187 protein-coding genes are annotated in these 230686 nt (G+C 33.8%); 69 read left to right on the top strand and 118 right to left on the bottom strand.

Annotated elements, in window-relative coordinates:
- Positions 1 to 754: 754 nt before the first annotated feature.
- Entirely contained in the window at positions 755 to 2026 is a 1272-nt protein-coding gene (locus tag ACWGOQ_RS10735; RefSeq protein ID WP_452058203.1) for a hypothetical protein, read from the bottom strand.
- Positions 2027 to 2445: 419 nt separating this feature from the next.
- On the bottom strand, positions 2446 to 2940 hold the full coding sequence (locus ACWGOQ_RS10730; protein WP_452058204.1) for a VapA/VapB family virulence-associated protein: 495 nt from the start codon (positions 2938 to 2940) through the stop codon (positions 2446 to 2448).
- 673 nt (positions 2941 to 3613) lie between these two features.
- On the opposite strand from ACWGOQ_RS10730, the gene ACWGOQ_RS10725 reads away from it, so the two are divergent.
- Both ACWGOQ_RS10725 and ACWGOQ_RS10720 read left to right on the top strand, forming a co-directional pair.
- The gene (locus tag ACWGOQ_RS10725; protein ID WP_452058205.1) at positions 3614 to 3883 is read left to right on the top strand and encodes a hypothetical protein; all 270 of its coding nucleotides are present in this window, start codon (positions 3614 to 3616) and stop codon (positions 3881 to 3883) included.
- Between the two features lie 539 nt (positions 3884 to 4422).
- Positions 4423 to 4797 carry a hypothetical protein gene (locus ACWGOQ_RS10720; protein ID WP_452058206.1) on the top strand — a complete coding sequence of 125 codons (375 nt, stop codon included), beginning with the start codon at positions 4423 to 4425 and terminating at the stop codon, positions 4795 to 4797.
- Positions 4798 to 4996: 199 nt separating this feature from the next.
- Here the strand turns inward: ACWGOQ_RS10720 and ACWGOQ_RS10715 are convergent, their stop codons facing one another.
- The 7 genes from ACWGOQ_RS10715 to ACWGOQ_RS10685 form a co-directional block, all read right to left on the bottom strand.
- Positions 4997 to 5248 (bottom strand): hypothetical protein, encoded by a 252-nt coding sequence (locus ACWGOQ_RS10715; protein WP_452058207.1) that lies wholly within the window; start codon positions 5246 to 5248, stop codon positions 4997 to 4999.
- 245 nt (positions 5249 to 5493) lie between these two features.
- Positions 5494 to 6069: a cysteine hydrolase family protein gene (locus ACWGOQ_RS10710; RefSeq protein WP_452058208.1), complete on the bottom strand. Its 576-nt coding sequence runs from the start codon at positions 6067 to 6069 to the stop codon at positions 5494 to 5496.
- 24 nt (positions 6070 to 6093) lie between these two features.
- Positions 6094 to 7818, bottom strand: a complete 1725-nt coding sequence (locus tag ACWGOQ_RS10705; protein WP_452058209.1) for an FAD/NAD(P)-binding protein — start codon at positions 7816 to 7818, stop codon at positions 6094 to 6096.
- A 127-nt stretch (positions 7819 to 7945) separates the two neighbouring features.
- Positions 7946 to 8623, bottom strand: coding sequence for a DUF2490 domain-containing protein (locus ACWGOQ_RS10700; protein ID WP_452058210.1), 678 nt, complete (start codon positions 8621 to 8623; stop codon positions 7946 to 7948).
- A 19-nt stretch (positions 8624 to 8642) separates the two neighbouring features.
- The gene (locus ACWGOQ_RS10695) at positions 8643 to 10592 is read right to left on the bottom strand and encodes a S9 family peptidase (protein ID WP_452058211.1); all 1950 of its coding nucleotides are present in this window, start codon (positions 10590 to 10592) and stop codon (positions 8643 to 8645) included.
- An 11-nt stretch (positions 10593 to 10603) separates the two neighbouring features.
- Positions 10604 to 13867: a VPS10 domain-containing protein gene (locus ACWGOQ_RS10690; protein ID WP_452058212.1), complete on the bottom strand. Its 3264-nt coding sequence runs from the start codon at positions 13865 to 13867 to the stop codon at positions 10604 to 10606.
- Between the two features lie 17 nt (positions 13868 to 13884).
- Complete coding sequence (locus ACWGOQ_RS10685; protein WP_452058213.1) at positions 13885 to 14658, bottom strand: MBL fold metallo-hydrolase; 774 nt, start codon at positions 14656 to 14658, stop codon at positions 13885 to 13887.
- A 112-nt stretch (positions 14659 to 14770) separates the two neighbouring features.
- Between ACWGOQ_RS10685 and ACWGOQ_RS10680 the strand changes: the two genes are divergently transcribed.
- Complete coding sequence (locus tag ACWGOQ_RS10680; RefSeq protein WP_452058214.1) at positions 14771 to 15004, top strand: hypothetical protein; 234 nt, start codon at positions 14771 to 14773, stop codon at positions 15002 to 15004.
- Positions 15005 to 15015: 11 nt separating this feature from the next.
- Here ACWGOQ_RS10680 and ACWGOQ_RS10675 read toward each other — a convergent pair whose 3' ends face one another.
- Both ACWGOQ_RS10675 and ACWGOQ_RS10670 read right to left on the bottom strand, forming a co-directional pair.
- Positions 15016 to 15366 (bottom strand): hypothetical protein, encoded by a 351-nt coding sequence (locus ACWGOQ_RS10675; RefSeq protein ID WP_452058215.1) that lies wholly within the window; start codon positions 15364 to 15366, stop codon positions 15016 to 15018.
- A 269-nt stretch (positions 15367 to 15635) separates the two neighbouring features.
- Positions 15636 to 16850, bottom strand: a complete 1215-nt coding sequence (locus ACWGOQ_RS10670) for a serine hydrolase (protein ID WP_452058216.1) — start codon at positions 16848 to 16850, stop codon at positions 15636 to 15638.
- A 215-nt stretch (positions 16851 to 17065) separates the two neighbouring features.
- Between ACWGOQ_RS10670 and ACWGOQ_RS10665 the strand changes: the two genes are divergently transcribed.
- Positions 17066 to 18196: a vWA domain-containing protein gene (locus tag ACWGOQ_RS10665; protein ID WP_452058217.1), complete on the top strand. Its 1131-nt coding sequence runs from the start codon at positions 17066 to 17068 to the stop codon at positions 18194 to 18196.
- A 39-nt stretch (positions 18197 to 18235) separates the two neighbouring features.
- Entirely contained in the window at positions 18236 to 19699 is a 1464-nt protein-coding gene (locus ACWGOQ_RS10660; protein ID WP_452058218.1) for a MoxR family ATPase, read from the top strand.
- A 106-nt stretch (positions 19700 to 19805) separates the two neighbouring features.
- Here ACWGOQ_RS10660 and ACWGOQ_RS10655 read toward each other — a convergent pair whose 3' ends face one another.
- From ACWGOQ_RS10655 to ACWGOQ_RS10600, 12 genes are all read right to left on the bottom strand, one after another.
- Positions 19806 to 20627, bottom strand: coding sequence for a DUF1853 family protein (locus ACWGOQ_RS10655; protein ID WP_452058219.1), 822 nt, complete (start codon positions 20625 to 20627; stop codon positions 19806 to 19808).
- Between the two features lie 13 nt (positions 20628 to 20640).
- Positions 20641 to 22698, bottom strand: coding sequence for a response regulator (locus ACWGOQ_RS10650; protein ID WP_452058220.1), 2058 nt, complete (start codon positions 22696 to 22698; stop codon positions 20641 to 20643).
- Between the two features lie 3 nt (positions 22699 to 22701).
- Complete coding sequence (locus ACWGOQ_RS10645) at positions 22702 to 24789, bottom strand: response regulator (protein WP_452058221.1); 2088 nt, start codon at positions 24787 to 24789, stop codon at positions 22702 to 22704.
- Positions 24790 to 24919: 130 nt separating this feature from the next.
- Complete coding sequence (locus ACWGOQ_RS10640) at positions 24920 to 25936, bottom strand: pirin family protein (RefSeq protein ID WP_452058222.1); 1017 nt, start codon at positions 25934 to 25936, stop codon at positions 24920 to 24922.
- A gap of 36 nt (positions 25937 to 25972) precedes the next feature.
- On the bottom strand, positions 25973 to 27415 hold the full coding sequence (locus tag ACWGOQ_RS10635) for an amidohydrolase family protein (RefSeq protein WP_452058223.1): 1443 nt from the start codon (positions 27413 to 27415) through the stop codon (positions 25973 to 25975).
- On the bottom strand, positions 27393 to 27851 hold the full coding sequence (locus ACWGOQ_RS10630) for a DUF3291 domain-containing protein (protein WP_452058224.1): 459 nt from the start codon (positions 27849 to 27851) through the stop codon (positions 27393 to 27395). Before ACWGOQ_RS10630 ends, ACWGOQ_RS10635 begins: the two co-directional genes overlap by 23 nt.
- 14 nt (positions 27852 to 27865) lie before the next feature.
- Positions 27866 to 31174, bottom strand: a complete 3309-nt coding sequence (locus ACWGOQ_RS10625; protein WP_452058225.1) for an amidohydrolase family protein — start codon at positions 31172 to 31174, stop codon at positions 27866 to 27868.
- A 117-nt stretch (positions 31175 to 31291) separates the two neighbouring features.
- Positions 31292 to 31489: a YdeI/OmpD-associated family protein gene (locus ACWGOQ_RS10620; protein WP_458202816.1), complete on the bottom strand. Its 198-nt coding sequence runs from the start codon at positions 31487 to 31489 to the stop codon at positions 31292 to 31294.
- 60 nt (positions 31490 to 31549) lie between these two features.
- On the bottom strand, positions 31550 to 31870 hold the full coding sequence (locus ACWGOQ_RS10615) for a YdeI/OmpD-associated family protein (protein ID WP_452058226.1): 321 nt from the start codon (positions 31868 to 31870) through the stop codon (positions 31550 to 31552).
- Positions 31860 to 32573 (bottom strand): DUF2490 domain-containing protein, encoded by a 714-nt coding sequence (locus ACWGOQ_RS10610; RefSeq protein ID WP_452058227.1) that lies wholly within the window; start codon positions 32571 to 32573, stop codon positions 31860 to 31862. Before ACWGOQ_RS10610 ends, ACWGOQ_RS10615 begins: the two co-directional genes overlap by 11 nt.
- A gap of 5 nt (positions 32574 to 32578) precedes the next feature.
- Positions 32579 to 33163 (bottom strand): hypothetical protein, encoded by a 585-nt coding sequence (locus tag ACWGOQ_RS10605; protein WP_452058228.1) that lies wholly within the window; start codon positions 33161 to 33163, stop codon positions 32579 to 32581.
- A 598-nt stretch (positions 33164 to 33761) separates the two neighbouring features.
- Positions 33762 to 33953, bottom strand: a complete 192-nt coding sequence (locus ACWGOQ_RS10600) for a hypothetical protein (protein WP_452058229.1) — start codon at positions 33951 to 33953, stop codon at positions 33762 to 33764.
- 143 nt (positions 33954 to 34096) lie between these two features.
- Between ACWGOQ_RS10600 and ACWGOQ_RS10595 the strand changes: the two genes are divergently transcribed.
- From ACWGOQ_RS10595 to ACWGOQ_RS10585, 3 genes are read left to right on the top strand one after another with little or no spacing between them, the layout of a single operon-like run.
- On the top strand, positions 34097 to 34426 hold the full coding sequence (locus ACWGOQ_RS10595; RefSeq protein ID WP_452058230.1) for an ArsR/SmtB family transcription factor: 330 nt from the start codon (positions 34097 to 34099) through the stop codon (positions 34424 to 34426).
- The gene (locus ACWGOQ_RS10590) at positions 34419 to 34877 is read left to right on the top strand and encodes an SRPBCC family protein (protein WP_452058231.1); all 459 of its coding nucleotides are present in this window, start codon (positions 34419 to 34421) and stop codon (positions 34875 to 34877) included. Before ACWGOQ_RS10595 ends, ACWGOQ_RS10590 begins: the two co-directional genes overlap by 8 nt.
- A gap of 19 nt (positions 34878 to 34896) precedes the next feature.
- Positions 34897 to 35133: a DUF1059 domain-containing protein gene (locus tag ACWGOQ_RS10585; RefSeq protein ID WP_452058232.1), complete on the top strand. Its 237-nt coding sequence runs from the start codon at positions 34897 to 34899 to the stop codon at positions 35131 to 35133.
- Positions 35134 to 35507: 374 nt separating this feature from the next.
- On the opposite strand, the gene ACWGOQ_RS10580 is transcribed toward ACWGOQ_RS10585, so the two are convergent.
- The 4 genes from ACWGOQ_RS10580 to ACWGOQ_RS10565 all read right to left on the bottom strand — a co-directional run bounded on the left by ACWGOQ_RS10580 (position 35508) and on the right by ACWGOQ_RS10565 (position 41131).
- The gene (locus tag ACWGOQ_RS10580; protein WP_452058233.1) at positions 35508 to 36146 is read right to left on the bottom strand and encodes a class I SAM-dependent methyltransferase; all 639 of its coding nucleotides are present in this window, start codon (positions 36144 to 36146) and stop codon (positions 35508 to 35510) included.
- Between the two features lie 15 nt (positions 36147 to 36161).
- A complete protein-coding gene (locus ACWGOQ_RS10575; RefSeq protein ID WP_452058234.1) occupies positions 36162 to 37328 on the bottom strand; it encodes a hypothetical protein in 1167 nt (388 codons plus the stop codon).
- A 248-nt stretch (positions 37329 to 37576) separates the two neighbouring features.
- On the bottom strand, positions 37577 to 38689 hold the full coding sequence (locus tag ACWGOQ_RS10570) for a GAF domain-containing protein (RefSeq protein ID WP_452058235.1): 1113 nt from the start codon (positions 38687 to 38689) through the stop codon (positions 37577 to 37579).
- A gap of 345 nt (positions 38690 to 39034) precedes the next feature.
- Positions 39035 to 41131, bottom strand: a complete 2097-nt coding sequence (locus tag ACWGOQ_RS10565) for a serine hydrolase (protein ID WP_452058236.1) — start codon at positions 41129 to 41131, stop codon at positions 39035 to 39037.
- A 137-nt stretch (positions 41132 to 41268) separates the two neighbouring features.
- On the opposite strand from ACWGOQ_RS10565, the gene ACWGOQ_RS10560 reads away from it, so the two are divergent.
- Positions 41269 to 42906, top strand: a complete 1638-nt coding sequence (locus tag ACWGOQ_RS10560) for an ABC-F family ATP-binding cassette domain-containing protein (RefSeq protein ID WP_452058237.1) — start codon at positions 41269 to 41271, stop codon at positions 42904 to 42906.
- Between the two features lie 86 nt (positions 42907 to 42992).
- Here ACWGOQ_RS10560 and ACWGOQ_RS10555 read toward each other — a convergent pair whose 3' ends face one another.
- The 9 genes from ACWGOQ_RS10555 to ACWGOQ_RS10515 all read right to left on the bottom strand — a co-directional run bounded on the left by ACWGOQ_RS10555 (position 42993) and on the right by ACWGOQ_RS10515 (position 51555).
- Positions 42993 to 44060 (bottom strand): DJ-1/PfpI family protein, encoded by a 1068-nt coding sequence (locus ACWGOQ_RS10555; protein WP_452058238.1) that lies wholly within the window; start codon positions 44058 to 44060, stop codon positions 42993 to 42995.
- Between the two features lie 88 nt (positions 44061 to 44148).
- The gene (locus ACWGOQ_RS10550; protein ID WP_458202814.1) at positions 44149 to 45099 is read right to left on the bottom strand and encodes a GlxA family transcriptional regulator; all 951 of its coding nucleotides are present in this window, start codon (positions 45097 to 45099) and stop codon (positions 44149 to 44151) included.
- 25 nt (positions 45100 to 45124) lie between these two features.
- A complete protein-coding gene (locus tag ACWGOQ_RS10545; protein WP_452058239.1) occupies positions 45125 to 45655 on the bottom strand; it encodes a CIA30 family protein in 531 nt (176 codons plus the stop codon).
- A 24-nt stretch (positions 45656 to 45679) separates the two neighbouring features.
- Positions 45680 to 45847 carry a Lacal_2735 family protein gene (locus ACWGOQ_RS10540; protein ID WP_452058240.1) on the bottom strand — a complete coding sequence of 56 codons (168 nt, stop codon included), beginning with the start codon at positions 45845 to 45847 and terminating at the stop codon, positions 45680 to 45682.
- 142 nt (positions 45848 to 45989) lie between these two features.
- Positions 45990 to 46715, bottom strand: coding sequence for a sulfite exporter TauE/SafE family protein (locus tag ACWGOQ_RS10535; protein WP_452058241.1), 726 nt, complete (start codon positions 46713 to 46715; stop codon positions 45990 to 45992).
- A gap of 46 nt (positions 46716 to 46761) precedes the next feature.
- Complete coding sequence (locus tag ACWGOQ_RS10530; protein ID WP_452058242.1) at positions 46762 to 47571, bottom strand: arginase family protein; 810 nt, start codon at positions 47569 to 47571, stop codon at positions 46762 to 46764.
- A complete protein-coding gene (locus ACWGOQ_RS10525; protein WP_452058243.1) occupies positions 47571 to 49211 on the bottom strand; it encodes a M1 family metallopeptidase in 1641 nt (546 codons plus the stop codon). Before ACWGOQ_RS10525 ends, ACWGOQ_RS10530 begins: the two co-directional genes overlap by 1 nt.
- Positions 49212 to 49225: 14 nt before the next feature.
- A complete protein-coding gene (locus ACWGOQ_RS10520; protein WP_452058244.1) occupies positions 49226 to 50164 on the bottom strand; it encodes an alpha/beta hydrolase in 939 nt (312 codons plus the stop codon).
- 50 nt (positions 50165 to 50214) lie between these two features.
- Positions 50215 to 51555 (bottom strand): M28 family peptidase, encoded by a 1341-nt coding sequence (locus ACWGOQ_RS10515; protein WP_452058245.1) that lies wholly within the window; start codon positions 51553 to 51555, stop codon positions 50215 to 50217.
- 142 nt (positions 51556 to 51697) lie between these two features.
- Between ACWGOQ_RS10515 and ACWGOQ_RS10510 the strand changes: the two genes are divergently transcribed.
- The 3 genes from ACWGOQ_RS10510 to ACWGOQ_RS10500 all read left to right on the top strand — a co-directional run bounded on the left by ACWGOQ_RS10510 (position 51698) and on the right by ACWGOQ_RS10500 (position 56888).
- A complete protein-coding gene (locus ACWGOQ_RS10510) occupies positions 51698 to 54487 on the top strand; it encodes a response regulator (protein ID WP_452058246.1) in 2790 nt (929 codons plus the stop codon).
- 343 nt (positions 54488 to 54830) lie between these two features.
- A complete protein-coding gene (locus ACWGOQ_RS10505) occupies positions 54831 to 55544 on the top strand; it encodes a hypothetical protein (RefSeq protein ID WP_452058247.1) in 714 nt (237 codons plus the stop codon).
- Between the two features lie 60 nt (positions 55545 to 55604).
- Positions 55605 to 56888, top strand: a complete 1284-nt coding sequence (locus ACWGOQ_RS10500) for a hypothetical protein (protein WP_452058248.1) — start codon at positions 55605 to 55607, stop codon at positions 56886 to 56888.
- Positions 56889 to 57296: 408 nt separating this feature from the next.
- Here ACWGOQ_RS10500 and ACWGOQ_RS10495 read toward each other — a convergent pair whose 3' ends face one another.
- From ACWGOQ_RS10495 to ACWGOQ_RS10485, 3 genes are all read right to left on the bottom strand, one after another.
- Entirely contained in the window at positions 57297 to 58166 is an 870-nt protein-coding gene (locus tag ACWGOQ_RS10495; RefSeq protein WP_452058249.1) for a TolB family protein, read from the bottom strand.
- Between the two features lie 317 nt (positions 58167 to 58483).
- Entirely contained in the window at positions 58484 to 59605 is a 1122-nt protein-coding gene (locus ACWGOQ_RS10490; protein WP_458202812.1) for an MFS transporter, read from the bottom strand.
- A 55-nt stretch (positions 59606 to 59660) separates the two neighbouring features.
- Positions 59661 to 61865, bottom strand: a complete 2205-nt coding sequence (locus tag ACWGOQ_RS10485) for a bifunctional alpha,alpha-trehalose-phosphate synthase (UDP-forming)/trehalose-phosphatase (RefSeq protein WP_452058250.1) — start codon at positions 61863 to 61865, stop codon at positions 59661 to 59663.
- Positions 61866 to 61957: 92 nt separating this feature from the next.
- On the opposite strand from ACWGOQ_RS10485, the gene ACWGOQ_RS10480 reads away from it, so the two are divergent.
- Positions 61958 to 63760 carry a glycoside hydrolase family 15 protein gene (locus ACWGOQ_RS10480; RefSeq protein ID WP_452058251.1) on the top strand — a complete coding sequence of 601 codons (1803 nt, stop codon included), beginning with the start codon at positions 61958 to 61960 and terminating at the stop codon, positions 63758 to 63760.
- A gap of 138 nt (positions 63761 to 63898) precedes the next feature.
- Here ACWGOQ_RS10480 and ACWGOQ_RS10475 read toward each other — a convergent pair whose 3' ends face one another.
- From ACWGOQ_RS10475 to ACWGOQ_RS10415, 13 genes are all read right to left on the bottom strand, one after another.
- Positions 63899 to 65218, bottom strand: a complete 1320-nt coding sequence (locus ACWGOQ_RS10475) for a DUF4302 domain-containing protein (protein ID WP_452058252.1) — start codon at positions 65216 to 65218, stop codon at positions 63899 to 63901.
- A 19-nt stretch (positions 65219 to 65237) separates the two neighbouring features.
- Positions 65238 to 66164 (bottom strand): substrate import-associated zinc metallohydrolase lipoprotein, encoded by a 927-nt coding sequence (locus ACWGOQ_RS10470; RefSeq protein ID WP_378289024.1) that lies wholly within the window; start codon positions 66162 to 66164, stop codon positions 65238 to 65240.
- A gap of 8 nt (positions 66165 to 66172) precedes the next feature.
- The gene (locus ACWGOQ_RS10465) at positions 66173 to 67651 is read right to left on the bottom strand and encodes a RagB/SusD family nutrient uptake outer membrane protein (protein WP_452058253.1); all 1479 of its coding nucleotides are present in this window, start codon (positions 67649 to 67651) and stop codon (positions 66173 to 66175) included.
- 11 nt (positions 67652 to 67662) lie between these two features.
- Positions 67663 to 71112, bottom strand: coding sequence for a SusC/RagA family TonB-linked outer membrane protein (locus tag ACWGOQ_RS10460; protein ID WP_452058254.1), 3450 nt, complete (start codon positions 71110 to 71112; stop codon positions 67663 to 67665).
- Positions 71113 to 71656: 544 nt separating this feature from the next.
- Positions 71657 to 72451, bottom strand: coding sequence for a sugar-binding protein (locus ACWGOQ_RS10455; protein ID WP_452058255.1), 795 nt, complete (start codon positions 72449 to 72451; stop codon positions 71657 to 71659).
- 217 nt (positions 72452 to 72668) lie between these two features.
- Positions 72669 to 74951, bottom strand: a complete 2283-nt coding sequence (locus ACWGOQ_RS10450; RefSeq protein ID WP_452058256.1) for a starch-binding protein — start codon at positions 74949 to 74951, stop codon at positions 72669 to 72671.
- A 1091-nt stretch (positions 74952 to 76042) separates the two neighbouring features.
- Positions 76043 to 78238, bottom strand: a complete 2196-nt coding sequence (locus tag ACWGOQ_RS10445) for a tetratricopeptide repeat-containing sensor histidine kinase (protein WP_458202728.1) — start codon at positions 78236 to 78238, stop codon at positions 76043 to 76045.
- 142 nt (positions 78239 to 78380) lie between these two features.
- Positions 78381 to 80198, bottom strand: a complete 1818-nt coding sequence (locus ACWGOQ_RS10440; RefSeq protein ID WP_452058258.1) for an acyl-CoA dehydrogenase FadE — start codon at positions 80196 to 80198, stop codon at positions 78381 to 78383.
- Between the two features lie 29 nt (positions 80199 to 80227).
- Complete coding sequence (locus ACWGOQ_RS10435; RefSeq protein WP_452058259.1) at positions 80228 to 81418, bottom strand: acetyl-CoA C-acyltransferase; 1191 nt, start codon at positions 81416 to 81418, stop codon at positions 80228 to 80230.
- Positions 81419 to 81513: 95 nt separating this feature from the next.
- Complete coding sequence (locus ACWGOQ_RS10430; RefSeq protein WP_452058260.1) at positions 81514 to 83919, bottom strand: 3-hydroxyacyl-CoA dehydrogenase/enoyl-CoA hydratase family protein; 2406 nt, start codon at positions 83917 to 83919, stop codon at positions 81514 to 81516.
- 17 nt (positions 83920 to 83936) lie between these two features.
- The gene (locus ACWGOQ_RS10425) at positions 83937 to 84392 is read right to left on the bottom strand and encodes a MarR family winged helix-turn-helix transcriptional regulator (RefSeq protein WP_091408787.1); all 456 of its coding nucleotides are present in this window, start codon (positions 84390 to 84392) and stop codon (positions 83937 to 83939) included.
- 193 nt (positions 84393 to 84585) lie between these two features.
- On the bottom strand, positions 84586 to 86358 hold the full coding sequence (locus tag ACWGOQ_RS10420; RefSeq protein ID WP_452058261.1) for an AMP-dependent synthetase/ligase: 1773 nt from the start codon (positions 86356 to 86358) through the stop codon (positions 84586 to 84588).
- A gap of 271 nt (positions 86359 to 86629) precedes the next feature.
- A complete protein-coding gene (locus ACWGOQ_RS10415) occupies positions 86630 to 89029 on the bottom strand; it encodes a M14 family metallopeptidase (RefSeq protein ID WP_452058262.1) in 2400 nt (799 codons plus the stop codon).
- A 619-nt stretch (positions 89030 to 89648) separates the two neighbouring features.
- On the opposite strand from ACWGOQ_RS10415, the gene ACWGOQ_RS10410 reads away from it, so the two are divergent.
- From ACWGOQ_RS10410 to eutB, 3 genes are all read left to right on the top strand, one after another.
- Positions 89649 to 90239 carry a DUF4136 domain-containing protein gene (locus tag ACWGOQ_RS10410; protein WP_452058263.1) on the top strand — a complete coding sequence of 197 codons (591 nt, stop codon included), beginning with the start codon at positions 89649 to 89651 and terminating at the stop codon, positions 90237 to 90239.
- A gap of 53 nt (positions 90240 to 90292) precedes the next feature.
- Positions 90293 to 90895 (top strand): DUF4136 domain-containing protein, encoded by a 603-nt coding sequence (locus ACWGOQ_RS10405; RefSeq protein WP_452058264.1) that lies wholly within the window; start codon positions 90293 to 90295, stop codon positions 90893 to 90895.
- 342 nt (positions 90896 to 91237) lie between these two features.
- Complete coding sequence (gene eutB, locus ACWGOQ_RS10400; RefSeq protein ID WP_452058265.1) at positions 91238 to 93568, top strand: ethanolamine ammonia-lyase subunit EutB; 2331 nt, start codon at positions 91238 to 91240, stop codon at positions 93566 to 93568.
- A gap of 76 nt (positions 93569 to 93644) precedes the next feature.
- Here the strand turns inward: eutB and purL are convergent, their stop codons facing one another.
- From purL to ACWGOQ_RS10385, 3 genes are all read right to left on the bottom strand, one after another.
- Complete coding sequence (gene purL, locus ACWGOQ_RS10395) at positions 93645 to 97313, bottom strand: phosphoribosylformylglycinamidine synthase (protein ID WP_452058266.1); 3669 nt, start codon at positions 97311 to 97313, stop codon at positions 93645 to 93647.
- A gap of 152 nt (positions 97314 to 97465) precedes the next feature.
- Positions 97466 to 99277 (bottom strand): endonuclease, encoded by a 1812-nt coding sequence (locus ACWGOQ_RS10390; RefSeq protein WP_452058267.1) that lies wholly within the window; start codon positions 99275 to 99277, stop codon positions 97466 to 97468.
- A 20-nt stretch (positions 99278 to 99297) separates the two neighbouring features.
- A complete protein-coding gene (locus tag ACWGOQ_RS10385) occupies positions 99298 to 100506 on the bottom strand; it encodes an RsmB/NOP family class I SAM-dependent RNA methyltransferase (RefSeq protein WP_452058268.1) in 1209 nt (402 codons plus the stop codon).
- Positions 100507 to 100582: 76 nt separating this feature from the next.
- On the opposite strand from ACWGOQ_RS10385, the gene ACWGOQ_RS10380 reads away from it, so the two are divergent.
- The gene (locus tag ACWGOQ_RS10380) at positions 100583 to 101641 is read left to right on the top strand and encodes a WD40/YVTN/BNR-like repeat-containing protein (RefSeq protein WP_452058269.1); all 1059 of its coding nucleotides are present in this window, start codon (positions 100583 to 100585) and stop codon (positions 101639 to 101641) included.
- A gap of 67 nt (positions 101642 to 101708) precedes the next feature.
- Here ACWGOQ_RS10380 and ACWGOQ_RS10375 read toward each other — a convergent pair whose 3' ends face one another.
- From ACWGOQ_RS10375 to ACWGOQ_RS10335, 9 genes are all read right to left on the bottom strand, one after another.
- The gene (locus tag ACWGOQ_RS10375) at positions 101709 to 102149 is read right to left on the bottom strand and encodes a sensor of ECF-type sigma factor (RefSeq protein WP_452058270.1); all 441 of its coding nucleotides are present in this window, start codon (positions 102147 to 102149) and stop codon (positions 101709 to 101711) included.
- A gap of 10 nt (positions 102150 to 102159) precedes the next feature.
- Entirely contained in the window at positions 102160 to 102804 is a 645-nt protein-coding gene (locus ACWGOQ_RS10370; RefSeq protein ID WP_452058271.1) for a hypothetical protein, read from the bottom strand.
- Between the two features lie 31 nt (positions 102805 to 102835).
- On the bottom strand, positions 102836 to 103378 hold the full coding sequence (locus tag ACWGOQ_RS10365) for an RNA polymerase sigma factor (RefSeq protein ID WP_452058388.1): 543 nt from the start codon (positions 103376 to 103378) through the stop codon (positions 102836 to 102838).
- 679 nt (positions 103379 to 104057) lie between these two features.
- Complete coding sequence (locus tag ACWGOQ_RS10360; protein WP_452058272.1) at positions 104058 to 105884, bottom strand: ABC transporter ATP-binding protein; 1827 nt, start codon at positions 105882 to 105884, stop codon at positions 104058 to 104060.
- 30 nt (positions 105885 to 105914) lie between these two features.
- A complete protein-coding gene (locus ACWGOQ_RS10355) occupies positions 105915 to 107642 on the bottom strand; it encodes a phospho-sugar mutase (RefSeq protein WP_452058273.1) in 1728 nt (575 codons plus the stop codon).
- A 127-nt stretch (positions 107643 to 107769) separates the two neighbouring features.
- Entirely contained in the window at positions 107770 to 108717 is a 948-nt protein-coding gene (locus tag ACWGOQ_RS10350) for a glycosyltransferase family 2 protein (protein ID WP_452058274.1), read from the bottom strand.
- Between the two features lies 1 nt (position 108718).
- Complete coding sequence (locus ACWGOQ_RS10345) at positions 108719 to 109228, bottom strand: DUF4199 domain-containing protein (protein ID WP_452058275.1); 510 nt, start codon at positions 109226 to 109228, stop codon at positions 108719 to 108721.
- Positions 109229 to 109350: 122 nt separating this feature from the next.
- Positions 109351 to 109878 (bottom strand): DUF4199 domain-containing protein, encoded by a 528-nt coding sequence (locus ACWGOQ_RS10340; RefSeq protein WP_452058276.1) that lies wholly within the window; start codon positions 109876 to 109878, stop codon positions 109351 to 109353.
- Positions 109879 to 109988: 110 nt separating this feature from the next.
- A complete protein-coding gene (locus ACWGOQ_RS10335) occupies positions 109989 to 110546 on the bottom strand; it encodes a DUF4199 domain-containing protein (protein ID WP_452058277.1) in 558 nt (185 codons plus the stop codon).
- A gap of 197 nt (positions 110547 to 110743) precedes the next feature.
- On the opposite strand from ACWGOQ_RS10335, the gene ACWGOQ_RS10330 reads away from it, so the two are divergent.
- The 3 genes from ACWGOQ_RS10330 to ACWGOQ_RS10320 all read left to right on the top strand — a co-directional run bounded on the left by ACWGOQ_RS10330 (position 110744) and on the right by ACWGOQ_RS10320 (position 113072).
- A complete protein-coding gene (locus ACWGOQ_RS10330) occupies positions 110744 to 111226 on the top strand; it encodes a hypothetical protein (RefSeq protein ID WP_452058278.1) in 483 nt (160 codons plus the stop codon).
- A 122-nt stretch (positions 111227 to 111348) separates the two neighbouring features.
- Positions 111349 to 111600 (top strand): type B 50S ribosomal protein L31, encoded by a 252-nt coding sequence (locus ACWGOQ_RS10325; protein WP_452058279.1) that lies wholly within the window; start codon positions 111349 to 111351, stop codon positions 111598 to 111600.
- A 290-nt stretch (positions 111601 to 111890) separates the two neighbouring features.
- Positions 111891 to 113072: a GlmU family protein gene (locus tag ACWGOQ_RS10320; protein ID WP_452058280.1), complete on the top strand. Its 1182-nt coding sequence runs from the start codon at positions 111891 to 111893 to the stop codon at positions 113070 to 113072.
- A gap of 176 nt (positions 113073 to 113248) precedes the next feature.
- Here ACWGOQ_RS10320 and ACWGOQ_RS10315 read toward each other — a convergent pair whose 3' ends face one another.
- Positions 113249 to 114868, bottom strand: coding sequence for an ABC transporter substrate-binding protein (locus ACWGOQ_RS10315; RefSeq protein WP_452058389.1), 1620 nt, complete (start codon positions 114866 to 114868; stop codon positions 113249 to 113251).
- A 170-nt stretch (positions 114869 to 115038) separates the two neighbouring features.
- Between ACWGOQ_RS10315 and mtaB the strand changes: the two genes are divergently transcribed.
- Positions 115039 to 116358: a tRNA (N(6)-L-threonylcarbamoyladenosine(37)-C(2))-methylthiotransferase MtaB gene (gene mtaB, locus ACWGOQ_RS10310; protein WP_452058281.1), complete on the top strand. Its 1320-nt coding sequence runs from the start codon at positions 115039 to 115041 to the stop codon at positions 116356 to 116358.
- Between the two features lie 78 nt (positions 116359 to 116436).
- On the opposite strand, the gene ACWGOQ_RS10305 is transcribed toward mtaB, so the two are convergent.
- Positions 116437 to 116739 (bottom strand): GNAT family N-acetyltransferase, encoded by a 303-nt coding sequence (locus ACWGOQ_RS10305; protein WP_452058390.1) that lies wholly within the window; start codon positions 116737 to 116739, stop codon positions 116437 to 116439.
- 292 nt (positions 116740 to 117031) lie between these two features.
- Here ACWGOQ_RS10305 and ACWGOQ_RS10300 point away from each other — a divergent pair, with 292 nt between their 5' ends.
- Complete coding sequence (locus ACWGOQ_RS10300; protein WP_452058282.1) at positions 117032 to 117691, top strand: alpha/beta hydrolase; 660 nt, start codon at positions 117032 to 117034, stop codon at positions 117689 to 117691.
- Between the two features lie 71 nt (positions 117692 to 117762).
- Positions 117763 to 118710: a lytic transglycosylase domain-containing protein gene (locus ACWGOQ_RS10295; protein ID WP_452058283.1), complete on the top strand. Its 948-nt coding sequence runs from the start codon at positions 117763 to 117765 to the stop codon at positions 118708 to 118710.
- Between the two features lie 307 nt (positions 118711 to 119017).
- On the opposite strand, the gene ACWGOQ_RS10290 is transcribed toward ACWGOQ_RS10295, so the two are convergent.
- Positions 119018 to 119482, bottom strand: a complete 465-nt coding sequence (locus ACWGOQ_RS10290) for a hypothetical protein (RefSeq protein WP_452058284.1) — start codon at positions 119480 to 119482, stop codon at positions 119018 to 119020.
- A gap of 210 nt (positions 119483 to 119692) precedes the next feature.
- Between ACWGOQ_RS10290 and ACWGOQ_RS10285 the strand changes: the two genes are divergently transcribed.
- A complete protein-coding gene (locus ACWGOQ_RS10285; protein WP_452058285.1) occupies positions 119693 to 120061 on the top strand; it encodes a sulfite exporter TauE/SafE family protein in 369 nt (122 codons plus the stop codon).
- A gap of 14 nt (positions 120062 to 120075) precedes the next feature.
- Here ACWGOQ_RS10285 and ACWGOQ_RS10280 read toward each other — a convergent pair whose 3' ends face one another.
- Both ACWGOQ_RS10280 and ACWGOQ_RS10275 read right to left on the bottom strand, forming a co-directional pair.
- On the bottom strand, positions 120076 to 120906 hold the full coding sequence (locus ACWGOQ_RS10280) for a TlpA family protein disulfide reductase (RefSeq protein WP_452058286.1): 831 nt from the start codon (positions 120904 to 120906) through the stop codon (positions 120076 to 120078).
- Between the two features lie 148 nt (positions 120907 to 121054).
- Positions 121055 to 121570 (bottom strand): DUF2892 domain-containing protein, encoded by a 516-nt coding sequence (locus ACWGOQ_RS10275; RefSeq protein WP_452058287.1) that lies wholly within the window; start codon positions 121568 to 121570, stop codon positions 121055 to 121057.
- Positions 121571 to 121743: 173 nt separating this feature from the next.
- Between ACWGOQ_RS10275 and rpmH the strand changes: the two genes are divergently transcribed.
- The 7 genes from rpmH (at position 121744) to ACWGOQ_RS10240 (ending at position 129226) form a co-directional block, all read left to right on the top strand.
- The gene (gene rpmH, locus ACWGOQ_RS10270) at positions 121744 to 121902 is read left to right on the top strand and encodes a 50S ribosomal protein L34 (protein ID WP_081414554.1); all 159 of its coding nucleotides are present in this window, start codon (positions 121744 to 121746) and stop codon (positions 121900 to 121902) included.
- 109 nt (positions 121903 to 122011) lie between these two features.
- Entirely contained in the window at positions 122012 to 124864 is a 2853-nt protein-coding gene (gene carB, locus ACWGOQ_RS10265) for a carbamoyl-phosphate synthase large subunit (RefSeq protein ID WP_452058288.1), read from the top strand.
- A gap of 124 nt (positions 124865 to 124988) precedes the next feature.
- On the top strand, positions 124989 to 125927 hold the full coding sequence (locus ACWGOQ_RS10260) for a class I SAM-dependent methyltransferase (RefSeq protein WP_452058289.1): 939 nt from the start codon (positions 124989 to 124991) through the stop codon (positions 125925 to 125927).
- An 18-nt stretch (positions 125928 to 125945) separates the two neighbouring features.
- On the top strand, positions 125946 to 126923 hold the full coding sequence (locus ACWGOQ_RS10255; protein ID WP_452058290.1) for a hypothetical protein: 978 nt from the start codon (positions 125946 to 125948) through the stop codon (positions 126921 to 126923).
- Positions 126923 to 128671 carry a carbamoyltransferase family protein gene (locus ACWGOQ_RS10250; RefSeq protein ID WP_452058291.1) on the top strand — a complete coding sequence of 583 codons (1749 nt, stop codon included), beginning with the start codon at positions 126923 to 126925 and terminating at the stop codon, positions 128669 to 128671. The genes ACWGOQ_RS10255 and ACWGOQ_RS10250 overlap by 1 nt, the downstream gene beginning before the upstream one ends.
- Positions 128658 to 129065: an SxtJ family membrane protein gene (locus tag ACWGOQ_RS10245; protein WP_452058292.1), complete on the top strand. Its 408-nt coding sequence runs from the start codon at positions 128658 to 128660 to the stop codon at positions 129063 to 129065. Before ACWGOQ_RS10250 ends, ACWGOQ_RS10245 begins: the two co-directional genes overlap by 14 nt.
- A gap of 2 nt (positions 129066 to 129067) precedes the next feature.
- The gene (locus ACWGOQ_RS10240) at positions 129068 to 129226 is read left to right on the top strand and encodes a DUF5989 family protein (protein ID WP_452058293.1); all 159 of its coding nucleotides are present in this window, start codon (positions 129068 to 129070) and stop codon (positions 129224 to 129226) included.
- Here the strand turns inward: ACWGOQ_RS10240 and ACWGOQ_RS10235 are convergent.
- The 5 genes from ACWGOQ_RS10235 to ACWGOQ_RS10215 are packed head-to-tail and all read right to left on the bottom strand — an operon-like array spanning position 129218 to position 134565.
- Positions 129218 to 130372 carry an SGNH/GDSL hydrolase family protein gene (locus tag ACWGOQ_RS10235; RefSeq protein WP_452058294.1) on the bottom strand — a complete coding sequence of 385 codons (1155 nt, stop codon included), beginning with the start codon at positions 130370 to 130372 and terminating at the stop codon, positions 129218 to 129220. The genes ACWGOQ_RS10240 and ACWGOQ_RS10235 overlap by 9 nt on opposite strands.
- Positions 130373 to 130430: 58 nt before the next feature.
- The gene (locus tag ACWGOQ_RS10230) at positions 130431 to 131399 is read right to left on the bottom strand and encodes an acyltransferase family protein (RefSeq protein ID WP_452058295.1); all 969 of its coding nucleotides are present in this window, start codon (positions 131397 to 131399) and stop codon (positions 130431 to 130433) included.
- Between the two features lie 5 nt (positions 131400 to 131404).
- Positions 131405 to 132061 (bottom strand): methyltransferase, encoded by a 657-nt coding sequence (locus tag ACWGOQ_RS10225; RefSeq protein ID WP_452058296.1) that lies wholly within the window; start codon positions 132059 to 132061, stop codon positions 131405 to 131407.
- Between the two features lie 9 nt (positions 132062 to 132070).
- On the bottom strand, positions 132071 to 133591 hold the full coding sequence (locus ACWGOQ_RS10220; protein ID WP_452058297.1) for a B12-binding domain-containing radical SAM protein: 1521 nt from the start codon (positions 133589 to 133591) through the stop codon (positions 132071 to 132073).
- The gene (locus ACWGOQ_RS10215; protein ID WP_452058298.1) at positions 133591 to 134565 is read right to left on the bottom strand and encodes an SGNH/GDSL hydrolase family protein; all 975 of its coding nucleotides are present in this window, start codon (positions 134563 to 134565) and stop codon (positions 133591 to 133593) included. Before ACWGOQ_RS10215 ends, ACWGOQ_RS10220 begins: the two co-directional genes overlap by 1 nt.
- 298 nt (positions 134566 to 134863) lie before the next feature.
- Between ACWGOQ_RS10215 and ACWGOQ_RS10210 the strand changes: the two genes are divergently transcribed.
- Together ACWGOQ_RS10210 and ACWGOQ_RS10205 are read left to right on the top strand one after the other, a co-directional pair.
- Positions 134864 to 135982: an SGNH/GDSL hydrolase family protein gene (locus ACWGOQ_RS10210; RefSeq protein WP_452058299.1), complete on the top strand. Its 1119-nt coding sequence runs from the start codon at positions 134864 to 134866 to the stop codon at positions 135980 to 135982.
- Between the two features lie 3 nt (positions 135983 to 135985).
- A complete protein-coding gene (locus tag ACWGOQ_RS10205) occupies positions 135986 to 137602 on the top strand; it encodes a glycosyltransferase family 39 protein (protein WP_452058300.1) in 1617 nt (538 codons plus the stop codon).
- Positions 137603 to 137616: 14 nt separating this feature from the next.
- Here the strand turns inward: ACWGOQ_RS10205 and ACWGOQ_RS10200 are convergent, their stop codons facing one another.
- Positions 137617 to 138678, bottom strand: coding sequence for an SGNH/GDSL hydrolase family protein (locus ACWGOQ_RS10200; RefSeq protein WP_452058301.1), 1062 nt, complete (start codon positions 138676 to 138678; stop codon positions 137617 to 137619).
- Between the two features lie 81 nt (positions 138679 to 138759).
- Here ACWGOQ_RS10200 and ACWGOQ_RS10195 point away from each other — a divergent pair, with 81 nt between their 5' ends.
- Complete coding sequence (locus tag ACWGOQ_RS10195; RefSeq protein ID WP_452058302.1) at positions 138760 to 139626, top strand: 2OG-Fe(II) oxygenase; 867 nt, start codon at positions 138760 to 138762, stop codon at positions 139624 to 139626.
- A 67-nt stretch (positions 139627 to 139693) separates the two neighbouring features.
- Here ACWGOQ_RS10195 and ACWGOQ_RS10190 read toward each other — a convergent pair whose 3' ends face one another.
- From ACWGOQ_RS10190 to ACWGOQ_RS10165, 6 genes are all read right to left on the bottom strand, one after another.
- Positions 139694 to 140833, bottom strand: a complete 1140-nt coding sequence (locus ACWGOQ_RS10190; protein ID WP_452058303.1) for a lipopolysaccharide biosynthesis protein — start codon at positions 140831 to 140833, stop codon at positions 139694 to 139696.
- Positions 140826 to 141875 (bottom strand): glycosyltransferase family 4 protein, encoded by a 1050-nt coding sequence (locus tag ACWGOQ_RS10185; protein ID WP_452058304.1) that lies wholly within the window; start codon positions 141873 to 141875, stop codon positions 140826 to 140828. Before ACWGOQ_RS10185 ends, ACWGOQ_RS10190 begins: the two co-directional genes overlap by 8 nt.
- Positions 141876 to 141964: 89 nt before the next feature.
- Positions 141965 to 142810 (bottom strand): FkbM family methyltransferase, encoded by an 846-nt coding sequence (locus ACWGOQ_RS10180; RefSeq protein WP_452058305.1) that lies wholly within the window; start codon positions 142808 to 142810, stop codon positions 141965 to 141967.
- 2 nt (positions 142811 to 142812) lie between these two features.
- Positions 142813 to 143739 carry a GNAT family N-acetyltransferase gene (locus tag ACWGOQ_RS10175; RefSeq protein WP_452058306.1) on the bottom strand — a complete coding sequence of 309 codons (927 nt, stop codon included), beginning with the start codon at positions 143737 to 143739 and terminating at the stop codon, positions 142813 to 142815.
- Positions 143740 to 143743: 4 nt separating this feature from the next.
- Positions 143744 to 144730: a polysaccharide deacetylase family protein gene (locus ACWGOQ_RS10170; RefSeq protein WP_452058307.1), complete on the bottom strand. Its 987-nt coding sequence runs from the start codon at positions 144728 to 144730 to the stop codon at positions 143744 to 143746.
- A 1-nt stretch (position 144731) separates the two neighbouring features.
- Complete coding sequence (locus ACWGOQ_RS10165; protein ID WP_452058308.1) at positions 144732 to 146159, bottom strand: ArnT family glycosyltransferase; 1428 nt, start codon at positions 146157 to 146159, stop codon at positions 144732 to 144734.
- A gap of 96 nt (positions 146160 to 146255) precedes the next feature.
- On the opposite strand from ACWGOQ_RS10165, the gene ACWGOQ_RS10160 reads away from it, so the two are divergent.
- Together ACWGOQ_RS10160 and ACWGOQ_RS10155 are read left to right on the top strand one after the other, a co-directional pair.
- A complete protein-coding gene (locus ACWGOQ_RS10160) occupies positions 146256 to 146996 on the top strand; it encodes a glycosyltransferase family 2 protein (RefSeq protein WP_452058309.1) in 741 nt (246 codons plus the stop codon).
- A 28-nt stretch (positions 146997 to 147024) separates the two neighbouring features.
- Positions 147025 to 148443, top strand: coding sequence for a B12-binding domain-containing radical SAM protein (locus ACWGOQ_RS10155; RefSeq protein WP_452058310.1), 1419 nt, complete (start codon positions 147025 to 147027; stop codon positions 148441 to 148443).
- 33 nt (positions 148444 to 148476) lie between these two features.
- Here ACWGOQ_RS10155 and ACWGOQ_RS10150 read toward each other — a convergent pair whose 3' ends face one another.
- The 9 genes from ACWGOQ_RS10150 to ACWGOQ_RS10110 all read right to left on the bottom strand — a co-directional run bounded on the left by ACWGOQ_RS10150 (position 148477) and on the right by ACWGOQ_RS10110 (position 157057).
- Positions 148477 to 149586: an SGNH/GDSL hydrolase family protein gene (locus ACWGOQ_RS10150; RefSeq protein WP_452058311.1), complete on the bottom strand. Its 1110-nt coding sequence runs from the start codon at positions 149584 to 149586 to the stop codon at positions 148477 to 148479.
- A gap of 73 nt (positions 149587 to 149659) precedes the next feature.
- The gene (locus tag ACWGOQ_RS10145; RefSeq protein WP_452058312.1) at positions 149660 to 150760 is read right to left on the bottom strand and encodes an SGNH/GDSL hydrolase family protein; all 1101 of its coding nucleotides are present in this window, start codon (positions 150758 to 150760) and stop codon (positions 149660 to 149662) included.
- Between the two features lie 8 nt (positions 150761 to 150768).
- Entirely contained in the window at positions 150769 to 151518 is a 750-nt protein-coding gene (locus ACWGOQ_RS10140; RefSeq protein ID WP_452058313.1) for a class I SAM-dependent methyltransferase, read from the bottom strand.
- Entirely contained in the window at positions 151515 to 152903 is a 1389-nt protein-coding gene (locus tag ACWGOQ_RS10135) for a B12-binding domain-containing radical SAM protein (RefSeq protein ID WP_452058314.1), read from the bottom strand. Before ACWGOQ_RS10135 ends, ACWGOQ_RS10140 begins: the two co-directional genes overlap by 4 nt.
- On the bottom strand, positions 152900 to 153691 hold the full coding sequence (locus tag ACWGOQ_RS10130) for a class I SAM-dependent methyltransferase (protein ID WP_452058315.1): 792 nt from the start codon (positions 153689 to 153691) through the stop codon (positions 152900 to 152902). The genes ACWGOQ_RS10135 and ACWGOQ_RS10130 overlap by 4 nt, the downstream gene beginning before the upstream one ends.
- Entirely contained in the window at positions 153684 to 155147 is a 1464-nt protein-coding gene (locus ACWGOQ_RS10125) for a radical SAM protein (RefSeq protein WP_452058316.1), read from the bottom strand. The genes ACWGOQ_RS10130 and ACWGOQ_RS10125 overlap by 8 nt, the downstream gene beginning before the upstream one ends.
- On the bottom strand, positions 155140 to 156039 hold the full coding sequence (locus ACWGOQ_RS10120; RefSeq protein ID WP_452058317.1) for a nucleotidyltransferase domain-containing protein: 900 nt from the start codon (positions 156037 to 156039) through the stop codon (positions 155140 to 155142). Before ACWGOQ_RS10120 ends, ACWGOQ_RS10125 begins: the two co-directional genes overlap by 8 nt.
- A 104-nt stretch (positions 156040 to 156143) precedes the next feature.
- Positions 156144 to 156680 carry a YceI family protein gene (locus ACWGOQ_RS10115; RefSeq protein ID WP_452058318.1) on the bottom strand — a complete coding sequence of 179 codons (537 nt, stop codon included), beginning with the start codon at positions 156678 to 156680 and terminating at the stop codon, positions 156144 to 156146.
- An 11-nt stretch (positions 156681 to 156691) separates the two neighbouring features.
- A complete protein-coding gene (locus tag ACWGOQ_RS10110; protein WP_452058319.1) occupies positions 156692 to 157057 on the bottom strand; it encodes a hypothetical protein in 366 nt (121 codons plus the stop codon).
- Positions 157058 to 157183: 126 nt separating this feature from the next.
- Here ACWGOQ_RS10110 and ACWGOQ_RS10105 point away from each other — a divergent pair, with 126 nt between their 5' ends.
- The gene (locus tag ACWGOQ_RS10105; protein ID WP_452058320.1) at positions 157184 to 157567 is read left to right on the top strand and encodes an OB-fold protein; all 384 of its coding nucleotides are present in this window, start codon (positions 157184 to 157186) and stop codon (positions 157565 to 157567) included.
- A gap of 32 nt (positions 157568 to 157599) precedes the next feature.
- Complete coding sequence (locus ACWGOQ_RS10100) at positions 157600 to 158454, top strand: DUF5777 family beta-barrel protein (protein WP_452058321.1); 855 nt, start codon at positions 157600 to 157602, stop codon at positions 158452 to 158454.
- On the opposite strand, the gene ACWGOQ_RS10095 is transcribed toward ACWGOQ_RS10100, so the two are convergent.
- From ACWGOQ_RS10095 to ACWGOQ_RS10035, 13 genes are all read right to left on the bottom strand, one after another.
- Positions 158451 to 159548 (bottom strand): T9SS type A sorting domain-containing protein, encoded by a 1098-nt coding sequence (locus ACWGOQ_RS10095; RefSeq protein ID WP_452058322.1) that lies wholly within the window; start codon positions 159546 to 159548, stop codon positions 158451 to 158453. The genes ACWGOQ_RS10100 and ACWGOQ_RS10095 overlap by 4 nt on opposite strands.
- Positions 159549 to 159647: 99 nt before the next feature.
- Positions 159648 to 160844 (bottom strand): T9SS type A sorting domain-containing protein, encoded by a 1197-nt coding sequence (locus tag ACWGOQ_RS10090; RefSeq protein WP_452058323.1) that lies wholly within the window; start codon positions 160842 to 160844, stop codon positions 159648 to 159650.
- Between the two features lie 175 nt (positions 160845 to 161019).
- The gene (locus ACWGOQ_RS10085; RefSeq protein ID WP_452058324.1) at positions 161020 to 161700 is read right to left on the bottom strand and encodes a bifunctional 4-hydroxy-2-oxoglutarate aldolase/2-dehydro-3-deoxy-phosphogluconate aldolase; all 681 of its coding nucleotides are present in this window, start codon (positions 161698 to 161700) and stop codon (positions 161020 to 161022) included.
- Between the two features lies 1 nt (position 161701).
- Complete coding sequence (locus tag ACWGOQ_RS10080; RefSeq protein ID WP_452058325.1) at positions 161702 to 162706, bottom strand: sugar kinase; 1005 nt, start codon at positions 162704 to 162706, stop codon at positions 161702 to 161704.
- 18 nt (positions 162707 to 162724) lie between these two features.
- A complete protein-coding gene (locus tag ACWGOQ_RS10075) occupies positions 162725 to 163486 on the bottom strand; it encodes an SDR family NAD(P)-dependent oxidoreductase (RefSeq protein ID WP_452058326.1) in 762 nt (253 codons plus the stop codon).
- Positions 163487 to 163522: 36 nt separating this feature from the next.
- Positions 163523 to 164782, bottom strand: a complete 1260-nt coding sequence (locus ACWGOQ_RS10070) for an MFS transporter (protein ID WP_452058327.1) — start codon at positions 164780 to 164782, stop codon at positions 163523 to 163525.
- 5 nt (positions 164783 to 164787) lie between these two features.
- Complete coding sequence (locus tag ACWGOQ_RS10065) at positions 164788 to 165156, bottom strand: cupin domain-containing protein (RefSeq protein ID WP_452058328.1); 369 nt, start codon at positions 165154 to 165156, stop codon at positions 164788 to 164790.
- A gap of 3 nt (positions 165157 to 165159) precedes the next feature.
- Positions 165160 to 167421 (bottom strand): alginate lyase family protein, encoded by a 2262-nt coding sequence (locus tag ACWGOQ_RS10060; RefSeq protein ID WP_452058329.1) that lies wholly within the window; start codon positions 167419 to 167421, stop codon positions 165160 to 165162.
- A gap of 34 nt (positions 167422 to 167455) precedes the next feature.
- Positions 167456 to 169003 carry an IPT/TIG domain-containing protein gene (locus tag ACWGOQ_RS10055; RefSeq protein ID WP_452058330.1) on the bottom strand — a complete coding sequence of 516 codons (1548 nt, stop codon included), beginning with the start codon at positions 169001 to 169003 and terminating at the stop codon, positions 167456 to 167458.
- Positions 169004 to 169021: 18 nt separating this feature from the next.
- Positions 169022 to 171382 (bottom strand): chondroitinase-B domain-containing protein, encoded by a 2361-nt coding sequence (locus tag ACWGOQ_RS10050; RefSeq protein WP_452058331.1) that lies wholly within the window; start codon positions 171380 to 171382, stop codon positions 169022 to 169024.
- Positions 171383 to 171438: 56 nt separating this feature from the next.
- The gene (locus ACWGOQ_RS10045) at positions 171439 to 172932 is read right to left on the bottom strand and encodes a RagB/SusD family nutrient uptake outer membrane protein (RefSeq protein ID WP_452058332.1); all 1494 of its coding nucleotides are present in this window, start codon (positions 172930 to 172932) and stop codon (positions 171439 to 171441) included.
- Between the two features lie 74 nt (positions 172933 to 173006).
- Positions 173007 to 176153, bottom strand: a complete 3147-nt coding sequence (locus ACWGOQ_RS10040) for a SusC/RagA family TonB-linked outer membrane protein (RefSeq protein ID WP_452058333.1) — start codon at positions 176151 to 176153, stop codon at positions 173007 to 173009.
- A gap of 320 nt (positions 176154 to 176473) precedes the next feature.
- Positions 176474 to 177181, bottom strand: a complete 708-nt coding sequence (locus ACWGOQ_RS10035) for a FadR/GntR family transcriptional regulator (protein WP_452058334.1) — start codon at positions 177179 to 177181, stop codon at positions 176474 to 176476.
- A gap of 792 nt (positions 177182 to 177973) precedes the next feature.
- Between ACWGOQ_RS10035 and ACWGOQ_RS10030 the strand changes: the two genes are divergently transcribed.
- The 15 genes from ACWGOQ_RS10030 to ACWGOQ_RS09960 all read left to right on the top strand — a co-directional run bounded on the left by ACWGOQ_RS10030 (position 177974) and on the right by ACWGOQ_RS09960 (position 193976).
- Complete coding sequence (locus ACWGOQ_RS10030; protein WP_452058335.1) at positions 177974 to 178615, top strand: GNAT family N-acetyltransferase; 642 nt, start codon at positions 177974 to 177976, stop codon at positions 178613 to 178615.
- Entirely contained in the window at positions 178603 to 179793 is a 1191-nt protein-coding gene (locus ACWGOQ_RS10025; RefSeq protein WP_452058336.1) for an argininosuccinate synthase, read from the top strand. The genes ACWGOQ_RS10030 and ACWGOQ_RS10025 overlap by 13 nt, the downstream gene beginning before the upstream one ends.
- Positions 179790 to 180767, top strand: coding sequence for an N-acetyl-gamma-glutamyl-phosphate reductase (gene argC, locus ACWGOQ_RS10020; RefSeq protein WP_452058337.1), 978 nt, complete (start codon positions 179790 to 179792; stop codon positions 180765 to 180767). The genes ACWGOQ_RS10025 and argC overlap by 4 nt, the downstream gene beginning before the upstream one ends.
- A gap of 86 nt (positions 180768 to 180853) precedes the next feature.
- On the top strand, positions 180854 to 181648 hold the full coding sequence (gene proC / locus ACWGOQ_RS10015) for a pyrroline-5-carboxylate reductase (RefSeq protein WP_452058338.1): 795 nt from the start codon (positions 180854 to 180856) through the stop codon (positions 181646 to 181648).
- 79 nt (positions 181649 to 181727) lie between these two features.
- Positions 181728 to 182867, top strand: a complete 1140-nt coding sequence (locus tag ACWGOQ_RS10010) for an aspartate aminotransferase family protein (protein WP_452058339.1) — start codon at positions 181728 to 181730, stop codon at positions 182865 to 182867.
- Between the two features lie 2 nt (positions 182868 to 182869).
- Complete coding sequence (locus ACWGOQ_RS10005; RefSeq protein WP_452058340.1) at positions 182870 to 184066, top strand: glutamate-5-semialdehyde dehydrogenase; 1197 nt, start codon at positions 182870 to 182872, stop codon at positions 184064 to 184066.
- A complete protein-coding gene (gene proB, locus ACWGOQ_RS10000; protein ID WP_452058341.1) occupies positions 184050 to 184862 on the top strand; it encodes a glutamate 5-kinase in 813 nt (270 codons plus the stop codon). Before ACWGOQ_RS10005 ends, proB begins: the two co-directional genes overlap by 17 nt.
- A 231-nt stretch (positions 184863 to 185093) precedes the next feature.
- Positions 185094 to 186038, top strand: a complete 945-nt coding sequence (locus ACWGOQ_RS09995; protein ID WP_452058342.1) for an N-acetylornithine carbamoyltransferase — start codon at positions 185094 to 185096, stop codon at positions 186036 to 186038.
- A gap of 3 nt (positions 186039 to 186041) precedes the next feature.
- On the top strand, positions 186042 to 186827 hold the full coding sequence (gene argB, locus ACWGOQ_RS09990) for an acetylglutamate kinase (protein WP_452058343.1): 786 nt from the start codon (positions 186042 to 186044) through the stop codon (positions 186825 to 186827).
- Positions 186828 to 186980: 153 nt separating this feature from the next.
- Positions 186981 to 188018 (top strand): M20 family metallo-hydrolase, encoded by a 1038-nt coding sequence (locus ACWGOQ_RS09985; protein ID WP_452058391.1) that lies wholly within the window; start codon positions 186981 to 186983, stop codon positions 188016 to 188018.
- 56 nt (positions 188019 to 188074) lie between these two features.
- Entirely contained in the window at positions 188075 to 189352 is a 1278-nt protein-coding gene (gene argH, locus ACWGOQ_RS09980) for an argininosuccinate lyase (protein ID WP_452058344.1), read from the top strand.
- A gap of 185 nt (positions 189353 to 189537) precedes the next feature.
- Complete coding sequence (locus tag ACWGOQ_RS09975; RefSeq protein WP_452058345.1) at positions 189538 to 190851, top strand: sugar porter family MFS transporter; 1314 nt, start codon at positions 189538 to 189540, stop codon at positions 190849 to 190851.
- A 56-nt stretch (positions 190852 to 190907) separates the two neighbouring features.
- Positions 190908 to 192458 carry a glycoside hydrolase family 32 protein gene (locus ACWGOQ_RS09970; protein ID WP_452058346.1) on the top strand — a complete coding sequence of 517 codons (1551 nt, stop codon included), beginning with the start codon at positions 190908 to 190910 and terminating at the stop codon, positions 192456 to 192458.
- Positions 192459 to 192460: 2 nt separating this feature from the next.
- On the top strand, positions 192461 to 193354 hold the full coding sequence (locus ACWGOQ_RS09965; protein ID WP_452058347.1) for a carbohydrate kinase family protein: 894 nt from the start codon (positions 192461 to 192463) through the stop codon (positions 193352 to 193354).
- Positions 193355 to 193466: 112 nt separating this feature from the next.
- Positions 193467 to 193976: a hypothetical protein gene (locus ACWGOQ_RS09960; protein ID WP_452058348.1), complete on the top strand. Its 510-nt coding sequence runs from the start codon at positions 193467 to 193469 to the stop codon at positions 193974 to 193976.
- Between the two features lie 57 nt (positions 193977 to 194033).
- Here ACWGOQ_RS09960 and ACWGOQ_RS09955 read toward each other — a convergent pair whose 3' ends face one another.
- The 7 genes from ACWGOQ_RS09955 to ACWGOQ_RS09925 all read right to left on the bottom strand — a co-directional run bounded on the left by ACWGOQ_RS09955 (position 194034) and on the right by ACWGOQ_RS09925 (position 201907).
- Positions 194034 to 194834, bottom strand: a complete 801-nt coding sequence (locus tag ACWGOQ_RS09955; protein WP_452058349.1) for a 3-keto-disaccharide hydrolase — start codon at positions 194832 to 194834, stop codon at positions 194034 to 194036.
- An 11-nt stretch (positions 194835 to 194845) separates the two neighbouring features.
- On the bottom strand, positions 194846 to 195898 hold the full coding sequence (locus tag ACWGOQ_RS09950; protein ID WP_452058350.1) for a sugar phosphate isomerase/epimerase family protein: 1053 nt from the start codon (positions 195896 to 195898) through the stop codon (positions 194846 to 194848).
- Positions 195899 to 195999: 101 nt separating this feature from the next.
- Positions 196000 to 197148: a Gfo/Idh/MocA family protein gene (locus ACWGOQ_RS09945; RefSeq protein WP_452058351.1), complete on the bottom strand. Its 1149-nt coding sequence runs from the start codon at positions 197146 to 197148 to the stop codon at positions 196000 to 196002.
- A 143-nt stretch (positions 197149 to 197291) separates the two neighbouring features.
- Positions 197292 to 198524 (bottom strand): MFS transporter, encoded by a 1233-nt coding sequence (locus ACWGOQ_RS09940; RefSeq protein WP_452058352.1) that lies wholly within the window; start codon positions 198522 to 198524, stop codon positions 197292 to 197294.
- A gap of 13 nt (positions 198525 to 198537) precedes the next feature.
- Entirely contained in the window at positions 198538 to 199533 is a 996-nt protein-coding gene (locus tag ACWGOQ_RS09935) for a sugar phosphate isomerase/epimerase family protein (RefSeq protein WP_452058353.1), read from the bottom strand.
- A gap of 33 nt (positions 199534 to 199566) precedes the next feature.
- Positions 199567 to 200205, bottom strand: a complete 639-nt coding sequence (locus ACWGOQ_RS09930; protein WP_452058354.1) for a gluconate 2-dehydrogenase subunit 3 family protein — start codon at positions 200203 to 200205, stop codon at positions 199567 to 199569.
- Between the two features lie 10 nt (positions 200206 to 200215).
- Positions 200216 to 201907 carry a GMC oxidoreductase gene (locus tag ACWGOQ_RS09925; protein WP_452058355.1) on the bottom strand — a complete coding sequence of 564 codons (1692 nt, stop codon included), beginning with the start codon at positions 201905 to 201907 and terminating at the stop codon, positions 200216 to 200218.
- A 331-nt stretch (positions 201908 to 202238) separates the two neighbouring features.
- Between ACWGOQ_RS09925 and ACWGOQ_RS09920 the strand changes: the two genes are divergently transcribed.
- Positions 202239 to 203129, top strand: a complete 891-nt coding sequence (locus tag ACWGOQ_RS09920; protein WP_452058356.1) for a hydroxypyruvate isomerase family protein — start codon at positions 202239 to 202241, stop codon at positions 203127 to 203129.
- 4 nt (positions 203130 to 203133) lie between these two features.
- Here the strand turns inward: ACWGOQ_RS09920 and ACWGOQ_RS09915 are convergent, their stop codons facing one another.
- From ACWGOQ_RS09915 to ACWGOQ_RS09900, 4 genes are all read right to left on the bottom strand, one after another.
- Entirely contained in the window at positions 203134 to 203490 is a 357-nt protein-coding gene (locus ACWGOQ_RS09915; RefSeq protein ID WP_452058357.1) for a hypothetical protein, read from the bottom strand.
- Between the two features lie 67 nt (positions 203491 to 203557).
- Positions 203558 to 205099 (bottom strand): acyl-CoA carboxylase subunit beta, encoded by a 1542-nt coding sequence (locus tag ACWGOQ_RS09910; protein WP_452058358.1) that lies wholly within the window; start codon positions 205097 to 205099, stop codon positions 203558 to 203560.
- A gap of 3 nt (positions 205100 to 205102) precedes the next feature.
- Entirely contained in the window at positions 205103 to 206545 is a 1443-nt protein-coding gene (accC, locus tag ACWGOQ_RS09905; RefSeq protein WP_452058359.1) for an acetyl-CoA carboxylase biotin carboxylase subunit, read from the bottom strand.
- A gap of 55 nt (positions 206546 to 206600) precedes the next feature.
- Positions 206601 to 207086, bottom strand: coding sequence for an acyl-CoA carboxylase biotin carboxyl carrier protein subunit (locus ACWGOQ_RS09900; RefSeq protein ID WP_452058360.1), 486 nt, complete (start codon positions 207084 to 207086; stop codon positions 206601 to 206603).
- 165 nt (positions 207087 to 207251) lie between these two features.
- On the opposite strand from ACWGOQ_RS09900, the gene ACWGOQ_RS09895 reads away from it, so the two are divergent.
- Positions 207252 to 207851 (top strand): LysE family translocator, encoded by a 600-nt coding sequence (locus ACWGOQ_RS09895; protein ID WP_452058361.1) that lies wholly within the window; start codon positions 207252 to 207254, stop codon positions 207849 to 207851.
- Between the two features lie 57 nt (positions 207852 to 207908).
- Entirely contained in the window at positions 207909 to 208409 is a 501-nt protein-coding gene (locus ACWGOQ_RS09890) for a DUF1761 domain-containing protein (protein WP_452058362.1), read from the top strand.
- A gap of 48 nt (positions 208410 to 208457) precedes the next feature.
- Here ACWGOQ_RS09890 and ACWGOQ_RS09885 read toward each other — a convergent pair whose 3' ends face one another.
- Together ACWGOQ_RS09885 and ACWGOQ_RS09880 are read right to left on the bottom strand one after the other, a co-directional pair.
- Positions 208458 to 209471, bottom strand: coding sequence for a metal-dependent hydrolase (locus ACWGOQ_RS09885; RefSeq protein ID WP_452058363.1), 1014 nt, complete (start codon positions 209469 to 209471; stop codon positions 208458 to 208460).
- A 2-nt stretch (positions 209472 to 209473) separates the two neighbouring features.
- A complete protein-coding gene (locus ACWGOQ_RS09880; RefSeq protein ID WP_452058364.1) occupies positions 209474 to 210712 on the bottom strand; it encodes a hypothetical protein in 1239 nt (412 codons plus the stop codon).
- A 218-nt stretch (positions 210713 to 210930) separates the two neighbouring features.
- Here ACWGOQ_RS09880 and ACWGOQ_RS09875 point away from each other — a divergent pair, with 218 nt between their 5' ends.
- From ACWGOQ_RS09875 to ACWGOQ_RS09860, 4 genes are all read left to right on the top strand, one after another.
- Positions 210931 to 211356, top strand: coding sequence for a response regulator (locus ACWGOQ_RS09875; protein WP_452058365.1), 426 nt, complete (start codon positions 210931 to 210933; stop codon positions 211354 to 211356).
- Positions 211357 to 211677: 321 nt separating this feature from the next.
- Positions 211678 to 212094 (top strand): response regulator, encoded by a 417-nt coding sequence (locus tag ACWGOQ_RS09870; RefSeq protein ID WP_452058366.1) that lies wholly within the window; start codon positions 211678 to 211680, stop codon positions 212092 to 212094.
- A 117-nt stretch (positions 212095 to 212211) separates the two neighbouring features.
- Entirely contained in the window at positions 212212 to 214911 is a 2700-nt protein-coding gene (locus ACWGOQ_RS09865; protein WP_452058367.1) for a TonB-dependent receptor, read from the top strand.
- Entirely contained in the window at positions 214908 to 216743 is a 1836-nt protein-coding gene (locus ACWGOQ_RS09860; protein WP_452058368.1) for a YfiR/HmsC family protein, read from the top strand. Before ACWGOQ_RS09865 ends, ACWGOQ_RS09860 begins: the two co-directional genes overlap by 4 nt.
- Positions 216744 to 216807: 64 nt before the next feature.
- On the opposite strand, the gene ACWGOQ_RS09855 is transcribed toward ACWGOQ_RS09860, so the two are convergent.
- Positions 216808 to 217029, bottom strand: a complete 222-nt coding sequence (locus ACWGOQ_RS09855; RefSeq protein WP_452058369.1) for a hypothetical protein — start codon at positions 217027 to 217029, stop codon at positions 216808 to 216810.
- 871 nt (positions 217030 to 217900) lie between these two features.
- Here ACWGOQ_RS09855 and ACWGOQ_RS09850 point away from each other — a divergent pair.
- The 9 genes from ACWGOQ_RS09850 (at position 217901) to ACWGOQ_RS09810 (ending at position 230381) form a co-directional block, all read left to right on the top strand.
- Positions 217901 to 219541, top strand: a complete 1641-nt coding sequence (locus ACWGOQ_RS09850) for a TldD/PmbA family protein (protein ID WP_452058370.1) — start codon at positions 217901 to 217903, stop codon at positions 219539 to 219541.
- Positions 219542 to 219570: 29 nt separating this feature from the next.
- The gene (locus tag ACWGOQ_RS09845; protein ID WP_452058371.1) at positions 219571 to 220887 is read left to right on the top strand and encodes a TldD/PmbA family protein; all 1317 of its coding nucleotides are present in this window, start codon (positions 219571 to 219573) and stop codon (positions 220885 to 220887) included.
- A gap of 211 nt (positions 220888 to 221098) precedes the next feature.
- Positions 221099 to 221719 carry a DUF4159 domain-containing protein gene (locus ACWGOQ_RS09840; RefSeq protein WP_452058372.1) on the top strand — a complete coding sequence of 207 codons (621 nt, stop codon included), beginning with the start codon at positions 221099 to 221101 and terminating at the stop codon, positions 221717 to 221719.
- 14 nt (positions 221720 to 221733) lie between these two features.
- The gene (locus ACWGOQ_RS09835; protein WP_452058373.1) at positions 221734 to 222735 is read left to right on the top strand and encodes an AAA family ATPase; all 1002 of its coding nucleotides are present in this window, start codon (positions 221734 to 221736) and stop codon (positions 222733 to 222735) included.
- A 34-nt stretch (positions 222736 to 222769) separates the two neighbouring features.
- A complete protein-coding gene (locus ACWGOQ_RS09830) occupies positions 222770 to 223666 on the top strand; it encodes a DUF58 domain-containing protein (RefSeq protein WP_452058374.1) in 897 nt (298 codons plus the stop codon).
- Between the two features lies 1 nt (position 223667).
- The gene (locus ACWGOQ_RS09825) at positions 223668 to 224966 is read left to right on the top strand and encodes a BatA domain-containing protein (RefSeq protein ID WP_452058375.1); all 1299 of its coding nucleotides are present in this window, start codon (positions 223668 to 223670) and stop codon (positions 224964 to 224966) included.
- On the top strand, positions 224966 to 227188 hold the full coding sequence (locus ACWGOQ_RS09820) for a tryptophan-rich sensory protein (RefSeq protein ID WP_452058376.1): 2223 nt from the start codon (positions 224966 to 224968) through the stop codon (positions 227186 to 227188). The genes ACWGOQ_RS09825 and ACWGOQ_RS09820 overlap by 1 nt, the downstream gene beginning before the upstream one ends.
- Positions 227181 to 228941 (top strand): hypothetical protein, encoded by a 1761-nt coding sequence (locus ACWGOQ_RS09815; protein WP_452058377.1) that lies wholly within the window; start codon positions 227181 to 227183, stop codon positions 228939 to 228941. Before ACWGOQ_RS09820 ends, ACWGOQ_RS09815 begins: the two co-directional genes overlap by 8 nt.
- Positions 228942 to 229181: 240 nt before the next feature.
- Positions 229182 to 230381 carry a serine hydrolase domain-containing protein gene (locus ACWGOQ_RS09810; RefSeq protein ID WP_452058378.1) on the top strand — a complete coding sequence of 400 codons (1200 nt, stop codon included), beginning with the start codon at positions 229182 to 229184 and terminating at the stop codon, positions 230379 to 230381.
- A 98-nt stretch (positions 230382 to 230479) separates the two neighbouring features.
- Here the strand turns inward: ACWGOQ_RS09810 and ACWGOQ_RS09805 are convergent.
- Positions 230480 to 230686, bottom strand: a 207-nt coding sequence (locus ACWGOQ_RS09805; protein WP_458202690.1) for a hypothetical protein, incomplete at its 5' end; no start/stop codon positions are given.

Below are 230686 nucleotides of genomic sequence, written 5' to 3'. Positions count from 1 at the left end.
TTTGAAAAAAAATTGTGAGATTGAGTGGTTTTTTAGGAGTGAAACTAAGAAAAATTAGCTTGCCCGCCGCCTTTGGATACGATAGAAATCAGGTGATTATTATGGTGCTATTGTCAGGAGTATTTTGTATGATGGAGAAGTACTTGTTCAGGGTTTGAGGTTGAGGTTAATTTTATAAAATATAAGACTCTTTTACCTGTTTACTCTCGTTTGCTTTTATGAATTCTTTTTTTTTCTGGAATGCCGTATACAAGTAGATAATCTTTGTGAATTTCTGCAACAGGAACAATCTATCTTTTTTTATTTTAGATGTTTTTTTATTTCTATTTCAAATTCTGGCTTGCTTGGTCTTACATCCGAATTACTTACTATTCCATCTTTGCTTTCTGCCATCCATTTATTAGTTCCGAAAATATAGTCAAATGCAGCATCAGTATCCTGTTCGTATTTTTAAAAAATTCTGCTGTCAGGCCATCCGTTGTGTTTTGAGCGTAAGTGGCTAATGTATATAGTGTTATGCTAAGTGTTAAGATAGTTTTATCATTTTTTTCGTTTTCTGCTTTTAAGTAGCATAAAGATATAATTACTAAAATACTTATATTTTTAATACATAGGTGTAAGATATTTTATGATTTTAGGAGTTTTTCGTTCCTCGTGTTTATAATTATATATCGCTTGCTTTTTTATAGTACGTAGGCTTATTACAAATCTGTGCGGGCTAAGCCTATATTTTCACATTCTTAACAGAGATTATTTATTGATTAATTCGGATATAATAATAAACAGCAATGTTCTTTGGGGTTGTTTCCTTATCGCCTCCTTTTGTTATTGAAAATGAATGACTATGATTTCCGTCAATATTAGTGTTTTTAGTTTTTTGGTCTCCGTGCCTAGTACCTTTGCGACCATCACCTTCTCTTGAATTGTATCTAGTAGCTTGGTCTACAAATGAATGCTTATGTTTGCCATCCGCATTAGTTATGCCATTAAATGGTTGATTAGGAAGTTTAGTTGCATCTTTCTGATAACTATATTTGTTTTCATCAAAGCGTATTCCATTATCTTTTTCATTATCAAAGTCTTGAGGTTCACCCGAATTAAAGAATTGATTTTTACCTCTAATAAACTGTCCTCTCATATCTGGAACAAATTGATTGTATTTTATTCCGTAATCTGAATTTTTTACATCGCGCCCATCAGCAGGAGACCATTTGCTTGTTCTATCCAAGTATGGTAAAGTATTCTTGGTTTCCGTACTAAAGGCATTAAAATCTAAAGTAGAAATTATGATACTACCTACTGGAAAATTTGCATATGGATATGCCGGAAATTCTATAACCATTGGGTCAAAACCTTCAATATTTAATGTCAAAGTTGCTTTTAAGTTGGGATCCATCAATTTCATGTTTTGTGAAATACCTGTAAAGCTTCTTATTATAGCATCTGGTTTTAGATTATAGCTATCATAAAAATCTAAATTATTGGTAACAACTGAAATTATTTTTGCTTCTTCTATTTGTCCGCTTTGTGGCTGTTTATTTACTACCAATGTAAACCCAGCAACTAAGTCACCAACTACTTCATAATAAAACCCACCTTTAAGTTTTGTTCCTTCATTTGGAAGAGTTTTTATACACGCTACATACGCATTTAATGCAGAAGAACTAACAGTTTCTTGATAATACTCGGTATAAAAACTATTATCAATAGTAAAACCTGCTTCGTGTCTTACTTTAAGTTCTCTGAATTTTTTTCGGAATTGAGATTTACTTTTATTTTTAGACCAAAACGCCGTAATGGCTTCATATTTAGCATCAATAGATTCTCCTGACTCAGATTTTTTGCTTAATTCATCTAGTTGTTTCTCGTCAAGAGAGAAAAAAGTATTAAAATGATTGAAAACATCAGATTGATTACTGAAGCTATATTTTTCTCGGAAAGCTTCTTTTAAGTCAATTCCGCATTTAGTTTGTGAATAGGAACAAGTAATACTAAATAATGCAATTACGAATAATGTTTTTTTCATTGGATTTGTTTTTACAATTGAATGGCTAAATTGTTTCTTTTATGGGTAGTCTACAATACCTAGTAACGGGTATATTTTGTTTGCTAAGGATTAGTATATAAAAAGTAGCAGATTACTACTTGAGCACATAATGTTCTTTTGACTTTGTACGCTGTTTTTATAGTGTATAGCAATGGTATCACTGCCGCTATAATCACTGGTCAAAAGAAAGGATCTATTACTGGTGTAGTGAGTGTTTTGTGTAGATGTATTACAAAACTGTGCTATAGGGATAGTATGTTGTACAGAAGCAGCTTATGTTTGTTTTTTGAAAGTGGACAATCAAAAATAATTGAACATTTCTTTTTTTGTTATAGAGATTACAAGTTACTTAACAAAAACAAACCGGAGGGATTATTTCCTCCAGTTTGTTTATGATTTTACGCTTTTTTCCATTTTCCGGAAGAGCCTCCTTCAACTGCTCCAGCTCCAGCCAATGCTCCATTAAACTGGCCAACTGGTGTACCATTACTAATAAAAAAGTTTACTTGTAAAATACCGCCACCAGAAGCAACACTTTGCACATGAAATGAGGTTACATTTTTAAAGAAAGCATCCCAGCTACTATATGCTGTATACATAAAACCGATAGAACTTCCTCCTACGGCTCCGGCTCCCCAAAATGATTCATCAAACTTCCAGTTCTCATAACCTCCTGATGTGGGTTGAACGGTTATGTTACCGTAAATACCAGCAAAAATTAATGATGCCTTTGCTCCAAGTGGCGTTGGCACCGACCCTTCTAATTTAGTCAAAAAGTTTTCTGCCTCACCTTTATCGACAAATTCAATTTTTTTGAAAGCATCTTGAGTTGCTTTTTTAATATCCGGATTAGAAGGGTGAAATAGGTCTTGTTGTTTTGTTAAAGTGCTCATTTTTATCGTATTTAATTATTCCTACTCTTATGGCTTTTCGGTATCGCCTCGTTTTTTTTGTGGTTCTGATCTCCACTACATTTGTGTAATATTACAGCTCAAAATTAGCACTTGACTTCCCTTAATTCATATGTAAAAACGCCCTATTTATAAGTGTTTTCCCTCGTTTTGGTGTGTTGTTGTAAAAAATAGCTGTAAACTAAAAGTCTTTTACTGTTTCTTACATCTAATTCTTACTAATATCGCTTATTCGTGCACTGCACAGATGGAAAACCTGCACGATAAGATCTTAGAGATCTGGAGGGGATGACACTGCTACGAAGTTGTACCTGTTGTCTCTGTAAGAAACTTTATAGAGCTGAAGCCGAAATGTAGATACAGCCTAAGAAGATGAAAAATAAGTTATTACAGTGTACCCTTTGTGACTATAATGACACTTTTCATCGCGGGAAAATATCCTACATCGAAATCATAGCATTTTGAACGTTTGTGAACGGTATTTTTGATATTTTAATCACTCCAATACCAAATTACTTAGTCTATGGACTTTCAGGCAAAACCCTTTATTAACGACCAGAAACGTACTGTGCTAGATAATACATTTTTATACCAGCAACTCGTAGATGAGAATGGTCGCCCTAAAACCACAATATAGGACGGTGGAATCAGTTTATTGATTGCGTCCACCAAGAACGATGAGTTGTTTTATGACTCGATGTTTTCTACCCATACGATGTACAATGGATATGTTCATTTTTATACTCGTATGGTTATCAACAGAGAGAACAAGAGTTTTATGACAGAACAAATGACGGGCAAACTATTCAATGATAAACCACCAGTATTTTTTGGATTGTTATATCATTCGTTTGGTTGTAGTAAAATATACTTTCTTGATAAAGAAAGAGGTTTTATACGTTTGCGTTATGATAATAGACATTAATTAAAATAACTACTTGTTAAACATTCAAAAATTGAAATAAAATCCGATAACGAGGAAATGTTTTCGGTGCTAAAATAGAAGCTCATAAGGTGGTGACCACTTATTATACACTTGTCTTGCTCTGGAAAAACTATCGTAGAGCGATTTACTGCTTCTATTGGTATTGTGTCAAAAGTAGCCTGGGTATACCTGTAGGTAGGGTGTTTTTTCAGAATTTTCTTTAAAAATAGATTAGTGTGAATGTGTTTCTTGTGGTTTCATCTATATTGTTTTCCGATCTTTGAGATCACCAGTCACAGACTAGCGGGAGGTATGATTCTTGGAACAATTATTATTACTATTTTTCTTTTAAAATACTTAGATAAAGGAGGTATTTATTCTTTATTTATATAACCAATAAGAATAGCTATACCGAGTTTGATTTATTTTGTTTGGTTAATCGAAGAAAAGAAAAAAATTAGATCTTTTAATAAGTTTAGAAAATAACTTTCTATGAAAAGAATACTTTTAATTATAGTTTGTGCTTTATACCATATAGCGTGTACATCTCAGATAAACCAAGAACAGGAGTTTTTTTTAATAAATCTAAAAATGAAGTAAAGACGTACAACAAGGAAGCCGTTGATAAAAAAGCAACATTTAAAGGTGGAGAATCCGAATTATTCAAATTCTACAAAAACAATTCTAAATTTGAAGTAAAGGATTTCGAAGTTCCTAGTAAGTCTGTGTATTTCAATTTATATATAAATGAAGAAGGTGAAGTTTATGACTATAAAAGAATTAAATCTATTGGTGCTAATTATGATGATGAAGTAGCTAGGCTAATAAATCTAATGCCTAAATGGAAACCAGCCTTGAATAAAAAAAAGCGGGTTAAAGTTGTCATACTTGATTATATAAATTTTGAAAAATAACTTTTAAAGGTTAGAAAATATATGTCAATAAAAGTGTCCTACACCTCCTGAATTGATTCCTTAAGTCCATATCATAAGGAATCACATGATAACGTATCAAACTCAAGATGAAGTTCGGTGGTGCCGTTATGATCTACCGTAATCCATTTGAAACCAATAAGCACATAGGCGTTTCCTCCATCTAATTCTACCCACTCATCTATACCTCTACCTCCGTTTTTAAATCACCTTTTATAGTATATCCAATAGGAACGACATACTTCCTTCCTTTTGTTAGATATTTACATTGACTGGTTTCGATGAACTCCTCTGCTTCGGATTGAGACATGAATTTTGATTTAGTCAACGATGGTAAGGTGTTATTTACTTCAATTGGAGACATTGAGGTTGCGCAAGAAGTAAGAAAAAGAATCACTACGGTAATCAGGTTGAGTTGAATTAGTTTTGTCATACGATCAGATTTAATAATAACTAATTTAAGATAATACTCTACAATTTACTTACAGTAAGATGGAAATTGCATAGCGTAGAAGTAAGTGAATTTTTTTATTTCGCTTAGACTTTGGCTCCGCTCAGTGTGACAACTCAGTGCGCTCAAATAAACTGCTAAACACATACATTTAGCAGAGCCGAGGTGTACATAAACAGACAAGCAAATTTTAAACACACCGACCCAAAAAAGAAATTTTTTAATTGTTATGACAGTGCATCCAGTAGTTGTTTTGTGGTTACAATCGTAGCAAACTCATCTTTTAGGTTGGCGATTTCGATATCGTGAACCATTTGTGCGCTAAACTTTTGTCCATTGGATCCTATCTTATCAAAAGCGGCAACACTGTCTTCTACCAAAAACACCTGAAATCCATAATTGGAAGCCATACGGGTACTGGTTGATATGCAATGCTCTGTAGTAAGCCCTACAATCACTACGTTTTTGATCCCTGTGCGCTCTAATTGCATTTGTAAATCGGTCCCAATAAATGCGCTATTGACGTCTTTTTCGATAACCGGTTCGGTTTCTTTTGGGACAATAAAATCCTGAAAATTATTACCGAGCTTCCCTTTAGCTAAAGGAGAATCTGGATTCGTAGAACAATGTTTTACGTGATAAATGGGCAACGCTGCTGCTCTCCATTTTTTTAATAAGGTTTCGATGTTTTTTTCTGCATCCGGGTTGTTACGTTCCGTGCCGTAATATCCAGGAGTGTTGATCCCTTGTTGCACATCGATAAGCAGTAGTGCGGGATTGTCTTTTTTAGTCAGTGATGTCATGTGAGTTATTATATTGATGTTATTTTATATTCTTTGTACTGCTGCAGTTGCCCAATCCTCAATTCTTGACCCAAAACATTCTAAAATGGCATCCACGCCAATCACACTTCCTTTGGCAAGACGTCCTAATACCGAGAGTGGGATACTTGCTGTATCATCTGGTAATACTGCATAACCATTGGTACGCGTATGTATCCCTAACTTAGAGTGTACGGGGGCTATGATATCGTTCGCCAATAAGTTTTTAATCACGGGCGATGTCACCTCCAATAATTGGGCAGGATCTAAAACGCTATTGATCAAGATGTGTACCACGTGTTCTTTTGCTCCGGACCGCAGTTTCCAACCTTCTGCGACCAATTCAATATCTGGATCGTTTACAACATTCAGGTTGATCACATTGGCATTGACCAAAGCCAGTATTTGCTGCATGCTTTCTACCGGAGGACCATACGAGTAGCGTTTGCTTCGCTCGTCTAATGAAATAACATCTTCTACGATTTGATCAGGTAGATCAGGATGCGAGAATTCTGTATATAATGTGGGTTGACAATGACGCCACACCTGACCGATACAATAGTCCAACGAAATTGGTGTTTTGCCAAGCGCCATACCAATAAACGCTTGGATAGTTTCATGCGCTGGGTTATTAACGGGTTGAACTAATGGATCTTGATGCGTTTCGTCTGTAAGCCAATCGATAACAATCTTACGGATTTCCGAAACTTGTTTGTCATGCGGTAAACTTTTTTTACCCAGATCTTTGTATATACGCGCTGCAATCACTGCTATTGCATCTTTTAAAAAATGAATATCTGTTACTTTCTCAGTTCCTTGTGCAACTACTCGTATGGTATTACCAAACGTTTTAATTTCTGCATCTGTGGGTGTAAACCATGCATCTGTTGCTTTATTGATCGGTTTAGGAACCATTGGATTGCCATCCAACGAAAAAGGAAGGATGCACTGTGTTGTATTTCTGCCGGGATGATAGGTACATTCGAATGTCTCTGGATCGGTTATGGTAAAAGCACCACCACTGCCGATGGTTAACGCTCTCATCACATCGATCATCGCCAGACCAAACCCTCTGATTCCTATACACGTATCAACATCGATAGGCGTATTGAGGATGTTTTTTACAGGATATGGATCCGTAAAAATGTAGAGGTTGTTACGGGTTGCATGCTTTTTCCATTCTTGCAATTGATCTGATAAGGTAGTAGGCTGATGCCCGATCGTCAACACAATTTCGTCAAATTGATAAAGGGCATCTGATATATCCTTGATATAGAACATCTTGTCCTTATATTCAATGTCTTTTATTGCTTTATTTTTTAACGTGGCAAGTTGCTGTTTTTCGAGTACGGTAACAATAGACTCGAATCGCTGGTTTAGATAAATTCCTAATTTTCTTCTTGGCGGAAATTGATCAGGCGCATCTTCTGGAGGATGCTGTTCTTCTATCGGAAGCCAATCTGTATAGGAGGGAAAAGCGGGTACACTGAAATTAGTAAGATGTATAGCTGGTCTTCCGGCTAGATTGTGTAGCGCTCTTTCGGTAATATTGAACCAATTGGTCTCCGCTTGCTTTGTATTCCAGGCAGTTCCGGTGCCGGCTTCATCTGAAGGCTCAAAAAGCGTAAACTTTATTTTTTTTTGCGGGTGATCTTCGGAAAGTACCACAAAGAAACTTTCTAAAGCAGCGAGCCCACGTGGTCCGGTGCCAATAATAGCAATTTCTCTCATTTATTTTCTTTCTAAAACTTCTTCTTTTTTCAAAAGAAGAAGTACCGGTATTTAACTGCTAGCAATCATAAATAATTCGAAAATCCCGTACATCGAGCGAAGCCTAAATGTACAGGATACATCTACATTATCCTTTCTTTCTAAAATCGGTGTTAAAGAACACACCTAACTGCAATCGGTCAAAGTTGATACCGCTAAAGTGGTTTTTTAAATATCCTAACTGAAGACTCAAGTTTGATTTTACGTTATATCCTATCGCTCCATACAAACGATTCTGCCCAAAAATAGGCTCTTGAAGATTGATAAATACTTCGTCATAAAAATTAAGGAACCATTGGTCATTAAAAGGATAGGTGAGTTGTAGTCGGTATCGTGCCCGATGTTCTGTAACATCATCTGACTGCGTGCTGATAAAACGTTGTTCTAATCGATAGCGATGCTCGAATTTTATTTTTCCCACCTCATTTTTTAGAATAAACTGCTGAAATATCCGGTGTTCTTCGCTGTTTTCTTCATTCGGAATATCTTCAAAAGTTCCATCGGTATTGATATATGCGTATCCTGCAGTAACAATTGCTTTTTCGTTTAAATGATAGTTAAGACCAGTTCGTAATAATAGCTGATTAAAGGTGCCGGCTACTTCATAGAACCGAATCTGTGCCTCCGAATGAATACTGAGTTTATCCGTGATTTGATTGGTGCCAAAATACATATACCAAGCTCCCCATTCATCTTCTCCTGTTTCCTGGGCGTGGCTATATAAAGCACTGATGCATAGTGCTAGTACTAAAACGGTTTTTTTCATGGGTATGTTGTATGCGTTTTTAAGATTCGGATGCTACGGTTTTATCTTCTGATTTATCATCATTGATCGTTTCAGATCCAGATCCTTTTAGGTATTTGTCTAAAAACTTCAGAATGCGTCCGTAGGCTTCCATCTGGTTTTCCTTCTTTACAAATCCGTGACCCTCATCTTCAAATAACACATACTCTACGGGCACCCCGTTTTTCTTCACACCTGCTACAATTTCATCAGATTCTACTTTTAATACTCTTGGGTCTTTCGCTCCTTGAAGTACGATCAATGGTTTGGTTACTTTTTCGGTATGGAATAATGGTGAAATCTTACGTAATCGTATCGAGTCTGCAGTATTAGGATCCCCCATTTCGGTATATAAAGCTTCTTTAAAAGATTCCCACCAAGGCGGAATACTTTTTAACGTACGTAACCAGTTGGTTACTCCAAAAATATTGACACCTACTTTAAATTCTTCCGGAGCATAAGTAAGTGCAGCCATCGTCATATATCCTCCATAAGAACCTCCAAGAATTCCAATTTTATCCGGGTTGATCTCATCTTGTTGAGCTAACCAATCTTTTCCGGCGATACAGTCTTTTAAATCTTTATCACCGTGGTTTTGATCATCCATTTTATAGAAGGATTTTCCGTAGCCACTACTTCCTCTGTTATTAACGGCTAAAATGGCATATCCGTGATTTACATAATACTGAATTTGTGAACTAAATCCTTGTGTGGATTGTCCGCCCGGACCTCCATGAACCCAAACCAATGCCGGCACTTTATGATCTGGTGTTGCTTGTTTTGGTTTATAATAGATAGCAGGGATTTCTAATCCATCAAAAGACTTAAAACGAACCACTTCTGATGCGACCAGATGTTCTGGGTCTATATCCTTATTTAATACATCTGTTAGTTGATGATATTCTTTAGAATCTACGTCATACGAATACACATTTCTGGGAGTGCTTGACCCCGATACATTTAAGAAAGCCATGGATTCATCTCTGGAAAAACTAGCACTCGAAATTTCTTTATTTTCGAAAGAAGGAAATGCTACTGCATTACCAGTTGCCACTTCTCTTACATCCATCACTGTTTTAGCATCTTCATTGGTAAACATCACCTGGTAGGTTCCATTTCTGGTAAAATAAAACGAACTGATGTCCCATTTCTTTTCTGCTATCTTTTCTTTGGTACCATCAGCAAGGTTGTATTTCATTAAATAGCTAAACTCCGCACCGTCATCAGTGGTGTAATAGAACGCCATGTTATCAGGAGAAAAATCTTGCGGCACATTACCACTTCTATTTTCGTTGATTTTAGTTTTTTCTTTGGTTTCTGTATTCATGATATATAAATCCACATCACTGGTCGTGACTGCTTTGGTAAGTGCGATGTATTTTCTGTCTTCAGACATACCGCCAAAATCCATTCCGTCATTATTCTGATAGATCGTGGTAGAAGTAAAATCGGCAATGTTCATTTCATAATGATCCATATATTTTGGATTCCGTTCATTACTTCCGTAAAAAAAACTCTTTCCATCTTTAGACCATCCTCTAAATAAAGCCCGTACATTTTTCTCTGGAGTGAGTCGAGTGATACCAGCACTGTCTTTTAGAAAGATTTTATAAATCTCATCACCATTGCCATCCATTCTAAATAAGATTCTGTCATCATCAGGGAAATAGGAGATCCCAAAAACAGAAGAACTATCCGATTGTGTTACTGGAATAAATTCTCCACCGGTTACCGATGTTGTGTACATATTGTAAATTCCAGAACGATTGCTGGTCATCAATACGTGGGATTTGTCTGCAGAGAATCCATTGGCAAATGCATTTTCGTTATCCATAAATTGTGCTATGGAATATTCTTCAATGGCAACAGGTTTAGTAACCTCTTCTTTTTTTTCTTTTTTACAGGAGTAGAGGAGGAGTACTCCAAGCCCTAAAATAATTAGATTTTTCATGATTGAAAGTTTTATTTGATTGTGAACATTTTTACTTCTTTAAACGGAGACGTTTCCAGTTTCTCTATAGTTTCCTGATACGGTTTCCACTCTGTTGTAAAGAATGTATTGGTTTTTTCTAATGCATCTGCCAACGCATCTTCGGCATGTTGAATGAGTGTGTTTTCGGTTGCGGTCAATCCATTTTGCCTGCTACCGGTATACCATCCTGCTGTTCCCAGACGTTGCATTACTGTTATTTCCGGATTACGAGTAATACCTTGTCTTTTGTCTTCTTTGCCCAAATACAATGCCATTGTGGTATCTATCTTTTTGATGATATTTTTAGAGGCTTTTATTTGATCTTTATATTTCTTTTTATCCAGTTTGTTCAAGTCTTTCTGATATTTTGAAGCTATTTCTTTACTTTCTGCCAATTGTTTTACGGCATCTGCTGCGATTTGCCTCATAGCTTCCAGTTTTTTTGAAGCGGCGTAGACTTCATTGATATTTTGCTGAGAAACCTGCAGTCTGGGATCCGATTGAACCTGAATACTAGTTTCTGATTTCTGGTCACCATATTCCATAACGAGCTTATAGGTTCCTGGTTTCACGCTCACACCACCGGGTTCTCTTTTTGATTTTTTACGAATCGTTCTGGATGGGCGATCAACACCTTTTTCATCCATAAACCAACGCATCTTATAAATTCCGGTAGAATCCGGAGTTTTTTGTTTTAGCGTTCTGATCAAACGATCGCCATCATAAATTTTTAAGTGAATAGAATCCCATTTCACTTTGTTTTCTTCTTTTTCATCGTCTTCTACGGTGTCATCTTCTTTCTCTTCTTTGATGACTGTTTCTTTTTCATCACCTTCTTCTTTTGCTTCATCAGCGTCTTTCTCTTTTTTAGACGCTTCTTTTTGTGATACGGTTACAAAATAAGAAATACGCGCACCAGCATCTCTGTTTTCACCGTTAAACAACGCATCTCCGCCAAAACGACTTCCGGTAGGTTGCTGATAGGCTGCCTGATAGGCAATAGGTGGTTCGAATACTTGTAATTTTTGACTAAGAATATTGTTGTTTTTGGCTAAAGCCCGCAATGGTCTGATATCGTCAAGCACCCACGCAGCTCTACCAAAAGTACCGATAATTAGATCTTGCTCTCTGGGGTGAATCACTAAATCTTTTACAGAAACCGTAGGGAAACCTGCTGTCCATTTGGTCCATTTCTTTCCAGCATCCAGTGAAATATATAATCCGTCATCAGTTCCTAAGAACAGTAAATTTCTTTCGATAGGGTCTTCTATAATGCTCAGTGCATAACTTTTTACATTGCCTCCGTCCACAATGCGCTCCCAGGTTTTACCATAATCAACTGTTCGGTAAGCATACGGAGTGTAGTTAAACCTTCGATAATCGTTGGCAACTAAAAGCGCTTCTCCTTTTTTCTTATTAGAAGCTTTGACCTGTACGATCCAACTTCCTGCTGGTAATCCTTTGATGTTTTTGGTTACTTCGGTCCAGTTTGTTCCTCCGTTTTGAGTTATGTGTACGCGACCGTCATCTGTCGCTGCCCATAACATATTCTGCTCTAAAGGAGAAGGTTCGATGACCAATACAGTACAATGGTTTTCTGCTCCGGTAGCATCCATAGTTAAGCCACCACTTTCTGCCTGTTTTAGTTTTTCAGGATCATTGGTAGACAGGTCGGGAGAGATAACTTTCCAGGTTAATCCCTTGTCTGTACTTTTATGGACAAACTGACTTCCAAAATACAGGGTACTATTGTCAAAAGGATCAATATTAATTGCGGCATTCCAATTAAAACGTAATTCTATTGTTGGATCCGGATGTGTAGGTCGAACGGTATAGTTATTACCAGTCATCCAATCATATCGGCTTACAAATCCCTGCTGACTCATAGACCATCCGTATCTGGAATCGTCTTTATCTGGCACCACATCAAATCCATCTCCAAAAGAAATTTCCTGCCAGTATGAATTTCTTATTCCCTGTGCTTTCCAAACATAGGCTGGTCCGCGCCAACTACCATTGTCCTGCATACCTCCATATACATTATAAGGGTATTCATTATCTACGTTGATATGATAAAACTGTGCGACGGGTAGGTTCCCTATAAACCTCCAGGATTTTCCACCATCACGGGTGATATTTAATCCTCCATCATTACCATCGATCATAAAATTACCGTCTTCTGGGTGAATCCACCATGCGTGATGATCGGGATGCACTCCGTTATCAACTCCATATGCAGGCATTAATTGTGTAAAGTTTTTACCACCATCTTCTGATACATTTACATAAGTAAATACCGAATACACCCTATTTTCGTTCTGTGGGTCTACATAAATCTCAGAATAGTAAAAGGGACGGTTACCTATATCATTTTTGTCGTTTATTTTTTTCCAGTTGAATCCACCATCTTCTGATTTATATAAAGCATTTTTTTTGGCTTCGACCAAAGCATAGATTGTATTTGGTTTGTTTCTGGAAATGGCGATTCCGATACGCCCCAGATCTCCTCTGGGTAAACCGTCTTTATCGGTTCGTTTCTGCCAGGTTTTTCCACCGTCATGGGTTATATAAAGTCCAGAGCCTTCTCCTCCCGATTTAAAAAACCACGGGTCTCGTTTATGTTCCCATAAAGCGGCAATCAATTTATTGGGATTGGTAGGATCCATTACTAGGTCTGCAGCACCGGTTTTATTGTTAGCAAACAGTATTTTGTTCCAGGTTTCTCCACCATTAGTAGTTTTAAAAATTCCTCTTTCCGGATGTTCTCCCCAAGGCGAACCGATCGCCGCTACATAAACGGTGTTGGGGTTTGAAGGGTCTATAACTACTCTGTGAATGTGTCTGGTTTTCTCTAAGCCCATCAGCATCCAGTTCTTGCCGCCATCCAAAGATTTATAGATTCCAAATCCACCATTGAGACTGTTTCTGGGATTTCCTTCACCAGTTCCTACCCAAATTACCGAAGGATTGGATTGTTGTATCGCGACAGCACCAATAGAGGCGGTACCTTCTTTATCAAATACCGACGCCCATTTAATTCCACCAGAAGTGGATTTCCACAATCCTCCAGAAGCTGTACCCGCGTACATAATATCTGGATCTGATGTAACGACATCGATAGACGTTACACGACCGCTCATTCCGCCAGGTCCGATATTACGTGGATTCATTTTTTTTACATAATCCATCGAAAATTCTTGCGCAGAAATTGATGAAATCAGGGTTAAGGAAATTAGAAATAATAATCTTTTCATTTTAGTGAGTGCATTAATTATAGTTGAATTTGTTCTTCTAATGTTGCTAGGAAATGTACAGTAGGGTAGGTGTTCTTTAAATATTGCAATTCTTGTATTTGTATTCTTGGTGAAATATGTGTAGCAATAACCTGCTTTGGGCTGATATACTTTTTGAATAATTGAGGTGTGTTTTTATCCAACAGCATCCAATAAGGCAACATAGCAATGTCTTTTTGTTGTTGTATCAGTGCTAATTGATGAAATAAATTTATTTCTTCCATCCAGTTAGTATCGCCAATGCGTAGGATTTTGTGTGTGTCCAGATCCACGATATAACCAACGTTTTCTACAGCTGTATATTTTTCACCTGCATGATTTATTTTTACTGAATTTATTTTAAAATCTTTTACTTTAATCTGTTGTTTGTGATAATTCTTTGTGGTTATTGTAAACAATCGATCATCGAAGTCTTTCATAACTTCAGTTATTTGTCCAGATTCAAATAAAACTGCTTTTTTATGTGGTGTTAAATGCATACTGGTCAGAGATGAACTAAAGTGATCTTTGTGGTTGTGCATAAAAAGAATTGCAACTGGTTGTAACTGCTTGTCTATTTTTTGTATAAGTGTCGTCGTAGGAAAAAAATAATCATCTCCATATTGGGCATGCATCCTGTCAATTAATACTGAAGATTGTTCATTCGATATGTAGGCGTCCATATTTCCTGTACATAGTAGCGATAGTTTCTTTTGGGAAAAGCCAGTGATACTAAGGCATAGTAATGTTACAATGAAAAATCTTTTTAACATTTTTGATTGATTACCAAATTGTGAGCTTAAAGTTAAGAAAATGGAAATGCGAAACTCTTAAAGGGGTGTTAAGGTGAAAAGAGGTACATTTGTAACAGCAAAGATTTATGTTATGAAATTTATTGAACTTACCTTAGGGAATCATACCATTGTACACGGTTTTGATGCAAGAAATCATGAAATAAAAGAAGAAGTTACCATAGCAACTGGCACAAAAAAACTGGTGGCAGTAGAGCGGATACTTTCTGTTAGTGAAAAATACATTTTAATCCAATACGCCTATAACAGAATAATTTACTGGGAATATCTGGAGGCATATGAAACGGTAAAAGCCTTGTTGTCCTAAACTTTGTTAATTTATGGCATCATTGCTTTCGTTTTTTTGCTATTTCTGGCAGAGATTAATTTGAAGTCTTTATCCACCTTGATGATGATAATGTTTCCAGTATGGAGATTAATCATTTTCCATCTAAATCCATAAGTAGTTTCGAAGATGGCTGACCTGGCCATTTTTCTTATGTCAATTTCATCGATACGTTCGATAACTTCTGTGGCCAGTATATCAAGTCCCCGTCGCTGAACTTCTTCATCAGAAAGTTTACGGTCTGTTTGATTTTGAAAAGAGTTTTCGAAATGCTGTTCAGCAGTATTGTTAGGATATATTATACTGATAAAAAGTACTGTAAAGAATAGTAAATATTGTTTCATGTCTGTTATTTTTTTGAAACTATATACTATGTCTTTTACATACTATATAGTTACTAGATTATTACTGGTGTCACCATATTGTTGTTATTGTTAGTGCTAAAATTTGACTATCTCAAATAAGGGGGTATTCAAAATTAAAGGATTAAATATGCTTTTATAATATAGTTGTGTTAAAAAAAAACGAATAAATCTTAAAATATGAATTTTATCGTCATATCTATTGGTTTTATTGAAGAATTGTCAAAGAAATATACGGTTTTAAAGTAAATCTATTGATTTCGAAGTTTTTCTATGTCATAGATTTTTCTTCCTAATGCAGCGAGAAAAGGAATTCCGATTTCTTCATATTGATACGTATCGTCATTAAAAATTCCATTTTCATTTACAAGAATAGTAGCAGAGAGTATAAACTCTATATTGTTTTTTGTGTCTTTAATGTATGCACAATCCGTTAGGTATCCATACGCGTATCCTACTTTGTTATAAATCTTTATGTATTCAGGAATATCTTCTTTGGTATCTCCAAACATAAAAAATTTCACATATCCATCATAGTATTCTTTTTTATCATAACCTGCTTTACTAGGCAAAGTTTGCATAGCGTTCAATAAGAACTCACGATCTTTTTCTGCCATATCAAAACGTTCCTCTTTTGTATGTACTTCAGGAAAATGTATACGCTTCATCATATGGTGTAAGGATCTTAATGGCAGGAAGTTTTTCTCTGAAAAATCCATTGGGTGATTGATTAGTATATCATTCTTTATAAACCCATTTCCTTTAGTAATTTTATCAAGAATTAATGTTGGTGTTACCCTGTTTCTAATTACAGATTGTAAATGGTTTGCTGTACTATCTGAGTCATTAATAAAGGTAATTGGTTTTGTTTTTAGCATATGGGCATTATCTGTTGAAAGCCGATGTGATATCCTGCCTTTCAGATTTTTAGAAGAAAGACTGTTGTTAATATAATCTTGCCCAAGAAATTCAAATAATCGGTTGTAAGCCTGATTGTCGCTTACAGCAAAAATTTTAGTAATTTCTTTCTCGATATTCGTGTAGAGGCTATCTTCTTGTAAAATGAAAGAAGTATGCCTGTCAATAGAAATTCCTTCTTTTTGTAATTCTTTTAGTTTTTCCAGAGCGATCATAGCGATAGGAAATTTCACAGTACTTGCAGGATAAAAATAGGTGCTGTCTGAGACATTGAATTGATAATCCGTAAAAACCACTGTGTCTTGCTCATTTTTATCAATCTGGCTGTATAAAATCTGTACCTCGTATTTTTCTGGATTTTGCATAACATTTTTTATTTTCTCGGTATCGGCATGCAAAACGTTTTGGAGTGGCTCTTTTTTAGCGCAAGAAGTGCTTAGCATAGCTATTATAATTAGTGCTAAAACAGTTTTCAGCCCTTGTATAGCGTGCTCTACAAAAGCTGTAGAGAGAAGATGTATTGGTGTACTATAGGTCTTGTTTTTCATAAGCTGATAAAGGAATATGATATTGGATGGGTATTATTTTATGGTTTTCGTAAAATAGATGCCTTACCTCTCAAAGATAAGAATTGTAAAGTGTTTAGAGTGATATGATAAAATGAGGTGTAGTCTAAGATCAATTCTCCAAAACATTTGTTAATTCTATCTCAATACTAGACGGTTCAGTCGGTATCTTTTATAAAATGTGGTAAATTTATATAATGAAAGAGAGAAAAGGAATTTTTAAAAAGGGATTTGCTTTTAAGCATTATGAGGCCCCAGAACAATCTCCATTTGATAAACTTTTTGATATTTTTCAGGAGATCATTACTCATACTTCGGGAGACTTGGATGAAGCTTTAGACTGGATGAGGGAGCTTGATAAAGAATATCAGCTGACCAGTGAAGACTACACACTTGATGATTTTATAGAAGATCTTAAAAAGAAAGGATATATCCGTGAAGAAATCAAACCGGATGGAAAAGGCGGTATGTCTATTACCGGTAAAACCGAACGAGCTATTAGAAAACGTGCACTTGATCAAATTTTCGGAAATTTAAAACGCAGTGGATCCGGAAATCACAGAACCAAGTATACAGGCAGAGGCGATGAACACGCAGGAGAATACAGAAATTATCAATACGGAGATGCATTAGAAAGAATATCTATTACTGAAAGCTTAAAAAATGCTCAGATCAATCATGGAATTGGAGAACTGAATTTAACCGAAGACGATTTGGTTGTTGAAGAGACGCAATACAAAGCCCAGATGAGTACTGTATTAATGATCGACATCAGCCACAGTATGATTTTATATGGAGAAGATCGTATTACACCCGCTAAAAAAGTTGCTATGGCACTGGCTGAGCTTATTACCACCAGATATCCCAAAGATACTTTGGATATTTTGGTATTTGGTAACGATGCCTGGCCGATAGCTATTAAAGATTTGCCATACCTTCAAGTAGGACCTTATCACACCAATACAGTTGCAGGGTTACAGTTGGCTATGGATATGCTAAGAAGAAAACGTAATACTAACAAACAGATTTTTATGATTACCGACGGAAAACCTAGTTGCCTCAGGATGCCCGACGGACACTATTATAAGAATAGTAATGGGTTAGATCATCGCATCGTTAACAAATGCTACATGATGGCACAACAGGCCAGAAAATTACATATTCCTATCACAACTTTTATGATTGCTCAAGATCCTTATTTAATGCAATTTGTAAGAGAGTTTACGTATGCTAATCAGGGAAAAGCTTTTTACACAGGTTTAAAAGGTTTAGGAGAGATGATTTTTGAAGATTACGAAACCAATAGAAAAAAAAGAATCAAAGGATAAAAAATAGTCTAAATTTAGAATACTACGGAAAAGAAAAATATGGATACGAAAAACATTACGACATTCGGACAATTAAAAAAATCAGGATATAAAAGTAAAAGTATAAAAGACGAACTCAGAGATAATTTAAGAACCAAAATCAGTAAAAATGAGCATACGTTTACTGGGATTCATGGATATGAAAATACGGTTATCCCTGAGTTGGAACGAGCCATTTTATCCAGACATAATATCAACCTTTTAGGATTGAGAGGTCAGGCAAAAACACGTTTAGCCAGGCAGATGATCAACGTATTAGACGAGTGGATTCCTATTGTAGCAGGATCAGAGATCAATGACAATCCATTTCATCCAATATCAAGATATGCTACGAGTTTGATTGAAGAAAAAGGAGATGAAACTCCGATTTCTTGGGTCCATAGAAATGATCGTTTTGCTGAGAAATTGGCAACGCCAGATGTTACCGTAGCAGATATTATCGGTGATGTAGACCCGATCAAAGCGGCTAATTTAAAACTGAGTTATGCTGACGACAGAGTAATTCATTTTGGGATGATACCCAGAGCAAATCGTTGTATTTTTGTGATTAATGAATTACCGGATTTACAAGCGCGTATTCAGGTAGCATTGTTTAATATTTTACAGGAAGGGGATATTCAGATAAGAGGATTTAAACTTCGATTACCATTAGATATGCAGTTCGTATTTACTGCTAATCCAGAGGATTATACGAATCGTGGAAGTATTGTTACTCCGCTTAAAGATAGAATAGGCTCACAGATTCTCACGCATTATCCCGAAACTATTGAAATTGCTAAAACAATCACGCAGCAAGAAGCACAATTAGATCCCAGACAAAGTAATCTGGTTCACGTACCGGATTTGGCTAAAGATGTACTGGAGCAGATCAGTTTTCAGGCCAGAGAAAGTGAATTTGTTGACGCTAAAAGTGGAGTAAGTGCCCGAATGAGTATAACTGCTTACGAAAACTTATTAAGTACTGCTGAGTATAGAGCACTCAAATCCGGAGATGAACATACCCTATTAAGATTAAGTGATTTTATGGGGGTAATTCCTGCTATTACAGGTAAGGTGGAGCTAGTTTATGAAGGAGAACAGGAAGGGGCAGCATTCGTGGCAGAAACCTTGATTTCGGATGCTATAAAAACGTTATTTACTGAATATTTTCCTAAAATTGAAAAATTAGAAAAAGAAAGTGAGAGGAGCCCATATCAGGAGCTAATTGATTGGTTTTTTGAGCAGAGCGGTTTTGAACTTTTAGACGAGATCCAAGAATCTGAGTATAAAAAGAAGTTGGACGCTATTGAACCACTACAAGACCTCATTATGAAATATCAAGGAGATGTTGATAAAAATGATAGTTACTTTATGAAAGAGTTTCTGTTATGGGGATTGGTAGAACATAAAAAATTAAGCAAATATCGACTGTCTGAAGGATTTAGATTTAAAGATTTATACGGTAGCTATATTAGCGATTTATAGTATATACTTGTTCTTTGATGGTTTCTTGGTGGTTGAAGGTGTTGGGTTCGATTGTTAAATCGGGTTTGTGCATTACAAAAAATTGCTATGAAACACCAACTACATCTTACCACCAAACAATAAAACATTTTGAAAAAAGACCTCCACTACTTTTTATCCAAAGCAGTGGAGATTTTTTATTAGAAAGCTGTGCGCTTATTTGCTTGGATATTGATGAAAATGAATGCCAGGTTTTGTTATGTTTTGGATGCACAATCCAATCTTTTTTTTTGGGAATATAGTATGCATTTTGACTGTTTTTTTCTAGATTAAATTCTTCTTCCCGTAACCAAAACCCAACAATACAATCATTATTAAGAAACTCGAATTGCTTGTTTTGGTGTGATAATGGGATGAATAAATTTCCAAAAAAACATACTTTCTGTAAAATATCTTTAGGATTTATGTTTACTTCTTGTAAACGGGCAATAGTTTCGGGTCGATGGAGTAATGGTAGTTGCTTTTCTTTGAGCTTCGTTACTTTTTCTAATAGACTATCTTTTCGATTCGGACCAATCCACCGTTCTAGTAAAATGTTACTTGTTTTTGGATCATAGAGATAAAATTTATAAATCAATTCTATATGTATTACCCTATTTTGAATTTTATCATGTATTAAAAAATCTAATTCCCCAATCGTAGTTTTATCTCTAAATATCTGAACGTTTTTTAGAAGTACCTGATGATTTTTAGAAGTGGTTAGGAAGTAATCAAAAAAATGTTCAATTCTTTTCCCCAATACTTCATTCTCAGAAATGTTTACAGATATTTTATTGACGCTACTGTCACTAAGGTTCTGAAAGTTATATTGGGATAGTTTAAAAAGAGAAGTTTCGTTCCAGAGTAATTTACTGTCCAAAAAACCGGCATACTCGTGCTCAACAGACATGGTATTGCTTTTATTAATTCCTGAAAATAGAAAAATATTTATCCAAGATAGGTCTAAGTATATTACGATCCACTGGTTTAGACAAAAAGTCATCACAGCCAGCTGCCAAAGCTTTTTCAATATCTTCTTCTGTAGAATAAGCTGTTTGGGCTACTACAGGGAGATAAGGTCTTAATTTTTTGATACGTTTTGTTGCATCATATCCATCCATGACGGGCATTTTAATATCCATTAGTACTAGATCTATTTCTTCGTTGTCCTGACAAATCTCTACAGCTTCTTTACCATTTTTAGCACGATATATAACAAACTCGAAGTCACTCATTTTAGTTAAGACAGTTTTCAGAAAAAGAAAATTTACTTCACCATCTTCTGCAATAAGCACTATATGTTTCTCCGATTTTGTGGTTTCTTCGTTGCTGGTATATAGTTCTGCTTTTTTTTGCATTTCAGTATATGGAATTTTTAATAAAAAGGCACTACCTTCATTTTCTTTACTTACAAAGGATATTTTTCCTCCAATTAAATCTATATATTTTTTGGCAATCGCCAAGCCTAAACCAAGACCTCCGAAATTTTTAGAAATCTCTTTTTCTGATTGAGAGAAGCTCTTAAAAATAATATCCTGATCTTTTTGTTTAATTCCGATCCCTGTATCTTTAATTGATAGATGTACGAAATCTTCTACAAGATAAGAAAAGATTGTTATCGAACCGGTATTGGTAAACTTTATACTGTTATCGATCAGGTTACTTAGAATTTTATACAGTTTGATTTTATCTGTAATGATAGTGCTTTTTTCTTCTGGAATTTTATTTTCTAAATGTATTGTTAGGTTTTTTTCTTTTGCTTTATTGTTGAACTCTGACGTCAATTTTAAGAAGAGTTCGTTTATGTTAGTCTCTGTAAATCGTACTTTACTTTGGTTGGTTTCTAACACAGAAATTTCTAAAATATCATTTACTGATGCGATTAAATCTTTCCCGCTATCAACAATAATCTCAGTGTACTCTTTTCTTTCTTCGAAGGTTAAGGAATCAGATTTGAGTAATTCTGAAAACCCCATAATCCCATTCATCGGAGTTCTTATTTCATGGGATATATTCTGAATAAAATTAGTTTTAATTCTATTACTTTCTTCTGCATTATCTTTTGCAATACAAAGTTCTTTTGTTTTTTGCCTTATTTTAAACTTTAGATAAAAATGGATAAATATGATACCAGCCAATGCAGAGAAAAAGAGTATGGAGGATATAATCCAGAATTTGGTTTTTTTGTAAAAGGGCTTAACTGTTTTGAAAAGCCAATTACTCAATATCTCCTGTTTTTCTTTGTCAGAAATAGTACGAGTCGCTTTGGATATAATGGAATTTAATATTTTCTTTTCTTTAAGAACGGCGATACTTGGCACATAGTTATGGTCAATTTCTGTGAGAACTTTTAAGTTGGTAAACCCTTCTGATTTTATTAAATAATTTACAAGTGCTTTACCACCTATATAACCATCGGATGCTCCTGATTGTAAACTGCGTAAACAGCTAACGTCATCAGGATAGTTTTTTAAATTCAAGTTGGGGTAGGTTTCTTTTAGGTAATCATCTATAGAATACCCTTGTGGAGAAGCAATTACCTTATTTTTGAAATCCGCGAGATTTTTCGGACCATCAAACTCTTTTCTGGTAACTAAAACAAATGGTGTTTCAAAAAACTCCGTATAAAAATTCAGATATTTTTTCCTTCCCGTAGTCTCCTGCATTTCTAAGATTATATCTACTTTTTGATTTTTGATATCCTTTAATAGTTGTGTCCATTCTGTATACTGTTTTTTTTGAAAAGTATAGTTGATTTTATCTTCTATTAATCTAAAATGATCTACCATAATTCCGTCGATACTATCATTTTTATTTCTGAACTGATATGGTGGATAATACGGATATAAGGCTACAACTATCTTATCTTGCTCCCGAAGCCATTTTTTTTCAGTATCATCAAGAATATTGTCATGATTACAAGAGGGTATCCCGATGACAAGGCATATGAAAAGAACAGTATATGTGATTTGGTTCTGCATATATTATGTTGGATTAGTTGGCTTATTTCTGCTTTTAAAAATGGGGAAATATTTATGCAACATGGGAGTAAGAACTTTTCGGTCTACCGGTTTGGATACAAAATCATCACAACCTGCATCAAGTGCTTTCTGCACGTCTTCTTCAATAGAATATGCTGTTTGGGCGATCACTGGTAAGTCGGGTCTCATTTTTTTTATGTAAGAGGTGGCGTCATAACCATTCATTATAGGCATTTTAATATCCATCAAAACCAAATCGATGTTTTCGTTTTCCTGGCAAATTGTTACTGCTTCCTGACCATTTTTTGCGCGATAGATAGTAAAATCATAATCGTTCATTTTGGTAAGAATTGTCTTTAGAAACAAGAAGTTGGTTTCTCCATCCTCGGCGATTAATATAATATGCTTCTCTTTTTTTAAACCGTTATTATCACGCTTTTCTCTATTACTTTTATTGCTTTGCGAAACTGGGTTATATGGAAGTCGTAATGTAAAAGTAGTGCCTTTGTTTTCTTGACTGTTTAGTCTTATTTGCCCACCGATAAATTCTGCGTTTTTTTTTGCGATAGTTAATCCAAGTCCAATTCCATCATATCCTCCTATCGTATTTTCAACGTTGGACGCCAGGTTATTTTTTATTTTTGTTTGTTTTTTTTTGCTGATACCAATACCGGTATCTTTTACTGAAATAAATAAAAAATCTTCTTTTATTTCATATGAAATAGTGATCGCGCCATCATTGGTGAATTTTACAGCATTTTCTACAAAGACATTTAATATTTTGTTCAGCTTTGGACGATCCATCAGTACTATGTTTTGAGAATTAGTCAGGTTGCTTTCAATATAAAAGTTGATGTTTTTTTCTCCTGCCTTTACTTCATAATAGTTTACCAATGATTGGAATATATCTCGAAGGTTAATCTCTACCAACCGAAGCGTGAATCTTTTTGTTTGTAATTGAGATATTTCCAGAATGTTGTCAATAATGGATAGTAGTTCTTTACTATTCCCAATAATCATTTGTGTGTATTTTCGTCTTTCTTCAGGAGTTATATCCTCATTGTTTAGGTACTCTGAAAGTCCAATAATTCCGTTCATTGGAGTTCGGATCTCCTGTGGAATATTGTTTATGAAATTTGTTTTTAGGCGATTACTTTCTTCTGCGATATCCCTAGCGATGATGAGTTCCTCTCTTTTCTGTTGTATCTTATATTTTAAATAATAATTGAAAAACACACCTAATATAAATGCTACTAAAGAAATTAGAGACACCATTATCCAGAATCTGGAAGTTTGATAAAAAGGAATTATATTTTGATATAGCCAATTGTCTGAGATGGATTCCTTTTCATTTTTTGTGATACTTGCAAGAGCTTTGGTAATAATACCATCGAGCACAGTATTTTTTTTATTGATAGCGATACCTGGTGTATACTTAAAATTTATATCTGAATTTATTTTCAGATTGTCCAGTTTTTTTAACCTTATATAGTAATTTGCTACTGCTCTTGGACCCACATAAGCATCATAAGTACCCATATTTAATTTTACTAAACAGTCTAATTCATCTCTAAGAGTTACTATATCAAAAGCAGGATATCTCTTTCTCAAATTTTCTGTGATCACATAATTTTCAGGTAACACAATGGTTTTGTCGTGTAGGCTTTTTAGACTATTCCCAAATATTGCATTTTTACGTGTTACGATGACTTGTTGAGATTCAAAAAGGGGAGCATAAAATTTCAAATAAGATTTTCTACTTTCTGTTTCCTGAATTTCAAGGATCAAATCGATTTTATTCTCTTTTACATCCTCAATTAGTTTGGGCCAATCTGTATATTGTTTCCTTTTGAATTTATAATTTATTTTTTGCTCCACAATTTCAAGGTATTCAATAAAAACACCATCGGCATTACCTTGTTCATTTATGAATTGATAAGGTGGATAATATGGATAGATGGCTACCGTTATACTATCGTTTTTTTGAAGCCGTTCTTTTTCTAAGTCGCTTAATTCCAGTGTTTTTGAACAGGAGCATGCTATTATGAGCAGAAGGAAGAAAGGGAGTAAAAGTAGTAGTTTTTTTGCCATATAAGTATATCATTTAAAAACGTAACTTTTTTAGACCCATAAATAAAGATAGTGTTTTAATAGTAGTTTTGAAAGGAGAATGCTTTAAAACTTCCTAGTAAAACAAGGTAAATAGCTGCTTGTTAAATATTTAAATATCTTTAGAAATTTCTGTTCCATCGGGATACAGTGCAAAGCGTCCTTTGGATTTATCGTGTGTATGATCATAACTTGGCCAGTTCCATCCGCCAAATTGGGTTTGTTGATATTGCATAATAGCCTCTTTTATTTCTTGCTGATGGTTCATTACAAATGGTCCTTGTTTTGCCACAGGCTCATTTATTGGTCTTCCTTGAAGAAGTAAAAAATGAGACTCTGTATCCCCATTCTTAATGGTTAGCTCTTGATCACTTTGGGTTATCAGTTCGTGATTTACCGGGATTGAATATCCTTCACTTTCGATTTCATTTCCTTTAAAAAAATAAATAGAGCGATGAATTCCCTGAGAGGCTTTTTGAAAAGTATATAGTGCATTAGGAGCCATTTTTATAGTCGAGATAATAATTTCATTTTTGGGATTTGCTGCCCAAGAGTCCGGAGCTGGATCGACTGCCGTTTTTCCTTCCAGTTTTCCGGCAATTAATGTGATTTCTGTAATTTTCCCGGTAGTATCTGTTTTGGTTATTATTGGAATTTCTTCTTTCCAGAGCATTTGAAAATGTGGTTCAACCATTTTCTTGCTTTTAGGAAGATTGAGCCAGATCTGAAATAATAGAAACGGGTTTTCTTCTTCTGAGTTTAAAAGCGGAAACATTTCGGAATGTTGTACTCCTTTTCCGGCGGTCATCCACTGCACATCCCCATTGCCAAAACGTCCTGCTGCTCCCAGCGAATCAGAATGATCCACCAAACCTTTTTGAACAATAGTAATGGTTTCAAAACCCCGATGCGGATGTGCGGGAAAACCAGGCACCGTAGTACCATGATACATTCTCCAACCATCTTTTGGAGTAAAATCCTGACCGATATTTCTTCCTGTTAAAGAAGCATCAGGGCCTAACTGATCATTTCCTTTGGGATACTGATCCTCGTGATATGCACAAAACAAAAATGGATCTCTTGTCTCCCACATAAAACCTAGCGGTTTAATTTTAATAATGGCATTCATAGTTTGGAGTTTAGTTCTTAATGAATCCGGAAAACTTTACTTCTTAAAAGTAAAGCATTCTTGACAGTTATATTGTTTTGTAATCTCTTTTGGATCATAAACTTGTCCATCTTTAAGTACCTTATAAATATCTCTCGTATTTTTGATATCCTCCAAAGGATTACTATTAAGAATTACAAGATCCGAGAGCTTTCCGACTTCAATGGTACCAACGCTTATTTCTTTTTTTAAAAATCTTGATCCGTGATAAGCAGAGGTTTGTAGTGCTTCTAACGGTGATAGGCCAACAGAAACTAAGGCTTCTAGTTCTTTGTGTAATGAAATGCCAGGATATACATATGAATTATAAGCTCCACTATCAGATCCTGCCAGAAGTTGTACATCTGCGTCTTGTAACGATTTTGTTAAGGTTTTGAAAAAAGCATTTAATTCTTTTCGTGATTTTTTTGCCTTTTCAGAAGCATTCAATGCTCGTTTTATACGACCCTGATATGTTTTAACAATTCCTTCTCCCATAATTTTTAGATGGGGATCCTTGATGTGGTCAACTTCGTCTAGATGACTTAGAACGTTGCCAATGTGTACTGTAGGAACTACGTAAGTATTTTTGTTTTTTAGATTTTCAAATGTTTTTTGTGCAATAGTGTTGTCATAACTCGACATTAGGTCATCCATTGCATTCCAGAAACTAAGCTTTTTGTTTGCAATCGCTCGTGTAATTTCAGATTCTTTTGTTGAGCATCCTTTTAAAACATAATATAAATGTTCAATACTACCAATTCCAGCGTGTATTGTTTCATCTAATTCAACTGTAAAAGGCATATGACCAGAAGAGATCATTCCTCTTTTTTTTGATTGTTTTAGAATTTCCAGATAATTTTCTCGTGTAATCCGGCTATCATATATTTTTACAAAATCGGAAGGTATTTTTTCTAGAGAATCTAATGCTTTTTTCACATCTTCTGGGGATTCTATAGTTAAGGAGCCTGCCCAGGTTGCATTTGCACCATCAAGTTTAGGTCCTGAAGTATAAATAGTTGGTCCAATTACTATTTTATCCAGTATTTCTTGTTTCCATTCTAAAATCTCAGGAGTAAGATCTCCTCCAGCATCTCTAACTGTTGTAATTCCGTGGGCTATAAAAAGCGGAAGCAATTTTTTGTTTTCTTCTACTAAAGAGTCTCCACCCCTAAGATGGATGTGGTTATCCCAAAATCCTGGAAGAAGAAATTTACCAGCCCCATCAATTCTATTTTCAGTGAGGTACTTGTGTGTACTATCAACTGTTGCCAGTTTTAGAATTTTACCTTGGTTACTATACACGGTCTTTTTGGAAATATTACCATTTTCTACTTGAATTACATTAATATTAGAGATCACCGTATCGTAGTGTACCTTTTCCTCGTTAGAGCAACTAAACATACCAAAGCATAAAAAAGCGAATAGTACTACGTTATTATTTTTTATAATTGATAGCATCGTCAATAGTAAATTTACTTTTAAAAGAAAAGGCATATGGGGTTTCTCCATGTTCTTGCAAATAATATAAACGCTCTTTGGCTTCTTCGGGAGTGGGTTCGTGACCATCTGCAATATACCAAAATGCCATATGCATTCTGGGCATTTTGTGAAACCATTCTTTTTTTCGTTTTAGAATTGCTACATGATCTGTTTTATACGTAAAATTGAAGAGTGCATCCATATTTTCCCAAACAGACATATTGATTATTAAAAAGAGATTATCAAAGACCGTCAAGGCCGTGGCGTTTCCCTCATCACCTTTGAGTCGCCAAGCAAAACCTTCGCTTTGTTCTGCTAGTTCATTAATACGTTCCAAATTGTTTACAAAATCAGCCATAATTGGATCATTAATCGGGGCTAACATTTCGGCAATATTTACTTGGGCTAATTGCATAGTTTTATATTTTTCTAATTATGTCCAAAGTGGCATCCACATCCAGGCTTCATAAAACTCTGGGATGCCTCGTGCCAAGGAAAAGTTTTGTTAGATTTTGTGTTTTCCCACCAGAATTTGGTTCTTTTTTTAGAAGTGTTGCCAATTTCATTCATGGTATCGGTATCGTATAATCTACCATTAACCATGGTATATTTTACCGTTTCTGTATTTTTAATATTGTCTAATGGATTTTTGTTAAGCACAATGAGGTCAGCCAACTTACCTTCTTTAAGCGATCCAATGTCGTTTCCAGCTCCGATATAATTAGCTCCGTTGATTGTTGCCGCTTGTAAGGCTTGCATATTGGTCATGCCGCCTTGTTGTAACATCCATAGCTCCCAGTGCGCTCCCAAACCTTGTAATTGTCCGTGTGCTCCGAGATTTACTTTAACTCCTTCGTTGGTTAGTTTTGTAGCCGTTTTAGAAACTAAAATATGTCCGTTTTCATATTCTTCTTCCGGAATCATGGTTCTATGACGTGATCTGGCATCAATGATTGAACGTGGTGTGTACTTAAGTAATTTTTCATTTTCCCAGACATTATCTTTTTGATAAAAGAAATATTCACCATTTATACCTCCATAGTTTACGATCAGGGTAGGTGTATACCCCGTTTTACTAGTTTTCCATAATTCGTATACATCTCTATAGACTGGAGCGACAGGAATATTATGTTCCACACCGGTATGGCCGTCCATTATCATACTCATATTATGATAAAAAGTAGAACCGCCTTCTGGCACCACGTTAATTTCTAACTCACGAGCGGCTTGCATTACTTGTTGTCTTTGATCCCTGCGCGGTTGATTGTAGCTTTTTACAGATTTAGCCCCAAAAGCCTTTGTTCGTCTTATGGAAGATCTGGCATCTTCGAGGTTATTGACTACTGCTTTAAAATCTCCATCCGCACCATATAATATAAAACCGGTAGAGTAGAGACGTGGCCCAACCATTTTGCCACTTTTTATAAGTTCAGAAATGCTAAAAACAGTTTCCGTATTAGCTGAAGGATCGTGAGCAGTTGTGACTCCAAATGCAAGATTTGCATATAGCTGCCAATGTTTTTGGGTAGTTAATCCATATCTAAATGCACCTACATGGGCGTGAGCGTCCACAATACCTGGCATAATTGTTTTACCTTTTACGTCAAATACTTTAGCATCTTCGGGAATTTCAATATCACCTGTTTTGCCGATTTTCTCTATAAGATTTCTATGAATCACAATGGTTCCTTGTTCGATAACCTGATCATCTTCCATAGTAATAATTCGTGCATTGGTAAAAGCAATTCTACCAGATGGGACATCTGTTTTTGAAATCAAATCAACAGTAAGACCTGTTGATGTGACTTCTCCAACTTTTTCAGGAGAACTAGGTAGAAAAGTAAATCGCTGATTAATATCATTAGAAAAATATTCTTCGCCCAAAGTCCAGAACACTTTTTTACTGTTTTCAGACCAATGTAGATTAATTCCTGCGTCTTTTGATATTTGTGACACTGGAACTGATTTGGATTTATTATCAAGATCGATTGTCTTACCATTAAGAACAAATGGCGCAATGTACGCTTTATGTAGATGAGTAAAGGCAATCCATTTATTATCAGGACTGGGCACTAATCTATTGGCATATTTTGATTTTATGTGTGTCTTTTCGTCTTTTCCATTGAGGTCAACTGATTTTAGTTGTTTCGTGAGGTTGCCAAAATAAGTACCTCCGGTTTGATAAAAAATACGTTTTCCATCTTTTGTAAATGTTGGATATTCACCTTCTTTTGAAATTAATTTCACATCACCTCCAAAACTCGACATGCTATAAATTCCTGTTTTTTTATCAAAACTTCTTCCTTGATCATTATTTCCTCCTTCTTTTCGGAAGGTTATTAAATTACCTGTAGTATTGTAATCAGGTGTTCTATAAATTCCTTTTTCAGACGTAAGTTTGATTGATGTTCCTCCTGTAGCGGGTATTTTACAAACAGCCCCTAGTGTTTCATCATTCCAGGTTACATATACTATATGATTTCCATCGGGAGAAAAATTTGGTTCAAATTCAAAATCTGATTGCTGTGCGGTTAGACGTTGTGGTTTTCCATTAGGCAGTTTTTTACTCCATAGGTTTCCTAAAGCACTAAAGACCAATGTTTTTTCATCCGGAGACGTGACTGCATGACGAATCACTTTTGCAGAAAACTCTTTTGGAGCGACTGGCGAGTCAAAATGTACCGTTTCTGCTATTTTTATGGAGGCATTAACAGTAAACGGAATAGTAGTTACTCGTGAATTTTCAATATTAATTTTATGAATTTTTCCTGCAGACCAAAATATAATATTTGTATTATCAGGCATCCAGCTAAAATTAGGATACACACCAAAAATGGCCCAAGCTTCTTGTTGATCTTTATTGAGTTGATCATAGATAGGCCATTCTTGCCCTGTTTCGAGATCATGAATGTATAAAACTGTTTTTGTACGCACTCGTTTTATAAAAGCAAGTTTTTTTCCATCCCTAGAAACCTGCGGTCTTGCCGCTCCACCAGGTCCTCCTGTTATTATTGTGGTCTCTCCAGTATCAAAGTCATACCTTTTAATAACATAGATTTGTTTGTTTGGATCCTTATTGTACTGAAAAAAACCGCCAGAATACATATCTTCACTATAGTACATGTATTTACCATCTGGCGAAATGTTAGGCTCATTAATATCTTGTTGATCATTTTTTCTTTTGGTTAGCTGAATTCCTGAACCTCCGGTAATATGATATTGCCACATTTCTCCTGCTCCCAATGATCGTTGAGAAGTAAAATGTTTTCTAGCTACTAAAAAGTTTCCATCTGGCATCCAGGCAGCGTTATTTAATAATCTAAAACTTTCTTTGGTAATTTGTTTGGCATTGCTACCATCTTTATTCATTACCCAAATATTATCTCCACCACCAGCATCACTGGTAAATGAGATTTTTGTTCCATCTGGACTGAAACGAGGTTGTATTTCAAACGGAATTCCTTGGCGCAAAACTGTTGCTTGTCCACCAGTAACAGGAATACTGTAAATATCACCCATAAGATCAAAAACGATCGTTTTTCCATCAGGACTAATATCCAAGTTCATCCAAGTGCCTTCGTTTGTAGTGAATGTATGATCTTTATAATTAAACGCTCCTGTAGGATTAGAAACATCCCAAGTATCCTCTTTTTTTTTGTCTTTTTTGCTTTTTTGTCCTTGGGAATTACATATTAAGAATACTCCAAGAAATAGCGTAATGATGATATGTTTGTGCATATTATTCGATTTATCCAAACCGAAAATAATGAATTCGAGCGCAAAATGTCTTAAAGTGTTGTTAACGGAAATGGTTATGTGATCATGGTTTAAAACAAGGAATCCTGTTTATTTATTTTATCTGGTTCCGTCCCTTGTTTTGATATTAGCTTCACAGTGTTTTATAATTTCCAGAATTCTTTTATCTCTTGTTTCCTGTCTTTTTGCCTGATTAAGCCAGTATAAATAACTTTTTCTGTATCCTCTAGCAAAATTCAAATAATTATCATAAGCTAATTGATTGTTGTTAAAAGCTTTTTGTAAATCATCGGGAATGATACCATTTTCTACGTCGTCCAGAGTGGTCCATGACCCATTTTCTTTTGCAATAGCTATTTATTTTAAACCACTGTCGTGCATTAAATCGTTTTTGATGAGGTTGGTGATATAGGTTTTGTTTACTTTACTCCACACACTTTTAGGCTTACGTGGGCAGAAATATTGTTTTCTTCGTTCTTCGTCTAATTTTTTTACAGTAGAATCAATCCACCCATAGCAAAGAGCTACCTTTACAGCTTCTTCCCAACGCATACTGGGTTGTGTACTTTCCACTTTATAAAAAATCAGATAAACACCATCACTAGTGTTATGATGATCTCGGAGCCAGTTTCTCCATTCTATATCGTTTTTGAAATATAATTCTGGTTTAATTTTCATTCTTTATAGGTTGTAACCAATCAATGGCATGATAATTATTAATACTCAGCCATAATCTGTTTTTGGTTTCGGGTCCGAATAATTGGCTGATGCGGTAATCTGGTCCGATTTCAATCTTATTTTTTTTGGTAAATTCATATCCTATAAAAGGAATGATCCGTATTTCTAAATTGGTATTAGTACTTTGGTAAGACCCTACATATTCATTATTAAATTTTAGATAGAACTCTCCCGGATCAACTCGATAGCCATTAAACGGTAGTTCTATAGTAAAACGGTATCTAAGCCTGAATTCTGTGGATTCTACTGTGCTAAAGGTTTGGTCGGTTACAAATCGATGCGCCGCTCTTACCGCTTCTAATTGACGTGCGATAGAATATTGAAATATAGAACGATGAATGAGTTCATCTTTTTTAACTCTTAACAAGTATCCTACATTAAAAACTTTATCAGAAGATAGTTTGTATGAAAGTATGGTGGTAAGGTCTGTTAACAGGTACTCATAGGAAAAATCATAACCTGGTTCAACATTCCATAATTGCTGGCGGGATTCAATACTATTAATCAGTTTGATATTATTTGATAGTTTGTTGGAGAGGACAATTTTTGGCAATAAACCAGATGTAAATGATGTTTGTGCAGCTAGTGTATGACAAAGAAAACCATAAAAACAAATTGATATAATATCTTTTACCTGAATCATTTTTTTTAATAAATAAGATTATCAGTATTACTACTTACAATTTTCAATATGCGTAATAAAACCCCGGTATCGTTATATAGCAGTTCATAGTATCTATATTGTTTCTCTTTTTTTCCTCGTATCACTAATTCATAGTTAAGTTTGTAATTTTCAGTAGTAGTTTTTTTGTTTATTAAAGAAATAAGCGTAGATCGTGTTCCTACCCATTGTTTTTGTGTTTTTTTAACTTTAGATTTTATAAAAATACTATCCAGTGAACTTTTAATTTGTTTTCTAACGTTTTCAGGAACAGATAAGAACGAAACTTTCTGTTCGATGTCTTGTGGATTTCCATCAGTATCAAATTCGATACTGTATTTTCTTTTTTTATAGCAGGTTTTTGCTTCAATGCTATTACCGTCCTGACTCTCTTCGGCATACCATTTAATTTTTTTATCAAAAGGTCCCTGCTTCATGAAATCTAAAGCTAGTGTTGGTACATTTGAACTTTTTATTCGATACTCTTTTTCGTGTTTGTTCTGAGAATATCCTGTTGAACAGAAGGATATCGAAAGATAAATTATCCAAACAATTAAATAACGGTTGGTCATATTCTTGAAACTTTTATTGGCACTATACTAAAATAATAAGAATCTATTATTCGGAAGAATCAACAATCATAAATGTTTTACAACACGCATATTTCATGAAAACAAATCCATAACATTACGTATAATATAATAGGTTATGTTCTTTGTGTACTCTGGTTTCTAGAAGAATCTAATATAGGCTCTAAAAGAATCACTATTTGTTGGTCTTGTTCTTACCTCTCCTTCTGTGTAATCAGAAGTGTAGCACTTTGTATACTACATACCGTTGGTGAAATCTACCTGGTATAGTAATTGCCAAGCATAACTATTAAATCCCCATACACCGCTACTTTTGCATGCATAAAACTAAACTCTTGTTGATCCACATACTACATTTATCTAGGTATAGACATCATCACATTCGCTCCACAAACCCCATTATATGAATTATGGATATTAGAATACCATAATCTATTATCATAGAATCTAATATCTGTTGAAGTTGATGTTACCGTGGTTCCTCCACAACATGAATTTCTAAACCCTGTAGAACCTATATCTTAACAAGCTTTTTGGATTGTTGTATTTGTATAATTAGGGTCTAAAACCTCTAAAGGTGTCAAATATTCATGATGTATCTCCCAGAATTATTTAATGCTGATTCTTTTGCTGTTTTTGCAATACGTTCAGGTACTGGAAGCTCAGTTTCGGTATGAGAAATAAAGATATCAAAAGGTGTTAATTCTTGACTTAGACTACTATCTTCATTATTTCTTTCTGCGTTTCCATATAGTTTGTCAATGACAACCATATCATCATTTTCTCCAACGGGAATTGCTTTAAAAAGAGCTTTTTACTGTCTAAAATAATCAATTTAAAAAAACAATTTTCATAAAATATTTGCGTAACCGAATGATTACATTTATATTTGTAACCGATTAGTTACTAATATTAATGAGAAGAGATGTTTTTCAAGCAATTGCCGACCCCATCAGACGGGACATTATGGAACTATTGGCGAAGGAAATGCTAACTGTAAACTCAATAGCGGAAAATTTTGAAATTAGCCGACCTGCGATTTCCAAACACTTAAAAATTTTACAAGAGTGCGAAATAGTTGATTTCAAGAAAGAAGGCAGAGAACGATTTTACTTTATCAAACCAAAAAACCTAATTCCAGCTTTTATGTGGATTGAACAATACCGGGAACTTTGGGAAAGCAAACTGGACTCTTTTGACAGGTATTTAATCAAACTACAATCCAAAAATGACCAAAATGAATAAATTTAACGAAAAGAAAAATCGGACAATAACCATTAATAGAACCTTCAATGCACCAATACGCTTGGTTTGGGAGGCTTGGACACAATCAGAACACATTGCAGAATGGTGGAGTCCAAAGGGGGGTAAAACAACAATTGTTGAGCACAACTTTAAAGTTGGTGGGAAATGGAAATATATCATGCCAATGCCTACGGGAAAAGAATTTATTGCTGAAGGCGAATATACAGAAATAGTGGAATTTGAAAAGATAGTTTCACTTGCCAATTTCAAACCAATGACTGAAGGAGTTGAAATAGAATCATTATTTAAAGCCAAAGAAAACAAAACCGATTTCACTTTTAACGTAATTCATCCAACCGAAGAATATAAAATCCAACAAGAAAAAATGGGAATTATGAATGGTTGGGGTTCTGTATTCGATAGACTTGATAATCTTTTAAAAACAATGTAACCAATACAATAAAAATGATATGAAAACAATGACATGTAAACAATTAGGAGGAGCCTGTGATAAAAAATTTCACGCAAACACATTTGAGGAAATTGCTGAAATGAGTAAAAATCATGGAATGGAAATGTTCCAAATAAAAGATCCAGCGCATCAAAAAGCTATGGCAGAAATGAAGAAATTGATGCAATCACCGAATGCAATGCAAGAATGGTTTGAGAACAAAAGAAAAGAATTTAACGCATTACCTGCAAATTAATTAGAACAAAGAACAGTTGCCGAAAACGCATCAATAACGGCGAAATTATAGACTTCTGAGATATTTGTTTGAGAAGTCCACTAAATTTTTAAATTACGCTTTTTATAAGTTGAAATAAATAAACATTCAGCTTGGCGTTAACCCAAAAAGTTCATGTCTATTAGAACGCTACGAATTATATACTAGATCATTGTACTTCTTTAGAAAATCTGATTATGATTTCGCCTGCTTTATTACATAATGAAAACATATATCCGTTGGCAGAAGTATAGGGTCTTGTCTTTTTGTTCAAACTTAGGATATTTATCGATCAATTAATCATAGATTTTTAATTTTTCTTTCTACATCATAGGCTGATAATTGGTGTTGTTTTATTATCTGTTAATTTGTTTGGCTATTATGATGGTGTGGTTTTCAGAAGTTCCATCTTTTTTAAGATATGGTTTATGAATCGTGTTGGTAACTATAAAATCATGTTCGATCAATTCTTTTTGTAAGTCTTCTATGTTATGATAGTAGAAATATACCTGATCACCCGTACTACCTGTCTGATAACCAGAATCCTTATAGTCACCTGCTACAAAACTTATGTATAACATACCATTATTTTTTAACAAACCAGCACAATCTTTAATAAAGCCAGAAAGATCTGATGTTGACAAGTAGGGGATATAAAATCCAGCAATAATACCATCGAATAGAGAGGGCAAGGTATTGATTTTTCTTCCATCCATTATTTTGAAACTGACAGTGGGGTTATTCTTTTGTGCCAATGCGATCATATTAGGTGCAATATCAATTCCCAGTATAGTGCAGTCAGGTCTTTTGGATGTAATATGTTTTGTAATATTACCAGGACCACAGCCAATTTCCAAAATTGAAGGGTTTTGTAGTGTTAGTGCTTTGCAAAAAGTAGCGTATGTGTCATCATACAGATCTAAATCCATAAACACTTCTTCATATACAAAGGCAATTTTATTCCAAGTCTTAAATGTAGTTTGATAGCGATTCACAAATTATTGCGTACGTTATTTATTAGTTACTTTATTTGTCTTTAGATGTTCTAAGTATCTATCTTTAAGCGTTTCATATGCTTTTTTAAAGTCGGATCTAAATAATTCATTATACTTTCCAAATATAGTCGTATCATTTTTAAGCATATAAGCGTAGGCTTCATATGCTGTTATAGTATCCAAATTTAGGATATTTTTTATGATGTGTTGAATTTCCTTTTTAGTCTGTTCGGTCTTTTCAATATTATTTTCATTTTTCGCTTTTTTATATATTACTAAACTTAGATATATCCTAATCATTTGTGGGGTTCCATAATTATGTAATAATTCAATAGAGCGATTACAGGCCAGATTTACACTGTCTGCATATATTTTATTATGAGAAGTGTTGTATAAATTAAGATTAGCCAATGCAATATCAGACCAGGTGTTTGCAGAAATCTGAAGTTTGTTATCATATTCATTGGCTAATATATTTACTGTGGAATAATCCAGCTTATCATATGCAACCCCAATAATCTTACCAAAAATATTAGTCTGTTTTTTAGAGTCCTTTGTTTGTTCAAGACTTTTGTCAATAATTGATTTTAAGTTTTCTTTGGAGTAATTGGATTGCAGTTCATTAATCTCATCCTGAATATCTTTTGTCTCTTCGAGCGCGGCTATTCTACGTTCAGTATCCATGTTTTCCATGAATATACGTTCTAATAAAATTCTGCTCCACAAATAGCTAATAAAAAACCCCCCAAAAAAATAAAAAATCAAGGTAGAAGCAATGATGGTGTATCCCAAAGGTGCGTTGGCAAACCCAGAAGATAGTTTATCGGCTAATCCTCCTATTAATTCAAAAACTTCTTTAGATTCTACTAATCCGACACCAACAATTATTTTTGTTAACCAGTCTGATAGCTGCTCCAGATTACTATTGGATTTTACACCTTCTGTGATATTTTCTTGTAATGTTCGGGGAATTCCGAAAATAAATCCAATAAGCGCTCCAACAGAAAAACTAGCAAGCATGATCATGGATAAAGTAGAGAGTACCGTAGTCCAATACGGTTCTGAAGTTATAGAATAGAGTATTAAAAGAACAAAACCAAAAATAAGCAAGGTGCCAGGAATAATAAAACTCCATTTGGCCTCTAGTTTTTTTTGCCCGGTCAGTTTAGGTGGCGCTATCATAGATCAGTATTTGATAAGTAATTATACGGTGCCGAATGTTTCTTATAGTTTTAAAAACTATAGATACGATTGTTGTCATTATCAAGGTTGAAAAAAAAGGGGGATTAATCTATGGGTAGTTAAATATAAGAATTTTTTTTGAAAGATATTTATTTAAGCGTTTGTTTATGTGATAGTTATAGTGATCGATGATCGAATTAGGATGTCGTGTTTTAGGTTGTTTTTAATTAGCAATACTTCTTGATCGCTCAATTGTGCCTTGGATTATCTGGAATTAGTTTTCTTTTGTTTGCATATGTAGTATTTAGTTTTCGCGTAAATTCATCTAACTCATCAGATACAATTTTGATATAAATCGCATATTTTTTTAGTAAAGATTCTGTCATATTTTCTATATGTATGGAATCGGTCAATCCCTGCAGTGTTGTTACGGGTTTCCGTAAGACGTGAGAAATATCGAACAATATTTGTTCCAGAGTGATTTCATATTCTTTTTGATACGTAATATCCTGTAGGAGACCGTACCATATGATACTTCCATCTTTCTTTTTTTCGGGTTTTGAGGAACAACGATACCATTTAATATACTGTTGGGTAGGTATCCTGCATTCTACATTCCAATCGCTACAATTCTTAAATGATTGTTTAATACTTTTTTTTACAGCCCCTATATCTTCTGGGTGTACTGCATTATACAATAGTTCAGGGTTTTTCTTTATGAAATCTACGGTAAAGTTGGTATTAATTTTAGAAACTCCATTACTTATAAAAGGGACTGATATTTTTTTGTCTTTAGAGACTTCAATCTGAAAAATCGTACAGGGAATTTGATCTGTCAATTTTTTAAGTCTTTCTGAGTTAAACTCAATTTTTTCCGCTTGTGAAATTAATAACTTTCTTGCATTGAGAAAATCCATCACTCTATCCGCTAATAGTTGTAAAGCTCTCTTTTGATTGTCTGAGATATGTCTTGGGATTGTATCAATAATACAAAGGGTTCCTAAGACATTGCCTCGAGGTGTTTTTAAGGGCGCACCAGCATAAAATCTAATATTAGGATGACCTGTTACCAATGGGTTTTTTTGAAACCGATTATCTTCTAAAGAATCGTTTACTACCAATATTTCTTCAGGGTTTTTGAGCGCATGAAAACAAAAAGCATCTTCCTTTTTGGTTTCTTTCGTGTCGAGCCCTTTTACAGATTTGAACCATTGCCGATCTTTATTTAATATGGTTATAAGAGAAATTGGGGTATCACATATGGTCGAAGCAATTTCACATAGCTCATCCAATTCTTTTTCAGGAGGTGTATCCATAATATGATACTTTTTTAAATCCTGTAATCTACTTTGTTCATCCATCTTTTTATTTTTGTAGTTGTAATTAATACTCAAAACAGGTATGAATCGCAGTTACCCGACTTTTTTATAATGATCATTAAATAGTTGAGTTGTAATTAAGGGGTGTAAACAAAAAGTTATTTTAAGATAATGATAAGTTTAATAAATACATAATTTTAATAGAGAAAATTCCCCAATTTTATTTAGAGGATTGTCCTTATCTCTTGACAATCTATGAAGGAATACGGTAATGATTCTTATACAATAAAGAGCATTTGTTTTTTAAAGTACCTAAAAACTCCTCTTAATGAGGGATACTTATTTGTATGAACTTAAGAATGAAGTTCCATAAAATTTAAATAAAGCTTAATTTTCGGTTATTTTACCAGCAATTAGGAATTCTATAAGCGCATTATGCAGCTGATCACCTTTGTTGCTATTAGTAAATACAACAAAACCCATATTAAGATCTTGATACATTCTGGCCAAACATTTAAAATCTCCATTATTACCTCCGTGACCAAAGGTATTTCCAAAAGGTGTTTTTTCCAAGTGTATACTCAGTCCAAAATATGCTTCCCAGCCTGGTCTGTTTTGACCTTTATCTTTAGGTATTTCTGTTTCTATACTAAACATCTTTTTGTATGTTTCAGGCTTTAAGCCTTTTTTTGTTGATAAAGCAAGTAAGAAATCTGTAAATGTTTTAGCCTCTGTATGCATACTCCACGCCATTCCAGCTTTATCTGGTAATTCCATTCTGGTAGGCTGATTATCAAAATGACCATTCGCTACTGTTGCTTTTAAATAATCATTTTTTTTGAAATAGGTATGTACTAACCCTAATGGTAATAATACTTCTTCTTTTAGTAATACATTGATATCTTTCTTTGTGATATGAGCTACCACACGTTTTAGGTATTCAAAACCTTCTCCCGAATAATTATAATCGGTGCCAGGAGTGAATTTAATATCGATTATACCATCTTCATTCATCCAAGCCCAGTTTGGAAAACCGGTTTTGTGTGTTAGTACGTGTCTTGCAGTAATTAGTTGATAACGTTCATCGTGTGCAATAGCTTCAAACGGTAAATATTCATATAATGGTTTGTCCAGATCCATCTCGCCTCTTTCTACCAATCGCATGACTGCGAACCCAAATACAGGTTTCGTAATTGATGCCGCTTCGAATAATGTGGTTTCATCCACCCTTTCTAGGGTATATGCGTTTTTTAACCCATAGATTTGGTGATATGCAAGTTTTCCATCCTTGATGAGTGCTAGTGAAACACCCGGAATTTCATAATATTCTTGATATGCTTTGACAAACTGATCTACTAATGCGACCTTTTCAAGATCAAAATCATGAAGTATTCCTTTTTCGGGTATCAGATCCAATTCTGGAGCAATTGATACGATTACAGTAGGGGCAGTGGTATTTTTACCAGCAGTTATGGTAACTTTTTGATGAAATTTTTTAGAGTGTATTCTAAATGCAATACCATCTTGCGTATGGAAGTTTTGGGCAGCTGAAATAGTATAATCTCCAGAAGGAAGATCAATTTTGTATTGACCTGTTCTATCGACAGCAACTTGTGTCCAAAGATTGGGATCAGTGGTAGCGGTCAACCGAATATTGTTTGGAAACCCTTTTATGGTTTTATTTTCCCACACTAACTGACCAGAAAGACTCCCGGTAATTTCTTTTTCTTTCATCAAAATTACGTCCCCTAATCTAGAAGATGATTGACTTTTACCTCCTCCTTTTCCCCAGGAAATAAATGTATTGGTAGCCGGGTCGCCTTCATCCTTATCGATAAGTACGTGATCAATTCCGATAGTTCTCCCGGCTGTCACTTTCCCTAATAATTTTATTCTGTACTCATAAAAAGTGGTAGTTCCTTTTCTATTGAATTTTATTTCAAGCAGATTCCAGGTATGATTTTTTATTTCAGGATCCCAGCTAGTGGATGGATCCATCATTTTTTTATATTTTTCTCCAAATTGATACAAATCTAAACCAGATCCTTTTGGTGAGTGTTGCCCATCTATGTAAAGATTATAAGTGTCCTGCGTATTCCAATCTGCTTTTTCTGTCATATCTATTACATGAGAGTCATCAACCACAGTTACCAGGACGTATAATGATTGTTCAGACACATTATACCCTACTTGAAAATGAGCAGAAAAATCACCTTTATTTTTTGGTTGATTGCCAAATGGAGTTTCAGCTATTGGAAACTTAGTAAGATTTCTGGGCCAATCAGAGATATCCCCATCAATTTTTATATTATCAATAGGACGAGCATAAGCAATAGCACCGTTAGAATCGAAATTGGGTATATCTATGTGGTGAAATACCCCACTGGTGCTATATCCGAGGTTGCTTATCATCAGAACAAGCACAAAACATGAATTTTTATAGAAGTTTATACGATCAGGAACGAAGTTGCTTAGTAGTCTCATAATGATAGTTGTTTACATACTAATGATATTTATTTAAATAGATTGTTACAGTTTTAAAGTTTTAAAATCTAAGTAGGTTACAATTCGTTTATTATAAGCTCCTTTTTCATAGTTTTGCATTTTTAAAATAAAAGGATATGATTTCTGTAGATGGAATTGCGGTAGAGTTTAGTGGGGAAACCCTATTTAGTAATGTTTCTTTTGTGATTAATGAAAATGACAAAATAGCCTTAATGGGTAAGAATGGAGCGGGCAAATCTACAATGATGAAGATCATCGCAGGCGCGCAAAAAGCAACCAGAGGAAATGTTAGATGCCCTAAAGAGGCAGTAATTGCCTACTTGCCACAGCATTTATTGACCGATGATGATTGTACAGTATTCGAAGAAGCATCCAAAGCATTTGGTGAGGTTCATGAGATGCAACACGAAATCAACCGTTTAAATAAAGAGCTAGAAACTCGTACCGATTATGATACTGAGGAGTATATGAATATCATTCAGAAAGTTACTGATCTTGGGGAAAAGTTTTATGCCATTGAAGAAGTAAATTATGATGCTGAAGTAGAAAAAGCATTACAAGGACTCGGTTTTAAAAGGAAAGATTTTACACGACCAACTAGTGAGTTTAGCGGTGGATGGAGAATGCGTATCGAACTGGCTAAAATACTCCTGCAAAAACCAGATTTAATATTGTTAGATGAGCCCACAAATCACGTGGATATCGAATCAGTGATTTGGTTAGAAGATTTCTTGCTCCATAAAGCAAAGGCTGTTATCGTAATTTCTCACGATAAAGCATTTATAGATAATATCACCAATAGGACTATAGAGGTTACTATGGGAAGGATCTACGATTATAAAGCCAATTATTCACACTACCTACAATTAAGAGAAGAGAGGCGGGCACATCAAATAAAAGCCTATCAGGAACAACAAAAATTCATTGCTGATACTAAGACTTTTATAGAAAGATTTAAAGGGACTTATTCTAAAACAAATCAGGTGAACTCGCGAGAACGTATGCTGGAGAAATTGGATATTATAGAAATTGATGAAGTAGATTCATCTTCTTTAAAGCTTCGATTTCCACCATCAGCGCGTTCTGGTGATTATCCGGTAATTGCCAAAGATCTGTCCAAAAAATATGATGATCATGTGGTTTTTAAAGAGGCTAGTATGTCTATAGCCAGAGGGGAAAAAGTCTCGTTTGTAGGTAGAAATGGAGAAGGAAAATCTACGATGATTAAAGCAATTATGGGAGAAATTAATTTTGAAGGTGAATGTGAATTAGGCCACAATGCGAGAGTAGGTTATTTTGCCCAAAATCAAGCAGCTTTATTGGATCCAAATCTTACCGTTTTTCAAACAGTTGATGAGGTAGCCAAAGGTGATGTGCGAACACAGATCAAAAACATACTGGGGCAGTTTATGTTTAGTGGAGATACTATTGATAAAAAAGTAGGAGTGCTTTCTGGAGGTGAAAAAACGCGACTTGCCATGGTCAAGTTGCTTCTGGAGCCTGTAAACGTTTTAATTTTGGATGAGCCAACGAATCACCTGGATATAAGATCCAAAGATGTTCTAAAAGAAGCGCTACTTTCATTTGACGGTACGTTGATTTTGGTATCTCACGATCGTGATTTTTTAAGAGGGTTGTCAAATAAAGTTTTTGAGTTTAAGAATAAAAGAGTGATTGAACATTTTGAAACTATCGATGCTTTTCTGGAAAGAAATAGAATGGAGAGCTTGCAGGAAATTGATTTGAAACCGTGATTGCCGGGTATACCGTTTATCATTTGAATTTACTGAAATAACGAATCTTACTTTTCTTTTCCAGCAAACTCAAACAATACAAGGTATTACTTTAGCTTCTGGAACAATTTAGTATGATTATTTGAAGATCTAAAACCGATAACACGGTCGTTTTTATCTTTCTCAAAGGTTATTTTGTCATTACTTAGATTAGTAAAAACATCTTTTTTTAAGTAAAACAAAGGATAGTTTCTTTTATTTACAATAGCGTACAGTGAATTTTCCCTAGCGTTTATTTTTACCATTACCTCTGTGTTGTCCATATATTCATAAGATCCTGTATAATCGTCGAGATTAGGAATGTTTATGAATCCATCATAAGGATTATGTATAGATAGATTTAATCCTTCTCCCGGAACCCATTTATCATATTCCATATGATAAGCAATTTTTCTAGCCTCATTAAATCCTTGTAGTTTTGCAACCAGATGCAATGCTCCATCGATACCAGCAGAAATACCTGCAGTAGTTATAACTTTGCCATTATCAATAAAACGGGCATCTTTTACAACAGTAATATGCGGGTAATCATTTTCCAACTTGTCCAATGCATTATGAAAAGTAGTAGCAGTCATACCTTCTAAGGTTCCAGCATTTGCTAATGCAAATACACCTGTACAAACGGAGAAGTGATATTCAATGCTTTTTTGTGATTTAATCCAATTTATAACATCTTGGTCTTTAAAAGATTGAGCAGCATTTCCTCCAAAAAAAGCTAAAATATCAGCTTTAGGTGCATTTTCTATACTATAATCTGGTAGTACCTTGAGAATTCCTTGAGAAATAATTGGTTCTTTGGTTTTTGATACTGTAAAAATTTCAAAATCTGCATATGCAAATACTTCCATCGGCCCAGCAAAATCTAATATTTCAATACCTGGTTGTAGGTAGAAGGCAATTTTTTTCTTTTTTGTTACTTTATATTTTTCGTTTAGTTCTTTTTGGGTCATTAGTTTCATTTCGCAATGGTTACATACTCCAGGTTTATTAAATGTTAACGTATCACAAGAACTATTACACGGTGGACAAACATATATGCTGTCAGTTTCAATAGATGACTGCGGATATGAAATTATATAAGTTAAAAATGGAATAAGTACTAATAACCTTTTCATTACTTTTTTGTTTAGAGATTTATGTTTGGTAAAATTAGTAACTATTTAGCCTGGCCAAAAGGACAACTATACGAAGTATCGGGACAATTTATAACAAGGATTCTACATCCGTTGGTAATATTTCTTTGTGTTTTTTAAGAAGAGTTCTTAATTGATTTGTGCTATTTAGACCACATTGATCGGATACATAGTCTACCTTATTACCTTCTGCTAATAATTGTATAGCTCTATCAACTCGAAGCTTTTCCAAATAATTTCCGATAGTTATTCCTGTAGTTTTTTTAAACAAGCGAGTAAGGTTTCTGGAGCTCATATAGACGTTCTCTGCGATATCTTGTAATACAAAAGATGAATCAATATGCTTCATCATATAATCCTGAGCATCATGAATTCTAGTGTCTAGATGATTTCTATATTGAAGAAAAAGACTAAGTTGCGGATCGGATTCACTTCTTCTAAAGTAAATAACAACTTCTTTTGCTACTTGCGAAGCTAACCTTGACGAAAATTGTACTTCTAGAATGTACAACGCTAAATCGATACCAGATGTAACACCAGCGCTAGAGTACAATCGATGTTCTACCACGAATAGTCTATTCTTTATCAGTTCAATCTCTGGATATTTTTGACTAAATTCTGAAAAATACTTCCAATGAGTAGTACAACTTTTACCGTGTAAAATTCCAGAAGCTGCCACTAAAAATGTTCCTGTACATACGGAGCATATTTGAGCGCTATGATCATATTGATTTTTGATCCATTTAAAAAATGATTTATTTCTTATATAGAAATTAGTATCTGAAATTAATGAAAACTCAATACCGGGAATAAATATAAAATCTTCTGGCGTTAGTTGAAACCTATCAAATGGAACTAATTTGGTAAAATGTAACCCAGCACTGCTACTTATTTGACTATGATCATTAATGGTTACAAAATGCAACTCGATATCGGCTCCATATTCTTTTGCTTCATAAAAAATATGTGCTGGACCAATGATATCTAACAAATGTACTTTTGGCGATATTATGAAAAGAATTCTTTTAATAACTATCGGTATTATTTTACTTCAGTGTTATAGCATCAATTTCTAATCTAAAGTTTTCTGCTTTTTTATTACCGATCAAAAACGCAATTTCTTGCATTTGTTCTGATGGGTAGTTTGGGATGTCTAATTCTCTTCCTCTAAAAGCCGGATACATCTCTGATAATATAATTTCAATAGTTTGCCAATCTCCGGTAGTTTTAAAAGGAGCAATATACGAATGGCGATCGTTAATGCTGTTTTTTATTCTAAACTGATATCTCTTTTGGTCCCCTTTTAATCTGATAAATGCTCTAGTGTACCTCTTTACTTTCTTAGTATCAAATCGATATCTGATGGATGAAAAACCTCCATTATTCTCTAGAGAAACGGTACCAGAAAACACAGCATTTCCGGTAGGATTTATTTCTAGATTTCCATTGGATAGCCCACCCATAACTCCGTCATCAACTACATTCCAATTGGATAAATTGCTGTTCTTTTCAAAGTCATAAATCACTAAAGAAGATGTCATAAGTATACTAAATATATAGGATGCAAGAATATTCATAATGGTAGCGACAAATTATAAAAATTATTCCTGAAGTTGTTCTATCTTTCTTAAGACTTCCTCGGCTTCTGCTTGTTTGTTATCGCTAGCTTTTCGATTGGTATGGGATAATTTGTAAGATTCTTCCATCAATCTTTTGTACTTTTTTTGAAGTTGTTCTTTTTCTGATTTTTTCTTAAATAATGTAAACATAGGGCTGCTTTTTATTTAAAGATAGCGCAAACTGCCTTAAACATATGAGAAAGTTATCCTAAATAACATTTTTATAAGACTCTTATATCCGTACATAATTAATTCTAAAACAAGGCAGTACCATAGATATAGTACCAACTAGCTATCGCAGTAGAATAACGATGCCACCAATTGCAGTCATAATCAAAATAAATTTTCTATACTGATGGTCTTTAAATTGCTTTACTACTTTTAAACCAATTATAAATCCTACTAATACTCCTGGAATTAAATACAAATCTGTAAGTATTGATTGTTGTGTTACGGTTTTCCAACTAAAAATATGAAAAGGTAATTTCACCAAATTAATAATGAAGAACAACCATGCGGCAGTACCAATAAATTCATTTTTCGGAATACGGGTAGCCAGAAAAAAAATGTTAGAAAAAGCACCTGCTAAGTTACCGATCATGGTAGTGAATCCAGCCAATAATCCTGTTGATCCAGCAAACCAAATAGTATTTGGTATATTTTTCTGTTCATAACGCTCCCAGAGAAACATAATGATCACACTAATAATTATGATGATCGCCATTCCTTTTTTAAAAATTTCTTCGCTCAAATCTTTTCCGACGAATACTGCCACCAAAACTCCTGCAATCATCCAGGGAAGAAATCTAATAAGATATTTCCATTGTGCATGTCTGTTGTAATATATGACAGCAAGTATATCAGCAAAGATTAAGAGAGGTAAAACTATGCCTGTAGAAGCTTTAGCTCCATGCACTAACGCCATCATTGTAACAATGAGGACCCCCATTCCTTTTAGACCAGATTTGGACATTCCCAGAATAATCGCTGCTATAAAAGAGGTTATATATATAGTCATTTAAGGAGTAGTTAACGTTTACAATTTATTAGTGAAAAGTATTGTACTATGTTTTTATTAGTAAATTAATAATTTTTTTTATAGGTGGTAATTCTGAAATATTAGTTGCGATTGATTCCAGAACACTGCTTCCGACAATGGAGAAATTTTCTTTTAATGTATTTATGCAAACCTCTGCCTCAGAAATTGTTACTCCTTGAGGGACCTGATAATATGTTTTATCATAATCTTTTGGTTCCAGGCAATCAAAATCAAAATGTAAGTAGAGATGCGTAATATTTTTTGATCGCAAGGTGTTTACTAGGTCTGAAATGGCTGTCTTTTTTGGAGCATAAATTCCACCTTTACCAATTCTAACTTGTTCTTTTTCATCTATATTCCGAAGACCAATATAATGAATTTGTGAGGCCTCAATTGTTGAAAACAATAGTGGGTTCATATGCTCAACACCTTCACCTAATAGGGTTCTTAATGGCATCCCATGGAAATTGCAGCTAGGTGAGTCATAGGGTGTATTGATGTCTGCATGTGCATCAAACCAGATGACACCAAGATTGGGATATTTTTGATTAAGATATGAAACAGGAACAATTTCTAATCCACAATCGCCACCTACAATTTTTATTGTTTTCGGTTGTGATTGATGAATACTTTTTTTAAGACGGTCTAACTGTTCTGTGATAGCGTCATAATTATGGATATCGTATTTTTTTTCTCCGTTTTTTCCGGCTGTTATTTTGGATAAAGGGATATGCACAAATTCTGGATCATTCAGATACTCTAAAATAGTTTTTGCTCCGTGTTCTATGGTTTTACCGGTTCCGGATCCTTGCCATTGTGGAAAATAAATTTTCATCAGATCGATTTAGTTTTCACATAAAAATTAGGATCAATATTGATTGTATTTGCTTTTATTTTTAGTGTTTGCCATTCAGTATTTGGTTGTATCCATTTGTCTTTTTTATCAATTTTTAAGCGTACTGGCATATCAAAACCTTCTACAACATTTATATATCGATATTTTAATCCGTTATTATCGAAACCATATTCTAACGTAGGTATTCTAGTATCCCTTAGATATTGATTAAAAAAAGCAGTTAGATCAATATTAGTTTTTTCACTGAGAAAGTCTTCGATTTGCTTAGTTGTAACTGTTTGATGATAAAACTCTTTGTTTAATCCTCTTAGGATAGCTCTCCAGGTTGAATCGTCTTCTATAAGTTGACGTAATGTATGAAGCATATTAGCGCCTTTGTAATACATGTCGCTGGATCCTTCATTATTAACATCATATTGTCCGATAATTGGTTTATCATTACTAATTCCCTGCCGTGTTCCGATCACATAATCCGAAGAAGCGTCTTGTCCGTAGTAATAGTCCAGAAACAAGCTTTCAGAATATGCTGTAAAACTTTCATGAATCCACATATCAGCGATATCCTTATAGGTTATATTGTTAGCAAACCATTCGTGACCTGACTCGTGGATAATGATAAAGTCAAATTTTAATCCCCAACCGGTACCAGATAAATCGTTACCCAGATATCCGTTTACATATTTATTTCCGTAGGTAACTGAACTCTGATGTTCCATTCCTAAATAGGGTACTTCTACCAACTTAAAACTGTCTTCATAAAAAGGGTATGGTCCAAACCAGTGTTCAAAGGCTTTCATCATTTTTGGAGCGTCTTTAAACTGTTTTTTAGCGGCTTTTAGGTTATCCCTTAACACGTAATAATCCATATCAAGTTTGCCTTTTTCTCCTTCATATTGCTCTCCAAAATAAACATAGTCACCTATATTAATATTCACTCCATAGTTATTGATCGGATTACTAACAAACCAATGATAAGTTTTTGTATTTGGTTTTTTCTCCTCTATTTTACGAAGTCTTCCATTAGAGACATTCATCAGATCCTTAGGAACGGTGACACTTACTAGCATACTATCTACTTCATCATACATATGATCCTTATTTGGCCACCACACACTGGCGCCTAATCCTTGACAAGAAGAGGCTATGAAGTGTTTCCCGTTACTATCTTTTTTCCAAGAAATTCCTCCATCCCAAGGTGCGCGTACTGCTTCTCTGGGTGTTCCACCATAGAAAACCTCTAAGGAATTGATACTTCCTTTCTTTTGTTCTTTATCAAGCGTAACAAAATGCGCATTCTCTTCAGAAGTTACTTTTAACTCTTTTCCGTCTTGTACTACTTTTTCTATCTTCAAGGGAGGTTGAAGATCTATTTGTAGTACATTATGATCTTTTAAGACTTTATAATAAATACTATTTTTTCCTTGAATGGTTTTGTTGTCTGGATCAACTGAGATATCCAGATGATAATAGGTAAGGTCCCACCAAGCTCGTTCCGGAGTAATAGAACCTCTTAGCGTATCTTGTCTGGTAAATTGCTGTTGTTGATCAAAAAGTGATGATTGCGAAAAAACTATTGATAAAGAGCAAATAAAACATATTGTTAAGAAAAACCTATTCATTTTTTGAATTTAATTTATTGTAATAAAAATTGAAGCGGAATATGAACACGCTCATTCCAGCTCTTTTCATTATGTGCTGCACCTTCAAACTTTTTAGTGATCCAGTTTTTGCCTTCTGTATACCCTTTGTCGATCATCATCTGATCCACCTTTTTTTGATAAGGTTCATACTGTGCATCTAATGTTTCTGTTCCAAAGTCGAAATAAATTGTATGCGTTTCCGGATCCGGAAGGGTAGTAGGCAATGTTTTCATATAGGCTTCTCCCAATACAGGAACCGGCCAGTGCGTAGAGACACATCCAGCAGCTCCAAATACTTCTGGATATTTACAGATAGCGTAAAGTGATATCAATCCTCCCATAGAAGATCCCATAATAGCAGTGTTTTCAGCTTTTGTATATACATTGTATGTGTTATCGATAAATGGCTTTAATTCTTCAACTAAGAACATTAAATATTCATCAGAGTACAAATCATCAAAACCGGTATTTTGTTTTAAAGCAGCTTTAATTGCTGCGCTGCTGGTTACTTCTGCGGGAGCTTCTGGCATATATTCGGAAAAACGTTTTTTTACGGTATTCCAGGGAGCCACAACAATGGTGTTTTTAATCATACCGATTTTTATCAAACTATCTACTACTTCATCTACACCCCAATCAATTCCTGTATAAGAAGTTTTTGAGTTAAAAACATTTTGTCCATCGTGCATATACAACACGTTGTATTTATCTTTTGAATTGGCATCATAACCATCCGGAAGAAATACTTCTACATTTCTAGGAATTACGTATTCTGATTTAAAATCTTTATGAATCACAACTTCACCTTTTGTTTTAGTAGGTAGTGTTTGTGCTATTTCAATTAGAGGAGGTAATTTTCTTTGTATTCCCTCTTGCTTACAAGAAATAGTACAAATAAGTACTAAGATGGATATGATTTTTAATGTTTTCATCGGTTGTGTGGTTCGGTCAAATTAAATATGATAATATACTAATAAACAATTTATTTTCTAAATACACCTGATGGGAATACGACTGGACTTTCATACCCGTTTTTTCCTATACTTGCTACACCAAAAAAATAATTATCAATAACGATACCATTTAGTGTAAAGTTATCTACATCACCAACAAATCGGCTGTAATCCCAGGTTGGAGATGTGGTGTCCCTCCAATAGATTTTATACCCTTGTATATTTGTGTCATTTACCTTTTGCCATTTTAATTTAGCAGAAGGTTCTACAATCCCTCCAATTTTGACGTTGGTAGGAGCGGGAGGAGCCCAGGCAATACTTGCCAGATTAATGGCATTAACCGCTGTAAGTTTTGCAGCATACTCAAAATTCACATGTTTCACTACATCGCCATATTTAATTCCGTTTTCTTCTCTAATGTCTTGATGTTGTTGCGTATAGTTTTCATGTGCTTCCATAATTCGTATACCAGCAAAACCTGCATCATTAAAAGGACGATGATGACCACCACGACCAAAACGATCCAGGCGGTAAATCATCATAGGATGCATTTCTGGCATATATTTTTTAGTAGTTTTATGGATATATCGAGCTAATTGACGTGAAATTCCATCAACCTCACCTCCATAAAAACGTCTTCGCTCTACCGTTTTTTGATCATCTGTAAGATTGGTAGGTTCTGAGAAAATTCTAAATGTTCTATTATCAATTACACCATCTACACCTTTAATATTTCCAATCATATCATTATTCAGAACACCAATGATTTCCCAATTCTTTCCTTTAGCATAGGCAGCCAAACCCTTTCCTCCAAAAAGCCCTTGTTCCTCTCCGGATAATCCCACATATATGATACTACTTTCAAATTTATATTTGGATAATACTCTTGCAGCTTCAATGGTACCAGCCATTCCACTGGCATTGTCATTGGCTCCTGGCGCATCATCTGTGAAATTGGTGGGGTCTGAAATACGGGAATCAATATCACCACTCATGATAATAAAACGATTGGGGTATTTAGTACCTCGTTGTATAGCAACTACGTTGACCACCATCACATCTTTAACAATACGTTGATTGCTTCCCTTTGGTATTAGATCTTTTTGATAGAATACGTTCAAACAATTAGTACAGTCTTTAGAAATGTTATCAAACTCTGATTTAATCCACCTTCTTGCAGCACCAATTCCTCGGGTATCAGAAACGGTATCACTAAGTGTGTGACGTGTTCCAAATCCAGCTAGTTTTTTTATATCAGCTTCCATTCTTTCTGAAGATACTGCATCAATGATATCATATATTGTTTGATCGTTTTGTGCTGTTACAATAATGGAAAATAAAAGGAATATTGAGGTAAGAAGTAGTTTCATCTGTATGATTTTGATCGCCTAATTTAAGTAAAACCGATCATTGGCTACTCCTCCTTAACAAATTTATAAGACCAAGCACCTTTACTGTCGGTTTTAATGAATTACTAAAAATTGTATACATTTAGATACCAAATTTCAATTTATGAGAATTTCGATTGTAGGATTATTTCTTCTCAGTACAGTTTCTTTTTATGGTCAGAACTCATCTAAAATAGATTCCTTAATCAAATTGGCAAAATATGACGATGCGTTTCAACTTGCATCGGAAGACCTAATTACTGCAAAAAAATCATCTTCTCCATTATTACTGGGAAAAGCACAAGGTAAAATTGCAGATCTTTTTTTTAAGAAAGGTCAATACGATTCAACACGATACTATGCAAAAAAAGCACTGGCCTTAGGAATAAATCACGAATTACCCGAAGTAATTACTAATGCGTATCTTTCTATTGGTAACATTCACTATTCTAAATTTGAAGATTTAGATGCTATTACTACCTTTCAGAAAATAGATTCTATTTCTAGGCATACTGATTATAAGAATCAATATGTGGTCAGAGCTCTTTTTAATCTTGGTAAAGTACTACTCAGAACCTACAGTGTACAAGACACTTCCTATATAGGCAAAGCAGAAGGGTACTTTAAAAGAGCTATAAAAATGGCTTCTGAGATTGATAATGCATATTATCAGCATTGTGGATATGTGATGAGAGGCAATATATATGCTCAGCGAAAAGAGTACGAAAAAGCAATGCCCTTTTACCGAAAAAGTATGACTTATTTTATAGGGACAGGATCAACAAAAGATTTATCAGAAATTTATTGGTCATTGGGTATCATCTACACGGATCTTAACAGGTATGATAAGGCTGATAGCTATTATCAGTTAAGACTTCAGCTGCTTACCGAAACTGGAGACAAGTATCATATAGCAAATGCTCATAGAACGTATGCAGGATTTCTATATAGAATTTCACAACATAAAAAAGCCATACCATATTTCTTAGAGGCGTATCACTATTTTGAAAATTTTGACGCGGGAAAGAGTGGTGTGTTATTAGGGATCACTAGAAATCTGGCTATATCCTACCAAGAGGTAGAGGATTTTGAGAATGCTACCAAATTCTTTAGTCTTTCAGGAATTTATCGAGATTCATTGGAGGTTAGAAAACAAAAAAGCTTAGCATTAGATTTGGAAGCTAAATACCAGAACAAGCAAAAAGAACAAGAAATAAAATTACTTTCGGCACAAAAAAAAGCTATTGAAATACAAAAAAATAACCAGCGTACTATATTCTTGATGGGTCTTGCAGTGTTTTTGATTGCAGCTATGTTTTTATATGTTGCATTACGCAATCGTCAGAAATTGAATAAAAAACTGAAAGAACTGGATCGTGCTAAATCTAGGTTTTTTGAAAATATTTCTCACGAATTCAGAACACCTTTATCATTAATCTTTGGACCTATTGAGGAGCAATTAAAAAAAGAGACCCTTACTCCTCAAGAAAAACGTGCACTTACTATAGCAAAAAAAAATTCAGAAAGGTTACTGTTATTAGTGGATCAATTATTAGACCTGTCTAAATTAGAATCAGATCATTATAATTTGAATGTTCAGGAATCAGACCTTTCCCAGTTTTTAAAAGGAATTATCTCATCTTATAAGTATCAATCAGAAATCAATAACCAAGAATTTGTTGCTACCACAAACTTACATTATGAGGAGTCCTGGTTCGATCGTGATGTGCTGGAAAAAATTATCACTAATCTGCTGGGGAATGCGCTTAAATATACTCCGGAAGGAAATAAAATTTTAATATCATCTCAGAAGAACAACTCACAACTTTATCTGGAAATTAAAAATACGGGCACGACTTTGACCGACGAAGAGTTATCTAATATTTTCAGTAGATTTCATCGTGCGCACGAGAATACAACGGGTACAGGAATTGGCTTGGCATTGACCAAAGAGCTTGTGGAATTACATAAAGGTACGATAACAGCATTGAGCGATGAGATTTCTGTACGGTTTGTCGTGACTATTCCAGTAAATAAGAAAGTTTATAGAGAAGAGGAAGTGAGGTATCAAAAACAAACGCATATACCGAGATCTGAAAAACCATTACCTGAACGTATACAAAACGAAAAAATTGAAATTGAGCATCCAAGCAACAGTACTGATGATCCAATGTTATTGATCGTGGATGATAATGCAGAACTAAGAGAATATCTTTCATCATTGTTTTCTGATCGTTTCAATATCAAAACGGCAAAAGATGGTAAAGAGGGTTTTAAAAAAGCATTAAAATATGTTCCGGATGTGATCATTACTGATTTAATGATGCCCAATGAAAATGGGCTGCAACTAACAAAAAACAGTAAAACGAATCCTGCAACTTCTCATATCCCTATTGTAATGCTCACCGCAAAGGCAGATGACAAAGATAAACTAACAGGTATTGAAATCGGGGCTGATATCTACGTAACTAAACCTTTTCATACAGAAATTCTTACCGCTACGATTAACAATCTTTTAGAGTCTCGTAATAGATTACAGGAACGGTTTAGTCAAGAAGTTGTATTGACTCCAAAAGATGTTTCTGTAAACTCTTATGATCAACAATTCCTAAATGATCTTCAAGATGTCATGAATACAAATCTCATAGAAAGCGATTTTAATGCAGAAAATTTTGCTACTGTGCTACATATGAGTAGAATGCAACTGCACCGTAAGTTAAAGGCATTGACAGGTTTATCCACTACTGAATTTATACGGAATCAACGGCTTAAATTAGCATCCCAATTACTTAAAAAGTCAGAAACTAATATATCGCAGGTTGGATATGCTGTAGGCTTCAACAATCATTCTTATTTTACCAAATGTTTCAGAGAACAGTTTGGCATGTCACCATCTGATTATGCCAAATCCTAGAATATAAGGACTGTTTGTATATGAGATCTATACTGCGTATCCTATTGAATAACTTTTTGTTATTAGTTTATCGCTGCCTGTTACATATGTTACAGATTTTGTTACATTTCTATTAATCCTTTCTCATCATTCCAGATAGTTTTGTTGCTAGTTATCAAAGGATAGTCCTCCATTATTTAGATTTAATGAAGAAAAAACAAGTTATTTTAAAAGGAGTTATACCTAAAATGCCTGATAACCAGATTTACTTAAATGTAAATGCACTGGAAAAAGGTACTTATGAGCTTAAAATCATACATAAGAATAAACTCCTTCAAAAAACCACATTTAAAAAGAAATAATTATGAAACACCTCAAAAGCTTAGCAAAAACTTATTTTTTAATTTTAGGAATCACCTTGGTTGGTTGCAGTGGAGATGATGATGTAGCGACTACAAGAATAGGTTTTTTTCCTAATGAAATAACCCAAACTATTAGTACATCTGCAACTTCAGTAACAACGACCTTTACTTATAATGACAACAATCAAATAATCAGATTCGAAAGTAATGAATCTGGTGTATCTTTAGAATATAACGATAATGGTCTAATTAGTCAAATAACTGAAATTGATGATTCTGGTAGCTATTCGGTAGTTTATAACGGAGATATTGTAGATCAATTAGTTGAAAATACAACCAATGATATTATTGAAGTAGACTATGTCGACGGAACTTATAGTTTTGACGGAGGAAGCAGGACCTTTGACGCTGATAATAGGCTCATTGATACTGGTGGTACTACGTCTATCACCTATAATACCAGTTCGGGTCCATTTGAAGAAGTTGATTTTCAACCGGTTCTGTTTTTTCTGGGAGGTAGTTCGGTAACAACCGCTTCTTATTTCTTTTCAAAAAATGAAGTCACTTCTTTTTCTGTGCCTTTGGGAGGAGTACTGCAATGTACTACTCATAGAGACACTGATGGAAATATTGATTTGGTAATTGTTAGAAGGGAAGATGGAGAAGAAGTTTACCGTTATGTAATAGCTTATGAAGAAAGGGTAATAACGAATTAACTTTACATGAATTCATAGGTAACCCTGTGAAGAAAAGTAGTAACCTTAAACTAATTTTACATGAAACTTAAATTTCTATTTGTTGTAATCTTTAATCTCTTTTTGATTTTTTCTTGCAGTAAGGATGATGACGGAGGGACCAGTACTCCAACACTGAATGCTATAAATTTAACTTTTCCGGATTCGGGAGATGAGCTTGTACAAACCACACCCGAACTTACCTGGGATGCATATGATAGCGATCAACCAGTTAGCTATTCTATATATTTAGGTCCGAATCAGGATAACATATCGTTGGTGGTCTCAGGAATAGAAAGCGATACTCCGAGTTATACGCTAGATATTGCTAACTCATTAGAAACGGGAACTATGTATTATTGGCAAGTACAGGCAACTATAGATGGAGAAATTGTTGCAGAGAGTACGGTACAATCTTTTACAACGGAATTAATAAGTGCATTGATGCTCACAGATAATGCAAGTTATCCAAAAAGAATCAATGCTTCTGTAGCCTCTTTTAATAATAAACTTTGGATTATCGGTGGTGAAGATGCTACAGATACTCCACTTAATGATATTTGGTCAAGTAGCGATGGCATCAATTGGGTTAATGAAGGCACTTTTTCCTTTGGTACTATCAGGGGGCATAAATTGATGACATTTAATAACAAGCTTTGGTTGTATGGTGGTGTATTGGATGGATTTATATCATCTAAAATTTTCAGTTCAGAAGATGGGAGTACTTGGGTAGAAGAAAGTGAAACAATGCCTTTTATGCAGTATAACAATGTGAGTATGATTGTTTTTGAAGATAAATTATATAGAATCGCAGGGTACAACGCGGATGTAGATCCATCATCAGAAGAGCGTGCTACCTACAGCAGTGTTGATGGTATAAACTGGGTACTGGAAACCAATAATCATGGATTTATATCTAAGTATAGTTTTCGTGTTGCAGCTATCAATAATACCATGGTAGCAATAGAACCTTCTTCAAATATTGATGATACTTCTATTACTTTTTATAGTAGTTCAGATGGAATTATCTGGAATAACCAAACGACCTGGACGACTGCAGAGAGAGGGTATACTTCTGTTAAACCAGTTAAACTTGATGATACATTAATTCTCGTAACACCACCTCCAACAAATATTTCTAGTTTTTGTATTTTCTATGAGTCTGATAACGGAATTGATTGGAATCAAGCAACCTTACAAACAACACCTATATCCGCTAGGGACTATGATTTTGTTGAACTAAACGGAACATTGTATGCCGTGGGCGGAACTACAATTACTTCGCAAACCACGTCTGCAGACAATCAGGTTTGGATCCTTAATTAAATTTTTATGTCCGCATTTTTATAAGAGAGGTTCTGATCAATCCGTTTCAGAGCCTTTCTTTTATAGGGTTTGGATAGGTCATCAATACAGGTTTTTCTTAGCCCCTGTTAGTCCCTAAAGTATTACTGAGTTAGGGTGACCCAAGATCAATTGTATTGACAAAACTATTATTCCTAGTGGTTGGTTATTTTTCTTAACTCCTGAATTCCCTCTGTACCTTTATCCTTTCTAAAATACTCAAAAATTTAGTATGGGAGAGAAATCATCACTACATAATATATTTGCCTGTTCCTCCAATATTATACGATTTTCGATAAAACTGATTGTGAAAATACCGGAATCCAACTAAACATTAAAAAACTGAATTACATTGAAACGTTTCTCATATGTTTGTTTTGTGTGATGATTTTATTTGTTAGGTGTTTCAGTTACCAATGCCAATAAACTACCAATGGCGTTGGTAGTAATACGTGTAATTTTCTGGATGTTTTTATCGTTAAACGTATAAAAAACACTCCATTCGGTATCGGTTTTAGGATGAAACTTATAAATGATATTGTCTTTTGGCATGAGGATCGTTCCGTTAATTAGCCAGCACATATCTTCTGCTTGTGGGATGGTGTTAATTATTGTTATGGTTTCTCTGGTGATAGGATCTAATGATTTTATTTCCCATTGATCCTTTTCCTTACTGATGTAACTGATCAATTGAGAATTAGGGATTTTATGCAGCGATCTGCCCACTTTTTTCTGGAAGGTATAATTGCTTTGATCATTTAGATTAGAAACAACCAATGATAAGCCTCCATCTTCCAGAACTGATGAAACCAGTATGTCTTTGGTAAACCATGTATGATATCCTATTACAAGATCTTCGAACAATACTTTTGATTTTCCCGTATTATAATCGTATCGATATAAGAGTTGTTTTCCAGTGGTATCTAACCTAATAGCGGATACAGCTTTTTGATTAGGGATTTTAGAAGGAGAGTATTCGCTACCTTGCAGGGTGTTGGAAATCCAGTCTACTTTCTGGTCACGTATATTGTATTTGGCAATATCCGTCAGCCCATTTCTGGTAGCAGCAAAAAGTACAATGTTGTCATTATAAAAAGATGGTTGATTGTCGTAGCCCGGGTTATTCGAAATGTTTCTTTGATTGGATAATTGAAACAAATTTGCGCTTTTGGAGAGATCGAATAGATAAACTTCGGTTTCCGGTTGAGCAGACGCTATAAAAGCTTGAAAAAGTAATACAAGTATGACTTGTTTTTGCATATATTTTGTTTTCTAAAATACACTGAAATATTAAAGATTTTCTTAAGTATTTGTTAAGAGTTTTGAGAGTGGTAACCATCAACTTTCAAAACAGTTACAAGCCTGTATCTTTGAGATAAGTTTCAATAGGATGCATAATATTACAGCTTCACTAGATCATTACACTAGCGATTTGTATCGAAGTCAAATCCATTGAGTGAAGCCCAAAATGATCTTGTTAATTTTTAAAAATAAATAAGTAGGCACTGCGTTGCGCAAAAAACGATACCAAGAAATGTAATTGAAACGGATGTGAGTAGCAGCCTTATCAAGTTTACTTACTTTTTTCTGGAACTATAAAGCCCTATGATCGGGCCGATCGCTAGGCATACAAATAAATATACAGGATCTATTTTGTTTATTACATAAGAAAGCAACTGGATGCTTATAATAGTAATTGCAAATCCAATACAATTTACAATAGTGAGTCCTGTTCCTCTTAGTTCTGGTGGAGCTGCAGCTGCAACTAAGGTAGAAAATTGTGGAGAATCAGATATCACCACCATTCCCCAAATGCATAGTAACCCTAAGAATAATTCTGTCTGTAATTGAAATAAAAACGGAGAGGACAGGCAAAATAATCCAGAAATGATGAGCGAATATCGAGCAACTTTTCTACTTCCTGTTTGCAAAGAAATATAACCACCTAGTATACAAGAGAAAAACCCTACAGCGATAATAATAAATGACCAGAACGATATTGCAATTGTTATGTTATGCTGTTTTACGTAAGTTTTTAATACAATAGGAATAAATCCCCAAAAGGCATACAACTCCCACATATGACCAAAATAACCCATTGCCGCCTTTCTGAAACTGATAATTTCAAAAAGCTGTGTTATGACACCAAGTTGAAGTTTTGAAACAGGTTTTCTAAAGGGGCCATTCGGCACAAGTAAAAAAATCAACAAACCACCGATAACTGCAAGCAAACTAGTGGATTGAATCACTACTTTATAGTCACTATTCCATGAAAGTTCTTTTAATAAATGTGGTAGCGCGGTACCCAAAACCAACGCACCTACTAAATAACCTAACGCTTTTCCTAATCCATCTTTATAATAATCAGATGCTATTTTCATACCTACGGGATAGATACCCGCAAGGAAAAAACCAGTGCCAAAACGAGCCGTAAGTACATTTAGTACCGTAATATTAGGTATCAATAATGCGATGTTGCAAAGACCTCCCAGTATGGCGGATATCATAAAGACTTTGGAAGGAGGAAACCTATCTGCCAAGGTCAATAAGGCAAACGTTAGTGTACCAACGATAAATCCAAATTGAACCGTAGACAAAAGATATCCTAGAATATTAAATCCTACGGTAAATTGAGCTGCAAAATCATCAATAACAGCATTTCCTGCAAACCATAAAGAAGTACAGAAAAACTGTGCAATAATAATAACCGGAAGTATATAGAATTTATGTTTCAGAGAGCTCTGTTTGCAAATGTTAGTTAAATTCTTTTAATAATTCGTGTACTTGATCTGTACCTTCAACGTAGTATCTGGCTACTGTTTTCTTAAGACCAACCTTTACGGTAAAGGCAGTGTCAGGAAGTTCTCTAAACATATATTCATCTGTCCAATCATCTCCAATAGCAAATATAAAGTCATACTCTTTTTCTGTGAGCATTTTACAGGCAGATTTTCCTTTATTGATTCCACTTACTTTTATTTCCAAGACTTTATCACCTTCCAGTATTTCTAAATTATGATTAGCAATGAGATGTTGTATGGTAGTTTTTAACTCCATAGCTCTTAGCTTCCCTAAATCTGGATCTACATTTCTAAAATGCCAGGCCAATGAGTAATTTTTCTCTTCTATTAACGAACCCGGTGTTCTATCCGTAAAAGACTCTAATACTGGAGATATGGATTTAAACCAATCATTGTTTACCCGTTCTAACAGCTCCCAATCTTTGTTACTTTCTTTTAGCCAGGCACCATGTTCAGTAATCAGAGTGTAATCTTTATGACCAAACCATTTATTAAATGTAAATTTATCCCTTCCTGTTATTAAGATCACCTTAGTTTGGGTATCATTTTGTAACGCATCTAAAACATCAAATATTTTTTGCGTTGGTTTCGCATTTTCTGGAATTTTTTCGAAAGGAGCCAGAGTACCATCATAGTCGATGTAAAGAATTCTGTTTTGAGCTTTTCTAAAATCTGTTAGGATATCTTCTTTAACGGAAGAAGTTAATTTTTTTAGAGAATATCGCTTTGCGTTTGTTTTAGTTGCTTCTAGTGATTCCATAAAATCATTTGCCCATTTCTCTACATTATACCTTTTTAGTCGCTTTTGCAATGCTTTGTTTCTTTTTATTTGTTCCTCTTCAGGCATTTCTAACGCAAATTTTAGCGTATCTGCAATTTCTTCAAAGTTGTTAGGATTGATAATTAGTGCTTCACTCAGTTCATTAGATGCCCCAGTCATTTCACTTAAAATAAGTACTCCATCCTGATTTACTCGAGATGCGATATATTCCTTAGCAACTAGATTCATTCCATCACGTATTGGAGTTAATAAAGCGACCTCACTAGAGGTATATAAATCAATTAAATTTTCGAAAGGCATAGAACGATAAAAATACCAAATAGGCGTCCAGCTAACTTCAGAGAATTTTCCATTAATCCTTCCAACTAATTGATCAATTTCATTTTTTAACAACTGATATTGTGGTACGTTGGATCTGGATGGAACGGCTAACATCACCAACCTTGCCTTTCCTTTAAACTGTGGATATTTATCTAAGAAATATTCAAAGGCTCTTAATCTATTGGCAATACCTTTGGTATAATCCAATCGATCAATCGATAAGATTAGTTTTGCACGATCCCCACTAGCTAGATGCTCATCTATTTTTTGCTGTATTTCAGTCTGATCCTTTTTTTCTTTGGTATTATGAACTGTTGCGGCATTATGAAATTTTTCATAATCAATTCCCATTGGAAAAGAATCTACCTTAACAATTCTATTATCTTTATGTACATTGTTGAAGTTAATTTCTAACCCCAAAATTCTTTGAGCAGAACTTAAAAAGTGACGTTCGTAGTCATAGGTGTGAAAACCGATAAGATCAGCTCCTAATAACCCTTTTAACAGTTCTTCTCTACATGGGATAGTCCTAAATACCTCATATGATGGAAATGGGATATGTAAAAAGAATCCTATAGTTACATTGGGTTTCTTTTTGCGTATCATTTCTGGTAACAACAACAACTGATAATCGTGTACCCATATGGTATCTTCTTCGTCCAAGTTTTCAATAACTACATCGGCGAATTTTTGATTAACTTGTTGATAGGTCTCCCAGTTTTCCTTATCAAACTCAGTATATTCCATAAAGTAATGGAATAATGGCCATAAGGTATTGTTACTAAAACCATAATAAAAACCATCTATGTCTGATGCTGTTAACGGTACTCCTACACATTGATGTTTTTTTAATGCGTTTTTAACTAATTTTTCTTTTTTCTGGTCTAATTGTTCTTCAGTAAGACCGCTCCATCCTATCCAAATACTATCGCTTCCGGAGTGCACAGATTTCATTCCTGTTGCTAATCCTCCAACACTTGGTATTGTATTTATAGAATTATTATCAATTTCTAATTGTAAAGGCAGTCGATTTGAGATTATGATAGTTTTACTCATAAAGCGTGATGAAAGTTGGTTGACTAATTTTGAATGATTAAATTTCGGTTCTGTGAATAAAGGTACGTTTATTTAAAAGAATTTGGGAATATATGAACAATTTGGATTACGGAATTATTGGAAATTGTAAAAGTGCAGCGTTAATTTCAAAAAAAGGCGCAATTGATTGGTGTTGTTTGCCAAATTTTGATTCGTCCTCAGTTTTTGCAAAAATTCTTGATGATAAAAAAGGAGGATCTTTTGAAATTTTAGTCTCGGATGCTTATACCGTTTCTCAAAAATATATTCCAAAAACTAATATTTTGGTAACCGAATTTAGTAATGGAAATGATATTTTTGAAAGTATTGATTTTATGCCTCGATACCGAGAAGATGATGGCTCTTATTATGCTCCTTCTGATATTATTAGGTATATCAAACATATTTCTGGTGCGCCTTCTTTTCGTGTTAGATATAACCCGAAACTGGAATATGCAAAAGAGGAAACGTATTTTGTTACTTCGGATACCTATATAAAAAGTATCACAGATAAGGATAAGTATGATACCTTATATCTTTATTCCGACCTTGATTCTGAGGCTATCTTAAACGGAGAAGAAATTCAATTAACAGGTCATGCATATTTTGTCATTAGTTATCACGAAAAATTGCTAGAACAATCCTTAGAACGTAGTTATTTAAAACTACAACGCACTAGAGTTTATTGGTTGAACTGGAGTGAGAATACTACTTCGTACAAGATGTATAATGAGCAAATTTTGAGAAGCGCACTTGTACTTAAGTTATTAAGCTATGAAAAGTCAGGAGCTGTATTAGCCGCCGCGACTACTTCATTGCCAGAAACCATAGGAGAGGTTCGTAACTGGGATTATAGATTTTGTTGGATTAGAGATGCGTCCATGGTGATTAAAGTGGTTTCTGATTTAGGTCACAAAAGGTTGGCACAACGTTTTCTTCAGTTTATTATCGATATTATTCCTGACAAAGATGAGAAAATACAGATCATGTATGGAATCAATGGTGAAAGACAGCTAACAGAAAAAACATTGGATCACTTAGAAGGTTATAAAGGATCAAGCCCCGTACGTATTGGTAATGCAGCATATCATCAAAAACAAAATGATATTTATGGAATTTTGATGAATGTAATCTATCAGCAGTTCGTAAAGTTTGACTGTGACCTGGATAACAGCGAGAGTTTATGGACCATTAGCAAAAGTATTGTACATATTGTGAATGTTAATTGGGAAAAACCGGACAAAGGGATTTGGGAGTTTAGAACCGAAGAAAGGCATTTTACATTTTCAAAACTGTTATGTTGGGTTGCTGTAGACCGAGCCATAAAAATTGGAGAGCTAATCGGTAAAACTGATAACAATCCAAGATGGACAGAACTTAGAGATCGAATTTATAATGATATTTATAACAATGCTTGGAATGAGGAAGTAAAGGCATATACGCAATCTTATGGGTCTTCTGACCTTGACGCGTCTACTTTATTAATGGAATCGTATGGTTTTATTGACCCCAAAGATCCCAGATTTATAGGTACCGTAAAAGCAACCGAAAGAGAATTGTGTAATGACGGACTGCTGTATCGTTACAAAAACAAAGATGATTTTGGATTACCTTCTTCTTCTTTTACAATATGCAGTTTCTGGTTTATCAATAGTCTTTATAAAATAGGTGAAAAGGAAAAAGCCAAAAGAATGTTCGATCAGCTATTATCATACAGCAATCATTTAGGATTGTTTAGTGAGGATATCGATTTTAAATCAAAAAGATTATTGGGTAATTTTCCGCAGGCATATTCTCATTTAGCGCTTATAGAAACAGCTGTCAATTTTTCCGGGGGTGTAACTAAGGAGGAAGAGCTTATGGATACCATAGCGTAGTGATATGTGATAAATTATATTGATTTTGATATGGGTAGCTATTAATAAACCATTATAATCACAATTAAAACAAAAAATAAAATCTTTGGGAATTGTTATTCCCAAAGATTTTAAAAAATAGGCTAACTCTCGTTTTTACTATATTCCGTAAACAGAGAAATTAAGATTTGGTGCAGCTACACTTGTGAATTTATAAGATGGATTGGCACTAAACTGACTTTCATTTGTTTGTGTCATGTAAAATCCATCGGCGCTAAATAACAAGGCGAATATATTAATAAGACCATCCGGGTCTCCAAAGAATTCAGAAAATGTAAAAACTACTCTCTCATTTGCTATAACTTCTCTGGTGAATGTAGCAAAGTTGAAACTTCCATCATTCATGTTAAAAATAAAATATGATTGATTAGAAAAGAAAGGATCATCAAGAACCATATCCACTCTATACAGGTCACTTACCTTAGCTAGGTTTATAAAATTCTCTGAAGTTTGACTAAGAAAAGTACTTCCAAAAGATTCATCAAAGTAAGAGTAGGTTGAAAAATCCACTCCAAAAGAATTTACATCAGCAGAAGCAAGTTCAGGGATGATTTCGGTAGCTACAGGAGCTAAGTCATATCCGATTATGGTAGTCACACCGCTATCTGTAGAGGTATAAGTGCCAAAGTCTTGGTCATATACAAATGTAGTAATGCTTAAATCTCCAAGAGTTAATGGTTGTAAAAAACGAAATCCTTCATCGGTTACCGCAATAGGTAAAGTTTCTGTAGAAATAGATCCGGTTGCCGCATCAAAATTGGTAACACCTGCAGTTCTTTCTAAATCATCAAAATAGGTAAAGGTTCTATTATACAATATCTCATTAGCTTCATTTAATACAACTAAATTTCTAATAAATCTAAAAGTATTATTCTCATCTTCTAATTGTGAATAGAAATCTCTTAAATTTTCAATGATCTCCTGATCTTGTGCAGATGCTTTTTCGAAAATTATTTCTGTTGGGTCAGAAATATCTGTTTTACTTCTAAAAATAATCTGATTATCACTAACTTCTTCAAATATAAACTCAAATTCAGCACCAAGACTAAAGTTTTGAGCTTCGAATAAAGCGTGGAACGTAGTATAATTTTCGAATACTAATTCAGGGAATTGGCTAATTCCCACTCTAAAGGTTGTTTCTAAATCATTTTGACCACCTAATACATCTGAAACAATATCTACTGTGTTATCTTCATTAAAATTTAAATAAATATTATTTCCTCCAAAATTGCTTCCTGGCTGGTATACGGTTTTCCATCCAAATTCTGAATTAATTAAAGTCTCGCGATAAGATTCCAATAATAGATTTACTCTTGTGTCAGAATCCTGTTCGAATAAGGGTTGAACATCATCATCACTACACGCAAAAACTGCTAATAGTAAAAACAATAATGAACTAATTTTTATATTTCGTAACATATTATTATGTTTTGTATTATTAATTAAGGGTATTTAAAAATTCGTCTCTCACTATTAATAAATCAATACCAACATCTTCCTTCATGTATCGTAAAACAGCGTTATATTTCTCTTGAATTCTTTGACGTCCAATATTTCTTTGAAAACAAGCTTCATCTCCACCAGCACAACTTTCAAGAGTTAAATATGTGTTTTCAAATTCAACCGGATCCGTAGTAATTATTCTGGCAACAATCTCTGCAAAGTCTTCAGCTACCGAAGAAGTACCGTAAGGTGTAACCATACCACGTGAAATAGCATTGTTTATGGATTGAGTACTGTTTTCACTTCCGGAAATCAAGGTTGTCCAAGTACCTGGAGAAGTGTAATCTTCTCCTGAGATTTCATAGAATGATTCTACATCAAAATTGAAATTTTGATCAATAATGTGAGCAAATTCGTGGTGTAATGTCCTAAATGATTGTATAATCCATTCATTGTTATCAGGGCTATAATCATTAACCTGAGTTAAAGTCACTCGTACCCCGGCATCTGCAGTACCTAAAGTAATAGTACCGTCGCCATTATAGAGAGGAGATCCTAAAAATACAATCTCTGCCGGAAAATATCTCTTCAAAAATTCTTCTCCTTGATCAGATCCCATATTGTAAGGCTCTATCCAGGCTTGTTTTATTAATTCTGCTACAGGTTGTACTACATCTCTCCTTGGAGGAACTGCGGTTCTGTTTGGGTCTATATAGCGATCTACAAACTTGTAAATAATAACACTTCCGTAAGGGTCTCTAAATTCCTCTTTTAAATAAATATCCAAAGGGTCTGTAGACTCTTGTTCTTGTTCAAAAATACTTTCGGCAGTAATGCTTTTTTCTCTTTCACAACTAATGAGTGTAATACTTAACAAAGAGATTGTAAAAAGCTTTTTTATAAAATTATTTGTTTTCTTCATGTCTAATATTATCTAGGATTAGGTGCGATTCCAAAATCTATTGCACTATCTGGGATTTGAATTGCTTTTCTTAAATCATCTGTAGAAAGCTCTAAGGTCTCTCCTCCAAAATTTTCAGGAAGTCTATGTGATACAGAAAGATTAAATCTTTTTATGTCAAACCAACGAAGACCGTGATCCCAAAATTCTTTTTTTCTTTCGTCCAAAATTAATTGTTCAATGGCATCAATTGCATCAGTGGCATTGTAATAAGTGATTATCTGATTGATATCGTTATATTCTTGATTGTTATATCTCAATCTTGCAAGCACATTGATGTCTGATAAAGCATCGTCTTGCGCTCCAGTAAATAATAATGCTTCTGCACGGTTTAGTAAAACCTCTTCACCTTTTAATTCTATAGAAACGTGATATGGTAATCCAGAGTTAGAACTTAAGTTTTCTCTGAAAAAATATTCTCTTAATCTAGCCGTGTATCTTGCGTCTGTTCCCACATTCCAAATACCTGTTGAAGTTCTTTGATCAAAAGCATTTAATGGATTGTTAAATAATACACTTAAATCAGTGATGTTAAGTCTAAAACCTGTTCCTACTCTTTGATGATTACTGAATTTTTGCATTACTAATACGTTGCTGTCATCAGTTGTTTCATTGTATTTATCTGCAATGTCATTGTATGTTGATCCTTGCAGTTCATCATAATTTTTTACATACAACTCTGGATTTCCATCAAAGAAAAGGTCACTATATTTAATACAATTTACATAATCTCTCTTCCATAGATAAAAACGTGAGGCAAAAGCTAATCCTGCTTTTTTTGTAAAATGATATTTTTTTGATCCAGAGAAAAACTGATCGTTTATTAGGGATAATCCTTCCAAAAGATCTTTTTCTACGAAATCATATACTTCTTGTACCGTGTTTCTTTCATAGGTAGGAAGAAAACGGGTTTCCGGCTGAAGCACATAAGGTATACCCAAATTTGTGGAAGCGTTTTGATCATAATGTAAAGCAAATACATTAACCAACATAAAGTGGCTATAAGCTCTTGATAATAATGCTTCTCCTTTAATTGCGTTTTTAAAATCAGTACTTCCAGGTAAATCATCGATCACAGCAAGCACCTCATTCGTTTGAGCAATAGCTTCGTAGGATCTGTCCCAGAAATAAGTAGGAGTATCCTGCGAGATTCCGTCAACGTCTTGCCAAGAATATAATTGAAGTGAATTTTGATCGATAAAATTACCTCCGGCATTGGCTATGACACCACCATTTTCTAATCCGGTTGGACCAGCTAAATCTGTGTACATATCTGTAAAGGCGTAACTACCTTGTGAATAAGAATCAGCAACTACTTTTGCTGCTTTTTCTGCAGTGTCGAGTTCTAATCGGTCATCTGGTAATTCATCTAAATAGTCATCACACGATGTGAATGACAAAATAAATGAAACCAGTAGTATATATGGTGTTAATTTATATTTATTCATTTTTTTAATTTTTAGAAACCAACGTTAAGTGAAAATGTAAATGATCTAGCTATCGGTAGTGCTGTTCCTCCCGAATTGAAGAATTCTGGATCCTGACCATTAAGTGCTTTATCAGAATAAATAAGGAATAAATTCTCTCCCTGAATTCTAAATTGCGCAGATTCAATTCCTAAGCCTTCTATATAGCTTTTAGGAACATCTAATCCTAATGCCATAGATCTCATTCTAGCATACGTACCATCGGCAACTCTTGCGTCACTAATATTGTATAGATCATAGGCATTATCAGCACCAAGTTGATTTTGTATCGTTCTATCGCTTAAGATAGCAGGTATATTGGTTGTGTTTTCATCTCCTGGAAGTCTCCATCGGTTAACCAAATCACCAGATAAAGAGTTGAAATCAGTATAAGAAGGGCCAAAATTACTATTAAGGCGGATTTTATAATCAAATTTAAAGGTGATATTAGCACTTAATGTAAGATTTTTATACTTGAAAGTGTTATTAAAACCACCTGCTCCTCTTGGTTGTGTAGGGCCTTCATACTTTAAAATCTGTTCTAGATTTTCTCTTTCCTGAAGATTGATATTTGTTACTATGTTATTATTTTCATCAAAAAATGTTGGAATACCAAACTCATTTAATCCCGCGAACCTGGTTGAATAAAGAGCAGATATCTCTCTTCCGGAATATGGAGCTCCTGAAGGCTGCGTTAACTGAACTAAAGTTGGATCAAAAAGTAGTTCTGTTATTTGCTCCGTATTGTACCCAACGTTAATATTTGTATTCCATTGGAAATTGGATGTTTTGAAGTTCACTGTAGAAATTCCAAATTCATAACCTTCGGTCTTAAGATCTGCATAATTTCCACTCTGGAACGCCTGTCCACCAACACCACTGGTTTTTACTATCCCAATCAAGTCAAATGAATTTCTATTGTAATATCCAATTTCTCCGCTAAGTCGATTATCGAAAAATGAAAATTCTAATCCTGTACTAAATTCTTTCAGCTTCTCAAACGTTAAATCGTCATTTGCCAATGAATTAATAGCGATTACAGTTTCTTGATCGGTTGGTCTTAAAGGAACTCTACTACGCAAGTCCAATGTCGCACTGGTTAATGGTCCTCTTCCTCCAGAAAGTCCATAAGTAGCTTTTAATCTTAACTGATTAATCCAGTCAGCTGTAATGAAATTTTCTTTATGAATATTCCAAGCACCACTTACATTATAACTTGTAAGATATCTTGATTTTGAACTAGTTCCCTGTAAATTAGATCCGTCGTAACGTAGGGTACCGTTTAAGATGTATTTGTTTTTTAGGGTGTATCCCGCATTTGCAAAGAATCCAACAAATCGGTCTCTTAGATTACTTATTCCAAAATATTGATCATTCTGATTAGTTAATTGATCAATAGCGTCAGGATCTGTATTTACGATATATCCATTATCATAAGAAATACCAATACCTGTATACTCTCTGGAATTTCTTGTAGAAGATTTTATTTCCTGTCCCAGAAGAAAAGTAAATTGATTGTCATAATTAATTTCCGGGTTCCAAGAAATCGAATTTCTTATGTAGAAATAGTTTAATACATCTTCGTTATAAATATTCAACCCTCCTTCAGGTAGAATAGAATATGGAGGTCTTGTAGGATTGTCCGGATCTTGATATAAGAAAGGATTAATATCTACTAAAACACCTTCGTCTGCTCTAAATGCTTCTGCTTGATTAGAATTATCTCCAATTACGTGCTCTCTTCTGGTGATAGCTTGTCTGTAATTTACAATAGAATTGAAGGTTAAATTATCCTTTATCTTATAATCTAAGTCAAGTTGTGCAGATATATCTGCTACATCAATATTAATTCGATTATTATTTAATTCGTTTATAATATTGAAGGGAGCATAGTTTTTTCTAAAATACTCTAAATTACCATTTTCGTCATAAGGAGTAACACTACGACTGTTTGTAAGCGAGTAATTGTACGGATTAATGTCAAACTCACGATTATACTCACCGGTAATTGGATTAAAAGTTCTGTTGTTCGTTCCAGGAACAACTTGATCTCTAATACTAAGTGCTAAGGTTGTACCTAAGGTTACTTTTTCTGAAACCTTGAAAGTATTTCTTAATCTCGTTGTCAATCTTTCTGCTTGATCCCCGATCGTAACACCTTCATCCTTTAAATATCCTAAAGAAAATAGATATGTAGCATTATCAGACCCTCCGGATAAACTTACCGAATGATTCTGAACCGTAGTTATGTCAGAAAAAAGTACTTTGAACCAGTCTGTATTAGCGGTTTGGTATCTTCTAAAAAAATCATCAGATAATTGTCCATTAGCTCCAATTTCTACATCATTCGTTCCTCTAAGATTAAAATAACTTCCTAAAACCCCATAAGATTCAGCAAATTGTGCTGTAGTAAGATCAATTAAATTTTTATCTACTAATTCTGCGTAAACAGATAATTCTTGTTGTGAGTTTAAGACGTTAAACTGCTCATATCTTGGTCTTAATCTATAAGAGAAGTTACCTGAGTAGTTTATTTTTAAGGCGCCATTTTTACCTTTTTTCGTAGTAATAACGATCACACCGTTTTTTGCTCTTGCACCATATAAAGCAGTTGCAGAGGCATCTTTCAGGATAGAAAATGATTCTATGTCATCCGGATTTAATCCAGCTATCGAAGATCCAATTACAGAACTAATATCTCCTGATCCTAACTCGTTTTGAGATAATTCTACATTATCTTCTAAAATAACTCCATCAACAACCCAAATAGGATTGTTATTTCCGTTTAAAGAAGTGTTACCACGAATTCTAATACGAGGAGAAGCTCCAAAAGTTCCTGATAAATTATCAACAACTACTCCGGCATCTCTACCTTCTAAAAGTCTAGATGCGTCTCTTGCTCCATCGATTTTGATATCCTCAGCGTTTAGTCTGGTTGCAACGCCAGCAAATAACTTTTTATAGCTTTTTCTATATCCATCAGTGATAATTACTTCATCCAGTGACTCGACAGCTGATTCCATCTGAATAAAAAATTCTTTTTTATCTCCTGTTAAAAGTATTTCCTGATCCAAGAATCCTAAACTCTGAATTTTAATAGTTTCTCCTTTAGAAACAGAAATGGTGAAATTTCCATCAAAATCTGTAATCACTCCGCGTTGGGTGCCAACAACCGAAACTGTAGCTCCGGGAAGAGGCATGCCTCTATCATCCGTGATTTGTCCTTTAATTTCAAATTTTCCCTGGAATAGAAATATTTCAGCAGTGCTAAAAGAGTTTTTAGCGGTTAATGAAAATCGTTCTGAATTGTTCATTTCAGTAATACGACTTTCTCCCTTAATTACATTTAGACAACATAAGATAAAAATAGCAGTGAGTAAAGGCTTGCTATATTTTATGCTTAGATTAATTCCAAAATGAAACTTGAGTAGTTTTTTTTCCATAAGCTTTGTTAAGTTTTAAAAATACATTTAGAAATTGGGTGTGCGTAAAAAACTACAATTAATATTTAGAGTTTTATTAGTAATTTTTTAACGCGGTTGCGAATTTAGTATATTTTATCAATATTTTAGAGTTTTTTACATATTAAATTTACTGGAAAACCGTAATTAAGAATTGTTTGATTGTTTTAATGACGCAATAAATCCTTTGAATGTGTTGTTGATAAACGGTTATTTGTGTTTTTTTAACGAGTATGGTTAAAACCGGTTTATTACATAAATTTTGATCTTTTATCGTTGTAATAAGTTAGAGGCCTGTTGATTTAGTATTAAACGGGAGGGATTTCATTGCTAAAAAAGATCAATAACAATTGATTGTTTTTACTTTTAAAAAGGTAAATCAGATCTGATTTGGAGAAGTATCTTAGAGAAGTGTTTTATTAATAACCAGTCCAAAATAATCTATTTCTATTATTTGGGACTGGTTATTAATAAGATTTAGAAGAAGGTAGGTTGGAAAAAGTATTTTAGGTGTTTTTAGAATTTTTTACTCCACAAGAACTATAGTCCCAAAGATATTAGCATTGATCCAGCCTTGATTTTTATCCTCTCCAGGAACAAAAACAGAACCCATAAAGTTCTCTCTTTCTTTACTACTGTCATTGTCATTGTACGCAATAGCAAACCCTAGTTTTTGGTCTTTAGATAAAACTACCGGATCATTTGTCTTTCCTTCTTCATAAGTATCATCGTAGACGATTAATTCAAATTCCCAGACGGTAACATCTCCATCAGTTATACGTTTTGTTGTAACATGGTTATTATAGAGAACAGGTTTTTTTTTTGAATCCAGATCTACAACATTACCATCAAGCGCAATGTGGTATGCAAAGGCATTATTGCTGTATTGATGCTCACCGCCTGAGTTATCAGCATCTATAAATATCTCTACACAATCATCATCCCACCAGAGTTTCAATGGATCGCTGTGTTGATCAAATAATATATCATCTTTAATTTCTACCAAAATATAAATAGCTTCAGAGGTCCAGGTCATTTTGTATCTGCCCAAAAAGTCCTTAAAATCAGGAAACTCTCCAATCCAATTTTGATCCATAGGATACCATTTTGTTTGACTCCAAATAGGATCGTCCATATTTCCATCTACATTTGGTGCTATTTCTGCCTTTTTTATTTTTCGAATTTGATGATCTTTTTTTTCTTGTTTTGAGGAAAATGTTTTTTCATTTAATGTTGCTACTGCTTTTTCTGAATTATTTCTACGTTCATTTTTGCAACCTATCATTATGGTTAAAACAAATATTATAGCTAATTTTTTCACAAGATTGATATTTTAAATTTAGTTTTAAAAAAGGAATGGAAAGATATTAAAAACTACCACTATTTTTACTGTAATATGGTAAAGTTAAGATTTTGTAAAGTTAAAGTGGGGGGTATTATATCAGTTAGAAAAGAAAAAAGCGGTCGTCATGGGGTGAACGACCGCTTTTTGATAATACACCTTTTAAAGTGTATTCGTGGCTATGGGGACAAAAAAATTATTGTCTAACAATTTTTAAACTCGTTAATTTGGTTCCGTTTAGTCTTATCGTACAAAAATATATACCAGATTGACCTAGATCTTTTGCTCTGAGTTCTATGGTTTGATTACCTGCTTGGGTATTCTGGGTGTATAGCATTTTGGTTTGGCCAAGCATATTAGAAACAGATACTTCTAAAATACCATTTTTAGAGGTATTTATACTCAGGGTTCCGTTATCCTGGATTGGATTAGGCCAAATAGAAACACTAGTTTCTGACACTGGAGAATTTTCCTTATCAGCACTATCAGCAAATTCCATTGCTCTATTAGAAGGACAATTATTAGTGCAATTGTTGGACCAGATTCCTGTTCTTTTTCCATTACTAATACCTGTAACTCTGAACCATCCATCAGTTCCTCTTGTGAGATCAACAGTTTGTTGTCCATTTCCATTATTAAATACGACACCAACATCATTTGAAGAAACACCAGTAGGTAATGTAAATGTTTTTCTACACCAAGAAGTTCCACTAAGGTTGTTCATTATTGTACCAGGCCAACCAGCAGTGCCAGAAAGTGTTTGATTCGTCGATTTATTATATAGATATATATTGGTGTTAGAACCCCATCCACCTGGTTTTTGGAAGTTTAGTGTTACATCATCAGATGATCCGGATCCAGTACAATTGCTTGGACATGTATTGCTCCAAGTACTACCGCGATACCATCCATTAGTACTTCTGGATAGATCATCAGTTTGATTGTTTCCATCATTAAAAATAACTCTAAGGTTATTTGCAGAAACACCTGTCGGTGGAGTTATTGTAAACGAATACCAGTCTGTTCCTGAAATATTGGTCATGTCGTTACCTGGCCATCCACTGGTTCCAGGTAATGTTGTGTTCGCTCCGGCGTCAAACACATATGCATTAACATTTGCTCCCCAACCAGCTGGTTTGAAAAAGTTCACTGTATATGGAGGTACCGTTTCCCCACCGCCAGTTGTTCCTCCTTGTGTCCATACAGCGTAATCAGTACCTGAAGTTTGTAATGTCCAACCACTACCATTTGGAGACCAGTTACCTGATCCTAATTTCATTGCAAGTGTTCCTGACTTTCCATCGATATAAGCAGCATATAAATCTCCACGAGCTTCATCAATACTTATATTCGAGCCTGAATGGACTCTTACGCTTTTTCTTGCCGAAATAAGATCTTTGATAGCATTACGAACTCCAGTTCCTCCATCAAAAAAGTGTGTCCAGAATACCATAGGATTTCCTGGATGTGTTAGAATATAAGCATATCCTTTTCTAAGATTGGTTTCTCCACCAGGGAATACATAATTAGACCCACAACATTGTTGTGCAAATCCGGTATCGTGATTGTCCAAAAAAGTAACAGATTTAGAAGGATTAATACCGATCATACCAGCAGGTCTTCCTTGACCATCTCTCAAATATGATAAATTATTATCTCTAATTGCATTTTGAAGACTTACTTTGGTATTAAAATCAAAGGCAGAAGAGGATTGTTGCGTTCTGTTTACAAAGTTATTCGTCTGAACCCTGCTACTTTCTAATAGTTCACCAACAGCAAAATACGGATTGGTAGCATCGTTGTATTCTTTGTTGTAAATAGGGTCGTATCCATGAACAAAATCATATCTCCAACCATCAAAACCAAGGTCATTTTGTAATTTTTTCATCCACTTGATGATTTCTGCTCTGACCTCTGGATTTTTATGGTCTATATCTCTAGCTGCTGCAAAACCGCCACTAGAGCCATCTGATTTAAGGTCAAAACCTGGAACAAAGTCACTATTTATACTAAACTCTACCGGACCATTTACAAAATTTCTACCTTCATCATCGGCAGCTATATAAAAAGTTGGCCAGGCTGGATTCGTGAATGTAACTGCATCGTTGGTACCGACTCTATGATTAATGACAATATCACTAATCACTTTTAAACCTAAACTATGGTATTGATTGATTAAGGTTATTAGCTGATTAGTAGTGCCATAAGCACTATCAAAATTGTTAATTTCTCTTGGTAAATATCCTTGTGGTGCCGCAGAATTACTCGGAGGTGGCATCCATATTAGATCAATTCCTGCATCGCTGATAGTGTTTCTGGCATTAGAAACAACATTATACCAAGTCTGACCAGCTGGCTGATTTTGAACATTCCAGTCAAATGCCTGAAACATTACGTCTTCATCTTGTGCCTGCAATCCAATAAAAGGCAAACAAAATAAAAGACTTACTAAGGTTCGTACAAAGTTTTTTCTTTTCATTTTTTCATTTTTTATGTTCCGTGTGGAACAATAGTTTGTAATAAGTGAGTTATTGTTTTCTCTCAAATTTTCGTTGTGAGAGAGTACTAATCCAAAGAAAATAACTTTAGAAAGTCGTGTAAGAATGTGAAGCAAGATTTTCTTTTAAATCTAATTTGAAAACTAGCTTTTTATCGTAGATCTAAGAAAGGTACTAGGTTGAGCACTATCTCATTACAATGATATTATTTATGACGACTATTAAAAAAGTAATTTTTTCGGAATTTAGATTTTGACAATTAATCTTTGTTTTGCTGTCCAACATTTTAAAGAATAATTGAATCTAATTACAGTAGCTTAAAAAAAATTGAATTTTTCGGAGAAGGGTAAATGATTTCATAATTCATAATTTTTAGTTTATAAAAATGTTTCTTGTGTTAAATTTTCACTAAGTTATTACGAATTATTCAATTTTAAGGTTTCGAAATGTCACTACAACGTTTTCGTGTTGATAAATTCTAATTATTCTACATAATATATTGAAAAACAAGGTTTAATTAACAGTTGTTTATTGTATTTAAACGAATTTTAAGATATTTTGAAAACTATTTTCAACGTATAAAGCAATGATATAGGAATATGTTTTTTCAATGATTTTACGAAATATTTAATAGTACTATAGTTACCCAAGGCAATATCATGAGGATGATGTTATGCTTCTAGAATGCTAAAAATTTAATAATTTCATTATGTTGGTCATTTGCCCTTCTCCGAAAACTTCTTTTTTAATTCCTGTGGTTGCGTAAATTACTTATTATAAGGGCGTTTTAGTAAAATAGGACTTGGTATAATTATTTTTAATTTATACCTTCAATATGGGTGACGTAGTAAATAACAAAGGCTAATTTTTTATGTTATAATTACTAGTTTAATACGATTGGTGATTAAAAAATTTGTATAAATTCATAGAATTATTTTTTCTTTATGAAAGGCAAAAAATCAAGCATAGCCATAGCTACGGTTTATTTTTTAAAAGAAGCAGAAAGGAAAAAGAAACCATGCATATGCGAAATTTTTAGTTATACATCGTATAGGTTATTAAATAACCCTACTTATATTTCCAGAACCTCTGTTTTATCTATGTTTGATATGTTAGGGATTTCCATTATTATGATGGTGCCTTTACGCTTTGGGTTCGAGTCAATTTCTAATGAACCTAATAAGCTTTGAAGACGATTTTTTATGTTAGATAGACCAATTCCCGGTTTTATTTTGAGCATATCGAATCCTTTTCCATTATCTTCAAAAATAAGATGGATGGTATCTTGCATAACATCAATTTGTATATCAACTTTTGTAGCGTCTGCGTGTTTGATAGTATTGGTAATTAATTCCTGCAGTATTGCAAATATTTCGTTATGAAATTGCGAATTAAGAACATTAACATTATTTTCTGGATATGCACGGAAATTAATGGTCAAATCACTGGCATCTCCAATGTTTTGCATGTATTCTTTTAACAATGCAACGAAATTATTTTGGCTAAACTTTTTAGGAATCAAATTATGAGAAAGTGTGCGTACCTGCTGGTAGGTTTCATCTAATTGCTGATACATTGTATCGAGTTCCTGATGATTTTCAGAGAGATTACTGAATTGTAATTTAATTGCGGCAAGATTACCACCAATACTGTCGTGAAGTTCTTGGGCAATTCGTGTTCGTTCCTTATCCTGACCTTCTACTGAGGCTTTAATCATTTTCAGCTCTTGATCTCGGATTAATGTAGCAATTTTTTGTTCACTGACTTCTTTTTGCTTTTTGTTAAGTAAATTTTGAGTTTTTAACTTTTGATAGTAAAGGAAAAGTAAACCAATGATGGGAATAAGAATGATAAAAAAAGCAATTAAAATAATTCTTTTTGCAGATTTTTGTCTATTTATTTCTGATTCCTGAATTTCCTGATCTTTCTTCAGTATAATAATTTCATTTTTTGTTTTCTCGGATTCAGTTTTTGTCTTTTCAGATTCATTAACTAATGATAAGATTTTATTTTGATTTTCTTGTTCAGCTATTTTTGTTTGTAGACGAACATTTTCTAATGTTTTACTCTGATTTTTTAGCGCTAGGGATTTAATTGTATTTTCATTTTGTAAAACTTTAATCTCTTTTTCCTTTTGAAGTGTTCTAAATTTTACTTCTAATTGATTAATTTCTTTATCTTTTTGAAGTGTATTTATAGAGTCTTTGATCTTATATTGCGCCGTTTGATATTCTAATGCATCTTTATACTTATTCTGAAGAATAGCAAGTTCTCTAGAGTTGTCATACAGTTTTAGTTGTTCTTCTACCCATCCATACTTCGTGGCCTTTTCTAGACAGGAGTCAAAGATAGTTTTTGCTTCATCGTATTTTTCTTGCAAAACCAAAGTGCTCCCTATTTTTCTTAAACCACTAGCTCTAATTTCTGGGTATTTATCTTTTGGTTTAATGTTAATACTTTCTCTAATAAACCTTATACCTTCATCATATTGTCCTAAATCAATATAGCCAGAGCCAATATTCATCGTATTTAGAATTCGACTATAATAGTCCTCAGGAGTACAAAGATCTAAAGCTTTTCTATAGTTGTCAATAGATGCTTCATAGTTTTTAGAATTAGCATGAATCACACCAATGTTACTATAGCACTTTTGAATTAGTTGAGGATCTTTTTTATAAGTCAAAATTTCATTAAAATAGTTTAATGCTTCTTTATCTTTGCCCTCTCTAGAATATGATATCGCGAGGCCAAATAGTTGTCGATAATATCGGGTCGTATCTTTAATTTTTTTTGCAACTTCTATTCCTTTCAGTTGATTTTTCTTGCTTTTTTCATATAATCCTTTCGAGCCATAATTATAGGATAGGGCTGTATATGCCTCTATATAATATTTATCTCTTGTAGTATCATTACTAAAATTTTTGAAGGATAATATTTTGTTAGCATAAAAGATAGCGGAATCCGGTACACTTTTTACATTATAATAATAAACCAAAAGATTTGATAAGCTCGCTTTTCCAAGATCTGTTTTAAAATCTTTTAGATGTCTTTGTGCTGTTTGATAAGCTTTATTTTCATTTCCACTACTTAGGTGTTTTCTGACTTCATTGGATATTTTGTTTTCTTGTTTTTCTAGTTGCTCCAAGTCAGTCAATTTTGGTTTTAACTTTACTTGAGTTTGTCCTATAATTGACGATAACAATGAAAAGATAAAAGATAAAAGAATGGTTTGTAGAAATCTGTGCATTCGCAAATATATAGAATTCATATATTATAAAATTTGCAAATACTGTTAAGAATAATTCCTAAAGTGATATTTAATAAAAACCGCCTTTCCCCAACAGAAAGACGGTCTCTTAAATCAAAATTAAACAACTACCTAGTTTTGATCCTTAGGTTGGGATATATAATTATGAGAAGCAGTATCCGTTTTCTGCGGCTACTTTATCAGCAATCTTGGTTCTTAATGAAACAACATTAGGTTGATTAGCATATTTAGTGAAACGTTTAAGTCCCATTAACATCATGCGTTGCTCATCTCCTTCAGCAAAAGAAACAATTCCTTCTTTTCCTTTTTTGATAACGATATCTACAGCGTTATATAAGTAAAGTTGAGACATGGCAATCTGAATTTCCTGAGAATCCTCTCCAAAACGTTTTGCATTTTTCTCTGTACGTAAAATCGTAGATTCTGCCATATAGATTTCAATCAAAATATCAGAAGCGGCCATTAATAGCTGTTGGTGCTCTTCTAACTTTGGTCCATATTTCTGAACGGCAGATCCTGCTACCATTAAGAAAACTTTCTTAAGCTTAGCCAGGATTTCTTTTTCTTCTGCAAACAATTCGGAGTAATCAGGAGTATCGAAAGAAGGAATTCCAGTTAATTCATCAGCAACTTTCATTGCAGGACCCAGTAGATCTACGTGTCCTTTCATAGCTTTCTTTACTAACATACCAACTGCCAACATTCTGTTGATTTCATTCGTACCTTCATATATACGAGAAATACGGGCATCTCTCCAGGCAGACTCCATTGGAGTATCTGCAGAGAATCCCATTCCTCCAAAAATCTGTACCCCTTCATCGGTACAATTCTGTACATCTTCAGAAACTGCTACTTTAAGGATAGAACATTCGATAGCATACTCTTCTACACCTTTTAGTTCTGCTTCTTGGTGTGAATTTCCTTCCGCTTGACGAATAGCAATTCGATCTTCAATATTTTTGGCAGCTCTATAGCTAGCAGATTCATCAGCATATGTATTGGTAGCCATCTCCGCAATTTTAGACTTGATCGCCCCGAAATTCATGATTGGAGTTTTAAACTGGATACGCTCATTTGCATATTTAGTTGCCTCATTAATTACTCTGCGTTGTGCATCCAGACAAGCAGCAGCCAATTTGATTCTACCAACATTTAGGGCGTTCATAGCGATTTTAAAACCATTACCTCTTTCTGATAACATATTTTCTACAGGAACTTTAGTATCACTAAAAAATACCTGACGCGTAGAGGAGGAGTGGATACCTAATTTTTTTTCTTCATCACCTAAAGAAATCCCATTAGGGTTTTGAGGATCGTATTCAACAATAAATCCTGTAATATTTTTGTCATCTTCTATTCGAGCAAAAACGATCATAATGTTACAGAACCCTGCGTTAGAGATCCACATTTTCTGACCAGAGATCAAATAATGTTTACCATCATCAGAAAGAACAGCTTTTGTTTTACCAGAGTTAGCATCGGATCCAGCTCCTGGTTCTGTTAAACAGTAGGATCCCATCCATTCGCCGGTCGCTAATTTTGGAACATATTTTTTCTTTTGCTCTTCATTACCATATAATGTTATAGGCATGGTACCAATACCTGTATGAGCTCCAAAAGCAGTACTGAATGATCCGGTAGCACCAGAGATATAATCACATACTAACATTGTCGATACAAATCCCATTCCTAATCCATCATATGCTTCTGGAACAGCTACACCGAGAAGACCAAGCTCTCCTGCTTTTTTCATACATTCTTCCGTATAAGCATAGTCTTTATTTTCAAATCTTTCCCAATGTGCCCACAATTCACGGTCCACAAATTCCTTTGCACTATCACGCATCATCTTTTGCTCCTCAGAAAAATCTTCTGGAGTAAATACCTCTTCAGCTTTTGTTTCTTTTACAAGAAATTGACCTCCTCTAAGAATGTCTTTGTTTAAAGTTTCTGTACTCATTTTATTAATGTTATTTCTTTATTCTTTTTTTAGTTCAAAAATTCAAAGATACCTGCGGCACCTTGCCCGGTTCCTACACACATGGTAACCATACCATATTTACCTTTCATATCTCGCTTACGCATCTCATCAAAAAGTTGAACGGATAGTTTAGCTCCTGTACATCCTAATGGGTGACCTAAAGCAATCGCTCCTCCGTTTACGTTCACAATATCCTGATTGATGTTTAGCTCGCGCATTACAGCCAGAGATTGTGATGCAAATGCTTCATTAAGTTCAATTAATTCAATATCATCTTGTTTTAACCCTGCTTGTTTTAACGCTTTTGGAATTGCTTTTACAGGACCAATACCCATAATCCTTGGTTCAACACCGGCTGCAGCATAGTTTACAAGTCTTGCTATTGGTTCTAAGTTTAGTTCTTTAACCATATCCTCACTCATTACCATCACAAAAGCAGCTCCATCACTCATTTGTGAAGAATTACCAGCAGTTACGCTTCCTCCAGCTGCAAATACAGGTCTTAGCTTACCAAGAACTTCTTTGCTGGTTCCTGCACGTGGTCCTTCATCTTTTTTCACTACGTAAGATTTTGATGCTTTCTTACCATTCTCATCTACATAAACCTGCTCTACATTGATAGGAACAATTTGATCTTGAAAACGATCCTCTGCTTGGGCTTTTAGCGCTTTCATATGAGACTTATATGCAAACTCATCCTGATCCTCACGGGATACATTAAATTGATTGGCAACTGCTTCTGCAGTGTTTCCCATTCCCCAGTAATAATCTTCATGGCCTGATTTTGCTAAGTCATAATTTAATTCTGTTTTATATCCAGTCATCGGAACTGCACTCATGCTTTCTGCACCTCCAGCAATGATACAATCTGCCATTCCAGCTTGTATTTTGGCAGTTGCAATACCAATGGTTTCAATCCCAGAAGAACAGAATCTATTTACGGTAACTCCTGGAACGTCAATAGAATCTAGTCCCATCAATGAGATTAAACGAGCCATGTTTAATCCCTGAGATCCTTCTGGCATTGCATTTCCTACAATTACGTCGTCAATTCGATCTTTATCTAATTGTGGCAACTCTTTCATCATGTGCTGAATGGTTTCAGCAGCAAGCTCATCAGTCCTTTTAAATCTGAACACTCCGCGAGGCGCTTTTCCTACGGCTGTTCTATATGCTTTTACTATATATGCGGTTTTCATTTTGTTTTAGATATTTTAGATTATTTGATTTTTAGATTAGTTGGATTAAATATGCTAAGAATCCAACAATCTGGTAATCTAATTACTCAATATTACTAGTTACGTAATGGTTTTCCTTTCTTAAGCATATGTTCTATACGCTCTAATGTTTTGCGTTCTGTACATAAAGACAAGAAGGCCTCACGTTCTAAATCTAATAAGTATTGTTCTGTTACTAGTGTTGGTTCTGATAAATCTCCTCCGGCCATTACATATCCTAACTTATTAGCTATTTTATGATCGTGCTCTGAGATATATTTACTAGCTTCCATGGAATCGGTACCTACCAGAAACATTCCTAGTGCTTGTTTACCAAGTACTTTGATATCCTTACGTTTTACTGGTTGTGTATATCCTTGCTCTGCTAATAACTTAGCGTACGCTTTAGCAGTAGCTATTTGGCGATCTTTATTTACAACAACAATATCTTTTCCTTTTTGTAGTAAGTTGGTGTCAAAGGCTTCATAGGCTGAAGTGGATACCTTGGCCATACCAATAGTTAAGAAATGTTCCTGAAGGATATTGAGTTCTACATCATCTTTTTTGAAAAGATCAGAAGCTCTTAGTGCCATTTCTTTGGAACCACCTCCACCAGGGATAACACCGACACCAAATTCTACTAATCCCATATATGTTTCTGCAGCAGCGACCACTTTATCTGCGTGAAGCGCAATTTCGCATCCACCACCTAAAGACATGCCGTGAGGCGCAACTATAGTTGGAATCGCAGAGTAACGCATACGCATCATAGAATCCTGGAAATATTTAACAGCCATATTCAATTCATCATATTCCTGCTCTACAGCCATCATAAAGATCATCCCAATATTGGCACCGACCGAGAAATTTGAAGCTTGATTACCTACTACCAGTCCTTGGAATTCTTTTTCTGCAATGTCAATAGCCTTGTTTAAGCCAGCAAGTACATCTCCACCGATAGTGTTCATCTTGCTTTGGAATTCAACATTTAGGATACCGTCACCAAGATCTTCTACGACAACACCGCTATTTTTAAATACTTCAGATGATTTTCTGATATTATCCAATATGATAAATGCATCCTGACCAGGAACTTTTACATGTTCTTTTTTAGGGATATCATAATAATAAGTAGCTCCGTCTTTTATGGTATAGAATGATGTACTTCCAGTCGTAAGCATATCATCCACCCAAGCAGCAGGTTCATATCCTTCTGCTTTCATCATTTCGATTCCTTTTTCAACACCTACTGCATCCCATATTTGGAAAGGTCCGTGTTCCCATCCAAAACCAGCTTTCATGGCATCATCAATTTTGTACACATCATCCGTAATCTCTGGTATACGATTAGAAACATATGCAAAAAGAGCAGATAAGTTTTTACGATAGAACTCACCAGCCTTGTCTTTTCCTGCAATTAATACTTTGAAACGGTCTACTACCTTGTCGATAGTTTTTGTCATTTCTAGAGTTGCAAAAGAAGCTCTTTTCTTTTTTCTATATTCTAACGTATTTAAATCTAATGATAATATTTCTTTTTGACCGTCTGCCGATACATTCTTTTTGTAGAATCCCTGACCGGTTTTGCTTCCTAACCATTTATTTTCCATCATTGTATTTATAAAATCAGGAAGTTTAAATAATTCGTGGCGCTCATCATCAGGGCAGTTATCAGCGATACCGTTCGCAACATGTACTAACGTATCTAATCCAACTACGTCTACAGTTCTAAAGGTAGCGGATTTAGGGCGTCCGATTACAGGACCAGTTAATTTATCAACTTCCTCGATGGTTAGGTCCATATCTTTTACCATATGGAATAAGCTCATAATACTAAAGATACCAATTCTGTTACCAATAAAAGCGGGAGTGTCTTTAGCAACCACTGATGTTTTTCCTAAATATTGTTCTCCATATCCGTTAAGGAACTCAAGTACTTCTGTAGAAGTATTGGGCCCAGGAATGATTTCAAATAATTTTAGGTATCGTGCAGGATTAAAGAAGTGGGTTCCACAGAAATGCTTCTGGAAATCTTCGCTTCTTCCTTCGTTCATAAATTTTATAGGGATACCTGAAGTATTAGAAGTAATTAATGTTCCGGGTGTTCTATGTTTTTCAAGATTTTCAAAAACTTGTTTTTTGATATCCAATCGTTCTACGACTACCTCGATAATCCAATCTACATCAGCAACTTTTGCAATATCATCCTCCATGTTTCCTGTGATGATGCGATTTGCAAATGTTTGATGATAAATTGGAGATGGCTTAGATTTTAAAGCAGCGGTTAGTGAATCATTTACTAACCTGTTACGAACCACTTTACTCTCTAGTGTAAGGCCTTTTGCCTTTTCCTTTTCGTTTAATTCTCGAGGAACTATATCTAATAATAGAACTTCGACGCCGATATTAGCGAAATGACATGCAATACCGGAACCCATAATCCCTGATCCGACGACTGCAACTTTTTTAATGACTCTTTTCATTTTTTAGCTTCTGGTTGTTAAGATGTTATAGATTCTTTTTTTGTGTAAATTTTCTTTGTTGCAATGAGATCATTTATCAATTGAAATACTTCTAAGAAAGTATCCAACTTTTCTTTGGAAACATGTTTTCTTACAGCATGGTCAAAAGTAAAAACTACGTCTTTTGAAAAATTTCTCATCTCTACTCCGAAAGGGGTTAGATATATTAGAACACCACGACCGTCCTGAGGATTTTTCTTTCTAAAAATCAATCCTTTTTCTTCCATGGTTTTTAAAGTACGTGATAGGCTAGTAGCTTCCATTCCCATTTTGGGGCCTAACGAGGTAGAGGGAGTTCCGTTTTCCGGATCGATACTAATTAGTGCAAAACCGGTTGCCATAGTACTACCTTTTTTACCCGCCTCTTCGTTATACATTTTGGCAACAGCCATCCAAGTAGCACGAAGTGCATAATCAATTGTTTTTTCTCTCATTCAGAAAATTAGTTATGGTGTAAAGGTACTAAAAATTTACTATGCACGCATAATAAATTACGCAAAATATTATGAAAAGAGTAAGTAATTTACATTTTTCTATTGAATTAATAAAAAAACTCCTCATAAAATGAGGAGTTTACTGATTTAAAGTTAAAGTTTTACACCATACATTTGTAATCAGTGAATTGAATTAGCCATAAATTTTAGTGTATAAATCCTCGTATTTTGCTTTGATTACTCGTCGTTTTAATTTCATGGTAGGCGTCAGGTGTCCGGCCTCTATACTCCATTCATCGGGGGTAAGTTCAAACTTTTTAATACGTTCCCATTTACCAAATTTTTCGTTATGCTCATCTACTTCTTCCTGGAAACGATTAATTACCGTTTGGTGATTAACGATCTCTGCATTTGTTTTTCCTATCGAAAGGCCTTTTCGCAATGCCCAGTCTTTTACAAACTCGTAGTTGGGTTGGATAAACGCCGCTGGCATTTTCTCTCCGTCTCCTATAACCATTATTTGTTCAATAAAACGGGATTGTTTCATTGCATTTTCTATAACCTGAGGAGCAACATATTTTCCTCCAGATGTTTTGAACATTTCTTTTTTACGATCCGTGATGCGTAGAAAGCCTTCGCTATCCACTTCACCAATGTCACCGGTATGAAAGTATCCGTTTTTTAGTACTTCATTGCTTTTTACTTCATCTTTATAATACCCTATCATTACCTGTGGGCCTTTTACAAGAATCTCTCCATCTTCTGCTATTTTTACTTCTGTTTCCGGAATCATCTTTCCTACAGTACCAATTTTAAATCCTCGGTCTCTAACATCATTTACCGATACAACAGGAGAGGTTTCAGTTAATCCATAACCTTCCATCACATTAATGCCAGCAGCATTAAAAACTCTGGCTAATCTGGACTGCAAAGCCGCACTTCCTGAGGCGATTACTTTTAGGTTTCCACCTAATGCTTCTTGCCATTTGCTAAAGATTAATTTTCTGGCAATCCCCAATTTCTTTTCGTACCACCATCCATTCGCTTCATATGGTTCATATTTGAGACCAAGTTCCACAGCCCAGAAAAATAATTTCTTTTTAATACCAGTAAGATCTGCTCCTTTGGCAATAATTTTATCATATACTTTTTCCAATAATCTAGGAACTGCAGTCATCACATCTGGATGTACTTCTTTTAAGTTATCACTAATTGTTTCTAAAGATTCTGCAAAATATATACTTACACCACGGTATTGATATAGATACATAAGCATTCTTTCATAGATATGACAGACAGGTAAGAAACTCAAAGCTTTTGTTTTTCCATCTACAATAGGAAAGCGAGTGGAACTGTGTAAGGCATTACTGACTACATTTTTATGACTTAACATTACTCCTTTTGGCCTTCCGGTAGTCCCCGAAGTATATATCAAAGTAGCTAAATCATCTTCTTTTACAGAAGCCATTAATTTTTCTACTTCTTCCTGATTACTAGGATCTGTACCTAGTTCTAATACTTTATCCCAACTATCACAACCTTCAATATCATTAAAAGAATATACTCCTTTTAATGAAGGTACATTACCTTTAATGTTATTTACTTTTTGTAAAACTTCATTGTCTGACACAAAGCAATATACAGATTCTGAGTGGTTTAAAACATATTCATAATCTTCCTGAGAAATTGTAGGGTATATCGGTACATCTTGCGCTGCGATTTGTAAAACACCGATATCAACAATATTCCATTCCGTTCTGTTATTAGACGAAATGATAGCAATCTTATCATTTGGCTCAACGCCCAATCGTAATAAACCTCGGCTGATCTGATTCGCTTTTTCTACATATTCTTGGGTAGAAGTTGCAACCCACTCACCATTATATTTTGTGACTAAAGCTTTGTCTAAATTGTATTTCTCTAATTGATAATGAGGAAAATCAAATAATCTAGTAATTGTATTCATACGTTGTTTCAGATATTTTACTCTGTTTTTTAAAGACCCTTAAATTAATCATTATGTTTCAAAAACATTGTGATTAAGGTTATTTTCAATAGACACAATAGTTCTATTTTTTCAAAACTCTCTTCTTATTTAATTATATAGAATTTTATGAACTGTTATGCGCGCATAGTTTCGCAAATTATAAAAAATCCAGTAATACGCAACTCTAATATATAAAAAAAGGAGCTATCTTTTGATAACTCCCTAAGTTTTATGGAATATAATTGAAGAATTATCGTTTTATAACTTTGTAAGTTTTTATATTACCATCTATTTCTATAGTAAGGAAGTATATCCCCGGAATCAGTTTTGAAATATTAAATTCTTGATTTCCAGTAATATTATTTTTCACGTAAACTTCTTGTCCTATTACATTTCTAAATCGAAAATTAAATCTTTTAGAAGAGGATGGGGAAATCTGCAAAATATCTTTTGCTGGATTTGGAAAAACGATAAATTTTGAGAATTCGTTATCCTGCACATTTAAAATATTTTGATTGATAGTGTTTACTTTTAAATCATCAAAAAAGAAGCCATCTTCTTCGTTGTTACCATCTGAGGCAAACTGAAAACGAATTTTAATTGTTTCTCCAATATAATCGCTTAGACTAATTTCCTCTAATACCCAATCAGTTTGTGTTCCGTCATATAACGGTTCCCCCGTTGGTTGTCCCGAATTCGTACTTCCAGAGTTTGTGAACTTTCCACATTGTGGAATCCAGGAATTTCCATTGTCGATGGATACTTCAAATTGCGTATAATCCCAGTTATTTTCAATTTCCCATTTTGTAAAAAATTCAACACTTGCAAATATAGCGTCTCTCAGGTCAATACTTTGGGTGAGTTCTATAATTTTATTTTCATTAGAATCATAGTTGCCTGCTGGAGATTCTGTTATAGAAGCACTCGGTGATACGAATGTGGATGTTGTAGTGGACCAGCCAAATTGGGTATATTCACTTAAGTTATTCGCATTGTTATCAACAATTCTCTCGGCAGCACCATATCTCTTGGTTACATTTACGGACTCTTTAATTAATCCTCCATCTATTTGGATGGTATAAGAAATAGCATCGCCTACTTGGACTGAATTATTAATATTAATTTCAATGTTATCTAATATTTCTGTTCCGATTTGAGTACTGGTATAGTTTTTAGGACTGCCAACACTGGTAATATTTCCGGATATAGGTATTATACTAACCGTAAAGTCTCCACTGCCTGTGATGCCTAATCTTTTTAAGGTATAAGTAGCCTCAAAAGTAGTAGTTTCTCCAATAAAGATATTGCCTGTGCTTTCTGCCAAAGCATAATTGTTAGTCATTTTTGCAGCGGTAAGATTAAGATACATCATTTCTTTGCAGATTCTATCTATTTGGCTAAAGTCTGGCCAGAAACTATCACCAACTTCAGGTGTAAAGGCAAATATTTTATCGTGAGGTTGTGATGTGCCACCATACATAAAATCATCACTATCACCGGCAAATGGTGCATCCCTAAGAGTTTTGTATCCATTTTGAGAAGTAAGTTCTGCTCCCATCGCAACAAAAATATCTTCATCTGGTGTAGGCGTGTCTGGAGCATAGGAATACGGAAAATATAAAAGCTCACCAAACGTATGGTTATTCAGTGCAATTAGAAAATCGTGTTGTTCTGTAAACCATTGCATTGCTTGATTTTCTACTTCAGAGAAAGCACTGCTACCGTGGTATGTTTGATCGTTTATATTACTGGAAGCACCTGATCCTCCCCAAGTAGCATTAGTAGAATCTCCATTGGGATAATGATCATAATTCCGGTTATTATCTACTCCGTGTGTATTGAATCTGTTCTTTCTCCAGAACCCACCACCATTTGGATTGGTAACTTGATTGTATAAATAACCATCAGGATTTAAAACGGGTATAAAATAAAGTTCTGTATTATCTACGATTTGTTTTACATCTGGATCGGAATTGTAATTTTCTAGCAGATACCACATGTAGTAAATAAGCTGTGACAAACTAGCTGGTTCTCTGGCGTGGTGAATAGCATCATATAAAACCTCTGGTTCATTTTCGTCCATATCGGGATTATCAGAAATGCGAACCCATTGTATTGTATTACCACCAATAGATGGGGAAACAGAACTGTCTGGGGTGCCATTTGTTAAAAAGTTTCCAATAGTTGCTCTAGCAGAAATCAGATTTGGGTATTGTACACGCATGGCGTCCAAATTATCTAACATTTCTTGATATGTTAAATACCCTCCCATTGATCCTAATTCAAAATTAGATGGAGTTGGGTAATCTATAGTGGTTCCGTTTCCAGATGGACAAGTAAAGTTACGAACTGTTTTTTTGGTTTTGGCAATTTCATTTCGTCTTATAAAATCTGCTTCTGAATCTTCTACAATAATTTCAACTAGAAATCCCATGTTTCTGGCAATTTCAAGTTCCGTTGAAGAGAAATCAGAGATAATAAAAATTCCACGTTTATGTTGACCGTGATCCATTGGAATCCCTGCAGCCATTAGTTTTTCAAAATTCTCAGGAGTATTATAGATGATTTTGGCTTTACTGTAAGTTTGTTTAACCTGAGCATTAACACAAGCTGAAACCAAAAAAATCAGGGTAAAAAATAAATTTTTCACGGTTTATATATTTATGTTTTAAAAAACAATATTACTGTATAAATCTTGATTAAATTACCTTTTGTTACCAGTATATCAATATTGTCGTTACATATATAACAGTTTCTTTGAAATAAACCCGAAATTGTTTGAAACCAAAATTAAATTGTGATCGGATTGTTATTAATTTTTTGATCTGTAATTAAGTATTCATAAAAGCTTTTACCAAGTTCAATTAGTTTTTGAAATTATCAGAAGTCTTTTACAAAATTTTCACCTCACTATATATGGTTTTCAGTTTTGTAGATTCGTTAAAGGTTTTTATTAATGGTAATAAAGTAATGATTTTTCTTTTTCAAAGTCAAATTAGGTTATCAAAAAGGATAAATGATCCCTTAATTTTCTTCAATAAGGATCAAAATGTGCCCAATCGATTACAACCTTTTATCGGATAAGGGCTTTTTTTAACAATTCGTTTCAATTTGTTTTAGTAATTGTACCCTCCAAATCTTAAATTATCTAAAAAAAGAGCTGTAAGAATCTACTTTTGTTAAGGAAAATCAAACTTATGATTAGGGTTAAACTTGTTAACCAATAGGATGTAAATTAAATCTCATAAAACCTTAAAAAAAATATCAAAATGAAAAAAATTATTCCAACATTGTTTTTCGTATCAATTTTTATTTTGTCTTGTGGACCTGCTGTACAGACTGTAAATAAAAGTGATAAGAATTTAAAAAAGTACAATTCGTTTGCTTACCTACCAAACAGTAATGTAGGCGCTAAAAATCTAGGTTATGATGACGAAACCATCGGTATGTCTGTAATAAAAAGTGTAAACGAAAACATGAAGAAATCCGGATATGTTCTAGATAGGGATAATCCAGATTTACTAGTGTTAATTCGTACGAAGACTGATGTAGAAAAAGTCACAGATACAGATCCGGTTTATGCTACATATCCTTATACTAGTTCTATACCGGTTAGTCCTTATTATGAACCTTATTATTATAACACTTACAATCAATATAATAAAATTATAGGTTATGATACTGACGTATATAAATATAAAGAAGGAACTCTTATGGTAGATTTAGTTGACCGAAAGACTAAAGAAATTGTATGGAGAGGAACCGCTTCGGATGAAATTTATTCAAATAATAATTCTAAAGCAATATCACAATACGTAGATGATATATTTGAAGAATTTCCTACTGTAGCAGGATATTGATAAACTGATTGAATGCAAACTACATATTTTAAAAACCTATAAATAAATATATTATGAAGAAGGTACACTACCTAATGATCGTTTTGGTTTCTGCAGCCTGCTTAATCGCTTGTGGACCTAGGTTAGATACTGCTAAGACGACTAAAAATGATCTTAAAGATTATGAAACCTTTGCTTATTTACCCAATAGTAATTACGATGCTAGCGATTACACACCACTGGATATCGAGAAGACTATTGTTAAAAGTGTTAATAAAAATATGAAAAAAATGGGATATAAACTGGATAGAACAAATCCCGATTTACTTGTTTTAATTCGTAAACGCAAAGATACGGACGCAGATATACAAACCGATAATTTGTATGCTACCTATCCTTATGTTAGTGTGTCGGCCATACCAGTTAGCCCACAGTATGATCCATATTACTATCTAGATTATGATAAAATGAACATGATGGTGAAATATGATTCTGAAATAGATATAGAGAAAGAGGTGCTGATGACCATTGATCTAATCGACAGAAAAACCAAAAAAATGGTTTGGAGAGGTAGTATTAAGGATGAATTAGACAATACAAACGTAACAGATGCAATGGCATCTAATGTTGACCGATTATTCACATTATTCGGTACAGAAACTGTTGCGGGCTATTAAATTTTAAGAAAACATTCTTTGAAAGAAACCTTCACCCTTTATATGATGGGTGAAGGTTTTTATATGAAAGTTTCATAGCAATTAACACGAAATTGTATTATTAGATATAAAACTTATAGTCCGTTTTGTTTTCTTTTTTAATGTTTTAATATCTTTTTTTTCAGTGAGTTATGCTGTTTTTTTATATCTTTAAAAGAAGCTATTGCCCACGAAATAAATTTTTTTATAAAAAAATAAATTTCCCTCCCTTTAATTACTAAATCAATATAAACGAGAGGTGTTGTTTATTAATTTCGTGTTTATTGCATTTGCTTGTTCGGTCGCTAACAAATTGAATATCTAATGAATCGTTTAAATCGTAAAAAATTTATGGCACATATGGGAGTTATAACTTCTTCTACTATCTTATTAAGTGGGTGTAATTTTTTGACCAAATCAGATAAGATCTTACCGGCAGAATTGAAAGCCCTTAGTAAACCACGGGTAGAGGAGGATGTTTTTGCATATATAGAGCGTGTAGAAGGAGAATTTAGTCTTGATCTATACCGGCAAATTATAGGGTACGCGAATGAATTTAAAGAAGGTGATCAAATTCTGGGTTTATCGGCTACTGATAAAGATTCAAGAAAGTATGCTCGGATATTACTGTCGAACACGAAAATTAAAGATCTCGATCAACATAGCTTATATAATGATGCAATTTTTGAATTAATTAAGAAAACTACTTCAGATAATACTCCTTTTATAGAAAACTGGACGCTTGGAAACTTAAAACAATATATTCTTTCTCAATCAGAGGAAACTATTAAAGAAATCATGCCGGATCTTAGTAGTGATGTCATTGCTTGTGTAGTAAAACTTATGAACAATCAAGAATTAATAAGCGTAGGAAAGAAGATTTTCAACCCTTTACCCAATAGTAAAATAGGAAGCAAAGGCTATCTAAGTGCACGTGTTCAACCCAATTCTCCTACAGATCACATAGATGATATTATTTGGCAAGTATTTGATGCCTGGTCATATGGTGTTGGTGATTTGATGTTAGGAACAAATCCGGTTTCCAGTACACCAGAGTCTGTTGGTAAAATAGAAAATGCATTGTATGATATTATTTCCACTTTTAAGTTAAAAGAGACAATACCGAATTGCGTGTTATCTCATATAGATGTTCAGGCTGCTGTAGAAAAGGAGCAACCAGAGACAACCGGTATTTGGTTTCAAAGTATAGCAGGAACTGTAAGCGCTAACAAAACTTTTGATGTTACTATTGATAGGATGTTAGATCATATTGGTAACCGAAAAGGCCGATATGGTTTGTATGCCGAGACTGGTCAGGGAGCGGATTTTACCAATGGACATGGAGAAGGTTTTGATATGGTAATACATGAATCCAGAAAATACGGTTTCATCAGAGCGCTCAAAGCACAAATGAGTACAACAAAAAAAAATGACGAGATTCCATGGGTTTTTGTAAACGATGTTGCGGGTTTTATTGGCCCTGAAGTCTTTAAAACCAAAGAACAATTAGTAAGATGCTGTATAGAGGACACGGTTATGGGAAAACTTCACGGACTCTGTATTGGATTAGATATCTGTTCAACCTTGCATATGGAAGTAACATTAGAAGATTTAAATTGGTGTATCGAACAGATTATGCCTGCAAATCCAGCTTATTTAATGGCGTTACCAACCAAAAATGATCCTATGCTTAGTTACCTTACTACTGCTTTTAGTGATCATGTGAGAATTCGAGAGCAATTTGGGTATAAGGTGAGCGATGGAATGTGGAATTTCTTTAAGAAAATTGAAATTATCGATGCTAATGACCAACCAACTGCTCATTTTGGTGATCCCATTTGGGTATATTATCAATATTGTTTGGCAAAGAATGATATACGAAGTAAAACCGAAATTTATGTTGAAGGAGCAAAGCGAATTGAAGAGATACAAAATCGTGGAGTTCCTATAGCACAAGGTTATGGTGAAAATATCTGGGATTTAGAACCATCACTCGATCAAAAGATGCATAAACTTTATGAAGATGCTAAAGTAAGCCTATGGTCAGAGATGACTGACGATTTTATAAAAAGTATACCAGCATCTTTAGCTATACGAACCAAATCATTGAATAGGAAAGATTATGTATATCATCCTACATCCGGAGAGGGATTACATGCAGAATCTATTAAGCTCCTTACAACGATGCGGGAGGAATGGAGTGATACAATTCCAGATGTTCAGATAATTATCTCGGATGGATTGAACGTAAGAGCTTTGATGGATAAAGGGCATTTGATTCCTTTTTTGCAAACATTACAGGATTCGTTAAAAACTAAAGGATATCTGGTTAATGATAAAAATCTTGTAATCACCAATGGTCGAGTTCGTGCTGGGTATGCTTGCGGCGAAATTCTTTTTGGAACACAAAGAAAGGGGAAAAAGAAAAATGGTGTGATCCATATCATTGGAGAACGACCAGGCTCAGGTCATCACAATTTCTCAGCCTACTTTACAGCAGCTTCTTTTAACTCTTGGAGTGTAAAACGCACCGTAGATCATGATATTTCCCGCGTTGTATCCGGAATTTCGGATACTGCTTTACATCCATATGAAGCAGCGAAGGAGACCGTTGCTATTTTTGATCAATTATTCCGAAAACCTGAATTGGTCTGATATTAAGCAATATAAAACCAAACCAGTATATGTTTTCAATTCTTTATTAAAAAAAGCATTGTATTATAAAGGTGAGTTATAACCTTTCTTCAACCCACAACCGAGCATTTACAAAAGCTTCTATCCAAGGAGACACATCATCTTGTCTTTCTAGCGGATAATTGGCCCAGTTCCATTGAAATGTAGATCGTTCTATATGCGGCATCATAACCAGATGTCGACCGGTTTTATCGCACATCATAGCCGTGTTATAATCGGATCCATTGGGATTAGCTGGATATCCTTCATATCCATATTTTGCAACAATACGATATCGATCTTCAGAAAGTGGAAGGTTAAACTTTCCTTCTCCGTGTGAAATCCATACGCCTAATGTGCTTCCAGCCAAAGTGGATAGCATAACAGAATTATTTTCCTGAATTTTGACAGAAGTAAAACCACTTTCGTGCTTACGAGAATCATTATGACGCATTTTTCCATGTTCACTATGCTCAGGATTTATCACCTCCAACTCCATAAAAAGTTGACAACCATTACAAATGCCAACTGATAAGGTGTCTTCTCTTTTGAAAAAGTTTTTTAGCGCAGTATTTGCTTTTTCGTTATAAAGGAAAGCACCCGCCCATCCTTTAGCAGAACCCAAAACATCACTATTAGAGAACCCTCCAACGGCACCAATAAACTGAATGTCTTCCAGTGTTTCACGACCTGAGATTAGATCAGTCATATGGACATCTTTTACGTCAAAGCCGGCAAGGTACATTGCGTTGGCCATTTCACGTTCAGAATTGCTTCCTTTTTCACGAATGATAGCAGCTTTTGGTCGCTCGACTACGCTCGGGATAACAGGTAGCTTACCTGTAAAATGTTTCGGAAACTGATAGTGTAACGGTTGATTTGCAAAATTATCAAAACGATCTTGTGCTAGATTATTCGATGTCTGTTTTTGATCCAAAAGAAAAGAGGTTTTAAACCATACTTTTCTTAAAGCATCCACATCAAAACTATGAGAATCATTAAAGTTCCTGATTTCTAACGATGTCTTTTGGGTTACTTTACCAATATTAAAGAATTCAATATTGTTTTCAGAAAGCACCGTTTCAATATTTGAGTCAGCTGTGCTTTGAAATACAATACCTGCATTTTCTGCAAAAAGTAATTTAGTAGTATCTTTTTCCTCTAATTCTGAAAGATCCAAAGTTGCACCTATATTAACATTGGCAAAACATAGCTCTAATAGGGTTGTAATTAAACCGCCAGAAGCGACATCATGACCAGCAATGATTTTTTGTTCTTTTATTAACTGCTGAATTACATTAAAAGTGTTTTTGAAATTTTCTGGTTTGCGGATAGTGGGTGTTTCTGAACCTATTTTATTAATTATCTGTGAAAAGGAAGATCCTCCGATTTTGTAGGTATCTTGTGATAAATTGATATAGAAAATGTCTCCACCATTTTTTTGAAGTACCGGTTCTACTACCTTAGTAATATCATTGCAATTGGCAGCTGCAGATATGATAACAGTTCCTGGGGAAATTACTTCCTCATCTGGATATTTCTGTTTCATGGAAAGAGAATCTTTACCTGTAGGGATATTGATTCCTAAGTCAATAGCAAAATCTGAAATTGCTTTTACCGCCTTATACAATCTGGCATCTTCGCCTTCATTTTTACAAGGCCACATCCAGTTGGCTGATAAAGAAATAGATTGTAATCCATCTTTTAGTGGCGCCCAAACGATATTTGTCAAAGCTTCGGCAATAGAATTCCTACTTCCTGCCTCAGGATTGATAAGCCCTGAGATTGGAGAATGGCCAATAGAGGTCGCGATACCTTCTTTAGAGGTATAGTCTAACGCCATTACGCCACAGTTATTAAGTGGTAATTGTAATGGTCCCGTGCATTGTTGTTTGGCGACTTTTCCTCCGACACAACGATCTACTTTATTCGTAAGCCAATCTTTGCAGGCAACCGCTTCTAATTGTAATACCTGCTCAAGATAGATATGGATATTTTCTTTTTGGTAAGAAACATCCTGATAATTACGATCAGTTGTTTTATCTGTCATAATTGTTTTAGGAGAACTACCAAACATATCTTCTAACGCCAGATCCATCGGTTTGTCACCTTTGGTTTTAGATTCAAAAGTAAAGCGATTATCACCAGTCACGTCACCTACTTGATAAATTGGAGAACGCTCACGTTCTGCAATTCGTTCTAAAGTATCAAAATCTTTCTGTCCTATAACTAATCCCATACGTTCTTGGGATTCATTACCAATAATTTCTTTTGCAGAAAGTGTTGGGTCACCAACTGGTAGCTTATCGAGGTCTATTTTTCCTCCGGTTTCTTCTACTAATTCCGAAAGACAATTAAGATGCCCTCCTGCACCATGATCGTGTATAGAAACGATAGTGTTTACATCACTTTCTACCATACCCCGAATGGCATTTGCTGTACGTTTTTGCATCTCGGGATTAGAACGCTGAATGGCGTTGAGTTCAATACCACTACTAAACTCACCTGTATCTGCAGAAGAAACCGCAGCTCCACCCATACCGATTCTATAATTTTCTCCACCAAGGATCACGATTTTATCACCGGTTTCAGGAGTGTCTTTTAGAGCTTGTTCCGCTTTTCCATATCCGATTCCACCAGCCTGCATAATTACTTTGTCAAATCCTAGTTTACGAGCATCTTCTTCATGTTCAAAAGTCAGTACTGATCCTGTAATTAACGGTTGTCCAAATTTGTTTCCAAAATCAGATGCTCCGTTTGAAGCCTTGATTAAAATATCTACTGGAGTCTGGTATAACCATTTTCTTTCTGCTACAGCTTGTTCCCACGGTCGATTTTTTTCAAGCCTAGAATATGAAGTCATGTATACTGCTGTTCCAGCCAATGGTAAAGAACCTTTTCCACCTGCAAGACGATCTCTGATTTCCCCACCAGAGCCGGTAGCCGCTCCATTAAATGGTTCTACCGTTGTAGGAAAGTTATGCGTTTCGGCTTTTAGTGAAATGACACTATCGAAAGGTTTTTCTTCATAAAAATCAGGTTTATCTGCACTCTTTGGTGCAAACTGCGTTACTTTAGGTCCCTTTACAAATGCTACGTTGTCTTTATAAGCAGAAACAATATCATTAGGGTTTGTTTCTGAGGTTTTTTTTATTAATTTAAACAAAGAAGTAGGTTGCTCTTCTCCATCAATAATAAAGGTACCGTTAAAAATTTTGTGTCTACAGTGTTCTGAATTGACCTGAGAAAAACCAAATACTTCAGAATCCGTTAATTTTCTTCCTATTTTTTTTGCTACTTCTTCCAGATACCCAACTTCTTCAGAACTTAGCGCTAAACCTTCAGTTTTATTGTAAGCTTTGATATCTTCTATTTCCAGAATGGTTTCAGGTTCAATTTTAATAGTAAATATGTGCTGGGTTAAGCCAGCATATTTTTGGGAAAGCATAGGGTCGAAATCTGTGAAACTTTCAGATACATACTGAAACTTCTCAATCCGAATTATTCCTTCGATTCCCATATTCTGTGTGATCTCTACCGCATTGGTACTCCAAGGAGTTATCATTGCGGCTCGTGGACCAACAAAAAAAGCGTCGATAGACGCCAATGAAATTTTAGGTTGGTTGCCAAATAACCACACTAATTTTTTAATATTTTCAGTCGAGATTTCGTTAGTGGTTTGTACCGCAAATACGTTCTCATTTTGGTTTCCGAAGAAATGGATCATGCTCCCAGACTTTGTATTGTTTTTAATAAGCTGCAAATTTACTATTTTTCTACAAAAAGTGCGTTATAAAACTTAAATCGAATACCATAGTTATTCACTAAATTTTGAACAGTCACCTGAAATAAAAAAACGGCTAATAGCCGCTTTTTATCTTATCGTATGATCACCTTTTTGGTAATACTTTGCTGAGATGAAATTAGCTCAATAAGTAACATTCCCTGAGGTAGATTAAACAGCTGTATAGTTTCTTTGATATTCTTTTTAGAAATGATTCGTTTACCTGTAATATCGTATATGTTTAATTCACTAGTATTGTCGCTAGGTATATTAATGGTAATCGTGTTGTCTATAGAAGGATTTGGATATATTGATAGATCATCTATATCAAGGTCATCAACTCCTAAGGTAGGGTCATAACAAGTCCAGGATAGATCATCGATGATAACTCTGTCACTGGAAGAAGCCTTGTCAGTAAGTAAAACTACAATATTTCCTGTAACATTAATATTATTTATGGTTGTTGTTTCTTGCATATCACTATAAGCTATTGTGCCTACAGCTGTTCCATTGACTCGTACGGTAAATGTTCCGCTACCACCACTAAATGCTCTGATTGCAGTCACCGTTAGTGAGCCAATACCTCCTGAGATGGAAGGAGAAATAAGCTCGCCATCTCTTATAGTAATTGCTGCACCTGCTAGGGTTTGATCTGTTCTTGCATCAGTAGCAGTCCAGGTCCCTCCATCGTCACCAGTCCAAGTACGTGTCATATAGGAACTGGATGCAGATCCAATATTGGAAAAAGTCTCTGACACGCAGATACTATTGGTACTGCCCTCTATGGTAGTTCCATTTACAGCATTACTTTGTGCAGATTCATTTCCTGTTGCGTCTTTTGCTAAGACGGTAAAAGAGTACGTAGTCTCAGGACTTAAACCGCTTATGGTAGTCGTCGTCGTAAAAACGGATTTATTGAAAGCTGAATTTACATAGATATCATACTCAGTTACACCGATATTGTCAGTAGAGGCGGTCCAAGAAAGATCAATACTATTAGAGGTTTCATTAAATACTGTTGCATTGGTAGGAACCGTCGGTGCTTCTGTGTCTGTAGTGGAAGTCCATATCATTGCTACATATTCCGGATGATCAATAAACGGATTTCTATTATTTTGTCTTTCAAAAATGGCATTGTTCCTATCTATTTCTCTGGTTGATACAGGGTCTTGATTATGCCATGCTAAAAGAATATTTAAAAATGTCTGATCAAATGCCTGATCGCTGGTGCCATTAAACATGGTATACGAATAACCAGCTATATTATCTTCATAACGTGTGGCAAAATAAAAGTGCATTCTGGCGATGTCTCCTTTAAATTCGTCGATTGGTTCGAAAACGATGCTCGTATATCCTGCAGAGTATCCTTCATCTAAATTAGTGCCTTTTTTAGAACCATTAGTTGTTGTTAGAGTTGCGTTTTCGACTCTTCCGAAAGGAAAGCTACCACGCTCACTATTTACAAATTTATCAGAAGGTACTACAAAATGTGCATCCGAACGTTGCGGAGTTGCCTGACTAAATACGGATTGCGGAATGATGTGCTCTCTATTATAGAATTGACCTTCTGAAGTTCCACCAGAACCAGGATCCTGATCCGTAAAATGTGTGTATTCTTTTACCTCCATACCGATAGGATTCTCGGTATACATATCCAGAACAGTGCCGTTATTTTCATAATAAAAATCAGAATCTGAAGTTACATAGGTCGTGTATAATGCTGCGTAACCGAGATCTGTAGATTGAAATTCTGGAGTTAATCCGTCATTATCACTATCAATAATGTTTTTTAATTGTGTTTTTAAGGTAAAACCCGATCCAGATGCAGAGTCATAATATCCCGATGGTACTTGACTGAAACTAACGTAAAATGCAAAAAGCGCAATAAAAAGTAATTTTGTTTTCATTGTTTGTTGTGTGAGATGTGTTATTTTTTTTCTAACAATGCCATATAAAATCCATCGTATCCGGATTCTGAAGAGAGTACTTTTTTATCTTTTACAAAGATAAATTCTTTTCCTATTTCTTTGGTTAAGAATGCTTTTACCTGATCTTGGTTTTCTGAAGGCAAAATAGAACAAGTAGCATATACAAGTTTACCACCTGGTTTTACCATTTTGGCATAACTTTCTAGAATTTGTGATTGTGTTTGTTTGATTTTTTCCAGAAATTCTGGTTGTAATTTCCATTTGGCGTCTGGATTTCTACTTAAGACTCCTAATCCGCTACAAGGTGCATCGATCAAAACACGATCAGCGCTACCGTGTAATTTTTTAATATCCTTAGTGCTTTCTATGGTTCTTGGTTCTATATTATGTGCACCGGCTCGTCTTGCTCTTCTTTTCAGTTCTTTTAATTTATTACTATAAATATCCAAAGCAATAATCTGACCTTTATTTTCCATCAGAGCTGCTAAATGTAACGTTTTTCCTCCGGCTCCTGCACAGGTGTCTATTACACGTTGTCCAGGTTTTACTTCCAGAAAATCAGCAACCAATTGAGAAGATGCATCCTGTACCTCAAATAACCCATTTTTAAAAGCTTCTGTAGAAAATACATTCGCTCGTTCTGTAAGTTGAAGGGCTGAAGGATATTTTTCAATAAACCCTGTGTCAATATTTTCATCCTCTAGAATACTTCGGAGTTTTTCTCGGGACGTCTTTAGCGAATTAGCTCTTAAGACTACAGGAGCTTGTTGATTTAACGCAGCAATTTCTTTATCCCATTGAGCACCTAGTTCTTTTTCACCCAATTCATCCATCCAATCCGGAATAGATTCCCTAAATTTTCTGGTATTACTAAGTTCATCAAAACGACCTTTAATACGTCGGGTTGGTGTAGGAACAATTTGTTTCCAATCTGGCAATGAAATCCCTCTTAATGTAGCCCAAACGGCAAATATTCTCCAAAGATTCTCTCTGGAAAAAGGTTCAGAAACATCAGCAATTTCAGCATACAAACGTTTCCAGCGTACAATGTCATATACGGTTTCGGCTACAAAACTGCGATCACGTGACCCCCATCGTTTGTCACGTTTCAGTAATTTTTGAACTACCTTATCGGCATAAGCTCCTTCATTAAAAATTTCACTAAGTCCATCAATTACTGCAAAGACCAGATTTCTATGTAAACGCATCCTTTCATTTTTTAAGGTTTGCAAAGGTAGTTCTTTGCTTTAGAATAGTATTATATTTGATATAAAAATATTGAAGATGAGATTTTTACCAGTGTTATTGATAACTGTTTTTTTTATCAACTGTAATTCTAAACGTAAAGAGGTTATTAAACACAGTTTTTCTAAAGTAATATTAGAGCCTTTTTTTGAAGATTCAGTGAGTATTAGGGCTATTGAATTATGTGAGAATCTGTTACTGTTTGCTGGTAATAATGGTATGTATGGAACTTTTGAAATAGATCATGAATTCAATGTAAAAAATAAAAAGATTGAGTTTGTAAGTTTTGAAGGAGAGGAAATTCATTTTAGAGCGATTGCCGATACAGAAACTAGTTTTTTTTTAGTTAGTATTGCATCACCAGCGCTACTATACAAAGTAGATAAAGGTACAGGAGAGCGGAAGTTGGTTTACAGGGAAGACCATGAAAAAGCATTCTATGATGCCATAGCTTTTTGGAATGACCAAGAAGGAATTGCGATGGGAGATCCAACAGATGGATGTTTGTCTATTATTATTACCAGAGATGGAGGCGAAACCTGGCACAAAGTTCCTTGTAGTAGTTTGCCAAAAACCATAGAGGGAGAAGCTGCCTTTGCAGCTAGTAACGGAAATATAGCAATGGTAGGAAGCAATGTTTGGATCGTTTCTGGTGGAAAGAAATCCAGAGTTTTTTACTCTACGGATAAAGGCATTAGTTGGAGCGTTTCGGAAACTCCAATAATTCAAGGTAGCGAAACTACTGGAGCATATTCGGTAGATTTTTATGACAATAGTAATGGGGTGATTTTTGGAGGTGATTATACAAAACCGCAGGAGAATAAAAAAAATAAAGCAATAACAACAGATGGCGGTGATACTTGGAGTTTAGTAGCCGATGGGGTAGGTGCTGGATATAAAAGTTGTGTTCGATATTTACCTAATAGTGGAGGTAGAGAAATGGTAGCTGTTGGTTTTACCGGGATATCTATTTCTAGTGATTCTGGACATTCCTGGCAAGATATGAGTAGAGAGAGTTTTTATACTATCAGATTTATAAATGATAGTGTAGCGATTGCAGCTGGAAAGAACCGAATTGCAAAATTATTTTTTAAATGAAAAACATAATATGGGGATAACGAAAGCTCATTACGTTTTATTAAAAAACCAACACAGTTTATTTGTATTAATTGCCTTGTCGTCTATCTCGCAATTGCTTTAGAAGGCGTCTGTTAAAATCCATTTCGGCTTTTACTAGTTTAAGAATTTTTTTATGGGGAATAACATTTCTTAAATCTGTAATTAGTTTTTTGCGAGAAAGGTATTTTTGTTCTTCTGCTAAAAGATAATTACTTAAAAAATCTTCAGCTTCTTTTTCATTCAAATTTTCAAATCCATTAGTTTCTTTAAGTGCTCTTACGGATTTTCGTTCTTTCATTTTTAGATTGCTCATCGTATCTTCATGTGCGTTATAAATCGGCCAAAACTGTTGCGCCTCTTTACTGCTTAAATCCAGCTGTTCTGTTATGTAGGCTATTTTTAAAGCTTTTACCCTTCCTTTGGGTCCTCTTTGACCAAAGGCATTGAAAGTAAAAACAATAAGCAATAGTAATACTATCTTTTTCATGTGTTCTTTTTTATTCGACATATATAATCTCCTCCGCAATTTCTTCATTATATAAATAAAATTCCAATTCTTCATTACTAATCTCTTGTTCACCAAAGGTATTTAGCAAACTAGTCTCTTCAGTAAGTAAAGAGGCGAGTTCGGCATTCGTTAAATCTACATTTCCTTCTTCAAAATATTCCTGAATATCTGCAATATCAATGGTGTCAAAGCTAAATGAGTGATTCTTATTGTTAATTGAAATGGATATAATAATAGCAATCATGGCAGCAATACCAGAGAGATATATAACATTTTTTTGAGAGAAGAGTGATATAACCTTAGTATCTTGATTGGGGTTGACTTTTTTTTGTAAAATAGCTTCCTCAACATTTTCGAAATATTTTTCGGGCACTGCAAACCCAGTGTTTATGTTATCAGAAATGTTAAAAGAATTTTGGTTGTCTTCTACATTTAGTTTTTTCATCAATCGATTTTCGAACGCATCAAAATATCCATCAGGTTCTTTTAAGCCCAAAGAAACCTTATCAGGCAATAAAGAAATCTCATCATCTTCTAGAGAAATTTTCTCAAAAAGGTTTTTTTCGAAAGTTTCGAAATAGTTTTCTGGAATCTTAAATCCTCCTTTATTCGTATGTAAATTATTCTTTTTCACTATTGGTATGACATTGTAAAGGTAAAAAGGTTTAATCGGTTTTTAAGAATTCTTCAATTTTTTTAGAGGCTAAATGATACGAAGCCTTTAAGGCACCTATGCTAGTTTCCAGAATTTCTGATATTTCTTTGTATTTTAATTCCTGAAAATACTTCATGTTAAATACCTGTTGCTGTTTTTGAGGTAATATAGAAATTGCCTTTTGTAGTTTCAATTGGATTTCATCCCCTTCGTAGTATACATCTGCTTGCAGATTTTGGATAAGTTGCTGTTGTAATTCTTCGTTACTGATGTTATATTTTTTTGCTTTTTTATTTAAAAATGTAATAGACTCGTTAGTCGCTATCCTATACATCCAGGAATATAATTTACTATCTCCTTTAAACTTAGCTATGTTTTTATACACTTTAATAAATACATTTTGTAAAATATCATCTGCATCATCATGATTTTTCACCATATTTCTGATATGCCAATATAACCGTTCTTTATATAAAGCAACAAGTTTTGTAAAAGCGTTATTAATGTCTTTATCTGTCTGTAAAGCTATAAGTAAAGTTTCTTCTTCTTTAATAGTCAAAAGTAAAATAGATTTAGAAGTGGTTTGCCTTCGTTTTATGGTATTAGACTAAAATACATAAAAAAGGTTTAATGCTAGTGATTGTTTATTTTTTGTAAGATTTTGTAAGAGTAAATGTTAAAAAATAGATTAAATGTTTATTTTTAAAGTTTAAAAACAAAAAAAGTTTGGTAAGTATGAAAAAATTACTATCTTTACACTGTAATTATGAGTTAGCGTTTTCATTTCCCCCATGATGAAAGCATTTAATAAAAGTGAGTTTTAATTTTAGAATAAGCCCCTAAATTAAGATGATTTGTGTGAAGAAAAAGAGTGCGAAAGCACTCTTTTTTATTTAATCTCTTTTTTTTGATTGCTCTTTTTTTATTTAAAAATGTTTACTGTGAAATTATATTTTGTAAGAAAAAAACTACTTAATTAAGTTTTAAAAATTTTATAAATGCTTAAAAACACTATATTATAGATAAAATACATAAAATTGATTGTTGAATTAAAATTTAATTGTATATTTACATTGTAAAAATGAGTTATTATTTTCATTTCCCCCAAAGTGAAAGTTTTTATAAAAGTGAGTTTTAATTTTAGAATAAGCCCTAAATTAAGATGATTTGTGTGAAGAAAAAGAGCGTGGAGACGCTCTTTTTTGTTTTTATATATTTGATAATTAGTCTTTTTAATTATCAAATGATTGCATTGTAACTAGTTTTTGATACGCTCCATTTTTGGCAATCAGTTCTTCGTGAGTTCCTTGTTCAACGATATTTCCTTTTTGCATTACAACGATTAAATCTGAATTTTGTATGGTGGATAATCTATGAGCAATTACGATACTGGTTCTGTTTTTCATCATGTTTTCTAACGCAGATTGTACTAAGCGCTCACTTTCGGTATCCAAAGCAGAGGTAGCTTCATCAAGAATCATTATTGGAGGGTTTTTTAGCACCGCTCTTGCAATAGAAAGTCTTTGTTTTTGTCCTCCACTTAGTTTATTACCACTGTCACCAATGTTGGTCTCAATACCTTTAGGAAGGTCCTTTACGAATTCCCATGCATTTGCAATTTTTAGTGCTTCTATGATTTGTTTTTCTGAAGCATTTTCATCTCCAATAAGTAGATTTTTTTTGATAGTGTCATTAAATAGAATAGAATCCTGAGTTACAAGTCCCATTAAGACTCTCAACGAATTTTTAGTCATATCTCTAATATCGACATCATCAATTCTTATAGCTCCTTTATTTACATCGTAGAACCTTGTAACCAAATTAGCTATGGTTGATTTACCACTACCGGATTGCCCTACAAGTGCCACAGATGTTCCTTTTGGTACGTTTAATGTGAAATTATTTAATACATATTCGTCTTCATATTTAAAAGAAATATTCTCTAACAGAATATTTGAAGTGAAATTATTTTTTATAGACGCACTGGGTTTATCTTGTAATGGAGATTTTGTGTTAAGAATCTCTAGTACACGTTCAGCAGCAGCATTTCCTCTTTTTACACCATAACTTGCTTTCGAAATGGCTTTTGCAGGAGTTAGGATATTATAGGCTAGTCCCATATACACTATAAACAATCCTGGATCCAGAGATTTTTCAACCAACACCATTTGACCACCATACCATAATAAAATGGCTATTACAGTTATTCCTAAAAATTCACTGGTTGGTGATGCTAAGTTCTGCCTATTTAATAATGAGTTCGAAAAATTGTAAAATCGCAATGTTGATTCTTTAAACTTTTTCCCAAAAATATTCTCGGCATTGAATCCTTTAATGACTTTTAGTCCACCAAGCGTTTCTTCTACGATGGATAAAAAATATCCTTGTTCTTGTTGTACCTTATCAGAGTGTTTTTTTAGTTTTTTTCCTATTAAGGATATTAAAAAACCAGAAACAGGAATAAAAATAAAAACAAAGATGGTAAGCTTCGTGCTAATTAATAGCATCGCGCAGATGGTAAATATGATCATCAGGGGTTCTCTAACGATGAGTTCTAATATGGATAAAAAAGAGTGTTGTATCTCTAATACATCTGTAGAAATTCTAGCAATCGTATCTCCTTTTCTCTTTTCGGAAAAATAAGAAAGAGGAAGGTTTATGGTTTTTTGATATAATTCATTACGAATATCTTTTAGCACGCCATTTCTTAAAAAAGTGATAAAATACATGGCGAGGTAGCTAAAAATATTTTTCATAAAAAACATACTTATTACCAATATAACCATAAATAGTAATACATCGTCACTGCCTTGTTCTGCTTTCTGAGTTACAAAATAATTCAGGTAGCTTTCTGCATATTCCCGAATTTTTAAAAGCCCCTGCCATTCAGGTTCTTGATTTACTCTTTTAGTGTTGTCAAAAAGAACTTTAAGCATTGGGAATAAAGATACCATTGACAACGTCCCGAACAAAGCGTAAAAAATATTGGATATAATATTTAATAGTGCATATACTTTATATGGTTTCGCAAAGCGAAGAATCTGTTTAAAATAGTCCATTAATTAGTAAGAAACGATGATTATCGTTATTTAAGTTAATTGTAAGTCCTTTTTGATAGCTGTAATTTTGTTATCTAATTGCTCTTGGACTTTATCAAAGTCATCAATTGTATTCAATGATTCTTGTACGCTGATGTAAAATTTGATTTTGGGTTCTGTTCCGCTTGGTCTTGCAGCAATTTTACTACCAGATTCTGTATAAAAAATTAACACATTAGATTTAGGAACATCGATCGTTTCTTCTGTATGATCCTGAGTGTTTTTCGCGATACTTGATTGGTAGTCTTCAATGAGTACTACTTTTTCACCATTAAGTTGCTTAGGTGAGTTAATTCTCAAATCAATCATCGTCTGTTTTATTTCTTCAGCACCTTTAATTCCTTTTTTAACCAGAGAAACCAAATTTTCTTTATAGAAACCGTGAGACACATATAATTCTAATAATTCTTTATAAAAAGAACTTCCTTTGGATTTGGTATACGCTACAATTTCACAAGCCAGCAAGGTAGCAGTTACAGCATCTTTGTCACGAACAAAATCTCCGACCATAAAACCAAAACTTTCTTCTCCACCACCTATAAAATGTTTTTCAGGGAAATCCTTGATAAGTTTTGCTATCCATTTAAAACCAGTAAGTACCTCTTTGTACTCTATGTCATATGCTTCTGCCAGATTTTGCATCATCGGAGTAGAAACGATGGTTGAAGCAATAAATTCGTTGCCTTTTAATCCTTTTTCTTTATAATGTTTTAACAAAAACCAAGTCATTACGATCATGGTTTGGTTTCCATTTAATAATTGTAATTGTCCGTCAGTATTTCGTACTGCAATTCCTAATCGATCGCAATCGGGGTCTGTACCAATTACAATGTCGGCTTGTACATTTTCTGCTAGTTTTATCGCCATTGCAAGTGCTTCTGGCTCTTCGGGATTTGGAGACTTTACCGTTGGGAAATTACCATCAGGTATTTCTTGTTCTTTGACGATATGTACGTTGTGGTAACCAGCTTTTTCGAGTGTTTCAGGAACCGCAGTAATAGAGGTTCCGTGCAGAGATGTAAACACGATGGTCGTATTGTCCTTTGCGTTTTGATCTGCAGCAAAACTTCCATTTGTAACACTGTTTTCTATAAAAGGAACATCAATCTCCTTATCTATTTTTTGAATCAGATCCGATTTTGCATCAAATCTAATGTCGTCATAGTTCAAGGAATTGATTTCTGTAATAATTTCAGCATCTTGTGGTGGTACTAATTGCCCGCCATCTTGCCAATACACCTTGTATCCATTATATTCTGGTGGATTATGACTGGCTGTTAATACAATTCCGCAGTGACAACCTAACTTTTTTACAGCATAAGAAAGCTCGGGAGTTGGTCTTAATTCAGAAAACAGATATACTTTTATTCCGTTTGCAGAAAACACATCTGCCACAAGCTGCGCTAGCGTATCACTATTATTTCTGCAATCATATGCGATAACAGTTTTTATTTGTTCTCCTGTAAATTCTTTTTGCAAATAATTGCTTAAGCCTTGCGTGCTTTTTCCAAGAGTGTATTTATTAATTCGATTTGTTCCAACACCCATAATACCACGCATTCCACCAGTACCAAATTCAAGGTCTTTATAAAAACTTTCTTTAAGTACTTCTGGATTTTGCTGTTGTAGTGTTACAATTTCTTTTTGAGTTTCGGCATCAAAAACTGGGGATAACCATTCTTCAACTCTTGTTTTTATTACGGAATCGGAAACTTGCATTTATTTAGGTTTTATTAGCAAAAATACTATTTAATTTTATTTTGTTGGTTTCTTTAAAAAGATGGTTTTTAAGTTACCTTTCAGTTGTATACATAGTTTTTGAGATAAAAATTATATACATATTTAATTACAAATGTATTTTTTCTGAAATGTTATACCGTTTTTTATCTCTTTTACTTGTGAGCATAATTTCTCCAAGAAATCCTGCCAGAAAAAATTGGGTTCCCAATATCATTGAAGTCAATGCGATATAAAATTCTGGTCGTTGCGCTATTAATCGTCCTTTTTTCTCTATTAACAACTTGTCAATTCCTAGATAAAAAGAAAAACAGAATCCAACAATAAAAAGGATGGTGCCTATGAGTCCAAAGAAATGCATAGGTCTTTTACCAAAACGGGACATAAACCAAATGGTAATCAAATCTAAAAATCCATTAATAAAACGGCTCATCCCAAATTTAGTTTTACCATATTTTCGTGCTTGGTGCAGTACAACTTTTTCTCCAATTTTGTTAAAACCTGCATTTTTTGCGAGCACCGGAATGTAACGATGCATTTCTCCGTGTACATCTACTTGTTTTACCACTTGATTTTTATAGGCTTTTAATCCACAATTAAAATCGTGCAGTTGTAAGCCCGATGTTTTTCTTGCTGCGGCATTAAAAAGTTTAGAAGGTAAGTTTTTGGCAATTATAGAATCATATCGTTTCTTTTTCCAACCTGAAATGAGGTCGTACCCTTCTTTAACAATTAAGTCGTGTAATTCTGGGATTTCGTCGGGATTGTCTTGCAGATCCGCGTCCATAGTAATAATCACATCACCTTTGGCTTCTTCAAAACCTGCGTGTAAGGCCTGTGATTTACCATAATTTTTAAGAAACCGGATGCCTTTTACATTTTGGTCTTTTTGGGATAAGGCTTCGATAGTATGCCAGGATGTATCGGTACTTCCATCATCAATAAAAATGATTTCGTACGTATACCCATTAGATTGCATCACTTTGGCGATCCAATGATATAATTCGGTAAGTGATTCCTCTTCGTTCAGTAATGGTATGACAACAGATATATCCATACTATGTTGATGCTACTTTATTTTTAAATACAGAGCCTGCTATTAATGAAATAACAGCTCCTAAAAATATAAACCAAATTGTATACATAATCACACCAATATAAGACATACTGGTATCTTGATTATTAAGATCTTCTTTTACCTGATCTACCTGATCGGGAGAAAATTGCTCAGTAAACCTCACTGTCATATTGGTTTGAAAATCAGGATCAATATATATGTCATATACATACGCCATAGAACAATAAGACAAGCCTACAACTCCCATGATAATGATACCGGTTTTTAATGCATCAATAATAGTTACAGTACCTTTTACTTCTTTGTACTTTTTGATTGTGAATACGATGATCAGGATTTCTACTATAAAAGCGATTAGAAAAGTAAGATAATATAATAAAGGAGAGATATCTAGCATCCTAGATACGTAATCTAATAGTACTCGGGCAACACCGGTCAAAAGTGCAATACCAAGGATGTAGTTAAGAAATTTTTTCTGAGTTAATCCCATTTATTAGTAATAAAAATGATTTGGTTGACAAATATAGGTATTCCATCGATAGTAAATTATATAAAAAAATTGGATTGCCATACAGACAATCCAATGATAATTTTTGATATATATATATATATCTAATATTCCGGCTCTTTCTTTTTTATAGCAAGACAGGCTAATAGGCCAATAATGATATAGACAAGAATACCCCAGAACCATCCTTTTACTTGCGAAACTAGGCTAAATTGATTGTTGCCTTCCATTTTATCAACAGCTTTTTCAATTTCGGATTCAGGAGTTCCGAATTTTTCCATAAAACTTACAGTAGATTCTATGATTTGTTCATTGATTCCTGTAGCTGCGTCTGGGTCTATAACTACATAAATAAGGATACCAATCACTGAGTTTATCACAGTGCCTATGGCAACAGTAATTAGATAGGAAGTAAACGCTTCTTTAAATCCGATATATCCTCCTAAAATTTTTCTGCTTTTTATAGCGGATACGATGCCGAAAATTATAATCATAATTGCTAATCCAATCCCAGCCATCCAATTCGTGTACATACCTTGATATACTGTATAGGCAATAACGGACACAAGTGCTAGAATTATACCCAGTATAACTCCCAGAGATATAGCATTAGATTTAACAGATTTTTCCATAATTATTTAGTTTTGGTTATTTAGATATACCACATAAGTATACAAAAGTACTAAATTGTTACATTTTGCTTCTAAAAAGATTGGTAAAGGGGTGTAGCGTATAGATGAGATTACTTAAAAGGATCTCGTTTTTTTTGGAGAATCAATCCACAAATAAGACCAAATATAATGCCATTGCCTAAATCTTCTACGAGAGCTCTAACAATCATTCTCATAGGCGAAGTATATTTCTTTGTTGCGGCTATTGACCTATTTATGCTTTCGTGAGAAAGATCAATAGAATTTTTGACAACACGTTTAATTTGTTTATCTTCAATTTGTGTAATAATTTCAGGATCTATTATATTTATCAATAGTACTTTCCATAAAATAGCCATTAGCCCACCTAATAAAGAAATTCCAATTGCAATTTTTAGAGCTTCACTAAGATTTATATAACCATTGTTACTTTTTTTAAACATCAATAACCCAGCTGTTATGCTTGTCATTGTTATGAGTAATAGGATGATTAAATGAAACAAACCTGGTTCAACATAATTATCCGTTAAATATGAGGCAAGACTAAAAATAACACTTGCCACTCCAAAAATAAAACCATACCGTATGATGTGTTTTTTTATAGGAATACTCTTACTTTTCACTGCGCTTTTTCTTTTATTGGCATCCAAATATAGTAAAATGTTAGTAGTAAGGTAGTTATTTTATTCTATTTAAATAGGTGATAATTTAAAAAAAGACTATATTTACCCTGTAGTTTTACGGTTAAACCATTGATTTTATTGTTTTTTACAAGTTAAAGATGATAAAAACTTATTTGTAGTTTAGCGGTTTTTTTTGGCTTTTTAACTCATAAAATATTGGTTATATGAAAACAAATATACTTTATGTAACAAGTTTCATACTTGTTTTTTTTAGCTCTTGTTCCGTAGAGGAAGGTATTAAAGATTCATCGGAGCAAGAAAAAGAATTAAAAGTCAAAAGTCTTATAAAGACTTTTGCTGAGGATGTAATTCCTTCTTCGGGCTTTTCCGAATTTATGTTGGACGTGCAAAATAAATCTTCTTCTGGGTTAACTCAAGAAGAAATAGATGGACTGGAGCAAGATTTTTTAAGTCAACAAAGTGCTGAATTTGTTGAGTTGTATTATTATGTAGTGTCTTTGAATTTATCAGAAGATGAGATTAGAATCGTTATTATTGAATATTTATCGAATGTTAATAAAGGAAACGTTTATAACTCAAACAAAGATAGTGAGGAATGTGTAGCTGCAGGGAATCAAGATACTGGTTCTTTGTGGGGAACGATACTTTCAATTTTATGCGAGATGATACAAAGAGGAATTGATTAAATTACTAATAATAAAAATTGTCCTAGCTCTTTAATTTAGTTTTTACAAAATAATTTCATTCGACGTTGCTATTTTACAAAAATTGTTTAGATTTGCACCTCGAAAAATGATAAGATAAAACCATGAGAAAAGATATTCACCCAGAAAATTATAGACTAGTTGCCTTTAAGGATATGTCCAATGATGAAGTTTTCTTAACTAAATCTACAGCGAATACTAAAGAAACACTTGATGTTGATGGTGTTGAGTATCCGTTAGTGAAATTAGAGATTTCAAGAACTTCTCATCCTTTCTATACAGGTAAATCTAAACTTATCGATACTGCAGGACGTATCGACAAGTTCAAAAATAAATATGCTAAATTCAAAAAGTAATTTAGTACTAAAAACTATGTAGAGCCTTTCTTTCGAGAAAGGCTTTTTTGTTTTTAGATGTTACCGTATTTTTGGGATCAAATTATTAAATAGACTTTTAAATAACATATGGATAATGTTGTAAGTTATAATGACTTTATCTAAATGTAACCATTAGTTTGTCGAGTGTGACTAAAGTAAACAGTTTTATAGGTCTTCGACAAGCTGAAACTGGCAATGCAAGAACCTAACCTGACCTGACTATATTGATAATCTATTAAGTAACAATAAAAACATTTCACTTTACAGCTATGAACTATATTCTTTTTGATGGTGCTTCCAGAAATTCATTACTTCCATTTACGTATACAAGACCTGTAGCTGATATACGGATAGGAGTTTTGACAATTCGTGAGAAATGGGAGAAATATTTGGGATACACGACATCTACTATAACCGAGGAATATCTTAGTGGGAAATATCCAATGGTAGAATTAGCTGAGAATGTGATGATCAATGCATCCTATTTACCAACAGAAAACCTGGTAATAATGGTGAAGAATTTACAGTCTGATCAAGCTATATTTTATAAAGACGAACCGATTGCTTTTTACGCAAAAGAAGATCAGGAAGTTGATTTTGATACGTATGAAGTCATTCAGTATACCTATGATGTATTTACAGTACAACATACCTGGGATATTTTTTCCAAGAATGAACGTGCAATTCAAGAAGATTTTGAGTTACTGACCAGAGGTCGTAAAAGTCAACCAATTCCTGAAAGTAACAATGTTATTGCTCCAGAAAATGTTTTTCTGGAAGAAGGTGCTATGTTAGAGTTCACAACGCTTAATGCATCAGGTGGTCCGATATACGTAGGTAAAGGTGCAGAAATAATGGAAGGAAGTTTAGTCAGAGGTCCTTTTGCCCTTTGTGACTATGCCACCATAAAAATGGGAGCAAAGATTTATGGCGGTACTACCGTCGGTCCATATTCCAAAGTAGGAGGAGAGGTCAATAATTCTGTGATATTTGGATACTCTAACAAAGGACACGATGGGTTTATCGGAAATACCGTATTAGGTGAGTGGTGCAACCTGGGTGCGGATACCAATACATCAAATCTTAAGAATAACTATGCTCCTGTACGATTATGGAGCTACGAAACCAAGGGTTTTGCCAAAACTGGATTACAGTTTTGTGGGTTGATGATGGGGGATCATTCTAAATGTGGTATTAATACCATGTTTAATACAGGAACAGTTGTTGGAGTCAATGCGAATATTTTCGGAAGTGGATTTCCACGTAATTTTATACCTAGTTATAGTTGGGGAGGAAGCAGTGGTTTTACAACGTATTTAACCAAAAAAACTTTGGAAGTAGCTAAAGTGGTTATGTCGAGAAGAGGTATCGAACTAACAAAAGAAGATCAAAAAATTCTGGAACATATTTTTGAAGAAACAAAAACGTGGCGTACGAGTTATGATCAATAAAACATCGGAACTAAAAAGCGTTGGAAATATGGAGGTTCAATCTAAGCTATTCGAATATGTTCTGGAAATCATTTGTTAAGAATTTAAAGAAGCTCCACTTTACTTCGATTTTATTACGGAACTATATAAATGAAGTGCCCTATTTTTATATCACTTAGCTTGTAAAACAGTTTTTTTTATTTTTCCTTCCAAACTCGTTTTAAGACCAAGAAGTTTTGCGGGTTATTAGTCAACCCTTTTACATTTTTTTGTACAAATCGTGTTGCCTGGTCATAATATAATGGAACGATAGGGGCGTGCGCAATAACGATAGAATCCATTTTTATATATAACTGTTCTCTGAGTTTGTTATCGGTTACAGAAAAACTCTTTACGTATAGACTATCAAATGTTTTGTTTTCAAAATGAGTGTAGTTGGGACCGTTTGGTGTAAAGTTTTTACTATAAAAAGGAGATAAAAAGTTTTCCGCATCCGGATAATCAGCAATCCAACTCGCTCTAAAAGTGTCTAATTCCCCACTCCATTTCTTTTTTCTTATGGTAGAAGGTGTCATCACATCAACAATGACCGTAAGGCCTACTTTCTCCATTTCGCGCTGGATAAATTCAAATAAACCTTGGTAATTGTTATCGGTTGCGATTCGGATAGTTGGCTGATTATTTCCACTTACCTTTATGTATTCTTTAATAAGTTGTTCTGCTTTTATAGGATTATATTCATATCCTTTTTGTGCGTTGTAACCTGGCAATCCATTAGGTATAAAACCACTGTTGGCCGGAGTGCCAACCCCGTTTTTTAAATAGGTAATCATTTTTTGCCGGTCAAAACCATAATTAATGGCTTTTCTGATTAATGCTGATTTTACCTCTTCGTTTTCTCCTTCCAGATAAAAACCAAGATATTCTGAATTTAGGTATGGACTTTTGGTGAACGTAATTTTATCTTTAAACTTTTCTCTTAGTTTTCCGCTGGGAGTCAAAAGTTCATCTTTATAAGATGCGTCAAGGCTGTTTAAAAAATCAATATTACCCTTTGCAAATTGAAGAAACTCAGTCTGTTTATCAGGTAGAAATGTTACGGCTACTGCTTCCAGGTATGGTAGTTGTTTTCCGTTTTCATCTTTTTCAAAATATAACTCATTACGTCTCAGTACCAATTTTATATTTTCTTCCCAAAGTTTAAATTTAAAAGGGCCTGTTCCAATAGGATTTGCTCTAAAATCAGATCCATAAAATGCTACAATCTCTTTAGGAACTACTGAACAATACCGCATACTCATCAATCCTAAAAAAGCAGGAAATGGTTTTTTTAATTGTATTGTAAAGATTGTATCATTGATAGCCTGATAATTTTTTACATTTTTCAACACCCAATTTCCGGGAGAAGCAACTTTGGGATCGATCAGACGATCAAAACTATATTTAAAATCTTGAGCAATAACAGCTCGTGTACTGTCTTTAGTGCCAAAAGCTTTATGTTTATGAAATTTAACGTTTTTTCTTAACGTAAATGTGTAGGTCAAATTGTCATCAGAGATACGCCATGTTTTTGCAATATCGGGTTGTACGTGTAATGAATCATCTAGTTGTACCAATCCATTAAATAATTGATTTGTTGGCCAGATAATGGATGGGTTCCTCGCAAAAGCAGGATCTAAGGTTAGTATGTTTGAATATTCATTATACCGGAATACCAGATGATCTTTATTTTCTGTAGAAGAATTTTTACAAGAAAAACACACGATACATAGGTAAGCTATTGCTAAATAATAGGTTATGGAAGAGAATTGATCGATTTTCAATTTTAGTAAACGGATTATTGTTGGTATCTTTGCACCCTTTAATTTGTTAGCGCTATCCTGAACTCGTTTCAGGAATACTTTTATTATTTACAAATGAAGAACTTTATAATTCTTTATTCTATAAATAGTGCATAAAGTTAAGAAGATACTGAAACAAGTTCAGCATGAATAGAAAAAAAGTTGCTTTTTATACCTTGGGTTGTAAACTGAATTTTTCGGAGACTTCTACAATTGCTCGAAACTTTACAGATGAAGGTTTCGATCGTGTGGATTTTTCAGAAAATGCGGATATCTACGTTATTAATACCTGTTCTGTTACAGAGAATGCAGATAAAAGGTTTAAAACTGTGGTAAAGCAGGCTCAAAAAGGGAATCCGGATGCATTTGTGGCCGCTGTGGGTTGTTATGCTCAATTAAAACCAGATGAATTGGTAGCAGTAGATGGCGTGGATTTGGTGTTGGGTGCTACAGAAAAGTTTAAAATCACTGATTACATCAATGACTTGTCCAAAAATGAATTTGGAGAAATACATTCTTGCGAAATTGAGGAAGCTGATTTTTACGTGGGGAGTTACTCTATTGGGGATCGGACCAGAGCTTTTTTGAAAGTTCAGGATGGATGTGATTATAAATGTACCTATTGTACCATTCCATTAGCAAGAGGAATTTCACGTAGTGATACTTTAGAAAGTGTTTTGCAAAATGCAAAAGAAATTGCTGCGCAAGGGATTAAAGAGATCGTTCTTACCGGAGTAAATATTGGAGATTATGGAAAAGGAGAGTTTGGTAATAAAAAACACGAACACACGTTTTATGAATTGGTGCAGGCGCTTGATAACGTAACGGGGATCAAAAGATTGCGTATTTCATCTATAGAACCCAATTTATTGAAAAATGAGACAATTGATTTTGTTTCAAAATCAAAAACATTTGTACCTCATTTTCATATACCGTTACAATCAGGTAGCGACGAGATCCTTAAATCAATGCGGCGCAGATACCTTAGTGATTTGTATGTAAATCGAATACATAAAATCAAAGAGGTGATGCCACACGCGTGTATAGGAGTAGATGTAATTGTTGGTTTTCCTGGAGAGACAGATGATCATTTTTTGGATACATATAACTTTTTATCAGAATTGGATATATCTTATTTGCACGTATTTACCTATTCTGAAAGAGAAAATACTGTAGCCGCTTCTTTAGGAGATGTGGTTCCGCAGCATGTAAGAAAGAAAAGAAGTAAAATGCTCCGTGGATTATCTGCAAAAAAACGAAGAGCTTTTTATGAAAGTCAAATAGGTTCAAAAAAAACTGTCTTATTTGAATCAGAGAATAAAGAAGGGTACATTCATGGATTTACAGAGAACTATATAAAGGTAAAAACACCTTGGAATCCTTCATTAATAAATACTTTGCACCAGATACAATTAACAAATATAGATGATGACGGAATAGTAAGATTTGAATTTATTGATCAATAGGTCTAAGATTAAACATTGCTAAAAAGAACAAAAAAACCTGCTGTAAAGCAGGTTTTTATCTTTTAAAGAATATTACTTCTATATGTTGATTCCGACAGGAAGTAAATCTTTATACTTTCGTCTATTCTTTCGCATAAATTTAGCGATAATAGGACTGGTAGGAACTAATCTAATATTACGTTCTTCTATAATATTAAAAACAGCTACTATAAAATCTTCAGCATATCCTTTTTCTAATTGCTCTTCACTCATAACAAGTTTAGTAAGGAATATTTTTCTCTCTTGTTGAGCATACTCGATCTTTGATTTTTGACCTTCAATAGTAGTTTCGAATTGTCTTAAAAATTCGTTATCAACTATTTCTAATTCCACATCGCTCATGTTCTCCATATTTTTTAATTTACTATTTAATAAAAATTAAAAGGGGTGTTTCAAAATTTATAGTTTTGGTTTTCAGAATTCCCTATTTACTCCTGAAGTTAGTATGTTGATTACATCAAAATTTATTCCTTTTGTTTAAACCTAACTAAGATTTGTTAGTTAAATTTTTTCCTTTTACAATAATTTAATACTTACTTTATTTTTTTCTGATAAAGTATTACTATAGTTTTGATGTGCAAAGATAAGAAAATTAGAACTTTAAAATGTGCAATCCACTGTTAAAATACCTAGTATGAAGCAAGTTAACCATGTTTATTTTGTTCCGGGTATGGCGGCAGATGTTTCTATTTTTGAATTTATTAATCTTCCTGAAGATAAATACCAGAAACATACCATACCCTGGAAGATTCCTAAAAAAAATGAATCTATATCGAACTATGCGAAACGTATGTGTGAAGATATAGTATACAAAGACTGTGTATTGATAGGAGTTTCTTTTGGTGGAATTATGGTTCAGGAAATGAGTAAATATCTAAATGTTAGTAAATTAATAATTATATCCAGTGTAAAAAATAAGCATGAATTACCTAGAAGAATGAAATTGGTAAGAAGAACCAAAGCATATAAATTCATGCCAACCGCATTGGTTTCTAAAATAGACGACTGGGAAAAACTAGCTTTTGGTGATTTTGCAAAAAAGAGGGCTGCACTATACCAAAAGTATTTATCCGTTAATGATAAGACATATCTAGATTGGGCTATAGAAAAAATAGTGTGTTGGGATCAAGAGGAGTCTATAGAAGGCATTGTTCATATTCATGGGGACAAAGATATTGTTTTTCCGATTTCACACATAAAGGGTTGCATTACGATAGAAAAAGGCACGCATGTAATGATTATTAATCGTGCCAGATGGTTTAATAAGCATTTACCAGAAATTATTGAGAATTAATTACCGATATTTCAATATTTTACATTATTTTGGAAATTACAGAAATTATTCCCAAATAAATCTACTTAAAGATGAAGATGATAAGAAAAGTTTTAGTTTTTTTAGGAGTGTTGTTTATATTCAGCATTTTAGTAAATGCGACACAACAAGAACCACAGAAACCAATTGCTCAAGAACTTTTAGAAGAAAAGTTGATTAATGACTATAACGTATACGCAGTGCCAATGCCCGAGAATATCAATTTTGCGGGAGAACTGGTGCCTGTAGAAAATCCTGATATTCGAGAGCGAATGGATAGAGAACTTTTGGTGAATACGTACTGGCAATCCAATGGATTATTACTTTTTAAAAGAGCTAATAAGTACTTTCCGATTATAGAACCTATTCTAAAAGAAGAAGGTGTTCCGGATGATTTTAAGTATCTAGCTGTTATAGAAAGCAGTTTGACTCAAGCAGTTTCTCCTGCCAGAGCAACAGGTTTTTGGCAGATATTGAAGAATACAGGAAAAGAATATGGTTTAGAAGTTAATAATAATGTAGACGAAAGATACCATATTGAAAAATCAACTAGAGTTGCTTGTAAGTATTTAAAAAGCGCAAAAGAGCGTTTTGGTAGCTGGACACTAGCTGCTGCTGCTTATAATGCAGGCCCTGCAGGTATCAATAGACAATTGGAGAGGCAAAATGCATCCACTTATTATGACCTCCTTTTAGGACAGGAAACAGGAAGGTATGTATTTAGAATTACTGCAGTGAAAGAAATATTAAGTAATCCTAAGAAGTATGGATTTAACTTTACTAAGCGTGATTTGTATGAGTATATTCCGACTTTTAATGTCTTGGTAGATGAACCAATTGCAGATTTTAATGAATTTGCTGCGAAGTATAATATCAATTATAAAATTTTAAAACTTCATAATCCTTGGTTACGAGAAACACACCTTAATAATGGAACAGGGAAAGAGTATTTGATCAAGATTCCAAGAGAAGGATACTATAAAACAGGAGTAGGGCAGTAATCCTACATTCTACCGATGTGTGAAATTGTTGAAAAGCTTCAGGTCAAATTAAATTATGTTTAGATGCCAAATCTAGTTATCATTTGCTCAATTTTTTTTGAAGATGAATATTTGCAAATCATTAACAATCGATCTCCATTTTGCTCAATAACACCAAGTTTTTAAACAAATCCAAATCTCTTTTTTTTAATTAGATTATTAATTCTCTTAGTTTCAGATTCAGAGTATTGAGTAGCTGTCGCTAATCCCTTTAGAACAAAGGGGTGATACGATTCTGTAATCTGATATTTTTTACGAAATTCTTCTGCTAGTTTTTTGCTCCTTGAGTATAGTTCCCGTCTCTAGTGGGATATGTCCAACTGTTCAGTTTTTTGAAAAAATGGTATATACTCGGCGAGGCTGTTGTTGCGTATAAAATATGTTTTTCTCCAGTTTTTTTTTCAATTCCATTTAAGAATTGTAATGCTTTTAGAATTACATAGATATTCAACCCTTTGTTTTTGTATTTTTCAGCAGTTGCATTTAATCCAAGATAAAAAGAAGTTTTTTCAAACAATTTTTCTTTTGATGTCATAAAAAAAGAAATCAATTTCCCATCTTTATCTTCTAAGTAAAAAGTATAGTTGCAATGACGATCTTCTCTTTCAATCAGCGAGGAAATATCAACATAACTTGGTCTTATAATATTATTTACGGCTTCGTAGAGTAAAGGATGGTTTGTGGATAATCTTCCTTCAGCTAATTTCACTTTTTCAATTGACTTTTTCTCCATTAGTGGTAGTTTTTGTAATTTTTCAATTACAAATTTTGTTAATTGAAAGATCTTTTACCACCCTATTTATGGGGGATCGAATCACTATTTACAGTGAAAATTTAGGTGGATATAGTTTTCTGAAAATGCAGTTAGATAAAATGATTATTTTGAAAAACTAATAATACTTGATTTCTGAAATTTGATCAAAAATTATTGTAAAATTGTGATATGGATACAATCACAGTTATTTCTTTAGTAGTAATAGGGTTATTAGCCGGTTTTCTAAGCGGTACGATGGGAATAGGCGGTAGCGTGGTCATGATACCACTGCTTATATTATGGGTTGGTTTTACGCAACATCAGGCACAAGGCACTAGTCTTGCTGTGCTTTCGGTTCCTGTCACTTTGTTAGCAGCTTTTAATTATTATAAAGAAGGTCACGTAAACTGGAAATTTGCGGCTATTATGGCAGTTACTTTTATCTTGGGAGGATACCTGGGAAGTAAGCTGGCAATTTCTATCAATCAGGTGGTGTTGAAAAAAATCTTTGGCGGCATCTTGCTACTAGTAGCGTTAAAAATGATTTTCGGAAAATAGAATTAGGTAGAATATTACTTTTTATTTCTTCTTCTTTGGTTATTTAAAGAATCTTTCTCTCTTCTGTATCTTTCATATTCCTCATCGATATCACGCTCCTCTTGAGTTCGCGTATCTCCTCTTTCTATAGGTTCTTCTTTTACCTCTTCTTGTACAGAAGGTGCTAATGCTCCTTTGGCATCAAGATCGGCAATTAGCAAAGAAACGCCCTTGGATAACGAATTATAATGAATCGTGTAAGAATTGCTGAGCGTTTCGCTGGAGTGATGCGTGACAATTTTTCGGATATCTAATAATTTTTTATCACTATCCATAAAATACATCATTGGGAAACCAAGAGAATGCTTCAGGTTGTTTATAATATAAGAGTTTTGATTTGTTAACTCATTAACATATAGCAATTGAATATTCTCGCTATATTCACTAACTTTTTCTTTCAATCGTTCTTTTGTATCCCAAAATAAAACGATAAAATCAATTTGATCGTGAAACTTATCAGACAAATCATTGAGAGCCGGTATTTCTCCAATTCCCGGAACACACCACGATGCATAGGTTATTAGAAATATGGGTTTTTCAATTTCTTTAAAAGAAATAGGCTCTCCCTTTAAAGGACTCATTTTAAAATCATCCATATAGGTACCTACTAAATGATTCTGTACCAGTGAATCAAAAAGAAATTTGGCATATTCAAGATCTTGATCTTTATATGCTTCATTACTTTTTTGATTGTATTTTTTGATATGTGCTGCAACAGCTATAGAAAAAGGAATTTTCCTTTCCAACTGGCCAAAAACACTTCCAAAATATAAAAAGAGTATTCCTAAAATTAATATTTTCTTCATTATAACTTAATTACGGTAGCTAAAGTACTATAAAGTCTTTAAAAATGACAGTTTTAGAAGGTCAAAACCTTGTTTTTGTCGGTGCTATCCCGGTATTATTTTAATATTAAACGAATAGATAACGTAATTATAGGTACAATTAGTGTGCCTAAATCTTCTTCATTTGTTGTTTCATCATGGTAATTTGCTCTTTAAGCATCCCGTGCTTATCAAGTTTCTTAGCTTCAGTAAGGAGATTTTGCGCTTCTCTTTTTCTTCTTTTGGTCATTGCGATACCAGCAAGGTTCAGTTTTGCAACTGCCAGATCCTGGTTCATAGATAGCCCTAGTTTGATCGCTTTCTTTAGGTACTTTTCTGCTTGTGTAATGTTAGTCTGTGATAGCATAATGCCTAAAAGGTAATTGTAATACCCTTGTTGTTTTGTAGTTAGCGCACTCTCTGGGCTCTTAATTCTATCCAACCATTTCTTTGCCCCTGCAAAATCCTGCTTACGCAACCTTAAGAATGCCAAAAGAATTAATTCATTTTTAAAATACAAGAAAACAAAAATTGATGAAAGTAAAATTAGCATAATTCCGTTACCAATATACCCTTCTATCATTTGCCAAACGGCTACTCCTATGATTAATACTGCAATTACTAATTTAATATTTTTGTTGTACATGAATTGTGTTATTTTTTTTGTCGCGGCAAAGGTAATAAAAACAATTAAAAATATTTTGATATTTAGGTTTGCGAAAGTAAAAACTCTTCGTATATTTGCCCGCAGTTTTGGGAGGAGAAGCCCAGCAATTTTACTAAAAGAGATTTCAAGAAGATTTATAAAGATAGATAGTAATGAAAAGAACGTTTCAACCATCGAAGAGAAAGAGAAAAAACAAACACGGTTTTAGAGAGCGTATGGCTTCTGCTAATGGTAGAAAGGTCCTTGCTCGTAGAAGAGCTAAAGGTAGAAAAAAGCTATCTGTATCTTCAGAATTAAGACATAAGCACTAATGAAGCTAGTGCAGTGAAAATATTAAGGTGTTACTTTTAGGAGTAACGCCTTTTTTTATATCTGGTCGATTCCTAAAAAAATATTTTAAATTTCAATACCAACATCAAAATGCCAAAAAACGAAAAACTCAAAAGTATATTGATTATCGGATCAGGACCTATTATCATTGGTCAGGCATGTGAGTTTGACTATTCTGGATCACAAGCTTTACGTTCCTTACGAGAAGACGGAATAGAAACCATACTGATCAATTCTAATCCTGCAACTATTATGACGGATCCTTCTATGGCGGATCACGTATATTTAAAACCATTGAATACCAAATCTATTATCGAGATTCTTAAAGCGCATCCTCAGATTGATGCTGTGCTACCGACAATGGGTGGACAAACTGCACTGAATCTTTGTATAGAAGCCGATGAAAAAGGAATTTGGAAAGATTTTGATGTAGAAATCATAGGTGTTGATATTGATGCTATTAATATTACTGAGGATAGAGAACAGTTTAGGGAGCTAATGCTCAAAATTGGGATTGGAATGGCTCCTCAGGCTACGGCGGGGTCTTATCTTAAAGGAAAAGAGATCGCTCAGGAGTTTGGTTTTCCTTTGGTAATTAGGGCATCCTATACGTTGGGTGGTGCCGGAGCATCTTTTGTATATAAAGAAGAAGAATTTGATGAATTACTGACTCGGGGATTAGAGGTTTCTCCTATTCATGAAGTAATGATTGATAAGGCATTGATAGGTTGGAAAGAATATGAATTAGAATTACTGAGAGACGCTAATGATAATGTGGTGATTATTTGCGCTATAGAAAATATGGATCCAATGGGTATCCATACAGGAGATTCTATCACCGTTGCGCCAGCAATGACACTTAGTGATAAAACTTACCAACGTATGCGTGATATGGCGATTCATATGATGCGTAGTATTGGTGATTTTGCAGGTGGATGTAATGTTCAGTTCGCAGTTAGTCCAGATGAAAATGAGAATATTATTGCCATAGAAATTAATCCACGTGTGTCTCGTTCTTCCGCATTAGCTTCTAAAGCGACTGGATATCCAATTGCCAAAATAGCAGCAAAATTGGCTATTGGATATACATTGGATGAATTAGATAATCAGATTACAAAATCCACTTCGGCTTTATTTGAGCCAACACTAGATTACGTGATTGTAAAAATTCCTCGCTGGAACTTTGATAAGTTCGAAGGTTCTGATCGAAGACTGGGACTTCAGATGAAGTCAGTAGGAGAGGTTATGGGAATTGGACGCTCTTTCCAGGAAGCACTGCATAAAGCGACACAATCCCTAGAAATTAAACGAAATGGTCTCGGTGCCGATGGAAAAGGGTATAAAGATTATGATCAGATCATAGAAAAACTAACGTATGCCAGCTGGGATAGGGTATTTGTAATTTATGATGCCATTCAGATGGGAATTCCACTAAGTAGAATACACGAGATTACTAAAATTGACATGTGGTTCTTAAAACAATATGAAGAATTACATCTATTAGAAAAAGAAATCTCTACCTATTCTATTCAATCATTAACAAAGGATTTAATTCTTGAAGCAAAACAGAAAGGATTTGCCGATAGACAGATCGCCCATATGGTTGGTTGTTACGAAAGCGAGATATATAACAAAAGAGATGAATTAGGAATTAACAGGGTGTACAAATTAGTGGATACTTGCGCGGCTGAGTTTCAAGCCCAAACTCCTTATTTTTACTCCACGTTCGAAGCCGCTATTGAAACTCCTGACGGAGAAGTAAGTGTTGCGAACGAAAGTGTGGTAACTGATAAAAAGAAGATAGTTGTATTAGGCTCGGGTCCTAATCGTATCGGACAAGGAATTGAATTTGATTACTGCTGTGTTCACGGAGTTTTAGCATCTGCAGAATGCGGGTACGAAACCATTATGATCAATTGCAATCCTGAAACAGTTTCTACAGATTTCGATACTGCAGATAAATTATATTTCGAACCCGTTTTCTGGGAACATATTTATGATATCATTAGACACGAGAAGCCAGAAGGTGTTATCGTTCAGTTAGGTGGACAAACTGCCTTGAAGCTTGCAGAGAAATTAGATCGATACGGAATAAAAATTATCGGAACAACCTATCAATCACTAGATTTAGCAGAAGATAGAGGAAGTTTTTCAACCTTGTTAAAGGAGAATAATATTCCTTATCCTGAGTTTGATACCGCTGAAACTGCCGATGAAGCGCTGGCTGTGGCTGATCGTTTGGATTTCCCAATATTAGTACGTCCATCCTATGTATTAGGTGGTCAGGGAATGAAGATTGTAATCAACAAAAAAGAATTAGAAGAGCACGTAGTGGACTTACTACGGAAAATACCGAACAATAAGTTATTACTGGATCATTATCTGGATGGAGCGATCGAAGCAGAAGCAGATGCCATCTGTGATGGAGAGAATGTATACATCATAGGTATTATGGAGCATATAGAACCTTGTGGAATACATTCTGGAGATTCTAACGCTACGCTACCACCGTTTAACTTGGGAGAGTTTGTAATGCAGCAGATCAAAGATCATACGCATAAAATTGCTTTAGCACTAAACACTGTTGGGTTAATAAATATACAGTTTGCAATTAAAGATGATATCGTTTATATCATTGAAGCAAATCCAAGAGCGTCCAGAACAGTACCGTTTATTGCAAAAGCCTATGGAGAGCCTTATGTAAATTATGCAACAAAGGTAATGTTAGGAGAAAAGAAGGTTACAGATTTTGATTTTAAACCACATCTTGATGGATATGCAATCAAACAACCAGTATTTTCTTTTAATAAATTTCCAAATGTAAATAAGAAACTAGGACCAGAGATGAAAAGTACAGGAGAGAGTATTTTATTCATTGATGATCTTAAAGATGACCAATTTTATGATCTATACGCAAGACGTAAGATGTATTTGAGTAAATAAGTTTTTTATGATATTAACTGAAAATCCTATTAAGTACTAATTAGTATTTAATAGGATTTTTCTTTATTAGAAGTTGAATTTAGTTTAGATTTAGCTTGTGCTAATTTGAATTAAATAGTTATTTATGGATTGGAGGATTAAAGCTACATTACAAAAAATGCTTTCATTATCTAAAATAGGAGACAAACTAAATCATGTTCCAGCCACGCTTCATAAAAATTATCATTCTAACGTAGTTAAATATCAGTTGAATGAATGTTTACGGAAATTTAATTATACAGACTTAGATTTAAATAAAAAATGTAAAGCATTAGAAATAGGAACTGGATACTCCATGATTTCACCTATTATCCTGTATTTATTAGGCTTTGAGAAGATTATTACTGTTGATATAAATAAAGATGTACGATTTAACACATTCAAGAAACAAATCATTTTTCTAAATGATCCGGTTTTTATAGAACAACTTTCGAATCATGGAATTTATACAAGAAATATTATTCAGAAAAAAATAGATAGTATCTTGAATCTTAATAACCTTGAAGATGTATTATCTTTTTGCAATATTCATTATATTGCTCCATATACGTTCGATCTTATAGAGGAGGAAGAAAAAAGCTTTGATTATATAAGTTCTCAAGTTGTTTTTGAACATATTTTTCCAGAATTTTTAGAAAGTCTTTTTAAAAAGCTGAAAATTTGGTTGAAAAAGGATTGTTTTACCGTTCATACGGTCAATTTTATTGATCACTACGCAAACCCTGGTATTTTTGAAGATAAGAATATTTCTGAATTCAATTTTTTGAGATTTTCTGATGCTTATTGGAAATTTTGGTCTGGAAATTCAATAGCTTATACAAATCGTCTATCTTATCTTTATTACTTAGATATGTTCGTGGAGAATGGTTTAAATGTACTTGATTTTATTGGAGAAAATTATAGGATACGTAAGGAACTAAATCCTGAATTGATACATAATGATGTAATTAATAAATATGTTTCAAGACCAGAATCAATAGAGTTAACTAAGTTTCAAAGAGGAACATTTATCGTGAAAAAATAAAAGCAAATATTTTTGAAATTGAGAAGGATTTTAAGATTGTTTTATCAAACATTGATTATTTTGACTATTGTCGCTTTTCTTTTTGAAGTCTCATACAGGTTTTATGTCATAGATTTTTACAAAGTAGAGTTTTCAAGTCTAAATAAAGGGCTATATAAGGAATCAGAAAATATAGATTATTTAATTATTGGAGATTCATTTTCTACGTATCCTAACAATTATATAGATTTTATACGTAAGAAATATCCAGAAAAAAAAATTATAAATCTAAGTATACCAGGCACTGGGATAAAGCAGGTGAATAGTTTTATTAAATCTAAAATAGAAAAATACAATCCAAAAAATATTATATATCAGGTATATGCAGGTAATGATCTCATTGATGTAAAACACTTATCAAATTGGAATGAGTTATCTATACCCAGAAGTTTATATTGGAAACTTTCTGATTATTTTCAGTCAGGTGTTTATTTAAACCAGCGTTTAAAAAAGTACAATCCAAATATTAAAACATCATATTCTGATAAAAGTGAATTTTCGTCCGAACGATATAACCCTAGAGAAGTTTTGCTTTTCAAAGTAAATAATGAGTTTCTTTATAAAAGCATTGTGTTAAAAGATGACTTTAGGGATAGATATAATATTTGGAAAAAAGAGATGACTAGCTTTTTGGGTACTACTTCAAAAAATAGTAATGTGTTCGTTTTTTTTATTCCACACTGTGCACAACTTAATAACTATTATTTATCAAACATGAAGGGGCTTCAAGGGAGTTTTAGTGATGTTAATTATTTTCAAAATATTGATTACCCATTTTACTTAACTGCCAAATCAGATTTTGAAGGTCTTAAAAATGTAACATTTCTAAATCCAATTTTATATCTTAGACAAAAGGATCAGGAATTTAATCGATTGTATTTTAAGAATGATCCTCATTTAAATGCTAGAGGGCAGGAGGAGATTTTTAATTTTTTAGATAATTCAATTTTTAATTAATGTACATACTCGGAATTTCTGCTTTCTACCATGATTCTGCATGCTGTTTGCTTAAGAATGGTCAAATTATAGCAGCTGCTCAGGAAGAACGATTCACCCGAAAAAAGCATGATCCTTCATTTCCCAATGAAGCTATCAATTTTTGTCTTAAGGAAGCTGGAATAGAAATATCCTCCATATCATTAATAGTGTTTTATGAGAAACCATTTTTAAAATTTGATAGAATAATAAATTCAATCCAATCTAATACACCGTTGGCATTTAATTTTTTTAGAAAGTCAATAAAAACTTGGACTAAGACAAAGCTTTGGATCCCTGCAATCATCAAAAAGGAATTACAATACTCAGGTAAAATTTTATTTTCGGAACATCACGAATCTCATGCGGCTGCTACTTTTTTTACCTCACCATTTTCGGAAAGTGCTATTGTAACTATTGATGGAGTAGGAGAAAAGGCCTGTACTACGATCGCGGTAGGAAAAGAAAACCAAGTTACTATCCTAAAAGAGCAACATTATCCGCATTCTTTTGGATTATTATACAGTGCGTTTACTCAATATTGTGGTTTTAAAGTAAATTCAGGTGAATACAAATTGATGGGGTTGGCTCCTTATGGTAAACCAATATATAAAGAATTGATTTTGGAACACTTTGTTTCTATTTCGGATAGAGGAGAAGTGAATCTTGTTCTAAAATATTTCTCTTTCGATAAAGGAAAGTCAACAATTAATAAGGCTTTTTGTGAAGTATTGGGAAAAAAATCCAGAAATGTAGATGAAGAAATGACTTCTTTTTATTGTGACATAGCAAGTTCCATACAGTCTATTACTGAGGATTTTTTACAAACTATCACCAAGTATTCAAAGAAAGTTACCGGGATGGAAAATTTATGCCTTTCTGGAGGAGTAGCTTTAAACTGTAAAGCAAATGGTGAACTGATTAAGAAAACTAGTTTTAAAAATATATGGGTACAACCAGCATCGGGTGATGGAGGAGGAGCAATTGGAGCTGCTTTTATCGGATATTACCATTATTTAAAAAAAGATAGGGAATATATAAAAGATGATTTGTCAAGCCAGGCGTATTTAGGAATAAGTTATGATGACGAGGCTATCGTTACTGTTTTAAAGAAGCATAAGGTAGTGTATACGAGAAAAAATGATGATCAACTTTGTGACGATGTGTCTACAGCTTTACAAAACAAACAAATAGTAGGCTGGTTTCAGGGTAAGATGGAATTTGGTCCCAGAGCTTTGGGAAACAGAAGTATTTTAGCAAGTCCTTTATTTGAGGATATGAAAAAACACGTGAATATGAGTATTAAAAAAAGAGAAGGTTTCCGACCTTTTGCACCTATTGTGCTAGCTGAGAAAGCACAAGATTGGTTTTCTAATATAACGCCATCAAAATATATGTTATTTACTTTTAACAGCAATAAAGGAAACGTGATTCCGTCTTGCATTCACGAAGATGGAACTGCCCGAGTTCAAACACTAGCTAAAGATGAAAATCCATTATTACATCGATTAATTAGTTCATTTGATCAAAAAACCTCCTGTCCAGTGTTAATTAATACCTCATTTAATGTAAGAGGAGAACCTATTGTAGCTTCTCCATTAGATGCACTGAAGTGTTTTTTTCAAACAGAAATGGATGTGCTAGTACTTGGTAATTATGTGATTGATAAAAACAACAATACAAATGTGACCACAATTCTTACTAAACAAATACATTATGAATTGGATTAAAAGTAATTTCAGTATTGTAAAGAAAAATAGTTTGGATAAAAAAAAGCAAAAACAATTCGGAGGATTAGTTACTGTATTCCTTTTAGCGGTATATTTTGTGTCAGTTTACAAGAATGGATTAGTCTTTAATGATAAGCAAATTATTACATTAGTTAGCGCTATAGTGTTAGGTGGATTGGTATTGCTACGTCCCGTAATTATTTTTCCTTTTTTATTTATATGGTTATTTCTGGGAAATATTTTGGGGGAGATTAGTTCTTTTATTATTTTAGGGATTGTTTATTACTTATTATTTACCCCAATTTCTTTTTTTTTAAAGATGAAAAGAAAAAAAAATGATCATATAGGGTGGTTAGATAAGAACGGTAATATTGATTATGAAAAACTGTATTAACTATGAATAAATCAGGAATTTTTTTAGAATTTATAAGGTTTTTGTTACAACAAAAGAAGTACTGGTTAATTCCTATAATTATTGTTTTAGTATTACTAGGAGCGTTAATGCTTTTTGCAGAAAACTCTGTGCTTTCACCATTTGTATATACGTTATTCTAAGAGCTGGTATTTTTTGCTTAAAAGAGGTTTTAAATACACCATAATATTTTTAGCTACTATTAAATTACCGTATTCTCCCGTATGACAAAAATCTGTGTAAATTGTTCTAGTTTTTTTATTGAAAGCGTTACTGATATCTATAAACGTACTGTCTTCTATTAACAACGAATCTCTTTTTATATGGTCGTAAGAAATGTCATAAAGATTTTTGTAATAACTATGATCGTCGGCTAAAATTTCTTCAGCATTTGTCAGTTGTTTTTTGGAATAAATTACTGGCTGAACAAAGTTGAAAGTTGTATAGTTGTATGTATTATCTAATGCTTTTGATAATTTTACATAATTTACATACGTTTCTGCTACTTCTTTTGCTAATTCGTTGGAACGGGTATCTAATTTAGGATAAAATTTTCCGGTTAACAGTTTAGCTCTCAGCGTTTTGGTAAGTCTAATGATATTACTAGAGGTAATAAACAACTGAATTCTTTTTTTATAATCATAGCCGAGATTAAATTCTTTTATCCGATTATATGCATTTGTTGGTAACCCTGCTTCATTATTTTGATGAGCAGAAATAACTTCATTCACACCATCATAGAAAATCACAATATCAGGAATGTTGTTTTTAGTAATTTCGCGTTGTAATTGCACATTTTCCATAGCTCTCGTATATCCATGACATCCAAAATTGGTAATTTCTATATTTAGGTCTGGATACGATTTATAAATTAATTTTGAAAGCTCTGATGGGATCGTAAATTCATCTCTCGAACCTCCACCGAACATGGTCGAACCTCCAAAACAAAATATGTTTATAGCCGTAGTAGAATCTTTTAAATTAAGATTTAATGTTTTGCGAATTCCTTTGTTAGAAATAGTATGGTGCTTACCATTCATTTTTTTTAGTCGATATCCAGTATAAGGATCCCATTGCATATATTGCACTCTTAGTTCTTGAAAAATTTCTTTAACAATTTCAGGTTCTAAATCTCCATATACACCAGAGTCAATTCTTTTTTGGGTATTTTCATCGATTCCACTGGTGTCATTATAAAAATAAAAAACACCTAAAAGAACCTCTAATAATACAATTACGATAATAACATTACGTGATGCTACAAATATATATTTAGCCCATTTTTTCATTTAGGTAATTTTAGAGTCTAAAAGTTCGAGTTTACTTAATTTCATAATAGAGTAATAATTATACCAAGTATTTAAAAAACCGTTGTTTTAATTTAATTAAAGCCAAGGAGACACCTACTGATATTATAATGGTTATTAGTGTAAGTACTGTTGGTTCGAATTTAAAGAATTTAAAAAGTATAAAAATAACCAACGGGTGTACAAGGTATATGGCTATCGAAAAAGATGATAACAGCTTACTGTTAATATTAGACCTTATTGCAAATACAAAAGGAACCATTAGAAGGATTGGACCTACTAATAAAAATGATATGTGCATATTAAGAACAACATTATAAGTTAAGTAGTGATAATTTATTAAACTATCCAAAGCAACCAATACAATGCTTACTATTAATAAAATGAGTGTTTGTGTTTTATTAAGTTTGGTATGAAAGTTTGTTTTTCTAATCACATATCCAATATTCAAAAAAGGAAGTCCATAAAATAAAAAATTTCGATGTAATGGGGGAAAATTCATTGCTTTATCTATCAAAGGTATACTATTAGCTATATGAAACTTTCCAATATATTGAATACTAACTCCTATTACAAATAAAAAAAAAGCCATTATTAATAATGTAATATTGGATAATTTTTGAAGTTTGTACAATAAGAATCCAGCAATTAATAGCGCAATTAAATACCATAAATGATTGAATCCATATAAAAGCGTTTGCAGAATTTTAATAGGGTTAGGATTTTTAAAATCTATCCAAAAATAGCTATAAATCAACATCCAAATTAGATAAAGTAACCCAACTCTTTTTATCCATTTTTTCATCCCTTTTTTTTTGAAAACATCGAATAAGAAGAAGCCATTAATGCAAAAAAATAATGGAATTACTATTTTAAAAATACCATTAGAAGTAATTTGGTATAGTATTTTATTATAATCAAACAAGAAGCGACAGTGTAAACCAATAACTAATAATGCAGCAATTATTTTGATAATATCTAGTAATATATTTCGCGAATTGATTTGCAAATTGATTATAATTTTTGAATGTTAAAAATAAAGTTTTTCTCTCTAACAATGCTTTTCTTAAAGATAAGATCAAACTCAAGTCTGTTATTAATAGCTAACTCTTTGATATACCTAATATCACAATCTTCGGATAATATCATCCAGGTATTTGGCGCGATATGTTTTGGAAGCTGTGAAAATAGTTTTTTAAAATACTCAAAATTCTCGCCGCAATACCAAGCACGTTCTTTATCATTTTTTGGTGTCCTAGGATAATAAGGAGGATTAATAACAATGTAATCAAGGGGTTGTGGTATCATCTTATCAAAAAGGTCGGATTGGAGTATGTTGATCTCTAAGTTATTATCTATAGAAGCTTCTTCGAGCGATTTAATAGCGATTGGATTAATATCGGATGCGATTACATTTGCTCCTTTAGAAGCTGCGAACAGTGAAATAATTCCAGAACCGCAACCTAATTCCAGAAAAGATTTTTTTTCCAGATCCAAAGGGTTTAAATAGTCTAATAGAACTTTAGTACTTATAGTAAAATGAGGAGGGAATACCTCAGGATGTATAGCGACTTTAATGCCTTTATATTCATAGGTTCTATGCCTTAGATGATAGGTGTCGAATGCAAATTTTGCTAAAGGAAATATAGCTTTTTTAATTCTTTTTAGCATAGTATTTGGTTATTCTGAGTAAAAACCTTCAATTTCTGGTTGACGATATTTCCAGATTTTATGAAGTATTTTTATTTCATACGGAAATTTATAAAATTGATATTTAAAACGGTATCCCGATACTAGTTTAAGTAACCATTTCTTATAGCCTTTTATTCTAAAATCAGAAGTAGTAGGATAATATCCGTTTAAAACCGTTTCGAAGTTTTGAATTTTATCGATCATATAGGGTTTGAGCCAAGGTGTTAAAGGGTTTTTGCGTAAATCAAATTTTTCCCAACTAGGATCGATCCATTCTTCTAAGGTTTGCGGGAATGAGAAACCGGCATCTACAATTTGTTGATATAATTCGGATCCCTCTGTGGGGACAGGACTGTATAAATATATAATTATTTCTGCATCAGGGTTGATGAATTTTATCTCTCTTATAAAATTAATGTCCCAAAGAATTTGTTCATATACTTTTTTCTCGTTATCGCCTGGGAGGCCTAATACAAAAGAAAGTTCGGGAATGATATCCACTTTTTTCATGCGCCCTACAAAATCCTTAATCATTTGACCACTTTGTGTACCTCCTTTGTTCATTTGTTTTAGGACTTCATCATTTCCGGTTTCTGCGCCTAAAAACATCATTCTACACCCTGCCTTACGCATTAAATGTAAATCTTCGTCAGTATATTTATTGATAGTATCAATTCTTCCTTCTCCCCACCATTGAATATCGTCATTTATTATGAGGTTGGAAAATTCTAAAACCCGCTTTCTTGATGTAAAAAAATTGTTATCGTGAAATTCTACAGCATCAATGTTGTACTTTTTCTTAAAATAAGATACATCTTTATATACCGTTGATGCAGTTTTGGCTTTCCATTTTGCATTATAGATGGGTACTACCGCACAAAAAGAACAAGTAAAAGGGCAACCCATACTAGAATGATATGCAAAAGTCTTTCTTCCCATAAATGTTTTAGCAAGATACCTTTCTAAAGGATAGAAGGTATTAAAATATTTATATGGATATGGAGGCAGGGAATCCTGATCTAATAACGCTTCTTTAACAGTCTGCACAATTTTATTATTTGTATCCCTATAGATAAGATTTCTAATGAACTGCAGTTGTTGATCACTTTTACCTTCTAATACATCTAACAACTGAGGGAAAGTATTGTCACCAGGCCCGTTGATGATATAATCCACATAGCCAGAGTTTAAGCATACTTTGTATTGATTAGATGCAAAATAACCACCCCAAATTGAGATAGAATCTGGATATAATTCTTTTATTTTTTTTGTGTAGGGAATAGCTTGTTTCAATTGAGGCCCCGGCATTATAGTAAGACAAAAATATTTAAATTCACCAGTGGCAAAATATCCGGAAATGGTCTTCCATGGATCAGATTCCATATTACCATCGATAAAAACATAATCATATGTTCCATGTATAGCAGCTCCTACCTGTATAATGGTGTTTGGCAATCTGTGCTTTGCATTCGCACTTCTAGGATTAAATATGATAATTTTATTGCTCATCATTCATTAAATATAACATGCTCATTTTGTAAAATAAAATCTTTTAATGCTTTTGCGAAAATAAGATTAGCTCTTCCGTTTGGATGTGGGTCTAATTCATTTACAATATAATTGGATAACTCTTTTTCTTTAAATAGAATTGATATGTCTAAAAAAAACAAATTATTTCTAATTGATAATTCTTTTATTTGTTGAACCCTTATAGGATCGTACACTAAATCTAAATAAAAAATAAGTCCTTTTATGTTGTTTTCTTCTAAAATTTGCTGAAGTTCTTTGAATTTGTCATTTACAAAGTTTAATTGATGTGATTCATAAATAATAGGCTTATAAGCAGGGCTAAAAAGTTTTATTTGCAATAGTTTCTTTAAATAAGAATCCCAAAACACGTTCTTTTTTGGTTTTATTCTAAATGTATCTAAAGAAAAATCAGTTCCAATCTTATAATGATCATTAGACGCACAAAAACCAATAACAACGAGGTCTGGATCGTATTGTAACGCTTCCTTCTTTAAAATTGTTATGTAATTATTTAATGCGTAACCAGAGACTCCAAAATTAAATACGTCATAGATTGTGTCCGAAGCTTTTTTATTTAAGATTTCTTCTGTTTTTATTACATACATTTCATCTTCCGAAACTCCGGTACCCATGGTAAAAGAATCCCCCAAAACAGCAATTTTATAAGCTTTTGAATTAGATGTATGATTACGGTCTCTAAAGCCTTCATTATTGGTGTGGAAATCGGCAAGTTTGTATTTTGTGTTTAAATTAGGTAGTAACTCGTATTTCAAACCATCAGTATCTGAATATTGTAATAAACCAGAATTGTCTAAAAGACTAAAAGAATTAACTTTAGAATAAGAAAAAGCAGCAGTTCCAAAAAAATAAATTCTTGAAAATATTTCTCCAAGAAAAAGCCCTAAAATCAACCCCAAGAAAATAGAAATAAATTTCAGCTTTAATTTTTTCATAACTAAAAATGATTTTCTGAATAAGCTATCTTTATTAAAGTTTTGATACTAGGCAGAAATTAACTTATTGTTAATCAACATGTGCATATGTTTTCTAAATAATATTCTACCTATGGTTGATTTTATTGAACGTTTAAATATAGTTATTAGATTTATGACATTAAATAGATATTTGCATAAAACATTAAATTTTAGTTATTATGATTCATGTGGTAGTGTAAATATTATATTTGTTTAGGTACTAGGTAAATTAATTTTACTGCATAATATTTATATGAAATTATTAAAAAATTAAGGCTTGACAAAAAAAATAATTTTTAAAAATATCAAAAGGCTACTATTTATTGGTGGAGGTACTTTTCTGTTATTAGAAGTTTCTTTGGCGATTTATATCCGTGTTGCTAATATAAAAATAGAGTTACCCACCTATTCGTTTGAAAACACTCAAAGTTTTTGGTTTGATAATAATAAAGATTTTGGTACAGCTCATTTGCCCAACCATTCGTATCGACAAAAAAAAACCTGCTTTGATATCCTGTATAAGACCAATTCACATGGTTTTAGAGATAAAGAACGAACGATTATATCAAAAGATGAAAGAGTACTTGTAATAGGAGATTCTTTTATGGAAGGAGTAGGGGTTGAACAAGAGGAACGTGTTTCGGATATGTTAGAAGCAGAAACAAAAATTCCTCATCTTAATTATGGAATAGCTGGAAATTTTGGGCCAACGCAATATTATATGCTCTACAAGACTTTAGCAAGTAAATATACTCACGATGCTATTTTAATTGGTATTTTGCCCTCCAATGATTTTATTGACGATGATTATGAAATAAATCTTCGTGTTGGAGGCAATAGATATAGGCCTTTTTTTAAGGGAAAATATCCTAATTATGATATGGTGTATTACCTAGACAGTCTTCATAAATCCAGTGTACTTCCAAAAAAACAAAAAAACAGTAGAAAACTTCTTAAGAATTTTACACACTCGTATAGTATGTATGCATATGTGAAAGCAAGACATAGAATTGCTGTGATACCTGAGGATAAAATATTATCAGAACACGAAGTGCCTTCATATTTTAACTATTCCAAAAAGCAATTGAATAGAATGAAATATGCGATAGAACAAATAAAGCACACTGCTGGTGAGAAACCGATAATGGTATTTACAATTCCAATTTATAAGGAAATTGTGGCTTATAGAGAGCATGATCAAAATCCACTTGGCAAAGATTTGAAAACTTTTTGTGATAGTATTAATGTTGAATATTTGGACTTACTTCCAGAAACAGATAATTTATCATTAGAAGCGTGCGAAATACTATTCTTATCCTGCGATGGACATTGGAGTAAAGCAGGGAACGCTTTCGCCAAAGAAAAAATTAAGTCATATTATAAATATTACCAGTAAAATATGAGATTATTGGATATTGGGAAGTATAAGGACCAGATCATGCTTTTGGTATTATGGATGTTACTGATTCTTATTATTAATCCTATTGGAGATTTTCCTTTAAACGATGATTGGTGTTATGCGAAGTCTGTTAAAACTCTTTTAGAAGAGGGATATCTTAAACTTTATAATTGGGGAGAAATGACCTTAGTTGGACACGTGTATTGGGGGTATTTCTTTACAAAAATTTTTGGTTTTTCATTCACAGTTTTGAGATGGTCTACTTTAATAATGGGATTCGCAACGATATTAGGGATATATGAGCTTTGTAAACTTGTCAAGATGTCTCGATGGATGTCATTATTTGCAACTGTTTTGTGTATGATGAATCCTATTTTTCTGTCGCTTTCATTTTCGTTTATGACAGATGTACCATTCTATTGTTTACTTGTTTGGGCTTTTTACTTCTTTGTAATGGCAATACAAACAGATAGATGGCAACCATTATTTATGGCAATTTTTGTTTGTTGTTGGGCATTCTTAATACGTCAGTTGGTATTAATTTTTCCATTAGTTTGGTTTATTACTATGGTGGCGGTTAAAAAGAAAAGTATTAGAAATTGGATTAAAGCAATAATGCCAGGATTAGTAATAATTTGTTTTTATTTTTTATTTTCCTATGTAATGGAATCCCAAGGATTATTACAAGAACGATATAATTCAAAATTTAATGATCTTATACGAAAAACCATCCATGTAGATGTAAGATTGTTTCTAGGAATATTTAGTTATATACTCATTAGTCTTTCTTACATAGGATTTTTGTTAAGTCCAATCCATATTTACTATATCGTAAATAATAAAATTAAAGGATATAAAATCTGGATGTTGCTATATACCTTTTTAATCACTGGTTTATTAATTAAATTTGGTAAAACAATTCCAAGTTTGCATAATATTTGGATCGATTTTGGGGTAGGCCCAACAACCTTAACTGATTATTCAGCTGATTATACTTTAAGCCCATCACCAACGGCACCAATGTTTTTCTGGTGGATCGTTACTGGTATAGGAGTTTTATCTAGTATATCCTTGTTTTTTAGGTTAAAGTCAATTATAGAAAACAAAATCAAAAACAAAGTAGTTCATCCCGAAGTACTATTCTCTTTGGTTTTTATGATGATTTATTTAATTCCATTTCTCATCGTTGGCCTCTATGATCGTTATTTATTACCACTATTTCCAATAATTATAATTTTCCTGCATGCTTATGATCAAACTGTACCCAATCGGTTATTTAAATATTTTGCTGTTGGATTTCTAGGACTAATGAGCCTTTTTTCTATATGTGCTACCCATGATTATTTGTCTTGGAATCGAGTTCGCTGGAATACTATTAATGCATTGATTGATTCTGGAGTTACAGTGGATAAAATTCAAGGAGGTGTAGAATTTGTAACCTGGTATCATTTCTCAGAAACTAAACAGCGCTGGTGGGAGGATGTAACACCTGTGTATAGTTTAGTATTTAGTCAAGATACGGGTAACCCAATATTTAAGGAATTGACGTATAATAGATGGTTGCCAGGAAAAGGAGTGATGTACGTTACTTATTGTGCGAGTTTGGAAGAAGAATAAGGTTAGGGTATTAGTCATTTTTTGTTTATTAAGACATTGTTAGTAAGATAGTCACCAATAATACGATGACCATTTACATTGATATGCAAATCTTGATCCCAATACACTTTTTCATTAGCGTTTTTTAGAGGTTTTTTTAGATCATAGTATTTTATTTGCTCCTTATCTAGCCAATCTCTTAAACTGAGGGTCAATTTTTTATTGATATTTATCGTTTCTTCGTCAAAATTAAAAAGAGATTGAACCTCATTTTTAAATAGTATGTTTGTTTCTAATTTAGAAGGTAATAGGGTAATTATTAATTCTATATTTTCTTGTTTGCATACTTCTTTGATTTCAGAAATATATTTTTTAGCAATATTCAGAGATCTTTCTTTATCATCCGAAAAATGTTTGAAATATAGTGTTTGGTCAAGACCTTGATTTGGAGGGATTTTCTTCTGCTCTTTAGAATGTAATTTTCTTTTAGATCGTATATAGATCGTTTTACATACATTACTTACACTAGTTCTATCATCCTCATATAGAAAAGTCTCTCTGAAATCATTACCAGTGAAAATGTTAATAAGATAAACATCTGGTTTTAAGTACTTGTATTTTTTTAGAAACCCTAAATAATTTCTGAAGGTATAATAACCCGTTCCTCCATTGATGCAATTGTAATATTGCGTATTATCTTTCGTATTTAAATTGTTTTCCCAGATATTTATAAAAGATTGCCAGTTGTGTTTTAGGACACCATCTGTATGAGAATCTCCTGTAACTAAAATACGATATTCATTATGCAGTTTTTGTTTTGTAATGTCTAAATCTTCTCTAAATCCTAAGTTATTAGTTCTTCGCTCAGTAGTTAATCTTTGATTAGGAGTACCCCAGTTATCATATATTTGTATGTTTGGTTGGTGCACAAACATGGCTATCGAATCGTATTGTAAATAAGCAATTTGATTTTCTCCTTTTAGTTTGAAAAAATTATTAATTTTATGTACACCAACAAAATAAGAAATAATAGAAATTATAAGTATTAATATAGAGAGAACAAATACATTAGTAAGAATCAATCGTAAAAGTTTCATGAATATTATTTCGATATTGCAAATAAAATTACACAAAGAAATTTGAACCATGGAAATAACTTTCCTTATTTTATTACATTTATGTCAATAAAAATTAAAGACGCCATACACCAAATGACTGTGGATTATCAAAAACGGTATGCATTACTACAAATTGACACTCAAAAATACCAGAGAGCTCAACCATATCCTCATATCGTTTATGATGATTTTTTAGACAAAAATGCTGCAGAAAAAGCATTATTAGTTTTTCCCAAAATTAAAGATGATGGCTGGATCCATTATGTGCATGTAAATGAGAAAAAACATGGGTTAAACAAATTAGATTTAATTCCTACTTTTATTAGAGAAAAAATAATAAAAGAATTAAATTCTACCCATTTTGTATCATATTTAGAAAAACTAACAGGAATTAAAAACTTAATCCCGGATGCCACTATTGAAGGTGGCGGCATTCATCAAAGTGAGAATGGTGGATATTTAAATATTCATGCAGACTTTACCGTGCACCCTCATAAAAAAACATGGAGACGTCGTGTTAATGTATTAATATATTTAAATAAAGATTGGCAGCATTCCTATGGAGGCGCATTAGAACTCTGGGAAAAAGATATGTCTAAGTGTGTTGTTAAAATTGAACCTGTTTTTAACAGAATGGTTATTTTTAACACTGAAGAAGACTCTTATCATGGCTTCCCTGACCCGATGCAGTGTCCAGATGACATCACAAGAAAATCAATTGCCTTATACTATTTCACAGAGGAAAAAAAAGGGTCCTTTAATCGAAGATCTACAAATTATAGGGCACGTCCGGATGACGGTTTTAAAGCGGTATATATTTGGATGGATAAAAAAATGATTGCAATTTATACCTGGCTAAAGGGAACTTTAGGAATCAATGACGATTTTATAAGTAAAATGCTCAATCTATTTCAAAAGAAGAAATAATAATTTGTTTTTTGTAGGTAAGCAAAGGACAATACAATATCCAAGACATCACTTTTAACTTCTATTCTCAAAAATACCTTCTGTTAAGCTTATAGGTAATTAGAATGATCCATTGTGTGATGCATACGCTACATAAGACCCCCATAATTTGATAGGTTTCTATTAAAAAGAAAATTAAACTTATATTTACAAAAAAGCCAAATATACTAATATAAATTATAGTTTGCTCCTTATAACTTTTAATGAGTTCTATAATGTTTAAAGTATAGAAGTAACAAGGTAAAGCAATAAATCCTCCCACAAAATAATATGCTGTAGTAAAGCCCAGTTTCACAAAATATTCCATAATGAACCAAATGGTAAATCCTCCCAATAGGGTTAGAGGCAGAGCTAAAGCATATAATTTATATTTCACCTTCTGCACGACTTTGTCTGATAGACGATAGACATGTTTTGTAAATGGAATAGTAATGTAAGCTGATAAAGCCTGTAACATTAGAAATGCAGTAATCAACAATTGATACTCGGCTAATTGTGATTTTTCTAAATAAAAATCTACCATATAAATATCCACTTTAGATATTAACCATCCACTGAGTCCAAGAAGAAAGAATGGAAAACCAGCTTTGAACTCTTGAAAGGAAATTTTAGCAGTAAAAGCCTCTTTCCAAAAATTCATTTGAATACTCAATGCGATTAACTTTGTTGTAGTTGCAATAACATACACTTTTAAAAATTTTTCTAGGTTAAAAATTTCAAAGTAAAAAATACTTCCAAAAATAATTACAAATGCTAAAATTTCTGCTAACAGCTGCGCGCTAAATTTTTGATGATATACGACTAAAGTACTTAATGAAGAGTATATAAATGTGAGCAAAACAAATAACACCGCCCAAAAAGCAATTGTTACCGGGAAAAACAAAAAAAATAACAATGAAAAAGGTAAAAGTAAGCTTCTAGATAAAAAATTACTAAAGAAAGTATGATACATTTTCCCTGGTTCTTTACTATATTCTCGTAATAAGTGATCTCTGTTTCCCCAACCAAGAATAAATGTTAGCAGGAAAACCCATAACATGACATTAATCAAACTTGCCCAATCTGTTTTTCCAAAGGTCTTAATACCAAAAACCACGATTAAAAAATTAAATGCAGGATTAGCAAATCCCTGAATAGTATTTACTCCTATTAATCTCAATCTACGCATAGTACAAATTCAGATAAGCTTTTATAGTAGCTGTTTCAGACCCTAACAGAATACGGTCTTTAGTTTTTGTTGGCTTTGCCAGTAATTTTTTTAAAGTTTCAATAAGTTGCACTTTATTTTCACAAATATTCCAATGTTGAGATGCTTTTGCCAGTCCCACATCATACGTAACCAGTTGCATTCCAGAATACAAAGCCTCTAAGAACACAAAGCCAAACGATTCGTAATGACTCGTATGTAATAGAATATTCGATTGCGCCATTTTCTTTAAAACTTCTTTTCTTTGGAGCTTACCTAGTAATGTAATTGTATTTGTAAGCCCTAAATGTTGAATCTTTAGTTTTATTTCATTTCGCAAAACACCATCACCAATAATACCAACGTTTAGGTTTTTATGCGTTTTAGAAATTGTTGAAATGATTTCTATAAAATCTGAATAATTCTTAATGGTATTTAATGAGCCAACACCTAAAATGTCAATGGTTCTTTCTTGTATTTCTGAAAACATATCAACATCTAGATGCCATGGAATAATAGTAGATTCTAAGTTGTAGGTTTTTAATAATGTCGCTTGATGATTCTGCGAAAGCGTGACTATTTTTACATTTGAATTTAACAAATATTTTGCATGAAAATTTGCAACCGTAGCATCTTGTCCCATCACGGTAGTAACATGGTTAATTTTATGTTTTTTAGCAAATCGCTCACCAATACTTGAACATTCGCCAATCCAAAAACTGTGAATCGTTTCAATACTCTCTTTTTGATGAATTTTTTTTAATGTTCTTAACACGCTTTTCCAGACCCAAAATTTCTTTAATTTTTTGCTCTGTCCATTGAACGGAATGATTTTAATGCCATACCAATCATATTCTTTTTTTGTGTGAGGAAACTGAAAGGTAAGTAATGTTAGTTTGGCTAGAGGTAATGCTTTTCTTAACGACTTTAGAAATATTTGTAAGGCAGGAATATTGGTAGAATCTTCTTCAGACTTTGCAAAACCAGGTGTTAAAAAAACAATATGTTGATTTTTGTTTCTCATAATATTAGATTGTGCATTTTTGAGATGACAATAGGTATTTATTTATAATAACTAATTTAGTTTCCGAGATTCCTTCGCAAGACGTTTCGTTATGCTTTTTTAGGTTTCCATTTTGTATTAGTAAACAGCAAATCTGTATTCATAATCAATTCCGGATTATGCTTTAATTCCTTAAATGAAATCTCTGTGCCGTTGGTTTTATAAATGTATGTATATGCTTTTAAATCATCATATAAATTCGCTATTTCCTTTCTAATTTGATTTTTAAACAATAAAAAGCCAAAGGTCTTTTCTAGTCGGATAAGTACTTTGCTTAAAAAAACAGAAGGCATATATCTGTAATAAAAGTTTTCGTTTAAAAAGCTATAATGAAAAGACACGTATAACGTTGGATAGTTTATTTTCTCTAATGCTTTTCCAATGGTTGGCAATATTTTAAATTCGGCACCTTCCACATCCATTTTAATAAAATCGATGTGTTGAATATGCTCTACCTTTAAAAAATCAAACAATGAAATTGTTTTGATTTCAAAAGAATGTTCATTGTCTCGTTTCCGTGTTAAAATACTACTGGATGATTGCCCGTATGCTTCTCTGGCAGACAAGCGCAGTGTTTCTTTTTTATCTGAAATGGCCGTTTGGTATGTTTTAATTTTTCCAGAAATAACTGGATTTAAGGCAACATTCATATTCAATTCGCTAAAACATACTGGATCAGGATCAAGCGCGTGTACTTTTTTGGCGATTTTTGCTGCATATAATGTTAATACACCACTCCACGACCCAATGTCCAATACGACAGAGTTTTTATCTATAAAGTAATCAAAAATAACAAATGTATCTGGTTCCCAGTGACCAGTATTTATATAATCCCAAAATGCTTTATTATTACCCGGATGTATCTCAAAATTGTGATTTCTAAGGGATATATTCATATTTAAAATGTGTCTAGATCAGAGTAGGTGAATTTAAAGTCGTTCAGGTCGATTTCTGGATCAAAATCCAGATAGCCAACCAGCCACGATTCTTTAGGGGTGACAATAGTTTTTAACTGTGAAGCCATTATAGATTCTGGGTGTACCTGAAACAATAATTCAGAAACCCCAAGAAAAAATGCTTTTTGTTTCAGTTTTTTAATAGCTTTTTGCAATGCAATTTCTGATGGAGCATAGAATCTTCCAACATGAATAATGGCTTGAATTTTTAACCAAAATATACAGCCTTCAAGTTTAATGCAGTAATGACTTTGGTACCTGTTTTTATAATCAATAAAACTATGATCGAAATTTTGCTGAAATTTATCTGAATGATAGGTTCTTAACAATTTTATATCTTTTTTTAGTATGTTTTTTTTGAAGAAAACAGAATAGAAGTGATTACACGCTAATTTGTTTAAAACTCTAGCTATCGGTACCGTGCGAACTTTTATATGAAATCTTTGTAAGTGTATATATTCCTTCCATAGCAATTTTTTAGTACTGTAGTAGCTGTTCTCATTAAGAAAAGAATAAACAAATTTAATTCCTTTTTGTTTCATAATATCATAGGAAAACTTGGCTAACTGATAATGTAATCCCTGTCCTTGAAAAGATTGCAAAGTTGATGAATCAATACCTTGTGCTACAAAAACCTCGGAATGATTACTTGAAAATTTTTGAGGAATTGCACCATAGAAAGCCACTGGAGTATCACCGTGATACGCAATACTACAAATATATTTTATGCCCAGATAGGACGTGTCATATTTGTTTTGCAAATACTGGAGTGAGACTTTCTTCCTAAAGACCTTCCAAAAAAGCTCTTTAATTGCCGGGAAATCGTCATTATCTACACGCTTAAGGCGATATATTTCTTTATACAGCATATTTCTAAAAGTAAGAACCTTTTAATAAACACGCTAATTGTTGCTTCATAGAAATATAAGGATTCATTACAAAACGATTTTTCCACATTTCATTTTTAGCATCTATTTTTGTGTTATAATCAACCATTAATAAGCGTTTAAAGCCAATTTCTTCACAGTAATCCGCAAGCTCCTGATTGTAATGACCAAACGGAAATGCAAACTCAATAATTGGTCTTTTACAAATTGCTTCAAGCTTTTCTTTGCTGTTTAAAATTTCTTGTTTTGCTTCTTCTAGCGCAATGTCAATCAAGCTAGCATGTGTTTCTCCATGAGCACCAATGGTAAACAAAGGATTATCTGCAACTTCTTTAATTTGATGAGTGCTCATTAACTTCCAATAATCTTCAAAATCTTCTGGAGGTAATGATTTCCAGTCATTTTTAAAAACTTCATACATGGATTTCAAAACATCATATGATACTGTTTTAGCACTATTTTTTAAGGAAACTCCATTCCAAATAAATTCGTTTTTATCATTTTTTAGATAATGGTTATGTCTAAAAATAACTTCCTCTTTATCTGTGTAATATGAAATTAAATCAATAAAATCAGTCCATAAATATGTTGCTTTTTCATGAATAGTAGTGATATAAAAACACGCTGGGGCGTTGTATTTTTCTAGAATTGGAACGGCATATTTTAAATTGTTCAAATAACCATCATCAAATGTAATAGCAATGTTTAGTGTTTCTTTTTTGAATTTCTTCTGGTAGAAATCATTTAGCGAAACGACATTATAATGTGTGGTAATATGTTTGATAAATTGCTCAAAGAAAGCCTTAGAAATAAATCGACTATTATAACGAGTTTCCCCGGTATTATCAATTCCGTGAAAAAGTAAAATACGTTCGCCATAACGATCTTTCAGTAGTAATTTATCAAAACCAAGCTTGAACAAAATTGTTCTATATAACAGTCCTAATCGATATTTGATTCGTATCCAAAGCATATTACTGAATCTGATATAATTTCCACCCTTTCGGATGAGTTGCTATTACTTTTAGGTTGTAATTTTTTTTAACGAATTCCCAGTTTAACATTGGCGTTTTATCTTCCCATTGCACTTCATAACGAACAGGATCAAACAAAATTAAATCACTTTGATCAAAATTACTGTAACGTTCTAGGTACAAGTTTTTATAGTTAAAATCCAAACCACGACCTTGCATTGCCAAGTCTACATCAAAACTATATAAAGTCTTACCTTGATATGGCTGAATCATTATAGCCAGTTCTTTTTCAATAATATTGCGCTCGAATATTAATCTGAATGTCATCGTAAAAAATATCAACTGTAATGTTATACAAATAATTATAATAGGAATCAAAAATCGTTTTACATATGATATATTCATCAACTTTACAAAAGCAGGAAAGAGGAATAGTAAGATTAGTGGAAAAACCAATCCTAATATGCGTGGGTTTTGAAATGGAATCCCAGCCAAAAACAATGCATATAGCATACTACTTATCAGAAGCACCTTTTGATGAAATGTAAAAAGTAATTTGTACTTATTTATAGTAATAATACTTAAAATACTTCCTATAAAAATAAAACCTGGATGAAAAAATAGGTAAAAGATATAGACTAGATTAGGAAATGCAAAGCTACTGCTGCCATCCTGTGTTGTAAAAGAAGATTTTAAATAGTTCGAAAATGACCAAGTTTGCAAAAAGGGATTGGACGAAGCTTCGAACAATGCACCCCATTGGAGAACAATAAACGGAACTGTAATTGTAAAACTTAACAAACCTGCTATTACAAATTGTTTAAACTTTCTTCGTTTCAACATTAAATACATTGTATATAAAATGATAGGGAATGTAATAAACAAAGAAGCGTAACGAGTCATCAGAGCACAAGTTGCAAATATTAATACAGGGGCAATGCTTGTCTGCTTATACTTTAATTTAAAGAAGAAATAAAATGATAGAACTACAAAAACCAAGGATAGCGCATCTGACATAACAATCAAGCCCATTTTTAACAGAAACGGACAAAAAACTGCAAATATCAACACATAAACAAAACGAAATGCAACCGTAGGATATAACAATCGAATCGTTTTGGATATGTAAACACTGGTAAAAGAGAAACTTATAAAGCTCACAAATTGCAAAGCAAAGGTAGTACTTCCGAAGGTGAAACCTAGCAAACTACCTAACATTGGATATAGGACTGGCCAGAAAAAATTGCCAGGGTGTTCACTATTTGTAATATAATCTTGAATCGCATTTGTGTAGCGCAGATATTCATATGAATCTTGTCCATATAAACCATCAAAGCCAATAATTCTAAGGATACAAACAATTATAATAGGAATTACGAAAAGCGTTATTTCTCTATAAAAGGAGGGTCTGAATTCGTGTAACTTCAATGGTCTTTTTATTTTGCGTATATAAATATAGTTGTTAAATTGACCATGATAAAGAAATAATTCTTTTTTACTGAATAATTGTTCCCTGATTGGCATATGATTAACAATAAAAAAATTATAGTAGTGTTGCCGGCTTATAATGCTTCCGAAACATTACAGAAAACATATAGTGAAATACCTTTTGATATTGTTGATGAGGTTATTTTAGTTGATGATAATAGTACAGATCAAACAATAAATGTTGCAAAAGACTTAGGAATTCAACATATTCTTAAACACGAAGAAAACAAGGGGTATGGAGCAAATCAAAAAAGTTGTTACTTAAGAGCAATATCATTAAGTGCCGATATTGTAGTGATGTTGCATCCGGATTATCAGTATACCCCTAAGTTGATACATTCGATGTGCTATCTTATCGCTAATGATGTATACCCAGTAGTTTTGGGTTCTAGGATATTAGGAAAAGGAGCTTTACTTGGTGGTATGCCCCTTTATAAATATGTTGCTAATCGATTTTTGACTTTATTCCAAAACATTGTAATTGGTCAAAAATTATCTGAATATCACACTGGTTTTAGAGCTTTTTCTAAAGATGTTTTAACATCATTGGCGCTAGATCATAATTCTGATGATTTTATTTTTGATAACCAAATGATATGTCAAATTTTTAACAAAGGTTTTGAAATAGCAGAAATTACTTGCCCTACGACATATTCTAGTGAAAGCTCGTCTATAAATTTTAGTAGAAGTGTTACCTATGGTTTAGGTGTATGCAAAACATCGATTCAATATTTTTTTCATAAAAAACGTATTAAGAGATATTCTATATTTAAATAGGATGTACTATATTTAATAAAAAAATATTTTGAAAAAATATAAAGTTCTTTTATATAATCCTATCGCTGTTTTTTTTGATATGCCTTTGGCTCTACTAGCAATAGGATCAGTTCTGGATCCCAATAAATATGAAGTAATCATTGTAGATGGTAGGATTGATAAAACACCTCTTGAAACATTACAATTGCATATAGAAGATGCGGTTTGTTTTGGAGTTACTGCCCTTACGGGGAGGCCGATAAAGGATGCCTTAAGGATTACTCAAGAAGTGAAAAAAATGCGAAAGGATATTCCCGTAGTTTGGGGAGGTTGGCATACTTCATTGTTTCCTGAGCAAACTTTGGTAGATGAAATTGGTATTGATATAACGGTTCAAGGCCAAGGAGAAGATACCTTTAGAGAACTGGTCGACACTATAGTTGATAAAAAGGAAGTTTCTGGTGTAAAAGGTATTTGTTACAGAGATGGAGAAGGAAACATTGTTAAAAACCCACCTCGAACCATCTCTAAGATGGATGCATTTGCGAATATAAATTATGATTTGATTGATGTAGAAAAGTACTTTGAGAAAAAAGGAAGAAGACAATTAGATTATATTTCATCTACTGGATGTTTTTTTAGATGTAGTTTTTGTGCAGATCCATTTGTCTATAAAAGAAAATGGACAGCTATTTCTCCCGATGTAATGGTAGATAAATTGGAAGAGCTTTATACTAAGTATAAGTTTACAGATCTAAACCTTCAAGATGAAACATATTTTACATATCGTGATAGGGTTATTGAGATAGCAGAAAAATTAATTGAAAGAAATTTAAAATTTACTTGGGCTGCAACGATGCGAGCGGACCAAGGTTCCAGAATGAGTCTTGAAGATTTTAGAATTTGTGCTGATTCTGGATTAAGACGTCTGCTTATTGGAGTAGAATCTGGTTCTCAAGAAATGATGGATTGGCTCAAAAAAGATATAAAAATAGAACAGGTTTATATGTGTGCAGAGCGCTGCAAAGAATTAGGTATTGCAGTGCAGTTCCCTTTTATAGTCGGTTTTCCAGAAGAATCTGATAAAAGTATAGAGGCCACGGTTAAGGTTGCACTAAAGCTCAATAGTATGCACCCTAACTTTAGAACCCCTATTTTTTACTTTAAACCTTATCCAGGAACTCCTATAACTGATAATGTAATTAAAAATGGCTATAAGCTACCAGAAACCGTTTATGAATGGTCAGATTTTGATTTTGTAGGGTCTACAGGTCCATGGGTAAGTGATGAGAAATATGATTTTTTCGAAAAGTTTAAGTTTTATCTAAAATTCGCATACTCTAATCAAAAATTGATATACCTGCCATTACAATTAATGGCAAGATTACGATGTAAGTATAGGTTTTTTAATGCTCCTATTGAAAAGAAAATTGTAGATAGGTTCTTTAAAAGCCAACAATTGGCTTAATTATAAGAAGATTAAAATAAATAAAAGCTTTTTTTAATCTAATACTAATACATTTTCATAAGAAATAAACTGAAAGACTTTGTCTGCTACCAGTTCTGCGCCGGATTCATTAAAGTGTAAATCGTCGTAAAAGGATTCTGTAGTTTTTGGTAAATCCAAATCAATATATGAAATATTGTTCCTATCGCAAACGGTTTTTAATCTTTCATTAAATACAGACATCCCAGTACTTAATGCAGCAGTACTATAGAAATCGTCACTATTAGCAGAACCACTGGTAAGAAGTAATTTTTCATATTCAGGTTCTAAATTTTTTTTCCACATAGTGGGTTGTGTAATAAAAATTACTTGTATTCCTCTTTCTTTTGCTAAATTAATAATTTCCTGAGTGTTTCTTTCATAATGATCTAATCCGTCAGTTAACATCGGTAGATCCTCAATTAATTCAGATTGTTGTCTTTTAAGTTTGATTTCATTAGCTACTGTGGTTAAAGATTTTTTATGGTAAAAAAAGAAAGAAATACTTTGTTTTGCTTTCTTTATTAACTTGTATAAAACTAATTTTTGTAGAAAAGAATACTCTTTCTTTGGTAAGTGTTGAAAAGCAATTTTTTTTAACTGACTCCCTGATGAGTTTACATACCGTTGAGGTGACACTAAATATCCCACAAAATCATTTCCACCTTGTAATATTAGTGCAGTTTTTACGTCTTCTAATTCTGGTTTTGCAAGAATATGTTTGAATTGTAAAACGTGATGATTACTACTAGTTCCAGGTCTTCCAAAGTTCCCAACCCAGTATGAATCCCCTAGTTTTTTTTCTAGTAAAGCCGTCCATGTAAGTTGCTGACTTAAGGCAAAACATGCTGTAGTACTTCCTCCAAAAACAGCAATTTTATTGGCTTTTTTACTAAAATCAGAAATTGATCTTGCTCCTAACCGATCAAATGCTACTTCAGAGTTACCTTGAATTCCTATAATCTCGTCCGAGTTTATTTCCCAAATAAAACCAGACTCTGGAGTTCCTGTATAAAAACCATCTGGAAAAGGCTGAAACAGTGAGAGTATTACTTCTAAAACGATTAGTAGAATTAAAAGAAATATCCCAGAAAATAACATTTTTTTAAATAATCGAGTCTTCATATATTATTGAGGTTTGTTTTCAGTTTTCTTAAAGTTTTTTTATTTTTTCCTGATTTTTCATTCATATACAGCATTATTCACCAGTTGATAGATGTTTATTTAGCTTTAAAAAGCTATAGACTTTTTCTGCTACCACTTCGGCACCAGATTCATTAAAGTGCATATCATCATAAAAGATAGTTTGATTTTTTGGTAATTGTAAATCAATCACTGGAATATTATACTTAGTACCTACGGTCATTAAACGTTTATTGAAAATAGTCATAATTTTATTTAAAGCTTCGCCTGTATACAAAGGCATTTTATTGTAATGAGATCTTGCAGCAAGTAAAGTTTTGTATTTATCTGATAAGTTTTTTTGCCAAAGTGTTGGCTGTGTTATGAAAATTATAGAGATCTTTCGTTTTTGTGCTTCGTTTATAATTTTTTTCAAATTATGTTCATAATGATTTAAACCTCCTCTTAAATCCGGAAGTTTAGTAATGGGCTCTATTCGACTCTCATATGTTTCTAAATAATCAAGAGGTCTTCTAGGTTGAGAATAAAAGTGAATTCTCTGTGTTGTAAGTTTTATAAGTTTAAATAAGGTTAGCCTTCTTAAAAAAGGTAATTCAGAATTTGGAATATGCTTAAAAGCACTTTTTTTTACTTCTACATCTGGCATGTGCATATATTTATCAGGAGAAATTAAGTATCCCCGGCAATCATTTACCCCGACTAACATCAATACTATTTTAGTATCTCTTAGTTCAGGTTTATCAAGTATATGTTGAAATTGAACTATATGATGATTACTGCTATTTCCGCTTCTTGCAAAATTACCAACCCAATAAGAATCTCCTAATTTTTTATCAAGTAAAGCAGTCCAAGTTTTTTCTTGAGTCAATACTGAACAAATTGTTGTACTTCCACCGATAGCAACAATCTTGTGAGTTGCTTTTGAGTAATCTGAAACAGATCGAGACCCTAGAGAATCGTATGCTATCTCATAAGCTCCTGAGATACCATCTATTTTACTTGGGTTTTCATTATAGTTATGCCTAACATTTGGTGTATTGGTATAATAATCATTCGGGAAAATGTTTGAAAATGATAAAATCATTTCGGCTAGCACAAGTATAATTAATGTAAAAACACCATAGTAAATTATTTCTTTTAGAAGATTTTTGCGCATTATTTAGTTTAATTTTTTATATAACAATACCATGAAAAAGGAGACTCCTTTTTGCCTAAAACCTTGTGAATAATATTCCATTTATAGGAGTATAATATGCTAAAATCACTTAGTAAACTTTCATCATGATGAAAATAATGATTAGCCATTTCGGGAACTCCAAGTTCTGAATAATATGTCTTAGTACGTTTTTTTGCAGCAGGAATTTCAATAACATTATAAAATGGACTATCAATGATATGAATTTCTCCCTTGGGTTTTAAAAATAATTTTAGAACCGAAATCAACACTTTAAAATCTTCAAAATATTGTACAGCACCGTTTAATATGATAATATCAAATTGAGATATAAACTGTTCATTAACCTTAAAAATATCTGCATAGACAAAATGTAAATTGTTTTTTGAAAACACATTAGCAGCTTGCTCTAATTCTTCTCTATTTACATCTAATCCAATGACTTGATTATCTTTGGAAACTGTTGCTATTCTATTAGAAAACCAGCCATTTCCGCAACCAATAGTTAGAATTTGCAACCCTCTTTTTTTTGAAGCAATATAACTTTCGAAACGCTCAGTAGATTTTATGCGTAAAGGCCATTCGTCACGTTTTAAATAGGGTAACTTTTTAACTTCTATGTCACTGAGTATACGTTTTTCTTTTTTACGAACAGTTATATAGATTTTTGAAGATTCTGGTTCTTCTTTGGTTAGATAAAAAATATTGTTTTTTTTATTAAAATTATTGAGATTTATCATCCTTTGTACAATTTCATTGCGGTAAGGGCAGCAACTGATTTAGTTTTTAATTTTAGGGAACGCAAAAAACTTTTGTTCTTTCCTTTTAATAGCTCCTTATTATAATTTACCTCATTCACAATTCTTCTTACGGCAAAATCGTAGAACTTACGATGATAGGTGCGTTTAAAATCAATCTCTCGATCGGTTGAGGTATTCCAGTCTGGTCGTATAGTAATATTGTTTTCTATCTCATTATATAAAGCAGTACCTTTAATAGGGTAGGCTACAGTTATGGTAAAATGAGTAGGATTCGCAGCTTTAAGATAGGTAATAGTTTGCTGAATATCTTGTTCATCTTCACCGGGATACCCAACCATAATGAAGGTTCCGGTTTCCATACCAAGTTGATTTGCTTTTTGGATGGCATCTCTAACGGTTTCTACTTTTACTCGTCTATCCATGGCATCAACGATTTTCTGAGAACCACTTTCTGCACCTATCCAAACGCGATAGCATCCAGCTTCTTTTAATTGTTGTAAGACTTGATCATTAAGTCGTTCAGCTCTTGTGATACACTCAAAAGGGATAATAGCATCTTGTTTTATTACTTCGACGTAAAACTCTGAAAGCCATTTATGACTTACTGTAAAGACATCATCTACAAACCATATAGTATCTGGATTATATTCATTTTTAAGCATGGCTAATTCTTGCGCCACGAGACTTGCCGGTCTTCTACGATAGCTTTGCCCATATACGGCGGTACTACACCACTTACAAGTATAAGGACATCCTCTTTGTGTACTTACGGTCATGGAACTTAGCCCATGATTAATTTTCCATGTATCCAGGTATTGTTGCATATTTATAGCACTTCGATTGGGCAAAGGAAGCACTGATAAGTCTTTCATTTTTATTCTTGCAGCAGTCTTAATCAACTTATTACTGTCTAAATAGGCAATGCCCGAAACATTGCTTATATCCGTTTTATTGATAATTGCTTGATGTAATTCATAAAGTGTTTCCTCTCCTTCACCTAATACCAGATATTGGGCACCTGCACGTAAATAATTTTCGGCATTGTAAGTTACATCAGGACCTCCTAATACAATTTTTGGGAAACCATAAATAGCTTCAGTAATAAGAATCTTGACTAGTTTAATGACTTCTACCTTAGTCATCAGGTTTGTATAAATGGCTACAATATCAGGTTTTTTAGAAGTTATGAAACGTAATTGTTCTTTTTTAGAACTAAACGTAGTGTCAAAAACATAATTTTCTACAGCACGTTCTTGTAAATATCCAGAAATATAAAGTTGTCCCAAAGGAGGATATGGTTTCATGATCTTTTGTTCTTTGGGATCTGTACTGAGATAATATGCGTGGGTTAGTACAATACTCATCGTTTTGATAGTGAGATTATGTAATGATCACTATATCTAGATAGAAATGCAAAACGTTTAAAAATAGCGTCAAAACATCCTAATACTTTTAAAAGACCTTTTTTGTTTTTGAAAAAAGGCCCTAAATAGGATGGAGGAATAAAAAACCCTATAGGTCTTATCCTATTTACTTTAAAAAGTGGATTGCTTTTTTTTATTATATGTTTAGGGTTATAGTACCAAGTTTTTACCGCAGTGCCTTCCACATTAGCAATTACTACTTCATTTGTGTTTCTTCTGAATGCTTTTTTAAGATTGCCTTTTACCATAAAATAGAGGTTTTCTATTATACAGTATTTAGGCATAATAACTCCAATAATTTTACCATTGGGTTTTAGTTTTTTGTTAGCAGATAAGAAAAAGTTTTCCAATTCAGTTGGAGAAAGGCAATTCAATCCTCCAAAATCAGAAAAAATTAAATCAAAAGAATGTTCAAATTCAGTTTGATCTAATTTGTTGATGTCTAGTTGCCTAAATTCTGGTTGATTATCAGTTGAGGTTAGTTTTGCTGTTGCAATTGAGATCATTTCGGAAGAAATGTCCGTGGCAATGAGGCAATGGCCTTGATTAGTCAGCCATATCGCATCGTGACCCGTTCCGCAATTTATTTCTAGGATATCAAGTTTTTGATTTTCGGGGAGTGTGTTTTTTAGAAAATTATAAACCAATTCCCTTTGAAGTTTACCAATATGACTATTAGTAAAAACATTGTCATATGAAGACGCTGATATATCGAAACTTTCAGTCATTTATATGTTCCATTCTTTTTAACATTTGTGCATCCATAAATGCGCTTGGGAAATAGTATAACAAGTAGGCAATTCTTCTAATTGTAATTGTAGATAATTTAGAAGGACTCTTAATTATTTTTTTGAGTAACTCTATGCCTTGACTTTTTCTATATTCTTTATGTACGTAGCGATGTAGCTTTTTATAATATTCAGAATTGTAAGTGCCCTTAAACATCATTGCTAAGTCATCAGAGTCTGTCCAGTTAGCTTTAAATCTAAGATCATCTTTTACTTTGTCATAAAATTTAGTTCCAGGAAGCGGATAGGATACCGATACACCCAAATCATCTGGAACTAATTCTTTTATCATTTTTATGGTTTTAGAAATGTCTCCTTTAGTTTCACCCAGATAGCCAAACTGAATAAAAAATGCTACTCGTATTTTTTTTTCTTTTAATAGAGCAGTAGCTGTGTAGATCTCTTCGACCTTTGTTCCTTTATCCATTGCATTTAAAATAGTTTGAGATCCGCTTTCGGCACCAACCCATACCTCTTGCAGACCTGATTCTGCCAGCGCATCTATAGTATCTTCTTGGAGCAATAAATCAACCCTACTTTGGATATAATACGCTAAAGAAACATCTTGTTTTTTTAGTTCTTTATTAAACTCTTGTACCCATCCTGGTTTTAACCCAAAAATATCATCGCACATCCAAAACCGATGTGTCTGATAGGTTTTTTGTAAGAATTGTATGTGTTTTACGATATATTCTGGAGAATGTGTGTTGTATCGATTGCCATAAATTGGTTTTGCGCACCAATTACATTTAAATGGACAACCTCTAGTAGTTGCAAGATTTAATGTAAATTCTTTACCTCTGCTATTCCATATATTTTGATAAGTATTCATCTCAATAAGATCCCAGGCAGGCATTGGCAACTCATCTAAGTTTTTTAGTACTTCTCGCTTCGGGTTGGTAATTATTTCTTCTTCTTTTGTATATACAACTCCTTTGATTTTTTCTACAGATTCATTATTCTCAAGGGCACTGATAAGTTCTAAAAGAGTGATTTCTCCTTCTCCCTGAATGATATAATCAGCACCGTTAAATAAATATTTTGGACAATGATCTGTGGCATCAGAACTATTAACGATAATAGTGCAATCGTGACTTTTGCCGATTCTCATCATTTCAAAAGCGGCTTCGCGCATGGTAGTAAGACACATTTTGGTTAAATAGTTAAAACCATCATCGTATAAAACTAAAAAAGTAGGTTTATTTTCTATTATTTTACTCTCGATATCGTAGGGATTATCTCTTAGATTGGTATCAAAAAGATCAACTGTAAACCCATTTTTTCTCATTAAAGAGGCAGCATAGAGCGTTCCTAAAGGAGGAAAAGGGGTTTGGTTTTTCCATTGTTTAGGATCTAAGGGGTAATAATATGAATGTGAAAATAAAATATCAAGCATGCTCTTTTTCTAGTTCTATATTATATTTTAATTGAAATTCATTATACTTCGCGTTAAGCTTATTAATTACCTTTTTTTGAAAATTTTGTGGATGGTGTTTCGATACTCCTTGGGTTGATTTCATGGCTATTTTAAAATCTTCGTCACTTAATGAGTTAAATTTACTATTCCATTTTTTTAGAGTCAATTTTAAAAAGAAACTCTCAAAAAAATCTCCGATTTTCGAATCAAAGATAAGTTCCAAATACCTGCATAAAATGGATTTTTTATTTTTCTTTGTAATTGAGGGTTTACCTATTTCCAGATTTGGCAAAAATTCAATAACCCATCGATTTTGATTGTAGAATTTAGAAAAATCACCAGAAACTGGAATTAACGTTAAAAGCTCGGTTGCTGTAAATATATTTTTTTCAGAAATTTCTAAAGAAGTCTGAGAAATAAAGTAGTTAACGCAAAAGAATTTTCTAGAATTGAGTAAGAATATTTTTTTATACAGTACTAATAATGTTCTAGCCACCCATAGACGACCTTCTTTTGTGATTACAAAAAAGTCTACATCACTGTCTTTATCGTGATAATTTTTTGACAAAGCTCCTGAAATTCCAACTGCTTCTATATAGGGGAATTTGGAAATAAAAATTCCTTTTTTTATAGCTTTTTGCATAATAGATTTTGCCATTTTGTTGCCTTCAATACGTCGGGTAACGGACTGGATATTGTTATCAATAAAATAATAACTTTTATTTGATGAAACAACTCCTTCTTTTTCGAGATACTCTAATTCGTTTTTTACTTGTATTTCACTGGTCGATGCAGAAAACAAATGAACCTCTTTGGCTGAAAGAGGATAATTAAAAATAGAAAAATATAACAATGTCTTGAGGGAGTTCATTGGATTTTAAGAGTTTGGCTGTTTTAAATGTAAAGATTTTATTGCAAAATGAGTTTATAAATACATTTAATTATAAGAAGTAAAAAATGAAATATTCTTATTCTCTATTTCTTTTCTAAAATAAAATTTATCGAAACTGAAATATCATCAGCTATCTTTTTGCTTACAATACTAGGAATCTTAATATTAAATTCTTCTGGCTTAGTAATAAAGGAGGAAGAAATGGAAATAATTTCATTGTCTTTTTTGAGTGAGCCCTTTGTTTCTATTTCTTGTGATTTACCGTGTAGTGTGAGTGTTCCTTTAATGGAGTAGTCATTTTTAATGTTGTTAAGATCAAAACCTACTAGTTTACCCTTAAAAGTTGCTTTAGGGTAGTCATCCGATTCTATATAATTTTCATTAAAATGCTCTTCCATTAAGGCATTTTTAAACCGAAATCCTTTTATTAATGCTAAGGCTGCAAATTCACCTGTATCTGTGTTTAAAATTGCAGTTACTGTTGTGTTTTTGGCTTTGACTTCCTCAAAAGAAGGTACGGAAGCTTCAAAACTAATAGTTCCTTTTTTAGTGAGGTATTTTCCCTGTGCTAAAATGCATCCAGACACAAGTAAGAATAAGAAAATTGGTAGGTTTTTCATCAGTATAAAGTTTATTGTTCTAATAATCCATCAGTATTCCATTGTAAAATAACATCAATTGTAGATTGTGGAAGTCTTGGGCCCCCAGAAGGCATCAAGAAACTTATATCTTCTGAAGAGACTCTATCTAAGAGCCCTCTGTTCTCTACAGCTTCCTTCACCTGGTTAAAGGTCAATAAAGGCATAGGTGCAAAATTAACAGGTGGATCGTTGTGACAAAATGTACAATTGTTGTTGATGATCGTTTTCACACTATTCTCATAAGTAACAAGGGTAACGGGGGTTATGTCTATTAGATCATTTTCACTATCATTTTCACAACTTATGTTAATTAACACTATACAAAGAATCAAAAATTGGAATAGATGGCTTTTCATGAGTTAGGTTTAGTGTGTTATTTAAATGGTAGAAATTATGTCAAATTTCATTGATATGCAAAAATAAGTTTCATTAGGTGGATAATTTTCATACTTTTAAAACAAGTTTACATAACAAAAGAGGTGATGAAAAAAATATTAGCCGTAGTTTTAACCCTTGGCATATTGGGATTTCTCGGATACAAATATGTGTACCAGTCTCATCGAGATATTCAGGGAGAAGAAGCAAAATTTATTGTTGATGCGACTGAGTTAGCAAGAGAGTTCTCACAGGACCCTGAGGTTTCTTCAAAAAAATATCTCAATATGACTATCATTGTAAAAGGAGGACTTACTGAAATAGAAAATAATTCTATGATGCTTGATGATGCGGCATATTGTAGTTTCGACGGTAATCACAATATTTCAAAATCTAATTTAAATTCAATGTATACCATAAAAGGAAGATGTATTGGTTACGACGAGCTTTTGGAGATAGTAAAACTCGATCAAGCGGCCATCATTAAATAATTATTCTCTTTAGTATTTATAAAACAATCTTTATGAAAAAACTCTTATTATTACTATTCGTAATTCCGTACACAATTTTTAGTCAGGATGATTTACTAGATGAATTAGAATCAGATGTACAAGTGGATGATTACGTTTCAGCTGTTTTTAAGGGACTTAAAATCGTAAATTTTGAATCCACAAAACTTGTTAATAAAAGAAACTTATTTTTTATTGTGGCTCACCGTTTTGGTAGTGTAGAAAATGGTATTGATGATTTTTTTGGATTAGATCAGGCAGTTACTCAACTTAAGTTTATCTATGGTATTACTGATGGATTAAATATAGGTATTGCACGTAGTTCTTTCCAGAAAACATATGGAGGGCATATTAAATATAGAATTATTAGTCAGCAAAAAAATGGATTTCCTTTTACTATTGTGGGTTATAATTTATTGACTATCAATACTGGTTTGGAGAAGAATCAATTACCTAGATTAGAATTTAGTAATAGATTGTCATATGTCTCTCAGGTTTTAATTTCTAAAAAGTTTGGTAAGAATTTTTCTGTAGAACTGGCACCTTCTTATTTGCACGAGAATTTTGTTCGATTTGATGACCAGGATAATTCTCAGTTTATTGTTGGTATGGGGGGAAGATATAAATTAACGAAACGATTTAGTTTAAATTTAGATTACGGTATTCATTTAAATAGAAGTAGTAATTCTAATTTTAAGAATCCTCTATCTATTGGTTTTGATATAGAAACTGGAGGTCATGTATTTCAATTACATTTTACAAATGCACAACCTATGTTTGAGAATGGTTTTTTGGGCCAAGCTTCTGGGGATTGGGGTGATGGTGATTTTTTCTTCGGGTTTAACCTTAGCAGAGTGTTCGATCTTTAATCGACTTTGATCATTTGCTTTATCGTGTAGGTGTTGGTTATGGAGTCTGTTAACTTTATAAAATACACTCCGTCTGATAGATCTTTAATATCAATTGTATGATTATCTTTTATTTTATTCAAGTTCTTGACTGTCTTTCCCAATGAATCGATAATAGAAATATGATAGTTTTTTGTGTTTTGAAGAAACGTAAAATTAACGATTCCTTGTGTGGGGTTTGGAAATACATTAAATAAATCACCTTTGGATAGAGAAGGAATAGATAGTTGGGGATTTTCTGTAATTATAAAATCAGCAAAAAATATTTCTTCATCTCTGAGATCAGATGCATTTACGAGGCTTCTGTAGATACCCCATTTTGGTCGAATGAAATCAGCATTAGTTTTCCACATTCTTAATTCAGAAGAGGAATAATTTAGGACTTCTGCTCCCGTACTTACATTAGTAGCAATAATGCTGTAGAGTGCATCGTTCGTTTCGCCATAGGTTACTGTTTCGGTAACTTCAACCCAATTTCCTTTTAACAGAGAAAGATTTATCGATGTGAGTGTTGATTGTGAGGTAGTAGGAGCATATCTTAACTCCAATCGGTCTGGACTTCCTTTTCTTGCCGTTAAAGTAATTAATGGTTGACTTTCTTCTGCGGCATCAGCTCCCACACTTTTTAGTTGATGAAGATGGGTAAACTTACCGGAAGTTTGAAATCCTTCATCAAGTTTAAATTTCCATTTATATAATACGGTTTCTCCAATGATCCCTTTTAAGTTATCAGGTGATTGATTATAAGATTTAATTTCATTTCGCTGGCGATCAAAATTTTTACATCTATCATTATCTTCGGATACGTGGATACTGAATTTGAAAACATCATCATTTAATTCACTATTGAAAACCTCAGATATATGTCGCCCAAAAGAAGCGTGATTATCACAAGTTCCATCGACGCCACCAGGAGATTCTATTGGATTATATCCCGGTGCTAAAACAGAAGTAATTAGCTCATAGGTATCACCAGCGCCGTCAGCGTCCATTGTTACCTGAGCCTGAACAGCGATGGTTAACAGATAGCAAAAAAATAAATTAAATAATCTCATGGAGTATTTTTTTGTGATATTTTGAAGGGAAATACCCTTGTAAAATTTTGAAAGGGTATTTTCAAACTCAAATGAAAATCAAACTGTTAAAAAATATTCTTAGTTTTTAACTACAGCTTTTGTGATTATAGCTCCATCACCATATATGTTCATATAGTATAACCCAGTGGAGAAAGATGTTAAATCAATAACGTCTAAATCATTTTCTTTTTGAATTAATATTTGACCAGTTACGGTTACTACTTCTATAGATGAAATAACATCATTTTTAGAACTTATATTAATTACGTTAGTAGTTGGATTTGGGAAAAATGAAATAACATCAGTTAATTCTTGTTCTGTTATAGATAGTGTAGCAGCAGTAGGGTTTAAAGCTCCGTATATCTCGTCAGGAACTATATAACTTGCAAATTCTACAGGTGATACTCTCGCAGTGTTACTTGAGAACTCCCAATTAGGACCTGTTCCATCAAATGAAGCAGCAATCCAATCTGATGTAGCAAAACCAGTAGAGGTTCCTTGTCTCCCCCAGAAATGTACATTACTACCTGTGTTTTCTATTACTGTTGCTCCTGTATCAGTGAAAATACCATTACTAGAGTTTTCTGCTAAATCTCTAACTACTATAATTTGGCCATATCCAAACTCACCATTATCTCCTGAGTCTAATAAATCATCTTCATCTAAAAAACTTACAGAATCGTAACGAGTCCACATAGTATGATCACCTGTTGCATCAATTACACCATCGTCATCTGCATCTATATCGATACCACTTGGATCACTTGGTGCCTGTATTAACATATATGTAGCACTCCAATCTTCGAAATTTCCATCATAACCGATATCTGGTGTGAATGAAGAAACGTTACTACTAGAAGAACCCGTAACATCATTTCCTACAAGTTCTATAGTTACAATAGTCGTTCCTGATGCAATAACGCTAGTATACGGATTTGTCGTAACTACACTTGTATTCTCATCTGTATAATTGGCTACAATTGATAAAAAACCATTAGAACCAAAAGTTCTTGTTCCATCACCTAATTGAATAACTTCACCAACTTGTCCGTAATCATCTCTACTAGCTTCTCCATCACCTTCAACATTGATTAGATATAAATCAGAAGGAATCACGGCATCAGGAGTACCACGAATTTCGATATATTCATTAGTAAGATCATCTCCATTAGGGCTAACAATTAGTTTGTTAAGATATACCCCAGATCCCGAAGGAATTTGAGCAAATGCAAAGCTCATAGTTAACATCATACAGGTAAGTAATAAATTTTTCATAATTGTCTTATTTTGATAATTGGGTGAAATTTATATTTGGTCAACCAAATTGGTCAACCAAATATATAGATTTATTTTTATTTAACACAATTTTTGTTGAAAATCATGTGATTCAATTGATTTGTTAGCAATTTGTTATTCGGAATGAGCCTTTAGATCGATGAATACAGAAAAACTAATGATTATTATGCTTTAAACCTTTGACAATTCTTAATGAGTTCTTAGTTAAATCGGTAATTTTATTATAATCAAAGTTTCCATTTTTATCTTTCGCAATAAGCTTAGATCCCATTCCTACACAGTGTACTCCTGCGTTGAACCAGTCCGTAAGGTTTTTTTCTTCTGGTGATACTCCACCACTGGGCATTATACTTGTCCATGGGCAAGGTGCTTTTATACCTTTTACAAAATCAGCTCCTCCGATTTGCGCCGCAGGAAATATTTTTACTATTTCTGCTCCCAACTCCTCTGCATAATTTATTTCAGTAAGTGTTGCACAACCAGGAAGCCATGCAATTTTTCTGCGATTACAAACTTTTGCTATCTCAGGATTCAGAATAGGAGAAACAATAAAATTTGTTCCTTTTTGTATAAATAATGATGCTGTGCCTGGATCAACAACAGATCCAATTCCTAGAATCATACCAGGTAATTCATTTTCAACCCACTTTGATATTTCAGTAAATATGTCTTGTGCACGATCACCTCTATTAGTGAATTCGAATACTCTGGCACCACCATCATAACAAGCTTTGATTACTTTTTTTACAATATCAATATCTTTATGATAGAATAGGGGAACAACTCCTGTGTTTCCCATTACTTGTGCAACTTCAATTCGTGTATATTGTGCCATGTTATCTTTTTATTCGTCCTGATATATTACCTTCAATGATACTTAGTACGTCAGCTTCGGTTACTAGATTAGCATCTCCCTCTATAGTATGCTTTAAAGCGCAAGATGCATTGGCAAATTGCAATGCTTTTACATTATCATAGTGCAATAGACCTTGAATTAATCCTGCAGCATAAGCATCGCCAGTACCAATTCGATCAACAACGTGTGTTATTTCTAATTCATTGGTTTCCGAAAATTCCTGTCCATTCCACATTCTAGCTTTTATCTTATGCCAACTTGCGTTAAGAGAAACTCTTGTTTTATCAAATACTCCTCTAATATTAGGATATCTTTGTAATAGAAGTTTACTGGCTTCAATAAAATCATCATTAGTAAAGGAGAAATTAGTGTTTAGAAGTTCATTAATTTCATTTGGACCTCCAATAAAAATATTAGACAATGCTACCAATTCATTAAGTATATCTTTTGCTTCATGACCATAATTCCAGAGTCCACTTCTATATGCTGGATCTGCGGATATTGTAATTCCTTTTTTATTAGCAATTTCTAGTCCTTGTTTTAGTGCTTTAAATGCATTTAGGGATAAAGCTGGGGTAATACCTGTCCAGTGGAACCAATCACAATTTTCTAGGGCTTTTTCCCAATTAATTTCATCAGGATTTATGTTGCAAAAAGCGGAGTTAGATCTGTTATACGCTATAGTACTTGATCGCATGACTGCACCAACCTCCAGGAAATATAATCCCAGAGGATGACGCGAGTCAATAATCAAACCAGTATCTACTCCCAGTTTCTGCAAGTAGCTCTTTGCTGCATCACCAACAAAATCGTTGGATACTGCTGTAATATGTTGTGTCTTATTTCCGAATTGGGCAAGTGATATCGCTACATTCGCTTCGGTTCCGCCAAAGTAGTATTCTAGTTGATTAGATTGTTTTAATTTTTTATTTCCTAAAGGAGCGATGCGCATTAAAACTTCTCCAAAGGTTACTACTTTTTTCATTTTATATGTTTCTTTATATTAAATACCTAAAGCTTGTCCACCACCAATCTGAATAGTTTCTGCGGTTATAAAAGCGGCGTCAGTACTAGCTAAAAACGAAACAACTGATGCTACATCTTCTGGTTGTCCTAATCTTCCTAGCATAATGTTATTTTTCCAGGATGCAAAAACTTCAGGTTTTGTGGATTTAATTTGGGCATGGAATGGAGTATCAATAGTACCGGGTGATACCGCATTAACTCTAATCCCATATTCAGCTAAATCTTTTGCTAATGCTCTGGTAATTGCATTAACAGCTGCTTTTGAGGTTCCATAAATACCAGCTCCAGGTCCTCCAGCGGTCCATCCTGCATTCGATGTATAGTTAATTATTGAAGCGTTTTCTCCTTTCTTTAGAAAAGGAATCGCGGCTCTGGACGCAAAAAAAGCAGAATCAAGGTTTAACGCCATAACAGATCGATAAAACGCTGTGGTCATTCCTTCAAATCTGGATCGTCCGCCTAATCCACCAGCATTATTTACTAGTACATCGATTTTACCATATTTTTCTCCTATGGCTTGGATGTTAGAAGTTACAGCTTCTTCGTTTGTAACGTCAAATCCATAATAGGCGGCAGTTATTCCTTCGGTAGTAAGCTCTTTTACTCTTTCAGCTCCTTTATTGTCCTCAATACCATTTAAAATAACAGTATATCCATCGGTACCTAATCTTTTGGCTACTGCGAAACCTATACCGCTGGTAGCTCCGGTTACAATAGCAATTTTTCCTTTTAAATTCATTCTTTTTATATTAATAGTTATTAGTTGATTAAATATTTATTCTTCTAGGGGTTTTATTTCTTTGATCATAACTAAGATTGATAGTACGGCCAAAGGCGCTAATACAGCAAGAATTATGAATGCAGGTGTATAAGAAACCGTAGTTATTTTTGGAATTAAGTAATTCATAATAACCACAGAAACGGCGCCGATGGTTCCTGCCAAGCCGGCAAGTGAACCTACAGATTTACTTTTTAGGAGATCACTAGATAATGTTTGTATGTTGCTTATAGCAAATTGGAAACCAAATAATACAATGAACACAAAGGATACAAACTTCTCCGGGGTATCAGCAAAAAATATTGCACCAAGGATAGAAAAGAAAATGATTGCTCCTCCAATAGCTATAACTCTCTTTCTAGCTTTATCTACGCTAAAAGTATTCATTAATTTTTGTGCATACCATCCGCCAATGATGCTTCCGATAGCTGCTCCTACATACGGAAACCATGCGTAGTAACCAATTTCCTTTACATTAAATCCATATTGCTTATTTAAGTAGATTGGCATCCAAAAAACAAACAGCCACCATATTGGTTCTATGAAGAAGCGCGAAGCCAATACTCCCCAAACCTCCTTGAATCCTAATATTGTAGAAAGAGGGAGTCCTTTTTTGTTATTATCGGTAACTCCAGGTTTTCCTGTAAGAATATATGTTTTCTCTTTGTCTGTGATCCATGGATGTTCTTTAGGTTGTTTTTTATTGAAAATCAACCACGGAATGATCCATAAAAACCCTAAAATACCAATGATAATAAAGGTCCATCGCCATCCGTACCCTTCAAATAATCCTGCTATAGTAGGAGCGGCAACAATAGATCCGATTGCTGCACCTGCGTTAAAAATACCTTGTGCGACAGCTCTTTCTTTTATGGGAAACCATTCTGCATTGTTTTTAACAGCTCCGGGCCAATTACCAGCTTCCGAAACACCAAGGATACCACGGAAAATACCAAGGGATACTAGTCCTTTTGCGAAAAAATGAAGTAGTGATGCTAATGACCAGAAGAAAATGGACAATACAAAACCAATTTTAGTACCTACTTTGTCATATATTTTTCCGGAAATAAATTTACCTGCTGAATAGGTTATGGTAAATATATTGATAATCCAAGCATAATCTTCTTCGGTCAACCCAAGATCTTTTTTCATCTCTGGCCACATAATTCCTAATGCTGATCTATCAATATAATTTATAATTGTAGCTAAACACACTAACCCAATAATCCACCAACGTAATCCTTTTACTCTAGTCATCTAAATTACTTTTTTTGATGTGAAATTTCCAAAAAGTCTTCTCTTATTGGACTAAATACATCAATGAGCACTCCTGCTTCGAGGCAAACAGCCCCGTGTGGAACATTTGGTGGAATAAAGAATCCGTCTCCAGTATTAAGCACTTTCTTTTCATCACCAATGGTAACTTCAAAACTTCCAGATTCTACATAGGTCGTTTGAGAATGAAAGTGATCATGGATGTACCCAATTGCCCCTTTTTCGAAGTTTACCTTAACCATCATTATATTCACATCATAACCGATCATTTGACGTGTAATACCTTCTGCGGCTTGTTCCCATGGTTTGTCTTTGGTTACGAAGAATACTTCACTCTTAATTTTTGAGTAGCTCATTGTTTAGTTAGTTTTTAAATTATAATTGCCTGTCCACTGATATGTTTTACTACCAATAGTCAATTCATGTTGTTTGTGTGGGTCGTGTTCTTGATTAACGACCGTTAGTGTATAACTTTTATTATTTTTGAATGTCACTTCTACGATAGTATATTTATCATCAGAATAGATCAGTTCAATATTTTTAACATCAGAATGAGGGTTCTGTACGGATTCTAATTTTGGGTCAAAATTTCCATGAGGTTCTATCACATTTATATATATATGATCTTTTTTGTTATTTTCGCGAATCATATACGAAGCATCATTTCTAAGATTAAAATTGGGATCATTAGCTCCTAATCTCGAAAAAACCATCTTACTTTCAGAGTTGATCAGACTAGAGATAGAGTAGAACCGATTCTGATTTAACCAGGTTAAGGTAGCAAGGTTTTTATTGCTTTTACCTTCAGCTAATTTCCATAAATGTTGATAACCATTCTTAGTATCCAATGCTGATAATGTATTTTCTTTGGTATACTCAAAATTAGTTTCCATCACCTGCCCTTGGTACATAAAGTTAAGATCATATTGATGCGCCTTTTTTGATATCAACGAATAAACATCGATAATGAAGGGAGGTCTTTCTGCAATTTCATCATTAATTAAAGCTAATGTTCTCTGCATGCGAACTCCTTTATATGCATTTTCTTCCTTTGCACTAACAATTTGAAGATTAGGGTCCTCCATATTAGAAAAAAGTAATTGAGGGTTCACTTTGCTTGATGCTTTTACATCAGCTCCAAACTGAGAAGATTCATCGACCGTTACGGTGTTATGGGCAATCGTTTGTTTTGCCCACGTTTTGTTTTCAGGAAGGTATCTTCCTCCTTCTTTTGATTCTACATTTAGAAATCTTGCAGCACCATAATCTTGTAAAACTTCTTGCTTACCATCATATAAAAAAAAGGATAACCTATCAAAATGTCCGTGTCCCATTCCCTGAGAGGCAAATTTGAAAACAGCTGTCAGTTTTTCATCATTTTTTCCATTAGGCATACGTAGTAATGCCAATCCACCATCTTCACCATCTTTACCGTCAGTAATCAATAGTGGTTTCTTCTCATAAGTCTTAGGTTTTAAATTTTGTAAGGCTTTTGCAACTTCTAGCCCTGCGCTAGAAATACTTACTTTTTCCTGTTCTAGAATTATGGGCAGCAGCGAGCTGTCTTTGTAATAGGCGAAGGCAATATTGCTGGCAAATATCAATTCACTGGTTAAATAGTTTTTTTCTTTTAAGGCATCGTTAAAAGGGAAAAAAGCTCCATTTTCGTCAGTTAGTTGCAATACTGTGGTTACCGCTTTACCTAATAATTGATCTCGGTATTCGAAGATTTTCAGATCAGGCTGATTGATCTGGATAGCTTGTGCAAAAAGCATAAATGGCATCATAGCGTATCGTTGGTAATAAGGACCTTCAGAATAATACCCTTCAGGCGAAAAAAGCATATCTATCTGTTTAAGAAAACCAGTTTTTTTATCCTTATTACTTCCAAATAGCGCACGATCGACCATATCCTGATCTTCGAGAACATATCCTGTCATACCAACGCCCGCTACTGCCCAGGTTCCATGATTATGTATTTTATTAAACGTTTTTTTAGAGTCAACACTAATAAATTCTGCTACTTTCTTAAAAACTTGGTCTTCTATTATGGTTTTATTTTCTTCAGAAATTACATCACTTACCAAATTATATGCTTGTATCGAATTAACTAACCAAACACTTTCATTTAATCCTTGCCAAAAAAGTTTTCCTGCGGGATGATTTTCTTTACGTTTTGGATGCAACGGTAAATCAGGATATATGTTAGCATATGCTAATAACATATCCGTCACAAACTGAGCATAAACAGGATCTCTGGTAATCGAGTATGTAATACCGGCAGCATACATCTCTCCATAGTTACGTTTATGCTTTTCATGTGTATATCCTCCTCCAGGATCTTTTGGATTAGGTACTTCAATAGTATTCTTAATGGCTTTGTCAGCTTTCTGTTTGTATTGTTCAAAAGACTTTTTTAAAATATTATATGCGTCTAATAATTCTTTTATTTCATTAGCTGCTGAAGGTGATAATGAAAGTATGGGGTTTTTATTTTCTATTACTGTTTTAGTTTCAAAAGACACTTCTTTTTTACAACTGAAAGTTAAGGTGCCAAGAGTTAGGGTTAGGTAAAGAATACCTAACCTTAACTGCCTGGTATGTGAAAGTGATTGGATCATTTATGACTTTATAAGATTTTTTAATTATTGTTTTTTAGCCCTGATCTTTCCAAAAAGTTTGGTCTGTAATTGACGCAGCAGAGTAATCTACAGCACCAAATTCGGTAAGTACCCTATCGGTTACAATGATCCAATCATAATCTGCAGATCTAGGAATATTATCTGAAGAACTACCTGCCGTAAGACGTAAATGGAATCTTGAAAAATCAGCTGCACTATCCATAAACCCATTAAGTCGCACAGCTACTAACACCCATTCTCCTCCTGTATCTAAAAGAGGTCCATTAGATTCTCTACGTTGTGCACTTGAAGTTCCTAAATAAATCTTTGTTCTACAGTTAGCTCCATTAATTCTCATCCAAAAATGTAGTACAGGGTTTCCTCCGAATCTACCAGTTGGATCTATTAATGAAGCAGATTCTTCTCCCATTTCTTCAGTACCAAAATCATCACTAAAATCATAGCAATATATAGATGCTAGCGTGCTTGTAGTAGCTAGGGGATAGTCTAGATGTAAATACCTACTACCAAAAGGTTCTGTCATTCCTGTAAATCTCGGCTGCTCTGCTGCTGTTTCGCCCAAGGATAGCACTATTTCATCTGGATTGTTTTTATTATCTCTTACAGTCTCAAGAGCTTTTGTGTCAAAATCATAATATTCATAATAGGCTCCATTGATATAGGGTATGTTAAATACTGTTTGGCGCATTTCAGTATCAGTAATAATAACTTCCGTAATACCTGTTACTACTTCAGAAGGAACCATAAATGTTAATTCTGTTGGCGTTATGTTAATTGTTGCTTCAAATCCATTTACCGTTACAGAGTTGGTGAAATTAATATTATCACCAGTTATTGTTACTTCGTTATCTCTTGACATTATTCTGGGTACATTATCTGGTTCTGGAGTAGGGATGTTTACCAGAAAAGAAGGACTAAGTTCTTGAGTGATTTCTCCACTATTACTGTTAAACAACAAATTTACTGCAACTGGATCTAGAGTTCCAGGGTTTGGCACAGTTACCACAATTACATCATTTTCTTGAAAAGATATAACACCCGCTACACCTCCAAAAGTAACGCTTGATACTACACCAAGATTAGCACCTTCTATGATTAGTAAATCATTTGCTGTAGCCTCACTAGGGATTGCACTTGTTACTGATGGTACGGGGTACGATACAGTTAAACTTTCTGTTGAGGTAGCTGTAAATTCCAAGTTTTCTGCACCTTGTCTACTTAAATCATTGATAAGTATGATTTGTCCAGAAACAACAGCAGGGTCGATTCTTAGTAAAATTTGAGTGTCACTAATTTTACTTTTAATTTCTGTAGGAATTCCACCTATGGTTGCTCTATCCACAAATTGTAGAAATTCTCCTTCTACAAGAACTTCTTCAAGTATTTCTGCACTAGATGGAGAAAAACTAGTGATTACTGGAGTTGCAGATTCTATTTCTTCTACAGTTTGATCCACTTCGATATCCGCATCACAAGACGAGGATATTACAAATATCAACATTAAACAGAAAACCAATAGACCTGCTAAGATTCTCTTAAAAGATGCTTCGTAATTTTTCATAATTCTATTGTGTTAATTTTATTTTTTAGTATCCCATTTCAGTCCAATATGTTGTTTCTTGCGCAAAGGCGATTTTTCACTTGGAATGAATTTTTCTTTATCTTCCCATTTAGGGTTTTTATATATTACATCTTTTTCAGATGCTCCTTTTGTTACTTTTACAGTACCACAATCAAAAATGACACAGTTACTTATTGTATTTTTATTTCCATTTAAATTAACGGGGTTAATTACTTTATAACTTTTTTCGAAAACTGAATTTTTAATGTCTACTGTTACAATCCCTTTAGTTCTAAGAATGGTACCTTTTTCTACATTCCCAACATTACTAAATACAGAGTTTTGTACAGAAAGATTACCTCCTAAGGTAGATTCGTCAGTTCCCCCACGATAATAATTAACAGCCCATTCATCGATATTTTTGAAAATAGTGTTGTCAATAATCACTATTTGTGCATTATATTTCCCGATATTGTCTTTTTCTTCTGAAAGGTTAATTCCTCTGTATGCATTTTCAATTCTTGAATTTACGATACTTAGTGTATCTGCAAAAGTGTCTTTATAGCCTTTATAGATACTTCCACCTTTCTTATTTTGAAAACCATGAATATGACAATTATCAATGAACACTGAATATGGGGTAGTTATACCGTGATCAGGAGAGACTACCGCATATTTTATAGGTGTTTTTAAGTTTCCGGAAATTTCTAAATTATTTAAGTGTAAACTATTACCGCCTTCTACTCTAAAGAAATATGTTGGATTTTTTTCTAGGCCTTCTTTTACTTTTAATAAAGGTTTTTTGCCTTTAGTATCCCCTTGAATAGTAATACTTGTATTGATTTTGATTCCTTTTTCTAGAAAGTATTCTCCAGATTTTAATTTTAGAATGCTACCGAAAGAAGCTTTTTTTAATGCCTTACGTAACGTTCCCAAACCTGGCTCTACTTCAATAATCTCTGATGTAGCTACAAGCTTCTGTGGTTTTGTTTTGGAATCCCAAGAAGTTCCACTTCTAAGAACCAATGCTTTAGGGAATTTATTATTTCCTAAGTTATACGCACCAGCAATAAAAGTAGTTCTTTTTGCTCCAGTAATGTCTAGTTTAGGGGACTTAGCTTCAGGTTTTGAGTTTTTGATTAACTCTTCATTTGTTTCAGTTGGGATGTAAAGAATATCTTCGAATGTATCCCAATTTACTTTCATTTTTGTAAAACCTTTTTGATTAAAATTTTTCTGAGTATCTAGAATATTTCCATAGAAATTAAATCCATCTATTTTATCGTGTGTTGTTACGATGTCACCATTTTTATCATTGTATATGATATTATTAGAAAAGGTTGTGTTTGTTGGGGTTAGCGATCTTTCTTCATCACTACCAGCACAAAGTTGAATTGGAGAACAATTTATAACAGTATTGTTCTGAATTTTTACATTATTAACCTGATGATATCTATTAGCAGGACTATTGGGTACACCATTCATAATTACAATTGGCCCTCTAAACTTATCTCCCGTAAGATTCATCATTAAATTATTTCTAACTACGTGACCTGCATTTATAATTCTTATACCACCAGTATTTGGTTTTTGATTTCCTATAAATACATTACCTTCTATCAGGCATTTGTTTCCATGTCTTAACGTTAATACACCTTCACTTTCTAAAAAAAGATTGTTACGATATACGTTGTTACCTGATTTGTTAGAAATGATTTCTAACTCTCCATTACATTTTTCAAAAACATTATCTTCTACAATTGTTCTAGAGGATAATAATGAATTTTTACTAGTTCCAATTCTAATAGTTTCTCCGCCATTAAAACCTAAGGGAGGTCTTTCTCCAAAATAATTATGATCTATTCGATGGTTGTTTTCTATATGCTCTTTGCCCTTTAGCCATACAACTAGAGTAGTACCAGAGTTAGTTTTTCCTGCAAAATAGTTGTGATCTATTCTGTTATTTTTACCCCAAACACTTATCCATTTATAATCTGTTGTTTTAGAACCCGGATTGTAATATGTGATCGCACAATCTGTAAGTCTGGAATTTGTTGCAAATTCTTTCGAATTGATTCGAAAAGAAATTACTGATTTATCAGATGTGAATCCGTTTTTAAACCATAATCCTTTGATAACAAGGTTAGCTCCCGCAATTTTTAAGCTAGAATCTCCGGTAATGAAAACTTTACCTGATTCTTCTGCTTCTATCACAATTGGATTTTCTGATGTCCCTTGCCCTTTTGCTACTAAGTTAACGTCTTTCCATATACCATTTTTTAGTACAATATGATCTCCGGCTTTTACCGATTTTACCGCGCTATTAAATTCATCTATGGTAGCAACTTTGATCTCATTGGCAAAGCAGATGCATCCCATGAAAAAAAGTTGAATGAACACTATTAAGGTAATAATATGTTGTTTCATTATAGTCATTAATACCCGATGTTTTGAGCTAGATTAGGGTTTAAATCAATTTCTCTTTGAGGTATAGGTAACAATAACTGAAAATCAGAGATGGGACTGGCGTCAAGATCTGGGTTATCTGGATTGTTATAAGCAAACTCTGTTATAAAGTGTTCATTTATTACAGTCAAAGCTCTATTAGTTCTTAGTAGATCAAAGAATCTATGGTTTTCGAAAGCAAACTCAAGACGTCTTTCATTTTCTAAGGCTAATTTAAAAGCAAAGCTAGAGTTTACATCAGATTCTAATAGATCAGCTAGACCAGCACGCGTTCTTACTTTGTTTAATTCGATTAAGGCTTCAGAAATTCCTCTGGCATCCACATATGCTTCAGATAACATGAGCAACACATCTGCGAACCTTGTAACAGGCCAATCTACATCGCCATCGTCTAATGCATTAAACTCAGAGTTGTATTTAGTTACATGTTTATTAAAGATCTCTGTTCCATTGGTGGCGATATAACTATCAGCCATAGATGAATTTTTTCTTTGATCAGCAGCTACATATAACTCAGATATATCTTCAGTTGGTACATTGAGTCCATCACCATTTCCAAAAACTACATTTCCATCACTTTGTAAAGGAGCAAAGAAGTTAGGAAAAGGAGATCCCAAACCGATAAGTCCTTGTTCGTACCGCACAGAAAAAATTACTTCGTCATTTAATTCATTGCCAGGTTCGAATAGGTCATCATAATTAGACAAAAGATCATTGATCCCTCTGTCTCTAACATATTCTAGCTGAGTAATCGCCGCTTCTAGATCTCTGGCAGGGCTAGATAAATGAACTTTCCCTAATATGGTTCTGGCAGCAATCCCGCTTGCTCTTCCGAATTCAGAATTATCATATTCTTCAGGCAAAAGTGTTACGGCATCATTGAGATCTGCAATGATAAAATCATATACTTCGCTCACCGGTCGACGCGATAGTTCAAAACCTTCTTCGCCGATCAGTACTCGATCAACAATTACTGTGCTTCCATACAACCGTGTTATGTTGAAATGCATCAAAGCTCTCAAAAACTTAGCTTCTCCTTCGTATTGATTTTTTAAATCCTGATTTTCTACCACATCCAGGTTTTCTAAAATTCTATTGGCCAAGGCAATCGTTTTATAGCAGGACGCGTAGTATTCCTGATTGATAGAATTATTGGTGTCTACAGTAAGACGATCTAATGTAAAACGAGGTGCATCTGATTCTGGTGATCTGTCCGGATTGGTAAATGTATTATCAGAACGAAGTTCCGTAACATTCCATTCTACAGCCATAACCTCATATAAACTAGAATATGTTGCTACCAACCCTCTATTTAATTCTTCCTGATTATTATAGAAGTTATTATCCGATCTAAAAGAAATTACATCTTCTTCAAGATCACAGGACATTATAATTAAAGCCAAGCACAATGCATAAATATTAAAATTTATGAATCTGTTTTGAAGTTTACAAATATATTTCATTATGTATGTTTTTTTTAGTCTGTATTTCTAGTTCTCTCTAATAAAGTGAGAAATAGACTTTGATTAATTGCTTTTTAGAAATTGATATCTAATCCAAGTGTCAGCTGGCGCTGTACGGGTGTAACCCCTCTTTGGTACCCTCTAATCAAAACGTTTTCTCTATCCGTATTTCCTTCAGGATTATTACCTAGATATTCATCAGCAGTACTATACCATAAATTCTGTCCGGAAATATATACCCTCATTTTTTCTAATCCGATTTTAACGGCAGACTGGTTAGGGATTGTATACCCTAAGACTACTTCTCGTAATGAAATGTAAGAAGCATCCTGCACAGCATAATCAGTTTCTAACCAAGGCACTCCAATTCTAACGCCAGGTCTGTTTGCCAGAATATTTTCATTAAACCATTGATTCTCTGCATATACAGCGCTATAGCGCTCTATCTCAGTATAATATGCTTCACCCCATACCACATCACCACCTTGTGAACCTTGAAACGAAAAGTTGAGGTCTAGGTTATCATACGTCAATGTATTGGTAAATCCCCAGATAAAATCTGGAAATGGATCACCAATGACTGTTCTATCATCTTCATTAATGATACCATCGCGATTTACATCCACTCTTTTAAGACCTCCTACAGCATCCGTAATACCACTTGGACTATTTGCAAGATCATCAGCATCCTGGAAAATACCATTTGTTCTATATCCATAAAACTGAATGTATGGCTCTCCTACACGAGTGATATACTGATCTGTTCGTTCTCCATTGTTAATGGCTCTTTCGGAACCACCAAAAGAGATAAGCTTATTATCATTAAAGGAGATATTCGCATTTCCTTGCCATTTTACTTTACCTTTTCCAAGATTTGTAGACAGGTCAAATTCCCAACCAGAGTTTTGTACTTTCCCAATATTGTTCCATTGTTCATCAAAACCTGTAGTATTTGAAATTTGCTGTCTCAACAAAAGTTTCTCTGATAATTTATAGTAATAGTCAACAGTAAGGTTTACCGTGTTATTAAAAAAGCCGAGATCAATACCATTATTAAATTCTGTATTCGTTTCCCAGGTAATATCTGGATTTCCTTGAAGTGGATCCACCTCTCCTTGACCAGTTATTAAACTGCCATTAGGGCCAAGACTATAATTACTAAAATCTATAATTGTTTGAGAAAGGAAAGAGAATAGAGGAGGTGCTGCTCCACTGATACCCCAGCTTGATCTAAGTTTTAGACTATTTATAGCGTTTCCGATACTATTTCTCCAGAAGTTTTCATTTGCAACATTCCAACCTATAGAAACTGATGGAAAAACTCCATATTTATTATTTTCACCAAATTTATTAAATCCGTCAGCTCTTCCTGCCAGAGAAATTAAATAGCGATCTTTATAAGCATAGTTAATTCTTGCTAAATAAGAGGATAAAATCGTTTCATCTTTAATGGTAAATGTATTTGGTAAATCTACAATACTTCCTGCATTTAGCGTTGTTATCGTTTCATCATCAAAATTAGTTACTCTTAGATTACTAAGACGTTCTGCGGTATTCTCATACGTAATACCCACTAGTAATCCAAGATCATGACCATTAAAATCCCTATTGTAGTTTAAGGTGTTTTCATTAATGTATTTAACAGTAAGTTGATCAGCTAAAATCCCTTCAGTTTCACCATCTCGATCGCCATCTGATCCAAAAAACTCTTCTGCGGTTCTATACCTCACATATCCACCTAGAGAGGATTGTAGGGTAAGTCCCTTAGCTATTTTCCATTTTACCGATCCATTGGCTAACAATCTGTACTCAAAACGATTTCTTCTACTAGCTTCTTGTCTTGAGATTGGGTTAAAATTAGAAGAAGACCATAGATTTTCTAAGTTTCCAGTGTTCTGAACTTGTCCAGTTGCTGCATCAATGTAGTCAAAATTAAGATTTCTAAAATGCAACGCGTGAGCAAAACTTCCTACGGGTTGCCCCGTTAAATCCGATGTGTATTGGTTATGTCTTACGGGGATCCAGGTTTCATACCTACCAACGTCGGTAAAATTAATAGATGATCTTCTGGTTAGTGTATATGATGGATTTATTTTTAAGTCAAAACTTAAGTTATCTGATAACCTAGATTTAAGTCTGGCAGACAGATTAAGTCTTTCCAAATCATTATCTTTTCTTAGTCCTTCGTTGTATATATAATTTGCTGATACTAAGTAGTTGGTTTTGTTACTTCCTCCGTAAACATTCAATTGATAATTGTCAATTCTTGCAGGGTTCCTTAAGGCTTCTTCTTGCCAATTTGTTGGTCCACCTATGTTTTGGGCGATCGTTCTTTTTCCTATTTGAACATTATCATAATTAACAATGTTAGGTTCTCTATTTTCTTGTTGGGCATTGAAGTTTTCTACTAATTGATCTCTGTTTCTATTCAAGTCCGAGAATTCTATAGCATCCAGAATATCAATGCTTCTGGCTGCTTGTTTGAAACCGGATAAGGATTTAAATTCGAACGACGTTTTTTCGGCTTTTCCTTCTTTTGTGGTGATAAGGATAACACCATTTGCACCTCTAGATCCGTAGATTGCAGTCGAACTAGCATCTTTTAAAACCTCGATAGATTCTATGGTACTGGGGTTGATAAACTGTAGCCCATCATCAAAAGGAAATCCATCTACCACGACTAAAGGGGCAGAACTAAGACTAATAGAACCAATACCGCGTACAATAATTTCTGGCTCATCACCAACATTACCACTGGTGTTTCTGATTTGAACTCCTGCAATTTTTCCTTTAATGCTATTAGAAACATTAGAGTATGGTAATTCATCAAGATTTTTGTTTTCCAGTTTAGAAACTGACGCGGTCAGACTAGATTTTTTCTGAACTCCATATCCAATTACTACAACTTGTTCCAGTTGTGAAGCCTCTTCTTCTAGAGCGACATCCAGCCTTGTTTGATTGTCGATTGTAACGGTTATTGTTTTCTTTCCTGTGAATGAGAATGAAACGACATCACCTCTGTTTACGTTAAGTTTATAGTATCCATCAAAGTCAGTTGTGGTTCCAGTATCTGACTTTAATATTAGTACATTAACTCCAGGAATTGGAACTCCATCTTCCTGAGAAGTAACTGTCCCTTCTAAAGTAATGCTATCTTGTGCCAGCATTGTACAATGATATAGAACAATCAGGACGACTGTTATGATTTTTTTAATATGCATAAGTAATTATTTTTTGTTTTTAATGCTTCAATTTAATCACCATCAGGTTTACTTTCGATGCTAAAGCAAAATCAACGTTTCATAACTACTTATTGTTAAACAAAAGTTTAAAAAATCATAAACTCAAGAAGGTTTATCTATTTTTTATATATTTGTGGGAATCTATCTATAAGTAATTATAGTATTAATTTTACTTTATTAAGTAAGTAAAATTTCGAAAATTAAGGGATTAGTGTGGTAGCTGTCCCTTTTTTTATTTGTTTATATATTACATAATAAAGTAGTATTAGAATTATTTTCGTTGTTCTCTATTCTTAGTCTTAGTCATAACAAAATTTATATAAGTCTTTAAAGTGATCCTCTAGTGAAGCGACGGCTCTATCTGGATCTCTATCAATAATAGCATCAATGATGTCTTGGTGCTCTTTAATTAATAGATGATTTTCATCTTTATTACATACCTTTTTAGTTACAAAATGTGTGATAATTTCTGGAGTAATAACTAACATAAGAGAGTTAATTACACTGTTACCACTCGCTTCGGATAGTTTTAGATGAAACATTAGATCTTCTTCTACAGCATGTAGTCCATTAATAGCTTTTTCACTATACGCCATATGCGCTTCTTGTATTTGATATAAATGCTCATCTGTTCGTCTGGTAGCTGCGAGACGTACTGCATTAGTCTCTAATATCAATCGAGTTTCTACTAATGATTTAAAATCAGGTTCCTGTAATTGTAAAATATCAGCCATCATTCCATTAAGTGCGGTCACACCTATATTAGATACGCGAGTACCACTTTGAGGATATTTTTTTACTAATCCATAAAATTCTAATTTTTGGATCGCTTGACGTAATTGATTACGACTTACTCCAAGTTTTTCTGCTAATAATCTTTCTGCAGGAAGTTTATCACCCGGTTCAAGTTGCTTAGAAACAATTAAATCCCTAATTTTAGAAATAATTATTTCTTCAGAGCCCTTTTTGGCATTGGACAAGACCGCTGCTTCCTTTTCGGTGTTCATACTCATTATACTGGTTTTGATTTCAACTGGTTGACCAATCTGGTTAACCAAAAGTATAGTTTTTTTTTAGTTTCACAAAATTTATATGTTAAAAATATTAAGAAAGCTCAAAAAAGTATTCATTTTTTGATCAAAAAATCATTCTACACCCTTTTCGTGTTATTAAAGTAGTATTTGTCCTATTCAATTATACATACTTTAATCATCTTTTTTTTGGTTCTTATTTAGTGGTATAGACTATGCCAGGGCTACATTGAGCACATTAAATCACTAACTAGTCTGGTATTTAGCATATCATTTTTTACCTAACCGTAGCGCATAAAAATTAATAAAATGTATTTTTTTTGATTTTGTTTTAAGATATACTTAAAACAAAGCTTGTTTTTTATTAAAATGATAATTTTAAAAGAATGTTGGTTTTCTACTCTTATCTAAAGATATTTTTATGTAATATTGTAAAATCTAGTTAACGAAAGGGGCTACGGCCGACGATTTAGAGTTACTATTATGAAAACGGCAAATTTTATTCTTACAGAAGTTAATGTTCAATCCTTGGACACATTAGGCAATATCAATATCTTTGCACCCCGCTTTCGCCGCCCCTTGGGGGTCTAAAAACATTTTGAAGTAGGTGCGTCCTTCTTCCCCTGAAAAATATTCCGATTTAGATTTATGGTAACTTTTTTATGAAGAAATTAAATATATGTTTAATTCCATAAAGTCTATCTTCTCAGGAATTATTACACCATATAAACTTTTAGTATCAAGCTTTTTGATAAACGTAATTCGTTTATGAAACAAATAGAAATTATCATAGCTAACAATAACCACCTAGGTTATGCCGAGGAAATTTGCGAGGTTATATCAGACTCTGCTAAAGTTAGAGGAACTGGTATAGCGAAGCGTACACCAGAGTATATTCAAACTAAAATGAATAATGGAAATGCAATTATTGCTCTTTGGGATGGCAAGTTTGCAGGATTCTGTTACATCGAGGTTTGGGGTCATGAAAAATATGTGGCTCATTCAGGTCTTATTGTACATCCGGATTATAGAAATCAGGGATTAGCAAAAAAAATTAAGGAATTTACCTTTAATTATTCTCTAAAGAAATATCCGCATTCTAAGGTTTTTGGAATTACTACAGGACTTGCCGTCATGAAAATAAATTCTGATCTGGGATATAAACCGGTTACTTTTTCCGAGTTGACAGATGATCCTAAGTTTTGGGCCGGTTGTAAGACTTGTACTAATTATGATATTCTTACTGCTAAAGATCATAAAATGTGCCTTTGTACTGGCATGTTGTATGATCCTGTTAACAGTGTTAAGAAAAAAGAAAAATGGTACGATAGAAAAGTATTAAAAAGATTAAAAAAAATAAAGCAAACCATGCTTGCAAAGAATAAACAATTGTTGTTATGGAAAAAGTAGTAGTAGCATATAGTGGAGGATTAGATACTTCGTACTGTGTAAAATATCTAATTCACGAAAAAAACCTAGAAGTTCATACCATATTGGTAAATACTGGTGGGTTTTCTGATGAAGAGTTAGAACATACCGAAAAGAGAGCGTACGAACTAGGAAGCACTTCTCATATTAACAAAACAATTTTAGATGATTTTTATCAAAAAGCAATTAAATATTTGATTTTTGGTAATGTGCTAAAGAATAGCACCTACCCTTTATCGGTGAGTGCAGAAAGAATTTTTCAAGCAATAGAAGTGATTAACTATGCCAAAAAAGTTGGCGCAAGGTACATAGCTCACGGAAGTACAGGAGCGGGAAATGATCAGATAAGATTTGACGTTATTTTTCAAACATTAGCTCCAGAAATTGAAATTATTACTCCAATTAGAGACTTAAAACTGTCACGACAAGAAGAAGTTGAATTTCTTAAGAAACACGGAGTAGATTATAGTTGGGAAAAAGCGCAGTACTCTATTAACAAAGGTATTTGGGGAACAAGTGTAGGGGGTAAAGAAACCTTAACATCTCATAATGCTTTGCCAGAAGATGCATATCCAAGCCAACTTCAGAAAGAAAAAGAAGAGACCATCACGCTAAATTTTAAAAAAGGCGAATTGGTAGGTTTAGATGGTATGAAGGACGTACCAGTTAAAAATATTCAGAAATTAGAAGAATTGGCAAGTGCCTTTGCTATTGGCAGGGATATTCATGTAGGTGATACTATTATTGGTATAAAAGGAAGAGTAGGATTTGAAGCAGCCGCACCATTAATAATCATAAAAGCTCATCACTTATTAGAAAAACATGTGCTCACTAAGTGGCAACAATATTGGAAAGAACAATTAGCAAACTGGTATGGTATGTTGTTGCACGAAGGTAATTATCTGGATCCGGTCATGAGAAATATTGAAGTATTTCTTCAGGATTCACAAAAATCAGTAACTGGCGATGTAAAGGTGAAGTTAAAACCCTATCATTTTGTATTAGAAGGAATCGAATCAGAGTTTGATATGATGAAATCAGACTTTGGGCAGTATGGTGAGATGAATAATTCTTGGACATCTGATGATGCAAAAGGTTTTATCAAAATCTATGGTAATGCAAATAAAATATATCACAACGTAAATCAAAGTGAATCATGATTAAAGCAGGAATAATAGGAGGCTCTGGATATACAGCAGGAGAGTTACTAAGATTATTAGTAAATCATCCACAAGTTGAGCTGGATTTTGTCTACAGTACTACCAATGCAGGAGTTTCTATTAGTCATCACCACGTAGACCTACTTGGTGATATTCATCTTTCATTTACTGATACGATTAATCCCCAAGTAGATGTTTTATTTCTATGTCTGGGACACGGCAGATCAAGATCATTTTTAGAAGCAAATACTTTTTCTGATACTACGAAAATTATAGACTTAGGGAATGACTTCAGGTTAGAAAATGATCAAAGTTTTCAGGGAATGGATTTTACATATGGTTTACCTGAATTACAAAAAGAAAAAATCAAGTCTGCTACACACATTGCAAACCCAGGATGTTTTGCAACTGCCATTCAATTAGGATTATTGCCGCTGGCATCAGATGGAAAATTAAATGATACCACACATATTAATGCAACTACAGGTAGTACCGGGGCTGGAGTAGTGCCAGGTGGAACTACCCATTTTAGCTGGAGGGATAATAATTTTTCTAGCTATAAAGTATTTACACATCAGCATCTGGATGAAATAAATCAAAGTCTACAATACATACAAAACGATTTTGAAGCTCCCCTTTTCTTTATTCCTAATAGAGGAAATTTCAGTAAAGGAATCTATGCTACGATGTATACGAAATACGATGGTTCAGAAGAAGAGGCTAAAGAACTCTATACATCTTATTATAAAGATGCAAAATTTACGATAGTATCCGATTGCCAAATTTATCTGAAGCAAGTAGTAAATACAAATAAATGCATTCTGCACCTTAGTAAAAAAAACGGAATGATAGTAATCACATCAGTGATTGATAATTTAATAAAAGGAGCTTCTGGTCAAGCAATTCATAATATGAATTTGATGTTTGGCTTAGAAGAAAAAACTGGATTGGAATTAAAAGCAAGTGCTTTTTAATAAAAACGTAGATATCATATTGCACTTGTTGAGGTGTTTTAGTATTTAAATAAAAAAAGTCTTTTACAGACTAAACTGAATAAGAAATGAATAAAATAACAATTATAGGAGGAGGCAACTTAGGAAAATCCATCATATCTGGGTTATCCGAAAGTGATCTGTTTGATGCACAAAATATCACTGTAGTTGATAAATCGAAATACAACTTAAAAGAAGTAAAAGAAAAACTGGGCGTAGCTACTTCACAAGATATTAAAGAATCTATACAAAATGTAAAATGGATTATTCTATGCGTACAGCCAAGGCAATTGGATATAGTTTTACAAGAAATTAAAAATATAGTAACGAGTGATCAAATATTAATATCAACGGTTACCGGAACCTCGATAGCAGAAATTAATGAGATTGTTCCGAACAATAAAGTTGTTCGGGTCATGCCAAATACGGGAGCGGCAAAAAAGCTTTCGATGACTTGTATTGCTGCTAATGAAGATGTCAAATCAGCATTGTCTACAGTTGAAAAAATGTTCGATACAATCGGAGAAACTTTGGTAATTGAGGAAAGATTGATGCAAGCGGCCACAGTTCTTGGAGCAAGTGGTATTGCTTTCTTTTTAAGATTTCTAAGAGCGATGATCCAAGGAGGAATTCAAATGGGTTTTCATCCTCACGAAGCTCAGATTATCGCAGTACAAACGGCAATTGGTGCAGCTACGCTGGTAGCAGAAAACGGGACACACCCTGAACGTGAAATTGATAAAGTGACGACGCCACAAGGGTGTACTATAGAAGGATTGAATGAGATGGAACATCAAGGGCTGAGTTCATCTGTGATAAAAGGAGTAATGGCTTCTTATGAAAAAATAAATACAATTAAATAAGAGATTAAAATAAAGAAAATAGCGCTTAAACTTTTGCCTTTCTTCTTCTTATTTGATTCTCTATTCTAAAAAGAAAAACATGAAATTATTTGACGTATATCCGCTCTATGATGTAGAACCTATTAGCGCATATGATAGTATCGTAATTGATAAAAATGGGATAGAATATTTGGATTTGTACGGAGGTCACGCAGTAATATCCGTTGGTCACAGTCATCCCCATTATGTAAAAAGATTAAAAGAACAAATGGAAAAAATAGGATTTTATTCCAATGCTGTTCACAATAGTTTGCAATTAGCATTAGCAGAGAAATTAGGGGTACTTTCAGGATACAAAACCTACCAGCTTTTTTTATGTAACTCTGGTGCTGAAGCCAACGAAAATGCCTTAAAACTAGCTTCTTTTCATACAGGAAAATCAAGAGTTGTTTCATTTTATAATGGTTTCCACGGAAGAACCTCTGCAGCCGTTGCCGCCACCGATAATGCGAAGATTAATTCGCCACTAAACAAACAGCAAAACGTCACTTTTTTACCTTTAAATGATCTGGATTTAGTACAGGTTGAATTAAGTAAAGGCGATGTGTGTGCCGTTATTATTGAACCTATTCAGGGAGTTGGAGGGTTAGATGAAGCTACTACTGATTTTTTTGAGGGATTGGAAAAATTATGTAAACAAAATCATGTAGTTCTGATTCTTGATGAAGTACAAGCCGGTTTTGGTAGAACTGGAAAATTCTTTGCACATCAATATCATGGGATTACGCCCGATATTATTTCCATTGCTAAAGGTATGGGTAACGGTTTTCCAATAGGAGGAATAATGATAGCCCCACATATTAAACCAAGTTATGGAATGTTGGGGACCACTTTTGGAGGAAATCACCTTTCGTGTGTTGCAGCTTTATCGGTGTTAGAAATATTAGAAACCGAAAATTTGATTGATAATGCTAAACTAACAGGCGATTATTTTATCGCAGAAGCACTACATCTTCCAGAGGTTAAGAGAATTAAAGGAAAAGGATTGATGTTAGGATTAGAGTTTGATTTCGAAGTAAGTGATCTTCGAAAAAAACTGATCTACGATGAGCATATTTTTACGGGAGGAGCGATGAATAAAAAATTGTTAAGAATACTTCCACCATTGACTATAGGTAAGTCAGAAATAGATCAATTTATAAAGGCATTACAAAAAGTTTTAGTGTTAGAAAAGATATAAATATGGATGCTATATTACATATATCTCAAAGAAACGCGGTATTACAAAAAATGGCAGTGTTGGTAAATCAACAAAGAGAAGCCATCATAAAAGCAAATCTAAAGGATCTAGAATGCTATACAGGAGATGATTTGGCAATGCAGGATCGCCTTAAAGTAGATGAAAATAAAATTGAAGCAATGATTATTTCGCTCCAGCAGTTAGAGAGTCAAGAAGATCCGATCGGAGTGGAACGTTTTCGATTTAACCACGGCAATGGCATGGAAGTATACAACAAAACAACTTCTTTTGGAACAGTTTTGATCATCTATGAATCCAGACCCGATGTTACTTTAGAGGCAGCCGGGATCGCATTCAAATCAGGAAATAAAATTTTATTAAAAGGAGGTAAAGAATCGCTAAACTCTAACCTGGAAATAGTAAAGCTTTGGCATCAAGCACTAACAAATAATAGTATTTCAACAAGTTGGGTGGAATACTTGAATTTTAATAGGACAGAAACACAGGCATTTTTAGAAAAGCCAATTCAAAACGTAGATTTAATAGTTCCAAGAGGTGGGGAAAAACTAATTGCATTTGTAAAACAGCATGCTATTTGTCCGGTTATTGTAAGTGGGAGAGGTAATAACTTTGTGTATGTTCATAATCAGGCAGACAGGGCTTTGGCTTTGGATAATATTATCAACGGTAAGACAGATAAAATTTCTGCCTGTAATGCCGTAGATAAAGTTTTAATAGATAAAAATCTTCTTAATAAAGAAGATTTTGTAAGAAACCTTATAGTTATCCTCCAGAGTTTTAATGTCGAAATATTAGGTGATACCACTTTATCAAAATACGAAGAAGTACAAGCTATTTCCGAAAATGAAATATGGTATGAGGAGTTTTTAGATTATAAAATCGTAATCGGAGAAGTAGAACATATACAAGAAGCAATTCATAAAATAAATACGTACAGCGGCGGACATTCTGCAGCTATTATTACCAAAAATCACCAAGAAGCAGAAATCTTTATGGCATCCGTGGATTACGCTGCAGTATATCATAATGCTTCTACAAGGTTTACAGATGGTTTTGAGTTAGGATTGGGGGGAGAATTAGCAATAAGTACAGATAAATTACATCAAAGGGGTCCAATAGGGATGCAACATCTGGTAACAAATAAATGGTATATACACGGAGATGGACAGATTAGATAAAAGGAGAATTGTTCTAAAGATAGGATCAAATGTCTTAACTAAAGAGACAAATCTTATATCCAGAGGCAAAATAGAAGATATAGGGAAACAAATCGTTGCCTTACAGGATACTTGTGAATTCGTGATTGTTAGTTCGGGAGCAATAGCGGTTGCTAAGCAATTTGTGAATTTAGAAAGTAACGGGAAAGAGATCAACGTAAAACAGGCACTAGCATCAATAGGACAACCCCATTTAATGCGGATTTTTCAGGAGAGTTTTAGAGATTTAGGATTGCTTACATCACAATGTTTGTTGTCTTACTCTGATTTTGAAAGAGAACAGTCCAAAAATAATATTATAAACACAATCAATGTGCTAGTGGCCAATAATTATATTCCTATCATCAACGAAAATGATACCGTTGCTACAGATGAAATTCAATTTGGTGACAACGATAAGCTAGCAGCGCTTACTGCTTGTTTATTGGAGGCAGATTTATTGACAATTGCTACCAATACAAATGGTATTTGTACGAAAGAATCTGTGGAAAATGGAACATATAAGACGATCGATCAAGTTGCAGATATAAAAATGCTGACTAATGAAATTGTTACCTCTATATCAACACACGGAACTGGCGGAATGCAATCTAAAATACAAGCAGCAAGTATAGCTCAAAATGCTGATATAGAAACCTGGATTGTTAATGGTCTGGAAGACAATTTTATAATATACGCAATTGACAATAAAATTCCTTTTACCAAGGTTACCATAGAAAGTAGAAACAAGATTACACAAAACAGACCTTATGGGTAAAACATCATGATAAAAAACTAAAAATAAGGATGCTTAGATTGGAAACAGCCATTAATATTTCTAATATTTTGTCAGAGTTTCCTAAACAGACAGCTTATATTAATTACGATAAACTAAACATTTTAGAAAATAAATTAGAAGAGTTTCAAAGAATGACAATGGATTTTTTAAAAAGATCTCAAATACGTTTAAATACTATCTTCTTTATTCTAAAATCTATAAGGAATATATATGAAAAATTACTTTTCAATGAATGATATCGACTCACTAGAAACGTGGGTAAAAGAGGCGATTGAGATAAAGAAAAACCCTCTATCGAATAAAGTATTAGGTAAAGATAAAACTATTGGTTTGCTGTTTTTTAATCCTAGTCTACGTACGCGTTTAAGTACGCAGAAAGCCGCCTTGAATCTTGGAATGAATGTGATCGTAATGAATTTTACAGGAGAGGGTTGGTCGTTAGAATATGAAGATGGAACAGTAATGGATCAAGGCAATTCAGAACACGTCAAAGAAGCTGCCCAGGTAGTATCTCAGTATTGTGATGTATTAGCAATCAGAGCATTTGCCAAATTAGAGAATAGGAAGGATGATTATGAAGAAAAAATATTAAAGAGTTTTATGAAGTATGCCAGCATCCCTGTAATCAATATGGAAAGTGCTACAGGGCACCCTTTACAAGCATTAACGGATGCTATCACAATAACAGAATATAAACCAACGTATAAACCAAAGATTGTATTATCATGGGCACCGCATCCGAAAGCTTTACCACAAGCAGTCGCTAATTCTTTTATAGAAATGGTACAGCAAATGGAAGCAGATGTTGTAATTACCCATCCTATGGGGTTTGAGTTAGCCAGCCAGATTACTAAACAGGTGCCCATTGATTACAATCAAGAAAATGCAATGAAAGAAGCAGATTTTGTGTATGTAAAGAATTGGAGTTCTTATGCGGATTACGGTACATCGTCCGAGGATCAAAATTGGAAAATCACACAAGAGAAAATGAAATTGACAAATAATGCAAAGTTTATGCATTGTCTACCAGTAAGAAGAAATGTTGTAGTAGATGATGCTGTAATTGATAGTAACAACTCAATTGTAATTGAACAGGCAAACAACAGAACCTATGCAGCCCAGTTAGTTTTAAAGAAAATACTAGAAAAAATTTGAAGTATGAAGACAAAGCAAGAGTTGTTAGTTGCTAAAATAGGAGGAAACATTATTGAAGACCAGAATGCCTTAGATTCATTTTTGGCAGATTTTTCTAAGGTAAAAGGTCCTAAAGTTTTAATTCATGGCGGAGGTAAATCAGCAACCAGGTTAGCTTCAAAACTAGGAATAAAAACAGAAATGATCGATGGTAGAAGAATAACTTCAGCAGAGAACTTGGAAATTGTAGTAATGACGTATGCAGGTTGGTTAAATAAGAAAATAGTTGCTGGTTTGCAAAAATATCGTTGCAATGCTTTAGGAGTAACAGGAGCCGATGCAAATCTGATCATCGCAAAGAAAAGACCTGAACAATTTGTTGATTATGGATACGTAGGAGATGTTACAAAAGTAAATGGTAAAACATTAAAAGGGTTTTTAGAGTTAGGAATAACTCCTGTTTTTTGCGCAGTTACACATAACACTAATGGGCAATTGTTTAATACGAATGCAGATACCATCGCTTCAGAAATAGCTTCAGCTATGGGCACTTATTATGATGTTTCACTTTTCTATTGTTTTGAATTAAAAGGCGTTTTAGAAAACATCGAAGATAAAGATTCTGTAATAGAACATATTGATTTAGAGAAATATACAGAATTAAGAGATGCAGAAGTGATTGCCGATGGGATGCTACCAAAACTAAAAAATTGTTTTGATGCGTTACAGAAGGACGTTCGCAAAGTGCATATTGCGAATGCAGATTTTATAAAGGATAATACCATAAAACACACAACTCTAAGTCTTTAGTTCTCCGAGTGAGTTAGAGGTGTGTTTTTAATTTTTAAAACATAAGAAATGGAAAAGTCAGAGAATAAAAAGTATAAATCACAAATTGATGGTGGAGATAATCAACTGTCAATACCTGGTACTTCAGATATTCAAAAACTAACAGACAAGGCGATGAGGCTTTTGCATACATTGATCGAAACACAATCCTTTTCATCAGAAGAAGAAGGAACCGCTAAACTGATAGAAAATTGGTTTCGTGAATATGGCATTCCTTTCGAAAGAGAGAATAATAACATTTGGGCTTATAATAAATATTTTGATGAAACTAAACCTGCTATTTTACTGAATTCTCATCACGATACTGTAAAACCTAATGGTAATTACACCAATGATCCATTCCGGGCATTCGTGAAAGATGGAAAATTATTTGGATTAGGAAGTAATGATGCCGGAGGATGTTTGGTTTCATTAATTGCCACATTTACGTATTTCTATGATAAAGAGAATTTGAACTACAACATTGTGATAGCTGCTACTGCAGAAGAAGAGAGTAGTGGTCCATTGGGGTTAAAAAGCATCCTACAACACTTAAAAAATGTAGAATTTGCAATTGTTGGAGAACCAACACTAATGCAATTAGCGATAGCAGAAAAAGGATTGCTAGTATTGGATGTTTCTGTAAAAGGAACGGCTAGTCATGCAGCACACCCTAATGACGATAACGCAATTTATAATACACTCAAAGTGATCGATTGGTTTAAGAACTACACCTTTGAAAAAAGTTCTGAAACTTTGGGTAAAGTAAAAATGACGGTGACACAGATAGATGCGGGGAATCAGCATAATGTAGTACCTTCTCATTGTAATCTGGTTGTGGATATAAGAGTAAATGATCACTATAAAAATGAAGAGATTTTAGAAGTAATTAAAAAGGCAATGCCTAACAATGTGGATGTAAAACCCAGATCATTACATTTAGGTTCTTCGTCCATACCAAAAGATCACCCTATTGTGAAATCAGGAATTGCTCTAGGACGAACAACGTATGGGTCACCTACACTTTCAGATCAATCAGTTTTAAACTGTCCGTCCCTAAAATTAGGCCCCGGAGATTCCACAAGATCCCATTCTGCGGATGAATTTATACATGTAGATGAAATCGAAGAAGGTGTAGAATTATATATTAAAATTTTAGAAGGAATAGTTTAAAAAATAATATCATTCCAGCGCAGGCTGGAATCTAATAAATAATAGAGAACAACGAAATGAAACTTTGGGATAAAGGATTACCAACAGACGAAAAGATAGATATGTTTACTGTCGGAAATGACAGACAACTGGATTTGGTGATCGCTAAATATGATCTAAGAGCAACCTTAGCACACACCAAAATGTTGCACAAAATAGGATTATTATCGGATCAGGAGATTTCAGCAATAGCTATAGAACTAGAGATTCTAACAAAACAAATTGAAGCCGGAACCTTTATAATCGAAGATCAGTTTGAAGATGTGCATTCTAAAATAGAGTTTGAAATCACAAAAAGGATTGGAGACGCCGGAAAAAAGATTCATACTGCAAGATCCAGAAATGATCAGGTTTTAGTAGCGATGCACCTATATCTCAAAGATGAACTGATACAAATAAAATCTCAGGTTAAAGAACTATCACAAAATCTATTGGATTCTGCAGAAAAATATAAAGAAATACTGTTACCTGGATACACGCATCTTCAGATTGCCATGCCTTCTTCATTCGGATTATGGTTTTCTGCATATGCAGAAAGTTTCATAGATGACTTATATCTTGTGAATGCAGCATTAAAAGTAGTGGACCAAAACCCATTAGGTAGTGCAGCTGGATATGGAAGTTCATTTCCAATAGATAGAGAGTTTACTACAAAAGAACTTGGCTTTGAAACGCTCAAATTTAATGTTGTGGCTGCTCAAATGAGTAGAGGTAAGTCCGAAAAATCAACAGCTTTTGCAATGAGTAGTGTGGCAGCAACACTATCTAAATTGGCAATGGATGTATGTTTATATATGAGTCAGAATTTTGACTTTATGAGCATTCCTTCAGAATTGACTACTGGTTCCAGTATTATGCCACATAAAAAGAATCCGGATGTTTTTGAGTTAATTAGAGGGAAATGTAACAAAATCCAAGCATTACCTTATGAATTAAGTATGCTGACAAATAATCTACCAAGTGGTTACCACAGAGATTTGCAATTACTCAAAGAAGGAATTGTACCTGCAATTCAGGATGTAAAAGCATGTTTAGAAATGGCAATCTATGCACTAAAAAGTGTAACTGTCAATGAAACTATTTTAGAAGACCAAAAGTATGACTATCTATTTAGTGTAGATACATTAAATGATTTAGTCATGAAAGGAATGTCGTTTAGAGATGCATATGTAAAAATCGGACTGGATATTGAAAAAGGAAATTATAAGCCAGAAAAGGATACAAAGCACAGTCATACTGGTAGCATAAATAATTTGTGTTTAGATAAGATCAAAGAAAAACTAGCATCTATTTGAAAAAGTAACACAAAAATATTGAAGAGAAGTTGAAGCAGTTAATTGAGTGTAAGTTGAGTTAGTTTAATTTTTTTTTGTTTCAACCTAGACCCTCAACGGATTAGTTAACCGTTGAGGGTTGTTTTTAAGTATTCATTCCAGTTCAAAAATGGTATCTTTAAAGAGTAATCAATATACTGTTTGGCATGAATAAGCTTTTACTATGGTCAATTACTGCTGCTCTTGCAGGTTTCCTTTTTGGTTTTGATACAGTTGTAATATCAGGAGCGGATAAAAAATTACAGGAATTATGGAGTTCTTCAGATGCTTTTCATGGCTCTATAGTGATGGCAATGGCACTATGGGGTACGGTAATAGGAGCTATTTTTGGTGGTATTCCGACTAATAGTATTGGAAGAAAAAAGACATTGTTTTTTATTGGTTTACTATATTTTGTCTCGGCTACAGGTTCAGCACTAGCAACAGAGCCTTTAAGTTTTGCTTTTTTTAGATTTATAGGAGGCCTGGGAGTAGGAGCATCCACGATTGCGGCACCAGCTTATGTATCAGAGATTGCACCGGCAAAAGACAGAGGACGATTGGTGTCTCTGTATCAATTTAACATAGTACTCGGAATTTTGATAGCATTTATTTCCAATTATTTATTAAATGATATTGGAGAAAATGCTTGGCGATGGATGCTTGGGGTAGAAGCTATTCCAGCTTTTTTATATACAATTTTAGTATTACAAATTCCTAAAAGCCCTCGTTGGTTAATCTCTAAAGGAAAATTTGACGAGGCTCAAAATACACTGAAGGTTATTAATGTAAATGTTCATTTTGAAGAATTTGTTCAGGAGATACAGGAGAAGGATGCAATACCTGTAAAAGAGCATATCTTTCTTAAAAAATACAGATTCCCCCTTATTTTGGCATTTTTGATTGCCTTTTTTAATCAGTTTTCAGGGATTAATGCATTTTTGTATTATGCACCAAGAATTTTTGAAGAAGCTGGTTTAGGAGAAGAAACAGCTTTGCTAAGTAGCATTGGCATTGGGGTTACGAATCTAATTTTTACGTTGCTTGGGGTTTTCTTAATAGATCGTTTAGGAAGAAGGCTTTTGATGTATGTAGGGTCTATTGGGTATATTATATCGTTAAGTCTTGTTTCAATGGCTTTTTTTTATAATTGGCAGGGAATTTCTGTACCTATTTTTCTGTTCATTTTTATAGCTGCTCACGCAATAGGGCAAGGTACGGTAATCTGGGTGTTCATCTCAGAAATTTTTCCGAATCATCTCAGAGCTTCGGGACAGGCTTTTGGTAGTTCAGTACATTGGTTACTTGCTGCCATCATCCCCTCGTTAATGCCATTGTCCATTTCAGTTTTAGGAGCAGGAAATGTTTTTCTGGTGTTCGCACTAATGATGATATTACAGTTGTTTTTTGTTATCTTTATGATGCCTGAAACAAAAGGGTTTTCTTTGGAACACTTAGGAAATAAATTGTCAAAAAAATGAATCTGAATGTCAGAAAAATTCATATTACAGTTTACAGTTTTGCTATAATATTTTTTGTGTCTTGTAAAAAAGTAGAAAGAGTTAAGAATCCTGAACCAATGGTTAAGAATGTTATGAGTAGTAACGAAGAACAATTATATAGACCTAACTTTCATTTTACTCCAAAAGCAAACTGGATGAATGATCCTAATGGGATGTTTTATCTAAATGGGACGTACCATTTGTTTTTCCAATATTACCCTAATGATAATGTATGGGGTCCGATGCATTGGGGGCACGCGGTCAGTGAAGATCTTGTAGATTGGGAAGAAAAAGAGATAGCCATATATCCCGATAGTCTGGGTTACATATTTTCGGGGAGTGCCGTGGTTGACAAAAAAAATACTTCAGGATTAGGATCAGATAGTAACCCTCCTGTAGTAGCTATGTATACATATCATGACCCAGTGGGTGAAGAAAATAAGAGGATAGATTTTCAGACTCAGGGAATAGCATATTCTATCGATCAGGGAAAAAATTGGACAAAGTATACAAACAATCCAGTTATTAACAATCCCGGAATTAGAGATTTTAGAGATCCTAAGATAATTTGGGATAAGGAATATCAGCAATGGTTAATGGCGCTTGCTGCAGATGATAAGGTAAAGTTTTATACTTCTCAAAATTTAATTGATTGGTCGTTTTTATCAGATTTTGGTCAAGATATAGGTGCTCACGGGGGCGTGTGGGAATGCCCCGATTTTTTCCCGATGAAAGTTGGTACTACCGGAGAAGAAAAATGGGTATTGCTTTTAAGTATCAATCCGGGCGCTCCTAATGGAGGTTCAGGAACTCAATATTTTGTTGGAGATTTTGATGGGACAGTATTTGAATTAGATACTAATTTTAAAAATCAAATTAATAAAAATCAAGCAGTCTGGCTGGATTATGGAAGAGATAATTATGCTGGTGTAACGTGGTCTGGAATTCCTGATGAAGATGGAAGAAAACTTTTCATAGGATGGATGTCGAATTGGGATTATGGACAGCAAGTTCCTACCTCATCGTGGCGAAGCTCAATGACAGTTCCCAGAGCATTAACATTACATAAGAATCAAGAAACATATAGATTGCTTTCTTATCCTGTAGCAGAATTAAATAAGTATCATACAAAAACTGCGGTTAGAGTCGAAGGGCTTACTGTGAAAAAAAATAAGGTTTTATTTAAAGCTGAAGAAGCTGAATTGAGTTCTGCTGATATAATGTTGACTGTAGAGGATTTGACTAAAAATAAACTTTCTTTTATACTCTCTAACGATAAACAGGAAGAGCTAAGATTTGGGTTTGACCCTGATTGTGAATGCTATTTCTTAGACAGATCAAAAGCAGGTAAAGTGAATTTTTCTGATAAATTTGTCAACACCTTTTCAAAAGCACCTTTTGATAATAAATATCTTGACTGGAAATTGAGAGTATTGCTCGATAAAACCTCTATAGAAATATTTATTAATCAAGGAGGCGTAACTATGACAGAAATTTTTTTTACAGAGCATCCTTTCAATACTCTTTCTGTAAAATCTGATTCAGAGTTAAATATTAAAGAACTAAGTATTAATCTGCTAAAGTGATTATGAATCAAAAAATAACCTGTTTCGGAGAAGTACTTTGGGACATATTTCCACACCACAAAAAAATTGGCGGCGCTCCGCTTAATGTGGCCTTACGGTTAAAAGCAATGGGAATTAATTCTTCCATTATCTCCAGAGTTGGTGTTGACGACCTGGGACACGAGATTGTTACACATTTAGCTAAAGAGGGATTGTCGTTAGAAACGATCCAAAAGGATTATCAGTATCATACAGGAGAAGTTTTAGTTATGCTGGATAATGAGGGTGTAGCTTCTTATGAAATAAATAGTCCGGTTGCCTGGGATTTTATTCACCTTACCGAACAAGCTGTAGAGGATGTTAGAATATCTGATGCTATTATTTTTGGTAGTTTGGCCGCCAGAAATGAAGTGTCAAGAAAGTCATTGTTCCAGTTGTTGGATAGCGCCCAATTTAGGATTCTAGATATTAATCTACGCCCACCTCATTACAATTCCGAAATATTATCTGAATTAATGAAACGAGCTGATTTCATAAAATTGAATGATGAGGAACTTGATGAGATTTGTAATTATTTTGAAGTAAAAGAAACTTCGTTGCAGGAACAGATAAAAGCAATAGCAACATATACAAATACAGACCAAATGTGTGTGACTAAAGGAGGAAAAGGAGCCACATTATTTTATAAAGGGTCTTTTTATCATCATCACGGGTATAAGGTTGAAGTAGTTGATACTGTGGGTGCTGGAGATTCCTTTTTGGCAACATTGATTTCTAAATTGTTAAGTGGAAGTAAACCTCACTTAGCTATAGAATATGCCTGTGCGATAGGGGCTATGGTAGCAGGAAGTGAAGGCGCGAACCCTATTTTCTCGGATAAAGAGATCCAGAATTTTATTACCAAACAACGATCATAATCAAAGGTGTAGTTTTGTACTTTAAGATTTTGTATAGAAAACACAACTAATCTAAGGGTAGGGTAATGTATAGTTAGAACGTTTTAATACTATCAACTAAAACTAACTACATATGAATTTATTTATTGGGTACTCTATCAGGCTTGTTACTTTTCCCGGATTGATCTTAAAGGCAGTTGTCAACAGATTGATATGCAATATGTTGGGATTGCAAGTACAAAAAGTAAACTATCTGGCGCTGGATAGTAATGTTTTATCTGTTGAACATGAAAAACCACGTAGCTATACATACGTTTTAGCGATGGTATTCATTCCCTTCTTGGAAATGTCTTTAGTAGCAATGATTTTGTTTAATCTTGGAAAATATTTAATTCCTACTAATGAAGTTATCTTTTTATGGTTGGGAATTTCTATAGCAACCCACGCCTTTCCCGAATCGGGTTTTGGAAATTTATTTTTCAAAAAAAGTTTGAAGCAAATTAAAGGAGGGAATTATATGGCAGCTTTTAATCTACCTTTAGCTATACTAATGAAAATAAGTACAAAGCCATATTTCTTTTGGTTGCACCTACTATATAGTACCTTATTGTATTTTTTGGCTATTTATACATTGGGGATCTAAAAAACAATCTGTCTGCAAAATTAACACAGGATTTTGGGTTCACTAAAAAATTAGAATTTAAATTTCTCTAACCCAAATATTCCGGTAATGCACAGGATTGCTATGGTCTTGTAATTTGATAGGACCCTTTGTATGTGGTTCGTTTTTTGGAGGGCCGATATACTCCGTGCTCCCCAGAATTTCTACGTGATCTTGTACCAAAACTCCGTTATGGATCACAGTAAACGTTCCTGGCTTTATTTTTTTACCATCTTTACCAAATTCAGGCGCATGAAAGATAATATCATAAGTCTGCCATTGATCATTCGGTTTTGTAGCATTCACCAATGGTATATGTTGTTTATATATTGCAGTGGCTTGTCCGTTGGCATAAGTACGATTTTGATAGCTATCTAAAATTTGTACTTCATATTTATTTTGAAAGAACACTCCACTGTTTCCTCTTCCTTGACCTTTTCCTTCTACGACGTTGGGAGCTTTCCATTCCAAGTGTAATTGGACACTTCCAAAATTTTTCTTTGTTTGTATGTCTCCAGTTCCTGATTTTACAGTCATCGTTTTATCAGCATTGATTATCCAACCTGCTGCGGTAGAATCTTTTGTTGAGACCCACTGATCTAAATCACTTCCATCAAACAGTACCAATGCATCAGAAGGTATATCCATATCATTAAAGGAAATCGTTTCTGGCTCTGGATCCCAGACTTCAGTTTCTTTAGGATCGGTAATTTCTTTTTTCGGAGTAGAGTTCACATCTTCAGTGGTAGTATCAACCGTAGTATTATTTACTTCTTTTTTTTTCTCATTACAAGAAATAAATGTGGTTATACTAAGAAATAGACATAGTAGTTTTCTCATTGTTTTGTTGATTATAATCCTAATATTTTTTTAAGTTGCTCTTTGTCAATTTCTGCTCCAGCAAAATCATCAAATGCTTTTTGCGTAGCTTCAATAATATGTTTTTGAATAAAAGGAGCACCTTCTTTGGCGCCTTGCTCTGGAGATTTAATACAACATTCCCATTCCATCACCGCCCAAACATCGCAACCATATTGTGTTAGTTTGGAGAAAATTGTTTTAAAATCGATTTGACCGTCCCCAGGAGAGCGATATCTTCCTGCTCGGTCAATCCAATCACTATATCCTCCAAAAGCACCTTTTTTACCAGTTGGGTTAAATTCGGAATCTTTTACATGAAACGCTTTAATAAATTCGTGATAGTTGTCTATATATCCAAGATAATCTAATTGTTGTAGAACAAAATGACTGGGATCATATAAAATATTTACTCTTTTATGGTTTCCTGTGGCTTCCAAAAAACGTTCAAAAGTTACACCATCGTGTAAATCTTCACCGGGATGAATTTCATAACAAACATCTACACCTTGTTCATCAAAATGATTCAGAATAGGTAACCAGCGTTTCGCCAATTCTTCAAATCCCATTTCGACTAATCCGGCAGGACGTTGCGGCCAAGGATGGAAGGTATGCCATAATAGTGCTCCAGAGAATGTACCGTGCGCTTTGATGCCTAATCGATTACTAACAGTTGCTGCATTTTTGACCTGATTAATGGCCCATTCTGTTCTTTTCTTCGGGTTATTTTTACAATTTTTAGGTGCAAAATTATCAAACATCAAATCGTAGGCAGGGTGCACTGCAACCAATTGTCCTTGTAGATGTGTTGATAATTCAGTTATTTCTAGACCGTAATCGGCAATTTTACCTTTCAACTCATCACAATAAGTTTGACTTTCTGCAGCTTTATCAAGGTCGATTAATCGGGTTTCCCAAGTAGGAATTTGTATGCCTTTATAACCCAGATCTGATGCCCACTTACAAAGTCCATCAAGTGAGTTAAAAGGTTCTTTATCATCCATGAACTGCGCTAAAAATACTGCCGGGCCTTTTATTGTTTTCATTTGATTAGTTTTATCTGTCATAATATTGTGCGGAGTGGAAAAATAAGAAATAATTTCTAATCTCTTGACTCCGTTCGAGAAGATCGCAAATAAGGTTTTATTTATGTTAATTTTATCCAACTGGCATTGCTCTGACTACTTTCTACCGCTGCGTATATAAACCTCATTCCTCTCACACCATCTGTTACCGTTGGGAAATCTGGATTAGTTGAAATTTCCTTTCCGCTTTTTACACGTTTCAATTCTTTAGCAAAACTTCTATAAATAGTGGCAAAACCTTCAAGGTACCCTTCGGGATGCCCTGCTGGTATTCTAACGTATTTAGAGGATTCTGGATACGTGCCATTTCCATCAGGAGTGTAAATTTGTTTAGGTTGTTCTAACCATTTCACAATAAGTTGGTTCGGTTTTTCCTGATACCATGCTACACTACCCTTAGTACCATAGATTTTAACTCCAAGATTGTTTTCTTCACCGGTAGCTATTTGCGAAAAAGACATAATTCCTTTGGCTCCGTTTTTGAAACGAAGCAAAATATTACCATCATCATCCAGGCTACGTCCATCTCCAAACGCAGTCAGATCGGCTGCAATGGCTTCAATTTCATTTCCTGTAATATATTCAACTAGATTTTCTGCATGCGTGCCAATATCTCCCAATGCACCGCCAATTCCTGAACGTTTGGGATCCACTCTCCATGAAGCTTGCTTTTGACCTGTTTTTTCTACAGCTGTAGAAAGCCATCCCTGCAGATAGTGCACATTAATTTTTCTGATTACTCCAAGATCTCCTTTGGCAATCATAGCTTTTGCCTGTTTTACCATAGGATAACCAGTATAGTTATGTGTTAAAGCAAATACTTTTCCTGAGGATTTTACGATCTTTTCTAGTTCAATAGCTTCTTCCATGTTTAGAGAAAGAGGTTTGTCACAAATTACGTGAAAACCGTGTTGTAATGCCATCTTTGCTGGTGAAAAGTGCATATGATTGGGCGTTACAATAGCTACAAAATCCATTTTCTTTCCTTCTGGAAGCTTCGCTTCTATTGTAATCATTTCTTCAAAACTTCCGTAGGTTCTATCATCTGGTATTCCTAGTTCCTTTCCAGAAGCAATACTTTTTTCTTTGCTAGACGAAAACGCTCCACAAACTAAATCAATCATTCCGTCGATACTGGCAGCTTTACGATGTACATCTCCTATAAAGGAACCCGTTCCTCCACCGACCATTCCCATTTTAAGTCTGGACATTTTTTAAATCTTATTTTAATTAAAACTAATGTTAGATGTTCAAATCCAACTATTAAATATATATACTCATAAAAATAGTAATTAAAAGTGTTTAATACTTTTTTAAAGTAGCATTATTACTGCGTACTAAACACTTTGTTACTTTACTCTTTATATTCTATTTTTTCATTTTTGAAGAAGATGGCAAACAATACCATGACTGCGGCTGCAAAAATTGCAGGGAATATCCAAATGCTATTCCAATTGTGTTGCCCTTCAGATACTAAATTAGCATCAGTGATTTTTCCAGCTACATAAAATCCGATTAACATACCCAAGCCATAGGTGGCTAATGTGATTAGACCTTGGGCGGCACTTTTAAACTTTTCTCCTGCTTTAGAATCCGTATAAATCTGTCCTGAGACAAAGAAGAAATCATAACAGATACCATGCAATGCAATCCCTACTAGAAGCATAAAAGCAAGTTCTCCTGAATTTCCATATGCAAATAATAAATATCGAATCGTCCAAGCTATCATACCTACTAATAAAGTTTTTTTGAAGCCAAATTTTTTAAAGAAAAAGGGTAGTAATAACATGAAAAGTACTTCAGATATTTGACCAATAGTCATTTTAGCTGCAGGATTGGCTACTCCAATTTCACCCAAAAACTGTCCAGCGTGTTGATAATAAAAGGCGAGAGGGATACAGATCAAAATAGAAGCAAGAAAAAACATTAAGAAGTTCCTGTTTTTTAGAAGTTTTATGGCGTCTAAACCCAAAATATCTGAAATAGTTACTTTTTTTTGGTCTTTACTAACTTTGGGAGGTGTTTTAGGTAATGTAAAACTGAATATGCCTAATATACCAGAGGCAACGGCAGTCATCAAAAAAGTGTTTTTCAGCATTCCAGATGCTACCCCTTCAGTAGAGTCCCAATTAAAAACATAACTAATAACCAGTCCGGCAATAATCCATCCTATGGTTCCAAAAACCCTTACAAAAGAAAACTGTTTTGCTGGGTCAGTCATCTGATTAAAAGATACAGAGTTAACTAAAGCCAAGGTAGGCATGTAAGCAATCATATACCCCAAAACGTAAGGATAAAAAACTGAAAAATCGGTTGCGTAAGCCATTTGATACATCAAAAGAGCACCGATAAGATGTAAAATTCCTAAAATTCTTTCTGCATTGAAGAACCTATCTGCAATAAGTCCAATAATAAAAGGAGCAATAATAGCTCCCCAGGATTGGGTAGAGTATGCCATAGCAATTTCTGCACCACTGGTTTTTAAAGAATTTGGCAAATAAATACCCATCGTTACAAACCAGCCACCCCAAATAAAGAATTCCAAGAACATCATAAGGGATAACTGAAACTGAATAAATTTACTCATAATGAATGGTTGGTTAATTTAGTTGTTTGGATATATTGGTCAATAAGTCTCGTGTTGCGATGATCCCTTCGATTTCGTTTAATCGTGACCCTTCATACTCTACGCCGATATAGCCTTGATACCCTGATGCTTTTACAATCTCTAGCATCTTTTTATAATCAATGGTTGTTTCATTTCCATCAGCATCAAAATCGTAAGATTTAGCACTAACTCCTTTAGCATATGGCATCATTTCATCAATTCCTTTATACTTAGGATATTCTTTAACACATTTGGCACCCCATCGTTCACCTCCTTCGCGTTTCAGGCAGAAATTACCAAAGTCAGGAAGCGTACCACAATTTGGTTTATTTACATTTTGCATTACTTTAACAAGCAAAGAAGCATCGGAAGAAAGATACCCATGGTTTTCCACAAGCACATTGATACCTTTGGTGGCCGCATAATTTGATAATTTGGTGAGACCGTCTGTAGCAACTTCTACCCATTTTTCGGGATCATTCGTCCCAAATAAATTAACTCGTATAGAATGACAACCTAAAAACTGTGCTGCATCAACCCATTTTTTATGATTCTCTACAGTTTGATTTCTTTCTTTTTCATCAACAATAGCTAAATCTCCTTCGCCATCTACCATAATTAACAGATTCTGTATATTATGTTTTTCACTCTGGATTTTCAGGGAATCCAAAAGTTGCTGTAATGCTTTATCGGGGTCTTTTGCATCTTTATAAGAATTGGTATACAACTGGCTTACATACTCGATACCTGTAAAACCTAATTCTTTAGCTTTCTTGGCAAAATCTATTGGATCTAATTTTCCGGATTGTATCTCTTTATGCAACGACCATTGTGCTAATGATAACTCAAAAAATGGTTCTAAATCTTTTGGTTGTTCAATAGTTTTTTCCTCTTCCTGTTCGACTGCTGTGGTGTTTTCTGCAGTCTTATTTTTACAGGAACTGATAACTAGTAAGCATATGAGCCCCTTTAAGATGGTTTTATTCATAATTGTAATCGTAAGTTTAGTTAGATAATAATTTTATAGAGCCCAGTCTTTTCCACCGGTTAAGTTTTGAATTGTATCACAACCAATATATTCTCCTGGAACTGGTAAGTAATTAAGAACATTTTCGGCAATATTTTTAGAGGTTTTAAAACCATAAATAGATAAACTCCTCACCGACGAAAGGTAATTAAATGCAATTGCTTCCCGAGGAACATTTGCTAAATCTTCTGGAGTTTTTACCTTAGAAATTGCTACCCAATACTCTTTTTGCTTTTCTTTGGAGAGTTTAAGATACTTAGCTAATAATGCCTCATATTCTTCTGTAGTAACATCATCTATGCTTTTTTCTTCACTTACTCCCAATTCTTTCATAATTACACCGGCTCCGTATTTAAACATTTGTGCCTCTTCTTCTTCTTCAACAGCATTATTGACATATTTATCAATAAACATAGGTATGTGTAATGATTTTGCACCAGAGATATCCGTTTCGGGAATGATGAGATCTACAATTTGTTCTAATGCTTTTCCTTCATCTATAGATAGAAGTTCTGGTGTCCAATCTAATACATACTCTTTTTGGCAACTTTGTAAAAGACTAAATATTGTAGGAGTTACGGCAATATAACCTGCTGATAATCCGATATTCTTTAATACTTCTCTTCTGTTCATAGTACTAAGATTAAGCGTTTTTTTGTATTTGTTTTGCAGCGTGATCTGCTGCTCTGGCAGTAAAAGCCATATAGGTCAAAGAAGGATTTACACAACTCGCTGATGTCATAAAGGCCCCATCGGTAACATATACATTGGGTACTGCATGGATTTGATTGTGTTCATTGAGAACTGAAGTTTTGGGATCTTTTCCCATCCTTGCTGTACCCATCTCATGTATTCCCAAGCCTGGCGCTCCGATATCATCCCAAGGTCGAACATCAGTAAAACCTGCTTTGGTAAGCATATCCGTAGCCTGTAGGATCATATCCTTACGCATTTCTAATTCATTTTCCTTGAATTCTGCGTCAAAGGTTATTGTAGGTAGTCCCCATTCATCCAATTCATTGTAATCTAATGTCATTTTGTTTTCGTGGTAGGGAAGGCATTCACCAAACCCCATAAGACCTACTCGCCATCCTCCTGGTTCCAGAATTTTTTCTTTCAACTCTTTGCCATATCCAAGTTCTGCTATCGTCTCTTCCCAATTAGATCTGCTGGCTCCTCCTTGGTATCCATATCCACGTTTGAAGCTCTTTTGATCCGTTTCCCCTCCAATATTTCTAAAGCGAGGAATATAGATACCATTAGGACGTCTACCTTTGAAATATTTATCTTCAAATCCATTATATTTTCCAGTGGCACCTGCTTTAAAATGGTGATCCATGATATTATGCCCCAATTCACCAGAATCGTTACCCATACCATTAGGAAAGCGGTCTGATTTAGATTGCATTAATATACTTGCAGAGGCGATTGCTGATGCGCATAAGAATATAACTTTAGCCTTGAACTGAGTTTTTTCTTTGGTCAAAGTATCTATAACTTCTACACCAGTCGCCTTTCCTGTTGTGTCATCATATAGCACCTGATGCACAATAGAATTGGGACGTAATGTCATGTTACCAGTCCTTTCTGCAGCAGGTAGTGTTGAAGAATTACTGCTGAAATATGCACCAAAAGGACAACCTCTCATGCAACGGTTTCTATACTGGCAGTTCATCCTTCCTTCGAAGGTTTTTGTTCCTGTGATATGCGCTGTTCTTCCTATAGTAAGAAGGCGATCATCATAGTTTTCTGCAATATTATTTTTTAAATGATCTTCCACACAGTTTAACTCCATTGGAGGTAAAAACTGTCCATCTGGTAATTGTTCTAGACCAAGCTTTTCTCCACTAACTCCAATAAACTCTTCTACTTTATCATACCAGGGAGAAATGTCCTTATAACGTACCGGCCAATCTATGGCAATTCCCTCTTTTTTATTTGCTTCAAAATCAAAATCACTCAATCTATAACTTTGTCTCCCCCACATGAGTGATCTTCCACCCACGTGATATCCTCTAATCCAATCAAAACGTTTGGTTTCATTGTAAGGGTGTTTTAAATCATTTACAAAGAAATGGCGATGTGCTTTATCGGTTACATAACCTGTACGATGTTGTTTAGGCTGTTCCGCTATCTCTTCTCTTGACGGTTGACCTCGTAATTCAAAATCCCAAGGGTCATTATTAGCTGTAGTGTAATCATCGATATGGGTGACCATACGTCCGCGCTCCAGAACGAGTGTTTTGAGTCCTTTTTCACAAAGTTCTTTGGCAGCCCATCCACCACTAATTCCTGTTCCTACGACAATAGCGTCATATTTAGGTTCTTGTTCCATACTTTTTTTGGTATTTTCAGACAATCTGTAATTAAATTTCACAGCGTATTTTCATGATATGAAATCGCTCATTAGATTTATATTGTTGTTGTACAATATGTGTAAAGCTTATATAGGCTTTAATTATGGTTCTGATAGTAGTTCTATTTGTCTGTTTTCTTCTTGTTCGGGAAGAAATTCGCTACTGCTATCATATGATGATAACACATAGCCAAAGAATATGCAGCGAACAAATTCTGGTTCTAATATAAGAAGTTTGTTTCTTTTTTAGCAATACAATTAACAAATCATTAGTTAAATTTATAGATTAATTAAAAATAATTCAAAACTAATGTCAAAAGTTAATCGAAGAAAAGCTATAAAGAATTTGTCCTTAAGCCTAGGTGCTTTAGGCTTTGGAGGAACTCTGTTGGCTCAACCCGGATCTGATAATGACTTACATTCATTTCAGGGTGATTTAAAAGGAAATATTAATCATTCAGTATGTCGGTGGTGTTATCAGAATATTCCACTAGATGAATTTTCCGAAAAATCTAAAGACATAGGTATAAAAGCGATTGATTTATTAAAACCTGATGAGTGGGATATCATTAAGAAATATGGGCTAAGTTGTTCTCTAGCCACAGATACGTTCGCAAGTATAACAAACGGCTTTAATGATCCAAAGAATCATTCAGAATTACAAAGTAAGTATCAAAATTTAATTTCAAAGGCATCTCACCACGGAATTAAACAGGTAATTGTTTTTTCTGGGAATCGGAACGGTATTTCTGATGAAAAAGGCTTGGAGAACTGCGCTAAAGGGTTGGATTTTTTGGTAAAACATGCAGAGAAGAATAATGTAACGTTGATTATGGAACTGCTTAATAGCAAATTTGACCATAAAGATTATCAATGCGATCATACGTTATGGGGCGTGGATCTAGTGGATAAAATTGGCTCGACCAACTTTAAATTGTTATATGATATTTATCATATGCAGATCATGGAAGGGGATATTATTGCTACTATTCATAAGTATAATGATTATATAGCCCATTACCATACAGGAGGTGTACCAGGAAGGCATGAGATTAATCATACACAAGAGTTGCATTATCCCGCTATTATGAAAGCTATTGTAGCTAATCAATTCAATGGATTTGTAGCTCAAGAATTTATTCCTACGTATGAAGATAGTTTAAAAGCCTTACAAGAAGGGATAATGATATGCGATGTTTAATTAATTAAGGGATCATCGTTTTTAAGTCCTGAATAACGTTTATATGATGTCTTATATAGGCAAAAAGTATAAATAAGATAATAAAAGCGACAATAAACCCTAGTAGATTTCCATTTTTACTGCTAGAAACTTTTTTGGATGTTTTTAAATAGACCTTAGATAATTTTTTTGTGTATTTAGTAACTAGTGCAAAAGCTGGTGCAAAAATGAGAATAACGACCATCATATCTATTAATACCAATAGATATCCTTCTACATTTACATATTTTTTGACATAACTAATAATAAATTGATTAATCAAAGCTGCGCATAGTACTGCAATGATATAAATGGCGAACTTAGTAAGTTGTCTTTTATTCATATGGAATCAGATCTATTCTTTTATTTTGTAAAAATAGAAAAATGTTACGGATCAACTTTAACTAATCCTATAATGGAATATTACCATGTTTACGTTTTGGGCGCTCGATTTTTTTATTTTCCAGCATTTTGAATCCTTTAATTAGTTTTCTACGGGTGTTTTCTGGTAAAATTACTTCATCAATAAAACCACGTTGTGCAGCTCGATACGGATTAGCAAACATAGCTGCATACTCGGTTTCTTTTTCAGCCAGTTTAGCTTTTGGATCATCTGCAGCTTTGATTTCTTTTCTAAAAATGATTTCACTGGCACCTTTTGCACCCATTACCGCAATTTCTGCAGTTGGCCATGCAAAATTAAGATCCGCTCCTATATGTTTAGAATTCATAACATCGTACGCTCCACCATAAGCTTTACGAGTAATCACGGTAACTTTTGGCACCGTTGCTTCACTCAAAGCGTATAGTAATTTAGCACCGTGAACGATGATACCGTTCCATTCCTGATCAGTACCTGGTAAAAATCCGGGGACATCCACTAATACTAATAATGGGATATTAAAGCAATCACAAAAACGTGTAAAACGTGCTGCTTTTTTAGAACTATTAACATCAAGAACACCTGCTAAGAACATCGGTTGATTAGCAATAATACCAATGCTTCGTCCTCCAACTCTTGCAAAACCTACAATGATATTCTCTGCATAATTTTTATGAATTTCATAAAATGAATCCTGATCAATGATTCCATTAATAACCTCGTGCATATCATAGGGTTTGTTCGGATTATCCGGAATAATACCAGATAGTATATCCCTCTTTTCATCAGATAAGGGAGAAGGTATCATTTTGGGCATTTCCTGATTGTTTTGAGGAAGATAACTCAATAATTTTTTCACATCTTCCAGACATTGCACATCATTTGACGAGGTGATATGTGCTACTCCTGATTTTGAAGAATGCGTACTTGCACCTCCCAGTTCTTCTGATGTCACTTCTTCATTTGTAACAGTTTTAACAACATTAGGTCCTGTCACAAACATATAGCTCGTATCTTCTACCATGATGGTAAAATCCGTCATCGCAGGAGAATAGACTGCTCCACCTGCACATGGACCCATAATCGCAGAAATCTGAGGTATTACACCTGATGCCTGTACATTTCTATGAAAAATATCTGCATATCCACCCAGAGATCGCACTCCTTCCTGAATTCGAGCTCCGCCAGAATCATTCAATCCGATAATGGGGGCACCAACTTGAACTGCCAGATCCATGATTTTACATATTTTCTCCGCATGTGTTTCTGATAAAGCACCACCAAAAACAGTAAAATCTTGAGCAAAAATATAGACCAACCTTCCGTCAACAGTTCCATAGCCAGTTACGACTCCATCGCCGTAAAAGATTTGGTTTTCCATGCCGAATTCAGTGGTTCTGTGCGTTACCAAAATACCAATTTCTTCAAACGATCCTTCGTCCAGAAAATAGGAAACTCGTTCTCTTGCAGTTAGTTTTTTCTTTTGGTGTTGTTTTTCAATACGTTCTACACCACCACCTACATGTGCCTGATCAATTTTTTCTTGTAACGCTTTTATTTTCGAATTCATATGTTAGTATGTTGGTAATCGTAATTGTTGTTGGTCTTCCTTATATTTTTTTAGAGCAACTAATGCTGCAATTTTAGCTTCCTCTTCCATCTTAGACTTCAATACCTCTGGGGTATAATGTTTTTTTACAAAATGAGTGTCAAAATCACCTGTTCTGAAAGCTTCGTGTTTACATACAAACTTTCCAAATGACAAAGTGGTCTGTACACCTTCTACTATATAATTATCAATGGCTTTGATCATAAGCTGGATGGCTTCTTCTCGGGTGCTCCCATAGGTAATCAATTTGGAAAGCATGGGGTCATAATAAATCGGAATGTCCATACCTTCTTCAAAACCATTATCAACTCGTATTCTTTTACCAGAAGGTATTTTATAAATATCTAGGTGACCTACGCTAGGTAGGAAATTATTTAATGGATCTTCTGCATAGACTCTTAGTTCTAGTGCATGTCCTTTAATTTTTAAGTCTTCTTGCTTTATAGGTAGTTTTTCTCCTCGAGCCACTTGTATTTGAAGGGCTACTAGGTCAGTGTCGGTAATTAATTCAGTTACCGGATGTTCTACTTGCAAGCGAGTGTTCATTTCTAGAAAGTAGAAATTATGATTTTCATCTAATAAAAACTCCACGGTGCCTGCACCTACATAATCACAAGCTTTGGCAACTTTTACTGCTGCTTCACCCATTTCGGATCGTAAGGATGGAGTTAAAACAGAAGAAGGAGCTTCTTCTACTACTTTTTGATGTCTTCGTTGTACACTACATTCTCTTTCGAACAAATGTATCACGTTTCCATGAGTGTCTGCCAGTACCTGAATTTCAATATGTCTGGGAGAGGCTATATATTTCTCAATAAATACAGATCCATCTCCAAAAGCAGATACAGCTTCGCTAATGGCACGTTGCATTTGTGATTCCAGATCACTTTCTTTCTCTACGACGCGCATTCCTTTTCCACCACCACCAGCAGAGGCTTTTATCAAAATAGGAAAGCCAATATCATTCGCGATTTTTTTAGCTTTAACAACATCTGTAATGGCTTGATCTATACCTGGAACCATTGGAATGTCGTATGCTTTAACCGCTTCTTTTGCCGCTAATTTACTACCCATCACCCGTATCGCTTTGGATTTTGGTCCTATAAATACGAGATTATTTTTTTCAACTTCTTCAGCAAAATCGGCATTCTCACTTAAAAAGCCATAACCTGGATGAATGGCATCTACATTTAATTGCTTTGCAACGTCAATAATTTTCGACCCTAACAAATACGATTCATTAGAAGGTGCTTCACCAATACAGACTGCTTGATTAGCAAATTTTACGTGAGGGGCATTTCGATCTATAGTAGAGTAAATAGCAACGGTTTTAATCCCCATTTTATGAGCAGTTTTCATAACCCGAATGGCAATTTCACCTCTGTTGGCAACTAATATTTTTTTCATAGTATTAGGAACTTATGATATGTATTTATGTATTCAATTTATCGGATTCGGAATCTTATTCAAATTCAATTAATAGCTTCCCTTTATCCACTGGGTCTCCTTTAGTAACAGCTATTGATTTAATAATTCCTTCTCTGGGGGAAGTAATGATGTTTTCCATTTTCATAGCTTCTAGTACTAATAAATAATCGTCCTCTTTTACTGTTTGGCCCACTTTTACTTGAATGTCAATGATGAGCCCTGGCATTGGAGATTTAATTGAGTTTACTTGTTTTGCAGCTCCAATAGAAAAACCCATTTCCGAAATCATCATATCCAAAGGGTTTGATATCTCAATTTCGTAAGTGTTAGCATTAACTTTTACAGTATATTTCTTGTTATTAAAATCGGATTTCACAATCTCTGTATGATACGATTGATTATCCTGCAGTATGTGGAATTTAGAATTAGAAGTGTTAATAATGTCTGTTTTTGAAATATCGCCATCCGATATGGTAGCTTCAATGTCATTATTAACCTTTACTTTATATGGTATACTCATAAGTAAAATATTCAATTGATGGTTAAATATAGGTATTTAAAATTGTCGTTAATAGTTGTTATGAAGAATTTAATATTCGTTGATTTAAAATAATATTATAAAATAAAAACTCATTATAGCTATATTTACAGACCTAACAAGGTTGTTCAATATTACATATAATAAATGTCATTTATAGAAGGTTTTGGTATTGGATTAGCAATGATCATTTTCGTTGGACCTGTTTTTTTTCTATTGCTAAACAGTAGTCTGCAATATGGAATAAAATCTGGCATTTCTGTTGCTTTGGGAATTATTGTAAGTGATATTCTCTGTGTCTTATTGTGTTATTATGGGTTTTCTTCGGTTTTAATAGTTCCATATAACCAATTTTGGATAGGGATTTTAGGAAGCTGTATTCTCTTGGGATTAGGAGTTTATTATCTATTTAAAGAAGCAAGTATTACTCAAAATGTGCCTGGTTCCTCAAAAAAATGGAGTGCTTTTTTTATTAAAGGTTTTGCGGTTAATTTTTTCAATCCTTTTGTGTTTGTTGTTTGGATCGGTGTGTTTCAATATGGCCAACAAAAGTTTCATGATACATCATCACTTATACTATTTTTAATGGCAGTACTTATTGCTATATTAAGTACGGATATTCTAAAAGTATTTCTTTCAAATAAGCTTAAGAGCTTCATATCAGCGTATGGACTTAATATCTTCTTTAAGATCACCGGGGTGCTACTATTGGTTTTTTCAGTTCGTTTGGCCTATTCGGTTTGGTAAGAATGTTTGAAATTCATTTTCGCTATATTTGAGTAACAACTTTAAAAACAAACCAATATGGAGTTTAATTTTTTAATTACCGCAGCGGCAGCATTCATCCCTCTTTTTTTGGGATTCATATGGTATAGCCCAAAGGTATTTGGAACAGCCTGGATGAACGCTTGTGGATTTACTGCAGAGGATTTAAAAGGAGGGAATATGATCGTTATTTTTATTCTTAGTTATGTGTTTAGTTTATTTCTGGCAATTTTTCTAACTACTTATGTAATTCATCAATTTGGTCTTTTCCAAACTTTGATGAATGATCCTGATCTTATGATTGAAGGTACTGAGACCTACCAATATGCTCAAGACTTTATGGCAAAATACGGAAATAACTTTAGAACCTTTAAGCACGGTGCCTTACACGGTACTATGGCAGGGTTATTTGCAGCGCTTCCTATATTAGGAACCAATGCAATGTTTGAAAGAAAAGGCATTAAATATGTCGTGATTAATGTAGGATATTGGACGGTATGTCTTGCGTTAATGGGAGGAGTAATTTGTGAATTTACCTAAAAGAACATAATAAATCATAAAAAAGGATTCTAGAATTAGAATCCTTTTTTATGATTTATTTCCTAAGACTCTTTCGTATAACTTTTTGAGCATAGGAATAGCATCTTTAACTACACGTTCTCGCTCTTTAGCCTTTAAATTTCCATACGTATCATAGTACAACTCATAGCTGAACACAAAACGATTGATAGTATCTCCCAGTCCCAATTGACCAAATCTAAGATCATTAAAATAAGTTTTATCATTATGTTTTTCAATAGTATACCAACCTTTAGTTAACTTGATAAGACGTGGAATCAATGGATCATCTTTTAAATCCCCTAGTAAATGGTGATTCTTAGGAAACTCCGTAAAAACAATAATGTCCGGTTCATCAAGATAGGAGTAATAGCCAATTAGAAAGGAGTCGTCAGTTTCTATATTGGCAGTCCATAAAATGCTATTAAGTGGAGTAGGGCGGGTTTGTATGTCATTATATCGTAAGTGCTGATTCTCTAGATTGATCATAAAATTAGCTTTTGCACCTTGTTGAAGAAAAAGTGTGATCAACAGGTAGGTACAACTGCAGTATAATCCGAGATTGTTAAATATGTTTCTTTTTGGGTTCGTTCGTTTATAGAACATGGTAATAATGAGAAAAACCAAAAAAGGGACAGTGTATAAAGGATCCACTACGAAAATATTGTTATAAGCCACCCTGTAGTCTAAAGGCCAAAATAATTGGGTTCCCCAGGTTGTAAAAGCATCGAGAAGTGGATGTGTGAAAAGTCCCAGAAACATCAACTTTGTCCAATCCTTCCAATCAGCTTCTTTATTTTTGTAAAGTCTGGCAACTAACCATCCCAGAATTGGAGCCATCACGAAGCTAAACAGTATAGAATGCGAAAATCCTCGGTGTAGTTCATTAGCAGTAACATTATCGAAAAAGAAATTTGCTATCACATCGAGATCCGGAATCGTACCAGCAATAGCCCCCCACAATATAGCCTTATTACCTACTTTTTTTCCTATAGCAGCTTCGCCTACAGCTGCTCCCAGAACAATTTGGGTTAACGAATCCATAACTAACTTATTAGCTGAAGTTTAAAAGGGTTTCTTACTTCGTATTCACTAGGCGAAATCAATTCTACTAAGGGTTTTAATAAGGTATTGGATATCGCATTACCATGACGAACATATAGTTTCATTTCAACAGGTTTGGCACCTACACAGCTTTTAATAATCTCCGCAGTTCTCCCTAATCTTAACTCATCAACTTTTTCAGTAACAGCTAGATCAACATAGTCATATAACATTCTTTGATAAATCGCGTGCGATTTATTAAAAGTGTAGTCAATCCCAATGTGATTTGCCTCCACCACATTATTTAATATAAAAGAAGTTGTAAAACCTACTAATTTAGTATCCAGAAAATAGGCTTTAAAAATAAACGATTCCCTCAGTACGCTTTTTAAATTTTTAAACGTTATAGCATTTAATTTACCTATTTTGAAATCCGCTTTGTCCAGAACTGAAAGGTATAAAATATTAATATCCTCCTTATAGTTACCAATGTCTTGAGTAGTGAAATTTTTAATGGTTAGCGCTGCGGATTTTTTGAAAACTTTTTTAGCTCTGCTTCTAAACTTGGTTTTCATGCGATCTAGATAATCTTCAAAATTATTCCAGTTAGGGTCAATTTGCAATACCATATTAACATCAACTCTGAATTCTCTAAAATCTTGTTTTTTGATATGATCACTATGATCAAAAGATGTTGGCCAGAATTCTTTCAATAAAATAAAAGAAGGTTTATCTGACTTTTCCATTTTTCTAATTTCTCGTAAAGCACGAGATAAATTTTCAAAAGCACTTTTAGAGTGGACTCTTTTAGAATATAGAAAACCGTGTTCTCCGCACGAAAATAAATTTCCGCATACTAAAACCCTTATATCCGTGCTTTTCATAAATGTATTTTTGATAGCATCACTTATTCTGCACGGAAATTCCTGAAATTTTAAATCTTCTGTATTGAATTTAATAAGTTGGGTGATCGCAATAGCTACCGGTTCAGCTTGGTCATAAAATACGATATAACGAAATTCAATGGTTTCTGATAAGGTGCTCTCCAGTGTGCGTAGATAACGTAATGTAAAAAAAAGATTGTTCTCATGATTAATCTGATTCCAATCGTTTGATGGAATAATATCAGTTGCGGTATATATTGAATAACGTAATGTGGTGGTTTTGCACCCGTTTTTTATTTTTTCAAGCATAAATCCCTTACCAATGTTATGAACAAATAACTGTCTGGCTAGTTCCAAAAGTACATTTATTTTTAATAGTAGTCTGTTAAACGGTTATCAATTTTATATACAACCGATCTTTAAAAGTTAAATACCATAATTTTATTATGGCAAAACATGATTTGTTATTTTGTCGTTTAAATCAGGTTTTTGAACGAAAACTACTTTGAAAAGTCTGATTTTATGGTGCCTATGTCAAATAAGTTTAGTTTTTTTGAATGTAATTGGAAAACGTTATGGAGAAATCAATCCCCTGTGTCTTATTAATCGACGATGATAAGGCCACAAATTTCTTTAATCAAAGAGTAGTAACCCGACACAATAGTTTTGATTATGTTAATACGGTGCAGAGTGGGAAAGCTGCGTTAGAATATCTCGCTAATGTAAAGAAGCAAACTGCAATAAAACCAGATCTTATTTTTCTGGATATTAATATGCCGGCGATGAACGGTTGGGAGTTTTTGGTGGAGTTTTCTAAATTAGATGAACGTACTACTAAAGGAATAAAAGTAATTTTACTGTCGACCTCTTCAAACCCTGATGACGTTAATCAATCCATTAAAAATCACTCAGTCGATGATTTTATTAACAAACCATTATCACTGGATTTACTAGATGGTGTTTTGGAAAAACATTTTTCAAAAAGTATAGTTATTAAATAATTTTTTTGGAAGTTCGTTAAAATATTATTTGATAAGGTGTAGAGTATATTGATTTTGTTAAATTTTTAGATATGATTAGATATTACTTTTTTGTTTTACTAAACATTAAACACTTTATCGTTTGTTTTTGCGTTTAATCGGTAATGCTATAAGTAACTTTTATGTATTCTAAAGAGAAATGTTCTAAGGTTTTATTATTGCCGAGATTTTTGAAAGAAAGTTAATTTGTAAAAAACGAAAGTTTATCTTTTAAATCATCATAACCGGAGGGAGTATCATAAGGTAAAGCAGTTGAAACCGTTTCTTGTTTAATTATTTAATATGGAAAAAATAAAACAAATTCTATTAGTAGATGATAGTACGGCTACTAATTTCTTTAATAAAACCATTGTTAATAAAACAAAATGTGCACAAGATATTTTAGTGGCAGAAAATGGAAAAGAAGCACTACAAATTATAAATTCTGGTGATATTCCAGAAATTATTTTTCTGGATATCAATATGCCGGTAATGAATGGATGGGAATTTTTATCAGAACTTCGAAAGTTTAATGATCAACTTTTAAAAACAGTCGTTGTCTTAATGATTGGAGCTACTCTAAGTCCCGAAGAAGAAAAATTAGCATACAGTTTTCCCTATGTAAAAGAATTTAAAGAGAAAATGCTAACTACAGAAATCGTTAAAGGAATCGTAGAAAAATATTTTCAGGAAGAATGCGAGCCTTTTCAACAGAGATAATAGGGTTTAATGATGACAAGTATAATAAAAAAAAGCTGGTCAATATTATTCTTAAAACAAAGATTCTTTTTGTATTATGATTTATCTTGTCCTAGATATAAACTCCATATTTTTAGAATGCAGTATACCTATTTTTTTGCTGTAATTTTTTGTTGTTTTACACAAATTAATTTTTCTCAGTCCCGGGCCACAATTTCTGGTAATGTTTCCGATCAATTTGGTAGTTTACCTGGCGCAATGATAAGTATAGAAGGATTAAGCCAAAATACAACAACAGATGTAAATGGTAATTATATACTAAATGTTGAGGAAGGGGAATATGTAATAACAGCAGGGTTTGTTATGTATAACTCTATTTCTAAGACAATATTGGTTAAAGTAGGAGAAACTGCGCAGGTAGATTTTTTATTGGAAACGGGATTCTCTATGGATCAACCCATATCAATAGGTTCTAGAGCAAAACCAAGATCTCTTCTCAAAACTACAGCTCCTGTAGACATTATATCTCCACAAGAAATTACGAACTCACCTCAGATAGAATTAAGTCAAATTTTGCACTATCTAGTGCCATCTTTTCATGCTACACATCAAACCATTGCGGATGGTACGGATCATATTGATCCTGCCACTTTAAGAGGTCTTGGACCCGATCAGGTGTTGGTTTTAGTGAATGGAAAAAGAAGACATAACAGTTCTTTGCTTAATGTAAATGGAACTGTAGGAAGAGGTACGGTTGGTACTGATTTTAATGCAATACCCATCGCCTCTATTGAACGTATAGAAATATTAAGAGATGGTGCCACTTCTCAATATGGATCTGATGCTATTGCTGGTGTAATTAATATTATACTAAAAAAGCAAACCGAAGTTATTCGTGTAGATAACCGAGTAGGTATCACAACTGAAGGAGATGGGATTACTACGTATTCTGCTGCTAATTTTGGCTTAAAAATTGGGAAAAAGGGGTTTATTAATGTTACCGCAGAATATAGGGACAGAGAATCCGTAAACAGAGCTGGCAATTATTCCGGAACTGTTTACACAGATGACGTGTTAGAAGACGAACAGTTGATCGAAGAAAACAATTTTTTTAATCAAACAGGTTACTCCGGACGTAGAGTGATGGAAATTGGAAGCGCCGAAACGCAGAATCTCGCTCTGGCAATCAATGGAGAAATTAAAATGTCTGATAACGCTACTTTTTATTTGCAAGGAGGAAGAAACTACAGAGAAGGTATGGCCGCTGGGTTTTATAGGTTTCCCAAAGATCAGGATAGAGTAGTGCCAGAATTGTTTCCTAATGGTTTTTCACCACAGATATTAACTGATATTCAGGACGATGTTATTGCGGGTGGAATCAAGGGAATAAAAAATGGATGGAACGTAGATTTCAGTCACACTATTGGCGCTAATAGTTTAGACTATACGGTTAATAACTCTAATAACGCTTCACTTGGTGCAGCTTCTCCAAGAACTTTTTATGCAGGTGGGTTTAAATATCAACAAAACACTACCAATCTAGATCTTTCTAAAACATTTGATTGGCTTAAAGGGGTTAATATCGCTTTTGGTGCAGAACTTAGAGTAGAAAACTATCAAATTATTGCCGGAGAAGAAGCGTCTTTTGTAGACGGCGGCAGCACCTATTTCAATGAGTCAGGAGATGAGCTTCCAAGAGCAGCAGGAGCACAAGTGTTTCCAGGTTTTCAACCAGAAAATGAACTAAACCGTTTTAGAACCAATAGTTCTGCATATTTAGATATAGAGACCAATATTACAGAGAAACTCTTAGTAAAAGCAGCAGCAAGGTACGAAGCATATAATGACTTTGGTGGTCAGGCTATCTGGAAACTTTCCAGTAGATATAGAATTAATGATAATATTAGTGTTAGAACTGGATTTTCTACAGGCTTTAGAGCACCTTCTTTACATCAGGTTTTTTTTCAGAACATAAGTACACAGTTTATTAATGGAGAAAGTGTTCAGGTAGGAACCTTTAATAACGAGAGTGCTATAGCCACAGAAGCATTTCAGATTAATAAACTAACGCCTGAATTATCCAGACATTTTAGTGCAGGTCTAAGTGGAAAAGTAAATGAAAATTTTACATTTACTTTTGATTATTACCTAATCAATATAGATGACAGGATCGTGCTTTCTGGTCAATTCGCTGAAGGCTATGAGGCTATTCTGGAGCCTTTTGGTGTTGGGGCAGCACAATTTTTTACAAATGCTATAGATTCCAGAACATCGGGTGCAGATGTTGGTGTTGTTTACAAAACTACATTGGGTACAGGTAAGTTGGATGCTTCTTTAGGAGCTAATTTCACAGATACGAAAGTAAGAGGACGAATTAAAGTATCTCCCTCTCTCATTGGGCAGGAAGATGTTTTATTTAACCGGGAGGAAATTGCACGAGTAGAATCTGCTCAACCTAATTATAAAATGAATTCTCAGGTGTCTTATGAATTTAGTAAATTTCGTTTGCAGCTGGTGAATACATTTTTTGGTGCTGTAAAGTTTATGCATCCAGATGATGGAGATCAGTCAAATTGGGTGTTAAATGAATTTACTGGTATCATTGAATCCAGAGATCAAAGATTTTCTCCTAAAATGACGACAGACCTCTCTATCTCATATCAGTTTAGTGATTATGTTAGATGTACTTTTGGAGGGAATAATATTTTTGATGTATATCCCGACCAACATAAACATTCTGCGAACACGAATAATGGCAATTTTCTCTATAGTAGAAGAGTACAACAGTTCGGAGTTCATGGAGCTAATTATTATTTTCGATTACTGCTAAGATTATGATGAATAGCTACCATAAAACACTACATTTTTTATTGTTCAATATGCTCAGATTATCGGTTGTATTTATTTTCTTTTTTCTTTTTGGATCCCTAGATGCAAAGGGGCAAAGTATAAATAATGAAGAGGTTAAAAGAGTACAGCGTACTATATTCATTTATAACTTTGCGCAACAGTTAGGATGGCCAGAAATGGACGAAATAGAGATATTTAAGATTGGTGTTTTGGGGCCAGATCGAACAATTTTAGACCTGAAATCAATGGCGCAGAAACGAACAATTTTTGGAAAACCTATTGAAATTATCCGCTTTCAGTCAGTAAAAAACGTAAAAGATGTTCAGCTATTATATGTCAACTACAAATTTAACTACGATATACATTATATTCTGAATAAAATTGCCAATAAAAATACGCTCCTGGTTACCGAAAATTATAATTATAATGTTTCTATGATTAACATGGTCAATGTTGGTAATTCATTTGAGTATGAAATCAATGAAAAACGTATAAGAGATGAAGATTTTCAGATTGCTCCTTCGCTAAAGCAATACGCTATTACGTCTGCCCAAAAATGGAAAAACTTGTTCAAATCTACAGAAGATTCTTTAGAAAAAATGTTGGATGAAAATGAACAACAAAAAGCTATTATTAAAGACAAAGAAGAACAAATTAAAAAACAAGAAGAGAAGATTGTTATTCAAGAAAAAGCTATTGATACCAGTGAAAAATATATTAATGAGCGGAATAAATGGATCGAAGAATTATCTAATGAAAGTGTAATACAAGAAAAAAGATATGAAGAAAAACTTCTGATTGAGAAAGAATTAGAGAAAAATATCCGGGATCAGGTTACATTTATTAAAAATCAGGATAAAAGTATCAAAGCAAGTACGGAAAAAATTAAAAAACAACAAGAGTATTTGAGCCAGCAAAATAATCAAATTAAAAAACAACAAACCATACTCGGAGAACAACTTTCTGAAATTGAGGACCAAAGAAAAATAAACTGGTCTTTAATTGCACTGATCATTATTGTGATAACGACAGGTATTTTTATATATAGAAATTATCTTAATAAGAAGCAATTAAATACTGTATTGCAACAAAAAAATAAAGAAATACACGAGCAATCCTTAGTATTGGAATCTAAAAATAAAGAGTTGGAGCAGTTTGCATATATCGCTAGTCACGATTTGCAAGAACCACTAAATACGATCTCTAGTTTTATAGGTTTAATATCTGAAGACTATGGAGATAGTTTTGATGAGGTAGGAAAAGAAAGTCTGAATTTTATTAAAGATGCCAGTATCCGAATGAAAAAACTCATTGACTCTCTATTAGAATATTCTAGACTCGGAAGAACAAAAGAATTTTCTAAAGTGGATATGAATCTTGTTTTAAAAGAATTAAAAGGCGATTTTAAAAATATTTTGGAAAGAACGAATGCTTCTATATATTCCAACGATTTACCTGCGGTTAACGGAAATGAAATTGAGTTACGACTTTTACTACAAAATCTAGTAAGCAATGGCATTAAATTTATGGAAGAAAATACCATTCCCCAAATTCATATTGCAGCAACTTTTAGAGAAGGTAAAGAAGCAGCAAATCCATTTTGGGAATTTTCAGTAAAAGATAATGGTATTGGAATCCCAGATATTCATAAGGATAGAATATTTGCTATTTTCCAAAGATTGCATTCCAGAGAAAAATATCAGGGTACAGGGATAGGTTTAGCGCATTGTAAGAAAATTGTAGAATCTCACGGAGGCCAAATTTGGTTGGAATCAGAAGAAGGAAAAGGAACAACCTTTTATTTCACAATTCCTGAATAGAAGATCATGTTTATTGGTCTATTATTTTCAATAAACACGATTAAATATGTAATGCATTTAATTTTTATACTTCAGGTCTACCCTTTAATCTTTTTTCTATCTTTTGTTTCTTGGCTGTAATGCTCTTCATCATCTCCATAATCTCAGGATCCTTGTTTTGTTTGTAGATTTCATTAAGGCTCAAAACTAGATCCTTGGCCTCTCTAGATGCTTCAACTCTATCACTAGTGGACATATTGCTCATACTTCTGCCCTCAAACTCACGTGCTTTCTCCATTAATTCCATAACTCAATAATTTATTATAAAAGTAAAAATGTTAATCATGACCATTATTTAAAAAAAGTATGAATCATAGTCTTAATTTAACAGTTTTGGGGTAAATATATAAAAAAAAATAGCATATATCCCAGCTTACCTATGACATAAGTTGATGCAGACATAAATGTTAATGATGCCAGCTTAAAATAATCAGAATTCTTTTTCCGAAATCATAGCATTACTTCAGTTTTTTAACTAATATATTATAATGTTTTGTCTCATTTCAATTTTTGATTCGAAATAAAAATCCAATTAAAATTATCAAAAAAATAAAGAAGTACCCTTCAATATTCAAACCAATAGCAATAATTATTACTGTAGACAAAAGAATTATTAAGTAGATTTTATTATTTCCGGGTATCACCAACTTATATAAATTATAAAATGACGAAAACAACCTAATTTATAAGTTGTGTATTGCCATGATATATTTCATAACTGTTAGATATTACTGTTTTTGAGTATTTGATAAAATACACCTTGAAAAGTTTAACAAAAATTTAAGCAAAGGTGGTTTTTGTGGATTTTTGGCATAGTTTTGTGTGTTTTTTTGAGAATTTTTTATTTTGAAAATTGTATTTAATAGTTTGTATATCAGTTATTTAAAAAAGAGTGTTTGTGTTTTTGTTGATGCGGAATCTATCACTTCAAATTACCTGAAATGGATTAAATAGTATATGGTGCTTTAATTTAATTTTTCTACTTTTAAAGCTAACGGAAGTTAGTCTTGTAACAAAACTTTAGGATTATGGTCAAGTATATTATAAACTAAAGCAATTATTGCAAGATAAAGTTCATCAGACTTATTTTATTATTCACTCAATCAAAAAAGAGGTTTATGAAACGCAGAGATTTTATTCAATACACAGGATTAGGTGCAGGAGCCTTAATGATGCCCTCACTACTTCTGGGAAATGACATATCCGCAGAAGCACTGCTTCAGCCGGGAATGGATGTAGCCATTAAGAAAAAAATGGCAGATGTCGCACTGAATACGGCAAAATCATTAGGTGCAACGTACGCAGATGCTAGAATAGGAAGGTATCTAAATCAATATGTATTTACTAGAGAAGACAAAGTTCAGAATGTAGTGAATACAGAATCATTTGGTATAGGTATTCGGGTAATTGTTAACGGTACATGGGGATTTGCATCAACAAATAGTGTTACCGAAGACGGAATCAAAAAAGCAACAGATCAAGCTGTAGCAATAGCGAAGGCAAATTCTAAGATTCAAAAAGAAGAAGTAAAACTAGCTCCTGTAAAATCCCACGGAGAAGTTACCTGGAAAACCCCGATTAAAAAGGATTTTAAAGATGTTCCGGTTTCAGAAAAAGTGGATTTACTGCTTTCTGCAAATGCCGCTGCCATAAATAACGGTGCAAACTATGTAAACTCAGGACTTTTTATGGTTAATGAGCAAAAATATTTTGCTTCTACGGATGGATCATATATTGATCAAGATGTACATCGTATTTGGCCAACATTTACAGTAACGGCTATTGACAAGGGTACTGGGAAATTTAAATCCCGACAGGCAATGAGTGCTCCAATGGGCATGGGATATGAATATATGGATGGATTAGCTTCAGAGAAATTAAAAGGTCCTGAAGGATTAAATTTATATAGGAATAGTTACGATATCGTAGAAGATGCTACTATTGCCGCTAAACAAGCAAAAGCGAGACTGACTGCAAAATCGGTAGAAGCTGGGAAATATGATTTAGTATTAGAACCCAATCATTTAGGATTGACCATCCACGAATCTGTAGGACATCCATTAGAACTGGATAGAGTTTTAGGGTATGAAGCTAATTATGCAGGAACAAGTTTTGCAACTCTGGATAAATGGAAATCCAAAGATTTTAAATATGGTAGTGATATCGTAAATCTCGTAGCCGATAAAACACAAGTCGGTTCTCTAGGAGCTGTAGGGTATGATGATGAAGGAGTAAAAACTAAGAAATGGGATTTAGTTCGAAATGGTATACTGACTAATTATCAGGCAATACGAGATCAGGTTCACATGATTGATCAAAATGAATCTCACGGTTGTTGTTATTCTCAAAGTTGGAATGATGTACAGTTCCAACGTATGCCTAATGTATCATTAGAGCCAGGTAAAGAAAAGTACGCAATCGATGATATGATCAAGGATGTCGAAAAAGGAATTTACATAGCAGGTAGAGGTTCTTATTCTATTGATCAACAGCGATACAATTTCCAATTTGGTGGAACTGTATTTTACGAAATAAAAAATGGGAAAATTGTAGGTATGCTGGATGATGTGGCGTATCAGTCCAATACACAAGAGTTCTGGAATTCTTGTGCAAAGATATGTGACAAAGATGATTACCGAATGTTCGGATCATTCTTTGACGGTAAAGGACAGCCTTCGCAAGTAAGTGCTGTATCTCATGGAAGTTCTACCACGCGTTTTAACGGCGTAAATGTGATCAACACAGGTAGAAAAATTTAAATCACAGTCTTATTACAAATAAAAATATCATGGCAATATATACTAAAGAAGAAGCAAAGCAGATTATGGAAAAGGCATTGAGCTTTTCTACTGCTGATGCTTGTGAAATAAATTTAAGCGGAAGCGAAAGTGGTAATATCCGCTACGCAAGAAATACAGTATCTACAGCGGGACACCGTTCTAATCAAACATTGGTAGTACAATCAAGTTTTGGAAAGAAATCCGGTACTGCTACTATTGATGAATTCGATGATGAATCATTAAAAAAAGTAGTAAAGAGAGCCGAAGAGCTGGCAAAACTATCTCCAGAGAATCCAGAATTCATGGAGCCTTTGGGACCACAGAAATACGATGCTTCTATTACGTACTCGGATACCACGGCAAATATTACACCAGAATATCGTGCCGAAGTTGCTAATAGTAGTATTGAACCAGCAGCAGCAAAAGATGTAACTGCAGCGGGATTTTTTAACGATTCATCCGGATTTAGTGCAATGCTTAACTCTAATGGTTTGTTTGCTTATAATAAAGCAACCAATGCTAGTTTTACCGTTACGATGAGAAGTAATGATGGAACCGGATCAGGTTGGGTGACCAGAGATTATAACGATGTATCGAAGTTTGATGCTGCAGAGGCATCCAAAATAGCGATAGACAAGGCAGTTATGTCCAAAGAAGCAAAAGCGATAGAACCTGGGAAATATACAGTAATCCTAGAACCTGCAGCTTCTGTTGGTCTGTTAGGTAATATGGCTTATGCATTTAATGCACGTACAGCAGATGAAGGAAGAAGCTTTATGTCTAAAGAAGGTGGCGGAACCAAAAAAGGAGAGAAGATAGTAGACGAAAGAGTTAATATATGGTCTGACCCTCTTAACCCCGAAGTACCTACCGGAACGTGGAATGGAGCTGGACAGTCTTTAAAAAAGATTAATTGGATTGAAAATGGAGTTGTAAAAAACTTGGCATATAGTCGTTTTTGGGCAAAAGAGAAAGGGGTTGACCCTATTCCGTTTCCTAATGGGTTTATTATGCAAGGTGGAGATGCTTCCTTAGATGATCTTATTAAAGGAACTAAAAAAGGTATTTTAGTGACCCGTTTATGGTATATTCGAAGCGTAGACCCACAAACACTTTTATATACAGGACTTACTAGAGATGGTACATTTTATATAGAGAATGGAAAAATAAAGCACCCTGTTAAAAATTTCAGATTTAATGAAAGTCCGATTATTATGTTAAACAACTTGGAGACCTTGGGCAAACAAGTTCGTATTGATGGTAATCTGGTGCCTTATATGAAAATAAGAGACTTTACTTTTACAAGTTTATCAGATGCCGTTTAAATAAGTGATAATAACGCTTCTTTAAAGTTTTATTTCTTGTCATTTCGAGCAGAGTTGAGAAATATGCCTGCGTTTTTAAGGTGTTTTGGCTTCGCTCGAAATGATAACTTATGGTGTTTAGATACTTTAAAATCCTTTTTTTTCTAATATTTTACCGTAGTCGAATATCCGAAAAAGGGATGGATTTAATTTTAAGTTTAACAACATTGCATTGAGTAATAAATTTTTCTTTACACGATTACAATACGAATCGGGAGATTGGGATGTAGATCAAAGAATGCCTTCTAATTTATTAAATTCCCTTGTAGAATATACTACGCTAAAAGTGGATACACAGGAAAAAATTATTCCGTTAGCTAGTGATGAGATTTTCAAAAGTCCATTTTGTTATATCTCTGGTCATAAGCTAGTGCAGTTTACTAAAAAGGAAAGAGAGAATTTTAAGAAATACGTGAATAATGGTGGTTTTGTGTTTGCAGACGATTGTAATCATGATATTGACGGATTATTTTCTAAATCATTTGTGCGTCAAATGGAAGATATTTTTGGACCACAAGCATTAAATAAGATTCCAAATACCCATGAGATTTATAACATATTCTTTGAGTTTGAAGACGGTCCGCCAACTACTTCTCAAGAACTCAACGGATGGGGTGATGATATTGTGCATGACTATTTAAAAGCAATCGAAGTTAACGGTAGGATAGGGGTTCTATTTAGCAACAAAGATTATGGTTGTGAGTGGGATTATGATTTTAGGAATAAACGATGGTATAAAATAGATAATACCCGTTTTGGTGTTAATATCGTGATGTACGCGTTAACATCATAAAAGATAGTACGAATATGGATAAAGAACTGGTAAATATAGAAGAAGAGGTAACGATTCTTACAGAGAAGCTTCAGAAGCTACGAAAAGAGATTGGTAAGGTGATTACAGGTCAGGAAGAAACTGTAGAACAGCTATTAATTACTTTTCTTGCGGGTGGTCACGCATTGTTGGAAGGGGTTCCTGGTTTGGCAAAAACATTGATGATCAGAACGCTGGCACAAGCTATTGACCTGAATTTTAAAAGAATACAGTTCACACCGGATTTGATGCCATCGGATATTATTGGAACCGAAATATTAGAAGAAGATTATAGTACGGGTAAAAAGTTCTTTAAATTTAATAAGGGACCTATCTTTTCGAACATCATACTGGCGGATGAGATTAATCGTACACCGCCCAAAACTCAGGCAGCATTGTTAGAAGCAATGCAGGAGTTTGAGGTTACGTATTCAGGAAAAACATACAAACTTGACAGACCATTTTTTATTCTGGCAACTCAAAACCCTATCGAGCAATCCGGAACATTTTCGCTTCCTGAAGCACAGCAAGATCGATTTTTATTGTATATAAAAATAGGATATCCCACCGAATCAGAAGAGACTACGATTCTTAAAAATACTACTGGGATAAAGAAAACAACGTTGAATAAAGTAATATCAGGAGAAGATATTCTAAGGTTACAATATCTCGTTAGAGAAGTTCCGATTAGTGATGAATTGATCGCCTATGTTAGTAAAATTATAAGGGCTACAAGACCCGAAACAACAACCGATACCTACGTTAAAGAATGGGTGAATTGGGGCGCTGGTCCTCGTGCGGGTCAGGCAATGATTTTAACAGCCAAAGCTCGTGCTTTAGCCAAAGGACGTCTGTCGGTAACATTAGATGATATAGAACACGTTGCAATTCCGGTATTGCGTCACAGAGTTATCATAAATTTTAGGGCAGAATCAGAAGGCATCACTTCTGATGATGTTACTCGACATTTATTGAAAGCTGTTGAGGTTGGAAGGTAAAAAACAAGTAAGTAGGTAAATTAAATGAATCTAGGTGAGACAAGATTATCACGAATTACTAAAACCTGAACTTGTAAAAAGTGTATCAGGATTATCGCTCATTGCGCGAGTGATTGTGGATGGATATTTGTCGGGGTTACATCATAGTCATCACGTAGGTTCTGGAATGGAGTTTAACCAATTCCGCAATTATGAACCTGGAGATGATTTGAGGTTACTTGATTGGAAAATGTTGGCCAGATCTGGTAGGTATTACATCAAACAATCTGAAGTAGAAACAAATATTTCGATAAAATTTATTCTGGATGCCAGCAAATCTATGCTTCACGAAGAAAATGGACTTTCTAAAATGGATTATGCTAGAATACTCGTTGCTTCTTTAGGATATTTATCCCAAAATCAAGGAGATGCTATTGGCCTTTTTGCATTAAATGAACATCAATTGTATAATTTGTATCCCAAAATTCAGAAGCAACATTATAACCGGTTTTTACTGGAACTTACCAATATTGAAAACAAAGGGAAATGGCCAGAAAACCCAGATGCATCTAAAAGCTTGCACGATCGCAATCATAAAGAAATGATTTTTTTTGTAACGGATCTGTATGAACACAATACGGAACTAAGTACGTTTATGAAACGGCTTAAGACTCCTAAAAATGAGGTTGTAGTATTACACGTTATGGGTAAGAATGAATTGGAATTCAATTATAAAGGAACGGTAACATTTGAGGATCTAGAAACAGGAGCAAAGCTTAAAATAGACGCCAAAATGGCGAAAAAAAAGTACTTGATCGCCCTGGAAGAGATGATGAAGAATACAAAAAACACACTCTTAGCTAATAATATTAGTTACCATATGTTCAAAATACACGAGCATATAGGAGAAGCATTACAGGTGTTCATCAAGAAACGAAATAAACTAATTTGATATGTTTTTTCTAAACCCTACATATCTATGGGCGTTTTTAGGACTTTTGATTCCTTTAGCGATACATTTTTGGAGCAAGAAGGAAGGAAAAACAATCAAGGTGGGTAGTACAAAATTATTGAGTGAGTCTGATTCGAAACAATCAAGAAGTATTCAGTTAAACGAGTTTTTTCTGCTCATACTTAGAATGGCATTGATAAGCCTGCTTGTCCTGATCATTTCTGAGGGACATATAAAAAAGAAAGCTACTACGATACCTATAATTTATGTGGTAGAACCTTCACTAATTCAGGATGAAAGAGTACTTGCTATTCTTGATACTTTGGAAATAGGAGAATCATTAAGACTTTTACAACCAGGTTTACCTGAGTTTGATAAAGATCCTTTAGGTATACAAAGTGTAACAACTCCCAATTATTGGCAATTAGTCAAAGAAATGGAAACGTTACAAACCGATAGTGTTGTTGTTTTTACCAAGGCATTGATAAATGGAATTAAAGGGCGTAGACCAGGTACTTATAAGCATATAACCTGGATACCTGTAGAATCAGAAGAATCGATCACAAAGAATATCAAAGCCACTAAAAAGAAAGATTCGCTGCACTTAATAGCTATGACCAGTAATCGTGATCAATTGTTTTTTAAGAAAGAATTAATTCCAATTGATGATAACAGATTTAAGTTCACTACTACAAAGGATAGTGTAATTTTTCCGTTAAACGGAAAAGAGGAAATGATTGAATTCTCTAAAGAGATACCTACAAAAGTATTACTGCATTATCAAGATAGTCTGATTGGTCAAAAAAAATATATAGAAGCTTCCTTAAGAGCGATATCTAAATATCTAGACCGGCAAATTACTATAGAAGTCGATAAGGAATTGGATGGTGTAGATCTTTCGGCATTTGATTTAGTGGTTTGGTTATCCATAGCTAAAATCCCTAATACAGGATCAAAACTTTTAGTATATCAACCTGATGATCTCGCAAATACTATTATTGAAGAAGGATCTTCGAGTAGGATTTTTTACCTTACCGAGGCACTGAATACAACCAAGAGTGTTGATAGAAATCTCTCAGAACAACTTTTAAAACTATTTGATTTTCATCAAGATATTGAAGCTAAAGTTCAGGCGTATGATAAGCGAACGATCGCGGTGTCAGAATTAAGACCGCTAGCTGTTGATCAAGTAGTTACTAAAAAACAGGTTGAGCGTATTGCTATTTCTAAATGGCTTTGGTTCATTTTTGGGGTGATGTTAGTGATCGAACGTAGCATAGCAAAATTGAGAAAACAATAATGAGGACAGGACTAGACATATTAGCTGGATTCAGAAGACGATGGCAGTTGATGCTTTGGTTAGAAGTTATATTGTATGCATTAGGACCAGCAATTCTTACTTATCTCATATCTTTTAAACTATTTTGGGCCTTGATAGTACTTATGGTTATTGGAGGCATCCTACTTTTTTTTATCAAACCTTGGAGACATAATCTGGAAAACGTAGCCAGTTATGTAGACCTTCATCTTGAAGAGACAGAATATAGTACAGGTCTGTTATTGGTTTCTGAAGAAAAATTATCAAATCTTGCGAGAATACAACAACACAGGATTACAAATAAGCTTTTCGAAAAACTAAAAACAGTAAAACCTCCTCATCATTTGTTAAGAGGGATCATAGTGCTTACTATATTTGTGTTGATAGGCTTTGTAACCCATAAGTATGAACTATTACATAGAATGTCAGGGTCACAGCAACCAAACATAACTCCACAAGAGATTGTTTTTAAACCTACAGACACTACTTCTACTAAAATTCAACCACCCAAGTTGATACATCAGCAAGTAGCTATTAGATATCCAAAATATACACAAATGGCTTCTGTCGAAACTTCTAAAATGGATATAAAAGCAGTAGAAGGATCTCAAGTATCTTGGAAAATCAAGTTTGATAAGGAGATCAAAAGTGTGACGATGGAAAGTATAGGAAATAGCTACCCTATGAAACTGGTGGACGGATCTTATACTGGAGGATCAATGCTCACAAGTGCAGGTTTTTATAATTTCAAATTTGTGGATATGCAAGCCAAAACCTACGTGTCCGAATTGTATGCAATTGAGGTAATAAAAGATAAGAGTCCGGTAGTAGAAATTAAAGGCATAAAGCAATTTACTTCCTTTACGGTAAATGAAGACAAAAAAGTGTCTTTTACAACGGCTATTACTGACGATTTTGGGATAGCTGATGCGTATATTATTGCTACCGTTAGTAAAGGATCCGGTGAATCTGTTAAGTTTAGAGAAGAGAAGTTAAACTTCAACAGTAAAATTGCCAAAGGAAGTAAGAAGATGAGTTTGTCCAAAAAGATCGATCTGGATCAAATGAATATGGAACCAGGTGATGAGCTTTATTTTTATGTAGAAGCATTGGACCGTAAACGACCAAAACCTAATACATCCCGAAGTGAAACATATTTTGCAGTGATAAAAGATACAGTTTCTGATACTTTTGCAGTAGAAGGTACAATGGGAGTGGACCTGATGCCAGATTATTTTAGAAGTCAGCGGCAGTTAATTATTGATACAGAAAAACTTCTGAAAGACAAACCAAAACTAACTGTAAAGGAGTATAAGTTTAAGAGTAATGAGTTAGGTTTTGATCAAAAGGTATTGCGTCTTAAGTATGCAGAGTTTATGGGCGATGAATCAGAATTTGGAGGCACAGCAGAAGGAGGTGTAGAAAATCCGGAACTAGAACAAGATGATCATCAGGGTGAAAACCACGATGAAGAAGACCCCTTGGCAAAGTACACACACAAACACGATAGCGAAAATGAACACAATCTGGTAGCAGAGAAGGAGTCTAAAGAAGATCCATTAGAGGAATACCTGCACAATCACGAAGATCCGGAAGAGTCTACACTTTTTACACAATCATTAAAAAGCAAATTACGACAGGCGTTAAATGAAATGTGGGATGCAGAATTGTATTTACGATTATATACTCCAGAAAAATCGTTGCCGTATCAGTACAGAGCTTTAAAACTGATTCAGGAAATTAAAAATAGTGCGCGTATCTATGTACACCGTATCGGATTTGATCCTCCACCCATTAAGGAAGATAAACGACTTACAGGGGAAACAAGTAAGGTGTCGAGCTATAGAAAAGAGGAAGCATTAGAAGAGGAGGACGTTTATATTGCTGTACGTCACACGGTAAAAAGATTGGAAGTGTTGATAGCAGATAAGGGGTATATAACAGAAGAAGACAAACTGCTTTTTAAACAAGCAGGAAATGAATTAGCGGCAAAAGCTATTGAAAATCCAGGAGAATATTTACAAACCTTGCAGCAATTAAAGTGGATTTCTGAAGATGTAGACGTACCTTCTGACGCGTTGGTTGCATTACAAAAAGGATTGCTTATTGCCCTTCCTGAGTTAAAACCGAATGCCGTTAAAAAGGAACAGCAAACAAGCAAAATCAATGAATTATTATTAAATGAGCTAGAAATTAATGATTAGGAATATCACTTTTTTACATACTAATTGGATCGTGTATCTAAGTATTGGATCGATGATCATATGGTTTCTATTTGTTTGGAAGGAATGGAGGCACGTCGGTACGCCAAGATTTTGGATAAATATTACCATAGCCTTTCTTGCCATAGGGTGTCTAGTATTGATTGCTCTAAAACCCGCTCGATCGATACTTAGTAAAAAAACAAAAGTAGCCATACTGACCAGTGGGTATGATAGCAAACAGTTAGATAGTTTAAAAAAAGCTCATAAACCATTACAAACATTTCCATATAAGGCCAACCGGCCTATTCTTAGCAATATCAATACATCAGACTCCGTTTTTTTGCTTGGACACGGTATTGAACCTTTTGATTTTTGGCAACTAGCAAATTATAAAATACACTATCTAAAAGGCAATACACCTTCAGGAATCGTTAGGTTTACGTATGATTACAAAAAAACAGTAGGAGAACAGTTTCGATTTCGGGGATTGTATAATACACCCAAAAAAGGAAATCAACTGATACTGCAAGGACCGGGTGGGAATAGTTTAGATTCTATTATGATGGTATCAGGTATCGAACAATCATTTCAGTTATCAGCCTCCCTGAAATCAGCTGGTAGGTACACCTTCTCATTGTTAGAAAAGGATTCTTTGGGTACGATACTTTCTCGTAACCCAATTCCTATAATCGCAAAGAATCGTACCAGTTTAAAAATTTTACTGGTGAATAGTTTTCCAACTTTTGAAACCAAATACCTGAAAAACTATCTCGCCGAAATGGGACATCAGGTATTAGTGAAGAGCAGCATCACCAAAGGAAAATATAAGTTCGAGTATTTTAATATGGATCGAATACCAATGAGCACGTTTACCAAAGATAATTTAGAACCTTTTGATCTAGTGATATTGGATGCTGATACCCAAAAAAATCTGGGAGATCGCTCCAGAACGGCTCTAGAAAATGCTATTAGAGAAGATGGAGTAGGGCTTTTTATCCAACCGAATAATGATTTTTTTAGATCAGCAAAAGGTATCGTGGATGTTAGTTTTCTTAACCAAAAAAGTACAGAGACAACCTTATCAACTGAGCCAACCATTAAAATGTCTACCTATCCCTTTATTTTTAAAGATCAATTTCAGACTCAGGCAATACATAAAAATAATAGTAAACAAATCATTTCTGCATATCAGCATCTAGGTAAAGGCAGAGTAGGAACTACTACGTTAGAGCGTACATATGAGATATTACTAAAAGGCAATACAAGACAGTACCAGCAAATTTGGGCAGCATTAATCAGTAGGATCAGTAAGAAGAACGTTACAGATGTTAGTTGGAGAAATAATCAACGACTTGCGGTGAAAGATCAACCTTATCAATTTACGATGAGTACATCCATTACGGCACCAGAGGTACAAACGAAAGAAGGTTATCAAATAGCGATGCGACAAGATATTGACCTACCTACCATATGGATCGGTACAACCTACCCCAAGGAATTAGGCTGGAATACCATAACGGTATCACAAGACACCACGGCTGTTTTGGAGTATTTTGTGACGGATACAACAACATGGAAGTCCAGTAACAGGTACCAAAAAATCAAAAAAAACAGTAGATTTTTTTATAACAATGTGAGGGCTGAGACTGAACAGCGCTCACCTGTTGCACCGATCAACCCAATAGGATTATTTGTTTTTTTTCTGGTATGTATGGGATATTTATGGTTAGTACCCAAGTTAGGGAAGGAGTAAGTAACAATAGAGATCTTTTAGCCCGAACCCTTAATCACGTGTAAAAATAACAAAACCGTGTATTCATTTGGTTGGTTTTGTTTTATGGGAATTTTACGTTATTTTCAGCGCATAAAAATAAATTATAACTGTCGAATTAAACGTTTAATTCGACAGTTATAATTGAATACATATAGAATATAAAGGACATATATCCTTTATAACATTGTTACCAGCAAGCAAGACAATCCGTATATAGAAATGAAAAAAATAATTATAACGTTAATCTTAAATATTTTTGTTAATACAATTTATTGTCAGACTAATGATTCTACCTCAATAAAATTGACTGAAGAACTTGAAAAAATATACGCAAGAGAATATATTAATGGATTCTCTGTGGCTATTGTAAATCAAGATGGCATTCTATATGAAAAAGGGTTTGGATATTCTAACATTAAAACAAACAAGAAATACACTAATAATACAGTTCAAAACATTGCTTCTATTTCCAAAACTTTTATTGGCATTGCATTACTTAAAGCTCAAGAGCTTGAAAAACTTAACTTAGACGACCCTATAAACAAACACTTGCCATTCGAAGTAAGTAATCCACATTTCCCTAATGAACAAATTACAATACGACAATTGGCAACTCACACATCAAGTATTAAAGACCCTTCTAGATATGAGAAGAATGGATATGTTTTAAAAGAAGCAGAGAATAAGGAAGCTGAAGTAAATAGCAATTTTCGTTTACCTAATGAAAAAATGGTCCTAGATGAATTTTTAGAGAATATTTTAAGTGAAGATGGAAAATGGCATAAGAAAAATAATTTTTTAAAGACAAAGCCGGGAGCAATATTTGAGTATTCAAATGTTGCCGCAGGATTAGCCGCCTTGGTAATAGAAAAGGCAACCAATCAATCATTTAACGAATTTACCAACGAGCATATTCTTACACCTTTAGGAATGTCCAATTCTGGTTGGTCATTTACTGAAGTAGATTTTTCAAAACATTCTAAATTATACAAAGACAAAGAAACCGAATTAGCTTTTTATCAATTGGTTAATTATCCTGATGGTGGTTTAATTACTTCTTCTACTGATTTAGGGAAATACTTAACCGAACTAATCGCAGGTAATAATGGTAATGGTAGCATCTTAAATAAGCAAAGTTATGAGGAACTATTTAGACCACAATTGACTGATAAAAATTATAATGAAAGAAATGAAAGTGCTTATAATGACGAATATAATATGGGTGTTTTTATGGGTATTTCAGCGCAAGGACAAATAGGTCATACTGGTGGAGACCCAGGAGTCGCAACCCATATGTTTTTCAACACTGAAACTAAAATCGGAAAGCTTTTGATTGTCAATACCGACCTTAAAAAAGAAGGAATAAAGGAATTTATAGACATATGGAAAAAATTAGAAGAATATGAAACTAAATTATAAGCCAGCTGCTAACAATGGTAACCGTTGCACAAGCCTGTAATTCTTTAAAAAACGACGTATTCTAAGCCTTTTTAAGAAGGCTTTTTTTATACTGTTTGCTATCTAATTGAGATTTTTAAGAGCTTTATATCGATGCCAAAAAGAGTATAGAACGAAGTTTTTATAAATTCTGACAAAGTAAAGATAGCTGCTCCGCTTTTTACCTTTTTATGTATAAATTTCAGATATTTTTTTAAATTATAGGCAGTCGCTGAGAGGTGCATTACCTTGGTTGCCTGCTGTATTCCTATCGTGTTAATTTTTCG

This window comes from Aquimarina ulvae, from assembly GCF_053613295.3.
This window is presented reverse-complemented; position numbering and strand designations above follow the sequence as displayed.

What these genes read in the sequence shown, in the direction of transcription:
- ACWGOQ_RS10735 (WP_452058203.1), bottom strand. Translation starts at nt 2,026, where the DNA reads ATGAAAAAAACATTATTCGTAATTGCATTATTTAGTATTACTTGTTCC.
- ACWGOQ_RS10730 (WP_452058204.1), bottom strand. Translation starts at nt 2,940, where the DNA reads ATGAGCACTTTAACAAAACAACAAGACCTATTTCACCCTTCTAATCCG.
- ACWGOQ_RS10715 (WP_452058207.1), bottom strand. Translation starts at nt 5,248, where the DNA reads ATGACAAAACTAATTCAACTCAACCTGATTACCGTAGTGATTCTTTTT.
- ACWGOQ_RS10710 (WP_452058208.1), bottom strand. Translation starts at nt 6,069, where the DNA reads ATGACATCACTGACTAAAAAAGACAATCCCGCACTACTGCTTATCGAT.
- ACWGOQ_RS10705 (WP_452058209.1), bottom strand. Translation starts at nt 7,818, where the DNA reads ATGAGAGAAATTGCTATTATTGGCACCGGACCACGTGGGCTCGCTGCT.
- ACWGOQ_RS10700 (WP_452058210.1), bottom strand. Translation starts at nt 8,623, where the DNA reads ATGAAAAAAACCGTTTTAGTACTAGCACTATGCATCAGTGCTTTATAT.
- ACWGOQ_RS10695 (WP_452058211.1), bottom strand. Translation starts at nt 10,592, where the DNA reads ATGAAAAATCTAATTATTTTAGGGCTTGGAGTACTCCTCCTCTACTCC.
- ACWGOQ_RS10690 (WP_452058212.1), bottom strand. Translation starts at nt 13,867, where the DNA reads ATGAAAAGATTATTATTTCTAATTTCCTTAACCCTGATTTCATCAATT.
- ACWGOQ_RS10685 (WP_452058213.1), bottom strand. Translation starts at nt 14,658, where the DNA reads ATGTTAAAAAGATTTTTCATTGTAACATTACTATGCCTTAGTATCACT.
- ACWGOQ_RS10680 (WP_452058214.1), top strand. Translation starts at nt 14,771, where the DNA reads ATGAAATTTATTGAACTTACCTTAGGGAATCATACCATTGTACACGGT.
- ACWGOQ_RS10675 (WP_452058215.1), bottom strand. Translation starts at nt 15,366, where the DNA reads ATGAAACAATATTTACTATTCTTTACAGTACTTTTTATCAGTATAATA.
- ACWGOQ_RS10670 (WP_452058216.1), bottom strand. Translation starts at nt 16,850, where the DNA reads ATGAAAAACAAGACCTATAGTACACCAATACATCTTCTCTCTACAGCT.
- ACWGOQ_RS10665 (WP_452058217.1), top strand. Translation starts at nt 17,066, where the DNA reads ATGAAAGAGAGAAAAGGAATTTTTAAAAAGGGATTTGCTTTTAAGCAT.
- ACWGOQ_RS10660 (WP_452058218.1), top strand. Translation starts at nt 18,236, where the DNA reads ATGGATACGAAAAACATTACGACATTCGGACAATTAAAAAAATCAGGA.
- ACWGOQ_RS10655 (WP_452058219.1), bottom strand. Translation starts at nt 20,627, where the DNA reads ATGTCTGTTGAGCACGAGTATGCCGGTTTTTTGGACAGTAAATTACTC.
- ACWGOQ_RS10650 (WP_452058220.1), bottom strand. Translation starts at nt 22,698, where the DNA reads ATGCAGAACCAAATCACATATACTGTTCTTTTCATATGCCTTGTCATC.
- ACWGOQ_RS10645 (WP_452058221.1), bottom strand. Translation starts at nt 24,789, where the DNA reads ATGGCAAAAAAACTACTACTTTTACTCCCTTTCTTCCTTCTGCTCATA.
- ACWGOQ_RS10640 (WP_452058222.1), bottom strand. Translation starts at nt 25,936, where the DNA reads ATGAATGCCATTATTAAAATTAAACCGCTAGGTTTTATGTGGGAGACA.
- ACWGOQ_RS10635 (WP_452058223.1), bottom strand. Translation starts at nt 27,415, where the DNA reads ATGCTATCAATTATAAAAAATAATAACGTAGTACTATTCGCTTTTTTA.
- ACWGOQ_RS10630 (WP_452058224.1), bottom strand. Translation starts at nt 27,851, where the DNA reads ATGCAATTAGCCCAAGTAAATATTGCCGAAATGTTAGCCCCGATTAAT.
- ACWGOQ_RS10625 (WP_452058225.1), bottom strand. Translation starts at nt 31,174, where the DNA reads ATGCACAAACATATCATCATTACGCTATTTCTTGGAGTATTCTTAATA.
- ACWGOQ_RS10615 (WP_452058226.1), bottom strand. Translation starts at nt 31,870, where the DNA reads ATGAAAATTAAACCAGAATTATATTTCAAAAACGATATAGAATGGAGA.
- ACWGOQ_RS10610 (WP_452058227.1), bottom strand. Translation starts at nt 32,573, where the DNA reads ATGATTCAGGTAAAAGATATTATATCAATTTGTTTTTATGGTTTTCTT.
- ACWGOQ_RS10605 (WP_452058228.1), bottom strand. Translation starts at nt 33,163, where the DNA reads ATGACCAACCGTTATTTAATTGTTTGGATAATTTATCTTTCGATATCC.
- ACWGOQ_RS10600 (WP_452058229.1), bottom strand. Translation starts at nt 33,953, where the DNA reads ATGGTTGTCATTGACAAACTATATGGAAACGCAGAAAGAAATAATGAA.
- ACWGOQ_RS10595 (WP_452058230.1), top strand. Translation starts at nt 34,097, where the DNA reads ATGAGAAGAGATGTTTTTCAAGCAATTGCCGACCCCATCAGACGGGAC.
- ACWGOQ_RS10590 (WP_452058231.1), top strand. Translation starts at nt 34,419, where the DNA reads ATGAATAAATTTAACGAAAAGAAAAATCGGACAATAACCATTAATAGA.
- ACWGOQ_RS10585 (WP_452058232.1), top strand. Translation starts at nt 34,897, where the DNA reads ATGAAAACAATGACATGTAAACAATTAGGAGGAGCCTGTGATAAAAAA.
- ACWGOQ_RS10575 (WP_452058234.1), bottom strand. Translation starts at nt 37,328, where the DNA reads ATGATAGCGCCACCTAAACTGACCGGGCAAAAAAAACTAGAGGCCAAA.
- ACWGOQ_RS10570 (WP_452058235.1), bottom strand. Translation starts at nt 38,689, where the DNA reads ATGGATGAACAAAGTAGATTACAGGATTTAAAAAAGTATCATATTATG.
- ACWGOQ_RS10565 (WP_452058236.1), bottom strand. Translation starts at nt 41,131, where the DNA reads ATGAGACTACTAAGCAACTTCGTTCCTGATCGTATAAACTTCTATAAA.
- ACWGOQ_RS10560 (WP_452058237.1), top strand. Translation starts at nt 41,269, where the DNA reads ATGATTTCTGTAGATGGAATTGCGGTAGAGTTTAGTGGGGAAACCCTA.
- ACWGOQ_RS10555 (WP_452058238.1), bottom strand. Translation starts at nt 44,060, where the DNA reads ATGAAAAGGTTATTAGTACTTATTCCATTTTTAACTTATATAATTTCA.
- ACWGOQ_RS10545 (WP_452058239.1), bottom strand. Translation starts at nt 45,655, where the DNA reads ATGAATATTCTTGCATCCTATATATTTAGTATACTTATGACATCTTCT.
- ACWGOQ_RS10540 (WP_452058240.1), bottom strand. Translation starts at nt 45,847, where the DNA reads ATGTTTACATTATTTAAGAAAAAATCAGAAAAAGAACAACTTCAAAAA.
- ACWGOQ_RS10535 (WP_452058241.1), bottom strand. Translation starts at nt 46,715, where the DNA reads ATGACTATATATATAACCTCTTTTATAGCAGCGATTATTCTGGGAATG.
- ACWGOQ_RS10530 (WP_452058242.1), bottom strand. Translation starts at nt 47,571, where the DNA reads ATGAAAATTTATTTTCCACAATGGCAAGGATCCGGAACCGGTAAAACC.
- ACWGOQ_RS10525 (WP_452058243.1), bottom strand. Translation starts at nt 49,211, where the DNA reads ATGAATAGGTTTTTCTTAACAATATGTTTTATTTGCTCTTTATCAATA.
- ACWGOQ_RS10520 (WP_452058244.1), bottom strand. Translation starts at nt 50,164, where the DNA reads ATGAAAACATTAAAAATCATATCCATCTTAGTACTTATTTGTACTATT.
- ACWGOQ_RS10515 (WP_452058245.1), bottom strand. Translation starts at nt 51,555, where the DNA reads ATGAAACTACTTCTTACCTCAATATTCCTTTTATTTTCCATTATTGTA.
- ACWGOQ_RS10510 (WP_452058246.1), top strand. Translation starts at nt 51,698, where the DNA reads ATGAGAATTTCGATTGTAGGATTATTTCTTCTCAGTACAGTTTCTTTT.
- ACWGOQ_RS10505 (WP_452058247.1), top strand. Translation starts at nt 54,831, where the DNA reads ATGAAACACCTCAAAAGCTTAGCAAAAACTTATTTTTTAATTTTAGGA.
- ACWGOQ_RS10500 (WP_452058248.1), top strand. Translation starts at nt 55,605, where the DNA reads ATGAAACTTAAATTTCTATTTGTTGTAATCTTTAATCTCTTTTTGATT.
- ACWGOQ_RS10495 (WP_452058249.1), bottom strand. Translation starts at nt 58,166, where the DNA reads ATGCAAAAACAAGTCATACTTGTATTACTTTTTCAAGCTTTTATAGCG.
- ACWGOQ_RS10485 (WP_452058250.1), bottom strand. Translation starts at nt 61,865, where the DNA reads ATGAGTAAAACTATCATAATCTCAAATCGACTGCCTTTACAATTAGAA.
- ACWGOQ_RS10480 (WP_452058251.1), top strand. Translation starts at nt 61,958, where the DNA reads ATGAACAATTTGGATTACGGAATTATTGGAAATTGTAAAAGTGCAGCG.
- ACWGOQ_RS10475 (WP_452058252.1), bottom strand. Translation starts at nt 65,218, where the DNA reads ATGTTACGAAATATAAAAATTAGTTCATTATTGTTTTTACTATTAGCA.
- ACWGOQ_RS10470 (WP_378289024.1), bottom strand. Translation starts at nt 66,164, where the DNA reads ATGAAGAAAACAAATAATTTTATAAAAAAGCTTTTTACAATCTCTTTG.
- ACWGOQ_RS10465 (WP_452058253.1), bottom strand. Translation starts at nt 67,651, where the DNA reads ATGAATAAATATAAATTAACACCATATATACTACTGGTTTCATTTATT.
- ACWGOQ_RS10460 (WP_452058254.1), bottom strand. Translation starts at nt 71,112, where the DNA reads ATGGAAAAAAAACTACTCAAGTTTCATTTTGGAATTAATCTAAGCATA.
- ACWGOQ_RS10450 (WP_452058256.1), bottom strand. Translation starts at nt 74,951, where the DNA reads ATGAAAAGAAAAAACTTTGTACGAACCTTAGTAAGTCTTTTATTTTGT.
- ACWGOQ_RS10445 (WP_458202728.1), bottom strand. Translation starts at nt 78,238, where the DNA reads ATGAATTCTATATATTTGCGAATGCACAGATTTCTACAAACCATTCTT.
- ACWGOQ_RS10440 (WP_452058258.1), bottom strand. Translation starts at nt 80,198, where the DNA reads ATGAGTACAGAAACTTTAAACAAAGACATTCTTAGAGGAGGTCAATTT.
- ACWGOQ_RS10435 (WP_452058259.1), bottom strand. Translation starts at nt 81,418, where the DNA reads ATGAAAACCGCATATATAGTAAAAGCATATAGAACAGCCGTAGGAAAA.
- ACWGOQ_RS10430 (WP_452058260.1), bottom strand. Translation starts at nt 83,919, where the DNA reads ATGAAAAGAGTCATTAAAAAAGTTGCAGTCGTCGGATCAGGGATTATG.
- ACWGOQ_RS10425 (WP_091408787.1), bottom strand. Translation starts at nt 84,392, where the DNA reads ATGAGAGAAAAAACAATTGATTATGCACTTCGTGCTACTTGGATGGCT.
- ACWGOQ_RS10420 (WP_452058261.1), bottom strand. Translation starts at nt 86,358, where the DNA reads ATGAATACAATTACTAGATTATTTGATTTTCCTCATTATCAATTAGAG.
- ACWGOQ_RS10410 (WP_452058263.1), top strand. Translation starts at nt 89,649, where the DNA reads ATGAAAAAAATTATTCCAACATTGTTTTTCGTATCAATTTTTATTTTG.
- ACWGOQ_RS10405 (WP_452058264.1), top strand. Translation starts at nt 90,293, where the DNA reads ATGAAGAAGGTACACTACCTAATGATCGTTTTGGTTTCTGCAGCCTGC.
- eutB (WP_452058265.1), top strand. Translation starts at nt 91,238, where the DNA reads ATGAATCGTTTAAATCGTAAAAAATTTATGGCACATATGGGAGTTATA.
- purL (WP_452058266.1), bottom strand. Translation starts at nt 97,313, where the DNA reads ATGATCCATTTCTTCGGAAACCAAAATGAGAACGTATTTGCGGTACAA.
- ACWGOQ_RS10390 (WP_452058267.1), bottom strand. Translation starts at nt 99,277, where the DNA reads ATGAAAACAAAATTACTTTTTATTGCGCTTTTTGCATTTTACGTTAGT.
- ACWGOQ_RS10385 (WP_452058268.1), bottom strand. Translation starts at nt 100,506, where the DNA reads ATGCGTTTACATAGAAATCTGGTCTTTGCAGTAATTGATGGACTTAGT.
- ACWGOQ_RS10380 (WP_452058269.1), top strand. Translation starts at nt 100,583, where the DNA reads ATGAGATTTTTACCAGTGTTATTGATAACTGTTTTTTTTATCAACTGT.
- ACWGOQ_RS10375 (WP_452058270.1), bottom strand. Translation starts at nt 102,149, where the DNA reads ATGAAAAAGATAGTATTACTATTGCTTATTGTTTTTACTTTCAATGCC.
- ACWGOQ_RS10360 (WP_452058272.1), bottom strand. Translation starts at nt 105,884, where the DNA reads ATGGACTATTTTAAACAGATTCTTCGCTTTGCGAAACCATATAAAGTA.
- ACWGOQ_RS10355 (WP_452058273.1), bottom strand. Translation starts at nt 107,642, where the DNA reads ATGCAAGTTTCCGATTCCGTAATAAAAACAAGAGTTGAAGAATGGTTA.
- ACWGOQ_RS10350 (WP_452058274.1), bottom strand. Translation starts at nt 108,717, where the DNA reads ATGGATATATCTGTTGTCATACCATTACTGAACGAAGAGGAATCACTT.
- ACWGOQ_RS10345 (WP_452058275.1), bottom strand. Translation starts at nt 109,228, where the DNA reads ATGGGATTAACTCAGAAAAAATTTCTTAACTACATCCTTGGTATTGCA.
- ACWGOQ_RS10340 (WP_452058276.1), bottom strand. Translation starts at nt 109,878, where the DNA reads ATGGAAAAATCTGTTAAATCTAATGCTATATCTCTGGGAGTTATACTG.
- ACWGOQ_RS10330 (WP_452058278.1), top strand. Translation starts at nt 110,744, where the DNA reads ATGAAAACAAATATACTTTATGTAACAAGTTTCATACTTGTTTTTTTT.
- ACWGOQ_RS10325 (WP_452058279.1), top strand. Translation starts at nt 111,349, where the DNA reads ATGAGAAAAGATATTCACCCAGAAAATTATAGACTAGTTGCCTTTAAG.
- ACWGOQ_RS10320 (WP_452058280.1), top strand. Translation starts at nt 111,891, where the DNA reads ATGAACTATATTCTTTTTGATGGTGCTTCCAGAAATTCATTACTTCCA.
- mtaB (WP_452058281.1), top strand. Translation starts at nt 115,039, where the DNA reads ATGAATAGAAAAAAAGTTGCTTTTTATACCTTGGGTTGTAAACTGAAT.
- ACWGOQ_RS10305 (WP_452058390.1), bottom strand. Translation starts at nt 116,739, where the DNA reads ATGAGCGATGTGGAATTAGAAATAGTTGATAACGAATTTTTAAGACAA.
- ACWGOQ_RS10300 (WP_452058282.1), top strand. Translation starts at nt 117,032, where the DNA reads ATGAAGCAAGTTAACCATGTTTATTTTGTTCCGGGTATGGCGGCAGAT.
- ACWGOQ_RS10295 (WP_452058283.1), top strand. Translation starts at nt 117,763, where the DNA reads ATGAAGATGATAAGAAAAGTTTTAGTTTTTTTAGGAGTGTTGTTTATA.
- ACWGOQ_RS10290 (WP_452058284.1), bottom strand. Translation starts at nt 119,482, where the DNA reads ATGGAGAAAAAGTCAATTGAAAAAGTGAAATTAGCTGAAGGAAGATTA.
- ACWGOQ_RS10285 (WP_452058285.1), top strand. Translation starts at nt 119,693, where the DNA reads ATGGATACAATCACAGTTATTTCTTTAGTAGTAATAGGGTTATTAGCC.
- ACWGOQ_RS10280 (WP_452058286.1), bottom strand. Translation starts at nt 120,906, where the DNA reads ATGAAGAAAATATTAATTTTAGGAATACTCTTTTTATATTTTGGAAGT.
- ACWGOQ_RS10275 (WP_452058287.1), bottom strand. Translation starts at nt 121,570, where the DNA reads ATGTACAACAAAAATATTAAATTAGTAATTGCAGTATTAATCATAGGA.
- rpmH (WP_081414554.1), top strand. Translation starts at nt 121,744, where the DNA reads ATGAAAAGAACGTTTCAACCATCGAAGAGAAAGAGAAAAAACAAACAC.
- carB (WP_452058288.1), top strand. Translation starts at nt 122,012, where the DNA reads ATGCCAAAAAACGAAAAACTCAAAAGTATATTGATTATCGGATCAGGA.
- ACWGOQ_RS10260 (WP_452058289.1), top strand. Translation starts at nt 124,989, where the DNA reads ATGGATTGGAGGATTAAAGCTACATTACAAAAAATGCTTTCATTATCT.
- ACWGOQ_RS10250 (WP_452058291.1), top strand. Translation starts at nt 126,923, where the DNA reads ATGTACATACTCGGAATTTCTGCTTTCTACCATGATTCTGCATGCTGT.
- ACWGOQ_RS10245 (WP_452058292.1), top strand. Translation starts at nt 128,658, where the DNA reads ATGAATTGGATTAAAAGTAATTTCAGTATTGTAAAGAAAAATAGTTTG.
- ACWGOQ_RS10240 (WP_452058293.1), top strand. Translation starts at nt 129,068, where the DNA reads ATGAATAAATCAGGAATTTTTTTAGAATTTATAAGGTTTTTGTTACAA.
- ACWGOQ_RS10235 (WP_452058294.1), bottom strand. Translation starts at nt 130,372, where the DNA reads ATGAAAAAATGGGCTAAATATATATTTGTAGCATCACGTAATGTTATT.
- ACWGOQ_RS10225 (WP_452058296.1), bottom strand. Translation starts at nt 132,061, where the DNA reads ATGCTAAAAAGAATTAAAAAAGCTATATTTCCTTTAGCAAAATTTGCA.
- ACWGOQ_RS10220 (WP_452058297.1), bottom strand. Translation starts at nt 133,591, where the DNA reads ATGAGCAATAAAATTATCATATTTAATCCTAGAAGTGCGAATGCAAAG.
- ACWGOQ_RS10215 (WP_452058298.1), bottom strand. Translation starts at nt 134,565, where the DNA reads ATGAAAAAATTAAAGCTGAAATTTATTTCTATTTTCTTGGGGTTGATT.
- ACWGOQ_RS10205 (WP_452058300.1), top strand. Translation starts at nt 135,986, where the DNA reads ATGAGATTATTGGATATTGGGAAGTATAAGGACCAGATCATGCTTTTG.
- ACWGOQ_RS10200 (WP_452058301.1), bottom strand. Translation starts at nt 138,678, where the DNA reads ATGAAACTTTTACGATTGATTCTTACTAATGTATTTGTTCTCTCTATA.
- ACWGOQ_RS10195 (WP_452058302.1), top strand. Translation starts at nt 138,760, where the DNA reads ATGTCAATAAAAATTAAAGACGCCATACACCAAATGACTGTGGATTAT.
- ACWGOQ_RS10190 (WP_452058303.1), bottom strand. Translation starts at nt 140,833, where the DNA reads ATGCGTAGATTGAGATTAATAGGAGTAAATACTATTCAGGGATTTGCT.
- ACWGOQ_RS10185 (WP_452058304.1), bottom strand. Translation starts at nt 141,875, where the DNA reads ATGAGAAACAAAAATCAACATATTGTTTTTTTAACACCTGGTTTTGCA.
- ACWGOQ_RS10180 (WP_452058305.1), bottom strand. Translation starts at nt 142,810, where the DNA reads ATGAATATATCCCTTAGAAATCACAATTTTGAGATACATCCGGGTAAT.
- ACWGOQ_RS10175 (WP_452058306.1), bottom strand. Translation starts at nt 143,739, where the DNA reads ATGCTGTATAAAGAAATATATCGCCTTAAGCGTGTAGATAATGACGAT.
- ACWGOQ_RS10170 (WP_452058307.1), bottom strand. Translation starts at nt 144,730, where the DNA reads ATGCTTTGGATACGAATCAAATATCGATTAGGACTGTTATATAGAACA.
- ACWGOQ_RS10160 (WP_452058309.1), top strand. Translation starts at nt 146,256, where the DNA reads ATGATTAACAATAAAAAAATTATAGTAGTGTTGCCGGCTTATAATGCT.
- ACWGOQ_RS10150 (WP_452058311.1), bottom strand. Translation starts at nt 149,586, where the DNA reads ATGAAGACTCGATTATTTAAAAAAATGTTATTTTCTGGGATATTTCTT.
- ACWGOQ_RS10145 (WP_452058312.1), bottom strand. Translation starts at nt 150,760, where the DNA reads ATGCGCAAAAATCTTCTAAAAGAAATAATTTACTATGGTGTTTTTACA.
- ACWGOQ_RS10140 (WP_452058313.1), bottom strand. Translation starts at nt 151,518, where the DNA reads ATGATAAATCTCAATAATTTTAATAAAAAAAACAATATTTTTTATCTA.
- ACWGOQ_RS10135 (WP_452058314.1), bottom strand. Translation starts at nt 152,903, where the DNA reads ATGAGTATTGTACTAACCCACGCATATTATCTCAGTACAGATCCCAAA.
- ACWGOQ_RS10130 (WP_452058315.1), bottom strand. Translation starts at nt 153,691, where the DNA reads ATGACTGAAAGTTTCGATATATCAGCGTCTTCATATGACAATGTTTTT.
- ACWGOQ_RS10125 (WP_452058316.1), bottom strand. Translation starts at nt 155,147, where the DNA reads ATGCTTGATATTTTATTTTCACATTCATATTATTACCCCTTAGATCCT.
- ACWGOQ_RS10120 (WP_452058317.1), bottom strand. Translation starts at nt 156,039, where the DNA reads ATGAACTCCCTCAAGACATTGTTATATTTTTCTATTTTTAATTATCCT.
- ACWGOQ_RS10115 (WP_452058318.1), bottom strand. Translation starts at nt 156,680, where the DNA reads ATGAAAAACCTACCAATTTTCTTATTCTTACTTGTGTCTGGATGCATT.
- ACWGOQ_RS10110 (WP_452058319.1), bottom strand. Translation starts at nt 157,057, where the DNA reads ATGAAAAGCCATCTATTCCAATTTTTGATTCTTTGTATAGTGTTAATT.
- ACWGOQ_RS10105 (WP_452058320.1), top strand. Translation starts at nt 157,184, where the DNA reads ATGAAAAAAATATTAGCCGTAGTTTTAACCCTTGGCATATTGGGATTT.
- ACWGOQ_RS10100 (WP_452058321.1), top strand. Translation starts at nt 157,600, where the DNA reads ATGAAAAAACTCTTATTATTACTATTCGTAATTCCGTACACAATTTTT.
- ACWGOQ_RS10095 (WP_452058322.1), bottom strand. Translation starts at nt 159,548, where the DNA reads ATGAGATTATTTAATTTATTTTTTTGCTATCTGTTAACCATCGCTGTT.
- ACWGOQ_RS10090 (WP_452058323.1), bottom strand. Translation starts at nt 160,844, where the DNA reads ATGAAAAATTTATTACTTACCTGTATGATGTTAACTATGAGCTTTGCA.
- ACWGOQ_RS10085 (WP_452058324.1), bottom strand. Translation starts at nt 161,700, where the DNA reads ATGGCACAATATACACGAATTGAAGTTGCACAAGTAATGGGAAACACA.
- ACWGOQ_RS10080 (WP_452058325.1), bottom strand. Translation starts at nt 162,706, where the DNA reads ATGAAAAAAGTAGTAACCTTTGGAGAAGTTTTAATGCGCATCGCTCCT.
- ACWGOQ_RS10075 (WP_452058326.1), bottom strand. Translation starts at nt 163,486, where the DNA reads ATGAATTTAAAAGGAAAAATTGCTATTGTAACCGGAGCTACCAGCGGT.
- ACWGOQ_RS10070 (WP_452058327.1), bottom strand. Translation starts at nt 164,782, where the DNA reads ATGACTAGAGTAAAAGGATTACGTTGGTGGATTATTGGGTTAGTGTGT.
- ACWGOQ_RS10065 (WP_452058328.1), bottom strand. Translation starts at nt 165,156, where the DNA reads ATGAGCTACTCAAAAATTAAGAGTGAAGTATTCTTCGTAACCAAAGAC.
- ACWGOQ_RS10060 (WP_452058329.1), bottom strand. Translation starts at nt 167,421, where the DNA reads ATGATCCAATCACTTTCACATACCAGGCAGTTAAGGTTAGGTATTCTT.
- ACWGOQ_RS10055 (WP_452058330.1), bottom strand. Translation starts at nt 169,003, where the DNA reads ATGAAAAATTACGAAGCATCTTTTAAGAGAATCTTAGCAGGTCTATTG.
- ACWGOQ_RS10050 (WP_452058331.1), bottom strand. Translation starts at nt 171,382, where the DNA reads ATGGGATGCATCTGCTTTGCCAATGAGATCAAAGTTGCTACCATAGAT.
- ACWGOQ_RS10045 (WP_452058332.1), bottom strand. Translation starts at nt 172,932, where the DNA reads ATGAAATATATTTGTAAACTTCAAAACAGATTCATAAATTTTAATATT.
- ACWGOQ_RS10040 (WP_452058333.1), bottom strand. Translation starts at nt 176,153, where the DNA reads ATGCATATTAAAAAAATCATAACAGTCGTCCTGATTGTTCTATATCAT.
- ACWGOQ_RS10035 (WP_452058334.1), bottom strand. Translation starts at nt 177,181, where the DNA reads ATGAACACCGAAAAGGAAGCAGCGGTCTTGTCCAATGCCAAAAAGGGC.
- ACWGOQ_RS10030 (WP_452058335.1), top strand. Translation starts at nt 177,974, where the DNA reads ATGAAACAAATAGAAATTATCATAGCTAACAATAACCACCTAGGTTAT.
- ACWGOQ_RS10025 (WP_452058336.1), top strand. Translation starts at nt 178,603, where the DNA reads ATGGAAAAAGTAGTAGTAGCATATAGTGGAGGATTAGATACTTCGTAC.
- argC (WP_452058337.1), top strand. Translation starts at nt 179,790, where the DNA reads ATGATTAAAGCAGGAATAATAGGAGGCTCTGGATATACAGCAGGAGAG.
- proC (WP_452058338.1), top strand. Translation starts at nt 180,854, where the DNA reads ATGAATAAAATAACAATTATAGGAGGAGGCAACTTAGGAAAATCCATC.
- ACWGOQ_RS10010 (WP_452058339.1), top strand. Translation starts at nt 181,728, where the DNA reads ATGAAATTATTTGACGTATATCCGCTCTATGATGTAGAACCTATTAGC.
- ACWGOQ_RS10005 (WP_452058340.1), top strand. Translation starts at nt 182,870, where the DNA reads ATGGATGCTATATTACATATATCTCAAAGAAACGCGGTATTACAAAAA.
- proB (WP_452058341.1), top strand. Translation starts at nt 184,050, where the DNA reads ATGGACAGATTAGATAAAAGGAGAATTGTTCTAAAGATAGGATCAAAT.
- ACWGOQ_RS09995 (WP_452058342.1), top strand. Translation starts at nt 185,094, where the DNA reads ATGAAAAATTACTTTTCAATGAATGATATCGACTCACTAGAAACGTGG.
- argB (WP_452058343.1), top strand. Translation starts at nt 186,042, where the DNA reads ATGAAGACAAAGCAAGAGTTGTTAGTTGCTAAAATAGGAGGAAACATT.
- ACWGOQ_RS09985 (WP_452058391.1), top strand. Translation starts at nt 186,981, where the DNA reads ATGAGGCTTTTGCATACATTGATCGAAACACAATCCTTTTCATCAGAA.
- argH (WP_452058344.1), top strand. Translation starts at nt 188,075, where the DNA reads ATGAAACTTTGGGATAAAGGATTACCAACAGACGAAAAGATAGATATG.
- ACWGOQ_RS09975 (WP_452058345.1), top strand. Translation starts at nt 189,538, where the DNA reads ATGAATAAGCTTTTACTATGGTCAATTACTGCTGCTCTTGCAGGTTTC.
- ACWGOQ_RS09965 (WP_452058347.1), top strand. Translation starts at nt 192,461, where the DNA reads ATGAATCAAAAAATAACCTGTTTCGGAGAAGTACTTTGGGACATATTT.
- ACWGOQ_RS09960 (WP_452058348.1), top strand. Translation starts at nt 193,467, where the DNA reads ATGAATTTATTTATTGGGTACTCTATCAGGCTTGTTACTTTTCCCGGA.
- ACWGOQ_RS09955 (WP_452058349.1), bottom strand. Translation starts at nt 194,834, where the DNA reads ATGAGAAAACTACTATGTCTATTTCTTAGTATAACCACATTTATTTCT.
- ACWGOQ_RS09950 (WP_452058350.1), bottom strand. Translation starts at nt 195,898, where the DNA reads ATGAAAACAATAAAAGGCCCGGCAGTATTTTTAGCGCAGTTCATGGAT.
- ACWGOQ_RS09945 (WP_452058351.1), bottom strand. Translation starts at nt 197,148, where the DNA reads ATGTCCAGACTTAAAATGGGAATGGTCGGTGGAGGAACGGGTTCCTTT.
- ACWGOQ_RS09940 (WP_452058352.1), bottom strand. Translation starts at nt 198,524, where the DNA reads ATGAGTAAATTTATTCAGTTTCAGTTATCCCTTATGATGTTCTTGGAA.
- ACWGOQ_RS09935 (WP_452058353.1), bottom strand. Translation starts at nt 199,533, where the DNA reads ATGAATAAAACCATCTTAAAGGGGCTCATATGCTTACTAGTTATCAGT.
- ACWGOQ_RS09930 (WP_452058354.1), bottom strand. Translation starts at nt 200,205, where the DNA reads ATGAACAGAAGAGAAGTATTAAAGAATATCGGATTATCAGCAGGTTAT.
- ACWGOQ_RS09925 (WP_452058355.1), bottom strand. Translation starts at nt 201,907, where the DNA reads ATGGAACAAGAACCTAAATATGACGCTATTGTCGTAGGAACAGGAATT.
- ACWGOQ_RS09920 (WP_452058356.1), top strand. Translation starts at nt 202,239, where the DNA reads ATGTCAAAAGTTAATCGAAGAAAAGCTATAAAGAATTTGTCCTTAAGC.
- ACWGOQ_RS09915 (WP_452058357.1), bottom strand. Translation starts at nt 203,490, where the DNA reads ATGAATAAAAGACAACTTACTAAGTTCGCCATTTATATCATTGCAGTA.
- ACWGOQ_RS09910 (WP_452058358.1), bottom strand. Translation starts at nt 205,099, where the DNA reads ATGAATTCGAAAATAAAAGCGTTACAAGAAAAAATTGATCAGGCACAT.
- accC (WP_452058359.1), bottom strand. Translation starts at nt 206,545, where the DNA reads ATGAAAAAAATATTAGTTGCCAACAGAGGTGAAATTGCCATTCGGGTT.
- ACWGOQ_RS09900 (WP_452058360.1), bottom strand. Translation starts at nt 207,086, where the DNA reads ATGAGTATACCATATAAAGTAAAGGTTAATAATGACATTGAAGCTACC.
- ACWGOQ_RS09895 (WP_452058361.1), top strand. Translation starts at nt 207,252, where the DNA reads ATGTCATTTATAGAAGGTTTTGGTATTGGATTAGCAATGATCATTTTC.
- ACWGOQ_RS09890 (WP_452058362.1), top strand. Translation starts at nt 207,909, where the DNA reads ATGGAGTTTAATTTTTTAATTACCGCAGCGGCAGCATTCATCCCTCTT.
- ACWGOQ_RS09885 (WP_452058363.1), bottom strand. Translation starts at nt 209,471, where the DNA reads ATGGATTCGTTAACCCAAATTGTTCTGGGAGCAGCTGTAGGCGAAGCT.
- ACWGOQ_RS09875 (WP_452058365.1), top strand. Translation starts at nt 210,931, where the DNA reads ATGGAGAAATCAATCCCCTGTGTCTTATTAATCGACGATGATAAGGCC.
- ACWGOQ_RS09870 (WP_452058366.1), top strand. Translation starts at nt 211,678, where the DNA reads ATGGAAAAAATAAAACAAATTCTATTAGTAGATGATAGTACGGCTACT.
- ACWGOQ_RS09865 (WP_452058367.1), top strand. Translation starts at nt 212,212, where the DNA reads ATGCAGTATACCTATTTTTTTGCTGTAATTTTTTGTTGTTTTACACAA.
- ACWGOQ_RS09860 (WP_452058368.1), top strand. Translation starts at nt 214,908, where the DNA reads ATGATGAATAGCTACCATAAAACACTACATTTTTTATTGTTCAATATG.
- ACWGOQ_RS09855 (WP_452058369.1), bottom strand. Translation starts at nt 217,029, where the DNA reads ATGGAATTAATGGAGAAAGCACGTGAGTTTGAGGGCAGAAGTATGAGC.
- ACWGOQ_RS09850 (WP_452058370.1), top strand. Translation starts at nt 217,901, where the DNA reads ATGAAACGCAGAGATTTTATTCAATACACAGGATTAGGTGCAGGAGCC.
- ACWGOQ_RS09845 (WP_452058371.1), top strand. Translation starts at nt 219,571, where the DNA reads ATGGCAATATATACTAAAGAAGAAGCAAAGCAGATTATGGAAAAGGCA.
- ACWGOQ_RS09835 (WP_452058373.1), top strand. Translation starts at nt 221,734, where the DNA reads ATGGATAAAGAACTGGTAAATATAGAAGAAGAGGTAACGATTCTTACA.
- ACWGOQ_RS09825 (WP_452058375.1), top strand. Translation starts at nt 223,668, where the DNA reads ATGTTTTTTCTAAACCCTACATATCTATGGGCGTTTTTAGGACTTTTG.
- ACWGOQ_RS09820 (WP_452058376.1), top strand. Translation starts at nt 224,966, where the DNA reads ATGAGGACAGGACTAGACATATTAGCTGGATTCAGAAGACGATGGCAG.
- ACWGOQ_RS09815 (WP_452058377.1), top strand. Translation starts at nt 227,181, where the DNA reads ATGATTAGGAATATCACTTTTTTACATACTAATTGGATCGTGTATCTA.
- ACWGOQ_RS09810 (WP_452058378.1), top strand. Translation starts at nt 229,182, where the DNA reads ATGAAAAAAATAATTATAACGTTAATCTTAAATATTTTTGTTAATACA.